At 58.5% G+C, this 230,686-nt stretch carries 196 protein-coding genes, 1 tRNA gene, 30 pseudogenes and 1 riboswitch (2 of these 228 cut by a window edge); of the genes and pseudogenes, 48 read left to right on the top strand and 179 right to left on the bottom strand.

The genetic code is table 11. The features are described 5' to 3' along the window. The 8 genes and pseudogenes from OMP40_RS01085 to OMP40_RS43020 form a co-directional block, all read right to left on the bottom strand. Nucleotides 1-561, bottom strand: partial view of a response regulator transcription factor gene (locus tag OMP40_RS01085; RefSeq protein ID WP_277528455.1) — the start only. Its footprint begins 810 nt before the window's first position; only the first 561 of its 1,371 coding nucleotides appear in the window; its start codon is at nt 559-561; its stop codon lies beyond the left edge, outside the window. Between the two features lie 12 nt (nt 562-573). After that, nucleotides 574-2,055: an ABC transporter substrate-binding protein gene (locus tag OMP40_RS01090; RefSeq protein ID WP_277528457.1), complete on the bottom strand. Its 1,482-nt coding sequence runs from the start codon at nt 2,053-2,055 to the stop codon at nt 574-576. A 336-nt stretch (nt 2,056-2,391) separates the two neighbouring features. After that, nucleotides 2,392-3,420, bottom strand: a complete 1,029-nt coding sequence (locus OMP40_RS01095; RefSeq protein ID WP_277528459.1) for an IS4 family transposase — start codon at nt 3,418-3,420, stop codon at nt 2,392-2,394. Between the two features lie 314 nt (nt 3,421-3,734). After that, on the bottom strand, nt 3,735-4,454 hold the full coding sequence (locus tag OMP40_RS01100) for a hypothetical protein (protein ID WP_277528461.1): 720 nt from the start codon (nt 4,452-4,454) through the stop codon (nt 3,735-3,737). Beyond that, nucleotides 4,435-4,998, bottom strand: coding sequence for a sigma-70 family RNA polymerase sigma factor (locus OMP40_RS01105; RefSeq protein ID WP_277528465.1), 564 nt, complete (start codon nt 4,996-4,998; stop codon nt 4,435-4,437). The genes OMP40_RS01100 and OMP40_RS01105 overlap by 20 nt, the downstream gene beginning before the upstream one ends. Before the next feature lie 183 nt (nt 4,999-5,181). After that, nucleotides 5,182-7,509: a glycoside hydrolase family 78 protein gene (locus OMP40_RS01110; protein WP_277528467.1), complete on the bottom strand. Its 2,328-nt coding sequence runs from the start codon at nt 7,507-7,509 to the stop codon at nt 5,182-5,184. A 45-nt stretch (nt 7,510-7,554) separates the two neighbouring features. Next, nucleotides 7,555-7,695: pseudogene (locus OMP40_RS43015) on the bottom strand (hypothetical protein); the annotation flags it as partial. Continuing rightward, nucleotides 7,673-7,843 (bottom strand): annotated as a pseudogene (locus tag OMP40_RS43020) (glycoside hydrolase family 78 protein); the annotation flags it as partial. The pseudogenes OMP40_RS43020 and OMP40_RS43015, both read right to left, overlap by 23 nt. A gap of 135 nt (nt 7,844-7,978) precedes the next feature. Between OMP40_RS43020 and OMP40_RS01120 the strand changes: the two are divergent. Beyond that, nucleotides 7,979-8,908, top strand: coding sequence for a helix-turn-helix domain-containing protein (locus OMP40_RS01120; RefSeq protein WP_277528471.1), 930 nt, complete (start codon nt 7,979-7,981; stop codon nt 8,906-8,908). A 369-nt stretch (nt 8,909-9,277) separates the two neighbouring features. On the opposite strand, the gene OMP40_RS01125 is transcribed toward OMP40_RS01120, so the two are convergent. Then, the gene (locus tag OMP40_RS01125) at nt 9,278-11,563 is read right to left on the bottom strand and encodes an alpha-L-rhamnosidase (RefSeq protein WP_277528472.1); all 2,286 of its coding nucleotides are present in this window, start codon (nt 11,561-11,563) and stop codon (nt 9,278-9,280) included. Between the two features lie 236 nt (nt 11,564-11,799). On the opposite strand from OMP40_RS01125, the pseudogene OMP40_RS41025 reads away from it, so the two are divergent. Further along, nucleotides 11,800-12,507 (top strand): annotated as a pseudogene (locus OMP40_RS41025) (helix-turn-helix domain-containing protein); the annotation flags it as partial. Nucleotides 12,508-12,624: 117 nt separating this feature from the next. Here the strand turns inward: OMP40_RS41025 and OMP40_RS01135 are convergent. From OMP40_RS01135 to OMP40_RS01165, 7 genes are all read right to left on the bottom strand, one after another. Continuing rightward, on the bottom strand, nt 12,625-14,370 hold the full coding sequence (locus OMP40_RS01135; protein WP_277528476.1) for a carbohydrate binding domain-containing protein: 1,746 nt from the start codon (nt 14,368-14,370) through the stop codon (nt 12,625-12,627). A 43-nt stretch (nt 14,371-14,413) separates the two neighbouring features. Continuing rightward, the gene (locus OMP40_RS01140) at nt 14,414-15,646 is read right to left on the bottom strand and encodes a right-handed parallel beta-helix repeat-containing protein (protein ID WP_277528478.1); all 1,233 of its coding nucleotides are present in this window, start codon (nt 15,644-15,646) and stop codon (nt 14,414-14,416) included. 139 nt (nt 15,647-15,785) lie between these two features. Beyond that, entirely contained in the window at nt 15,786-16,760 is a 975-nt protein-coding gene (locus OMP40_RS01145) for a type 2 periplasmic-binding domain-containing protein (RefSeq protein ID WP_277528480.1), read from the bottom strand. Beyond that, nucleotides 16,757-17,509, bottom strand: a complete 753-nt coding sequence (locus tag OMP40_RS01150; protein ID WP_277528482.1) for a type 2 periplasmic-binding domain-containing protein — start codon at nt 17,507-17,509, stop codon at nt 16,757-16,759. Before OMP40_RS01150 ends, OMP40_RS01145 begins: the two co-directional genes overlap by 4 nt. Before the next feature lie 163 nt (nt 17,510-17,672). Next, nucleotides 17,673-19,238, bottom strand: a complete 1,566-nt coding sequence (locus OMP40_RS01155; protein WP_277528484.1) for a response regulator transcription factor — start codon at nt 19,236-19,238, stop codon at nt 17,673-17,675. Continuing rightward, nucleotides 19,235-20,050 carry a sensor histidine kinase gene (locus tag OMP40_RS01160; protein ID WP_277528486.1) on the bottom strand — a complete coding sequence of 272 codons (816 nt, stop codon included), beginning with the start codon at nt 20,048-20,050 and terminating at the stop codon, nt 19,235-19,237. Before OMP40_RS01160 ends, OMP40_RS01155 begins: the two co-directional genes overlap by 4 nt. Further along, nucleotides 19,977-20,951: a hypothetical protein gene (locus tag OMP40_RS01165; RefSeq protein WP_277528487.1), complete on the bottom strand. Its 975-nt coding sequence runs from the start codon at nt 20,949-20,951 to the stop codon at nt 19,977-19,979. Before OMP40_RS01165 ends, OMP40_RS01160 begins: the two co-directional genes overlap by 74 nt. Nucleotides 20,952-21,202: 251 nt before the next feature. Between OMP40_RS01165 and OMP40_RS01170 the strand changes: the two genes are divergently transcribed. Continuing rightward, a complete protein-coding gene (locus OMP40_RS01170; RefSeq protein ID WP_277529180.1) occupies nt 21,203-22,054 on the top strand; it encodes an ABC transporter permease in 852 nt (283 codons plus the stop codon). 32 nt (nt 22,055-22,086) lie between these two features. Further along, a pseudogene (locus OMP40_RS01175) lies at nt 22,087-22,966 on the top strand (carbohydrate ABC transporter permease). A gap of 88 nt (nt 22,967-23,054) precedes the next feature. On the opposite strand, the pseudogene dgoD reads toward OMP40_RS01175, so the two are convergent. From dgoD to OMP40_RS01190, 3 genes and pseudogenes are all read right to left on the bottom strand, one after another. Further along, nucleotides 23,055-24,205: pseudogene (dgoD, locus tag OMP40_RS01180) on the bottom strand (galactonate dehydratase). Continuing rightward, nucleotides 24,202-24,882: a FadR/GntR family transcriptional regulator gene (locus OMP40_RS01185; protein WP_277528489.1), complete on the bottom strand. Its 681-nt coding sequence runs from the start codon at nt 24,880-24,882 to the stop codon at nt 24,202-24,204. Before OMP40_RS01185 ends, dgoD begins: the two are co-directional and overlap by 4 nt. A 1,122-nt stretch (nt 24,883-26,004) precedes the next feature. After that, nucleotides 26,005-29,360, bottom strand: a pseudogene (locus OMP40_RS01190) (tetratricopeptide repeat protein). A 320-nt stretch (nt 29,361-29,680) separates the two neighbouring features. Here OMP40_RS01190 and OMP40_RS01195 point away from each other — a divergent pair. Continuing rightward, nucleotides 29,681-30,382, top strand: a complete 702-nt coding sequence (locus tag OMP40_RS01195) for an AraC family transcriptional regulator (RefSeq protein ID WP_277529181.1) — start codon at nt 29,681-29,683, stop codon at nt 30,380-30,382. Between the two features lie 98 nt (nt 30,383-30,480). Beyond that, on the top strand, nt 30,481-31,464 hold the full coding sequence (locus tag OMP40_RS01200) for an aldo/keto reductase (RefSeq protein ID WP_277528491.1): 984 nt from the start codon (nt 30,481-30,483) through the stop codon (nt 31,462-31,464). Nucleotides 31,465-31,482: 18 nt separating this feature from the next. Here OMP40_RS01200 and OMP40_RS01205 read toward each other — a convergent pair whose 3' ends face one another. Both OMP40_RS01205 and OMP40_RS01210 read right to left on the bottom strand, forming a co-directional pair. Continuing rightward, nucleotides 31,483-32,508: an alpha-L-fucosidase gene (locus tag OMP40_RS01205; protein ID WP_277528493.1), complete on the bottom strand. Its 1,026-nt coding sequence runs from the start codon at nt 32,506-32,508 to the stop codon at nt 31,483-31,485. 119 nt (nt 32,509-32,627) lie between these two features. After that, the gene (locus tag OMP40_RS01210; protein WP_277528496.1) at nt 32,628-32,978 is read right to left on the bottom strand and encodes an alpha-L-fucosidase; all 351 of its coding nucleotides are present in this window, start codon (nt 32,976-32,978) and stop codon (nt 32,628-32,630) included. Between the two features lie 150 nt (nt 32,979-33,128). Between OMP40_RS01210 and OMP40_RS01215 the strand changes: the two genes are divergently transcribed. Next, a complete protein-coding gene (locus tag OMP40_RS01215; protein ID WP_277528498.1) occupies nt 33,129-33,974 on the top strand; it encodes an AraC family transcriptional regulator in 846 nt (281 codons plus the stop codon). A gap of 130 nt (nt 33,975-34,104) precedes the next feature. Here OMP40_RS01215 and OMP40_RS01220 read toward each other — a convergent pair whose 3' ends face one another. The 11 genes and pseudogenes from OMP40_RS01220 to OMP40_RS01270 all read right to left on the bottom strand — a co-directional run bounded on the left by OMP40_RS01220 (nt 34,105) and on the right by OMP40_RS01270 (nt 44,698). Further along, on the bottom strand, nt 34,105-35,274 hold the full coding sequence (locus OMP40_RS01220; protein ID WP_277528499.1) for an MFS transporter: 1,170 nt from the start codon (nt 35,272-35,274) through the stop codon (nt 34,105-34,107). A 128-nt stretch (nt 35,275-35,402) separates the two neighbouring features. Further along, nucleotides 35,403-36,561: pseudogene (locus tag OMP40_RS01225) on the bottom strand (Gfo/Idh/MocA family protein). Between the two features lie 72 nt (nt 36,562-36,633). Continuing rightward, a complete protein-coding gene (locus tag OMP40_RS01230; RefSeq protein WP_277528500.1) occupies nt 36,634-37,677 on the bottom strand; it encodes a Gfo/Idh/MocA family protein in 1,044 nt (347 codons plus the stop codon). A 52-nt stretch (nt 37,678-37,729) separates the two neighbouring features. Further along, the gene (locus OMP40_RS01235; protein WP_277528501.1) at nt 37,730-38,728 is read right to left on the bottom strand and encodes a sugar ABC transporter substrate-binding protein; all 999 of its coding nucleotides are present in this window, start codon (nt 38,726-38,728) and stop codon (nt 37,730-37,732) included. A gap of 71 nt (nt 38,729-38,799) precedes the next feature. Continuing rightward, entirely contained in the window at nt 38,800-39,834 is a 1,035-nt protein-coding gene (locus OMP40_RS01240) for an ABC transporter permease (RefSeq protein ID WP_277528503.1), read from the bottom strand. Continuing rightward, nucleotides 39,818-41,299, bottom strand: coding sequence for a sugar ABC transporter ATP-binding protein (locus tag OMP40_RS01245; protein WP_277528505.1), 1,482 nt, complete (start codon nt 41,297-41,299; stop codon nt 39,818-39,820). Before OMP40_RS01245 ends, OMP40_RS01240 begins: the two co-directional genes overlap by 17 nt. Then, complete coding sequence (locus OMP40_RS01250) at nt 41,296-42,141, bottom strand: sugar phosphate isomerase/epimerase family protein (RefSeq protein WP_277528507.1); 846 nt, start codon at nt 42,139-42,141, stop codon at nt 41,296-41,298. The genes OMP40_RS01245 and OMP40_RS01250 overlap by 4 nt, the downstream gene beginning before the upstream one ends. Before the next feature lie 21 nt (nt 42,142-42,162). Further along, nucleotides 42,163-42,993 carry a sugar phosphate isomerase/epimerase family protein gene (locus OMP40_RS01255; RefSeq protein ID WP_277528509.1) on the bottom strand — a complete coding sequence of 277 codons (831 nt, stop codon included), beginning with the start codon at nt 42,991-42,993 and terminating at the stop codon, nt 42,163-42,165. A 230-nt stretch (nt 42,994-43,223) separates the two neighbouring features. Continuing rightward, complete coding sequence (locus OMP40_RS01260; protein ID WP_277528511.1) at nt 43,224-43,844, bottom strand: ATP-binding cassette domain-containing protein; 621 nt, start codon at nt 43,842-43,844, stop codon at nt 43,224-43,226. Beyond that, nucleotides 43,732-44,424 carry an ATP-binding cassette domain-containing protein gene (locus OMP40_RS01265; protein WP_277529183.1) on the bottom strand — a complete coding sequence of 231 codons (693 nt, stop codon included), beginning with the start codon at nt 44,422-44,424 and terminating at the stop codon, nt 43,732-43,734. Before OMP40_RS01265 ends, OMP40_RS01260 begins: the two co-directional genes overlap by 113 nt. A gap of 1 nt (nt 44,425) precedes the next feature. Further along, a complete protein-coding gene (locus tag OMP40_RS01270; protein ID WP_277528513.1) occupies nt 44,426-44,698 on the bottom strand; it encodes an ATP-binding cassette domain-containing protein in 273 nt (90 codons plus the stop codon). Between the two features lie 201 nt (nt 44,699-44,899). Between OMP40_RS01270 and OMP40_RS01275 the strand changes: the two genes are divergently transcribed. The 3 genes from OMP40_RS01275 to OMP40_RS01285 all read left to right on the top strand — a co-directional run bounded on the left by OMP40_RS01275 (nt 44,900) and on the right by OMP40_RS01285 (nt 46,949). Next, entirely contained in the window at nt 44,900-45,757 is an 858-nt protein-coding gene (locus OMP40_RS01275; RefSeq protein ID WP_277528515.1) for a helix-turn-helix domain-containing protein, read from the top strand. Nucleotides 45,758-46,030: 273 nt separating this feature from the next. Further along, nucleotides 46,031-46,393, top strand: coding sequence for a 3-hydroxyacyl-CoA dehydrogenase NAD-binding domain-containing protein (locus OMP40_RS01280; protein ID WP_277528516.1), 363 nt, complete (start codon nt 46,031-46,033; stop codon nt 46,391-46,393). Between the two features lie 4 nt (nt 46,394-46,397). Continuing rightward, nucleotides 46,398-46,949, top strand: coding sequence for a 3-hydroxyacyl-CoA dehydrogenase family protein (locus OMP40_RS01285; protein WP_277528518.1), 552 nt, complete (start codon nt 46,398-46,400; stop codon nt 46,947-46,949). Nucleotides 46,950-47,129: 180 nt separating this feature from the next. Here the strand turns inward: OMP40_RS01285 and OMP40_RS01290 are convergent, their stop codons facing one another. The 35 genes and pseudogenes from OMP40_RS01290 to OMP40_RS41035 form a co-directional block, all read right to left on the bottom strand. Then, nucleotides 47,130-47,900 carry an SDR family NAD(P)-dependent oxidoreductase gene (locus OMP40_RS01290; protein WP_277528520.1) on the bottom strand — a complete coding sequence of 257 codons (771 nt, stop codon included), beginning with the start codon at nt 47,898-47,900 and terminating at the stop codon, nt 47,130-47,132. Beyond that, nucleotides 47,885-48,679, bottom strand: a complete 795-nt coding sequence (locus tag OMP40_RS01295) for an SDR family NAD(P)-dependent oxidoreductase (RefSeq protein WP_338130988.1) — start codon at nt 48,677-48,679, stop codon at nt 47,885-47,887. Before OMP40_RS01295 ends, OMP40_RS01290 begins: the two co-directional genes overlap by 16 nt. 11 nt (nt 48,680-48,690) lie before the next feature. Next, complete coding sequence (locus tag OMP40_RS01300; protein ID WP_420871883.1) at nt 48,691-50,118, bottom strand: CoA-acylating methylmalonate-semialdehyde dehydrogenase; 1,428 nt, start codon at nt 50,116-50,118, stop codon at nt 48,691-48,693. 24 nt (nt 50,119-50,142) lie between these two features. Next, a pseudogene (gene iolC, locus OMP40_RS01305) lies at nt 50,143-51,195 on the bottom strand (5-dehydro-2-deoxygluconokinase). Between the two features lie 121 nt (nt 51,196-51,316). Further along, complete coding sequence (locus OMP40_RS01310) at nt 51,317-52,267, bottom strand: LacI family DNA-binding transcriptional regulator (RefSeq protein ID WP_277528524.1); 951 nt, start codon at nt 52,265-52,267, stop codon at nt 51,317-51,319. Beyond that, on the bottom strand, nt 52,203-52,346 hold the full coding sequence (locus tag OMP40_RS41030) for a LacI family DNA-binding transcriptional regulator (RefSeq protein ID WP_420871867.1): 144 nt from the start codon (nt 52,344-52,346) through the stop codon (nt 52,203-52,205). Before OMP40_RS41030 ends, OMP40_RS01310 begins: the two co-directional genes overlap by 65 nt. A 275-nt stretch (nt 52,347-52,621) precedes the next feature. Then, nucleotides 52,622-53,146 carry an SGNH/GDSL hydrolase family protein gene (locus OMP40_RS01315; RefSeq protein ID WP_277529185.1) on the bottom strand — a complete coding sequence of 175 codons (525 nt, stop codon included), beginning with the start codon at nt 53,144-53,146 and terminating at the stop codon, nt 52,622-52,624. Nucleotides 53,147-53,357: 211 nt separating this feature from the next. Beyond that, nucleotides 53,358-54,116 carry a sulfite exporter TauE/SafE family protein gene (locus tag OMP40_RS01320; protein ID WP_277528526.1) on the bottom strand — a complete coding sequence of 253 codons (759 nt, stop codon included), beginning with the start codon at nt 54,114-54,116 and terminating at the stop codon, nt 53,358-53,360. 82 nt (nt 54,117-54,198) lie between these two features. Beyond that, nucleotides 54,199-55,488 carry an alpha-L-fucosidase gene (locus tag OMP40_RS01325; RefSeq protein WP_277529187.1) on the bottom strand — a complete coding sequence of 430 codons (1,290 nt, stop codon included), beginning with the start codon at nt 55,486-55,488 and terminating at the stop codon, nt 54,199-54,201. 6 nt (nt 55,489-55,494) lie between these two features. Beyond that, nucleotides 55,495-56,277 (bottom strand): SGNH/GDSL hydrolase family protein, encoded by a 783-nt coding sequence (locus OMP40_RS01330; protein WP_277528528.1) that lies wholly within the window; start codon nt 56,275-56,277, stop codon nt 55,495-55,497. Beyond that, a complete protein-coding gene (locus OMP40_RS01335) occupies nt 56,258-56,563 on the bottom strand; it encodes an SGNH/GDSL hydrolase family protein (protein WP_277528530.1) in 306 nt (101 codons plus the stop codon). Before OMP40_RS01335 ends, OMP40_RS01330 begins: the two co-directional genes overlap by 20 nt. 37 nt (nt 56,564-56,600) lie before the next feature. Then, nucleotides 56,601-57,053 carry a YhcH/YjgK/YiaL family protein gene (locus tag OMP40_RS01340; protein WP_277528533.1) on the bottom strand — a complete coding sequence of 151 codons (453 nt, stop codon included), beginning with the start codon at nt 57,051-57,053 and terminating at the stop codon, nt 56,601-56,603. Nucleotides 57,054-57,057: 4 nt separating this feature from the next. Beyond that, complete coding sequence (locus OMP40_RS01345) at nt 57,058-58,626, bottom strand: fumarylacetoacetate hydrolase family protein (RefSeq protein WP_277529189.1); 1,569 nt, start codon at nt 58,624-58,626, stop codon at nt 57,058-57,060. After that, nucleotides 58,547-58,822: a hypothetical protein gene (locus tag OMP40_RS01350; protein ID WP_277528537.1), complete on the bottom strand. Its 276-nt coding sequence runs from the start codon at nt 58,820-58,822 to the stop codon at nt 58,547-58,549. The genes OMP40_RS01345 and OMP40_RS01350 overlap by 80 nt, the downstream gene beginning before the upstream one ends. A 21-nt stretch (nt 58,823-58,843) precedes the next feature. Further along, nucleotides 58,844-60,907, bottom strand: a complete 2,064-nt coding sequence (locus tag OMP40_RS01355; RefSeq protein WP_277528539.1) for a sialidase family protein — start codon at nt 60,905-60,907, stop codon at nt 58,844-58,846. Then, on the bottom strand, nt 60,828-62,621 hold the full coding sequence (locus tag OMP40_RS01360) for a bacterial Ig-like domain-containing protein (protein ID WP_277528540.1): 1,794 nt from the start codon (nt 62,619-62,621) through the stop codon (nt 60,828-60,830). The genes OMP40_RS01355 and OMP40_RS01360 overlap by 80 nt, the downstream gene beginning before the upstream one ends. 283 nt (nt 62,622-62,904) lie before the next feature. Further along, nucleotides 62,905-64,152: a type 2 periplasmic-binding domain-containing protein gene (locus tag OMP40_RS01365; RefSeq protein WP_277528542.1), complete on the bottom strand. Its 1,248-nt coding sequence runs from the start codon at nt 64,150-64,152 to the stop codon at nt 62,905-62,907. Further along, on the bottom strand, nt 64,055-64,591 hold the full coding sequence (locus OMP40_RS01370; protein WP_277528544.1) for a hypothetical protein: 537 nt from the start codon (nt 64,589-64,591) through the stop codon (nt 64,055-64,057). The genes OMP40_RS01365 and OMP40_RS01370 overlap by 98 nt, the downstream gene beginning before the upstream one ends. 84 nt (nt 64,592-64,675) lie before the next feature. Next, nucleotides 64,676-65,590, bottom strand: a complete 915-nt coding sequence (locus OMP40_RS01375; protein WP_277528546.1) for a carbohydrate ABC transporter permease — start codon at nt 65,588-65,590, stop codon at nt 64,676-64,678. Nucleotides 65,591-65,605: 15 nt separating this feature from the next. Further along, entirely contained in the window at nt 65,606-66,022 is a 417-nt protein-coding gene (locus tag OMP40_RS01380) for an ABC transporter permease subunit (RefSeq protein ID WP_277528548.1), read from the bottom strand. After that, the gene (locus OMP40_RS01385; protein ID WP_277528551.1) at nt 65,904-66,539 is read right to left on the bottom strand and encodes a hypothetical protein; all 636 of its coding nucleotides are present in this window, start codon (nt 66,537-66,539) and stop codon (nt 65,904-65,906) included. Before OMP40_RS01385 ends, OMP40_RS01380 begins: the two co-directional genes overlap by 119 nt. 195 nt (nt 66,540-66,734) lie before the next feature. After that, nucleotides 66,735-67,010 carry an FAD-dependent oxidoreductase gene (locus tag OMP40_RS01390; protein WP_277529192.1) on the bottom strand — a complete coding sequence of 92 codons (276 nt, stop codon included), beginning with the start codon at nt 67,008-67,010 and terminating at the stop codon, nt 66,735-66,737. Then, nucleotides 66,904-67,737 carry an FAD-dependent oxidoreductase gene (locus tag OMP40_RS01395; RefSeq protein WP_277528553.1) on the bottom strand — a complete coding sequence of 278 codons (834 nt, stop codon included), beginning with the start codon at nt 67,735-67,737 and terminating at the stop codon, nt 66,904-66,906. Before OMP40_RS01395 ends, OMP40_RS01390 begins: the two co-directional genes overlap by 107 nt. Further along, complete coding sequence (locus tag OMP40_RS01400) at nt 67,640-68,338, bottom strand: FAD-dependent oxidoreductase (protein ID WP_277528555.1); 699 nt, start codon at nt 68,336-68,338, stop codon at nt 67,640-67,642. Before OMP40_RS01400 ends, OMP40_RS01395 begins: the two co-directional genes overlap by 98 nt. 202 nt (nt 68,339-68,540) lie before the next feature. Next, a complete protein-coding gene (locus tag OMP40_RS01405) occupies nt 68,541-68,849 on the bottom strand; it encodes a helix-turn-helix transcriptional regulator (protein ID WP_277528557.1) in 309 nt (102 codons plus the stop codon). Between the two features lie 269 nt (nt 68,850-69,118). Next, entirely contained in the window at nt 69,119-70,159 is a 1,041-nt protein-coding gene (locus tag OMP40_RS01410; protein ID WP_277528559.1) for a hypothetical protein, read from the bottom strand. 892 nt (nt 70,160-71,051) lie between these two features. Continuing rightward, complete coding sequence (locus OMP40_RS01415; RefSeq protein ID WP_277528561.1) at nt 71,052-71,330, bottom strand: FAD-dependent oxidoreductase; 279 nt, start codon at nt 71,328-71,330, stop codon at nt 71,052-71,054. After that, nucleotides 71,317-72,435, bottom strand: coding sequence for an FAD-dependent oxidoreductase (locus OMP40_RS01420; protein WP_277528563.1), 1,119 nt, complete (start codon nt 72,433-72,435; stop codon nt 71,317-71,319). The genes OMP40_RS01415 and OMP40_RS01420 overlap by 14 nt, the downstream gene beginning before the upstream one ends. 180 nt (nt 72,436-72,615) lie before the next feature. After that, nucleotides 72,616-72,810 carry a substrate-binding domain-containing protein gene (locus OMP40_RS01425; protein ID WP_277528566.1) on the bottom strand — a complete coding sequence of 65 codons (195 nt, stop codon included), beginning with the start codon at nt 72,808-72,810 and terminating at the stop codon, nt 72,616-72,618. Continuing rightward, nucleotides 72,762-73,682 (bottom strand): GntR family transcriptional regulator, encoded by a 921-nt coding sequence (locus OMP40_RS01430; RefSeq protein WP_277528568.1) that lies wholly within the window; start codon nt 73,680-73,682, stop codon nt 72,762-72,764. Before OMP40_RS01430 ends, OMP40_RS01425 begins: the two co-directional genes overlap by 49 nt. A 146-nt stretch (nt 73,683-73,828) precedes the next feature. Next, a complete protein-coding gene (locus OMP40_RS01435; protein WP_277528569.1) occupies nt 73,829-74,752 on the bottom strand; it encodes an N-acetylneuraminate lyase in 924 nt (307 codons plus the stop codon). A gap of 420 nt (nt 74,753-75,172) precedes the next feature. Continuing rightward, the gene (locus OMP40_RS01440) at nt 75,173-77,497 is read right to left on the bottom strand and encodes a glycoside hydrolase family 95 protein (RefSeq protein ID WP_277528572.1); all 2,325 of its coding nucleotides are present in this window, start codon (nt 77,495-77,497) and stop codon (nt 75,173-75,175) included. 33 nt (nt 77,498-77,530) lie between these two features. Then, nucleotides 77,531-78,247, bottom strand: a complete 717-nt coding sequence (locus OMP40_RS01445) for a response regulator transcription factor (protein ID WP_277528574.1) — start codon at nt 78,245-78,247, stop codon at nt 77,531-77,533. A gap of 25 nt (nt 78,248-78,272) precedes the next feature. Continuing rightward, a complete protein-coding gene (locus tag OMP40_RS01450; RefSeq protein WP_420871884.1) occupies nt 78,273-80,996 on the bottom strand; it encodes a glycoside hydrolase family 2 TIM barrel-domain containing protein in 2,724 nt (907 codons plus the stop codon). Between the two features lie 22 nt (nt 80,997-81,018). Continuing rightward, nucleotides 81,019-81,396: a sugar-binding domain-containing protein gene (locus OMP40_RS41035; RefSeq protein ID WP_420871868.1), complete on the bottom strand. Its 378-nt coding sequence runs from the start codon at nt 81,394-81,396 to the stop codon at nt 81,019-81,021. A gap of 119 nt (nt 81,397-81,515) precedes the next feature. On the opposite strand from OMP40_RS41035, the gene OMP40_RS01455 reads away from it, so the two are divergent. Beyond that, nucleotides 81,516-82,139: a hypothetical protein gene (locus OMP40_RS01455; protein WP_277528578.1), complete on the top strand. Its 624-nt coding sequence runs from the start codon at nt 81,516-81,518 to the stop codon at nt 82,137-82,139. Further along, nucleotides 82,129-82,359 (top strand): helix-turn-helix domain-containing protein, encoded by a 231-nt coding sequence (locus OMP40_RS41040; RefSeq protein WP_420871869.1) that lies wholly within the window; start codon nt 82,129-82,131, stop codon nt 82,357-82,359. Before OMP40_RS01455 ends, OMP40_RS41040 begins: the two co-directional genes overlap by 11 nt. Nucleotides 82,360-82,367: 8 nt before the next feature. On the opposite strand, the gene OMP40_RS01460 is transcribed toward OMP40_RS41040, so the two are convergent. From OMP40_RS01460 to nrdR, 11 genes and pseudogenes are all read right to left on the bottom strand, one after another. Next, nucleotides 82,368-84,101 carry a sensor histidine kinase gene (locus tag OMP40_RS01460; RefSeq protein ID WP_277529193.1) on the bottom strand — a complete coding sequence of 578 codons (1,734 nt, stop codon included), beginning with the start codon at nt 84,099-84,101 and terminating at the stop codon, nt 82,368-82,370. Between the two features lie 117 nt (nt 84,102-84,218). Continuing rightward, nucleotides 84,219-84,542: a glycoside hydrolase family 95-like protein gene (locus OMP40_RS01465; protein WP_277528580.1), complete on the bottom strand. Its 324-nt coding sequence runs from the start codon at nt 84,540-84,542 to the stop codon at nt 84,219-84,221. A gap of 9 nt (nt 84,543-84,551) precedes the next feature. Continuing rightward, a pseudogene (locus OMP40_RS41045) lies at nt 84,552-84,824 on the bottom strand (glycosyl hydrolase family 95 catalytic domain-containing protein); the annotation flags it as partial. Further along, nucleotides 84,736-85,569: pseudogene (locus OMP40_RS01470) on the bottom strand (glycosyl hydrolase family 95 catalytic domain-containing protein); the annotation flags it as partial. The pseudogenes OMP40_RS41045 and OMP40_RS01470, both read right to left, overlap by 89 nt. Further along, the gene (locus OMP40_RS41050) at nt 85,478-86,284 is read right to left on the bottom strand and encodes a glycoside hydrolase N-terminal domain-containing protein (protein WP_420871885.1); all 807 of its coding nucleotides are present in this window, start codon (nt 86,282-86,284) and stop codon (nt 85,478-85,480) included. The gene OMP40_RS41050 and the pseudogene OMP40_RS01470, both read right to left, overlap by 92 nt. Then, entirely contained in the window at nt 86,202-86,573 is a 372-nt protein-coding gene (locus OMP40_RS01475; protein WP_277528583.1) for a glycoside hydrolase N-terminal domain-containing protein, read from the bottom strand. The genes OMP40_RS41050 and OMP40_RS01475 overlap by 83 nt, the downstream gene beginning before the upstream one ends. 68 nt (nt 86,574-86,641) lie before the next feature. Further along, entirely contained in the window at nt 86,642-88,210 is a 1,569-nt protein-coding gene (locus OMP40_RS01480; protein WP_277528585.1) for an extracellular solute-binding protein, read from the bottom strand. A 61-nt stretch (nt 88,211-88,271) separates the two neighbouring features. Beyond that, entirely contained in the window at nt 88,272-89,153 is an 882-nt protein-coding gene (locus OMP40_RS01485) for a carbohydrate ABC transporter permease (protein ID WP_277528587.1), read from the bottom strand. After that, nucleotides 89,035-89,886: an ABC transporter permease gene (locus OMP40_RS01490; RefSeq protein WP_420871870.1), complete on the bottom strand. Its 852-nt coding sequence runs from the start codon at nt 89,884-89,886 to the stop codon at nt 89,035-89,037. Before OMP40_RS01490 ends, OMP40_RS01485 begins: the two co-directional genes overlap by 119 nt. A gap of 1,170 nt (nt 89,887-91,056) precedes the next feature. Next, a tRNA-Ala gene (locus OMP40_RS01495) sits at nt 91,057-91,133 on the bottom strand. A 180-nt stretch (nt 91,134-91,313) separates the two neighbouring features. Beyond that, nucleotides 91,314-91,775: a transcriptional regulator NrdR gene (nrdR, locus tag OMP40_RS01500; RefSeq protein WP_090113883.1), complete on the bottom strand. Its 462-nt coding sequence runs from the start codon at nt 91,773-91,775 to the stop codon at nt 91,314-91,316. A gap of 117 nt (nt 91,776-91,892) precedes the next feature. Here nrdR and OMP40_RS01505 point away from each other — a divergent pair, with 117 nt between their 5' ends. Beyond that, nucleotides 91,893-92,111, top strand: coding sequence for an alpha/beta-type small acid-soluble spore protein (locus OMP40_RS01505; RefSeq protein ID WP_277528592.1), 219 nt, complete (start codon nt 91,893-91,895; stop codon nt 92,109-92,111). 83 nt (nt 92,112-92,194) lie between these two features. On the opposite strand, the gene OMP40_RS01510 is transcribed toward OMP40_RS01505, so the two are convergent. From OMP40_RS01510 to polA, 5 genes and pseudogenes are all read right to left on the bottom strand, one after another. After that, nucleotides 92,195-92,776, bottom strand: a complete 582-nt coding sequence (locus OMP40_RS01510) for a lytic transglycosylase domain-containing protein (RefSeq protein WP_277528594.1) — start codon at nt 92,774-92,776, stop codon at nt 92,195-92,197. Further along, nucleotides 92,773-93,381, bottom strand: a complete 609-nt coding sequence (coaE, locus tag OMP40_RS01515; protein WP_277528596.1) for a dephospho-CoA kinase — start codon at nt 93,379-93,381, stop codon at nt 92,773-92,775. The genes OMP40_RS01510 and coaE overlap by 4 nt, the downstream gene beginning before the upstream one ends. Nucleotides 93,382-93,608: 227 nt before the next feature. Then, nucleotides 93,609-94,382 (bottom strand): MntP/YtaF family protein, encoded by a 774-nt coding sequence (locus OMP40_RS01520; protein ID WP_277528598.1) that lies wholly within the window; start codon nt 94,380-94,382, stop codon nt 93,609-93,611. Between the two features lie 114 nt (nt 94,383-94,496). Continuing rightward, on the bottom strand, nt 94,497-95,438 hold the full coding sequence (mutM, locus tag OMP40_RS01525; protein WP_277528600.1) for a DNA-formamidopyrimidine glycosylase: 942 nt from the start codon (nt 95,436-95,438) through the stop codon (nt 94,497-94,499). 63 nt (nt 95,439-95,501) lie between these two features. Beyond that, nucleotides 95,502-98,205 (bottom strand): annotated as a pseudogene (polA, locus tag OMP40_RS01530) (DNA polymerase I). A 172-nt stretch (nt 98,206-98,377) separates the two neighbouring features. Between polA and OMP40_RS01535 the strand changes: the two are divergent. Next, nucleotides 98,378-98,698, top strand: coding sequence for an acyltransferase family protein (locus OMP40_RS01535; RefSeq protein ID WP_277528602.1), 321 nt, complete (start codon nt 98,378-98,380; stop codon nt 98,696-98,698). A 138-nt stretch (nt 98,699-98,836) separates the two neighbouring features. Here the strand turns inward: OMP40_RS01535 and OMP40_RS01540 are convergent, their stop codons facing one another. Next, complete coding sequence (locus OMP40_RS01540; RefSeq protein ID WP_277528604.1) at nt 98,837-99,019, bottom strand: hypothetical protein; 183 nt, start codon at nt 99,017-99,019, stop codon at nt 98,837-98,839. On the opposite strand from OMP40_RS01540, the gene OMP40_RS01545 reads away from it, so the two are divergent. The 4 genes from OMP40_RS01545 (at nt 99,006) to map (ending at nt 103,592) form a co-directional block, all read left to right on the top strand. Further along, nucleotides 99,006-99,524, top strand: coding sequence for an acyltransferase family protein (locus tag OMP40_RS01545; protein ID WP_277528606.1), 519 nt, complete (start codon nt 99,006-99,008; stop codon nt 99,522-99,524). The genes OMP40_RS01540 and OMP40_RS01545 overlap by 14 nt on opposite strands. Before the next feature lie 190 nt (nt 99,525-99,714). Continuing rightward, on the top strand, nt 99,715-101,676 hold the full coding sequence (locus tag OMP40_RS01550; RefSeq protein WP_277528608.1) for a copper amine oxidase N-terminal domain-containing protein: 1,962 nt from the start codon (nt 99,715-99,717) through the stop codon (nt 101,674-101,676). A 574-nt stretch (nt 101,677-102,250) separates the two neighbouring features. Then, complete coding sequence (locus tag OMP40_RS01555) at nt 102,251-102,835, top strand: TetR/AcrR family transcriptional regulator (protein WP_277528609.1); 585 nt, start codon at nt 102,251-102,253, stop codon at nt 102,833-102,835. A gap of 7 nt (nt 102,836-102,842) precedes the next feature. Further along, the gene (map, locus tag OMP40_RS01560; RefSeq protein WP_277528611.1) at nt 102,843-103,592 is read left to right on the top strand and encodes a type I methionyl aminopeptidase; all 750 of its coding nucleotides are present in this window, start codon (nt 102,843-102,845) and stop codon (nt 103,590-103,592) included. A 157-nt stretch (nt 103,593-103,749) separates the two neighbouring features. On the opposite strand, the gene phoU is transcribed toward map, so the two are convergent. The 7 genes and pseudogenes from phoU to OMP40_RS01595 form a co-directional block, all read right to left on the bottom strand. Then, nucleotides 103,750-104,409 (bottom strand): phosphate signaling complex protein PhoU, encoded by a 660-nt coding sequence (gene phoU / locus OMP40_RS01565; protein ID WP_277528613.1) that lies wholly within the window; start codon nt 104,407-104,409, stop codon nt 103,750-103,752. Between the two features lie 25 nt (nt 104,410-104,434). Further along, nucleotides 104,435-105,185 (bottom strand): annotated as a pseudogene (pstB, locus tag OMP40_RS01570) (phosphate ABC transporter ATP-binding protein PstB). Between the two features lie 98 nt (nt 105,186-105,283). Continuing rightward, nucleotides 105,284-106,012 (bottom strand): phosphate ABC transporter ATP-binding protein PstB, encoded by a 729-nt coding sequence (gene pstB, locus OMP40_RS01575; protein WP_277529194.1) that lies wholly within the window; start codon nt 106,010-106,012, stop codon nt 105,284-105,286. A gap of 334 nt (nt 106,013-106,346) precedes the next feature. Continuing rightward, a pseudogene (gene pstA, locus OMP40_RS01580) lies at nt 106,347-107,235 on the bottom strand (phosphate ABC transporter permease PstA). Next, complete coding sequence (gene pstC, locus OMP40_RS01585; RefSeq protein ID WP_277528615.1) at nt 107,232-108,170, bottom strand: phosphate ABC transporter permease subunit PstC; 939 nt, start codon at nt 108,168-108,170, stop codon at nt 107,232-107,234. The pseudogene pstA and the gene pstC overlap by 4 nt, the downstream one beginning before the upstream one ends. An 80-nt stretch (nt 108,171-108,250) precedes the next feature. Next, nucleotides 108,251-109,177, bottom strand: coding sequence for a PstS family phosphate ABC transporter substrate-binding protein (locus tag OMP40_RS01590; protein WP_277528616.1), 927 nt, complete (start codon nt 109,175-109,177; stop codon nt 108,251-108,253). A 138-nt stretch (nt 109,178-109,315) separates the two neighbouring features. Next, nucleotides 109,316-109,840: a methyl-accepting chemotaxis protein gene (locus OMP40_RS01595; protein ID WP_277529196.1), complete on the bottom strand. Its 525-nt coding sequence runs from the start codon at nt 109,838-109,840 to the stop codon at nt 109,316-109,318. Nucleotides 109,841-109,856: 16 nt separating this feature from the next. Here OMP40_RS01595 and OMP40_RS01600 point away from each other — a divergent pair, with 16 nt between their 5' ends. Next, complete coding sequence (locus OMP40_RS01600) at nt 109,857-110,237, top strand: hypothetical protein (RefSeq protein ID WP_277528618.1); 381 nt, start codon at nt 109,857-109,859, stop codon at nt 110,235-110,237. Between the two features lie 54 nt (nt 110,238-110,291). On the opposite strand, the pseudogene OMP40_RS41055 reads toward OMP40_RS01600, so the two are convergent. From OMP40_RS41055 to OMP40_RS41060, 6 genes and pseudogenes are all read right to left on the bottom strand, one after another. Continuing rightward, nucleotides 110,292-110,555 (bottom strand): annotated as a pseudogene (locus OMP40_RS41055) (hypothetical protein); the annotation flags it as partial. 216 nt (nt 110,556-110,771) lie between these two features. Then, a complete protein-coding gene (gene queF / locus OMP40_RS01605; protein ID WP_277529198.1) occupies nt 110,772-111,269 on the bottom strand; it encodes a preQ(1) synthase in 498 nt (165 codons plus the stop codon). Nucleotides 111,270-111,285: 16 nt separating this feature from the next. Next, nucleotides 111,286-112,053, bottom strand: a complete 768-nt coding sequence (gene queE / locus OMP40_RS01610) for a 7-carboxy-7-deazaguanine synthase QueE (protein ID WP_277529200.1) — start codon at nt 112,051-112,053, stop codon at nt 111,286-111,288. Continuing rightward, the gene (locus OMP40_RS01615; protein WP_277528620.1) at nt 112,046-112,510 is read right to left on the bottom strand and encodes a 6-pyruvoyl trahydropterin synthase family protein; all 465 of its coding nucleotides are present in this window, start codon (nt 112,508-112,510) and stop codon (nt 112,046-112,048) included. Before OMP40_RS01615 ends, queE begins: the two co-directional genes overlap by 8 nt. Beyond that, the gene (gene queC, locus OMP40_RS01620) at nt 112,510-113,175 is read right to left on the bottom strand and encodes a 7-cyano-7-deazaguanine synthase QueC (protein ID WP_277528621.1); all 666 of its coding nucleotides are present in this window, start codon (nt 113,173-113,175) and stop codon (nt 112,510-112,512) included. The genes OMP40_RS01615 and queC overlap by 1 nt, the downstream gene beginning before the upstream one ends. Before the next feature lie 132 nt (nt 113,176-113,307). Continuing rightward, nucleotides 113,308-113,351: riboswitch (PreQ1 riboswitch) on the bottom strand. Nucleotides 113,352-113,928: 577 nt separating this feature from the next. Beyond that, nucleotides 113,929-114,378, bottom strand: a pseudogene (locus tag OMP40_RS41060) (hypothetical protein); the annotation flags it as partial. Between OMP40_RS41060 and OMP40_RS01625 the strand changes: the two are divergent. Further along, complete coding sequence (locus OMP40_RS01625) at nt 114,344-114,523, top strand: hypothetical protein (RefSeq protein WP_277528623.1); 180 nt, start codon at nt 114,344-114,346, stop codon at nt 114,521-114,523. The pseudogene OMP40_RS41060 and the gene OMP40_RS01625 overlap by 35 nt on opposite strands. A 367-nt stretch (nt 114,524-114,890) precedes the next feature. On the opposite strand, the gene OMP40_RS01630 is transcribed toward OMP40_RS01625, so the two are convergent. Then, on the bottom strand, nt 114,891-115,484 hold the full coding sequence (locus OMP40_RS01630; RefSeq protein ID WP_277528624.1) for an outer membrane protein assembly factor BamB family protein: 594 nt from the start codon (nt 115,482-115,484) through the stop codon (nt 114,891-114,893). Next, a complete protein-coding gene (locus OMP40_RS01635) occupies nt 115,447-116,331 on the bottom strand; it encodes an outer membrane protein assembly factor BamB family protein (RefSeq protein WP_277528626.1) in 885 nt (294 codons plus the stop codon). The genes OMP40_RS01630 and OMP40_RS01635 overlap by 38 nt, the downstream gene beginning before the upstream one ends. Nucleotides 116,332-117,052: 721 nt before the next feature. On the opposite strand from OMP40_RS01635, the gene OMP40_RS01645 reads away from it, so the two are divergent. After that, a complete protein-coding gene (locus tag OMP40_RS01645; protein ID WP_277528629.1) occupies nt 117,053-117,430 on the top strand; it encodes a cupredoxin domain-containing protein in 378 nt (125 codons plus the stop codon). A gap of 350 nt (nt 117,431-117,780) precedes the next feature. Here the strand turns inward: OMP40_RS01645 and OMP40_RS01650 are convergent, their stop codons facing one another. The 3 genes from OMP40_RS01650 to OMP40_RS01660 all read right to left on the bottom strand — a co-directional run bounded on the left by OMP40_RS01650 (nt 117,781) and on the right by OMP40_RS01660 (nt 121,131). After that, entirely contained in the window at nt 117,781-118,914 is a 1,134-nt protein-coding gene (locus OMP40_RS01650; RefSeq protein ID WP_277529201.1) for a Gfo/Idh/MocA family protein, read from the bottom strand. Between the two features lie 23 nt (nt 118,915-118,937). Beyond that, nucleotides 118,938-119,900, bottom strand: a complete 963-nt coding sequence (locus tag OMP40_RS01655) for a sugar phosphate isomerase/epimerase family protein (protein ID WP_277528630.1) — start codon at nt 119,898-119,900, stop codon at nt 118,938-118,940. Nucleotides 119,901-120,060: 160 nt separating this feature from the next. Then, nucleotides 120,061-121,131: a Gfo/Idh/MocA family protein gene (locus OMP40_RS01660; protein WP_277528632.1), complete on the bottom strand. Its 1,071-nt coding sequence runs from the start codon at nt 121,129-121,131 to the stop codon at nt 120,061-120,063. Nucleotides 121,132-121,256: 125 nt separating this feature from the next. On the opposite strand from OMP40_RS01660, the gene OMP40_RS01665 reads away from it, so the two are divergent. Then, complete coding sequence (locus OMP40_RS01665; protein ID WP_277528634.1) at nt 121,257-121,622, top strand: cupin domain-containing protein; 366 nt, start codon at nt 121,257-121,259, stop codon at nt 121,620-121,622. Here the strand turns inward: OMP40_RS01665 and OMP40_RS01670 are convergent. Beyond that, complete coding sequence (locus OMP40_RS01670) at nt 121,597-121,941, bottom strand: hypothetical protein (RefSeq protein ID WP_277528636.1); 345 nt, start codon at nt 121,939-121,941, stop codon at nt 121,597-121,599. The two genes, OMP40_RS01665 and OMP40_RS01670, sit on opposite strands and share 26 nt — an antisense overlap. Here OMP40_RS01670 and OMP40_RS01675 point away from each other — a divergent pair. Continuing rightward, the gene (locus OMP40_RS01675; RefSeq protein WP_277528638.1) at nt 121,925-122,128 is read left to right on the top strand and encodes a helix-turn-helix domain-containing protein; all 204 of its coding nucleotides are present in this window, start codon (nt 121,925-121,927) and stop codon (nt 122,126-122,128) included. The two genes, OMP40_RS01670 and OMP40_RS01675, sit on opposite strands and share 17 nt — an antisense overlap. 92 nt (nt 122,129-122,220) lie before the next feature. Here the strand turns inward: OMP40_RS01675 and rsgA are convergent, their stop codons facing one another. After that, nucleotides 122,221-123,345, bottom strand: a complete 1,125-nt coding sequence (gene rsgA / locus OMP40_RS01680) for a ribosome small subunit-dependent GTPase A (protein ID WP_277528640.1) — start codon at nt 123,343-123,345, stop codon at nt 122,221-122,223. A gap of 564 nt (nt 123,346-123,909) precedes the next feature. Between rsgA and OMP40_RS01685 the strand changes: the two genes are divergently transcribed. From OMP40_RS01685 to OMP40_RS01700, 4 genes are all read left to right on the top strand, one after another. Continuing rightward, the gene (locus OMP40_RS01685) at nt 123,910-124,839 is read left to right on the top strand and encodes an IS1595 family transposase (RefSeq protein ID WP_277528642.1); all 930 of its coding nucleotides are present in this window, start codon (nt 123,910-123,912) and stop codon (nt 124,837-124,839) included. Nucleotides 124,840-125,194: 355 nt separating this feature from the next. After that, nucleotides 125,195-126,118: a copper amine oxidase N-terminal domain-containing protein gene (locus OMP40_RS01690; RefSeq protein ID WP_277528644.1), complete on the top strand. Its 924-nt coding sequence runs from the start codon at nt 125,195-125,197 to the stop codon at nt 126,116-126,118. Beyond that, nucleotides 126,084-126,572 (top strand): N-acetylmuramoyl-L-alanine amidase family protein, encoded by a 489-nt coding sequence (locus OMP40_RS01695; RefSeq protein ID WP_277529202.1) that lies wholly within the window; start codon nt 126,084-126,086, stop codon nt 126,570-126,572. Before OMP40_RS01690 ends, OMP40_RS01695 begins: the two co-directional genes overlap by 35 nt. A gap of 140 nt (nt 126,573-126,712) precedes the next feature. Continuing rightward, entirely contained in the window at nt 126,713-126,814 is a 102-nt protein-coding gene (locus tag OMP40_RS01700) for a YjcZ family sporulation protein (protein ID WP_277528645.1), read from the top strand. 102 nt (nt 126,815-126,916) lie between these two features. On the opposite strand, the gene OMP40_RS01705 is transcribed toward OMP40_RS01700, so the two are convergent. From OMP40_RS01705 to ilvB, 16 genes and pseudogenes are all read right to left on the bottom strand, one after another. After that, the gene (locus OMP40_RS01705) at nt 126,917-127,063 is read right to left on the bottom strand and encodes a hypothetical protein (RefSeq protein ID WP_277528647.1); all 147 of its coding nucleotides are present in this window, start codon (nt 127,061-127,063) and stop codon (nt 126,917-126,919) included. Further along, nucleotides 127,056-128,225 carry an MFS transporter gene (locus OMP40_RS01710; protein ID WP_277528649.1) on the bottom strand — a complete coding sequence of 390 codons (1,170 nt, stop codon included), beginning with the start codon at nt 128,223-128,225 and terminating at the stop codon, nt 127,056-127,058. The genes OMP40_RS01705 and OMP40_RS01710 overlap by 8 nt, the downstream gene beginning before the upstream one ends. A 119-nt stretch (nt 128,226-128,344) precedes the next feature. Next, nucleotides 128,345-129,724 (bottom strand): two-component system sensor histidine kinase NtrB, encoded by a 1,380-nt coding sequence (locus tag OMP40_RS01715; RefSeq protein ID WP_277528651.1) that lies wholly within the window; start codon nt 129,722-129,724, stop codon nt 128,345-128,347. Nucleotides 129,725-129,902: 178 nt separating this feature from the next. Beyond that, on the bottom strand, nt 129,903-130,328 hold the full coding sequence (locus OMP40_RS01720; RefSeq protein ID WP_090113997.1) for a hypothetical protein: 426 nt from the start codon (nt 130,326-130,328) through the stop codon (nt 129,903-129,905). A gap of 170 nt (nt 130,329-130,498) precedes the next feature. After that, entirely contained in the window at nt 130,499-131,047 is a 549-nt protein-coding gene (locus OMP40_RS01725) for a peroxiredoxin (RefSeq protein ID WP_277528653.1), read from the bottom strand. Nucleotides 131,048-131,230: 183 nt separating this feature from the next. Beyond that, nucleotides 131,231-132,310 (bottom strand): 3-isopropylmalate dehydrogenase, encoded by a 1,080-nt coding sequence (gene leuB / locus OMP40_RS01730; protein ID WP_277528656.1) that lies wholly within the window; start codon nt 132,308-132,310, stop codon nt 131,231-131,233. Between the two features lie 163 nt (nt 132,311-132,473). Next, nucleotides 132,474-132,872: a molybdopterin-guanine dinucleotide biosynthesis protein B gene (locus tag OMP40_RS01735; RefSeq protein WP_338131012.1), complete on the bottom strand. Its 399-nt coding sequence runs from the start codon at nt 132,870-132,872 to the stop codon at nt 132,474-132,476. Nucleotide 132,873: 1 nt separating this feature from the next. Beyond that, nucleotides 132,874-133,080 (bottom strand): annotated as a pseudogene (locus OMP40_RS01740) (molybdopterin-guanine dinucleotide biosynthesis protein B); the annotation flags it as partial. Then, on the bottom strand, nt 132,990-133,622 hold the full coding sequence (mobA, locus tag OMP40_RS01745; protein WP_338130989.1) for a molybdenum cofactor guanylyltransferase: 633 nt from the start codon (nt 133,620-133,622) through the stop codon (nt 132,990-132,992). The gene mobA and the pseudogene OMP40_RS01740, both read right to left, overlap by 91 nt. Further along, on the bottom strand, nt 133,613-134,173 hold the full coding sequence (locus OMP40_RS01750; protein WP_277528658.1) for a molybdopterin-binding protein: 561 nt from the start codon (nt 134,171-134,173) through the stop codon (nt 133,613-133,615). The genes mobA and OMP40_RS01750 overlap by 10 nt, the downstream gene beginning before the upstream one ends. An 11-nt stretch (nt 134,174-134,184) precedes the next feature. Next, entirely contained in the window at nt 134,185-134,871 is a 687-nt protein-coding gene (locus OMP40_RS01755) for a MoeA family protein (RefSeq protein WP_277528660.1), read from the bottom strand. Between the two features lie 491 nt (nt 134,872-135,362). Beyond that, nucleotides 135,363-136,562: an aminotransferase-like domain-containing protein gene (locus OMP40_RS01760; protein WP_277528661.1), complete on the bottom strand. Its 1,200-nt coding sequence runs from the start codon at nt 136,560-136,562 to the stop codon at nt 135,363-135,365. Nucleotides 136,563-136,639: 77 nt separating this feature from the next. Then, nucleotides 136,640-138,196 (bottom strand): 2-isopropylmalate synthase, encoded by a 1,557-nt coding sequence (locus OMP40_RS01765; RefSeq protein WP_277528664.1) that lies wholly within the window; start codon nt 138,194-138,196, stop codon nt 136,640-136,642. Between the two features lie 105 nt (nt 138,197-138,301). Then, nucleotides 138,302-139,294: a ketol-acid reductoisomerase gene (ilvC, locus tag OMP40_RS01770; protein ID WP_090114013.1), complete on the bottom strand. Its 993-nt coding sequence runs from the start codon at nt 139,292-139,294 to the stop codon at nt 138,302-138,304. A 210-nt stretch (nt 139,295-139,504) separates the two neighbouring features. Continuing rightward, nucleotides 139,505-139,993, bottom strand: coding sequence for an acetolactate synthase small subunit (gene ilvN / locus OMP40_RS01775; protein ID WP_277528667.1), 489 nt, complete (start codon nt 139,991-139,993; stop codon nt 139,505-139,507). Next, on the bottom strand, nt 139,990-141,735 hold the full coding sequence (ilvB, locus tag OMP40_RS01780; RefSeq protein WP_277528668.1) for a biosynthetic-type acetolactate synthase large subunit: 1,746 nt from the start codon (nt 141,733-141,735) through the stop codon (nt 139,990-139,992). The genes ilvN and ilvB overlap by 4 nt, the downstream gene beginning before the upstream one ends. A gap of 551 nt (nt 141,736-142,286) precedes the next feature. On the opposite strand from ilvB, the gene OMP40_RS01785 reads away from it, so the two are divergent. After that, the gene (locus OMP40_RS01785) at nt 142,287-142,721 is read left to right on the top strand and encodes a GNAT family N-acetyltransferase (protein ID WP_277528670.1); all 435 of its coding nucleotides are present in this window, start codon (nt 142,287-142,289) and stop codon (nt 142,719-142,721) included. Between the two features lie 6 nt (nt 142,722-142,727). On the opposite strand, the gene OMP40_RS01790 is transcribed toward OMP40_RS01785, so the two are convergent. The 8 genes and pseudogenes from OMP40_RS01790 to pruA all read right to left on the bottom strand — a co-directional run bounded on the left by OMP40_RS01790 (nt 142,728) and on the right by pruA (nt 149,410). Next, nucleotides 142,728-143,408, bottom strand: coding sequence for a DUF4166 domain-containing protein (locus tag OMP40_RS01790; protein ID WP_277528672.1), 681 nt, complete (start codon nt 143,406-143,408; stop codon nt 142,728-142,730). Continuing rightward, on the bottom strand, nt 143,405-144,070 hold the full coding sequence (locus OMP40_RS01795; protein WP_277529208.1) for a DoxX-like family protein: 666 nt from the start codon (nt 144,068-144,070) through the stop codon (nt 143,405-143,407). Before OMP40_RS01795 ends, OMP40_RS01790 begins: the two co-directional genes overlap by 4 nt. Before the next feature lie 190 nt (nt 144,071-144,260). After that, nucleotides 144,261-144,383, bottom strand: coding sequence for a hypothetical protein (locus OMP40_RS01800; protein WP_277528674.1), 123 nt, complete (start codon nt 144,381-144,383; stop codon nt 144,261-144,263). Further along, complete coding sequence (locus OMP40_RS01805) at nt 144,380-145,009, bottom strand: thiol-disulfide oxidoreductase DCC family protein (RefSeq protein WP_277528676.1); 630 nt, start codon at nt 145,007-145,009, stop codon at nt 144,380-144,382. The genes OMP40_RS01800 and OMP40_RS01805 overlap by 4 nt, the downstream gene beginning before the upstream one ends. A 143-nt stretch (nt 145,010-145,152) precedes the next feature. Next, nucleotides 145,153-145,608 carry a GNAT family N-acetyltransferase gene (locus tag OMP40_RS01810; RefSeq protein ID WP_277528678.1) on the bottom strand — a complete coding sequence of 152 codons (456 nt, stop codon included), beginning with the start codon at nt 145,606-145,608 and terminating at the stop codon, nt 145,153-145,155. Next, complete coding sequence (locus OMP40_RS01815) at nt 145,605-146,312, bottom strand: response regulator (protein WP_338130990.1); 708 nt, start codon at nt 146,310-146,312, stop codon at nt 145,605-145,607. The genes OMP40_RS01810 and OMP40_RS01815 overlap by 4 nt, the downstream gene beginning before the upstream one ends. Beyond that, the gene (locus tag OMP40_RS01820; protein WP_277528681.1) at nt 146,309-147,649 is read right to left on the bottom strand and encodes a sensor histidine kinase; all 1,341 of its coding nucleotides are present in this window, start codon (nt 147,647-147,649) and stop codon (nt 146,309-146,311) included. The genes OMP40_RS01815 and OMP40_RS01820 overlap by 4 nt, the downstream gene beginning before the upstream one ends. 212 nt (nt 147,650-147,861) lie before the next feature. Further along, nucleotides 147,862-149,410: pseudogene (pruA, locus tag OMP40_RS01825) on the bottom strand (L-glutamate gamma-semialdehyde dehydrogenase). 89 nt (nt 149,411-149,499) lie between these two features. On the opposite strand from pruA, the gene OMP40_RS01830 reads away from it, so the two are divergent. Next, complete coding sequence (locus OMP40_RS01830) at nt 149,500-150,423, top strand: proline dehydrogenase family protein (protein WP_277528683.1); 924 nt, start codon at nt 149,500-149,502, stop codon at nt 150,421-150,423. Nucleotides 150,424-150,553: 130 nt separating this feature from the next. Here OMP40_RS01830 and OMP40_RS01835 read toward each other — a convergent pair whose 3' ends face one another. The 8 genes and pseudogenes from OMP40_RS01835 to OMP40_RS41065 all read right to left on the bottom strand — a co-directional run. After that, nucleotides 150,554-152,632, bottom strand: coding sequence for a DUF3502 domain-containing protein (locus tag OMP40_RS01835; protein ID WP_338130991.1), 2,079 nt, complete (start codon nt 152,630-152,632; stop codon nt 150,554-150,556). A gap of 259 nt (nt 152,633-152,891) precedes the next feature. Further along, nucleotides 152,892-154,034, bottom strand: a pseudogene (locus OMP40_RS01840) (ABC transporter substrate-binding protein); the annotation flags it as partial. A gap of 110 nt (nt 154,035-154,144) precedes the next feature. Further along, nucleotides 154,145-154,450, bottom strand: a complete 306-nt coding sequence (locus OMP40_RS01845) for an ABC transporter permease family protein (RefSeq protein WP_277528684.1) — start codon at nt 154,448-154,450, stop codon at nt 154,145-154,147. Nucleotides 154,451-154,578: 128 nt separating this feature from the next. Beyond that, the gene (locus OMP40_RS01850; RefSeq protein WP_277528686.1) at nt 154,579-155,058 is read right to left on the bottom strand and encodes an ABC transporter permease family protein; all 480 of its coding nucleotides are present in this window, start codon (nt 155,056-155,058) and stop codon (nt 154,579-154,581) included. Between the two features lie 26 nt (nt 155,059-155,084). After that, on the bottom strand, nt 155,085-156,011 hold the full coding sequence (locus OMP40_RS01855) for an ABC transporter permease (protein ID WP_420871871.1): 927 nt from the start codon (nt 156,009-156,011) through the stop codon (nt 155,085-155,087). A gap of 683 nt (nt 156,012-156,694) precedes the next feature. Further along, nucleotides 156,695-158,332 (bottom strand): sensor histidine kinase, encoded by a 1,638-nt coding sequence (locus tag OMP40_RS01860; RefSeq protein ID WP_277528688.1) that lies wholly within the window; start codon nt 158,330-158,332, stop codon nt 156,695-156,697. 95 nt (nt 158,333-158,427) lie between these two features. Beyond that, complete coding sequence (locus tag OMP40_RS01865; RefSeq protein ID WP_277528690.1) at nt 158,428-159,423, bottom strand: helix-turn-helix domain-containing protein; 996 nt, start codon at nt 159,421-159,423, stop codon at nt 158,428-158,430. Between the two features lie 367 nt (nt 159,424-159,790). Continuing rightward, nucleotides 159,791-160,075, bottom strand: a pseudogene (locus OMP40_RS41065) (response regulator); the annotation flags it as partial. A gap of 233 nt (nt 160,076-160,308) precedes the next feature. Here OMP40_RS41065 and OMP40_RS01875 point away from each other — a divergent pair. Beyond that, nucleotides 160,309-163,521: a glycoside hydrolase family 9 protein gene (locus tag OMP40_RS01875; protein ID WP_277528694.1), complete on the top strand. Its 3,213-nt coding sequence runs from the start codon at nt 160,309-160,311 to the stop codon at nt 163,519-163,521. Further along, nucleotides 163,484-164,530, top strand: coding sequence for a family 16 glycoside hydrolase (locus OMP40_RS01880; RefSeq protein ID WP_277528696.1), 1,047 nt, complete (start codon nt 163,484-163,486; stop codon nt 164,528-164,530). The genes OMP40_RS01875 and OMP40_RS01880 overlap by 38 nt, the downstream gene beginning before the upstream one ends. A gap of 63 nt (nt 164,531-164,593) precedes the next feature. Here the strand turns inward: OMP40_RS01880 and OMP40_RS01885 are convergent. From OMP40_RS01885 to OMP40_RS01910, 6 genes and pseudogenes are all read right to left on the bottom strand, one after another. Beyond that, a pseudogene (locus OMP40_RS01885) lies at nt 164,594-167,443 on the bottom strand (polysaccharide lyase family 8 super-sandwich domain-containing protein). A 22-nt stretch (nt 167,444-167,465) separates the two neighbouring features. Then, complete coding sequence (locus OMP40_RS39650; protein WP_338130993.1) at nt 167,466-167,921, bottom strand: hypothetical protein; 456 nt, start codon at nt 167,919-167,921, stop codon at nt 167,466-167,468. A gap of 176 nt (nt 167,922-168,097) precedes the next feature. Continuing rightward, a complete protein-coding gene (gene rplT, locus OMP40_RS01895) occupies nt 168,098-168,457 on the bottom strand; it encodes a 50S ribosomal protein L20 (RefSeq protein WP_090114071.1) in 360 nt (119 codons plus the stop codon). 59 nt (nt 168,458-168,516) lie between these two features. Further along, entirely contained in the window at nt 168,517-168,717 is a 201-nt protein-coding gene (gene rpmI, locus OMP40_RS01900; RefSeq protein WP_090114073.1) for a 50S ribosomal protein L35, read from the bottom strand. Nucleotides 168,718-168,735: 18 nt separating this feature from the next. Then, the gene (infC, locus tag OMP40_RS01905; protein ID WP_277529214.1) at nt 168,736-169,239 is read right to left on the bottom strand and encodes a translation initiation factor IF-3; all 504 of its coding nucleotides are present in this window, start codon (nt 169,237-169,239) and stop codon (nt 168,736-168,738) included. Nucleotides 169,240-169,608: 369 nt separating this feature from the next. Continuing rightward, nucleotides 169,609-170,848: pseudogene (locus tag OMP40_RS01910) on the bottom strand (glycosyltransferase family 2 protein). Between the two features lie 667 nt (nt 170,849-171,515). Here OMP40_RS01910 and OMP40_RS01915 point away from each other — a divergent pair. Continuing rightward, nucleotides 171,516-173,267, top strand: a complete 1,752-nt coding sequence (locus tag OMP40_RS01915) for a methyl-accepting chemotaxis protein (RefSeq protein ID WP_277528700.1) — start codon at nt 171,516-171,518, stop codon at nt 173,265-173,267. A 353-nt stretch (nt 173,268-173,620) separates the two neighbouring features. Here OMP40_RS01915 and trmB read toward each other — a convergent pair whose 3' ends face one another. The 3 genes from trmB to OMP40_RS01930 all read right to left on the bottom strand — a co-directional run bounded on the left by trmB (nt 173,621) and on the right by OMP40_RS01930 (nt 175,697). Continuing rightward, nucleotides 173,621-174,433 carry a tRNA (guanosine(46)-N7)-methyltransferase TrmB gene (gene trmB, locus OMP40_RS01920; protein WP_277528703.1) on the bottom strand — a complete coding sequence of 271 codons (813 nt, stop codon included), beginning with the start codon at nt 174,431-174,433 and terminating at the stop codon, nt 173,621-173,623. Between the two features lie 87 nt (nt 174,434-174,520). Further along, entirely contained in the window at nt 174,521-175,351 is an 831-nt protein-coding gene (locus OMP40_RS01925; RefSeq protein ID WP_277528705.1) for an MBL fold metallo-hydrolase, read from the bottom strand. Between the two features lie 157 nt (nt 175,352-175,508). Next, a complete protein-coding gene (locus OMP40_RS01930; protein WP_217597735.1) occupies nt 175,509-175,697 on the bottom strand; it encodes a hypothetical protein in 189 nt (62 codons plus the stop codon). A 345-nt stretch (nt 175,698-176,042) separates the two neighbouring features. On the opposite strand from OMP40_RS01930, the gene OMP40_RS01935 reads away from it, so the two are divergent. From OMP40_RS01935 to OMP40_RS01960, 6 genes and pseudogenes are all read left to right on the top strand, one after another. Further along, nucleotides 176,043-177,011 (top strand): TIGR01212 family radical SAM protein, encoded by a 969-nt coding sequence (locus OMP40_RS01935; RefSeq protein ID WP_277528708.1) that lies wholly within the window; start codon nt 176,043-176,045, stop codon nt 177,009-177,011. A gap of 4 nt (nt 177,012-177,015) precedes the next feature. After that, nucleotides 177,016-177,627 (top strand): tRNA (mnm(5)s(2)U34)-methyltransferase, encoded by a 612-nt coding sequence (locus tag OMP40_RS01940; protein WP_277528710.1) that lies wholly within the window; start codon nt 177,016-177,018, stop codon nt 177,625-177,627. Between the two features lie 14 nt (nt 177,628-177,641). Continuing rightward, the gene (locus tag OMP40_RS01945; RefSeq protein ID WP_277528712.1) at nt 177,642-178,046 is read left to right on the top strand and encodes a VOC family protein; all 405 of its coding nucleotides are present in this window, start codon (nt 177,642-177,644) and stop codon (nt 178,044-178,046) included. Then, nucleotides 178,043-179,021: pseudogene (locus tag OMP40_RS01950) on the top strand (type I phosphomannose isomerase catalytic subunit). The gene OMP40_RS01945 and the pseudogene OMP40_RS01950 overlap by 4 nt, the downstream one beginning before the upstream one ends. Nucleotides 179,022-179,204: 183 nt before the next feature. Next, complete coding sequence (locus OMP40_RS01955; protein ID WP_277528714.1) at nt 179,205-179,621, top strand: hypothetical protein; 417 nt, start codon at nt 179,205-179,207, stop codon at nt 179,619-179,621. A 177-nt stretch (nt 179,622-179,798) separates the two neighbouring features. Further along, nucleotides 179,799-180,377 (top strand): MogA/MoaB family molybdenum cofactor biosynthesis protein, encoded by a 579-nt coding sequence (locus OMP40_RS01960; RefSeq protein ID WP_277528715.1) that lies wholly within the window; start codon nt 179,799-179,801, stop codon nt 180,375-180,377. Between the two features lie 820 nt (nt 180,378-181,197). Here OMP40_RS01960 and OMP40_RS01965 read toward each other — a convergent pair. After that, nucleotides 181,198-182,670 carry an MDR family MFS transporter gene (locus tag OMP40_RS01965; RefSeq protein ID WP_277528717.1) on the bottom strand — a complete coding sequence of 491 codons (1,473 nt, stop codon included), beginning with the start codon at nt 182,668-182,670 and terminating at the stop codon, nt 181,198-181,200. A gap of 151 nt (nt 182,671-182,821) precedes the next feature. Here OMP40_RS01965 and OMP40_RS01970 point away from each other — a divergent pair, with 151 nt between their 5' ends. Beyond that, nucleotides 182,822-183,394 (top strand): TetR/AcrR family transcriptional regulator, encoded by a 573-nt coding sequence (locus OMP40_RS01970; protein WP_277528719.1) that lies wholly within the window; start codon nt 182,822-182,824, stop codon nt 183,392-183,394. 72 nt (nt 183,395-183,466) lie between these two features. On the opposite strand, the pseudogene OMP40_RS01975 reads toward OMP40_RS01970, so the two are convergent. Next, nucleotides 183,467-185,207: pseudogene (locus OMP40_RS01975) on the bottom strand (B12-binding domain-containing radical SAM protein). A gap of 233 nt (nt 185,208-185,440) precedes the next feature. Here OMP40_RS01975 and OMP40_RS01980 point away from each other — a divergent pair. Further along, the gene (locus OMP40_RS01980) at nt 185,441-186,199 is read left to right on the top strand and encodes an Rpn family recombination-promoting nuclease/putative transposase (RefSeq protein WP_277528721.1); all 759 of its coding nucleotides are present in this window, start codon (nt 185,441-185,443) and stop codon (nt 186,197-186,199) included. A gap of 189 nt (nt 186,200-186,388) precedes the next feature. Here the strand turns inward: OMP40_RS01980 and OMP40_RS01985 are convergent, their stop codons facing one another. After that, on the bottom strand, nt 186,389-187,735 hold the full coding sequence (locus OMP40_RS01985; protein WP_277528723.1) for a GH1 family beta-glucosidase: 1,347 nt from the start codon (nt 187,733-187,735) through the stop codon (nt 186,389-186,391). Between the two features lie 123 nt (nt 187,736-187,858). After that, nucleotides 187,859-188,938: a hypothetical protein gene (locus OMP40_RS01990; RefSeq protein ID WP_277528725.1), complete on the bottom strand. Its 1,080-nt coding sequence runs from the start codon at nt 188,936-188,938 to the stop codon at nt 187,859-187,861. A 191-nt stretch (nt 188,939-189,129) separates the two neighbouring features. Between OMP40_RS01990 and OMP40_RS01995 the strand changes: the two genes are divergently transcribed. Next, a complete protein-coding gene (locus OMP40_RS01995; RefSeq protein WP_277528726.1) occupies nt 189,130-189,933 on the top strand; it encodes a Cof-type HAD-IIB family hydrolase in 804 nt (267 codons plus the stop codon). 97 nt (nt 189,934-190,030) lie between these two features. Here OMP40_RS01995 and OMP40_RS02000 read toward each other — a convergent pair whose 3' ends face one another. The 5 genes and pseudogenes from OMP40_RS02000 to cysT all read right to left on the bottom strand — a co-directional run bounded on the left by OMP40_RS02000 (nt 190,031) and on the right by cysT (nt 195,006). After that, nucleotides 190,031-190,390 (bottom strand): helix-turn-helix domain-containing protein, encoded by a 360-nt coding sequence (locus OMP40_RS02000; RefSeq protein ID WP_277528727.1) that lies wholly within the window; start codon nt 190,388-190,390, stop codon nt 190,031-190,033. Between the two features lie 747 nt (nt 190,391-191,137). Continuing rightward, a pseudogene (locus OMP40_RS02005) lies at nt 191,138-192,275 on the bottom strand (sulfate ABC transporter substrate-binding protein). 46 nt (nt 192,276-192,321) lie between these two features. After that, nucleotides 192,322-193,389 carry a sulfate/molybdate ABC transporter ATP-binding protein gene (locus tag OMP40_RS02010; protein ID WP_277528729.1) on the bottom strand — a complete coding sequence of 356 codons (1,068 nt, stop codon included), beginning with the start codon at nt 193,387-193,389 and terminating at the stop codon, nt 192,322-192,324. Between the two features lie 2 nt (nt 193,390-193,391). Continuing rightward, nucleotides 193,392-194,196 (bottom strand): annotated as a pseudogene (locus tag OMP40_RS02015) (sulfate ABC transporter permease subunit). Continuing rightward, nucleotides 194,193-195,006 (bottom strand): annotated as a pseudogene (gene cysT, locus OMP40_RS02020) (sulfate ABC transporter permease subunit CysT). Before cysT ends, OMP40_RS02015 begins: the two co-directional pseudogenes overlap by 4 nt. A gap of 167 nt (nt 195,007-195,173) precedes the next feature. On the opposite strand from cysT, the gene OMP40_RS02025 reads away from it, so the two are divergent. Beyond that, nucleotides 195,174-195,575 carry a secondary thiamine-phosphate synthase enzyme YjbQ gene (locus tag OMP40_RS02025; protein WP_277528731.1) on the top strand — a complete coding sequence of 134 codons (402 nt, stop codon included), beginning with the start codon at nt 195,174-195,176 and terminating at the stop codon, nt 195,573-195,575. A gap of 168 nt (nt 195,576-195,743) precedes the next feature. Here the strand turns inward: OMP40_RS02025 and OMP40_RS02030 are convergent. The 6 genes and pseudogenes from OMP40_RS02030 to OMP40_RS02065 form a co-directional block, all read right to left on the bottom strand. Next, nucleotides 195,744-196,380 (bottom strand): annotated as a pseudogene (locus tag OMP40_RS02030) (YigZ family protein). Nucleotides 196,381-196,519: 139 nt separating this feature from the next. Beyond that, a pseudogene (locus OMP40_RS02035) lies at nt 196,520-197,870 on the bottom strand (glucose-6-phosphate isomerase). A gap of 415 nt (nt 197,871-198,285) precedes the next feature. Next, nucleotides 198,286-200,943 carry a Ger(x)C family spore germination protein gene (locus OMP40_RS43025; RefSeq protein WP_459076899.1) on the bottom strand — a complete coding sequence of 886 codons (2,658 nt, stop codon included), beginning with the start codon at nt 200,941-200,943 and terminating at the stop codon, nt 198,286-198,288. A 28-nt stretch (nt 200,944-200,971) separates the two neighbouring features. Beyond that, complete coding sequence (locus tag OMP40_RS02055; protein WP_277528732.1) at nt 200,972-202,081, bottom strand: GerAB/ArcD/ProY family transporter; 1,110 nt, start codon at nt 202,079-202,081, stop codon at nt 200,972-200,974. Then, on the bottom strand, nt 202,078-202,326 hold the full coding sequence (locus OMP40_RS02060; protein ID WP_277528733.1) for a hypothetical protein: 249 nt from the start codon (nt 202,324-202,326) through the stop codon (nt 202,078-202,080). Before OMP40_RS02060 ends, OMP40_RS02055 begins: the two co-directional genes overlap by 4 nt. A gap of 152 nt (nt 202,327-202,478) precedes the next feature. After that, nucleotides 202,479-204,668 carry an alpha-galactosidase gene (locus tag OMP40_RS02065; RefSeq protein WP_277528734.1) on the bottom strand — a complete coding sequence of 730 codons (2,190 nt, stop codon included), beginning with the start codon at nt 204,666-204,668 and terminating at the stop codon, nt 202,479-202,481. 227 nt (nt 204,669-204,895) lie between these two features. On the opposite strand from OMP40_RS02065, the pseudogene OMP40_RS02070 reads away from it, so the two are divergent. Both OMP40_RS02070 and OMP40_RS02075 read left to right on the top strand, forming a co-directional pair. Beyond that, a pseudogene (locus OMP40_RS02070) lies at nt 204,896-205,782 on the top strand (NAD(P)-dependent oxidoreductase); the annotation flags it as partial. A gap of 126 nt (nt 205,783-205,908) precedes the next feature. Then, entirely contained in the window at nt 205,909-206,199 is a 291-nt protein-coding gene (locus OMP40_RS02075; protein ID WP_277529219.1) for a PilZ domain-containing protein, read from the top strand. A gap of 474 nt (nt 206,200-206,673) precedes the next feature. On the opposite strand, the gene ppnP is transcribed toward OMP40_RS02075, so the two are convergent. From ppnP to OMP40_RS02095, 4 genes are all read right to left on the bottom strand, one after another. Further along, on the bottom strand, nt 206,674-206,991 hold the full coding sequence (gene ppnP, locus OMP40_RS02080; RefSeq protein ID WP_090114161.1) for a pyrimidine/purine nucleoside phosphorylase: 318 nt from the start codon (nt 206,989-206,991) through the stop codon (nt 206,674-206,676). A 244-nt stretch (nt 206,992-207,235) separates the two neighbouring features. Continuing rightward, nucleotides 207,236-209,248: a transketolase gene (tkt, locus tag OMP40_RS02085; protein ID WP_277528736.1), complete on the bottom strand. Its 2,013-nt coding sequence runs from the start codon at nt 209,246-209,248 to the stop codon at nt 207,236-207,238. A 206-nt stretch (nt 209,249-209,454) separates the two neighbouring features. Further along, nucleotides 209,455-210,357, bottom strand: a complete 903-nt coding sequence (gene purU, locus OMP40_RS02090) for a formyltetrahydrofolate deformylase (protein WP_277528737.1) — start codon at nt 210,355-210,357, stop codon at nt 209,455-209,457. A gap of 63 nt (nt 210,358-210,420) precedes the next feature. Further along, on the bottom strand, nt 210,421-211,551 hold the full coding sequence (locus OMP40_RS02095) for a deoxyribonuclease IV (RefSeq protein ID WP_277528738.1): 1,131 nt from the start codon (nt 211,549-211,551) through the stop codon (nt 210,421-210,423). 279 nt (nt 211,552-211,830) lie between these two features. On the opposite strand from OMP40_RS02095, the pseudogene OMP40_RS02100 reads away from it, so the two are divergent. From OMP40_RS02100 to OMP40_RS02110, 3 genes and pseudogenes are all read left to right on the top strand, one after another. Further along, nucleotides 211,831-212,302: pseudogene (locus tag OMP40_RS02100) on the top strand (DUF2621 domain-containing protein). 59 nt (nt 212,303-212,361) lie between these two features. After that, a complete protein-coding gene (locus OMP40_RS02105; protein ID WP_277528739.1) occupies nt 212,362-212,832 on the top strand; it encodes a hypothetical protein in 471 nt (156 codons plus the stop codon). A 27-nt stretch (nt 212,833-212,859) separates the two neighbouring features. Continuing rightward, complete coding sequence (locus OMP40_RS02110) at nt 212,860-213,774, top strand: TIGR01777 family oxidoreductase (RefSeq protein ID WP_277528741.1); 915 nt, start codon at nt 212,860-212,862, stop codon at nt 213,772-213,774. Here OMP40_RS02110 and OMP40_RS43030 read toward each other — a convergent pair. From OMP40_RS43030 to OMP40_RS02180, 14 genes are all read right to left on the bottom strand, one after another. Further along, the gene (locus tag OMP40_RS43030) at nt 213,771-214,616 is read right to left on the bottom strand and encodes a hypothetical protein (protein ID WP_277528743.1); all 846 of its coding nucleotides are present in this window, start codon (nt 214,614-214,616) and stop codon (nt 213,771-213,773) included. The two genes, OMP40_RS02110 and OMP40_RS43030, sit on opposite strands and share 4 nt — an antisense overlap. A gap of 49 nt (nt 214,617-214,665) precedes the next feature. After that, nucleotides 214,666-215,433, bottom strand: coding sequence for a DUF6382 domain-containing protein (locus OMP40_RS02120; protein WP_277528745.1), 768 nt, complete (start codon nt 215,431-215,433; stop codon nt 214,666-214,668). A gap of 47 nt (nt 215,434-215,480) precedes the next feature. After that, entirely contained in the window at nt 215,481-215,969 is a 489-nt protein-coding gene (locus OMP40_RS02125; protein ID WP_277528747.1) for an A24 family peptidase, read from the bottom strand. Between the two features lie 2 nt (nt 215,970-215,971). After that, on the bottom strand, nt 215,972-216,868 hold the full coding sequence (locus tag OMP40_RS02130; RefSeq protein ID WP_277528749.1) for a hypothetical protein: 897 nt from the start codon (nt 216,866-216,868) through the stop codon (nt 215,972-215,974). A 59-nt stretch (nt 216,869-216,927) separates the two neighbouring features. Then, nucleotides 216,928-218,100, bottom strand: a complete 1,173-nt coding sequence (locus OMP40_RS02135; RefSeq protein ID WP_277528751.1) for a hypothetical protein — start codon at nt 218,098-218,100, stop codon at nt 216,928-216,930. Between the two features lie 335 nt (nt 218,101-218,435). After that, entirely contained in the window at nt 218,436-219,230 is a 795-nt protein-coding gene (locus OMP40_RS02140) for a TadE/TadG family type IV pilus assembly protein (RefSeq protein ID WP_277528752.1), read from the bottom strand. Then, nucleotides 219,220-219,840: a hypothetical protein gene (locus tag OMP40_RS02145; RefSeq protein ID WP_277528754.1), complete on the bottom strand. Its 621-nt coding sequence runs from the start codon at nt 219,838-219,840 to the stop codon at nt 219,220-219,222. The genes OMP40_RS02140 and OMP40_RS02145 overlap by 11 nt, the downstream gene beginning before the upstream one ends. A gap of 122 nt (nt 219,841-219,962) precedes the next feature. Then, nucleotides 219,963-220,178, bottom strand: coding sequence for a Flp1 family type IVb pilin (locus OMP40_RS02150; protein WP_277528755.1), 216 nt, complete (start codon nt 220,176-220,178; stop codon nt 219,963-219,965). Nucleotides 220,179-220,204: 26 nt separating this feature from the next. Further along, complete coding sequence (locus tag OMP40_RS02155; protein ID WP_277528757.1) at nt 220,205-221,815, bottom strand: type II secretion system F family protein; 1,611 nt, start codon at nt 221,813-221,815, stop codon at nt 220,205-220,207. Continuing rightward, entirely contained in the window at nt 221,812-223,047 is a 1,236-nt protein-coding gene (locus OMP40_RS02160; protein WP_277528758.1) for a CpaF family protein, read from the bottom strand. Before OMP40_RS02160 ends, OMP40_RS02155 begins: the two co-directional genes overlap by 4 nt. Continuing rightward, nucleotides 223,044-223,793, bottom strand: a complete 750-nt coding sequence (locus OMP40_RS02165; protein WP_277528760.1) for a P-loop NTPase family protein — start codon at nt 223,791-223,793, stop codon at nt 223,044-223,046. The genes OMP40_RS02160 and OMP40_RS02165 overlap by 4 nt, the downstream gene beginning before the upstream one ends. Further along, complete coding sequence (locus OMP40_RS02170) at nt 223,693-224,247, bottom strand: hypothetical protein (protein ID WP_277528762.1); 555 nt, start codon at nt 224,245-224,247, stop codon at nt 223,693-223,695. The genes OMP40_RS02165 and OMP40_RS02170 overlap by 101 nt, the downstream gene beginning before the upstream one ends. A gap of 219 nt (nt 224,248-224,466) precedes the next feature. Beyond that, on the bottom strand, nt 224,467-226,176 hold the full coding sequence (locus tag OMP40_RS02175; protein WP_277528764.1) for a CBM35 domain-containing protein: 1,710 nt from the start codon (nt 226,174-226,176) through the stop codon (nt 224,467-224,469). Next, on the bottom strand, nt 226,088-227,890 hold the full coding sequence (locus OMP40_RS02180; RefSeq protein ID WP_277528766.1) for a glycoside hydrolase family 31 protein: 1,803 nt from the start codon (nt 227,888-227,890) through the stop codon (nt 226,088-226,090). Before OMP40_RS02180 ends, OMP40_RS02175 begins: the two co-directional genes overlap by 89 nt. Before the next feature lie 44 nt (nt 227,891-227,934). Here OMP40_RS02180 and OMP40_RS39655 point away from each other — a divergent pair, with 44 nt between their 5' ends. Then, nucleotides 227,935-228,078, top strand: coding sequence for a hypothetical protein (locus OMP40_RS39655; protein WP_338130994.1), 144 nt, complete (start codon nt 227,935-227,937; stop codon nt 228,076-228,078). Between the two features lie 284 nt (nt 228,079-228,362). Here OMP40_RS39655 and OMP40_RS02190 read toward each other — a convergent pair whose 3' ends face one another. Then, on the bottom strand, nt 228,363-230,686 hold the 3' portion of the coding sequence (locus OMP40_RS02190; protein ID WP_277528768.1) for a TIM-barrel domain-containing protein. Its footprint extends 943 nt past the window's final position; only the last 2,324 of its 3,267 coding nucleotides appear in the window; its start codon lies beyond the right edge, outside the window — the gene reads right to left on this strand; the stop codon is at nt 228,363-228,365.

The following is a 230,686-nucleotide window of genomic DNA, read 5'->3' on the forward strand; positions in this document are numbered from 1 at the left end:
GACGACCGCTACCGTGTAAGCGGTTGCATCTTGAACGAGATAAGCCTGTCCGCACGCTTCCTCGATCTCCTCCTGCGAGAGGGGCATGCACAGCAGCTTGCTCAAAAACTGGATGCGCCATAGCGCCGACGCCTGCTGCAGCCTGCGCTGCAAGAGCCGTTCATTGTCCGCCTCGCGGCGTTCGTCGTTCAACTGGGCGACGAGCGGCTTGAACGCCTTGATCAGATCCTCTCTTGCCGAAGGTTTGAGCAAGTAATCCGACACGCCGTAGCGCAGCGAGGTCCGCACCAGATCGAAGTCGCTGTAGCCGGTCAGAATGACGATCTTCGTCAACGGGCTGCGGGTTTTGACCTTCTCGGCCAGCTCGAGCCCGTCCATCAGGGGCATGCGAATATCCGCGAGCAGCAGATCCGCCGGCTCCTCCTCGAAGCTTCGCAGCGCTTCCAGTCCATTTTCATAGGCACCAGCCAGCTCGATGCCCAGCGTCTCCCATTCGAAGCCGGACAGCCCTTCTCTGATGTTCGCCTCGTCGTCGACAATGATCAATCTGTGCTTTGTCATTATGTCCTCCGATCATAGGAGCGGCCGCCAGCCGCTCGTGTCGATGTCGTTCAGCTGGATCATGCGATCCGCAGCCTTGCCCTGAATCTCGTCGATCGCGGCGAAATACGTATCGTCGTCCAGCTTGCCGTTGACCCAGGCTGACGTATATTGATTCCACTGATCGTAGCTCTCGGTATCCAGACCCGTCGGCCAGGCATAAATCGGCGTAATCGGGAACGGGCGGGAGATCCAGTCCCGCAGCAGTTCGGGAACAGGTACGCCTTCGACGGCGCCGATCGAGGTTTGATCCTCTTGGATGAGCAACGATATATTTTCGGGAGAGGTGAGAAATTGAAGGAATCGGACGGCTGCCGCCTCCGTGCCGTGCCGCTCGACGGACGGCCGCAATATATTCAGCGTGACCGACGCCTCGGGCTGATAGGGACCGCTCGATGTATACTTCGGCGCCGATACGTACGGGGACTCTTCCACCGACAGCGGGATCGGCGGGAGCATGCCGAATTCGAAGCTGCGTTCCTTGTTGCCCTCCTCCGTATTGAGGAGCCAGGTGCCGTCCTCGAACATGGCGACCTTCCCTTCCGCCCACGGCTTGGAAAAATCGGTATACTCCCAGTTCGGCGGCGATACCTCGAACAGCTTTTTAAAATTGAGGTAAAGCTCTCTTGCGTATGCGTGCCTGACGGGCGACAGCATGCCTTCCTTGATGCCGCGCATCAGTTCCTCGTTGGCGATATGGCCTTTGGCATCCCGCGTCAGTTGCTCCGCCACGTTTTTTTCAAAATAATAGGGCCCCAGATTAAAGATGAACGCCCAGCTGTAGATCTGATTTTGCGCCGTCCACGGATGCAGTCCGATATAGCCTTTGCCGTTCAACGCCTCGGCCGTTTCGATCAGATCGAGATACGACTCGGGGATCGGCAGCCCTTCCTTGGCAAAAATCGCTTTGTTATAAAATATGGCCGTCGCCGGTCCGGAGTACAGACTGATCGGTATCCCCGTCGAGGTCCCGTCGACCGGCGACGTCACCAGATTGTTTTCCCACAAATAAGACGGGAACTGGTCGCTCCACTTCCGGTTGTCCGGCACGTACGGATTGGGCTCCTGCAGGTAACGGTCCAAAGGCAGGTACCAATTTTCCTCGGTAAAAAAGTTCCAGCTCATCCCGATATCCGGCGCATCGCCGGAGGAGAAATGCGTCGTATAGTAGCTCGCAAGCTCCGCCTGATCCTTTTTGTTCATGCCGCGCACCCATTCGATCGTCACGTTCGGATACAGCTTCATGAACTTGTCCGCGATGATCTGACCCGCCACCCGCTTCTCCGGGTTCGTCTTCGTCCGGGCGGCATCGGTCGTCGGCGTGAACATCCACAGGTCGACCTTGAGCGTGACGGGCCGTCCCTCCGACAGCATATCCTCCGGCCGGGCCGGATCGGCCGATGCCTGCGGGGTTACGCTGGCACGATGCAAAGCGTCAAGCGCGTCGCTCTGCACGGACGGCGACTCCCCGCCTCCGGCATGCGGCTCCGAATGAAAGCATCCGGCCGCGAGGAGACACGGTATCAGGATCGGCATACAGAGAAAAACCGGCTTCCATCGCGATTTCATGCTGCCCCAGTTCCCCTTTACGGCTCTCTTATTACAATCTTAATGTCAATGCCGCCTGCGAACAACAAGGTTTTGTTTAGGTTTGATTTGCGATTTTTGGATGTTTGAAGACCGGCGGCGCGGCGTTATGGCGTGAATCGCGGGAAGGGGGTTAGGCGGGGGAGGTCCAGGCATGCGAAAATAGCGCAGATCTGTACGCCTGTTGATTTACCAGTATCTAGGTCATGGTAGTGATAAATGGTGAGCCAAATAAACCACCCATTCGGGAGGCAAGGCAGCCAAGCTGATTAGTCGGTCAAACGCCGCAAAAGACAACCGTGCGCTGGGGTGAACCTGGCTATTTCCCTGCACATACACGTACTGAAGCAGCACGTATACGATCAATGCGGTATATAATTGTCCGTAAACGGCATTCGGTGTCCTTCCAAATAGTTTGGGCACATTCAAATGCTGTTTAATCCATCGAAAAAATACTTCGATTTGCCACCGTTGTCGGTAGATTTCTGCAATTTTCTCCGCCGAGAGACGGTGCAAGTTGGTCACGAGAACAACCGGGTTGCCTTGGGGATCCTTTAGCTTCACGACCCGAAATCGATGGCGGGTCAAGCGCGCCTTTGTTCCGAGTTGGCAGGTCAAATCTTGCTCAATCGTATGTTTGTAGGGACGTTTTCGTTCGCGATAAACCGGCTCTTGCAGTACCGTGTTGTATCTCACCCGGATGACAAAATACTGTCGTTGATCCTGCTCCATGTAGGTATCAAATTGCTTATGCTTTCCGTATGCACGATCCGAAACCAGAATGAAATTTGGGTCTGTTACCCTACTGCATAAGGTCGAATCATGCTGTTTTCCCGTCGATTCCGTTACACGATGGAGTTCGCCGGTCTCTGTCAACAAAGATACTTGCAGCTTAATGCCGCTCTTCTCTCCTTTGGCCGATGGCGCCCAAGGCAGTCGATTGTGACCGGCGGAAATGGTCGTGGAATCGACCGCCAGCGGCTCTTTCGGAAGCCGAAGACGCCGGCGCGTGGAGCGATTGCATTTACGAATCAACAGATGAAGCAGTTGCTTAAAGACGCTGAACGGAACCTCTTTCGCTTTTTTTGGAGATCGTAGAGTGATCCGCTTGGCGCAGCCCACAGGCGACCATCCGCTTTTCTCCGTCCCGATAGCCATCCCATTGCCCAAGCGCCGCTTCAGCAAGAAAAATAAAGAGCTCGTAGACTGTAAATTTCCTTGCTGTATCGACATAATTGGCTTCCTGTAACAAAGGTTGAAGCTCCTCGTTAGGAATCAGGGATTGAAGAATGGGAGCAAACATTGTACGATGTTTCATAAGACCGTCTCACCTTCCGTAAGGTTTGTAGGGGTACAAACACTTTACAGGAATGAGCGGTCTTTTTTGCTACCATTTTTTTGATAATCAACAGGCGTACAGATTTGCGCTATTCTCACTATCATGCCAAAGGTGCGTGGGCAAGTGCGGTCCGGTCATGCGAAAATAGCGCAGATCTGCGCTATTTTCCCGAGTCTTCGTTAAGAGGAACTCATGTTAAGCACGCGCCTTACCGTTTGGCCGACTCGGCGATCTTCATCGCTTCGTCGGACGTGACGTGACCGACGATGCCGTACTGAATGCCGTCCTCCGTCCAGTACAGCTCGGTGAGTTCGGGCTGCGCGAATACGAAGCCGTCATTGCCGTTCACCTGCGTCGCCGTGAACAGATCCGCCGGGAAGACGGCGGTCATGCGGCTTGCCGTGAACGTGATCGTCTTGTCGCCCGTCGCCGTCGCGTAGGTGAAGGTCACGTCCCGAAGCGGTTCGCCGGCCATCCCCGCCCCTACGATATCCTTGAGCGCAAAGCCCTCCGGCACGGCATCCGGCGCAAGCATATCCGCACCGAACGAAGCTTTGGCTTCTTCGGCGGTACTGAAGGGCGTCGAGACAAGCTGGGACAGCTCGGAGCCGGCGGCGCCTGAATTCCCGGCATTTCCGGCATTCCCGACGTCGGTCGAAGGCGATGCGCCGACCGGGCTCTGCGCCGGCACCGGCGCGGATGCGCGCTCCAGCGTCGGCAGCCCCACCATCAGAAACACCGCCAAGGCCGCTGCCGCCGCGCCCGCGGCCCATACACTTTTAGAGACGCGTCTTCGTCCGACTTGGGCCGAGGCCGCCTGTTGCCGGATTTTCATTTTCAGCCGATCGGTCAATTCCAAGTCCTTAAAGAGCGCTTCATCGGCTTCCTTGGCCAGATGCAGACGCAATTCACGATCCATATCCGTCATGCTTCGTCTCCTCCTCGTTCATCGCCCGGGCCAGCGCCTCGCGCGCCCGATGCAGCCTGTTGCGTACCGTTCCTTCCGGAGAAGCCGTCGCTTCCGCAATCTCCCTGGTCGACAGCTCCAAATAGTAATACAGGTACAACGCTTCCTGGAAAGCTATCGGCAAGCGAAGCACATGCTGGAGCACCTCGCTCTTCTCCAGCCTGCGAAGCGCCTCGTCCTCTACGTTGAACGATGGACCGTGCTCCAATTTAACCGGGTCGGTCGGCTTTTCGTCGTACATCCGAACGCCCATCTTGTCCCGGCATACGTTGACGCCGATCGTCGTCAGCCACGTCTTCACGGCGCTGTCTCCGCGGAAGGACGTCCAGTTCCGGTACGCCCGCAGGAATACCTCCTGGCTGATATCCTCCGCAAGGTGACGATCTTTTGTATAAAAATAAGCCGTACGCAAAACGACTGTTCCGAACGCTTCCATAAGCTGCTCCAGCGCCTGGGCGGGATCCTTCGAAAAACTTTCTTTGGAGCTTAAGCCGGCCGGCTTCATGCGATCATCACCTCCACAACCTATTAGACGGCCTGAGCTGGCGTTTCGCTGCATCCGACGATTCGTTGGCTTCAAAAAAAAGAAGCGCCCCCCGAATGTTCAGGAGACGCGAAAATCATAATTACGCTTCAGTGTCATGTTTTGCTAAGTCGGGCTGCATCGATGGAAACTTTCACGCCCAGGCTACTTAACCGTAAACCGATACGTACCCGAGCCAACAACAAACGCAAGTCCCTCCGCCGTCTCCGTCACGACCGATATTCCCTCCGCCGCGTCAATCGGCTGCTGCGACTCCATCGCGTTCGCCTTGCTCGCGCCCGGCAGCAGAACGTTCGCGGCGGCATTGGCAGGCACCTCGAACTCATAGTCGATTCCGCCATCCGGTCTGCGCCGCCAGGCCGATCGGATCTCGCCGTACGGGGATTCGAGCGTCGCTTCGGCGAATTTCAGCGAACCGCCCGGCACCGGCCGTACCCGGATTCGCTTGTACCCGGGCGCCGAAGCTTCCGTGTCGATGCCAGCCACCGATCCGAACAGCCAGTCTCCGATCGCGCCGTAGGCGTAATGGTTGTAAGAGTTCATATCGTCGCTCCAGAAGCTGCCGTCCGGCTTGATGCCGTCCCAATGCTCCCAGATCGTCGTCGCCCCTTTGACGACCGGGTACAGCCAGGACGGATATTCGCGTCGCTCCAGCAGCTTGTAAGCGAGATCCGCGTGGCCGAACCGGGTCAGCACATGACAAAGGTAAGGCGTGCCGACAAAGCCCGTCGTCAGCTGGGTGCCCGATTCTTCGATCAGCTTGGCGAGCCGGTCCGCCGCTTGCTGCCGCGTTCCCTCCTCCAGCAGATCGAACATCAGCGCCACCGCATAGGCGGTCTGCGTCGGCGAAGCGAGCCGCCCGGAAGGCGTGACGTATTCCGCGCGGAAGGCGCGGGCAACGTTGTCGCGCAGCTCGGCGTACTTGACCGCGTCGTCCGCATACCCCAGAACGTCCGCCGACTTCGCCAGCAGGTCGGTTGAATGCGCGTAAAAGGCCGTGGCGATCAGTTCTGTGGGCGTCGCGCCGACATAGCTGTTCTCCTTCGCATCGAGCCCGAGCCAGTCGCCGAAGTGGAAGCCCGTGTCCCACAAAAATTCGCGCTCGCCCTGGGCGCGGATGTATTCGACCCAGCCCTTCATGCTGGCATACTGCTCCTGGAGCACGCGCGCGTCGCCGTAACGCTCGTACAGCACCCAAGGTACGATCGCGGCCGCATCGCCCCATGCCGACGAATTCGCGCCGGCGATCGAGACGTCCGGAACGACATGCGGCACGCCGCCGTCCGGCTGCTGGTCCGCGGCCAGATCCCGAAGCCACTTCGCGAAAAAGGACTGCACGTTGCGGTTATACGTAGACGCACGCACGAACGCCTGCGCGTCGCCGGTCCAGCCGAGCCGCTCGTCCCGCTGCGGGCAGTCCGTCGGCACGTCGACGAAGTTGCCGATCTGGCCCCAGACGATGTTGTCCGCCAGCTTGTTGATCATCGGATCGGAGCACCTGAACCGCCCGGCCGTCTGCAGATCGCTCGTCAGGACGCAGCCGACGAAGCGGCCCGGCACCTGCTCCGGCGGGATGCCTTCGATCTTGACGTAACGGAAGCCCTGGAACGAAAAGGTCGGCTCGAACGTCTCCTCGCCTTCGCCCGAGCATACATAGGCGACGGTCTGCTTGGCGGAGCGCAAATTGCCCGTGTAGAAGTTGCCGTGCTTGTCCAGTACCTCCGCATGGCGCAAGGTCACGACCGTTCCCGCCTCGGCCCTGACGGTGAACCGAACCCAGCCGACCATGTTCTGACCCATGTCGAGCAGGGTCTCGCCGCTCGGCGTCGTCCATACGGACACGGGCACGATCGTATACACGATCCGCACAGGCTCGCTCTCCTGCGCGACGAGCGCCGTCTTCGGATGCGCGTACAGCGAGACGTTTCCCCATTCCGAATCGTCGAATGCCGGCAGCGACCAATCTTTCCGCGACAGCCTCGCATCGTAATGCTCGCCGTCGTAAAGTTCGGACCAGCGAAGCGCGCCGTCGCTCCCCAGCCAGCTTCCGTCCGAGCCGACGACGGACTCGGCGCCGTCGGCATACCGCACATGCAGCCATACAAGCGCGGCTCTCGTATCGCCATATTTACTAGCCTGTTGCCAGCCCAGTCTGCCCCGGTACCAGCCGTTCCCGAGCATCAAGCCGAGCGCGTTGGCGCCTTCTGTCAGCAGCGCGGTTACGTCGTATGTCTGGTACTGCACCCGATGCCCGTAACTGGTCCATCCCGGATTCAGATGCGTATCGTCGGCCGCCTCCCCGTTGACGAACAACCGGTACATGCCGAGCGCCGTCGCATATATGCGCGCGGAGGCAACCGGCCGATCCAGACGGAAGCTTTTGCGCAAATACGCAATCGGTTCATGTCCCTCTTCGTTCGCGGGCAGCGTATGGGAGATCCACTCGGCACCCGCCCACTCCTCGACGGACAAGAGCGCCGTCTCGAAATAAGCTGCCGCGCTCCATTCGGACTCCTGGCCCCGATTGCCCCATACCTTCACCCGGTAGAAGTACCGCGTTCGCGAACGCAGCGGCTCCCCCCTCGTAAGGCACGGCAACCGAACGTCCGCCGGCCATCCGTTCCGTATCCCAGGCGAGCCCGCCTTCGAACGAGGCATCCTCCGCGACCTGGATGCGGTACGCCTCCTGAACGACCCCGCGCCGCTCCGAGCGCAGCTTCCAGCCCAGCCGCGGCGCCTTGTCGCCGATGCCCATCGGGTTCGACCTGTTGTTGCAGGACAATCCGTATACTTCGATCTCCGCCATTCGTTCATTCCCCCATACCGTCGGTGAATTGCCGATCCTGATTGCAGTTTAAAGCGCTCTCGTCGGCAATTACATAGGTGAATCGGACAATTTGGAGTGGTAAAATAGACATATGAACGGAAAGGGGAATAAGCCGTGAAGAAGTCCCAATATACGCTGAGAGGCAACGATCTGTTCCGAGGCGGCCTTCGCGTCTACGTCAACCGCATCGAGGAAAATTTCGTCGACTCGGCGCTGCACGAGCACGACTTCATCGAACTGAACTACGTTGCCGAAGGGGCCGGGTACCAGTATATCGGCGAACAAGTCGTGCCCGCGGCACGCGGCGATCTCTTCGTCCTGCCCGTCGGCCGCTCGCATGTGTTCCGTCCCTATTCCGCGGATAAGCGAAGCAAGCTGGTCGTCTACAATGTCGTGTTCGCACCTTCCCTCCTCGCGGAGATCGCCATGACGGCGCCCGAGCTCATGCTCGACAACATCGTTGCGGCGCAGATCGAGGACACCAAGGAAGCAGGCATCGCAAGGGACAAGCGCCTTGTACTCGAGCCGCTGTTCGAGCGAATTCACGAGGAGCACGCCGCCCTTCGCCCCGGCGCCTCCGCGATGCTGACCGCGCTGCTGACGCAGATTCTGATCGAATGGACGCGGCTGCGCGAAAAGGCGGCCGGAGCCGGATCGCCCGCGGCCGCCGTCCTCGACTTCGGCGAAGCCGTCGCCTACGCTCGCGAGCAGGCGCTCGAGCCGCTGACGCAGCGCCATGCCGCCGAGCGGTTCGGCCTGAGCGAGCGGCACTTCCAGCGGCTGTTCGTCCGGCATACCGGACAGACCTTCCACGCGTTCGTCCAGCGCCAGCGCGTCCTGACCGCCTGCCAGCTGCTTCGCGATACGCGCCTGAAGCTCGACGCCGTCTCGGGCATGGTCGGCTACCGGGATACCCAGTCGTTCACGCGCGTGTTCAAGCGGATCGAGGGCGTAACGCCGGGACAGTATCGGAGGCGGATGGCGGGGGGAGCTTTGATCCGCAGTCAACTTGCTTCTATTTCCCGTAAACCTCAAAATCCCTGATTCTCGCATAATTCGCTTGTCCGTTCTGCGCAACAAATGACAACCAGGTCTTCATGGTGCTGGATGGGAAAAAAGTTACTCTACAGGCTTGCGAGACGGTCCAAATGGTGCTACAGAGGAGAAAAGTTACTTTACAGGCTCGCGGGACGGTCAAAATGACGCTGTAGAGGAAAAAAGTTACTCTACAGCTTGCGAGACGGTCCAAATGGTGCTGCAGAGGAGAAAAGTTACTCTACAGGCTCGCGAGACAGTCAAATGACGCTGTAGAGGAAAAAAGTTACTCTATAGGCTCGCGGGACGATCTGCAGGGTGCGCAAAAAAAGCCCTCGCAACGACGAGAGCTTATTGCTGGTTCGAATAAGGAACCATTCATCTTATCGACCATTCGTTGTCGCCCGGCGACAGCTCGCGCTCGATCGTCCTGCCGTCGAGCCGAAGAGACAATCGGGCTTCCATCCCTTCCGGAATCCGGGCCCGCACGCGGACGGCGCCGTCTTTTTCCCGGTACCACCCCGCCCGGATGACGCCCAGCGGCGTCCACGCGTCGGCTTCGGCGAACGTCAGGCCGTCCGGCAGATACGGGCGGATGACCGCCTTCGCGAAGCCCGGCGCTTCCGACCGGATGCCGACGACGAACTCTTGCAGCAGCCGGGCCGGATAACCGTTCCATGCATGGGAATGGCTCTCGATATCCTCCCAGCCCTCCCACATCGTTTGCGCTCCTTGGGCGAGCATGTATCCCCAGCCGGGATACTCCCGCCGATCGAGCAGCGCGAACGCTTCTGCCTCCCGTCCGTTCTCGAACAGCATGCGCAGCAGCGGCAGCGAGAGCACGGTGCGGCATTCCCACGGCTGGCGCGCCACGGATTCGATCGCCGCTTCGCGGTCTTCCGCCGGCACGAGGCCGGCCGCCAGCGCGATAGCCGTCACGCCCTGATGGGTCGCGGACGCGTCCGAGCTGTCCCGGAACCGCTTCGCCTTCGGGTCGTACAGTTGCCCGACGATCCGGCCGGACAGCTCGGCCGCCAGGTTCGCGTAGGCGCCCGACTCTTCTTTCCGTCCGAGCAAATCCGCCGAGCGGCTCACGATCCTGAGCGACAGCACGAGCTTGATCTGCTGCACGGTCAGATGCTCGCCCGCGTGTTCGACCGACGGATACGGCCAGTCGCTGATATGCCAGCCTTTGTCGAGCGGCACGAGCCCCGTCTTCGGGTCGCGGATGCCGACGAAGTAGTCGGCCATCCGGCGCGCCGTCTCATAATGCTTCTCCAGCGCTCCGATGCTGCCCGACGCTTCGTACAGCTTCCACATCAGCGTCGCATAATGCAAGTCCCATTCCGGAATCTGGATGCGGAAATCCTTGTTATCGTAGTTGATCGGCGCGACGAACGGAAACGTCCCGTCGGCCAGCTGCGCATCCGTAAAGTCGGAGAGCGTCTTGTCGACGATGTCGATCGCGTCGAAGTTGTACAGCAGCGTCTCCGCTTGCAGATCCGTGTCAGCCGTATATTGAGCTTGCTCGCGGTGCGGACAATCGACGGTCTGCCCCAGCGTATTGTTTTTCTGCGTCCGGATGGCCGCGGCGTAAAGCGCGTTCAAATGTTCGTCCGAGCAAGAAAAACGCCCGACGTACGCCATATCGGTATGCGCCCAGCAGACGGTCACTTCGCCGGGAGCGATCTCGTGAGGGTACCCGGTCACCTCGACGTACCGGAACGCCTTGAAGGAAAAATCCGGCTGCCACGTCTCCGTCTCTTCTCCGCGCATCGTATACTCGTCGTAATAATGGTCCGATTGCTCGTTGGTTACGTTATGCTTGACCCGGCCGTTCTCGTCGAGGTCCTCCGACATCCGGAGCCGGATCGTCGCGCCGGCGATACCCTTGAGCTTGAACTTCGGCCAGCCCGATACGATGCGCCCGGGATCGAACACTTGCGGCCGCTCCCCGTCGATATCGCTTCCCGCCCGCTGCGGCAGCTTCGCGCAGACGATCTCCTCCTCGATCGCGCCCTCCGGGATTCGCTGGACCGTCATGGGCCAATCATCGCGGCCGATCTTGGCGATCTTCGCCTTCAGCGTCTCGCCCTCGTAGCCGGAGAAGCGCCACTTGGCGTCCAGCTTGCGCGCGTCGTATTTCTCGATGGCCGATACCCGGCGATTTTGCTGATAGGGCGTCCCCGTCTCGTGAGGCATCTCCTTCAGAACCCGCCACGTCGCGTCGGTCCGAACGACCTCTTCCGAACCGTCCGCGTACGCCAGATGGAGCTGCAGCCTGAATCCCGGCAATCCGTCATAGTAATTTTGCCCGCCCCCGCCGAGGTAATGGGCATCCGCCGTCAGGCAGTTCGCGCCGCTCGCGAGCAGCTCCGTAACGTCGTAGGCGAGATACGTTTTTCTTTTCTCCGGATTCGTCGGCGCGGGAGAGACAAACCCTCCCAGTTTCTTTCCGTTCACGTAGACTTTGGCCGTATGGTGCGCCGAGTAAAACAGCTTGGCCGAAGCGAGCGCCTCGCGCACCTTAATTTCCTTGCGGAAATAAGCGAAATCGTTGATTTGGATGCGGCGCGATCGCCAAATCCAGTCCGACTGCCATGCGACCTCCAGATCCGGTCGATGCTTGCTTGCCGTTCCCTGCTCTTTATCGCTTGCGCTCACGATGCCGCCATCCTCTCCGCTTCGTTTTTCATTAGCATACAAGAGGGAATCGGTTGCTTGTAGAGGGGGGGCATATGATATGAATAGGGCAATCGCATCCTGATAGAGAGGAGCCGCCGTTTGTGACCCCTACTCCGTTTGTGCTCGAAGGCAAAATATTTTGGCAGCCCGAATTTCCGATCGCGGTCACCCGGGAGCGCGAGCGGTTCACGCTGCCGATTCATATTCACGATTTCGTGGAAATTCAATTCGTCGCCGAGGGCAAAGGCTTCCATTATATCGGGGACGAACGGATTTACGTGGAAAAAGGCGACCTTTTCATCATTCCAATCGGCACCCGTCACGTCTATCGCCCCGCATCGGAGGCGCCGAAGGACGAACTGATCGTCTACAACTGCCTGTTCGATCCTTCGGTGCCGGGTATTCTCTCTTGCGCGTACCCGCTGCCTTCGACGGTGCTGCGGCTGTTGTCGGGCGACGACCGGCCGTACCGCCGTTTCAAGGATATTAATCAGGAAGGAAGAGCTTGCATAGAGGCGCTCTACCGGGAATTCGGTTCGCGCCTGCCCGGCTACGAAGCCGTGCTCTACGCGCGCCTGACCGAGCTTCTCGTCTGCCTGCACCGACTGGAGACGGCAGGAAGCGCTGCCGTCGCGACAAGCTCCCGGTTGTCCGCCGCGCTCGACTTTCTCGAACGCAATATCGAACGACCGGTGACGCTGGCCGAGGTCGCCGCCCTTCTCCCGGTTAGCGCGAGCTACTTGCAGCGCATGCTGAAGCGCGCGACGGGACAATCGTTCACCGAGTACGTGCAAAACCTGCGCATCCGCAAAAGCTGCGACCTGCTGCGCCGAACGACGCTGCCCGTCAAGGAAGTGGCCGCGCGGTCGGGTTATCGCGATTTGAAATTTTTCCACGAGCTGTTCCGCAAAAAAAACGGGGAAAACGCCTCTCGCCTACCGGAACGAAGGAGACGACGCCTGATCCCAGGCTGCGTGATGCCGGACGCGAAGACGGCGACCTTTTCGGCCGCCGTCCGCGACTTAGCTCTTGAGCTTCGCTTAATCGTTTTTGATCAATTCCAGATCATCGAAGTATACGGCACCGCCGGCCGACCGTTTGTACAGCTCCAGCTTCACCTTCGTATTGCTGGCGCCGGTCGTGAAGGTGTAGGACTTCCGTTGATAATCGACCGAACTCACCGGAATCGTGCGCAGGTAGCTGCCGAATTCGCTGATGCTGAATTCGCCGCTCGCGCCGTCCGTCGCCTTGGCGTAGACGGAGATCGTATAGGTCGTATTCGGCTCGAGACCGTTAACGAACTGCTGGATGCCTCCGTACTGCGTCGTCAGCACCGCGGTATAATCGCCGCTGCGCGCCTGCTGTCCGTCGATCGCGGCATTGTTGAAATGCGCGTTCCAGCCGGTGAAGTCGCCGGTCTCGAAGCCCGGATTGACGAGCAGATTGGACACCGGAGCAGAAGCCGGCACGATGTGGAAATAATCGAAGTTCGCGGTCAGCCCCGTTCCCGCGCAGACGATCAGGCCGATCTTCGGATCGTCCAAGGCGACCGTCCGGGCCGTGCCGACCTGGGTATACGCAAGGCCATCCGCCGAGTAATAGCCCGTGTAAGCGTCGCCGACTTTTTGAATGCGCAAGTACGCCACCGGCGAGGCGATCGTATCCGCCGTCTCCTCATGGACGCGGCTGCCGCCTTGCTTGACGTCAAGCTGGAACTGGTTGCCGGCGCCGTACAGCCGGGTCATCCGGATGTACGTATCGTCGTTGACGTAAACGATTAATCCGCCCTGCGACCAGGTCGATGTCGGCTTGCCGTCCAGTTTCGTATCCAGGGTCCAATCGCCGTCAGGCGCGCCCGTCAGCAAAATGTTTTTCGCATCCGCCGTGCCGCCCGCGATATCGCCGTTCTCGGCGACGATCCGCAAATAGCCGGGCTGCGCGCCAAGCGACCACTTCGCCGGGTTTTCGCGGATCCACCGCCACTGGTCGTCTAGCGTGCCGGCGTTGAACTCGTCGTCCGAGCCGATCGGATACGTGGTGCCAGGCCCCGAATTCCCGCCGGGCGACGCACTGAACTGAATCAGCTCCATATCGTCGAACAGCACGCTGCCGCTGCCGCCGGCCTTGTACAGATAGATCGTGGCGCTCGTGTTGCTATTCCCCGTCGTGAAGGTCAGCTCTTTGCGCCCGTAGCTCGTCGCGCTTATGTGTACGTCTGCCGCTGAGGCGCCGCCGAAGTTTTTTACGCCGAACACCGCATCGCCCCCGCCCACGCTTTTGCCCCAAGCGAACAGCTTGTAGATCGTATTCGGCTGCAGTCCGCCGACCACTTGCTCGGCGCCTGCGAAGTTGCCCGTCAACTTGGCCGCATAGGTCCCGGCGTGGGCCTCGCCGCCGCTCACGACCGAAGCCCCGTTGTAGGCAATCGGCCAATAGGCGAAGTCGCCCGTCTCGAAGTCGCCGTTCTTCAGCAGATTCGTCTCCGGCGGCGGCGAAGGCAGCTCCGGCAGATCGTCGGGGTCGAGTCCCGCCCCTGCGTACGCCCCGATATTCGGTGCCGTCGTGCCGGACACCGCGTTGCCGAAGAAGTCGCGCCCGCCATTGTTCGCCATCAAGGCGCCTGCGCCGATCGCCGGGGACGTATCGAGCAGCTGGTAGCCAACGGCGCTCGCCAGTCCGTTGCCCGCCGAACCGGGCGAAGCCAGCATCGGGTCCGAGACGATCTTGTACGGATCTGCCGGCTCGCCCGCCGGGTGATTGCCGTAGAAGACGTTGTGCTCGAACACGTTGTTCGTGCTGTTGCCGAAGCTGTACCCGCCCGATCCCAGGTTATAGATGATATTGTTGTAGAAGGACGTATTTTTGGCATAGCCGCCCCAATCCGAATGATTGATGACTTTGGCCTGAGAATACCGGGGGGAGATACACGGTATTGTTGTACACCTTCGTATTGTTCGGCGTACCGTTGAAGTTGAATACCGCGCCGCCGTCGTTCTGGCTGATATTGTAGCGAACGATCGTGCCGTTATTGTAGTTGGCGGCCGACGTGCCGTCGTTGCACACCAGCACCATGCCGCCGGCGTTGTTGTGGCTGTAGTTGTACTGGATAATCGTGCCTTCGCTGTTGTAATCCGAATCGAACGCCTGGGCGTCGCCGCCCGCTCCGGTATTGTACACCTCGTTGTACTGAATGATCGCGTCCTTCGTTCCCCACGTCCAGAGCGCGACGTGATAGCCGGTAGCGCGAACGTGCGTATCGTGGACGACGTTGCGTTCGATGAGACCGTTGGTCGTGTTCAATATGAAGGCGCCGTCGGCCGCCACGTCGTAGATCAGATTGTTCGTCACCTTCAGATCCGAGGAGTAGGTCCGCTGCGCCCCGTTCAGGTAGACGCCGACGCTGTCCACCGCATAGATCTTGCAGTTGTTCACCGTGACGTCCGTCACGTGATAGTCCCAGGCCGTTCCCCAGACGATAATGCCGCCGTTGTGCGCATAGTCGTTCGAGACGTCGCCTTTCACGTTGTGGATGTCCAGATTCTCGAACAGGAAGTGGCGGTAGACCTTCGGATTGGAGAAGCCGCCGCTGGTGCCGTCCACGTGGATCCCCCTGCGTGCCCCTTTGGTGGCCGAATCGTTGGTGATCTCCAGATTGCGGACTTCCCACTGCTCCTGGTTGTAAAAGTAGACGGCCGCATCGACGCCTCCGCCGGCGATCAGCGGCTTGGCGCCTTCGCCGTACCTGTCGATTCGAATCGGATGGCCGTCCGTTCCCGAACCCTTCGGCGACAGCTTGCCGTTCCATACGCCGCCCGCCTTGAACAGGATCGCGTCGCCCGGCTCGAAAACGGCGGCGTTCACTTTGTCCAGCGACTGCCACGCCGCTGCCGGACTGGTGCCCGCATTCGTATCGTCGCCGCCCGCCGAATCGACATAGTAAACGCTTCCAATTTCATCCGCGACAGCGCTTCCCGTCCCGGGTACGCCCCATGCAACAACCAGCAGCAGCAGCGCCAGCAGGGCCGCGATCTTTCTGACAGACGTAAGCTTGCGTATCATCATCAACACACCTCGTTTCGCAGAATGGATATCGCGCGAGCTGCCATAGAAGATTGTAGGAGATACTAGGCGATCATATGCGATCCCTTCGGCGCCGGACGCGAGTCCCGGTCATGCCGGGACCCCGTCTCGCCAAAGGCGCTTATTTCGACTTCTGATACCACTCGTTCGCTTCCTTCGTTTCCTGCTCGCCGCCGATTTTGTCCCACTCCTTGACGAACGTATCGAAGGCGTCGAGCGGCTTCTGGCCATAGATAATGCCCAGGAACGTCTCGCCTTCCAGCTTGGCCAGAATCCCGCCTTTCGTTTGCATCGCTTTGGTCGGCGATCCCGTGAACGCATTGGCCATATAAGTGCCGGCGCTCCAGCCGTCGTCCACGAATTCGGCCGCCTTCAGCGTTTTCGGATTGGTCCGCAGCACCCGCTGCTCCTCCGCCGTGCTCGGCTCGGCGCCGCGGCTCATCTTGGCCAACAGCTTCAGGTTGGTGAACGGATCCTTCGGCTCCATCAGCACATACTTGGCCGGACCGACCTTGCCGCCCGGGATGTCCGCATCGTCCACAGAGACGGTTCCGTCCGCCTTGACCGTATAGTCGTAGTTCTCGTACCAGCCGTTCTCGAATTCGCTGCCCTGCTTTCCTTTTTCGAATATGCGGTTCAGGTACAGGAACAACGCGTCTGTATGCTCGAAGCCTTCCCTGACGATCAGCCCGCCGCGCAGAAACGTCGTGTCGCGGGCGGCAGCCTTGCCGTTCAGCGTCGGCAGCGGATACGGATTCATCGTCGCGCCTGGCACGTTTTTCTCCAGATCCGGGATCGGCCAGTTCGGCAGCCAGTAAGGCGCCACGACGATGCCGACGCGACCCTGTCCGATCAGCTCGGCCAGCTTGTTCTCGTCGTGCAAGCCCGCTTCTTTGGAAATATAGCCTTTATCGTACCAATCCCGTAGCCGGCCGAGTCCTTCCTTCATCTCCGGCAGCGTCGAGCCGTGCACGACCGATCCGTCCTTTTCCAACCACTGGTTGGGTATCGTGCCGAACGGTCCGAACACCCAGGTGCTCTCGCCGAGCCAGCCGTTAAAGATGCTGGGGCTCGAGCCGCCGGAGCCGAGGCTCACGCCCAGCGGGATGATATTGCCGGCGCCGCCCGGTTTTTTTGTCCAGCATGGCCTGCATGAGCGCCTCCAGCTCTTCGAAGGTCGTCGGCGCCTTCATGCCCAGCTTGTCGAGCCAATCCTGCCGGACCCACATGACGCCGTTGTCGTTCCCCGCGAAAGCGAAGTTGGGCAGCGCCATCTTTTTTGCCGTCGAAGGTCACCTGGCTCCACATCAGCGGATTGGAGCTGTAGATCTGCTTGATCGTGGCGGAGGCGTATTTCTCGTAGTCCGCCGTGATGTCCTTGTACCTGCCGGATTCGATCAGCTCGTTGAGCAAGGTCAGATCCTCGGACATCAGCACGTCCGGCAGCTTTTCGTTCGACGTCAGCATCAGCCGCATTTTCGTCGCGAATTGATCGCCCGGCACCTGCCACAAATACTTCAGATCGATGCCCAGCTTGTCGTGGGCCCACTTCGTGTGCACGTTGTTTTCGGCGGTTTCCCCGTTTTTGTACTTCATGGTGGAATCGGTCGCCTTCACCGTCGTGATCGTCACCGGCGGATCGAACTTGTACGTCCCCTGTTGAATCTCCTGGGCGACGGTGTCCTCCGATGCCGGGGCGGACTGCGAAGGCGAGGACGAGGGCGAGGCTCCGCCGGTCTTCGTAGCGGCTGCGTCATTCCCGCTGCCGGTCTTGTCGGAACAGGCTGTCGCGATCGTCAGCAGCGCGGTCAGCGCAAGCGACAGCAAGGTCAATCTTTTGCTCATAGGCGTTCCGGATCCTCCTGTTCGGCTTAGTAAGTTGCAAGCCCATCATATTACAGCGCTTACAACCGAGTAAGAGACAATGTTTTAAGGTAGCCTGCGAAAATCTTAAGGTTCGGCCAGGTGCCGTTCCCTGTACTCTTGCGGCGTAATGCCGTAATGCGATTTAAAAAAGCTTGCTGAAATAAGGCGGATTCTGAAACCCCAGACAGCTGGCCAGCTCGTAAATCTTGATCTCCGTCGTGCGCAGCAGATTGCCCGCTTTCTCCATCCGGAACCGCATGATATAGTCGCTCATATTTTCCCCCGTCTCCTGCTTGTACAGCGAAGATAGATAGACGGGATGAAGGCCGACATGATCGGCGATCGTCTGCAGGGACACATCCTCGGCGATGCGATCTTCGATAAACCGGTGGATTTTGACGATCAGCTGATATTTGGCATCCTTGAATTCCCGTACGCTGCCGGCCTCCAGACGATCCAGCATCCTGAACGCCCATGCCGCCACCTGACCGGACCGGCTCAGCTTAAGCGGATCCGTCGCCAGATCCGCTTCGCCGCCAGACACCTCAGCAAGCGTCTTGCCCTGCAGATGAGCGATATAAAGAAAAGCGTTCGTCAGCGCGCAGACGATCTCCAGCATATGCTCCTCGGTATCCAGCTCTCTGGCGTTCAGCTCCTCGAAGACGGCGGCCAGCTTGGCGCGCGCGTCCGCCCAACGTCCTGCCTCGAGCAGCTGCTGGAGGCCCGGAGGACTGTACAAGGCATGCAGCGAGCTGGATAGGGATCGCGCCTCGCCGGCACGAAAAACGACGCCCCGCTCGCTGCGCGGCACGGTGCGGAAGGCGCTCACGGACTGGCGATAGCGTTCGGCAATCTCCCCGGGGAATAGGCACGATCCGCCGATCAGGACGGACACCCGTCCTTTGAGATATTCCGCAATCTTAGCCTCCAGCTCGCGTGCCGCCGTCTCGATCGCGAGATCGTCTAGGACGCCGTCCGAACGGCCGCCTGCCCCAGGCTCTGCCTGCAGCAGCAGACACAGATAGCCATAGTCGTCCTTGCACGACCATACCCGGTAGCCCGCTTCCAGGATCTCGCCGGCGATGTTGTGAACGGCATATTCGTACAAGAGGGCGTCGGTTCCGGCCCCGCCGAAGCCTTCGTCGAGCCTGACCAACAATAGCGCGCACGACTTGCCCGTCTCCAGCCGCATCCGATACTCGTCCATCCGCTCGGCCAATGCGGATTCGGGCATGGACGCCCCTGCCAGCAGATCGGTCAGCAGCTTCTCCCTCAGCAAGGGCAGATACGCGAACAGCGTCTGCCTGGCCCGTTCGAAGGAGACGATCTCCGCCCACTCCCGCTCGATGGCGGCTTTGACGCCGGCGACCTCGTTCATCAGCTCCTCGTCCTTGATCGGCTTGAGCAAGTAACGCTCGGTCCCGTACCGGATCGCTTCCCTCGCATACTCGAATTCGCCGTATCCCGACAGAAGGATGCACTTGGTCCGCGGATAGCGCTCCTGAATGTGCCTGCACAGCGCGAGCCCGTCCATGCCCGGCATCCGGATATCGGTCACGACGATATCGACTGCCGCCTGCTTCAGCAATTCCGCCGCTTCCAGCCCGGACGACGCCATCCGCACTTCTTCGATCCCGATCTTTTCCCAATCGTTGGCCGCCATGCTTTTGAGCAGCATCGGCTCGTCGTCGACCAGCATCAGCTTCATCCCGCGCGCTCCCCTTTCTCTTCGCTCTCCTCTTGTTCGCTTCGCCAGCGCAGCGTCACGCGCAGCCCGGACAGACGCGCCGAAGGCTGCAGGAAGACGCCCGCTCCCGGACCGAAGCGCTGCCTGAGCCGCTGATGCACGTTCCACAGCCCGCAGCCCGTGCTGCCGTCCATCGGCCGCTCCAGCCGCTGCATTAATCGATCCATCGCAAGCTGTGTCATGCCGCCGCCGCTGTCCTCGACATGCAGCTCGATCCAATCCGCCTCCCGGCATCCGGCGATCCGAATCGTCCCCGTGCCTGGCGTAGGCTCGATGCCGTGCACGATGGCATTTTCCACGACCGGCTGCAGCACCAGTCTCATCACCGGCTCCAGGAGCAGGTCCGCCGGGATGTCGATCTCGTAGCCGATCCGTTCCAGCCGGTAAGTATAGATCTCCAGATAGTGGGTGACCAGCTCAACCTCCTCCTTGAGCGGCGGCAGCTGATTTTCGACTCTTGTCATATAACGATAATAGCCGCCCAGATGATAGGCCATCTCTTTAATTTTGTCCGTGAGGCCAACCTTCGCGCATCCGGCGATAAACGATAGGCAATTGTACAAAAAATGCGGATTGATCTGGGATTGCAGCTGCTTGAGCGTGGCCAGCCGCGACCGGTTTTGTTCCTCATACACATTTTGTATCAGGTGCTGGATTTTCGATCCCATGTCGTTAAAGCGCTGCATCATATAATCGAATTCATTGTGGAACCGTTTGTGGATTCTGTACGAATAGTCGCCCATCTCGACGTGCTTCAGGCCCTTCATCATCATCGTCACCGGCTTGAGCACGTTCGAGTAGAGCAGGTACGCGGCCGCCAGGCCGAGGACGACCAGCACGGCCATGCTGGCATAAAACAAATCGCGGCTCTTGACGATCGGCGCGTAAAACACCTCGGTCGGAACGTAATCGATCAGGTAGGCATTCAAATCGGGCAGGTACGTATAGCTCAAAAAAGATGCGTTGATTTTGAAAGGACACGTTGCGGTGACCGCCCTCGTCCAGCCCTTCCTTCAGCAGCTCGGCTCCGAAAGCCTCGAACGCCCCGTCGCTCGCCTCCGCGTTGGAAAAAGCCCTCCCGTCCGCCGTCAGCAGGAAGCTCGACCCCGGGCTGTCCAGCTTGTAATGCTGCAGCATCTTGCGAATATTGTCCAGTCCGAACCGCACCTCGAACACCGCGTTAACCGAATCGGGGTCGGAATTCGAATCGGATTTGGATAAGTACGGATCCCACATAAACAGCTGGTAATAGGCGGCGCTAGGCGATGCGCCAGGATGAAAGGTCCACGTTCCGTTGGAAGCCATGTCCAGCATGCGTTGATCGTAGCTGTCGCTCAGGTCGGTCGATACGCGTGTTCGGATCGTCGGCAAATAGACGGCCAGCTGATTGGACCAGTTGCTCGACAGGCTTTGCAAGTTCAGCTTCTCTTTGACATGCGTCCGATAGTCCAGCATCCGATAGTAGTCTTCGGTCAGGATGCTGATCTGCAGGTCCAGCAGGGAGGAATCGCGCACCAGGATGCTTGAGGTTAGCGATAACCGCTCGATATTGGATTCAATCTGGTATTTGAGAAACGCAAGCTGGCTCTCGTTGTAATTCGTCATCTGGGAATCGATCGCATGGAAGCTGGTTCTGCTGAAATAGGAGTACAAAAGAATGACGAGGAGCAGCAAGACGAGGATGACGCCGTTCATTTTGAGAAAAACCGGCCTGTGACGCTTCACCGATCCACCTCCCTTAATATTTTGACAGCGATCTTAAAAATGGATTCTGTAAAAAAAAAACGCTTCCAGAATAGAATGTGTCTATTATACATGCCGAAAGGAGAATCCGCTTGGAAAATTCTTACACAACCTCTTTGTCTGCAGCGCCCGCGAAGGCGAGATCGAAGCGTCCGTTTCTCAAAACCTGGAGACTGCACGTGATGCTGCTGCCCGCCGTGCTGATCGCGTTCGTCTTCAAATACGCGCCGATGCCCGGGATCGTCATGGCCTTCCAGGAATTCAAGCCCTGGCTCGGCGTATCGGGCTCCTCCTGGGTCGGCTGGGACAATTTCAAGCTCATTTTTACGATGCACGATTCCGTGCAGGTCATCTGGAATACGATCATCATTTCCATGATGAAAATCTTGTTCGGCCTTGCCGTCCCTGTCGTCTTCGCCCTGCTGCTGAACGAAATCCGCCAGACCGCCTTAAAGCGGTCGATTCAAACGCTCGTTTATTTGCCTCACTTCATGTCCTGGGTCATCCTGGGAGGGATATTGCTCGACCTGCTCTCGCTGGAAGGGATCGTCAACCGGCTGGCCGCAGTCCTTCATCTGGAGCCGGTCCTCTTCCTCGGCAACGGCAACTGGTTCCGGACGACGGTCGTCGTGAGCGATTTGTGGAAGGAATTCGGATTTTCGGCGATCGTGTTCCTCGCCGCCTTGTCCGGCATTAACCCGGCTTTGTACGAAGCCTCCGAGATCGACGGCGCAGGCCGGTTCCAGCAGACTGTATATATTACGCTGCCGGCCCTGCTCCCCATCATCGTCGTCGTCTTCACCTTGTCGCTGGGCAACGTGCTGAACGCCAACTTCGATCAGGTGTTCAACCTCATCAATCCGCTTGTCCTGGAGAAAGGCGATATTATCGATACGTATGTATTCCGCACCTTTCAGGGGGGCCAATACAGCCTTGCGACCGCAGCGGGCATCTTTAAGTCGGCGGTGGGCTTTATCCTCATCAGCGGCGGTTATTTCTTTGCGTACAAGGTAGCGAATTACCGCATTTTTTAAGCTTTCAGAACCAGCAACGGAGGATCGAGCCTATGTATTTTAAAAGTCCCTCTTACCGCGCATTTTCTTACTTCAACATCGCGTTTCTGCTCGCGATTTCCCTGTTGTGCGTGCTGCCGATGGTGCATATTTTCGCCGTTTCCCTAAGCGGCAAATCCGCCGCGGATTCCAACCTGGTCGCCTTTATTCCGATCGATTTTTCGGTCGAGAGCTATGCCAAAACGTTCGAAAACGCCAATTTCCTGTCCGCGACGGGGGGTCTCGATCCTGCGAAGCTTGACCGGCACGGTCATGGGCATGATCGTCGTCATGCTGGCCGCCTTCTCGCTGTCCAGGTCCAACGCCGAATTCAGATCGCGCTCCTTTTACGTCTGGTTTTTTCTGATCATTATGATCTTCGACGCGGGCCTGGTGCCTCACTATATGCTCAATCAAAAGCTCGGCCTCGTGAATTCCTTTTGGGTGCTCATTCTGCCGGGTCTCGTCAACGTCTGGAATATGATCTTGATGATGAACTTCTTCCGGGCGATTCCGAAAGATCTGGACGAAGCGGCCATCGTGGACGGAGCGACGCATTTCCGGATTTTCGCCGCGATCTATTTGCCCGTCTCGCTGCCGGCGATCGCCACCTTGTCTCTGTTCACCCTGGTCGGCCACTGGAACAGCTGGTTCGACGGCATGCTGTATATGCGAAGCGCGGACCAGTGGCCGCTCGCCACGCTCCTGCAAACCATCGTCGTCGTGCAGGACTTCAGCAAGACCGGCATCAATCCCGAGCAGCTGGAGATGCTGTCCAACCGGAGCGTCAAGGCCGCTCAAATCTTCATCGCCATGCTCCCGATCCTCGCGGTCTACCCGCTGCTTCAGCGGTACTTCGTCAAAGGTATCGTATTGGGCGCCGTCAAGGAGTAGGCTGCGCCTCTTATTGAACAGCCAAAACAGCCATCGATTCATCATCGGCGGCTGTTTGTTTCGTTCACTTATCTTGAGCGTTTTCCTGTTACCATTCCGCTACGCTGCCGTCTTGATGGCGCCATATCGGATTTTTCCAGTCGTGTCCGATATCCGCCATCTTCCGCACATGCGCCTCGTCGATCTCGATACCGAGTCCGGGACCGTCCGGGATCGTGACGCAAGCCATCCACGTAATGAAAGACGGCCGGATCGACGATGTAGTCGAGCAGATCGTTGCCTTCGTTGTAGTGAATCCCCAGGCTTTGCTCTTGTATGACCGCATTATGGCAGGTCGCGTCCACTTGCAGGCAAGCGGCCAGCGCGATCGGTCCGAGCGGGCAGTGCAACGCGAGCGCTACGTCGTAAGCTTCCGCCATGCTCGCAATTTTTTTTGCACTCGGTGATGCCGCCTGCATGCGACACGTCCGGTTGAATGATATCGGCGTAGCCGTCCGCGAGCAGCCTTTTGAAGTCCCACCGCGAGTACATCCGCTCGCCGGTCGCGATCGGGATATTCGTGGCGGACGCGATCTCCCGAAGCGCATCGTTGTTCTCCGGAAGCACGGGCTCCTCGAGGAACATCGGACGGAATACTTCCAGTTCCTTGGCCAGAATCTTCGCCATCGGTTTGTGGACGCGGCCGTGGAAATCGATGCCGATACCCAAATACGGACCGACGGCTTCACGGACCGCTCCCACTCTCTTCAGCACTTCGTCGATCTTTTCGTACGAATCGATATATTGCAATTCCTCCGTTGCGTTCATCTTGACGGCAGTAAAGCCTTCGGACTGCGCGCGCAGCGCGGCTTGCCCGACGTCGGAGGGGCGATCCCCGCCGATCCAGGAATACACCTTGATCTTCTGGCGGCAGGCGCCGCCCATCAGTTGATAGATCGGGGCTTGGTGGTATTTCCCCTTAATATCCCACAGCGCTTGATCGATTCCCGCGATGGCGCTCATCAGCACGGGACCGCCGCGATAGAAGCCGCCTCTGTACATCGCCTGCCAATGATCTTCGATCGCGAGCGGATCCTTGCCGATCAGGTACCCGCTCAACTCTTCGACCGCGGCTCGCACCGCGCGCGCCCGGCCTTCCACGATCGGCTCTCCCCAACCCGTAATTCCTTCATCCGTATCGATCTTCAGAAACAGCCATCTCGGCGGCACGACAAACAATTCCATCCCCGTAATTTTCATGATCCGCTTCCCTTCGCCTGAATGGCATTGATCATATCTTGAATATGAGACTTCATGAGCGTTCTTGCTTGCTCCGCCTCCCGTTCCCGGATCGCGATGGCGATCAATCGATGATAACTGGCAGCCTTCTCCCGCATATTCGGCAGCTTATCCGTCTCTCTTCTCCCTTGCGCCGACAAATCCGCCACGACGGACAGCATTTGGGCAAGCAGCGGGTTGCCTGCGCCTTCGGCGATCTCCTGGTGATAGCGGACGTCCGTCTGAAAATGAACCTCGCCCCGCTCCATCTGCGCCTCCATCAGATCCGACAAATCACGGATCGACTTGGCCTGGGCCGCAGACGCCCGCATGGCGCAATAAGCCGCCAGCTCCGGTTCGATCGCAAGACGCGCCTCCAGCAGCTCAAGCAGCGATCGCACCTCCATTCCTTTGATCGGAGCCATCGGATCTTCGAGAAGACTCGGATCGTTGCGGACGAAAATCCCTCTGCCATGCTCGATACTGACGACGCTCCGGCTCTCGAGCAGACGTAGCGCTTCCCTTACCGCAGTCAGACTGAGTCCGTACCGCGACGCCAATTCCTGCATCGTCGGCAGACGTTCGCCGGGCTTCCACGCGCCGGCACGGATTTGTTCCTGTATTTGCTCGATTACTTCTTCATGGGCCAGCTTCTTCATCGGCGTCACTCGTACATCCATTCGTTAATTGATATGATCTTACATCCATTAAGTTAATATCTTTGATCGCGACTTGTCAATAATTCCATTCGCGTCGCGGCAAGCGTTCGCCGAGCCCCCCGGATGACTGCGGCTAAACAAGAACAAATCCGCTCGATCCGGGCGTCGCTGCGTCTCGATAGTCCCATGTAGGAACAAATCCGCTTGCTCCAGGAGTCGCTGCGTCTCGATAGTCCCATGTAGGAACAAATCCGCTTGCTCCGGGCGTCGCTGCGTCTCGGTTGTCCTATGTAGGAACAAATCCGCTTGCTCCAGGAGTCGCTGCGTCTCGGTAGTCTCATGTAGGAACAAATCCGCTTGCTCCGGGCGGCGCTGCGTCTCGGTAGTCTCATGTAGGAACAAATCCGTACGATCCGGGCGTGCTGTGTCTCGGTTGTCTAATGTAGGAACAAATCCGCTTGCTCCAGGAGTCGCTGCGTCTCGGTAGTTTCATGTAGGAACAAATCCGCTTGCTCTAGGCGGCGCAGTGTCTCGGTAGTCTCATGTAGGAACAAATCCGCTTGCTCTAGGCGTCGCTGCGTCTCGGTTGTCCTATGTAGGAACAAATCCGCTTGCTCTAGGAGTCGCTGCGTCTCGGTAGTCTCATGTAGGAACAAATCCGTACGATCCGGGCGGCGCAGTGTTCCGGAGTCACATGTAGGCAAAAAGGCTTCGTGCAGCGTTAGATGACGGGACTCCGGCGTCCGAGGCGAAGAAGCGCTGTACAACGTTACTTGACGGAATTGCGACGTAGTTTGGGAGATGAGGCGCTGTGCAGCGTTACTTTGATGGGACTGAGGCGCGACGAGGGCAAAGAGGCACGATACAACATTATTTGACGAGAATGCGGACTGTTCCGAATCGATGAGACGCTGTGCAGCGTTACATGACGGGACTGTGGCGTGTTCCGAGCCGATAGTCGCAAGCTTGAACCGTGAACAACGCCTAGCCTGCGGTGCTTAAAAGAGAGTTAGTTTTTTACTTTCTAGTTATGCGAAAAAAGAGCGGTCTCCCGCTCTTCTCTCCATCTATTCTTGCCCGCTTTATTCTCACCCGCTCTATTTTCGCGGGCCTTGCCGACCGTCAGTCGCCCGCCAAAGCCAGATGGATCTTCGCGCCCGCGTGGTTCGCCTCCAGCGCGAGCACCGACGCGAGCTCTTCCTTCGCTTCGCGCTCCCGCCCGAGACCGAGCAGGCCAAGGCCTCTCATGTACCGGCAGTGAATCCGGTTGCGCTTGTTCAAGTCGTCCTCGAAGACGAGGAAGTCGGGCAGCGACACGGCGAAGTAGTCGAACTTCACGTCGTCGTTCAGATGCCGCTCGGCATAGTCGATGAGCTTGTTGAAGCGGCGCTTCGCTTCCTTGTCGACGCCGAGCCGGCGCCAGGCCAATCCTTGGTAAAAGATCATATCCGGCGGCTGGTCGTTGTAATACATCGCGCCTGCCGGTTCCTCCAGCCCGAGAGACGCCCGCCTGAAGCTCGCTTCCGACTGCTCGATTTGTCCAAGTCCTTCATAGGCGAGTCCCAGGTAATAATAAACGTTGTTCTCCTGCGCGCCCTCCAGCTTGCCTTCGCCCAGATTGTCCGGGTAAACGAGGGCGGCCCGCAGGTGGGCGATCGCGGCTTCGAAGCGCTTCGCGGCCAGCTCGCGCTTCGCCGATTCGACGTGCGCCAGCACATGCTGGCCGGTCGCCTTCCCCCTCTCCGCCTTCCCAAGGGTGGAACCGGCGCGCTTCGAGCGCCGCCAGCGCCTCGTCATGACGGCCCATTGCATTCAGCAAGGTGACGTATTCGAGATACAGATCGTCGCGCTTGTCGACGAGCGTCTTGCGGGCGGCCAGCGATTCGAACCGACGCTCCGGCGCATAGCCCAGTTTCTTGTACAGTTGGTCGAGCTCGTACAGGACGCGGGCGTCTTCCTCGCGCAGCGCATAAGCGCGTTCAAGCGAGGCAAGCGCGCGTTCTGCGTCGCCGAGCTTGTTGAAGTAGGCCAGCGCCAGATTGCGGTGGACGGTCGGAAAATCTCCGTTCGACGCGCGCGAAGCTTCCCAGGCCGCCACGGCGTCCAGATGGCGCTTCTTGTCGTAGAGCCAGTTGCCGAGGTAGTAGTTCGCTTTGTCGTCGGCCGCGTCCGCGCGAACCGCGCTCTCGAGCACGAGCAGATCGAACAGGCTGTTCGGGAAGCAATAGTCCGGACTCGAGGCGCGGCCCGCTTCGCGATGCTTCAGCGCCAGCGCCCCGTCGCCGGCCGTCTCGTACAGATAGCCGAGCGTATAATGAACCATCGGGTAAGCCGTCGTCCCAGCGTCCGCCGCGATCCGGCGCAAAACGTCGATCGCCTCTTCCAGCAGTCCCGCGTAAGCGTAATCGGATGCCAGGTTCAAGTAGTTATGCGCGTCGCCGCGCATCAGCCGCAGGAGCTCCTCGCGCGAGGCCGCGGAACCGGCCGCGTCGCCCGCTTCGGCGAGCGCGAGGATGCGCTCGTTGGCCGAGCCGAAGTCCGCCACGTCGAGCGCGAGCGTCTCCGCCGCATAGTCGGCCGCTTCACCGGCGCGCCCGAGCCGGCGCAGCAGCGCGGCCTTCAGATGGCGCGCCTTGAAGTTGCGGGCGTTGCGGACGATCGACCGCTCGACAAGCGCAAGCGCCTCGCCGTAGACGCCCTTCGAAGCCGCGATCTGCGCGAGCGTGAAGTAGCCGGCGTCCTGCCAGGCGGCGGACCACGTCGATTTGTAGAGCGCAGCGAACGCCTCCTTCGCCTTGCCCTGCATTTTAAGCGCGAAGCCGAGCTGGTACAGCGCCTCGCCGTCGTACGGATTCGGATTGCGCCAGGTGAGCGACTTGACCGCCGCCCGGAAATGCCCCTCCGCTTCGGCGAACAGACCGCGCCGCAGCTGCAAAGTGCCGTAGGCGACGTTGATGCGGATGTCCGAAGGATCGCGCTTCAAGCCTTCGAGGTAATAGGACTCGGGCTCGAACGTCGCGTGACGGTACTGCTCCAGATGCAGTCCGGCGAGATACAGCTGCTCGTTCGTGCGCAGCTCCTGCGGTTCGGGCAGCGGCTTCGCGGCTTCCGGCACGTCCTCGATGGATGGCTCCGCCGGGCGGTAGGTTACAAGGATGCGACCATCCGCGTTCAATACCGTCACGGTTAAATCGTGCGGCCGATCCGCTTCGTCGAGCGTCACGACGGATTTGAACGTCGATACCGGCGAAAGCGCGACGGTCTCCCTGAAGTAGGCGCGGTTCCTTCCCTTAAGCTCGACGGCCGCCCCCCTCGAAGACAGCAGTCGCGTACGCCAGTACCGTCGCCTGACGCGCGGCCTCGTCCACCTCGAGATTGACGGCCGCATCGATGGTCGCGTTTTTAACGACACCGATGTCCTTGTAAGGCATGAAGTACTGGGTAAAGGACTTCTCCTCGTAAGGCGCCAGCCACGTAAAATCCGGCTGGTTGTCCGTGTAGACGCCGGTCATGAGCTCGATGTACGGTCCGTCCTCGTCCGTCAGATTGCGGTCCCACGCTTGCCCGAATTCGCCGTTGCCCCACGTCCACTGCTTTTTCCCCGGCGACACGTGGTGATTGGCGACATGCAGCAGGCCTGCCTGGACGCCGTGGTCGTAACCGCCGACGAAGTTGTAGTCCGACTTGTACGCCATGTAGGACGTAGGCACCGGAATGTTGCGGTAACGCGAGATGTCGACGCCGGCCGAGTAGTCCATCTTGTAGTACGTTCCCGTGGCGACGGGGAACCGGGAGACGTCTCGCTTGCCGTGATCGAAGACGGCGGTCACGTCGGGCGGAAATACCGACTGCGTGTGGTCGTTGACGGCTACCGCCGGGTTCGCCCACCACAAAAACGTCTGCGGCTGCGGCGTACGATTGTACAGCTGCGCGGATATTTCGAGATACGCTTTGCCCGGGTGCAGCGTGAAGCCCGCCGTCATCTTCGTGCCGTACATCCGGTCGATCTCGCTGACCCATACCGTGGCGGCGCCGTCCTCGCGCGTCTCGAGCTTGTATTCGACCGGTCCGTACGTATTCGGACGGTGGTGCTGGGGCCAGTTGAACTCGATGCCGCCCGAGATCCACGGACCGGCCAGTCCGACGAGCGCGGGCTTGATGACCCTGTTGTAATAAACGAAGTCGTAATCGTTCGTCTTGTCGAGCGCCCGGTAGATGCGGCCCCCGAGCTCGGGCATGATCTCGATGCGCACGTATTCGTTTTCCAATATCGCCAGCCGGTAATGTTGCGGCTTCTTGTCGTCCTCGATCTTGTCGACGACCGGATGCGGATACACTCTTCCGGTGCTGCCTTGATAGACGCGCTTCTCGAGGAACATCGGGTTGCGATCGGGCGCGCCGATGCCGTACGTCGGGATCGAGACGTCCTCTTCCCAGACGCGCACGTTCCGCGCCCCCGCTTGTGCTTGCTGTGCCAAGATGAATCCCTCCTCCGATTGATACCTTCACTGTACGATAGACAGAGACGCTCGCCAATTGACGGAATTCGGTTTATGATGGAGAATATTCGGATGGGAATCTTCCTTGCGAATCGACAGGAGGCGGCGCGCCATCGACGACATTCAAAAGCCGGAGGGCTTCCCGCAGGAAAAGCTGTTCGTGCTGCCGGACTATCTGGCGGGCGAGCTGGCGGAATTCGAACTGACCCGGCATTTTTACGCGAGCGATATCGGCTACTTCCCCCCGCGCGCGCCACCACTATCGCGAGCGTCCCGAAGGCTGCGACGCGCATATCGTCATCTATTGCACGGAAGGCGCCGGATGGGTGGAGCAGGAGGGAAAAACGTCGACGGTCGCGGAGCGGCAGCTCGCGGTTCTTCCTGCCGGCTCTCCTCACCGCTATGGCGCTTCCGCGGAGTCGCCATGGAGCATTTACTGGTTTCACCTGAGAGGCGAGCATGTCGCGTCCCTTCTCCGTCTCTACGGATTGGGCGGACAGCCCGTCACGGTGCCGGCCGGCATGCATTCGCATTTTCTGGAGAGCTTCGAGCGCTGCTACCGGCTGCTGACGGACAAGCCCTACTCGCTTCCGGCCCAGGTTCACGTCTCCCAGACGCTCGGCCAGCTGCTCGGCGCGATCGGCCTCGGCACGGGCGGCACGTCGGGACATCGCAAGCGCGAGGAAGATATCGAGCGGGCCGTTCGCTATATGAACGACCGGCTGCAGACGTCGATCGCGCTGCCCGAGCTCGCCTCGCACACCGGCCTGTCGAAGCAGCACCTGATCTACCTGTTCAAGCAGGAGACGGGATTCTCGCCGATCGATTATTTCCTGCGTCTCAAAATGCAAAGAGCCGGTCAGCTCTTGAGCCTGACCGGCATGGCGATTAAAGAGATCGCCGCGGAAGTCGGTTTCGGCGATCCCTACTATTTTTCCCGCATGTTCAAGAAGCTGATGGGCGTCTCGCCTTCCGACTACCGCAGCGTGCCCAAGGGATGATCTTCGTGCAAATCTTCGGGAAGCGGCTATAATCAAGATGATCGCCATCGCCGGATCGGAATCCATTCCGGACGGCATACACAGGAGGCCAAGAAAAAATGAGCATACGTAAACGCCCGATACCCGGTATCGGTCAGCCCTGTTCGGTCATCGTTCTGGGCGGCGTTCCGCTCGGAACCCGGCTGGACGAGCGCCAGTCCATGCGGCTTATGGACTTTTATGCGGACGCCGGAGGCAACATGGTCGATACGGCCGAAGTTTACGGCAATTGGGTGCCGGGCAAGACGAACGCGAGCGAGATCGTGATCGGCAAATGGATGAAGTCGCGCGGCAACAGGGACCGCATGCTCGTGACGACGAAGGGCGGGCATCCGGATCTGGGGTCGATGAACGTCTCCAGGCTTCATGCGGCCGACATCCGAGCCGACGCCGAAGGCAGTCTGCGCCGGCTGCAGGCCGACGTTATCGACCTGTACTGGCTGCACCGCGACGACCGGTCCATCCCGGTCTCCGAGCTGCTCGGTTCGCTCGGCCGGCTGGTCGAAGACGGCCTTATACGAAGCTTCGGCTGCTCCAATTGGGAGACGGACCGGATCGCGGAGGCGAATCGCCTGGCGTCGGAGCAAGGCTTGCCGCTGCTGGCCGCCAATCAGGCATGGTGGAGCCTCGCGAGCCTTAATACGGCGCATGTCGAGGATCCGACCGTCGTCGTGCTGGACGAAGCGATGTACCGTTATCATGCGGAGACCGGCCTGCCGCTTTTCGCCTACTCGTCGCTCGCCAAGGGCTTGTTCGCCAAAATGGAAGCCGCCGCTCGGACAGGCATGCCATTCGAGGCGCCGCCCCTGTACGATCTGCCGTCGAATGCGAGCCGGTTCGAGCAAGCGAGGCGCATCGCCACGGAGCGGGGCGTATCGATCTCGCAGGTCGCGCTTTCCTATATTTACTCGCGCCGCTTCCCCGCCTTTGCCGTCGTAGGCGCGACGGACGAATCGCAGCTCGCGGACAGCCTCGGCGCCGGCGATTTAATGCTCGACGACGAGGCGCTTGCCCTGCTCGATAACGGTCAGTTTTCCGAATAATTCAAGCTGCGCTCTCTATTATTCCTCAAGCTCGACCGCAAGCGCATGAACATACGGCGTTGGCCGCCGGCCTTGCAGGCGCACGATCAACGTGCCGTCATGCTGTTCAAACGGGACTTCGCCGGCGCCGAGCAGCTTGACCGACTTGACTCGATCCGCTTCCGTCAGCGTGCGTATCATCGCGATTCCGTCTTCCGGCCAGCGCATCTGGAAGGCATAGAGCATGTTGCCGCGCCGCGTAAACCGAAAGTCCACCGGCGTCCAATCGACGGCGTCTTCCTTGAAGTGGTCGATCACGACGCTTGAAGGTCCTTCGCCGGATACGCGAAACGGGCGCGTTCCATAGACGGCCTCCTCGTTAATCCTTCTCCAGGCGGCCATTTCCCGCAGCAGAAAGGTGCACTCGGCATCCAGCGTCCCGTCCGGCTTCTGCGGGATGTTGAGCAGCAGGTTGCCGTTTTTGGAGATGATGTCCACCAAAATTTCAATGACGTGCGCCGGCGTCTTATAAACTGCCCGTACGTCGTAGAACCATTCGCCGACGCAAGTGTCCGTCTGCCAGGGCTCCGGCTTGATGTCGCTCTCCTGGCTTCGCTCGATATCCAGAACGCCGATGGCATAGACGCTCTGCCGCCGATCCTTTTGATTGTATACCGCCCGGTTGACTCCGCCGTGCAGGCTTGCGCTCTTGTTGTACAAGTAGGCGACCGCCTCCAGCCCCGCTTCGAACGCGGGCGCCGCGTCCGACTCCGTCGCGCTCTCCCCGATTCTCCCGAAGGGCAGGGCGCCGTCGGAGTAGAGCAAATCCGGCTCATAACGGTCGATCAGCTCCTTCATGACCGCCAGCCAATGCCGATGCCAGCTTTCGTTCGTCGTGTACCAGGGCTCCAGGTCCCACATGCCTTTGTTCGGGTCGTAGTGCTCCCGGTTGGGCAAGTACAAATCTTCGTATGCCGGGTCGTTGCCGTCATACGGTACGCCCGCGTACGGCCCGGCTTTATCGCTCCCTTTGTTCGGCGCATACCAGCTGTAGGTCGCCCCCATGTGCTCCGTCAGACCGAAAGGCAAGCCTTTTTTTTAAAGCCGCGGCTCGCCACAGCGCGACGATGTCCTTCTTCGGTCCCACCTGCGCCGCATTCCACTTATGCAATTTGGAGTCGTAATTAAAAAAAGTTGTCATGGTGCATCGCCTGGGCGACAAAGTACTTGGCCCCCGCTTGCGCGTACAGCTCCATCAGGGCGTCGGGGTCGAACTTCTCGGCCTTCCAGCGCTGAACGATGTCCTTGTAGCCGAATTCGGACGGATGTCCGTATACGCGCACATGGTGGCGATACTGGTCCGAGCCTTCGATATACATGTTTCGGGCGTACCAATCGCCGAACATCGGGACGGACTGCGGTCCCCAATGCGACCAGATGCCAAGCTTCGCATCCCGGAACCACGCCGGGCATTCGAAGGTTCTTAACGAATCAAAGGTCGGTTGGAACGGTCCATTTTTAAAGTCTGCTTTCAACAAAAGCACCTCCGGTTGTCCGATTCATAGGAAAACAGTCTGCTTCAAATGATGACAGACCTATGGTAGCACCCGTATGCTATGCTGAAGAAGATACAAACCTAACCGTTGCTTGTATAAAACTAACCTTTTTCGCAGGTGAAAAAAACGATGTACGGACACGCACGCAAGCGGCTTCTGCAGATGTACCTGACCAACTTGCAGGTCAACGTGACCGCGTTAGGGTTTAATCCGGTCTGGTCCGATTGGCGCGACATCGATTATACGCCGGACTACAACAAGTTTTACTTCATAACCGACGGAGAAGGGTGGCTTAAGATCGGCGACCGGGAGTTCTATCCGAAGCCCGGCCAGCTGGCGCTCATGCCTGAAGGCGTCCGTCAATCCTACTCGGCCATTAACGACAAGCCGTACACGAAATACTGGTGTCACTTTACGGCGAAAATCGGAACGATCAACTTGTTCGACCTGATTCGTCTCCCCTGGATGATCGACGTGCAAGAAGAGGACGGCCTGCCTGCCGATCTGTTCAAAGAGATGCTCCGTCTCCACCGGGCCGATACGCTTTCCTCGTCGCTGCATGTGAACGCCTGTCTGCTCCGGCTCATCGGATACTTTCTCGACCGCGCCGAACCGATCGACATCCAGCTCGCGCACGCCGAGACATCCGATCTTCTCCGCGCCGCGCTGACTTACATCGACGATCATTTTCAGCGGAATATTACGGTTCGGGAGCTGGCGGACTTGACGCATATGCATCCCAATTCCTTTATTCGTTTGTTCAAAAAGCATTTCGGCACGACGCCGATCCAATACGTCAACCGCAAGCGAATCGACAGCGTGAAGCGGCTGCTCACTTCTACCGGTCTCACGCTGTCCGAGATCGGGGAGCGGACGGGTATTCCCGATACGTCCTATTTGTCCAAGCTGTTCAAATCGGCGACCGGCCTGTCCCCCACGCATTATAAAATGCTCGCCGGCCGTCAGTTCGATTGAAATCGAAGCGGATCGGCGCATATCGCGCACCATACTCGGAACGCCAAAAAAACGCAGCTCCCTTGCCGGGCAAGGAAGGCTGCGTTTGTGCCGAACGTTCGCGGTTCGGGTGTTTTACTTCGATCGCTATTCACTTCGATCGCTTCGTCGAGCGACCGTCCATCCGCCGGAACAAAACCGCGAACACGGCAATGCATCCTACGGCGAGCACTGCATTGTACAGGAACACATCGCGCATCCCCCAGATCTCGCTCGCTTCTCCGCCCGCGTAGCTCCCGATCAGGCGGGCGACGCCCAGACACAGCAGCGCGTTCAGCGTCTGCCCGCTCGCTTTGAGTTCATCCGGCACTTCCCGGTTGATGACGGTAGCCATCGTGACGGACAATACGATAAAGATCAAGCCGTGCAGCACCTGCACCGGAATCGTCCAATAGGGATCATGGATGGCCGAGAACAAGTACCACCGCAGCGCCGCCGCGATGCCTGCTCCGAACAAGATGTAGTGGATGCGCACTCGCTGGAATATTTTCCCCGCCAGCAGCAGGAACGGCACCTCGCTCAGCGACGATATAACCATCGACCACCCGAGCCAAGCGTTGCTGCCGCCCAATTCCTGAAAATACAAAGGGAAAAACGTATAATAGTAGCCCAACGTGATATGAAGAACGAAATTGACCGCCAAGTAAAAGACGAGCTTGCGATTGCGAAATAAAACCCAAATTCGGATGCGGCGTCCCTGCTTCTGATGGCCGGCGACCGACGGAAAGCGGAGTACGAACGCGAAAGACACGGCCATGACCATCGCGTAGACCGCGAACATCAGGTCTACCCGCTTCTCGGCAATCAAGCCGAACGCGATCGACATGAGCGCGAATCCGATCGTGCCCGCCAGCCGAATCCGGCTGAACCCGCCCGCCCAGCGCTGCCGATCCAATTCTTCAAGCGTGATCGCGTCGCTGAGGGCGAATATCGAAGCCTGGAAAAAAGTAAAAATGCTGATCATGGCAAGCAAGTAGCCGAACCCGTCGGATAACGGGTACAGCAGCATGGCGCCTCCGCTCCCGGCGATCAGCAGCAGCAAGATATGGTTTTTGGTTTTGGCCCGGTCGCTGAGCGTCCCCCATACCGGCTGCGCAAATATAGCCACGAGCGGGCCGATGCCCAGCAGGATGCCGATCTGCGAGGCGTCGAATCCCGCGTCGCGAAAGTAGAGCGGGATAAATGTGCCGTATACCGCGTTGCCCATATAAATGAAGAAATAGAATAGATAAAAATAGGAGAGCCGAAACGATGCTGTCATAAGTCGCTTCCTTTGCGGCAGGGTAAACAAGATGTTTCTAGCATAAGCCTTGCTGCCTGCAAGTTCAACGCCGAATCGCCACAAAGCCGGGATCGACGTCCGCATCGGAAGTCGATCCCGGCTTGCATTTAATCGGCCACCCGTACCCAAGCTCCTGACCGGCGGCTTTGCAGAATGGCGTCGATCAGCTTCATGATGCCATGTCCGTCGGCCAGCGTCGCGAACGACGCAGGTCCGGGACGGTAGGCCTCGCCGGCTTCCCGCTTGCTCATCGCCTCCCGGTAGAAGTCGGCCATCAGATTGCGCAGCGCATCCGGCCAGCCTTCCTCGTGCCCGCCGGGGAAGTGCGCCAGCCGGGCGGCTTCCGGAGACAGCAAGCCGGGATCGCGCATTCGCTCGCGGTTGGGCTCGCTGCGCTTGCCTTCCCAGAGCCGGTTCGGATTCTCCTGATCCCAGCACAAGGAGGATTCGGCCGCCGAAATCTCGAAGAGCAGCCGGTTTTTGCGGCCCGCGCTGACCTGGGAGACGGTGAACACGCCGCGGGTCCCATCCTCGAAGCGGAGCAGTACGGAGCCCGCATCCTCCGTCGCGACTTCGAACGCCTCGCGATCGCCGGCGTCCGCTTGTCCGAACGTCGCCGCAGCCAGCTTCGGCTTGTACCGCACGGGATGCACCGTACTCAGTTCGGCGAACACCTCCGAGATCCGGCTGTTCAACACGAACTGAACGGTGTCGCACCAATGGGAGCCGATGTCCGCGATCGCGCGGGATTCGCCGTTCACGCCGGGCTCCAGCCTCCAGCTGTAGTCGGTATCGTAGAGCAGCCAGTCCTGGAAGTAGCCGCCGTGGACCAGATGCGCCTTGCCGATCTCCCCCGCTGCGCAGCATGGAGCGGGCCTGCACGACCATCGGGAAGTGCCTGTAATTGAAGCAGACGCCGCTCACGCCCTTGCCGTTCTCCGCCAGCCGCGCCAGCTCCGCCGATTGTGCGCTGTTCATCGCCAGCGGCTTCTCGGACAACAGATGCTTCCCGGCCAGAAGTACGTCCCGGTTGACGGCAAAGTGAAGCACGTTCGGCGTGCAGTTGTGGACGGCCTCCACCGCCTCGTCCGCGATCAGATCGCCATAGCTTCCGTAGGCGGCCGGGATGCCGTATTTGTCGGCCAAGGTCCGAGCCTTGACCTCGCTGCTGCCCGCGACCGCGACGACCTTCACTCCCGGCAGCCGCAGCAGTGCCTGAATATGGAAGTCGGCCGAAAATCCCGTGCCGATCACGCCGACGCCCATTTTGCCGTAGTCCATTCCGTTCCCCTCCGCCTTTTCATATGTCAGGCCCGGCTTCTCCGATATCTCGCCTTCCTATCCGTTCATAATCTCGTCGATCGTGACCGGGCGCCCGAGCTCCGCCGAACGCACCGCCCCGATGACCATCGCCATGCTCTGGATATTGTCCGCTCCGGACGTCTCCGGCGCGCGATTCTCGTCGATCGCCAGCGAGAACTCCAGCAGCGTCGCCTGCCGTTCCTCGGCAGGAAGACGGAGCAGGTCCGCTTGGAGCGCGCCCCTTTTCTCCACCGCCCCCTCCTGGAATACGGTCTTGAACAGGTCATGAGGCTTAACCGTCACTTCGTTGTCCGCCCAATGGATCTCCCCGCCGTCTCCCTGGATGCGCCAATCGCCGTCCCAGGTCGTCTCCCAGCCCCGCGATACCCAACTGCCGGTATAGGAGACGCGTGCGCCGTTCGACATCTCGAACAGCACGGTGGCCGCCGCATTGCCTGCGAACCTGCTCCAGCGCGGATTCCAGCTGACCGCCGTGATCTTGACCGGCTCCAGGCCCAGAATGCCGCGGATCTGATCGAAGTGATGGATCGCCATGTCGGTGATGAGCGGCTCCTCCATCTCTGTGCGAAAGCCCGTGAACGCGGGGTCCTTCTGAAATTGAATGTAAACGCTGCCGATCTCGCCGATCAGATCGCGGCCGAGCAGGGACTTGACGGTCTGCGGGGCGCGCTTGAACCGATAGTTCTGCCCTACCATCAGCTTGCGGCCGAGCCGATCGGCCGCCTCGACGATGCGCCGCGCATCCTGAATCGTGTGCGCGAGCGGCTTCTCGACGATGCAATCGAGCCCTCGCTCCATCGCTTCGATCGCGACGGAAGCGTGGAACTGAGGCGGCACGATGACGAGCGCCGCATCTGCATGGACGACGGCGAGCGCCTCGCCCAACGAGGAGAAACATTGCTTCTCCCGGTCCAGTCCGAACTGCGCAGCCGCTTTGTCCAGCAGCTCTGCATTCAGATCGACGATGGCGGCCAACTCCCATACGTGGGAGTCCACGACGACCTGCTGCCAGCTCCAGCCCCATCCGCCGATGCCGATTTGAATCATTTTCCGTTTCATACGGTTTTCTCTCCTTTATGCCTATCCAAGTCGTTGCGGTCCGTCCGCCCGTTTATTTCTTGAACTTGTTGCCCCACAGGTTCGGATCGTCGACGTTGTCCTTCGTCACCAGCGTCGCCGGCATATACTGCTCTTTGGTCACTTCCTTGCCGTCGATCTTGTCGACGGCCGCTTGGACGGCCGCGGCGCCCATCTCGAACGGATCCTGCTGGACCGTGGCATCCTGCTGGCCCTTGCGGATACGGTCGAGCGCTTCCGGGGTGCCGTCCGTGCCGACGATCATGATATGCCCGGCTTCGCCTACGTTTTTAAGCTTGCCGATCTGGCGCAGTCCGCCGAGAATGCCACGGATCATATCGTCGTTATGGGAAAAAATCGCGTTGATGCCGGGATTGGCCGTGACGGAATCGGCGGTGATGTTCTGGGCGTTTTCCGCCTGCCAGTCGGCGTTTTTAGAGATGACCTTGAAGTCGGGGGACGCCTTCATGCCTTCGTTGAAGCCGCCGCCGCGGAGCACGGCATGGTAGGCGCCTTGCGCGCCGGTGTTTTCCAGCACCGTTCCCTTTTGCAGCTGCTTGATGATATACTCCGCCGCCATTTTGCCGGCGTTCTTGTTGTCGAAGGTGACGCTGCTGACGACGTCAGCGCCTTGGGAGACGACGCTGTCAACGGTGACGACCGGGATACCGGCTTGATTCGCTTTTTTAACGCCCGGAACGAGCTCGTCGGAGTTGTTCGGAGCGAGGACGATAGCGTCGACCTTCTTCGCGATGTTGTCTTCAATCTGGCCGATCTGCGTCTGGCTGTTGGACTGTCCGTCCAACACCGTCACCTCTACGCCCAGCTCCGCCGCCTTCTGCTGAATGCCCTGATCCAGCGCGACCATGAATTCGAAGCCGCGGCTGTAGAGGAGCACGGCGATCTTTTTCTTGCCGCCGCCGGCTGCGGGTTGCGCGCTGCCGGAGGATGATGCGGAAGCGCTTGCGGAATTGTCGGCGCTGCCGGCGGAGTTGCCGGATGAACCGCATGCGGATAAGACGACTGCGAGCAATGTGATCGATAATGCGCTGGCTAACGATTTTTTTCATAGGAAAAGCTCCTCTCTTGGCATAGGGGACGGGCTTATTTGGATAAGCCCGCCTTGGAATACTTGCGTCGGTACACGTCCAGCAGCGCGGCCACGAGGATGACGACGCCTTTGACAAGCTGATCCCAGGCCGGCGGAACGCCGAGCAGGTTGACCGCATTCGATACGAGGGAGATGAGCAGCACCCCGAGCAGCGTGCCAAGGATGTTGCCCTGTCCGCCGAACAAGCTCGTGCCTCCGATGACGACCGCCGCGATGACGGTCAGCTCGATGCCGTTGCCTGCGGTCGGACCGGCCGATTCGAGACGCGCCGAGAGCAGAATACCCGCGACGGCGGCCATCAGTCCCGACAGAACGTAGGTCATCGTGATGACCCGCTTGGTGCGGATGCCGGCCAGCCGGGCGGCCAGCTCATTGCCGCCGCTGGCATAGACCGAGCGGCCGTAGACCGTGTTCGACAAAATAATATGAGCGATGACGGCAAGCAGTCCGACGAGGAGCAGGATGACGGGAATGCCCAATATCCGTCCGTTGGCCAGATAGACGTAGCTGTCCGGGACCGGAGAGATATTCGCGCCGTTCGTGTAGATTAAAATGATGCCCCGGCCGATCCCCATGGATGCCAGCGTGACGATCAGGGCCGGCACCTGAAACCGGGTGATGATAAAGCCGTTAAAAATACCGAACGCGATACCGATGATCAGGCTGACCAGCACCCCGACGATGACCGGCATGCCGTGATGCTCGATGAGCCCGAGCCCGACCGCGGAGGAGACCGCCAGTACGGAGCCGACGGACAGATCGATGCCGCCCGTCATAATGACGAAGGTCGAGCCGATGGCGAGCGCGGCGAGGATCGTCGATTGAATGAGGAGATTCACGATGTTGGTCGTCGACAGGAAGACAGGCGACAGGATGCTCAGCACGATGCCGAAAACGAGAATGACGAGGAACAGTCCCAGACTTCCCATATAGCGGCCGAGGCTTTTCTGACTGATTTTCGATTTGCCGTTCCTCTGACCGGCACGGGCGGATCCGGCTCCCGCCTCTTGTTCATGAACCCGTTGCATACTTAAGCACCTCTTCTTTAGTTGCGTCCGGTCCGGCCAATTCGGCTACGGTGCTGCCGTCCCGTACGACGACGATACGGTCGCTCATGGACAGCAGCTCAAGCAGGTCGGACGAGATCAGAATAATCGCGAGGCCCTGACGCACCAGCTCTTCGATCAGCGACTGGATCTCCGCCCTCGCGCCGACGTCGACGCCGCGCGTCGGCTCGTCCAGAATCAGGATCTTGGGCTGGACGGCCAGCCATCTGGCCAGCACGACCTTCTGCTGATTGCCGCCGCTTAGCGAAGAGACAGGCGTGTCGATCGAAGGGGTCTTGATCCGCAGCTGCTCCTTGTAGCTTTGTACCAGATCCGTCTCCTGCCTTCCCTTGATCCAGCCGAACCGCTGCAGCCGGCCGAGCACCGACAGCGTTGCATTGTTCTTCACGCTTCCCTGAAGGACGAGACCCTGATTTTTCCGGTCCTCGGGCACCAGTCCGATCCCTTTGCGGATGGCGTCCAGCGGATCGCGAATCCGTACGGTCTCGTTTTGCAAAATGATCTCTCCCTCGTCGATCCGGTCGACGCCGAACAGACAGCGCGCGATCTCCGTCCTTCCGGAGCCGACGAGGCCGGCAAAGCCGACGATCTCGCCTTCGTGGAGCTGGAAGTTCACGTTCCGGAGCGCCCCGGAGCGTCCCAATCCCCTGACCTCGAGCACTTTGCGGCCGTGAACGCCTTTGTTTTTGCGCTCCAGCGAGACATCCCGTCCCACCATGAGGCGGACGACCTTGTCCGGGTTCATCTCTTCCTTCGATGCCGATTGTACCACCGCTCCGTCGCGGATGACCGTGATATCGTCGGCCAGATCGAATACCTCCTCCATCCGGTGGGACACGTACAATATAGCGAGACCGCGTTTTTTCAGATCCTTGATGATGCTGAGCAGCCTCGACGTCTCGGACTCGGACAGCGAAGCCGTCGGCTCGTCGAGAATCAATATCTTCGTGTCGACGGACAGGGAACGCGCGATCTCGACGAGCTGCTGCTCCCCCGTCGACAGCTCGGCCACCTTCGATTGGGGATCGATGGCGGCGTTCAGCAGGGCAAGCGCACTTGCCGCCCTTTGCTGCGCGCTCTTCCAGTCGATCAGTCCGGCGCCGGCCTTCGGCAGCCGGCCGAGCGATATGTTCTCGGCGACGGACAGCTCCGGCACGAGCAGCAGCTCCTGATGAATGATCGAGATGCCGAGCCGCTGCGATTCGCGCGGATTGGCGATCCGCAGCGGCTGCCCGTCGAGCGCGATCTCGCCTTCGTCCGGCATGTAGTGCCCGGCGAGAATCTTGATCAAAGTGGACTTGCCCGCCCCGTTCTCGCCGACCAGACAGTGAACCGAACCGCCGCGCAGTTTGAAATGCATGTTCTTCAGGGCGGTGACGCCGGAGAAGCGCTTGACGACGTTGCGGACTTCCAGCGATTCGATCATGCGAATACCTTTTTCAGAAACGCGATGCCCTCCGCGGCGATCGCGTCCTGGGTCGGCGCCAGCTGCCGCCATTGGGATACGGCTCTGGCGATCTCCTTGATCTCGGTCGTGAACGCTTCGATCACAATGTAGCCGTCATAGTTCACGTCCCGCAGCGCCTCGGCCGTTTGCTCCCACGGGATGTGACCGGTGCCCGGGATGGCGCGGTCGTTTTCGCAGGTGTGGAAGTTAAAAATATGCTTGCCGGCCAGCCGGATCGCGTCGGCAATATTTTTCTCCTCCAAATTCATGTGGAACGTGTCCAGCAAAAAGCCGAGGTTCGATTGACCCACCTTTTCCAGCAGCTCCAGCCCCTGCTCGACCGTGTTGATCAGATCCGTCTCGTAGCGGTTAAGCGGCTCGATCGCCAGCCTGACGCCTCGCTGCCCCGCATAATCGGCCGCGATCTTCAGATGCTCGACCGTCCATGCCCACTGCTGCTTTTTCTCGTCCGGACTCAGCAACCGCGTCTTGCCCGTTGCCGAATACATCGGACCGGAGACGAGCGGCGAACCGAGCTTAACGGCAAAATCGACGCAGGTCTTGATGTAGGCAAGCCCTTCCGCACGAATGCCGGCATCCTCGGAGCTGATATCCCGATTCGGACCGAACGCGCCGCATACGAGCGCTTCTACGCCCTGCTTGTCCAAGTATTCCCGCGTCTGCTCCGCCGGAATGGTGGCAGGGTCCTCGATACAGATCTCCAGGACGTCGAATCCCATTTCCTTGACCTTGTCCGCCAGATGGAACGTAGCGGGAGAGAAGGGCGATGCCCAGATGAATGTGCTTGCGCCGAATTTCATGCGATCTCCTCCTCCTGCGGTTTAGAGCGATTTTTCGATTTCTTTGATGAACGCGATCGATTGCTGCGTATATTCGTCGAAAAATTCCTTGCCTCCGCCCTTTTGCATAACCCCGAACGGGTCGGCCGCCGCCGGGAGAATCTCGAAGGTCAGATAGCCTTGATAATCGATATCCTTCAGCGCCTGCAATACGGGACGGAAGTCCGTATGGCCGATGCCCGGCGCCGCGCGGTTGCTGTCCGCCAGGTGAATATGGATAAGCGCGCTGCCGCTGGCGCGAATGGCGTCCGCGTTGTTCGTCTCCTCGATGTTCATATGGAAGGTGTCGCCCATAATGCCAACGTTCGTCAGATCGACATCCTTCATCATCGCGACGCATTGGTCCAGTCGGTTAAGCATGTACGTCTCGTAACGGTTCCATGCTTCGATGCAGAGATTGACGTTCAGCGAAGCGGCGTATTCTCCGCCCTCGCGAATGCCTTCGACCGCCCATTTCCACTCGTCCGACGCGGCGCTCAGCTCCTTGATCCGCATGTTCGCGGCCGGCGCGACGATCATGACCGGAGCCCCCACCTCGGCGGACATATCCGCGATGCGTTTGACGTACTCCACGGCCTTCTTGCGTTTGGCCGGGTCTGGATGAGCAAGGTCCCGCTCCGCGTTGTAGATCGAGCATATCGAGGAGACAGCCATGCTGTGATCGCTTACAACTTGGCGAACTTCCTTCGTGTCGTAGAGCGCAGGCTCGCCGACCAGTTCGATGGCATCGTAGCCGAACTTGGACAAACGCTGCACGCTTGCGCCGATGGATTCACCGTGATAGACGAGCGCGTCAAAGCTATACTTGAACATTTAAGGTTCCTCCCGGGATCGTGAATTTGAGGGCTGTCGGACGGCGGCGTCGCTCCGGAATCGACGGGCCGGCTTTGCCTTGACTCCATACTACTCAGCAACCGGTTACAAAACAATTCAGCAAAATTGAGATTCGATTATAAATAATTGCGCTTTCATTCCGCAAAATCATGTAATTAGAAAAAAAAAAGCCCGTCCGCGCGACTGAGCGGACAGACTTCGGTTCACGATCAGGAGATCAGCGCAGCGATTTTCTCCTCGCTCGTCTCGCTGCTCTTGCAGTCCTTTATGATTTTGCCGTCCCGCATGACCAGAATCCGGTTGCACAAGCCGACCAGCTCCTGAATGTCCGACGAGATCAGCAGGATCCCTTTGCCCTGGCGCGCCAGGTTGTGTATTTGAACGTACAGCTCCGCTTTGGCGCCGACATCGATTCCCTGCGTCGGCTCGTCGAGCAGGTAGACTTCACTGTCCGCGGCGAGCCATCTGCCGAGCATGACCTTCTGCTGGTTGCCGCCGCTCAAGTACTTCACCTGCTGATTCAAATGGTTCAGCTTGATATCCAGCCCGACGATCTTGTCAAGCGCAAGCTCCCGCTCCTCTCCCCTGTGCAGGAACTTGTAGCGGTTGATCTTGTCGAGGCTGGAGATCGACAGGTTTTCCGTCACGCTCATATTCATCAGCAGTCCAGAATCGATGCGGTTCTCGCGAACGTAACCAAGATTCTGCTTCACGGCATCATGGGGATCGCCGACTTCGATCCGCTTCTCGTCGCGGTATATCGCGCCATGGTCCATGCGCATTTGGCCGAACAACGTGTCGGCGAGCTCCGTCCTCCCGGCTCCCGCCATCCCCGCTACGCCAACGATCTCGCCCTGGCGCAACGCGAAGGTGATATCCTGCAGCTCCGGCCACCTGGTCAGCTTCTCGACGCGCAGCAGTTCCTTGCCGAACTGCTCGCGGATCGGGGGGGAACAGATTGCCGATCTCCCGCCCGAGCATAAGCGCGGCCGTCTGTTTCTCGGACAGTCCTTCCACGCTGCGCGTGATCACATGCTTGCCGTCGCGCAGGATGGTGATTCGATCGCACAGATTCGCGATTTCCTTCAGGCGATGGGTAATATAAACGATGCCGATGCCCTGCGATCTGCAATCCCGCACCAGATCAAAGAGGCGTACTCGGTCCTGGTGGGGCAAATAATCGCTGGGCTCGTCCATAATCAATATTTTCGGCTTGCGCGAGATGGCCTGCGCGATCGCCACCAAGTACCTGTCGCTGGCGGACAAATAACGGACAAGCGTATCGGGATGGAGGCTGCTGCCTAACGAGCGAAGCAGCTGCTTGGCCTCTCTCCTTCGCCTGCGGTTGTTCGTGAAGATGCCCATCATATCGGCTTGGCAAGACAAAAACAAATTTTCCGCCACGGTCATGTCAGGCAATAGCAGAGGTTCCTGGTGCACGATTGCGATGCCCAGTTTTTTTCGCATAATAAGGCGATCCGATCGACACCTCGCGGTCCTCCAGCATAATTGTGCCGGAGTCCGGCTGGTGGACACCCGCGATCAGATGGGCCAGCGTGGACTTCCCCGCCCCGTTCTCGCCGATCAGCGCGTGGACCTCGCCGGCTTTCAGCTCAAAGCGGATGTCGTCCAGCACCTTGACGCCGTAGAATGTTTTCGTCACATTTTTGAGTAATAAAAGCACGGAAGCACCTCGCTTCGGCGGGACAGAAGATACACTTCAGTTTATACAAGACAGGCATGATGTAAAATAACGATTGTTGTCCATTGATTATAAATTATTGCGAACCTTATCGGGAATCCTTGAATTCGGAAACGCGCAACTTTAATATGTACAATAATCGCAAGCGTACGATTCAGTTCGATCGCTGTTCGCTGGAGGAGGATGCCGACCGTATGTTCGCAGGGGGAAATTCCCGATATCGTCCGCAATCCCTCCTTCGTCCAGTCGTTCTCCCTCGCCGGCGAGCCTTCGTGGAGCAACCCTCTCGGCATAGGCGACCGTACAGATCTGTTTCTCGTTCAAGAAGGACGCGGCGAATGTCTGATCGACGACATGATCATCTCTCTATCCGCAGGCGATGTGCTGGCGCCGGCTCCCGGCAAAACCTATGAACTTGTCTCCTCCGCCCAAGCTCCGTTGACGGGCATCGTCATGTCCTGCGCCAGCGTCTCCTTATCAGGCTTGCCCGAAGGCTGCGTCATGCCGCCGGAGGCGGTGCCGGTTGTGAATCTCGGCCACGATTTCAGTTCAGTCAACCGCTATTTTACGGATATCGACGCCGAAGCCAAGAGCCCGACGTACGGCTCCAGCGACCTTATTCAGTTGCTGATGCAGGCCGCCTTCGTCATTCTGCTGCGCAAGCTGTACCATGCCGAGCGGCAGACGGCTCCCACGACCGCGATGACGGTCAAAGCGTATATCGAGGAAAATTTTAACCGCGACCTGACGCTTAGCGATTTAGCCAACCTGGTGTTTGTAAGCCCTTATCACCTGGCCCATCTTTATAAGGACGAAATGGGCGTCTCCCCGATCCAGTACTTGATCCATTGCCGGATCGAGGAAGCCAAGCGGCTGCTTCAGCACTCCAGTTTGACCATACGTGAAATCGCTTCCAGGATCGGTTATCCGAACGCCATTTATTTCAATCTGATGTTCAAGAAAATAACGGGGATGCCGCCGGGGGAAGTATCGCAAGAAGAGCTGAGACGGGGGGGCGTGGCAGCCCGCCTGCCCTATTAAATGTCTAACCTCCAGCCCTTCCGAATACCTGTCTGCGACAGGGGAACAACCAGATTCAAATGCCTTTCTACAACCGGCACGATCTCGAACAACCTCTCGTCAACCGGCGGCACGACCACGCCCAAATCTCTCGCGCCATTTTGCTCACTCTTATATAGATAAAATGCATATATTTTATTCTATATATGTATTTCACCTATATAAATATCGGTTGTAAAATAAGCGTATATGACCTGCATCATACTGTCATGGCGTTCGATGAGGAGGCCTATCATGATCAAGAACATCGCTGTCCTAGGAGCCGGCACAATGGGGATTGGGATCGCCCATCTGTTCGCCAACCACGGCTTCGCCGTATCCCTTTATGAACCTAATGATGCCTTGCTGCCTTCCATAAGGGAGAAGCTGCTCTCCATGGAGAGAGCCGATGAACATTGCGAAGTCCTCTTATTCAGCGAACTCGAGAAAGCGGTTGCAGACTCCGACCTGATCGTGGAAGCCGTTCCTGAACAGCTCACGATCAAACGGGACGTGTACGGTCGATTGGCGCGGCTCATTAAGGAACGAACAATCGTTGCTTCCAACACCTCCACCTTCGCTCTCGAAACGCTTGCAGAGGGGCAAGCCGTTCGCTAACAGGATGGTTATCGCCCATTTTTTCAACCCGGCGCATCTTATTCCCCTGGTCGAGATCTTGGGATCGCCCGCGACATCGCCTGCGGACATGGAGGCAATCGTTGCGCTGATGCGCGCATGCGGAAAGGCCCCGGTCATACTGAACAGGGACATTCCCGGATTTATAGCCAATCGCTTGCAAGCGGCATTGATGAGGGAAGCATGCTACCTGCTGGAGAACGGAGTGGCCGACATCGAACAGATCGATACGGCCGTCAAAGAAGGGCTCGGCATGCGTTGGGCGTTCAAGGGACCGTTCGAGATTGCGGATTTGGGCGGGCTCGATATTTGGTCCAAGGTAACCGGACATCTCTTCCCCAAGCTCAGCGTGAGCACGGTTGAACCGGAATCCATTTTGACGAGAACCGCGGAAGACCATCTCGGCATCAAAAGCGGTAAAGGTTACTATAGCTACGAGGATCCTGTTGGAACAGCTGCGGAACTGCAAAGCAATCTGCAAAAGCTGGCCGCTTTAAAAGCGAAAATACGGAGTGATCTTCCTCGCGACTCCGAATAACGCGGTATTTGCAAGCGCGGTCCGGACACCGGTCGGTAATTTCAATGGGATGTTCAAGGAAATTGCGGCCATCGCGCAGGAAGCCATCTTCATAGCAGAAGCGATCGCCGTGCGGGGATCGCCCCTGCGCAAGTCGAAGCGGGCTAAGATCCCTTGCTGTTGCCGCCTTCTCACGGCGTATTAAATATTAAATCCGCCGGTAATATGAAGATCCGTCCCCGTGACTTGCGAAGACTCGTCCGCCAGCAAATAGATGACGCCGTAGGCCATATCTTCCACGGTTTGAAGCCGGCCGCTCGGCACTTCGGACTTTCCAAGGGCTTCAAGGTCCTGTGCGCTGCTTCCGTCCTTTTCTACTCTGGCGACCTCGCCTTCGGTAGCCACCCAGCCCACCGTCACCCAGTTCGACCGGATTCTTTGCGCCGCATAATTTCTGGCGATATGCTTGCTGAGCGTGTGCATGGCGCCCTTGGCGCATCCGTAGGCAGCCAAGTCGTCCATGCCCCCGAACCCGTGGGTGGAGCCCATATGGACGATCGACCCGCCGCCCGATTTCAGCATGTGTTCGATCGCGAACCTGGAGCAGAAAAAAGCGCTTTTCATGTTCACGTCGAACACCTGGTCAAACAAAGCATCGTCCGTCTCCAGCAGCGTCGCCCGGGGAAACCAGCCGGCATTGTTGACAAGCCCGTCTATCCTTCCGAATCGGTTGACCGTGCGATCGATGAATAGCCGGCATGCCTCCGTTTCCGCGATATCCCCCTGCACGAAGCAGATTCGATCGCCGTATTCGGCCGACAGGCGCGAAGCCAGCGCTTCGCCTTCGGATGCGCTCCTTCCGCCGAACGCCACCTTTGCCCCTTCCCGAACCGCCATCTCTACGATCCCTTTGCCGATTCCTTTCGTACCGCCGGTGACGGCAATCACCTTGTCTTTCAGTCTTCCTTCCATATCAAACGCTCCTCTCTTATCGGGCCAAATATCCCCCGTCGACGGGTATAACCGCCCCCCGTAATATAGTTGGAAGCCTCCGAGGACAAAAACACGGCGATGCCCGACAGGTCCTCCGGCGTGCCCCAACGGCCAGCCGGAATTCTCGCCGTAATAGCAGGATACCGTACCGAATCCTCATGCAGATCCTTATTCATGCTGGTGTCCATGTATCCGGGAGCGATCGCGTTCACCTGAATGCCCTGGCCGGCCCATTCGTTCGACAGCGACTTGGTTAACTGCGCGACGCCGCCTTTGCTCGCCGCATAGGCAGTCGCGTTGAAGCCGCCGATGAAACTGAGCATGGACGCCATATTGATGATCTTGCCCCCGCCCCTCTTCAACATAACCTCGCCGGCATATTTGCACAACTGAAAAACTGCAGAGAGGTTAAGCTCTAATACCCGATCCCACGCCTCCAGCGGCAAGTCCAGGCACGACCGGCGATCGTGCATGCCTGCGTTGTTGATCAAGATGTCAAGCCGGCCTCCGAGCAGCTCCACGGCATCCGTGAACGAGCGCAACAAATCTTCGCTATCCGATAAGTCGCCCCTCACGGCAAAAGCCTTCGGCCCGCTTTCGCTCAACTTGAGCGCGGCCTCCGTCGTCTCGTCGCTCATGTCCAAAATCGCCACTTCGGCCCCGGCATCGTGCAGACCCTTGGCCATCCCGTACCCCAAACCGCGGCTAGCGCCTGTGACGATCGCCTTTTTCCCAGTCAAATCAAACATAATCAGCATCCACCGCCTCGTTAATATCGCGCGACGACCATCTTTTTGCGCGTATAGAACGCCACGCCGTCTTTACCGTTGGCATGCAAATCGCCGTAGAACGATTTTTTGTAGCCGGAGAACGGGAAGAAGGCCATGGGCGCCGGTACCCCCACATTGACCCCGAGCATTCCCGCATCCATCGTCTCGCGGAATTGCCGGATCGATCTGGCATCGTACGTATAAATGCATCCGCCGTTGGCAAAGTCCGAGGCATTGGCCAGCTCGATCGCTTCCTCAAGCGTGACCGCGCGAACGACTTGAAGGACAGGGGCGAATATTTCATCGTTCCATATTGTCATCCCTTTGCGGGCATGATCGAAAATCGTCGGCCCCAGAAAATACCCTGACTGTCCGCCGGCTGCATGCGCCCTGCCGTCCAGGACGAGCGTCGCTCCTTCGCGCACGCCTTCTTCGATATATTGAACGGTCCGTTTTTTGTGAGCTTCGCGAATGACGGGTCCGAGAAACGTTCCCTTGTCCCTGCCGTCGCCGACAGTCAGGTTCCGTGCCGCCTCCGCCAGCTTCTCCACAAGCTCGTCGGCAATGCTCCCCACCGCTACGACGACCGCGCAGGCCATGCAGCGTTCTCCCGCCGAGCCGAATGCAGCGCCGATGATTTCTTTTACCGCCAGCTCCATATCCGCATCGGGCATGACGATAGAATGATTTTTGGCTCCTCCGAGTGCCTGGACTCTTTTTCCATGGGCGGCGGCCGTCCTGTATACATACTCCGCTACCGGCTGGGAACCGACGAACGAGATGGCGGCTACGGCCGGATGCTCCAGCAAGCCGTTGACCACGTCATGGGCGCCGTGCACGATATTGAGTACGCCGTCCGGCAGTCCCGCTTCTCCGAACAGCTCCGCCAAGCGATTCGCCAGCAGCGGCGTTCGTTCCGAGGGCTTCAGCACCACCGTATTGCCGCAAGCGACAGCCAGCGGGAACATCCAGCAGGGCACCATCATCGGAAAATTGAACGGCGTAATGCAACCGACCACGCCGATCGGATAATGATACATCGCGGATTCGATATTGGTGGCGATGTCCGGCAGATGATTGCCCATCATCAAGGTGGGCACCCCCGCCGCGAACTCCACGCACTCGATACCGCGCTGCACTTCGCCGTAAGCTTCGGCATAGCTCTTACCATTCTCCAGCGTGATGAGCTTGGCCAGTTCGTCCCAACGGTCGACGAGAAGCTGCTGATACTTGAACAGAATCCGCGCTCTCTTGGGAACGGCGACCTTGCTCCATTCTTTGAAAGCCTTGCTTGCCGCCCGTACAGCCTGATCCAGTTCGTCCTTGGTGGACAAGGGGACGCGAGCCACGACTTCTCCGGTTGCCGGATTCGGAACGGGGTCCGATAGCTCCGATGCCGAGACCGTCCATTGCCCCCCCAATAAAATTAGGTACCGTCGTTATAGATACTGTCATATCGATTTTCCTTCCCCTCTATACGGCCGCTGCGTTACCCGAACTGCTTTTTTAGATGTCCATCGATCGATCTTCTCCTGGATCTGGCTTGCGGTGGGCATGGCGTCGGAGCAGCTGTGGCTGGATACGACGATAGACGCCGAAGCCGCGCCGAACGTCTGGGCTTTTTCAATTTCCCATCCTTGCATGATGCCGTATATAAAGGCGCCGGCGAAGGCGTCCCCCGCGCCAAAGGTTTTGACGACCTCGGCGGGAAAGGTGCGGCCGTGGAAAATGTTGCCGCTGCGATCATAAGCTTTGGATCCGTCGCCGCCTCTTTTAACGACGATCAGCTGTGCCTTATGCTTCAGCCAGTGGCCTGCCGTCCAATCGTCGTCTTGCTTGAGGGGGGCGGCCCATGGCGAGTTCGAGCAAGTCGAATTCCTCGCGTCCTCCGATGATGCAGTCGCATTTCTCGGCTGCCAGCTTGGCATAAATGCCGGCTTCAAGCTTCGAGGCCCAGGTATAAGGACGGTAGTCGATATCGAAAAATGTGACGACATCATGCTTGGACGCGTATTCCAACGCCATGAACACCGCTTCCCTTGAAGGACTTTTAGCCAGCGCCGTGCCTGATATGAGAAGCGCTTTAGCCTTGCTCATATAGCCTTCGTCAAGATCCGCCGGAGACAGCTTCAAGTCGGCGACGTTATCCCGGTACATGAGAATACTGCAGTCCGTTGGAGACTTGATCTCCGTAAATGCCAGTCCGGTAACGGCTCCCTCGCGATCGACCGTAACGCCCCCCTGTATCGATGCCAGCTTGCAGCAAGTACTGGGCGATATATCGGCCGAACGCATCGTCCGACACTCTGCCGATAAATCCTGCGTTTAATCCGAGCCTGGCGGCAAGCCACGGTAATATTCGCAGGAGAACCGCCCAAATACTTGGTAAAGGTCAATGTCTGCTCCATCGGCCGATGAATCTCGTTCGCATTGAGGTCGATGCACAGCCGGCCTAATCCGATTAGATCCAAAGGTCGGTCGTGCTTGAAGTTCAGGATGCCCACTCTACAACCTCCTCTCTTCGGTAATCTAATCGATTAGATTTTAATCAAAAATGCATCTAATCGATTAGATATAATCACTATAAAACGTGCTTACGGCTTTGTAAATCATTAATTTTCCATTTTACGCCCTCTTCCTCCGCAAGTCCCCCCGCACAATCAGCTCAACAGGCAAGACGATTCGGTTTGTCGGCTTAACATCGACTTCGCGTGCTGACGTTTTTAATTTCTCCAATAAGATCAGTGTCGCCCTTTTGCCTAGCTCATATCTGGGAATACGGACCGTGGTCAGCTGAATCAGCCTCGAATTCGCGATAAAAAGATCGTCAAAGCCGACGACGGCCAAATCGTCGGGTACGTTCAATTTCAAATCATAGGCAGCATCGATGACGCCGATCGCTCCTACATCGTTGATATTTAAAATGGCCGTCGGCCGCTTGGACGAATCCAGCTCCATTAATGTCTTCGTGGCGAGATAGCTGGGCTCATAGCGCGCTTCACCGGAGATAAGCCATTCCGATTCGATCGCAAGCCCTGATTGGCGCATGGCGAATAAATAGCCTTCTTTTCTCAAACGGGTAATCTCGGAGCCCTCGACCCCGCCCATAAACGCGACTTTGCGATGGCCAAGTCCGAGGAGGTGGTTCGTAGCCGCCACCGCCCCGTTAAAATTGTCGGATACCACGCTGTCCATATCCAGCCCCGGAAGCTCTCGATGCGCGAAAACGACGGGCAAAGCATAATCTTTTAATTCTTTGAGGACGGTCCTGTCCTTTTCCAGCGCGGTTGTAATAATCATGCCGTCCGTCTTGCCTTCGCGCAGCAGCCTGAGCGCATCCGCCAGACGTTGTCCGTCTTCATTGGTGTTAATAATGTTGACCAAATAACCCGCTTCTTGGGCCGCCTCTTCGCAAGCCTTGGCGATGTCCGGATAAAAGGGATTCGTAATGTCGGCTACGACAAGACTTAAAGTCTGGCTTCGCCTTACGCGCAGTCCCCTGGCTACCGCATTAGGGACATAGTCCAGCTCGCGGATCGCCTGAAGAATGCGTTCCTTTTTTATCCGGGCTAACATATCGCGTATTGTTCAACACATAGGAGACGGTAGCAACCGACACTTTGGCGTGATTCGCAATATCTTTTATCGTGGTCATGAATGAGTTCCCTGCCGTAAGTTATTGCCGATCGCATGTTATTGGCTAATCATAACTATGGCATGTTTTATGCGATTTCACAATGCTTTAAAGACAGGGGCAATCCATTCGGTATTGCCATCGGCGGTGTAAAAAAAAAGCGACATGATCCGATAATTCCAAGCGCGAGCAATTGCGATACGCGTACGTTTTTGCCGGCCTCCATCGCGCCCCAACCGAAATAGTTCATGGGCGTCCAGAGCGATCGGATCGTCGTTTAGCCACACGTTGAACGATCAGTTGCAGCAAAGATCCATTTGTTCCTTCAGATGCAGCGTCTCCTGCATGATGTCTTGCGGCAGCTGCAGTTCGGGAAGTTGAAAGGCACGGGAAATATGCATTCCCATGATTAGATTGCCCAAATGATTCACATGCATCGAATCGAGCATCAGCTTCGCGTATCGCTCTGGCTGCTTGCGATAAAAAGGTTCAAAGCGGTCGTATTGATCGACAAGAAGAACGCCCATCTCCCTGGCGATCGTCCGGATGACTTCCATATAGCTTTCGAACACGCTTTTGAAACCTTCCGACCGCTGATGGTACATCGGACAATAATAGGTTTGCAGGATGGGCTCGGCGTCCTCTTGCCGGCTGCGGGTACAGATTCGACGCAAATTGTCGGCATACCGTTCGAGCGGAAGGCTTTGAATGGCATCGTTGCCTCCGATCGTGACGATGACCGCAGACGGTTGAAAAGAAAGGACATCCCGATCCATTCTTTCGAGCAGATTGTCCGTCGTCTCCCCCTCCGATCCCTTGATTGATCACGCATACATGTCGTCCGATATGATGCCGGACATTCATATTCAGCCACTCAACCCAGTTGTGTCTGCCATTGCTCGACCAGGTCGATTCGGTGTTGCTGGAACCGAAAGCGACGATCCGGTATGATCGATCCGGATTCGACTTCAAAAGCTTCAAGTTGTCCATTGCTTCACGCTTCCTTCATTCAATAATTGAAAAGCGGCTGCCTTATATGACGAGTATGGCGGCACCGACCATCGGAAGCAGCACCATCGAACGCTGCAAAACGACCGCCGGCACGCGTCGCGTAAATTTCGCCCCGATGTAGGACCCGAGCATAATGCCGACAGCCACTTCAAGCAATAGCGTCACGTCCAGATGGCCGAGCTGATAGAAACCCGCGCCGCCGCCGACAGCGATGGGGATAATGACGATCATGGACGTTCCGGCCGCTTGTCGAATCGAAGTGCCCAAGATCGTCATGAGACCGATTTGGATAAATGGCGTCGCCCCGATTCCGAACAAGCCGGACAAGCCGCCAGTGACAAGTCCGACGCCGCAGGCCGAGGCCCAGTAGACCGCGGGGCGCTGCCTAGCCTTCGCCGGTTGCGAGTCATTGCGCTTTGAGACGAGCCGCATGCGAAACCAGAGCGCAACCCCTGACAGAAACAGCATCGCTGCCGTCATCCACTTCAAATCCTCCCCGGGGATTCCGTTTGAAGCAAACGAGCTAAGCCAGGCACCAACCATGCCTGCACCTCCGACGACGATACCCGTGCCAAGTACGATATTTCCTTCGCGATAATGGCTGAAAGCCCCGGCCGCCGAGGAAAAAAACATGGCGGCAAGCGCAGTTCCCAGGGAAGTGTGGATCGAAAAACCGAAGACTACCGTCAGGATCGAAATGATGAACCCGGAGCCCCCTGCACCAACAAAGCCCAATAATAATCCTACTGCAAACATCGTCCCTACCAGCTGTACAAGCAATTGCGCTCCCCTCTTCCTTGCTTATCCGCGCTTTCCTCTCACTTTTTCCATCGGGGCGTCTACTTGGATCGCATTGGAGTGGCTAGAATCTATTTTCAAGCTGACCGACGCTCTCAAAGCTGCCCACAATCTCGCTTAGATCATCGAATACAAGCTTAATGACAATAACCTGCGAGACGAATTCGTTTACCGGAATATCGAATAAATGCAAATAATCCTTCTCGTCGGCCAATGTGGGCATCTTCTCTACGGCTGCCATCACAGAGGCTCCATTATTTAACAAAATCGCCCTGTGGGGCATGACCGTGACCGGATTCAGAATGATTCCAGAGCTCTCTGGTGTCGGCACCAGATGCACGTATAGCGCGTTTCCTTTGCGAGTGAACATCAAATCGTCTCTTCCGAATAGGGCGGAGATCGGCTCCGCGCCTTCATACGCCTCTTTAACCGACTGATACCACTGTCCAATTGCCCGGATCATGTGAACGCCTATATCAGGAATCGTTCCATCGGCTTTCGGGCCGACGTTAAGCGCGTAATTGCCGCCCATCGCCATGATCTTGGCGATGCTCTGCGTCAGGAACTGCAGGGAATAATAGTCCTCGTTCGTCCGATATCCCCAGCTTTGCCTGCCGATCGATTGGACGGCCTCCGTCGGCTTGTCGAATTTCCACCCTGCCGGTACGTGTCGCTCCGGCGTGGAATAGTCGCCTTCGTCATAGCCCCGGTCGTTGATCAGGATGCCGGGCTGCAAGCGACGAATCATGGCATTGAGCGACGGATAGTAAATTCTCGGCGGGATGTCCCAGAAAAAGCTGAAGATTTCACCGTAATTCGTACATAGCTCCGCGATCTGATTTTTGACAAAATCGATATACCGGTCCATGTCCGGCTCGTCTTCCGGTACGGTCGGCACTTGGTGGGAGCTAAGCGGATTGTAGCCGTTAGGGTGATGCCAATCCGGAATCGAATAGTATAAGCTAAGTCCCATCCCCCTCCGCCCGCAAGCATCCGCTAACATGGCCAGCGTGTCTCGCCCGTAAGGCGTATTCGTAATCTTGAAGTCCGTATATTGCGTATCCCACAAGCAAAAGCCGTCATGATGCTTGGTCGTGAAGCAGATGTACTTCATCCCGGCTTGCTCCGCCAAGTCGATCCACGCGTCCGGATCGAAGCGCTGCGGATCGAACTGCGCTTGCAGCGTTTGGTATTGCGATTTCTCCATCCGTTGCCGCATCTGAATCTGTTCATGCCAGCCGGGAATCGCGTAGAGCCCCCAGTGAATGAACAAACCGAATCTTCGATCGCCGAATCCCTGATTAACACCGCTAGTTTGCGCTTGTCGTACCATTCCTTCGTACCTCCGGCGGATTGTTAGTCAATTAAAAAAGGCTCCGATTCTTATCCAATTCCCTTCAGACTGCGGATGCTTCTCTTGCAGCACTTTAATCTTCAGCACATGCTCGCCGGCTTGAAGATTGGAGTCAAGTATGCAATAGCCCGCTCTGGTAAAGTTCAGCGCATGTTTATCCCAGCTTGATATTTTTCCCGTCTTGTTTCCGTCCAGACTCCACGCAATGTCGCCCGAATCCGGTGCGATTAACCAATATAATCCGATTGATCCGCCCTTAAACTTATATTCAAGTTCCGCGCCCGGATTATCGCATACAAGCATGTGCGGATATCTGCCCGCCAGTGAGTTACCGTCCTTTGCCCATGGTTCCCGGAAAAGCTCCCAGGCATCGACGAGTCTCCCCTTGACATTGGCCCTTGACGTCAGGTAATTTCCCAACTGCCTTTCGATCTGACCCGGCGCTATGCGGTCTGAAAGAAATCGCTGCATTTCATCGGCATATATTCGATACCCCTTATCCGAAGGATGGACCGAATCCGGCAATAGCTCTTCCCACGTAAGCATTCCGGTTCCAACGGATTGCCATAATTTTTTTCCCACATTGACTGACGGGATTCCATAAAAGTCGGCAATCTTTTGATGCAATTCTATAGTCCGGGGGGCACGATCAAGCTTATAGCTCTCAGCCATCGCCTCTGTAATTGTATATACGAATACAATATCGATATTTTTATCGAAATCCCATATCTGGCGAACAATGCCTTCCATAGAGCGCAATATCAATTCTTCATCCTTTTTTATGATCATTGACGGCAAATTCAACGAATACCAAATCAGGTTTTCCCTTCAGGAGGTCGGTCCGGCATCTGTATGCCCCAAGGTCCGAACCAGTACCTCCTATGGCGGCCTGTATTTCGGTAATTTCGCAATCCGGATGATTGTTGCTAAACCAGGATGTTGTCAAAGCTCTCCAGCTGCTCTTAGACGGATCGGATGCGCCGCTCCCTTCTGTAATCGATCCTCCGAAATAGCCCACCGTTAATCTTTTTCTTTCTTTGAGAGAATTGAATGTATGATGCAGGGATTTCTGCATAGCTTCACCGCTCCTTGGCCCAAGGCTTCCATCCGCATCATGCGGTTTTAATCTTGATAACAACCTTTTTAACGTGGCTGGAGCCGTTTAAATGACATTTAACCTTATGGCCATCCGCAGAAAAAAAGAAAATGCACAGTCCCGGCGTCGCTTTTAAGACCTGTCTGTATTCCCCTTTATAAAATTCGCAATCATTAGCCGGGTTGTAATCCACGATGCTGGTTAATTCATCGACAGGCGCCCAAAATATGCATTCCTCACCCGTCAGCGGTACATGCAAATCGATGAATTCCCGATGACTTTCCCACTTCATCTCCTCCGGCGCAACCGTGTCGTATTCAAATACGCTGGCGTAAATCCGCTCCCCGTCAATCTCATAACGACCGTTATCCATCTGGTCGGAACAGCCGGACAAAAACGCCATTATATTTTCAATTCCCGGGATCAGACTTTCATAATTTTGCAGTTGGTTGATACTATCCAATATCATGTTGTCACGCCTCCTTTAACGCAATCGATAGATCAGGCAGTCCCGACGCTTTCATGGCAATGCGCACGCCGGTATGATCGCCGGGAATGACTGCCGGCGCGCACAGCCCGCCAAGCGAGATGACGTCGCCCGCGTACAGTGTCGAACCATAACCGATCATCTCGATCACATCTTCCGCTTTACAGATATAATCCTCGTACTTGGCATCCATCACACGCTCGCCGTCAATTTCAAGCAAGACACTCATCTGTGCCAGCTCGTCCTTCGAAAGAGGCGTTACGACGTCAGAGGTCATATTGCATCCGTCTGCCCATCTTGCGTAAATTTCCGGCATTGCGGTCTCCCTTGGAAGCGCCGGCTGGATGACCTGCTGCGAGAGTCGTTTGTCTGTAACGCTAACCAGAGGCAGATAGCCAAGTATACAGTCCGACAAATTTTCCTTGTCTGCCCATTTGATGGTCTTACCGATCACAACGGCTATTTCGGCGTTTACGTACAATTCTTCCTTTTCATCAGGCATATAGGACGTACTGCTGGAAAGAGCGGAAGCGACACTCCAAAGATAGCGCGGAATGGGCGACGTCTGGCAGCCGGCATCCAGCGCGCTTGCCTGCGTATTCGCGTAAGTTATTACGAAGTTGCCCGCTTTCCCCAGATTCCATTCTTCAGCCTTCATGGGCGCATGAATGCTGAATTTCCCGCGTTCCACCTCTATTTCCTCATCATCGAGATAGATGACCGTATTTCGTAAAACGCCCAGTTTTTCGATCTCGCATTCCAACTGAACCGTCTCGCCGTTAACCTGCCAATCCCGATCAATCCCGATGCCATCCTTGCCGTTTGCTCCCATATGAATGACATCGCCGGGCAGCAGTTCCATGAATGAGCTGAAATAAGCGATTGTTCGCTCAACGCCCACCAGCGTAGAACAGGTGTTGGCTCGATCCCGAATCATACCGTTCGTCCTCGTGTACACCATGAGATCGTACGGATGTCCGACTTCGTCCTTTGTCACGAGATACGGTCCCACCGCGCAGCTGCTGTCGGTGTTTTTATGTGTCCATCCATAAGCCATAATGGAAATCGGATCGGTATGCGCCCCCATCTCGCCGTATTTCGTATTGTAATACCCGTGCGCGGTATCCGAGACCACCGTATATCCCGCCACATAAGACATGGCTTCCTCCACCGGTATGTCCTTGCCGGCTTTGCCGATAATGACGCCCAGTTCTGCATTAAAAGACATACCGTCGTATGGTCCCTTTCGTCTTCTCATTACAAATGGCTCGCCATTGCCGATCGCGCTTCCCGTATGCCGTTGATGTGCCTGCGGAATCAGGTTGATATGCCTGATATTGACGTGATTGCGGCTAAACCCGGGGCAGTTGCCCACGATCCCAAGCAGTAGTCTCGGTTCGGGAACGGGCGGCAGGAGCTTCACATCTTTCAACAGATGACCTGCTCTGGCCAACACCGAGAAACCGTCCGATTGCTCAACAAATCTTTCTGTGAAGGAAACCAGCTTTCCAAGCGTGTCCATTCCTTCTTCGCCAAGCTCCAGAAACGCCTTCATCGTCAAAGGCCAGGGCTTCGGGGGAGAGAAAGCGCGGGACACTGAACTGATAACCCGACGTTTTGGCGACCGCAAAATGGATCATATCGGTTTCGGCCTTGCCGGGCTCTACCAGCAGTTCATCGCCCGTTATCGGATGAAGCATCAAAAAGCCGAATCGTTCCTGACCGTCAACTAAAAAACTTGCGAGCTTCATTGAAGTACCTCCAATTATGCGTTATTCCAAAGGCGATTTCTCAAATCGGACCACTTGCAGTCTCTGTGCATTATGTGCATTTGGCGCATATTGCACGGAGCGTCCATAGATCACATAGATGTATTCCTCATTGATAAAAATACTCGCATCCAGAATCTGATAGATCTGATAAGCGTGTCCACCTTCAGCGCCAGCTTGCGCAACGCCGCCTGTCGAAATATTCCGGTCGACATCCAGCACGAACTCCCAATCCTTGCCGTTCGTACTTTTTGCCATTGAAAGCCGTGTGCGCGGCACGCCTGCTCCTCTTGATTCCGGTTTATTGTTTATCCAAACCATATACCAGGTTCCCGGATGGGACGGATCCTCAAAAACATTAAAGGAACTGGCGACCGTCGGCAAATAAGGAATCGTGTGAAGTCCGCTCCATGTGACTCCGTAATCGGATGATTCTGTATAACCGATAAACCCTTCAGAATTAAGCTTGGAAAAATACAAGCGCAAGGAGCCGTCCGAGCAGTTGACGATTTTCCCTTCCATCTGCATGAATTTATCCGTTGCTACGTTGTATTCAACTGCTGCCAGATCCTTCGTACTCGTCTGAGACGCCGTCCAGGTATTTCCTTCATCATCGCTATAGTAAACGATCGTATATCCCGATCCCGTAACGCTGGTCGTCGGCGTTGTGAAATTTCGAAACCCGACGGGAAGCAGAATTCTCATGGTCCCATCCGGCATCTCGATTTCATTAATGCCATTCACATGTACAATCGGGATCAATTTTCCGGCAGACGTCCAAAGATCCTCTTCATCCACCACTTGCCCGCGATTTTCCCATGTTTTCAGATCTGAAGAAGCTTTTGCAATAAAATCGTTCCCGACTTGCAAATAGGTTCCGTTCTTCAATTGAATGAGAGCTCTGTAGCTTCCTGAATTGTTCAAACCGCTGTATTCGTTGCTGATCTGCCAGGTTTCGCCGTCATCATTGGAAATGTATTGTCCGCTATTGCCCGCCGCAAGAACAAGCGTGTCGCCGGATTGCTCGATATCGCCGTAAGTCGTAAATGTATTTTCATCGACCGTATACTCGACAACCCCATCAGTGACCTCTCCGCCGCCTGGAAATGACATATCGACTTCGTCCACAAGCATAACGGCATTTTCGGCATACAGACCGCTTCTGCCATACCAATCCCCATCGCCGTCTATCTCATTCTCAAGCGAAAGAACCGTATTTCCGTCAACACTTAGCTCTGCGCTGTGATCAAGCAATGTAAGTTCAATGTTGTAATACTCATTTGGAGTAAACGGATAGGTTGCGCTGTAGAACCGCTTTGTTTCGTAATCCGGTCCTCGGCTATATTCGACATACCACTTGGACGCATCAACGTCATACCCTGCTTTCAGGTATGCGCCGCCAATCACATATCTGGCAAGCAGTCCAAAATTGGCGCCTGATTCAAAATCTTTTGCCAGAATTTTCGCGCTGATCGTCGGATTCATGTCAAAACCGTGCAGCCAGGTATGGCTATAGCCCGATGCGGTCGTGTTGCCATAAACCTTCGTATCGTTCTCATCCATCACGATCCAATGATCGGAAGCGGGTTCCTCGCTCCAATGGCTTGGGCTCTCTCCAACCGTCTCATCCTCGAATGTATCGTGATACTCGGCAGCATTCGTTTGCACGGGTTCAGCCTCAATGCCTCTTAGCATGACATTGTCGAAATACCCGTCGCCGGTCGTCCGCAGTGCCGCATAGCCGTAATCGGATATGGTATCAAATTCTTCTTCCGTATACGTAAGAATTTGAACATCGTCGAAATAGACGATCAATGAATTGGACGGTTTGTCGATATTTACTCTTAAATTATGCCACTGATCCAAAATGTCGCTTTCGCTTAAGTCCAAAGCCGCAATTTCAGTAACCGGCAAGCTTTGAGCGGCGATATAGGAGCCTTTTGTGCTGTTTCTCTCCGTATATTTGTTGATTATGACCTCATACGCATCATGATTCGATTGCTGTCTGGTGGTAAATCGTACGAGATACGTCGTTTCCGCGTATAAACCGACAAAAAAAGCCGGCATACGTATTTTCGCTTAATTTGATGTCGCCTTGTATGCTTGCAATTGTAGACATCTCTCCAGCTATGGCCGCGGTGTTATTTTTATTCGTTCCGTCCGCTTGCTTATTATTCGAATAGAACGCCCCGTCTGTCAGTATCCAAGGACTGTAGAAATCATCCATGTCATAACGATACGTATATTTGCCGATGTCGACATAATCTTCATAGAGAAGGACGTCATACTGCGATAAATAAGGGTACTGCAATTCTTCCATTTTCTTGATAATCAAAAACATTTTGTTGCGAAGCGCTGCCGAATCATACCCGGCAGCATCATACAACGACATATCAGCCGCGGTAAAATCCATCATTTGCGCCTTTAGCTCTCGGACCATTTGACTGTCTGCAGCTGTCAGGCTGTCTATGGTCACGGCAAGCACATCATCCGCAATATCTTTCACTTCCTGGAGACGGTCCGTCACGAAAACAGGAAGATCGGCAGTCACGCCTTCGTACGACACAGTGACGGTCTGACTACCCGGTTGATCGGGGTCATAACCCGATAACATCTCGGCGGTAAGCGGCACTGTTTCTCCCGGCTTCTGAGAACCATACGATACAAATAGCGATAAACCCTCAATATTCAGGGGTTGTCCCGACTTTGCTTGCAATACGCCGTCAGCGGGCAGTCCCAGAACTTCCAGTGACGAAGCGATGTAGCTGCCCCAATCCTCGCATGGCTCGACGAGAAAATCATCGGCCGTGCCGGAGACGTTGAATGCCATAATGCCGGCCTTGCCCGGATTTTTCGTCATCTCGTCAATGGTGTACACGACCTGGCCGTCAACAAGGAAACGCGCGCGCGTAACGTAAAAGTCCATTCGCAGCGTTACCTCTTCGCCCAATTGATACCGCCTGTCATTCGCGCCGTTTAATGTAATGAGCGTCGTATTATTCCGTAGACGGACGACCCGTTCTGTACCGCCTCCTGGTGCGGATACCACGGCCAGAAACAAATCATAACCACTGAGCGCTCCAGTAGCTGCTGCAGGATTATACGCCGTTATGCCGATCCGGCTGGATGTGGTGCCGCTGCTCATCGCTACTTTGGCCGAAACCGAGTAATTGCTCCATGTATCGGAACCCGCGACAAAATTCGTGAAGCTGTTCGTTGTGGCAAAGGCGTACTTTTCGTTTTCAACCTTATGCGTGGCGTTATTGGCTGCGGTTGTCCAGCCGCTTAAGGTGTCGGATGAAAAATCATCCGAGAAATAAGTCGGCGGTTCGCCCCAATCCTCGGATGGCTCGATGAGATAATCATCGGCCGTGCCGGAGACGCTGAATGCCATAATGCCGGCCTTGCCCGGATTTTTCGTCATCTCGTCAATGGTGTACACGACCTGGCCGTCAACAAGGAAACGCGCGCGCGTACCGTAAAAGTCCATTCGCAGCGTTACCTCTTCGCCCAATTGATACCGCCTGTCATTCGCGCCGTTTAAGGTTATGAGTGTCGTATTATTCCGAAGACGGACGACCCGTTCTGTACCGCCTCCGGGTGCGGATACCACGGCCAGAAATAAATCATAACCATTGAGCGCTCCAGTAGCTGCTGCAGGATTATACGCCGTTATGCCGATCCGGCTGGATGTGGTGCCGCTGCTCATCGCTACTTTGGCCGAAACCGAGTAATTGCTCCATGTATCGGAACCCGCGACGAAATTCGTGAAGCTGTTCATTGTGGCAAAGGCGTACTTTTCGTTTTCAACCTTATGCGTGGCGTTATTGGCTGCGGTTGTCCAGCCGCTTAAGGTGTCGGATGAGAAATCATCCGAAAAGAAGTCAGAGGGGCCGAGCCCTCTTCTGCATGAACGGGATAGGGAATTGCAAAAAACAAGGATAGCGCTAAAACTAAATTGAGTATTCTCATTCCCAGAACACACCTTTCGCGCTCATCTCGTATTTTTTGGAAGAAACAGATCTTTTCATTCGATCTGTTTCTTCCCTCTCTTCATTCATGCACTAGTGCGACATGTAGGAATCATAGGTTTTCTGCATAATGGCGACTAAATCGTCTACCTTCATGGACTTTAAGGAATTCAGATAGGCGTCCCATTCTTTGTCGATATCGGATTGCCCTGTGATCCAGGAAGCTCTGTACTTGCTCACGGTGTTGAATATATCCGTTCTCATTTCGTTCAGCTTTGCCGCGTCATCCGGGTCCAAATAAGGACGCGGCCATACTTCAGTGTTGATTACGCCGGCTTTTTCATATAACGCGTAGGTTTCACCCTTTACTTTGTCAGCCTCGCTCATTTCGACTTTTCCATTTTTATAATCCGATTCCAGCACCGCGCCTGGAAGATTGTTTTGGAAATAATTCCTAAACGTGTTGCTTGCATATTTCGACATTTCTTCAGCCGGTATAGAATTAACCGTATAAACGCCGTTGTTCAAGGACAGCCTCGGGTCTTCATTGGCGACTCCGTTATAAGCCTCCAGCGTATTTTCCATGAGATAAAGCTGATCGATGAAAGCCATCAGAATCTCCGGGTTTTTGCTATGGCTAGTCAGTTCGAATTGGCCTTTGCTTCCGGATAAATAGGCCGGGTTCAAATAAAATTTCGGTTTGTATCCCTCTACGACCGGGGGCACAATCGCGATGTATTGATCCGCGAACTTCCCGGCCGGATTTTTGGCCGTGATTATACCGTATTTTGCGGCGTTGGCATCATTTTGGATCGCGCTGAAAGTCTGGGGAGAGCCTGTAAAGTACTCATTCCACAGCCATTTCTTTTCATACCATTTTTGCATCGTTTTGATATAAGCCTTGTATTCTTCCGTCGTCGGAGCGAAAACAACTTTTCCATCCTTCACGTATACAAAATTTTCGAATGTGCTGTCTTTTGTAGGTATGCCCCATAGGGAGAGCCAAGCTTCCAGGTGTTCGAACCCAGCTCCTGTACGGGCCAGGAGCGGAATTTCATCCGTCGGGTCTCCGTTTCCATTCGCGTCTTTCGTAGAAAACGCTTCCATTACGTTTTCCAACTCTGCGAGTGTCGTCGGCACAGACAGTCCGAGATGATCCAGCCATACTTTATTGATCCAGATCGGACTTTCCAGGTACGTGCCGGGAACCTGGTTTGCATAGGGCAACGCGTATATATTGCCGTCAGGCGATGTAATTCCCGTCAGCATATCCGCTTTTTCTCCAAGGATTCTGCTGTTGAATACCGGCATCACCTTCGGATCCTTCAGGTACTGATTCATCGGAACCAAATACCCTTCCTTCGCGTACAAGGCCAAAAAAGGTTTCATTCATGGCGGATGCGCCCATAATCGCGTCCGGCGCGTCTGCCGTACCTAGAAGAACATTCAGCTTTTCCGTGGCGCCGCTCGCATCCGAGCCCAAGCTGATATACTTGATATGGACATTGGTCTTCTCCGCCATCTTTTTAAGAAAATCGGTTTGCTCCGGATTTTCGCTTTCCGTGCCATTTACGCCTGCAATGGTGAACGTGACGGGTTCCGCAAGAGGAAAGGTAATGCCCGCCGTCGCCGTCGCCGTTGCCGAGCCTCCGGTTGCGGTCGGCGCTGCCGTTGAGCTCTCCTTTGCCTCATTGTCGTTGTTGGAGCAGGCCGCCGCAGACAGCGCAATGGCCGGAACCATGACCAAGGATAACCATCTTTGCATTCGTTTCATACCCATTAAATAAACCCTCCTATAAAAAATCGTTTATATTGTGACGTTTAATCGCGCCCTTGCTGGGCTCACGATCAAACCTAATCACCGTCAGCCTTTTACTGCGCCTAACATAACGCCTTGGATGAGATATTTCTGCAGAAATGGATATAACAAAATCATTGGAAGCGCACCCACAAATACGACGGCGTATTTCATCAATGATTTCTCCATGAGTAAATGGTACGCTTCTTCACTTGGCATCGTTTCCAGCAGCGTCGTATCCACGTTGGCGACCAGTTGCGATATGATGATCGTTAGCGGCTGTTTGTCAGGCGTTCGAATGTAAATCAATGCCGAGAAATAATCGTTCCAATGACTTAAAGCATAGTAGAGAAAAATGACCGCTATCATCGCCTTGGACAAAGGCAGGGCAAACCGGAAAAAAAACTGGAACTTGCTGGCTCCGTCTATAATGGCCGCTTCGTATATGCTCTCCGGTATGCCTCCCTCAAAAAAGCTTCTCGCGATGATCATATTGAATGCGGACAAGGCGCCGGGAATGACCAGAGCCCATATACTGTCCACCATGTGCAGCGATCTGATTAGCATAAAGGTCGGAATAAGCCCTCCGCCGAATATCATGGTGAAAATAAAAAACATACTGATTATCCCGCGTCCCGGAAGCGTTTTCCTCGATAAAGCAAAAGCGGCCGGCAATGTCACCGCAAGATTAATAAATGTCCCCACTGCGGTGTATAAGATACTGTTCCGATATCCGGTCCATATTTTAGGCGTATGCCAAAGCTTCTCGTAGGCTTCCGTATTCAGACCGCTTGGAATGACGAATACGCGCCCCAGAAAAATATCCGAAGGATTGCTTACGGACGCGATTATAACAAACCAAAGCGGATAGATCGCCATTAACCCTATAAGGAGCAAAAATACCTTTACTGCCAGATCAAAAATACGATCGTCTAAACCAGAACCAGGCTTGAAGCTTCTGTTCAGAGACGTATCTTCCACGACATCACCCCCTTGTCAAAAAATCGACGTTTCGCTGAAACGCTTGGATAACCAATTGATCAGAAGCAGCATGACCATATTGATGCAATTGTTAAACAAACCAACGGCAGAAGCAAAACCGTACTGCGCGCCTTGGATTCCCGCTTTATAGACATAAGTGGCGATGACTTCAGAAGCCGAAATATTCAAATCGGTCTGCATGAGGAGCACTTTATCCACGGAGACACTTAAAATATGCCCCATATGCAGGATCAACATCGTAATGATCACAGGCAGAATCCATGGGATTTGAATCTTCATCATCACTTTGAATTTATTCGCGCCATCGATACGCGCCGACTCGACAATGGAAGGGTCGATGGAATTCAGGGCCGCCAAATACACGATCGCCGAAAACCCGACATGCTGCCATAGATTCGTGATCGTGTACATCGGGAGCACCAAATCGTTTCTTCCAAAAAAAGCTGATCGCTTCCTGACCCATTAATCGGAGCAAAATATTGATAAGCCCTGTTTCTCCGTTGCAAAACAGGTTCAGTATACCGATGACCAGAACGCTGGAAAGCAAATGAGGCAAATAGGTAAATGTCTGCGTAAATTTAGCCAATCGCTTGTTCACGGAATTAAAAATCATCAGCGCCAGCAATATCGTAAACGGGAAGGTGATCAAATAGCTTACTACGCTTAACAGAATCGTATTTTTCATGACGATGCCAAACCAGCCGGCATTAAAAAAACGAATAAAGTTATCGAAGCCGATCCACTCGCCATTCAGATAATTAGCGCCGAGACGCGTGGTTTTAAATGCGATCTGCAAGCCATACATCGGCAAATACGAGAATACAAAAGTCACGGCTATAGCAGGCAGCAGCATGACATAAAATTCCCAATTCGACAAAAAACCGATTTTAATTTTTCTTGCCAGCGGACTGCTTGTTGTTTCTGTCATTCATAATCGTTTCCTTTCCTTTGTGATTGAGGAATGAATATAGGCCGATTTTATGCCACCAAGAAAACGGTTTCAATCTTCAAAAAAGGAAACAAGGCTGCAGCAGGATTAATTTTTGTGCACATGCGAAAACGAAACCTCACAAAACGCTTCACGCGCTAAACAGCCTATTGCATCCAGGGAGCCGCGCAATGACTAAAGCCGTTTGGCTTCTCCGAAATACCAATTTTTCTTTTTCCCCGAGTAACTGGCATAAGATTGGGAGTGGCTCAGGCGAGGCCAGCCTCTTTCAACGCCTGCCTTGTCGAGAATGTATTGAAAATCTTCCAACATGGTTTTGGTATTGCGCACGGCACGGGGAGATTCACCCGTGTTCAGGCAGTATGCCGCCAATGAACCGGCAGCTTCTCCTATATTCCATTCGGTGGAATGAACCCGGAAGGAACCATTGGTAACGTGGGTTGTACCGATGTTTTTGCAGGCAGGAATCAGGTTTTGAAGACGTACGGGGATGAGTGCGCCGAGGGGGAAGCTGCTGCACCCAATGCTGGCCATGAACGGCAGAGGTAATGTTTGGTCCCCCGTCCTTTGCCTTTTCATGAATGTCGATCCGGTAGCCGGATACGCCTACGCTGTCGGCATAATCAACGGGTCCGTCAGGGTGCATGTCGATACGGAAATCCTGTTCGCGAATGGTAAACTCCGCTTTTATCCTGCGGCTTTCACGGATATAGGGATGAGCAGCCAGACCGTTACTCGTATCAAATACGTCGGGTCTTGGCAGAAGCCCTTTGAACCCAAGCTCGGTCTGCAGATAGTAGACCAGGGAGAGGGAAAGCGCTTTGGCCTCCTCAAGCGCGGTTTGTTTTTCCGTCGGAGAAACGCCGGTCAGTACGCGATCACGATATTCATTCCCGTTCATCAGAACGGTAATATCGCTATTAAATAAGTTCCGGTCAAAATTATCGCGGCAAAAATGCCTGCGGAAATTCCACATGCTTTGCCGGTACGCATCCGCGTCATTTTCAGCAAAAAGTCCGGCCATCGCGCCGCTGCGTTCTGTCGTCGCCGTAATATGAGAAAACTTGGGATAGAATTTCTCATAAGCCACAGGCTTGGGAATCGTGAAGTCGTTCTCCGGGTGATACGAAAGTGCGATAAGATGCGTAAACGGCTTGCTGCCTGAGCGGCTCGGCATCGCCTTCCAAAGCCAGAGGTTCGCCTGTCTGGCCGATGCTTTCGGCGCCTGTGACATACTCCGCTCCGCACATAGGCAGAAGGTCGCCCAGTTCTGTAGCGTCCACGATATAGTTGGCCGAAATGGCAAACTGTCTTCCATCCATGGATTGAAATTCCACCGCATCGATAAAATCGCCGGAAGTCGTAACCTTGATTGGCGTAAGCCCTTTCAAAATGGACAATAATCCTGCGGACCGGTATGGAGCGAGCATTTCCTCCAATACCGCCTCGCCTACCCGCGGTTCAAAGCCAAGGGCGCTTACCCAACACGCTCCCGGATTCAAGGTTAGATCCTGCCGGGCCTTTTCGTTCATGGGATAATTTCTGCGGTAATAGTCTCTGACCTTGCTTCGGAATGTCATATAGCTGCTGGTATGGCCGAACTTTTCTATCCAGGGATGCTCGTCGATCGGGACGCCCTGCCCTGTGGCTTGGCCGCCAATCCAGTTGGTCTCTTCTGTCATGATGACCTTTTTCCCCATCTTGACGGCGGCCAGTGCCGCGGATACGCCTCCAAAACTCGCGCCTACAACCAGGATGTCTGTATTCATTTCTATCATAGCGTCTGCCTCCTGTCGTCGTTCTGTCGTCATTATAGGACCGACAGAACGGTGGAACAATTGGCTATTCAGAAACAGGCTGTTTTTACATACGATCCTTTTCGCATAGGCGGAGAATTCAATCGATTTTGAACGATCTTTCTAAATGGCCGATGGCGGACATCGCTTTTTCATGTATGCTGTGCGTTCTATTCATCCTTTTTTATTCGTTTCTTGATGAGCCAGGCGGTAAGCGCCTGGCGTCGAGCCTGTTTCTTTTTTTAAATGCCCTTGTAAAGTTTGTTACATCGACCTTGCCGATTTTTTGAACGATCACAGCCAGGCTGTCATTCGTAGTGATGAGCAGCTCCTTAGCCTTTTCAATTTTAAGATTATTGACATACTCAGACAGCGTTTGCCCTGTATGCGTTTTGAAAATACTTCTCAAGTATTGAACGGACATCGAAAACTGATCTGCCAGCAAACCGATTTGAAATTCATGCTTCAAACCATTTTCGTTAATAAATTGCAAGATCTCATCGATGAGTTGATCAGATTGCTGCTTCTTGTGACTATTTAAAAAAATCCGTAATCTTTTGAAAAACTTGTTCGATTAATTCGATCAAATCATCCACGGTCTGGAAGTGTTCGATTTCCAAAATATCGAACCCATAATCCAGCCTATTGGAATACGCGGTATCCAGCAATGCGGAGAGGCGTTTAAAGTATTGGATAATATCGAAACAAATGTACCTGCAGGTGTAGAGCGTGCATTTGTTTGTTTTAATGAAGTTCATCATCTCATAAAAACTTTTTTTGCGCCTTTTCGATTTTTAACTCGGAAAGATGTTCTCCAAACGTTTTCAGCATTTCGGGAAGAGGCGTTTCCGCATCCGTTATATGCGAGATTTGCCGATACTCGATGAGCGTTCCCGTACTGTAAAGCATTTTATATTCCAGGGCTTCGCGGCTTTGCAAGTATAGCTTTCCAATTTGGGATGGTTTTTCGCTTGTGTCGCTCACGCCTACAGTAGCCAAAACTCCCGATTCCAAAAGCTGTTGAAGGATATCTTCAAACGCCTGTATCAAATCACTGTAGCTTTCTTTTTCGAGGCAACAGATACAGACAATCTGCTGGTTAAAAAGCAGATTTTTAAATTGGCATTCGATAGACGCAGGGATCTTCCCTGCGATTGATTTTACGACAGCCGAATAACCGATCTTATTCAAAGCGACAATATCCTCGACATAAATGGATGCAATGCAAAATACGTTTTTTGAAAAATAAACGCCAATGCTTTTCCCGGCAGAATTCAGGCTTTGCAGGTTATTAAACGAACTGTTGAGTATGGATAATAATAAATTCTCATACAAGGCGTCTTCGGAATGCTCCGTGAAATTGCGGTAATCCACTTGAAGCTGGTTCAGATCCTCGATCGCCCTTTCTATCGTACCAAGCTCATCCTCTTTGCCGCCCGAATACGCTTTCAATTGCGATACGATTTTCCGGATCGGAAAATAATTGAACCTTAGTCCCAGCATGATGATAACCGCGCCAATGGCAAACATGAGCGTAATAACGACGATGACCCACACTTTTATTTGGTTAAGACTTTTCATGGCATACTGCATATCCGTAATTTTGACATAGTAATAGCCTGTTACATCGGAATGCAATCCAATAATATAAAGCTGGCGTCCGTCCGTTTTGATCGTATCGGAGAAATCTCCTTTGTGCTGCTTTAATAACGGTGTAATATGATTTAAAATAATTCCCTTTTGAATCCGGCACAAAGCTGCTAAGCAATTGAAGGTCGTTATCGAATACAAGTACGTTTTCATTCACAGCTTCATTCTCGGAAAAATTGAATAGCTTTTTCAAGTTTTCATTATCGATTACAAAAACAACGGTTCTTGTTGGATTAGAGAAATTCGGGGAAAGCGGCGAAAAATAAAAAATATATGAATGGTTGTTTTGGCTGATCACCTGGCGTACATTTACGGATTCCGAATGGTTTAATAAATCATAAAAGTCATCAATCGTCAAATCGCTGGAGACGATGTAATTCGGCAATATTTGCGGAAAAAAAAAAGGTGCCCGACGAGGAAAAAAGTTTTTGGGATCCTCTTTCGTACAAAAATATATCGCTCAGCGGGTCCTGCAGTCGTGTCAAAAAAAGAGAGCGTAGAAACGACGTTGTCCGAATGGTTTTTGATTTGAAACAACGTCATGGATGGAGCGTTGTCAACCTTAACCGTCAATGTATTTAATTCGGATATTTTTACGTCGTATACATTTTTAACTGTATTTAATTTATTGATATTGGAGGTATAAATCTCTTTTTCAAATGAATGATAAACAGTGGAATAGCAGAACAATAAAAACACTGCAATGGGTATGAACACCGCTATGCCATAAAGAAGCATCGTTTTCCTGAATAAATGGCTTCGAACTGACGGAAAAAGTGATTTCACAACGCTCACCTCTGAAAGATCGTCTCAAACAAATGCTTGCATTTTTTTGAAAACGCTTGCAAAATTTTTATCGCATCATATTCGCTAAGTAACATGCCCATTCGACAGGCCTGATTCATTATAATACAAATCAATTGAAAAAGCGGTCATTTATTCCCGTCCAGTGTAAAACGAGGGCGTCCAACGAAAAGCGAGCATTACGCCCAGAAAAATTCCGGAAGCCTAATGCCCGCAGGGCAAACGTTATCGTACCTTGCTTTTAATCAAAAACGCGTCGCCCGATGCCTTGTCCGAGCTCGGCGCCTTGCGCAATCAAACGATGCTGCAGCTCGCGAATATTCAGCTCGCGCACCGCTTTGCCTTGCTCAACGCTCATCGCCGCCGCCACGCCGGCCGCTTGGGCCTGCGCCATCTGGATCGGAATGACCCTTGTCGACGACATGGCCTCATGCGTAGCCGAGATCGGCCTGCCCGCCACGATGATGCCCTCCAGTCCCTTCGGCAGCAAGCAGGAAAACGGAATTTCATAGGTGCTCACTTTTTTTCGTATTTAAGCCTTTGTGATCCGGCGTATGGATATCCAGATGGTACCCGCCGAGACAGATCACATCGTCGAACCGTTTGCTTTCGATCAAGTCTTCGCCGGTAAGCACATAGTCGCCGACGATATGACGCGATTCCCGTACTCCGATTTGATGGGCCGTATCCAGCAGCCGAATGCGTTCGAAGCCGGGCACGTAAGCTTTGAGAAAATCGAAAATGTCCTTCATCTGCATCAAGCCGGTCACTTCTCCGTTCGAATAGCTCCGGTTGTCGTTCGGATTGACGCCCTCGACACGGCTCGAGACAACGATCATTTGATCGAACTTCGGGATACAGACGCCAACCAGGTTCGCGCGCGGAAAGGGAATCCCGTCTTGAACCGCCTGCTCGATATACTGCTGCAGACCGCCCAACACAAACACTTCCGCTCCGTCCATCTGATCGATCAACCCGTGAACGACTTCGTCAGTCATCGAAAACGGACGGATCTGCGATGTATGTTCCCGAAAATAGGCAATCAACGGTTTGAAGTCGATCCCGCTCACACGGAACACGAGCGAGGACACTTGCGTTTTGTTGTCGGACGGACGACCGTACACATAATCCGCGCCTGCTCGCACCGCCGCATCGCCATCGCCGCTGCAATCGATCACGGCGCCGCAGGACAAAAGCTGACTCCCTTCCTTATTTTGAATCAGTACGCCCTTCACGCATCCGTCCTCGACGACCGTATCCGTCAGCATGCTATGCAAGTAAAAGTGCACGCCGTCTTCCTGCAGCATCCGGGTGACGACATATTTGAACCAATGCGGATCGACGCCCAGCACGTCGCTGGTGATCGGGTCCATATAAAATTGCGTCGCGGCACCGATCTCTTGCAGTTTTGTTGCAATCTCGTAGGCGATTCCTTTGACGATCAGCTGCCGCAGGTTGTTATGGAAGCCGAGCAGCGGCAAGCCGGGGATGACATTGCCCCCGACGAATCCGTTGTATTCGACGATCGCCGTCCTGGCTCCCGCACGGGCCGCCGCCATCGCCGCGACGATACCCGTCGCTCCGCCTCCGACGACCACAACGTCGTAAGAATATTGTTTCAGCATGCGCTTCTCCTTTTCGCCTCGTCCTAGAATGTAAATCTGTATTACAACTCTAATTGAATATAGCACAAAATTTAATAATCAACAATATATCCGACCAAATCTGTATTAAAGTTTGTCGCACAGATTTAAAAAAAAGACGATTAATCCGCCCATTTACCGGGCGTAAAAATCGTCTATCGCTTAAGAGGGATACGAGCTTTGCCGGACGACAAGCTCGGGCTGGAGCACGATGATTTTGTTGCTGAGCACCGTTTCTCCGTTCATCATGTCGAGCAGCAACCCTGCGGCGCCTACGCCGATGTCGTAGGTCTGGAACTTGACCGACGTCAGCTTGACCGGCAGGCTCTCGCAAACCCCCCGTATTGTCGTAACCAACGACGAGAACGTCCTTGCCGACGATCAACCCTTTCTCGCCAAGCGCTTCGCAAGCCCCCCTTGGCGATGCCGTCGTTAAAGCAAAAAATACCGTCCGGCGTTACGCCGCTCTCCAGCAGTTGGGTGGCGCTGTCGTAGCCCGGGCGCTCCGTATCGAACGTTGGCTCGAACAGGACCAGCCTATCGTCCAGATTCATCCCCGCTTCGGCCAGTGCGCTCGTGTAGCCTTGATAGCGCTCGTAGGAAGTGGAATAGGCAGGACGCGAAATATAAGCGATGTTCTTGCAGCCATTTCCGATCAGATGCTTGACCGCCGCATACGCGCCGTAAAAATTGTTCGACACCACTTTCGGCGCTTCCACCCCTTCAATCCCGCGATTGCAGAATACGATCGGAGTGCCGGCGTCCCGCAGCTTGCCGAACAGGTTTAAATCGGTATGTCCGATTATGGCAGGTACGATAATGAGCCCATGAATGCCCAAATCGATCATTTTGTTCAAATAACCCGCCTGTTTCTCCGTCTGATTGTCCGTATTGCAGATAACGAGGTTGATATCGTGCCGGTTCATTATATCTTCGACGCCGCGCAAAATGCCCGGGTACGTATCGTGCCGGATATCCGGTATAATGAGCCCTACGGATCGGAACGCGCTTCTAGGCATATGCGCCGCAGACGCCGCCCGCTCCCCGGATACGTAAGTACCGCTGCCGTCTTTGGCATATAAGTAGCCCTCGCCGATCAACTCGGAAATCGACCGCTCGATCGTCGTCCGGGCAGCGTTGTATTGCTTGGCCAACGCGTTGCGCGAAGGCAGGCGGACATGCGGCTCAAGCAACTTGATCTGCTCGATCAGCTTATGCTTGACTTCCATGTAGCGGTAACCATACTCCTCCAAGCGTTTCTCCCCAATCTGTATGCTTCCTGTTGGTTTGATTGTAATAGATCGGGGAATGGTATTCAACAACGCTGGGGGGGATTGAACTGCAACCGCATCCCGTCGGCGAATGGAGGGACCGCTTACAACTTCGAAACCTGTGCGCTGCTGCTTTGCAGCAAGCTGTTGCTTCGGTAAAACTCGGCGATGCGCGCCGTCTCTTCGAGCGTAAAGCGCTTAAGCGGCGAACGGACGACCGGCGTCTTCAGCACCCCTTGCAAGTGGAGTATCGCTTTTTCGAAAGGGATAACGTCAAATTGCAGCATATGGGCGATCACCTCGTTCGCTTGGGCTTGCAGAGCCGGCAGCTTGCTCCATTGCCCTGCCGCCGCATGCGAAAACATGCTCATGAAAAGCGAAGGCATCATATTAAACGTGCTGCCGATGGCGCCGTCCGCGCCCATGAGCGCCGATGCCGCATACACTTCGTCATGTCCGTTCATGATCAGGAAGCGCTCTCCGCACCTGTCGCGAATTTGCTGCATCTCGAACAGATTCATCGACGTGAACTTGACCCCGAGGCATTGCGGATGCCGAGACATTTTTTCGTAAAAATCTACGGTCAAGCTAACGCCGGTCGCCCCTGGAAAGTGATAAATCAGCATCGGAACAGATACGGCGGACATAATCGTTTCATAATGCTGCTGCAATTCCTGTATGCCCGCTTTGTAGTAAAAAGGTACGACCGCAGATACTGCATCCGCCCCGGTCTTTTCAGCATGCACGGCCAGCTCGACGCTATCCCTCGTGCTGATGCATCCGGTGTGCGCGATGATCTTCACCCGCTTCGCCGCCGCCCCGATCACCGCCTCAAGCAGCTCCTTGCGCTCCGTCATCGACAGCATGAACGCCTCGCCGGTGCTGCCTCCGACATAAAATCCGCTTACTCCCAACCGCAGTTGATGCTCGATAAGCGCTTGTAAAGAATCGTAGTCGATATCCCCGTTCTCGTACATCGGTGTGACTAACGCCGTATAAATGCCTTTCATCTGAATACCGGACGTCAAAGCAGCCGCTCCTCTCAAATCGGTTTATAATCTGTATTACAATTCCTCCAAACTATAACAAAGCATAACCTAAAACTCAATAGACTCTCTAAACCTGTATTAAAAGTTTGGTGTGGCGCTATATAACTTCTAAGTTCTGTTTCGTTAAAATGGCGACTCTCAGTCATATACAAATAGAAAATAAAAAAAAGAAGCCATTAAAATCAGGCTCCTTGATTTGTGAGGCGGTGCGGTCAAGAGTACTGGACACTCCACGGTATTGCTAACACTGGCACCAGCGCCATTTGCGAATGAGGCAAATCAAAAACCATCCAAGGTCATGGAGGGCCAATTTGTTTTGTATGGTGGAGTTTAGATGGATAACGATAACCCGATTAAACTTGCTGACAAGCCTATTCACCGATGTAGAGCGTTGGCCCCCTACGGGGCTTCACCAAACGAAGGATGAGCCCGAAACACGATCGGCACGCCTGCTTCGCCGTCGATTGCCCATTCATTGCCTTCCGTACGCAGCGCATCGCAGGACCGCCCTTCAACCGAGAAACGTACGGGATGATCGCAACGGATGATATAAGTCCCTTCCCGATCCGGCGTTAATATCGCCTCTTGGACCAGCCCGACATTCCACGCGATATCCACCGTGACGCCGCCTCTCGCACGAAGTCCACGGACCTCGCCTTCCGGCCATGCGCTTGGAAGGGCGGGCAGCAGATGAATCGTCCCCCGATGACTCTGCAATAGCATTTCCGCGACGCCTGCCGTTCCGCCAAAATTGCCGTCGATCTGAAACGGAGGATGATTGTCGAGCAAATTCGGCAGCGTAGAGTGAGATAAGAGTGCGGTTAAATTCGCATGCGACTCCTCGGCATCCAACAATCTGGCCCAGAAATTAACGATCCAGGCCCGGCTCCAGCCGGTATGTCCCCCGCCATTCGCCAGGCGGCGCTCCAGCGTTCGGCGCGCGGCCGCGGATAGCTCTGGCGTCGTATCGGGCGTAATCTGGGTGCCCGGGTGCAAAGCGAACAGATGCGAGATATGACGATGCCCGAACTCGACCTCCTCGTAATCCTCGAACCACTCTTGCAATTGGCCGTAGCGTCCGATGCGGGGCGGCGGAAGCTTGCCGATCGCATGCCGGAGCCGGCCTAGAAAGTCATCGTCCGATCCGAGCCGCTCTCCCGCCGCTATGCAAGCCTGGAACAGTTCATGCGCGATCTGGCTGTCCATGGACGGTCCGTAGCACAGGACGCCCGTCTCCCCGCTCGGCAGCCGATAGGTATTCTCCGGCGAGACGGACGGGCAGGTGACCCATTCTCCACCGGGAAGCTCGACCAGATAGTCCAGCAGGAAGACGGCCGCCTCCTTCATCATTGGATAAGCGCGACTAAGAAATGCTGCATCTTCCCCATATCGATAGTGCTCCCATAGATGAAGAGACAACCAGGCGAGGCCAAGCGGCCAGTAGGTCGACGAAGGCCAGAGATCCTGAGGCGCCGTGTCCGCCCAGAGGTCCGTATTGTGATGAGCGGCGCTCCCGCGGCAGCCATACATCTGCCGGGCTGTATGACGTCCGTTCGGAATCATCCGCTCGATCAGATCGAACAGAGGCAAGTGGCATTCGGACAGGTGGCAGCTCTCGGCAGGCCAATAATTCATTTGCGTATTAATATTGATCGTGAACTTGCTGTCCCAGGCCGGAAGCATATCCTTGTTCCAGATGCCCTGCAGGTTCGCGGGCAGCGATCCGGGACGGCTTGAGGCGATCAGAAGATACCGTCCGTAATGAAAATATAAAGCGAAAAGTCCGGGATCGTCGATTCCGGCTCTGACGTTATCGAGGCGTTTGGAGGTTTCCTCCGTCCCGTCATCCTTGCCCGTCGCGGCGCCGATCCGAAGCCTGGTCCGATCGTACAGACGGCGATAATCCGTTGTATGTGCTGCCCATAGTTCCGGGAATGGGATGGCTGCGACGCGTCTGGCTTGCCCGAGCGCCGCCGTATCGGGGTCGTTCTCGCGAAAGTCGGTCGCCGCGGTCACGACCAACAGTACGGCGTCGGCATTCGTGACGACGAGATGCTCTCCGATCGTGCGCATACTCCCTCCCTCCGGCTTGCATTCGAGTACGCCGCAATACCGGACGCCCCCGCCGCTAGTGCCGCTCATGACGATCGTGGTCCCGTCCCTCGCGCCGATCCCGTCCACGTAACGGAACCGCTCGCGTCCCATTCGGGCGGTAAACGATATTCGACCGGGAACGTCCGCCGTGAGCCGTATGACGATCGCATGATCCGGATAGCTCGCAAAAACGGCCCGATCGAACCTCGTACCTCCCGCCGTATAGGATACGCGGACGACGGCATCCGATAAGTCAAGCCGCCGCTCATAACGCTCAATCTCCTCCGCATGTTCGAAATGGAGGAACAGATCGCCGAGCGGGACATAATGACGCTGGGTCTCGGGTATGGCGGTCAGGGCCATGGAAGCCAGACGCTCGGCCTCCCGCGGCTTGCCTTCGAAAATAAGCCTGCGGATTTCCGGCAAGTTCGATAAGGCATCCGGATTATGCCGATCCCTCGGGCCGCCGTGCCATAAAGAATCTTCATTCAACTGTATGCGTTCCTCACGAGGATCGCCGAAAATCATCGCCCCCAAGCGGCCATTGCCGACCGGCAACGCCTCGTCCCATTGACCGGCAGGCGATCGATAGAACAGCGCATGCTCACGATCGTCCATGTTCTCTTCCATTCGTTTTCATCCTTTCCGGTATGCGATCCATGATTATGGTTCTTCTTGCATTTCACGGTAGGCGCCCGGAGGTATTCCTGCGTATTTTTTGAATACCTTCGCAAAGTAGTGCTTGGTGTCGAATCCGACCTGCCGACTGATGGCTTCAACGGTGAGATGAGACTGCGATTTCAGCAGCTTTTGCGCCTCACGGATTCTGAGCGAATTCAAGTAATTGACGAACGTGTCACCCGTCTCCTTCTTGAATAGGCTGCTGATATAATTCGGATGCAATCTCATCCGTTCCGCCAGATGATCCAGGGACAGATCGTTCATATAATTGACCTGCAGATAGGCCAATATCCGTTCGGCGTGACGGGTGTACTCTGGGTCGGAAGCGGCGGGGAGCTCCTCCAAGACACGGCTTAGCAAGACCGCGATTTCATCCCGATCCAGCGGTTTAAGCAAGTAATCCACGACTCCCGAACGGAGCGCCTGGCGGACGTATTCGAAGTCGTCGTAGCCGGTCAGAATAATGAATCGATCGCATAACCCCTCTTGTCTCGCTTCCTGGATCAATTCAAATCCGTTCATCTCCGGCATGTTGATATCCGTTATCGTGACATCGGGCATAAAGCGCTTCATATTCTCCAAGGCTTCCGGGGAATTAAAGGCCGAACAAATATCCGAACCTGCCGGTGCGACCTCTTCGACGATTTTAACTAACCCTTTCAGAATCAAAGGCTCGTCGTCTACGATTAAGATCTTCAACGTCCGCCACCTTCCTTTTCACGATTCAATCCACGATCTCTAAAGTGATCTTGTATACATAGATGCCCTTTTCGATTTTGTATTCATCGTGAATATTTTTGGTCCATCCAGTATCTCCACCAAGACCTGCATGTTTGTAATCGATATGAAGGAAAACAGAATCGGATGTGCCAAGCTCGTCCTCGTAGGCGGCATTGTTATACTGTCCGATGCTGTGCTGATGGATGTCAAAATGAAAGTGACCCGCCGAGGTAACTTTTACTTTGCGGTCATCCGCCGACACATACAAATAACGGACATCTTCCTTGCCCCCGCACTCAACCGGCACGATGTAGGGAACATGCTGTTCTTTAACAGAGCTTTCATATATACCGACGAGGGCAGCCGTTTTACGGTCCGCATAGTTCTCCCATGGCCCGCGGCCATACCATTTGATACTCTTCCAGGCAGCAGGGAAGGTAAAGCTCAGACCGATTCTCGGTAAGGTATCGACATTAGCATTATTCACGACAGTGTTAGTAATTTCAATGCCTTTACCGCCAATCGCATACTCCGTACGTGTTTCAATGCAACCATGATAAAGAACATGAACCTGAATGATGACTGATGCAGGCGCTGCATATACCCGGATACGCTTGATCTCTTTCTGATCGGAGTCCAGCCCGAGGCTTCTCCAATCATCTGCATAGTTTAGCGTCTCACCAGGCACACCTGCGTCTATCCCCGTTGGCGGCCGATAGAAATTGTTCGCTCCGCCCGTAAAGTAGTCTTGATTATTGTATCTGACAGAAATGAACTCTGCCGTTTCTTTCGAGAAGACCACGTTCGTATTTTCATTATAAATATGAATTCGATTCGCAGCTTCTTCATATGCCAGGCTCCCGCTTTGAATATCCCCGGTATGTATTTCATGTACGGAATCTTTCAACTCGACCTGGCATGCATAGATACAGGTTCCCTTATTTGCATAATAGGTGTCCTCGTTCAGACAAGCATAAAAATTCAGGAACGCTTCCCCAGAGACCTTGGTTGGATCGTATGGTGCCTGAAGACCTTCGATAGCTCCGGCCGGCGTGTGTAATCGGGGTAATGTACCGTTCTCCACAACCTTCCCGTCGCAAACAAGTTCCCAACCGATGTCCAGGTGGCTTAAGTCCCGATGCGTATAATGATTATAAATTCGATAACTTTTAATACCGGGAACATCATAATGCCGTTTAACATAATCGATCTGGACGGGAGCTTGTACATTTTTAATTTCATAGGCAGCCGGTTTCAGCGTTAAATCCGGAAATACGATGCCGTTCAGGCACATATCGGGCGCGGGATCTATAATCTCTTCCTGGAAGGCGCCGCCATAAACATATTTTTTGTTTCCAGATTCATCATGCCGGACAAGCGCTTTATCCTGGAAATCCCAAATGAAGCCGCCCTGAAACCGCGGGAATTTATAAATAAGGTCCCAGAATTCCTTGAAATTCCCGTTGCTGTTGCTTTTCGCGTACGCATATTCACACATAATAAACGGCCGCAAGTCAACGCTGCTCGTCATGCATTCCACAATCCAATCCTTCTGAGGATACATGGGCGCCATGATATCGGAAATATTGGCCGGAGGATTCAAGGACTCATACTGAACATATCTTGTTTTATCATATTCCTTTATCCACCCGTACATGGCAGCATGGTTCGCTCCGTAACCGGACTCATTTCCCAAGGACCACAGAATGATCGAGGGATGATTCTTATCTCGCAACACCATCCGTGCTGCACGTTCCATATAAGCATGCGTCCATTCGGGAGATGCGCTGAGCTGGCCGCCGATGCCATGGGTCTCAATATTGGCCTCATCCACAACATATATGCCCAGTTCATCACAAAGGTCGTACCATTCGACGGCATGCGGATAGTGACTGGTTCTTACCGCATTGATATTTAGCGATTTCATGATCTTGATCTGCTCACTCATATACTCCGTCGACACCACGCGCCCCGTTTCGGGACAAAATGCATGAAGGTTGGTTCCGCGAATGATGAGACGTTTGCCGTTCATTTTCAATATCCCGGTGTTATCGATGCTGATTTCTCGGAAGCCAACATTTGCACTCTCGATGTCAACGACATTTCCGTCAGGGTCGATCATTTCCAATACTAATTTATAGAGGTAAGGAATTTCGTCGCTCCACAATTGGGGACTCTTAATGGTTTGTTTGACTTTCGCCACATAGTTGTCTTGCAGGTAGGATCTGAAATCCGCAAACTTCGGCGTCTCAAATTGCGTAACCAATTCTCGATCGTGATCATAAAGAGACAGACGCACGTGAGCTTCCCCATAACAGCTTGCTTGATTATTAGGATAAACCGTCACGGCTAATTCGGCATTGTCATAATCACCCGGGAAAAGCGTTTCGATTTTATAATCATGAATTCGCATTCGCGGTTTTGCATAAATCAGAACATCTCTGAAAATACCCGATAGATGCCAGTAGTCCTGATCCTCCAGATAAGAACCGGCTCCGAATCGCATCACCTGAACGGCCAAATGGTTTTGCCCCGTTTGGATGTAATCGGTAATATCAAATGAAGCGTTAAGCTTGCTGTCCTGCGAATAACCGACGAACTTCCCGTTTAACCACAGATAAAAGCAGGATTCCACACCGGCAAAATCGATAAACAAATCTCTGTTGTTAAAATGTTCAGGAATTTCGAACGATAGGACATAACATCCGGTGAGGTTATCCTCCGGCACATAAGGCGGATTCAAAACAAATTCATCTTGCTTCAGTTGAATTTCGTGATGAGAGTCCGCCCCCCTTCCGCGCAAAGGGATACTTAATATTAGTGTATATAGGTTTCCCGTATCCGAACAACTCCCAGTTGGAAGGAACAGGGATATCATCCCATTTGGACACGTCATATGCAGGATGATAAAACTCATCAGTTACTGCATCCGGAGATGAAAACGTTTTAAATTTCCAAGTGCCGTTTAAGCATTTTACGTATTTTGACGCTCTCCGGTCGCCGCTTAGCGCCTGTTCCACGGTTTCGTATATTCCATACGGCTCATGCATGGGATGACGGTTCTTGTGAGCGACATGCGGATTCTCCCAGTCTCTGTTCAGCTTCATACGTTCGAATAACCCCCTCATAAATTGTCTTAATTGGTTGTGCTAAGAAAGTCGATACCCTTATAATATAAGGACAAGTTTTCATATTAAATGTTAGGTCTGGTAATTCATTTATCCATTTTGGTAGGTGCGGTGACGATATGAATTTCGAAGCTATAAAAGAAAACGATGTCGTATACCGGTGTATCGGAGACGATTTCGACCAGGGCATTTTGTCATGCGGCTTTATGAGAAAAAGAACGGCAGAGCGCTCCCAGTATGACTTCAGGATCGGATATTACAGCTGTTTGTTGGTCCTGCAAGGCAATGGACGATTTATCTCAAAGGAAGGCACTGTTATTACAATGCAAGCAGGGGATCTGGTACAACGTTTGCCCGATCGTATGCACTCCACCGAAATCGAGCCGAATGGGGAATGGATCGAGTTTTATATCAGCATAGGTTATCCAGTCTATCATTACCTCAAAACGCTAGGCATCATAAATTCCGACCAAGAGGTGCAGCCGACACGACGACATACAAACGATATTTTGAATGAATTTGCCGCCCTGCTTAACTCTCTTAAAGCCGCTGTAGATGAAAGGCTCCCCTATTTGCTGATGAAAGCTCAGGAACTCATTATCCGTTTGCACGGCAGCGTACATCATACTCAGAGAGAGCACAATGATCATAAAATCTCAAAAGCTTGCCAACTAATCGGTGGCGCCAATGATATCCATTACGATATTAAAGAAGCCGCAGCAAGCCGTAAATATGGGCTATGAGAATTTCAGGAAGCTATTTAAAGCCACAACCGGAGTTTCCCCTCAGCGGTACCACATTGAACATTTAATGAAACAGGCCAAAATGATGCTCCTCTCCGGACTCCCCATTAAACACGTAGCCGTTAGTCTTGGTTATGGGGATATTTATTCCTTTACCAAGCAATTTACGAAATCGGAAGGAATGCCTCCAGGACGTTATATCCGTAACCGCCACAGATAAGCAAGAAACTAAGCAAAGGGCATGTCCGCTACCTTCCTTTTCACGATGATAATGCGCAAGCAGGTTCCTTTGCCCGACTCGCTGAGGATTTCCAGTCGGGATTCTCCTCCGAAGAAGCTTTTGACTCGTTCGTTGACGTTTTTCAAACCTACGCCGACCCGCTCCTCTGCCTTTCTAGGCTCGTCGTGCCTGGACAGCCGTTCGCGAAGCGCGAGAAGCTTCTCCGGCTTAATCCCGTTGCCGCTGTCGGTAACGTCGATCGTAATCTCGCTTTCCGTTTCCCTCGCCTGCAGCGAGATATGGACGGGTCGAAGGACGGCGGAAGCTCCATGCACGATCGCATTTTCGATAAGCGGCTGCAAAAGGAATCGCGGACAAGCCAGCCGTTCGGCATCCAGCGCAACTTGAATTTCAAAAGTCAGCCTGCTTTGGAGCCTCATTTTGTGGATGTTCATATAAAAGGAAACCATCTCGATTTCCTTCGCAAGAACCGTTTCTTCCCGCGCGGACGACAAGCTGTACCGCATCAGTTTCCCGAACCAGAAGGAAATATCGGCGACTTCCTTGTCGTCGTTTGCCTCGGCGACCATGCGGATCGTCTCGAGCGTGTTATAGAGGAAATGAGGCTTGATCTGCGCTTGCAGCACCTGGTATGCCGCTTCTTTGTTGCGCATTTCAGCTCGGTGGACGTTGTTGACGAGCTCGTCCATTCGCCGGACCATCGCGTTATAGGTGACGATCAGGAAGCCGATTTCATCCTTTTCGAACTTGCCGTTTTTGACCGTCAGCTGCCTGAGGTTATTGTCGTTCAGCGTACGCATATGCCGGGCCAACCGAAGAATCCGTTTGGTAATCGTCGAAGCCAGCAGGTAATAGGCGATGGATAAAGCGATCAACAGCAGCACGATCATCGTCACCAAGACGATTTCCTTCTTCTTCACGGAACGGAATACGTCTCCCACCTGACCGGTGACGATGACGCGAACGTCCAGCGGCTCGAGCTTCAGCTGATTGACGATCGTTTGCCGGTTGATAAAAAATTTCCTGTCATCCGCTTGCAGAAGACGCAATGTCTTCTTGTCCAACGCCGGCGCTTCATTCGTCAACGGATCGCCCTGTCCGGACAACAGCAACGCTCTCCAACTTCCTTCCACACCCGCGGCCGCATAGAAGTTATGGATTAAACTTTTGCGTACCCGAATTTCAAGAAGGCCGATTCGCTCCGTAATTTGCGTATTGTAAATGTACTGGTAATAGATCAGGTCCGGATCCGACGCCGCGGGATCGGCGCGCAGCCATTTCCCCTGTCCGGCTTTCAGGGACGAGACGGTTTGTTCCGTTTGCGGATCCAGCATAGACCGATCGCGAAACAAATTGGTGATGGGCAATACCCGATCCTTCATCTTATAAATGACGATGGATTCGATCTCCGGATTAGCGAACATCGATTGCGTGTTCAGCGGGAGAATATAGCGGGTCAGCGCGTAGATGCTGTCCGCGTCGGATTCGTATACGCCGTCCAGATAATCGGTCAAGTAAGGATTGTATTGCAGCACCCGGTGGACCGACTGAATTCGGGCGAAATCCGTTTTCAGATTGGCGTAAGCCTGCTCCAGGATTTTCTGCCTGCTCTCCACGAATTGTTGCGTCAGGTTGCCGTAGATTTGCGAGTAATAGTGATAACCGAATGCCAGAACAGGAATAAAGATCATAATCACGTAACCAAGCACGATTTTGCGCATGATGCTCAAGGCGGCGTTTCCCTCCGATGCGGAATCCATATATCGTTAACGTATCATGTACTAAAGAATTCCGATAGAGGCGCATCCCCTCCAGATTTGCAATTCCGCAAACCCCGGTTAACGTGAGAACGGATCAAATTGAAACGATTCGCCAGCCTTCACGGTGTATCGGATCGATCGCTTCTTATAGCGCAGCGTACAAGGCAATCCGCAAAGGGAACGGATCTCGGCGCCGATTAAGCTTCCTTCCGCCCAAGTCATGCCGACTTCGAATCCCCCTCGGGCGCGAAAGCCCGAGACGGAGCCTTCCGGCCATGTTTCCGGCAAGGCAGGAAGCAATTCGATTTCGTATTCGGCTTTTCCGTTTCGATAGCGGGATCGGCTTTGCAGCAGCATTTCCGCAATGCCCGCGGTTCCGCCGAAATTGGCGTCGATCTGCATCGGAAACGGCTCATGTTGATTGAGCAGATTCGGATTGGTCGATCCCGCCAAGAGATCGACGAGCCGCTTGCGCGCGCTCTCCCCGTCTCGCAATCTGGCGTGCAGCGCTATCCGCCAAGCAGCCGGCCAAGCCAGGATTCGGTCCTTGCTCCGATGGCGAAGCTCGAGGCTTTTGCGCGCCCCCCTCGAACGTTTCGGGCGTATCCTCGGATATCTGATTGCCGGGATATAAGCCGTAAAGGTGAGAAACGTGGCCGTTCGAATCTTCCGGTCGATCCCAATCCTCCGGCCATTCCTGCAATTGGCCGAATCGTCCGATTTGCATGGGGGGGATCCGGTCCAGAACCTTTCGGATTTCGTGTTCGAACGCCGAATTTTCGCCCAGTAGCTCGCTTGCGATCAAACAACGTTCGACCAAGTCTCGGATCAACTGCACGTCCATCGTGGACGAGATCGTGAGATGCCTTCTTCGATCGCGGCCGTCCCGATACGCGTTCTCCGGCGAATAGGAAGGATTGGTAATCAGCAGACCGGCGAATTTGACACCTTCGGGAGCCTCCACCAGGAAGTCCATCACGAATCGGGCGGCTTCTTTCATGGCAGGGTAGGCCCGTACCCTCAGAAAGTCAAGGTCGGGATTGTATTCGAAGTGATCCCATAAGTGCTGGACCAACCATACCCCGCCCATCGGCCATATTCCGGCATGGATGTCGACCGGGGCCGCGGCGCGCCATAAATCGGTATTGTGGTGGACGACGAAGCCCTTCGCGCCGTAATAGAGTTCCGCCGTGCGCGCGCCGGTGACGCGAAGATCGTCGATCAGATCGAACAGCGGCAGATGGCATTCCGGCAAGTTTCCGACCTCCGCCGGCCAGTAATTCATCTGGACGTTGATGTTGGTCGTCCATTTGCTTCCCCATTCCGGCCATTCTTCTTCATTCCATATGCCTTGCAAGTTGGAAGGCTGATCGCCCGGTCTGGAAGACGCAATGAGCAAATACCGGCCGAACTGAAAATATAACGCGGCGAGCGACGGGTCCTACGTCTCCCGAATGTCGAGTACGCGCCGATCCGTCGGACGCCGCTTGCCGCCAGTTCGCTCGTCCGCCCCGGCCCCCCCCCAGCCTTATCGAGACTCGTTCATACAAGGCTTTATGGTCTTCGACGTGTTCGTCCAGCAACTCGCGATAAGGTCGTTCGGAGACGCGCGCCATATACCGATTGTTCAATTCCGAAGGATCGCCCCCAATGTCCCGGTAGTTCAAGAAGCTTGTCGCTCCGGAAAAAACGAGGGTTACGGCACTCGCTTCCGCTATGCGCAAGACGCCGTCGCCGGCCGCGCACGAGCCGCCTTCGCAAAAAGCCGTGAGCCTTCCTTCGAATCGGAGTCCCGGACCTTCCCAAGAGCCGCTCCAATTTCTTGGACCCTTGCGCGTTCTGGTCCGTCCAGTCAGCCGAATCGCGCGGCTGCCGTCGGATTGAACGGACGCATCGGGGTGGACGCTGGACAAAGACGCGTCTACCGCGATACTGCCCCGCTCGCCGCACGAAAGCCGAATTACCAGGCAGCCGCTCGGGCGGGAACAGAAGATTTCGCGCGTGTAGTCGCATCCGTCGGCTTCATAGGATACGGTCGCCACCGCCCGCCGCAGATCCAATTCACGCCGATATCGCGTAACCTCGCGATGCCCGGGGAACGCCAGATTCAGCTCGCAAAAAGGCAGGTAAGCTTGCAGATGGATCGGCTCCCCCCATCATGCGGTCCAGAAAAAGCCGCTCCGCCTCCTCGATCCGATCATTGAAAATCAGGCTCCGGACTTCTTGCAAATATTGCCCCGCGTCCGGCCGGTTATAATCGTGCGGCGCCCCCGACCACAACGTCTCCTCGTTGATCTGGATTCTTTCCGTTGCCGCTGCTCCGAACACCATTGCTCCCAGCCGTCCGTTGCCAATCGGAAGAGCCTCTTTCCATGCCGTACCGGGCGAATCATACGCCAGCTTCATCATTTTCCCGCCTTTCCATTCACCCATTTGCCTTCACCTGCAATATAGCGTGAAAAATCCGTCAGGAACGCGCAGCGCTCCTGACGGACCCCGTTTTATTTTTTAAACAAATCCTTCTTCTTCTGATAGGTTTGGTTAGCCCAATCCACCAAGCGATCCAGACCCATCTTCTCGGCGTTCTTCACCATGCTCTCGTAGTTTGCCACGGCTTCTTCCTCCGACTTCGCCAAGTAGATTTTAACCTTCTCGTTTTTGATCATCTCGTCGATCTTCGTTTTGATCGTCTTCTCTTCCGAATCCGGCTGCAGTTGGATCAAGCCTAGCTCCGGTTTATACTCCACGAACTCCTTTCTCTCCATCAACGCTTTCGTCTTTTGCGTCCCGGGCACATAGCTCAGCATCCCTTCCGTGATGCCGTCGTTGTACAGGTACCACCACTTGATTCCGTTGCTGTTGACGAATTCGGAGTCGGATGGATCGTATTTCAAATTCGGATAGCCTTCGTCGTTCCAGGTCCAATGCTCGCCTTCGACGCCGAACATCGTCAATTTCTTTCCTTCGTCGCTCGCAAGATACTCAAGGAATTTAATCGACGCCTCGGGATCTTTATTGTTCTTCGTAATGAACGTCCCTGCAAAGCCAAGTCCCGAGCTTACGGATATCGTATTTTTGGAGATAGCGCTTGGAAGCATCTTGAATGTGTAGGATCCGCCTGCGTTTTTGACCTTGCTATTGTCCGAGTCTGCAATGCTGACCGTATGCATATGCGCGAATGCCTTCCCGCTGGTCGCATACTGATCGTCGATCTGATCGTTCGTATAGGCGAAGTTCTCCGCCAGAACGTCCCCTTCGCGGTACAGACGGTTCATAAACTTGAAGAAATCCAGCATTTCCGGCTGTCTGATCGCATAGTCCACTTTTCCGTCCCGCTCATACCAGCCGTCCAGAAGGCCCTCGACGCCGAACTGCTGCAGGAAGTATTGCTCGATCCAGTCTTTGTCCATAATCAGCGGAATCATGTCCGGATATTTTTGTTTCACCATACCCAGAACCTTCAAGAAGTCATCGGTGGACGCGATCGGCGGGTTACCGAGTTCCTGCATAATGTCCTCGCGTACCGCGATGCCGGGATTGCCGTCGCTGCCCAGCGCGTATTTATTTTTCGCCATTTCCTCCTGGGTCGCAAAAGAGTTGCGAACCGTGTAGAAATTGCCGTCGTCCATCGAATTGATCGCAACTCGTATCGGATCGATCTTAAAGTCAGGCGCGTATTTCTCGATCAGCTCGTTCCAGGGATAAGACAGCTTCGAATCGGACATCCGAGCGATATTGGAATTCGTAAAGACCAGATCGGGGAGATCTCCGGAAGCGATCATGAGCGGAAGTTGCTTATCATCGGTAGCGACCGTCACATTCAGCTTAACGCCCGTCTTTTCGGTAATTTTTTCGGCGACCGGCCCCTTCCATTCCTTCACTGGATACCAAGACATATCGATAAACAACGACAGTTCTTTTACCTCTTTGTTTTTTGCGGTCATGGACGAGGTGGCGCTGCTGCTTGCGGTGGTCTGCTGATCGTTGTTGTTCGCGCCGCATGCGGTGACCAGCGTCATCGTCGCGAGCAACGATAGGAGCAGCGTTTTCTTCCCCTTATTTCTCTTCAATCGAATCCCTCCGAAAAGTGTTGTTTATATTAAAGCTAACGCTCTAATATCATGCCGTTCATCAGCCCTTTACAGACCCGAGCATAATGCCTTGAATAAAAAATCGTTGAAGGAACGGATAGACGCATACGATAGGCGCGATGGATATGACCATGGCGGCTACCTGAAGCGAGTAGCTGGTAACGCCGGCGGAGGAACTGTTCGCGATGGCTATGGCGTCCATGGGCGCATTGCTTTTATTGATCACCTCCATCATCCGGAAGGCGAGCGTCCGCAAGCTATCCGACTGCACGAAATAAGCGGAATCCAGCCATGAGTTCCATTGACTGACCCCCATGAAAAGCGACATCGTGGCGACCAGCGGCATAGAGACGGGAAGGATGATCCGGTAGAAGATGACCAACTCGCTAGCGCCGTCCATATGCGCCGATTCTTTTAATTCAGCCGGTATCTCCTGGAAGAACGAAATGGCGATCAACAGAAAGAACGTGCTCAGCATGGAAGGAATGACATACACGCCGAACGTATTCAGCAATCCGACGGAACGCAGAACCACATAGTAAGGAATCAAACCGCCGGAAAAATACATCGCGAATATGATGATCGTGAAGTAGCTTTTTCGGAAGAGAAGATCGCGGTGTGACAGCCCGTACGCGACCAGACAGGTGAATAAGACGCCTAAAGCGGCACCGGTAAGCGTTCTCACGATTGTAACAACAAACGCGCGATACCACTTGGGGTCATCCAGAAACTGCGCGTAGTTTTCTAACGAGAACGTCCGAGGCCATAGATAAACGCCTCCAAGAAGCGAATCGGTTCCTTTATTAAAGGAAAGAATCAGGACATAATAGAATGGATACAGCATGGATAGCGTCAGAATGGCCAGGATGACATATACCAAAGAATCCATGATAAGGTCTTTTCGTTTCTGGCTGAGCGGCATGTCCGTTCCCCTTTCCTGAGAATAAACTCGATCCCGACGAGCGTTTGGCAATGTAGTTGCTGGAGAAGATCAATACGACGGAAATGACGGATTGGATCAAATCGATCGCTGCGGCATAGGAAAATCTTCCGTCCCTTAATCCCACCTTGAAGGCATAGGTTTGCACGATTTCCGAGGTCGGATTGTTGATGCTGTTGCCGAAAAGGAAAGCCTGCTCGAAGTTGGAACCGACCAGTCCGCCGCCCAGTATGCTTCCGATCGTCAGAATGAGCACGACGACGATCGTTCCTTTCATACCTGGAAACGTAATATGGCGAATTCGAGCCAAGCGACCGGCGCCGTCGATCTGGGCGGCTTCATAGAGCGAAGGATTGATGCCCGCGATCGCGGCCAGAAAGATAATCGTCCACCAGCCCATTTCCTTCCAGACGGCGCTCCCCGTCGCAAGTCCCCAGAAGTAGTTAGGGTTCGTCAGGATGTCCAGCGGTTTGTCGATGAATCCAAGCCCCAGCAGCGCCTTGTTGACGATCCCGACGTCCGTCGACAAGAAGGCAAAAGCAATGCCGACGACAACGACCCACGAAATGAAGTGGGGCAAGTAGCTGATCGTTTGGACGAATCGCTTGAATCGAACATTTTTGACTTCGTTCAACAGAATGGCCAGCAGGATCGGAGCCGGAAAAGCGAAAAAAACTTTTAGAAGGCTCAATATCAACGTATTGCGCACGATCATTCCGAATTGATAATCGTTTACGAACTCATCGAAATGCTTTAGCCCCACCCACTCGCTTGTAAAAATACCCTTTATTCCGGTAGAGATGGAATACTGCTTAAAGGCCATCAGTATCCCGAACATCGGCGTGTAGGCGAAGACCAACAAAAAAGATCATGCCGAGTCCGACGAACAGATGCAGCGTTTTTTGTTTTTTTGAATCGCTTCCAAAAATGAGATCGATGTTCTGTTTTTCCTGTCATTTCTCTTGTCTGCGTACTCAGTTCCATATCGGCGCCTCCTTCGTATTCAGTGTACCTTCCGAGACAAAGTCGTCGAAAGCCAACATTCTTAAGAAAGCGTTGTCATTTTTGAAGATAGGATGGCAAGGTGACCGGACAATAGCATCCCGTTGCCGCCGTTCAAATCGGTTTGCGATCCGCATAGAATGCCGCGATATCGTCCCGCTCTCTTCAGCGTCTCATCGTCATTTTTCCCGCAAAAAGATCGAGGTACCAGATCTGTGTTTTTCCTGGCTTAATAACTGCAAGGCACGCGCCATAAGCGCATCTTCCTGTCATCTTCGCCGAGCGCACTGTAGTAGGTCGCATGGACCTGATAATAAACCGATTTTTCTCCGTGAAGATCTTTAACCATTCCGCCTCTTGAGACGACTGTATCAATGAGCTTCTGTATGCGCTCCTCCGGAATAAGTCCCTTTTCTAATGCGTCAATAACGAGCCCCGGCAAAAAAGAAATCATACGTCAAATAACCTTTAGATGCGATTGCTTCATAAAAACTTTCACTATAGCTGGCATGAATTCCCTGTCCTTTTTGACGATGCGGCAGGATTCACTTCATACATAATCTTTTACGTCCCCAATTCGTCCCCAAACGCAAATTGTCATCGAGTGATTCACCATTTGCGGGAAATCAAAAAAACAAAAAAAACCCTTGCTATGCAAGGGTTTGAAGTATTTAATCTTTGGTGGAGCCAAGGGGGATAACGATATCCCGATTAAACTTGCTGACGAAGCCTATTCATCGATGTAGAGCGCTGTGGTAGATATCGATGCCATGCTCGTCCGCCTCCGGCTCCCTGCGCGTGGAACGCCCCCTGGGGTTCGCCCCCTTCGGGGCTCCACCAAATGCAAAAAACACGCCTCATCGGCGTGTCTGAAATTTGCATTTGGTGGAGCCAAGGGGGGATCGAACCCCTGACCTCATCGCTGCCAGCGATGCGCTCTCCCAGCTGAGCTATGGCCCCGTATGATCTGTCGTTCGTTGGCGACAAGAATGATCTTATCACAGGAGCAAAAGACATGTCAACAATCTTTTGAATAAACTTTTGAAAGAAATGGCTTGCTCGTTTCTTCGTTATAATGAAGCATAAAGCTCTGCCCAATCAATGCGAGCAGAGCCTGTCCGCCATCCAACGATCGTTCGGTCAAATCCCGTGCTTATTAATCAATACATTCAACTCTTTAAGGAACATGTTGATGTCCTTGAACTGACGGTATACCGACGCGAAACGAACGTAGGCGACCTCGTCGACCGGGTACAGCTGCTCCATGACGCTCTCGCCGATCATGTTGCTGTCGATCTCGGCCTGGGCGGTGTTGCGCAGCTCGCGCTCGACGTTGGAGACGAGGATCTCGAGCTGTCCGACGGACACCGGGCGCTTCTCGCAGGCGCGCAGCAGTCCGCGCAGCAGCTTTTCACGGCTGAACTCCTCGCGGCTCCCGTCTTTCTTGATCACGATCAGCGGCGTCTCCTCGACCATCTCGAACGTGGTGAAGCGGCGATTGCACGATTCGCATTCGCGGCGCCGGCGGATCGACTTGTTGTCGTTCGCAGGACGGGAGTCCAGCACCTTCGTACCGTTGTAGTCGCAATAAGGACATTTCATATGTCGACGGCTCTCCTTTGACGCGAGAAACTTTTTTTTAAATTTCCAAGCCTTCCCTTACATGATTCCGGGGATAAGGCACATAATACGTTTACCAACCGCGAGGAGGTGAACAACATGAGCCAAAACAGCGGCAACAGCAACAACCTGGTAGTCCCTCAAGCTTACGGTGCGCTTGATCAACTGAAGTATGAAGTTGCTCAAGAACTCGGCATCGCGATCCCGCAAGACGGATACTACGGGAACATGGTTACTCGCGATACCGGATCGATCGGTGGCAGCATCACCAAGCGTCTGGTCCAAATCGCCGAGCAACAACTCGCAGGCCGTTTCTAAGTTCATGCTCTTCACCTAGGTACTTCAATAACAAGGAGTCCTGAAGCTTCGTGCTTCAGGGCTTCTTTTCCATTTTAACGCGCTTAAGACCAATTGTCATACAGTTCGTCGTATTTCTTGCGGTAAAACAGCACCTTTTGCACATAGCGACGGGTCTCTCCGTAAGGAATGTCCGACAGCGTCTCCTCCCGGCCGTCCCAGATGCCCTCCCGCAGCCATTGCTTCACCTTGCCCGGCCCCGCATTGTAGGCGGCGAGCGACTTGACCGTGTCGCCTTCGAACTGCCGCAGCAGTTCCTTGAGATACCAGGCCCCCAGGCGAATGCCAGCGTCCGCCCGCTCGCCGGCCAGCTTGGTCGTGATGCTGCCGAAGTCGTCCTGCTTTAAAATCCAATCTGCGGTGTCCGGCATGATCTGCATGATCCCGATCGCGCCCTTCGGGGACACGGCGTCCGGCACGAAGTTGGATTCGACCCGGATGACGGCCGCGATCAGACGCGGATCGACGGCGTAACGGTCCGCATTCGACTGAATTTCCTTCTGATACTGGATGGGATACACCATCTTGCCCAGCCATTCCGAACGGATGAACAGCAGCGCGACGACGATGATGAGCAGCGCGAGAAACCATCGTTTTCGCTTCGGTCTTGTCCGCTTTTTGCTCATAACGTCACCGGTCCCGAACGGAGCGACCGCCAGAAGCGATCCAACTGCGCTTCCGTCTCCGCGACCGTGCCGCTGTTGTCGATGACGTAATCGGCCAATCGCCGCTTTTCTTCGATATCCATCTGAGCGCCGATTCGCTTGTCCGCTTCCTCCGGCGATAGCCCGTCGCGCCCGATCAGGCGCGTCCGCTGCACCTCCCGAGGAACGTACGCGACCATGACGCCCTCGTATACATGCTGAAGCCCCGACTCGTACAGCAGCGGAATATCCGCCACGACCAGCCTGTCGGGCCGCTCCGCTTCCAGCGCGGCGACCCGCTCGCGCATCAGCTCGCGAATGGCCGGATGCGTGATCGCCTCCAACGCTTTACGCTCTTCCGCGTCCGCGAATACGATCGTGCCCAACATGCGCCTGTCGAGCGAGCCGTCCGCTTGAATGACGCGGTCTCCGAACCGCTCGGCGATCCGGACGAGCGCGGCTTGTCCAGGTTCGACAATTTCCCGGGCAATTCGATCAGCGTCGACGAGCGCCGCTCCGCGGGCGACCAGCATGCGTGCGACTGTGCTCTTGCCGGTGGCAATGCCGCCGGTCAATCCGATGTTCATCCTGCATAACCTCCTTGCGGCGGCTTAATAAGCCGACTTTCGATCCGTTCAAACGGACGGGGACGTTGCGGGCCTCGGCGAGTCGTTCGCCGCCAACCTGTCGCATCGCCCAACCATGCCATTATCCCCTCGGCTCAGAATCGTGTCCATGTACCGGTTGCCGACCCTGCCGCTGAGTCAATGGGATAATGGCATGAACCAAATAAAGCGCGCATTGCGGCGGACGTTCAAGAGGCGTGCATCAGCTTGAATATGCCCATTACGATCAAAATAATGCCCGGCAATACGGTAAGCCGCTGCACCCAACGCAGACCCGCCGCCAAAAATCCGACGCGCATGCCCGCCCAAAGAACCATGCCGCTCGCCGCGGCGATCAGAAGAGCCGTCGGCATGGCCGGGAACCCCACGAGCGCCGCCCCGATGCCGGCGCCGAAAGCGTCCAGCGATAACGCGATGCCGAGCAGCAGCGCTTCTCCCGATGTGATGATGCCCGACCGGTCGACGTCGGCGATCGAAGGCGTCCGCAAAATTTGAATGATCAGACCGAATACGCGCAGCTCAAGCGTCAGCATCGGCACAGCGCCATCGGCGTCCGCCGCATGCGACGCTTGCTCGACGGTTCTGGCAGCCGGATATCCGCCATCCATCGCGCTTGTCGCGTCAGCTTTTTTCTCGCCACCGTCTGCAGTACTGCCGTCCGACGCGCGATTCCCGTCGTCGTCTGCCTTGCGATTTCGCGCGAATTGAATTAATGCCCAAGTCCCGATCCCGATCAAGATCGCCGCGCCGACAGCTTTGGATCCATACGGAGACAGCCATCCGGCGATAAGCGATCCGACGAGCATGGAAATGAGGATAACCGCGCCCGAGCAGGCCGCGATGATCGCGATCGACGTGAGCGGGATGCGAATCTTGCGCAGACCGTACGTAATGCCGACACCGAAGCCATCCAGACTGACTGCGAACGCGAGAAACAACAATGATGCCGAATGTGCGAGCATGACCGTACCTCCTGCATGGCGTAGACATGCCGACGAGCCCGGGTAGGGATCGACGGTTCTGTTCATCCTATGCAGAAAGGCAGGCGAATGCCCGCTTCGATTTCAAACAATCGGTTACGATTCGCTCGCGACGGCGCCGTCCAGCCTGCGCTTAACGGCACTTCCGCTTTCGCGGTACCGTTTGGACGCAGCCGCGCTGACGCCGCTCGCCGGGCCAGCCGCGCCTTTCGGCGGCTTCTGGCACTTCGCGCACACATGCGTGCCGCGTCCGCCGACGACCGACTTGGCTATCGGATGACCGCAGGCCGGACAGGCCTCGCCGGTCCTGCCGTATACGCGCAGCCGATGCTGGAACATCCCCATCTCGCCCTGTCCGTTAACGTAGGACTTGACCGAAGAGCCGCCGGCTTCGACTGCCGCCGTCAGCGTCGTCACGATCGCCTCGTGCAGCCGACGCCAGTCCTTCGGCTTCAATTCGCCGGCCATCCGCTCCGGATGAATGCCTGCCAGATGAAGCGCCTCGTCTACATAAATATTGCCGAGCCCCACGATCCATTCCTGATTGAGGAGCAGCGGCTTGATCTTCGTATTCCGGCGGCCCAGCGAGCCTCGCAGCGCTTCCGCGGTGAAGCCCGCTTCGAGCGGCTCGAGCCCGAGCTTCGCGAGCGGCGGCGACGCGAGCTCCTCGCCGGCGGGGAACAGATGCATCGTGCCGAATTGACGCACATCCGTATACCGCAGCGCGGTGCCGTCCGTAAAGTGGAAAATGACGTGCGTGTGCTTGTCGAGCGGCGCGTCGTCCGCGAACAGGCCGTAGCGTCCTTCCATGCGCAGATGGGAGACGAGCACGAGTCCGTCCAGCATCAGCCGCAGAAACTTGCCCCGCCGCTCGACGGCCGTGAACGTCCGCCCTTCCAGCATCGCGCCGAACAGGTCTGGATCGTCCGGCTTTTGCAGAATGCGCGGCAGTCGCACCGTGACCGCCCGAATCCGCTTGCCTACGATCAGTTCGCTCAGCGTACGCCTGACCGTCTCTACCTCCGGGAGTTCCGGCATTTTCGTTCATCCTTTCTCTAAGGTGACTGTCGATCCGCTGCCGTCCGATCCGGCACGCGACGCTTATTTCGCCTCGTACCAGTTGACGCCCGCGCTGACCTCCGCCTTCAGCGGCACGTCGAGCGGCAGCGCGGAGGCCATCACTTCCGGCACGAGCTTTTTCATCGTATCCAGCTCTTCCGGCGGCACCTCGAATACGAGTTCGTCATGCACCTGAAGCAGCATCCGGCTTTTCAGCCCCTTGTCCCTGAGCGCCTCGGCCATACGAACCATGGCAAGCTTGATGATGTCGGCGGCCGTGCCCTGGATGGGCGTATTCATCGCGGTGCGCTCAGCGAACGAACGAAGGTTGAAGTTCGACGAGCGGATGTCCGGCAGATAGCGGCGCCGCTCGAGCAGCGTCTTGACGTAACCGTCCTGCTTCGCCTGGGCGACGATGTCGTCCATATACCGGCGCACGCCCGGGAAAGCCGCGAAGTACTGCTCGATAAAGGACGCCGCTTCCTTCCGCGTGATGCCGAGATTCTGGGACAGGCCATAGTCGCTGATGCCGTACACGATGCCGAAGTTGACGGCTTTGGCGCTGCGGCGCATATTGCCGTCCACCTGCTCGGCGCTGACGCCGAACACGTCCATCGCGGTTTTCGTGTGCACGTCCATTTCCAGACGGAATGCTTCCTTGAGCCCTTCGTCCCCGGAAATATGCGCCAGCACCCGAAGCTCGATCTGCGAGTAGTCGGCGGCGAGAATCAGCCAGTCCGGCTCGGAGGGCACGAACGCCTTGCGAATCTGACGTCCCTCCTCCATGCGGATCGGGATGTTCTGCAGGTTCGGATATTGGCTGCTCAGCCGTCCCGTCGCGGCGATCGTCTGTCGGTAGTAAGTGTGAATCTTGCCGTCCTCCGGCCGAATTTCCTTCAGCAGGCCCTCGATGTATGTCGACTGCAGCTTGGCGAGCTGGCGGTAGTGCAGGATAAGCCGCACGATCTCGTGGTAAGGCTCCAGCTTCTCCAATACTTCCGCGTCCGTCGAATAGCCGGTCTTCGTCTTCTTGACGACGGGCAGGCCGAGCTTGTCGAACAGCACCTCGCCCAGCTGCCGGGTCGAGCCGATGTTGAATTCGAAGCCGGCGATCCGGTAGATCTCGCTTACGATCTGGCCGATTCGCGCCTGGAAGTCCTTGCCCAGCTCTTCGAGCGCTTCGGCCTGCGCGACGATCCCCTGCTTTTCCATATCGGCAAGGATGATCGCGAGCGGCTGCTCGAGCTCGTAAAACAGCGGCTTCATGCCCGCCTCTTCGAGCTCGGCCGCCTGCCGCGAGGCGAGCCGCCGGACCGCGTCCGCCTTGGCCGCCAGATGCGCGGCCAGCGCCTCCTGCTCCGGCACGCGGAACTTCGCGCCCTTGCCGTAGGCCGCCTCGTCCGATGCGATGCCGGGCAAGCCCGTCTTCGCGAGCAGTCCGGCGAGCGACGGGTCTGCGTCTGTCGGGTCGAGCAGGTACGCCGCGAGCAAGCAGCAGAACGCCTGGCCGCGCAGCTCGAGTCCGTGACGCGCCAGCACGAGCTCCGCGCGGTGCAGGTCGTAGCCGGTCTTCGGCGCGCCGGCGTCGGCGAGCCAATCTCTCAGCGGCGCGGCTTCGGGCGCCGAGTGCAGCGCCTCGAACGGCAGCGCGTATACCCGCTCTCCCGCGGCGATCGCGATGCCGATGCCTTCGCTCTGATGCGGGTTGTCGCCATTCGCATCAAGGACGAAGCTCTCGGCATGCGGGAGCGCCTCCGCGAGCGCCGACCAGTCCGCGGCATCGTGCACGCGCACGGTCTCGTAGGCGGCTGCGGCTTGCGGCGACGGACGCCGCGTCCGCTTCGCCCTCGCTCAGCGCCAGCCGCTCGATGAGCGACTTGAACTCGAGCTTGCGCAGCGCCGCGAGCAAAGCCGGATGCTCCGCGCCTTCCCAGGCAAGCTGCTCCCAGCTCCGCTCGACCGGAATTTCGCGCAGGATCGTCGCCAGCTCCTTGCTCATTTTCGCCGATTCCATGTTGCCGCGCACGTTCTCGCCGAGTTTGCCTTTGATCTCCCCGGCATGGGCCAGCACTTCCTCGACGCTGCCGTATTCCGCTAGCAGCTTGAGCGCGGTCTTCTCCCCGACGCCGGGAATGCCCGGAATATTGTCCGAGGCATCGCCCATCAGACCCTTCAGATCGATGATCTGAAGCGGCGTGAGCCCGTACTTCTCCCCGATCGCCTCCGGCGTATAGCGCTCCGTCTCGCTCACGCCCTTGCGCGTGAGGAGCACGCTCGTCCGCTCGGACGCCAGCTGCAGCATATCCTTGTCGCCCGAGACGACGACCGCCTCGATGCCCGCTTGCTCGGCCTGCTTCGTCAGCGTGCCGATAATATCGTCCGCCTCGTAGCCGGGAATCTCGTAACGGAAAATCGAAAACGCGTCCAAAAGCTCCTTGAGCAGCGGAAACTGCTCGGACAGCTCCGGCGGCGTTTTTTGCCGTCCGCCCTTGTACTCGGCGAAGCCTTCGTGGCGGAAAACCGTCTTGCCCGCGTCGAACGCCACGAGCAGGTGCGTCGGGCGCTCCTCCTCGAGTACCTTGAGCAGCATCGTCGTGAACCCGAACACCGCGTTCGTATGCAAGCCGGCGGAATTCGTCAGCGGCGGCATCGCGTAGAACGCCCGGAATACGATACTGTTGCCGTCGATCAAGAGCAGCTTGTCCCGCCCGCCATCTACTTGAGTGGTTTTCCATCTGTTCGCCATCGGTTTACGCACGCTCCATCCGTTCTTCTTCCATTAACAACAATCATACCATAAACCCCGAAGGCCGGGCGACGACCGGCGCCGATCCCTCATTAAGGAAAGTTTAAGCACCCGGCGTCCGCGGGCTGTGTTAAGATGGCTATGAAATTCAAACAGTAAGGAGAGTTCCGCGTTGACCCAACCGAGGCGCTACATTCCGGAGATCAACTTGTTGCGCGCGATGGCGATACTGGCCGTCGTCATGATTCATTCCACGAGCAATGCCCTGGTTCAGCTGCAGACGTCTTCTTCCTTTTACGGCTTATACGTGTTCCTGCACGAGTTCGCCGTGTTCGCCGTGCCTGCCTTTATTTTTATCAGCGGCTTCGTGCTGACGTACAATTACGCGGGCAAGCCTTTGAACGGCGGCACGATCGCGACTTTTTTACCGCAAACGCATTTGGGGAGCCGTGCTCCCGTACGCGATTTTCAGCTTGCTGTATTTTTTTTCTAAAAAAAGGATTTCGCGCCGCCCCCCGATTCGGCGACCAAATTTCTGGGACAACTGCTCACCGGACAAGCTTACGGACACTTGTACTTCATGTTCGTCATCATCCAGTACTACGTCCTGTTCCCCATCCTGCTGCTCGCGCTACGCAGCGGCTGGGCGCGCCGCCACATCTGGTGGATCGGCATCGTGCTTCAATTCGCCTACTTTTACTTGAACCGCGAATACATCGTCCACCAGTCCGGATGGCCGAACGTGCTCCATCGCACCGGGCAGCCTGTTCATCTCGTACTTCGGCATATTCGCCGTCGCGATGTGGATCGCCATCCACTACGAGCGGATTCTGGCGTGGTTCGCGGACCGTCCCGCCGTTCGCCGGCTGTCCGTGATCCTCGCGTACGCGCTGTGGATTGTGTCCGGCGCCTATTACGTTTATTTGCGCTATCAAGGCATGGTAAATAAGGACTGGGCCGACGGTCAGGTTTTCGCCTACACGCAGTTTGTGTTCAATCTCATGTCCGCGATCTCGCTGTTCCTGCTCTCGAACGCGTTGATACGCCGGCCCAAGGCGGTATGGACCCGCACGCTCGGCAATATCGGCGTCTGCTCGTTCGGCATCTACCTCATTCATCCCGCCGTGCTGTATTATTACCGCGACATCCCGGTTCCTGGCGGCAGCCTGGCGTTCCACGTTTATTACGCCTGCGAATTCCTGTCCGCGCTCCTCGTAGCTTGGGGCATCGCTTGGGCGATTCAGCGCAACTTCCGGTGGGCCTGGATCCTGTTCGGCACCTCCTCCGTACCTAAAAAGAAGGCAACGGCTTCCCGTTAAAAAATAGAGAGCAGCCTTATTTCATAGCCAATTCCGGCGCAAAAATGGAAGGCCGTCCTTGCGGGCGGCTTTTTTGTTCGCCGTTTCTTCACGAATTCAACGCAACTTTTGATTGCCGCTTTCGTCTAGAATAGAGTCGAATGCAACCGTAATCGTCGGATTTTATGAAGTAAAAGGAGACTTTGGCACTATGAATTGGAAGCTCGAAAGACAACGCTTGATCAAATGGCTCACCGCGGCCGCGCTCCTCGTCACGCTGCTCGCCCCGACGGCCTCTCACGTCGCTACGGCGGCCGGCCCCGGCGACAACGTTCTTACGCTCACCCTGAACAAAGCCCAAGTATCGGTCAACGGCACGACGTACGCCTCGCCGCAGCCTGCGCTCATCGTCAAAGGCGTTACCTATGCGCCCGTATCCATGTTGGCTGCCCGATTCGGCTACAAGATTACGTACAACGCCGCCTCCAGGTCGTATACGATATCGACGGACGGCAACGCGGTCGAATTCAAGACAGGCAGCACTGCCTTCTGGCTGAACGGCGCGAAGGTGGCCTCGTCCGGCAAGACCTATATTTACAACGGCAGCCTGATGGTGCCGCTGCGCGACTGGGTCAAGGCGACCGGCTCCACGCTGTCGGCTGCGCCCGGCACCGTATCGCTTACCTGGAGCGTCGCGCCGACCGCCGACTTCAAGGTCGATCAGGACGTGATTTATGCCGGCGAGACGCAGGTCACTTACACCAGCCTCTCCAAAAATCCGAGCAAGATCTGGTCCGAGAGCTGGGACGGCAATTTAAGCGTATTCCCCGAACCCGGTACATACGTGATCTCCCGCAGCGTGCAGGACATGGCCGGCAACTGGCTTGACCCGTACACGGTCACGATCACCGTGCTCCCGCCGAACCAGCCGCCGGTCGCGCAGTTTACGACCGACAAGGACACGTATATGATCGGCGAGCCGATCACGTACACGGACCAGTCGTACGACGACGAGAACGCGATCGTGTCGACCGAGTGGTCGAACAACAAGCGCGGCTTCTTCGTATCCGGCCCGCAGACGATCTCGCTTCGCGTGACCGACAGGCACGGCAGCATTTCGGACTTTTCCAAGACGATCAACATCACGACGGACGTCATGTATACGGAGAAGGAATTCAATGAGCGCTTCACCCTCGTGGGCGACAAGTATCCGATCGTCGGCGCGGACGTCCTCAAGATTCCGACCGTGCCTTATACTTTCTATAATACGAACCGGGCGCTTATCGCCTCCGACAGCCCCGAGGATCTGACGGGACCGGGCGTTCTGTATCGCGATACGCTGTCCGGCGACCTCCGCCTGTTCCTGTACCATCAGAATCTCGGCGCCGAGCCGCTCAAGATTTACCTCGCCGCGACCAACGAGAGCGCGACCGAATCGGCGGCGCTCGATCTCGGCGCATGGGGCAGCGCGGGACCCGAGACGTTCGGCGCTTATACGGGCAAGATGGCGGCGATCCGCTATCTGGATTCGCGCGACAACCTGTCGACCACGACGACCTGGCTGGCGCCCGGCGCGACCAAGCTGATCGTGCCCGAGCTGAACCAGAAGGCGCTGTCCAAAGGCCAGACCTTCTCCGCCTACGCGGATCTCAGCACGTCCACGAACGTCAAGTTCACGCTGTTCGCCGTGAAGAGCGGCGACGATCCGCTTGCCACGCTGCCGACGCTCGGCGTCATGAAGCGCGACGGCAAGCATATCCGCGGCACCTTCCAGGGCGCCGACCGCGAGATCGTCATCAACGACACGCTGGGCGATACGCCGAAGCGCATCGTGTTCGGCGACCACAGCATCGACCCGGCGCTCGACGGCATCGACCAGTTGAACGGCCAGCCCGAGAACAACTGGGGCAACTTCGGCGTCGTCTACCACATGACGGTGCAGGTCAAGGCAAACACTCTCATCTCGCTTAACGCGCGAGGCGGCATTTACACCGGCGCCTTCCTCGTCAACGGCGTGAAGGTGCCCGTCACCAACACGAGCATCCTGGAAAATCCGAACGTCGCGACGCCGGTTTATCGCACCGGACAGTACAATGAGACGGTCGAGATCTCGTACCTGACGGCGCTTGGCTCCAATCTGCCGATCACGCTCATGTTTATTCCGATGAAATAACGCAACAAAGAAAGGTTTCGACGTCCTTAAAGACGGCGAAGCCTTTTTTTTATTCGGAGACGACTCAATAAAGTATAGAACGAGCTTCTTCGGCCTTTAGATTGCGCATACGCGCGGCTCGGATGGACTGGGGAGCCGTTATTTTTGTGCAAATCGCGAGTGGCGGGCCGCTCGCGGACCCAGGCGCCGCTATTGCGGGATTTCCTGCCTTTTTCAGCCTCCATCTGCTCGAATAACGTCCCTACAGTCCTAAACGATCACCATTCGGATAGATTTTAAAGCAATAACGTCTCCTGTGTCCGATAGCCCTTGACTGACTTGCCTTCAGCGGCTGCCCGCATCTTTTTGGCACAACCGAAATGCGTGAGGTCGACAGCCCAAGCGCCGCCTCGCCGAACGTCAGGATAGCCGCAGAACAGCCGCAGGGCAGCTCGCCGCGCGAAGTGAGGCGGAACGTATCGTCTGTCCCCCTATATCCGGGCATTCCCCCCGTTCAGTTGCATCTTGCCGCGCCGCATGCTACTATTTTTAAATCGACATATTTGCAGGTCTATAACAGGAGGTTCAAGCGCCGATGTGCCCCCGAACGAAAGAACAAAACGAGCTCATCCGCATGCAGCGCAGAGAGCAGATTCTGGACGCCGCCGCGCGCGCCTACTTCCGGACGGGCGGCAGCTTCGATATTCGCGATGTCGCGTGCGAGGCCGAGCTCGGCTACGGAACGGTGTACCATTACTATCCCAACCGGCATTTATTGATCGAAGACGTGCTGAGCAGCGGCTTCGAGCGATCCGAGCAAGCTTTGGAAAAATGGGCGGACGACTGCGGCGGCAGCCCGGACGAGAAGCAGCTATTGACGTATTGCAGGACGCTGCTCGCGCTTTGGCAGTCGGACCCCAGAGCGTATCTCGTCTACAAGATGGCCTCCGAGCATTACGCCGGCCTGCCCGAGAAGGACCGCCACGTCAGCAAGCGACGTTTCATGGAACGGCTGTATACGCCGCTCCAATCGATCGCCCGCCGCGAGGACGACAGCGTCGACCATATGCTTGCCGTGCTCGTCGGCTGCTGCGGGTTGCGCTACTATGCAGGCACGTCCGACCTGGACGTCGATCGAATCGTCCGGCTCGCCATGCAAGCTATTACGAAGGAGTCCTGATACGACCATGATCATCTTAAAAAGCAAGCATGAAATCGAAGCCATCCGCAAGGCATGTCAGGTCGTCGCCGAATGCCATCGTAACATCGCGCCGCTGATCCAACCGGGTATCACCACCAACGAGATTAATCGTATATTCGAGGAGATCATGTTGAAGCACGGCGCAAAACCATTTCAGATAGGCTACAAGGGCTATCCCTATGCGACCTGTGCCTCCGTCAACGACGTAATCGCCCATGGGTTCCCCAGCGATAAACCGCTTGAAGAAGGCGATATCGTGACGATCGATACGGTCGCGGAGCTGGACGGCTGGCTGGGCGATTCGGCCTGGACCTATGCGGTCGGGCACATCTCGCCGACGGCCGACAAGCTGATGCGCGTCACGAAGGAATGCCTGGACCTCGGCATCTCTCAGGCGCAGCCCGGCCATCGGCTGGGCGATGTGACGAGCGCCATCCAGCGGCATGCCGAGTCGAACGGCTTCGGCGTCGTGCGCGATCTTCTCGCGCACGGCATCGGACGTGACCTGCACGAGGATCCGAACTATATGCACGTCGGCAAACCCGGCAGAGGGCTTCGCCTCAAGGAGGGCATGGTGTTCACGATCGAGCCGATGATTACCGAGGGGACCTATGAGATGACCATCGATGCGGACGGCTGGACAGCGCGGACGCGGGACCGCAAGCTCGCCGCCCAGTACGAGCATACGATCGCCATCACGTCGGAAGGTCCGCAGATTTTAACCGCACAATCGTAACGAGGAAGAGGAAGTCGACCAATGAACCGGTCGACTTCTTTTTTTGTGCGCTGCCATAAACGCAAAAAAAGGCGTTCTCCTTGCAGTGTCAAGCTCTGCAAGAGGAACCACCTTCATCGCGAAGTTTTACAGCATGCTGCGTCCGCGCGCTTTAAGGTTACTGATTCAGATCGGGACGCGTGCCGACGACGAGGAAAACGACGTTCTCGCCGATGTTCGTCGCATGATCCGCGATCCTCTCGATGTAGCGGCCGACAAAACACAGGTTCATTGCCTGGCCGACGTTTTTTTGGTTCTCGCCGGCCATCTCGAACAACTCGCGCAAAATCTGGGAGTAAAGCGCATCGATCCTATCGTCGTCCTTGGCCATTTTGTAGGCCAGGTCGACGTTCTCGTCGATGTAGGAACGAATCGACTCGCCGATCATCCCTTGCGCCAGCGTCGCCATGCGCGGCAGGTCCACGAGCGGCTTGATCAGCGACTGGCCTTCCAGCCGAATCGCGACTTTGGCGATGTCGACGGACAGGTCGCCCATCCGCTCAAGGTCCGAGGAGATTTTGAGCGCCACGAGGATGCGGCGCAGATCCTTCGCCACGGGCTGCTGCGTCGCGATCAGCTTGGACCCCAGATCCGCGATGCGCTCCTCGAGCCGGTTCAGCTCAGGGTCGGCTTTGACGATCCGCTGCGCGAGCGGACCGTTCAAGCCCTCCAGCGCCTGCATCGCGTCGCCGAGCGCCTTCTCCACGCGGTCCCCCATCTCCACCAGCATGTTCTGCAGTTGTACGAGTCCGATATCGAATTCCCTTCTTGCCGTCATTAGCCGATTGCCCCTTCCCGGTCGTTTAACCGAATCTGCCGGAGATATAGTCCTCCGTCCTTTGATCGCGCGGCGCCCGGAACAGCTGCTCCGTGTCCGCCGACTCCACTACCTCTCCGTTCAGGAAAAACACCGTCCGGTCCGAAATTCTGGCTGCCTGGTGCATGTTATGCGTGACCATGACGATCGTATAACTTTTTTTCAGCTCTCGGGTGAGCTCCTCGATCTTCGTCGTGGAGATCGGATCGAGCGCCGAGGTCGATTCGTCCATCAGCAGGATGTCCGGCTCGATGGCAAGCGCGCGCGCGATGCAAAGTCGCTGCTGCTGGCCGCCCGACAGGCCCCAGGCCGACTTCTTCAATACGTCCTTGACTTCGTTCCAAAGCGACGCCGAGCGCAAGCTCTTCTCGACGATGCCGTCCAGCTCGGACTTTTTTGGTCACGCCGTGAAGGCGAGGGCCATAGGCGACGTTATCGTAGATCGTCTTCGGAAAAGGATTCGGCTGCTGGAACACCATGCCGACCCGCTTCCGAAGAAATTCGACCTCCGTCTGCCCGTCGTAAATGTTGCGGTCCTGGATGACCACTTCGCCCTCGATGTGCACGCCGGGGATCGTATCGTTCATGCGGTTGAGCGTCCGCAGCAGCGTCGACTTGCCGCAGCCCGAAGGGCCGATGAACGCCGTGATGCTCTTTTCGGGAATGGACAGATCCACGTTTTTAAGCGCATGGAACTTCCCGTAGTAAAGCTGCAGCCGTTTGGTCTCGATAATCACTTGCGCTCCTCCTCCTCGTTGGGCTTTGGCTCCGCGGTCCCGTCCCGCGTCCTGCCGGTCGCCGGCGGCCGCCCGTTCATGCGCCGTCGCTCGCGCGATCAGCCGAAACGCCCGGAGATGTAGTCGTCCGTCGACTTGCGCGACGGGTTGGTGAAAATCTTGTTCGTCTCGTCGTACTCGACCAGATCGCCGAGGAAGAAAAACGCCGTCTTGTCGGATACGCGCGCGGCCTGGTGCATGTTGTGCGTGACGATGACGATCGTATAGTCCCGCTTCAGCTCGGCGATCAGCTCCTCTACCTTGGCGGTGGACACGGGGTCAAGCGCGGAGGCCGGTTCGTCCATGAGCAGAATGTCGGGCTTGACCGCGATCGAGCGCGCGATGCACAGACGCTGCTGCTGGCCGCCGGACAACGCGAGGCCGGATTGGTGCAGACGATCCTTGACCTCGTCCCACAGCGCCGTCTTGCGCAGGCATTCCTCGACGAGCTCGTCGAGCGCGGCTTTGCTTTTCACGCCATGATAGCGCGGGCCGAACGCGACGTTTTCGTAGATCGACTTGTGAAACGGATTCGGGCGCTGCCATACCATCCCGATCTTCTGGCGGAGCCGCACGACGTCCGTCTTCGAATCGCAAATGTTGTGGCCGCCGATCCAGATCTCCCCTTCGATCGAAGCGCCCGGGATCAGATCGTTCATTCGGTTGAGCGACCGCAGAAACGTCGACTTGCCGCAGCCCGAGGGTCCGATGAGCGCGACGACCTGACGATCCGGGAACGCCATGCTGACTTGCTTGATCGCCTGCTTTTCGCCATAGAAGACGGACAGGTCCTTGGTGTAAAACGCGGGCGGCGGCGCGGCTTGCGTGCGGGCGGCTCCGCTTGCTTCCGGCTTGGACGGCGCAGGCTTCGGCGTCTCCGCGGACGCTGGCTTCGATCCGGACGCAGGCGGTGCAGGCGTTGCGGAGGGCGCAGGCGGCAGGACGGTTCCCGTGCCGGCGTTAAGTGCGTTTGCGCCAGGCGAATGGGCCGGCAAGGTGGCATTTGCCGGATGTTGGCCGGCTGCCGGAGCGGCATTGCGCTGCGTCTCCGTCTTATCGGATGCGATCAAAGTCACGATGAATTCCTCCTTTAGGTTCCAGGCGATCCGGCCGACGCCGGTCTTACCGTCCTGCCGTCAGCTTGCGGTACAGCACGCGGCCAAGCCAGCGGGCGCCGAGGTTGAATACGAGCACGGTAATGATGAGCACGGCCGAAGCGCCAGCCGCAATCTGCGCGGCATCCGGCGCGAGCCCTTCGCTGTTGACCTTCCAGATGTGCACGGCGAGCGTCTCGGCGGGACGGAAAGGATTCAGCGGCGACGTATGGTGCAGCGGATTCCAGTCCGTGAAGTCGAGCCGCGGCGAGCTCATGCCGGCCGTGAACAGCAGCGCGGCGGCTTCGCCGAATACGCGGCCGGCGGCGAGGATCGTGCCCGTGACGATGGCGGGCAGCGAGATCGGCAGCATGACCGTCGTGATCGTGCGCCAGCGGGACAGCCCGAGCGCGAGCCCGGCTTCCTTCTGCTCGCGCGGCACGGCCCGAAGCGCCTGTTCGGTGATGCGAACCATGAGCGGCAGGTTGAACACGGTCAGCGCGAGCGCGCCGGACATGAGCGACAGCCCGAGGCCGAAGCGGTTGACGATGACCAGAAGGCCGAACAGGCCGACGACGATCGACGGGAACGAAGACAGCACCTCGACGATCAGACGGATGAACGCGGTCAGCCGGTTTTGCTTGGCATACTCGCTCATGTAGATGCCCGCGCCGAGACCGAGCGGCACCGTGATGATCATCGTCAGCACGAGCAGGAACAGCGAGTTGAACAGTTGGGGTCCGATCCCGCCGCCCGCGCGGATCGATTCGGGCGGCGAGGTGAGGAAGTGCCAGCTGATATGGCCGAGCCCGCGGATTAGCAGGTAGCCGAGCAGCGCGGCAAGCAGCGCGATGATCAAAAAAGCCGACGCCGACGATGACGCCGGTCATGATGCGGTCTACGGATTTGGCCTTCACGCGTGCTTCACTCTCCTCTCCAGCAGCCGGACGACGAATACGAACAGGAACGTCATGATCAGCAAAATGAGCGCAAGGCTCCACAGCGCGTTGTTGTGCAGCGAGCCGCTCGTCGTATTGCCCATCGACAGCGTGATGATGCTCGTCAGCGTCGCTGCGGATTGGGTCAGCGAGTGCGGGATGTGCGGCGCGTTGCCGATGACCATCTGCACGGCGAGCGCTTCGCCGAACGCGCGGGCGATGCCCAGCACGACGCCGGTCATGAGCGACGGCAGCGTCGTCGGAATGACGAGCCGCGAGATCGTCTGCCAGCGCGTGGCGCCGAGCGCGTAGGAGCCTTCCTTCAGGCCGGCGGGCAGGCTGCGCAGCGCGTCCGTCGCGACGGTCGTGATCGTCGGGAGAATCATGACGGACAGCACGATGCCGCCCGCCAGTATGCCGACGCCCTGTCCGGGGAATACGTCCCGGAGGAAGGGCACGACGACGCTGAGGCCGACGAAGCCGTAGACGACCGAGGGAACGCCGGCGAGCAGCTCGATCGCGGGCTGCAAAATATTTTTGCCGACCTTGGGCATCATCTCGGTCATGAAGATCGCGGCGCAGATGCCGAGCGGCGCGGCGATGACGGCGGCGAGCAGCGAAGTCGCGAAGGAGCCGAACAGAAACGGCAGCGCGCCGAAGCGCGGCGTGTCCGCTTCGGGCGACCACTTCAGGCCGCCGAGCATCTCGCCGACGCTCACGCCCTGGCTCGCGAACGGCGTCAAGCCTCTCGAAGCGATAAAGTAGACGATCGAAAAGATGATGACGATCAGCAGCAGCACGCAAAACATCACGTATCCTCTGCCGCGGAGCTCCTCCAGCTTGTGCTTCGGAAATTTGCCGCGTCCGTCCTTCGCGACGGCATCCGCAGCCGGGCGGGTTTGGGTCAAATTCATGCGAGCCTCTCCTTAACGTGGCAAGAGAGGCGCCCGTTACCAGGTCCGCCTCTGCCGGCTATTCTCGTGCATTATATTTATTATTTGTTGGATACTTTGCCTTCCACGTCGCGCGTAACCTTCATGTCGCTGACAGGGATGTAGCCCAGATCCTTCACGTCGGTGCCTTGAATTTCGTCGCTCAGCATGTAGTCGAGGAATGCCTTGACCGCGCCTTCAGGCTCGCCCTTCGTGTACATGTGCTCGTATGCCCAAACCGGATAAGTGCCGGACGCTACGTTTTCGGCCGTCGGCTCAACGCCTTCGTACTTCAGCGCTTGAATCGAGTCGTCGAGGTAGGAGAGCGCCAGGTAGCCGATTGCGCCGGGCGTTTCGGAGACGAGCTTGCGAACCGTGCCGGATGCGTCTTCCGTGATCGAGTCGGGCAGATCTTCAGACTTCGCGCCGAGGGCGAAGTTTTCGAACGTAGCGCGCGTGCCGGAGCTTGCGGGACGGTTGACGAGGACGATTTTTTGATCCTTGCCGCCGACGTCCTTCCAGTTCGTCACTTTACCGGTGAAGATGTCGACCAGCTGCGCTTTCGTCAGGTTGTCCACGCCTACGTCCTTGTTGGAGACGGCTGCGATCGACACGACCGCGACTTGGTGGTCGACGAGCTCTTTCGCTTTTTCCGCGTCGGCATCCTTCAGCTTCTCTTCCGCGAACACGTCGGAGTTGCCGATTTGCACGGTGCCTTCCGATACTTGGGACAGGCCGGCGCCGCTGCCGCCGCCGTTCACGGTGATCGTGACGTCCTTGTTGAGATCCATGAACTTCTTGGACGCTTGGTCGACCAGCGGTTGAAGCGCGGTGGAGCCCGCTGCGCTGAAGGCGCCGCTTACTGCCGCGCTTGCCGGAGCGCTCGACGATCCGCCTGCGTTCGCGTTATTGGCGTTGTTGTTTTTTCCGCAAGCGGCAAGCGAGATGCTAAGTGCGAGCGTCGTCAGTACGAGCAGAGATTTTTTCAAGGAATAGAGCCCCTTTCAAATTGTGTTTATATGTTTGCTCTCAAGCACATCTCTGATTCTAGCGGCCAATCGTCAATCTTGTATTCGCGTATTGTTAACGCAATGTTAAAAATGTCGTTCGTTAATATTTTTCTTTCTTTAATATTTTTCTTCGGGCGAAGCGTTCATCTGCGCGGCGAGCTTGGCGACCTGCGCGGCGATTTGCTCCGACATGGCCGACGCCTCGCGGGAAGCCGTCTCGAGATGCTCGGTTCCTTTTGCGTTTACGGAGCTTTGCGCCCAGAGCCGGCCGAACGTCTCTTCCGCCTTGCGCACCTGCAGCATGCCGCGGTCCGCGCCCTCTTTGCCTTCGCGGACGTGCGCGGCCGCGGCCGCCGCAGAAGCCGCCATGCCGCCCAGCTGTTCGCGGATCTGGCCGGCCTGCGACTTCGTCTCGTCGGCGAGCTGGCGCACTTCTTGCGCGACGACGGCGAAGCCCAGTCCGTGAGCGCCGGCCCGCGCCGCTTCGATCTGGGCGTTGATCGCGAGCAGGTTGCATTGATCCGCCAGCTGCGCGATCATCTTGGCGATGCCGACCGTGTCCGACACGCGGGCGAGCAGCTCGTCCACCGACTTGGCCTGGCGATCCGCGGTCTCCGTCCAGAGGCGGAAAAGTCCGAGCATCTCGGTCAAATCTTCCTTGCCGTGCTCCGCCAGCTCCGCGATCTCCAGACTCCCCCGCGCGAGACTCCGAAGCCTCGCCGGCCAACCGATCGACCGCGCCGCGAATGTCGCGCAGCATCCGTTCGGCGCCGCGCACCGTCGCCATCTGCCGTCCGGCGAGCTCCCTGCGAAGCAGCCGCGAGAGCTGAAGCAGGTCGCTGACCGTCAGCACGCCGTTAAAGACGCCGCCGTTCGTCATAATCACGGCATCGTAGATACGCTCTTCGTCGCGCGACATCGCGCGGTCGATCAGCTCCTGCGGCGACAGATCGGTCTCGGCGATCATCGCCATGACGTCCGTCAGCTTCGAGACGGGCTTGTCCGCGAACAGCGGCATGCCGTACAGCGAGCCGATTAACTTAAAGAAGCGATGACGCATGACGATGCCCGCGGGCTTGCCGGCCGCATGCACGACGACGACGCACTCGAGCTCCTGACGCCTGCGGAACAGCTCGGCGATCTCGCCGCAGGATTGCTCCGGCGACACCTGCGGGCAGGACCGGATCCAATCCGCCAGCGCGACCGACGGATAATGCTTGGGGAGCTCCGCAGGCTCGCTCTCGCGGAATTCGGACGCTGCTTCGGGCTCCGCGATCCGCGCTTCCGCTTTCGAGCGGGACGCCTCCGCGACTTCGGTTACCCGGGATTTCGCCTTTTCCAATAGAAGCAAACTCATGCTCCCAACCCCCCTATCCGCTGATCTTGACCCGCTCAGTTTATCAGCGGCTTGTCAACCCGGCGTTAGTGGAAGTGCGGTGAAATGTAAATTATGCTATTTTTAACGAAAAGAACGAAAAATGCGAACGACAAAAAAGGAGCCGGCTTCGCGTCGTCTCTTTTTTCGGACGGTCGAGCCGGCTCTTGCGTATGGTATGGCCGCTTTCCGTTCAACCTAACGGTTGTCGACCTTTTCCGGATATAGATCGTGGTTCATAAGCCGGTGCTCCGCCATCGCCTCGTACTTGGTGCCGGGCGCGCCCCAGTTGCAGTACGGATCGATGGAGACGCCGCCGCGCGGCGTGAACTTGCCCCATACTTCGATATAACGGGGCGCCATCAGTTCGATCAGGTCGTTCATGATGATATTCATGCAATCCTCATGGAAGTCTCCGTGGTTGCGGAAGCTGAACAGGTATAGCTTAAGCGACTTGCTTTCCACCATCTTGACGTCCGGGATATACGAAATATAGATCGTCGCGAAATCCGGCTGCCCCGTCATCGGGCACAGGCTCGTGAACTCGGGACAGTTGAATTTGACGAAATAATCTCTGCCCGGATGTTGATTGTCGAACGCTTCGAGCACCTCCGGCGCGTACGCGCTCAGGTACTGCGTGCCTTGATTGCCGAGGAGCGATACGCCCGCCAGCTCTTCCTTGCTTCTGCCCGTCATCATCATCGTCTCCTATTCATCGTTCTAAACGCCTTTTTTTGTTCCCCCATATCCACGTATGGAGCTGGGGCAGCACGTGGACGTCCCGCAGCCCCGGATCTGCGACGACCCGATCGACGAGCCATTCGTAGCGCTCGAGCAAATACGGCAGCAGCCGCATCCGATCCTGCTCGCCCAGACGATCGTTGCCTGACTGCAAATAAAACGGGATGCCCGGATAGCGCCGATGAACTTCGGATGCGTAAGCCAGGTCGATCTCGTCAAAAATGACGACCTTCAGGCTGAAGCGGCGCCCGCCCTGCGCGAGGCGCAGGGCGATTCGCTCGAGCGCTCCCCAGTCGGTCGTCATGCCGGAGCTCGGCGGCTTGGGGGAGAGCGTCAGCTCGTCGATCTCCAAAAACCAGTCCTGCCATTTACTGCCCTGCGTTTCCAGGGCGACGGCCGCTCCGGCGGCTCGGAGCGCCGCGATCAGCGCCCCGAGCTGCGGCAGCAGCGCGGGATTGCCGCCCGACAGGGTCACGTGATCCGGCGCGGATCCGTCAAGCGCGGTCAGCTCCCGTATAATGTCGTCCGGCGTCAATTGCCGAATGTCGTCTTTGCCGGTGCCGTCCCAGGTAAACGCCGAATCGCACCAGCTGCAGCGGTAATCGCAGCCGGCGGTCCGCACGAATCTCGTCTTTCGGCCGACGACCATGCCTTCTCCCTGCACCGTCGGGCCGAATATTTCCATAACGGGAATGCGGGCTGCGCGGCTCGCCGGATCGTTCGCGGCTTGCTTAAGCATGAGCGTCACCCGCCGGCCGCCTGGACACTTTCGGCCATGGCCGATAGACGCAGTAGCTGGTCGGCGTCTCCCGCAGGAACACCTGCAGACAGACGGCATGGTTGGACTTCTCGTCCAGATAGCGCTGCACAAGCTCGCAGATCGTTTTCGCCACGACCTCCGTCGTCGGGAAGCGATTCGGATCGTCCGCGCCGAAGCTGTCCGTATCGTCGTTCAGCACCGTATGGTCGAAGCGTGCGTGGATGAGCGTCTTTATATCGGAGAAATTCACGAGAAAACCCGCTTCGTCCAGCGTATCTCCGGCCACGGTCACGTTGGCGAAGTACGTATGGCCGTGCATGCGGCTGCATTTGCCGGCGGAGACGGCCGGCACGAAGTGCGCCGCGGCGAATTGCAGATCCTTGTTCAGCTCGTAGCGGTAAGGATGCGGGGCCACCGGATAGATCTGCTGCAGCATCAGCGTACGTCCTCCCTTCCGGACTCGCGAAGATAGGTCGCCAAGCCGTTCGCTCGCAGCCTGCAGGCCGGACATTCGCCGCAGCCGGCGGCCGGAATGCCGTTGTAGCAGGTCAGGGTGCGGTCCCTGACGAATTCGAACGCGCCGAGCCTGTCCGCCAGCTCCCACGTCTGCGCCTTGTTCAGCCACATGAGCGGCGTATCGATGACGAACGGATAATCCATTGCCAGATTCAGCGTCACGTTCAGCGATTTGACGAACACGTCGCGGCAGTCCGGGTAGCCGCTGAAGTCAGTCTCGCAGACGCCCGTCACGATGTGCTTCGCGCCCACCTGCTTGGCCAGCACGGCGGCGAAGCTTAAGAAGAGCAGGTTGCGCCCGTCCACGAACGTCGTCGGAAGTGCGCCTTCTTCCTGCTTAATCTCGATATCGCCGCGTGTGAGCGCGTTCGGCGCGAGCTGCCCGAGCAGCGACATGTCGAGCAGATGATGTCTGACGCCCAGCGCTTCGGAGATGGCGGAGGCGATCTCCGTCTCCAGCGCGTGCCGCTGACCGTATTGAAAGGTTACCGTTTCCACTTCCGCGAAGTTTTCCTTCGCCCAGAACAGACAGGTCGTGCTGTCCTGGCCGCCGCTGAAGACGACGACCGCTTTTTCCTGTTTCATCGCTATACGCTCCTCGTCGGGCATCAGGAGAGCGATCTTTGAATTCCCGTTGCTAAAGAAACGGCGCGAAGCGGGCCTATAGCCGCTTCGCGCCGAACGTCAAAAACGGCAGCGCCCGATACGGGCCGCCGCTTTTGCATAGTTTTTTATAGAGGGAGTTCGCGAACCTCTCCCGGCGCTGCCGGCCGACCGTACGAATGTATGGCGGCCTTGCCCGGATTTATTCTTTAGTTGTACGGTAGGTACTATACCACACCTTCGCCGGGCATAGCCAGAGGGTATTATTGTGCGGCGGAATCGATGGGATCGGACGATAGGCGCGCCGGCGTCAGCAAGCGATCCGTTTAGTCCGTCTCCGGCCCCGACGCAGTCGCGCCCGCAGTCCCTCCTGCTTTCACCGTAGGATCGTCCGCTTTGGCCTGCAAAAATCCGGAAGGCAGCGCATCCCCCCCAGCTCAGCTGCCGATCCTCCACGAACCGCGACATTTTCGTCTCGAAGAAAGAAGGCTTTGTCTCCCAGACCGACTTGGGCACGGTCAGAACGAAGCGTCCTTCCTTGTCCGGGATGGTGACGGTATAGACGGTCCCTTGCGGTACGCGAAGTCCCGCCAGCACGCCCATGTACATCGCGCCGGGCGAGGTGACGCTGACGAGCGTCGGCGGCTTGTCGTCGATGACCGTGCCTTCGTCCGGCAGCGCAATATTGATCTGAACGCTTGTATTCTCGGGAATATGGAATACCCGGTTGTCCGGCAGCGTGTATCGCGTCGTGCCGATCGTGACGCTCAGGTTCGTGCCCTCGTCCTGCTCCGGCAAGTAGAAGAGCTCATACCGGCCTTCGGCGTCCGTCGGGGTCGACTTGCCGAACCCTTCGCCTTCGTCCCTGTCGATCCACACGACGGCATCCTTTACGGGAGATCCGTCCGCGTTCGTCACCTTGCCGCCGATCCGGTATTTGTCTACTTGAAAAAACGTGACGACGTCTCCGGGATCGGATACGATCCGCGCATGCACCTCGACCTCGCCTTCCTTGCCCGGCGCGTCGGCCGTCCGCGTAATCTCGATCGGATAATAGACGCTGTATGAAGCTTCGGCCTGCAGCAGCGCGCCGGCGGTTTGGTCGTCCAGCGACTCGCCTCCCGCCCGGGCGCGATCGACGGAGACGACCTTGACCGGCGTCTCGGACAGCAGGCTTCGGTCCACGCTCAGTTCGAACGAGCCGTCCTCCGCGGTGACGATATCCCGCTTGCTGGCGCCGGCATGGATGACGGCGCCGGCTACCGGAAGGTCGCCCACCTTGAGCGTTCCGCTCATCGCGGCCATATGCGAGCCGTCTTCCTTCCACTGACTCAGCGTGAACGATTCTCGTTCGAGCGCAAGCGCCGCGCCCGTACCCGCTTCGGTGACGGTGCCCGCTTCGGCGTCCGATCCCGCTTCTTCCTTGGTGTCTAAGACGCTGCCGGACTCCCCGCCTAAGCCCTTGGCGCCATCCGCGGCCGCGCTCGCCGAGCCGGCTATCGCCGTACCCGACGATTCTGAGGCCCGCATGTCGTTCGTATTTGCATGGCCGGAACACCCGGTCAAGCCGACTGCAAGCATGGAACATACAATCAGGGTCCATCGATTTTTCATGCGACACGCTCCCCCTCTCCAAATGCAAACGGGGTGCCGGAGGCACCCCGTCCGTTTCTAACGGCAACTGCGCTTATTTGTCCTCATTGTCGGTTTTTTTTGTCCGTATTGTCGCTGTTTTTCGTATTGTCGTCATTGGCGTTGTGCGCGCTGCCCGTATCGGCGGTACCCGCCTTGCCCTGCGTCTTGTCACCGCCGAGACCGAATACATATACCTTCGGCTTCGTGCCGCCGGATGTAAATGTAAGATAAGACTTGCCGTCAACTTTGAAAACGGCGGGAGCGGCTTGAATGTTGTCGCCCGAGGTTTGGAACGTCCAGATGACTTTGCCCGACTTGATGTCCAACGCATTGATCTTGCCGTCCAGCTCCCCGTAGAAGGCGATGCCGGAATCGGTGCTCGTCAAGCCGCCGCGCATCGCGTCCTTGGTCTTGACCTGATAGGCTTGCTTGCCCGTATCGACGTTCATCGCCGTAATCGTGCCGTAAGACTCCACGTTTGCGGGCGTTTCGCCGAGCGACGTTCCGAAGGCTTGGGCGCCTGGCGAATCCGGCGTGGACGCCTCGTCCTGGCTCTTGGCCGATTTGATCAAGGACGGCGATTCAATGCCCGGAATCAGGACGTAGTTCGTCTCCGGGTCATAAGTCTCCGGCGCATAGTTCTCGCCGCCGAGCACGCCCGGATAGACGAGTACGCCTTCCGGGGTCGGCTTCGGATGCTGGATCTTGGCGAAAGGAATGCCGTCCCAGACAACGTCGCCCGTCTTCGCGTCCCAGGCGAACCACTGGCCGGACTTGCCGCCTTCCACGACGATCTTTTTCTTCTGCCCTTTGACCGTCGCGTTCAAAATCATCGGGGGAGGCTGCGGCGTCATAGTCCCACAGATCGTGGCTGATCTCCTGCTTCGCCCAGATCAGCTTGCCCGTGGCGGCTTCGACCGCCACGACGGAGTCCGTGTAGGGATTGTTGCCCGGGCGGTCCGCGCCGTAAAAGTCCGGGGCCGGGTTGCCGACCGCAAAGTACATGATGCCGGTCTCTTCGTCGATCGCCGGCGGATTCCATACCGCTCCGCCCCCCTGGAATTTGCTGTTCGCCAGCCAGTCCTGGCCTTTGGGCGGAACCGTCCAGAACGGCGAGTCCCAGGCCGGCGTCAGATCGCTCGCCTTATAGGCGGCGACGAAGCCGCGAACGCCGTTGTCGCCGCCGCTGCTGCCGATATACACATTGCCCTTGTAGTAGATCGGCGCGGTCGTCTCATAGTAGCCGGCTTCCAGCGTCACGCCCTCGATCGAATCGGAAAGCTTGATCATCTTCACCAGGTCGCCCGTCTTCTGATCCAGCGCGACGAGCTGGTTATCGATCGTCAGCATGAATACTTTGCCTTCGCCGACGGCGACGCCGCGATTGGCGATGATTCCAGCTTTGCTGAAGGTGGCCGCTTGCTCCGCCGGCGGCTTCCAATGCCAGATCTGCCCGCCCGTGACGGCATCGAAGGCAAACACTTGGTTGCCTGACGTCGTCACGTAGATGACGCCGTCGACGACGACGGGATACGACTGGTTGCCGTTTTTGACATCGGCATCTAGCTTTTTTGAACTCGGCGGACCAGATAACCCCTAGCTCCGATACATTGTCCTTGGTAATTTCCGTATACGGCGCATGGCGCGTATTGCCAAGATCGTAGCCGTACGTAGGGAAATTATCGAATTGCGTGCCCGTTACCGTTGCCGGGGCCGAGGCGCTCGCGCTTGCCGATGCGGTCGCGGAAGCGGTCGCAGACGCGGTTGCCGAGTTGGCAGCGCTCGCCGAAGGGGAGGCGCCGGACTTCGAATCGCCTCCGCTGCACGCGCCGAGCGCCAGGCTGGCGGCCAGCAAAGCGCCGGCTGTTGCGTATGACTTCTTCATTCCGTTTAGTCCTCCTTTTTTAGTCAACTTGCTTTTAACGTCAACAAGCCCAAGGCTGCCTTCTCAGGTCGGCAGCCTTCTGCGGGCGTCACTGCTATCTACCCTTCGTCGGAGCTTTTAAAGCGGCAACAAGCGCGATTTTTGTCGAAAGGTGCGGAAGGCAAAGATTAAAAGGCCGCCTTAACGGGTAGGAAGGTTTTACGCGAACAGCCAGGGAACAATCGCATTCCTCGACTTCGATTTGCGGCATAACATCCTTAGGAGGTTTTCATGCTATGAAAAAGGGAAACAAGAAAACGTACTTGTTCTTCGCTCTCGTCGCCATTGCGGCCTTTTTTTGTGCTGAGCGCATGCGGCAATAACGGCAACGACAATGCCGCTTCAAGCTCGGACGCGCCGGCGAGCGCTTCCTCTTCCGCCTCCGCGCCAGCATCGGGAGGCGCCTCGGGCGGCACGACGCAGGAGATTACCGTGCATGCCAAAAACTTCGAATTTGACAAGAAAGAAATCAAGCTGCACGTGGGCGATACGGTCAAGCTGACGCTCGAGAACACGGACGGCGTTCACGGTCTTGAGGTCCCAGACTTCAACGTGAACATCAAAAACGGCGAAACGGCCACCTTCACGGTCGACAAAGCCGGCACCTACGACTTTAACTGCTCCGTTCAATGCGGCTCCGGCCATGACAACATGACAGGGCAAATTATCGTAGAATAAGAATAAGGTGCCGATTCGAACGCCGATACGCACAAACAAAAGAGGACCCTCCCGCCGAAGCGGAGGGCCCTTTTTTTGTTTGTGCATCCCACTATCCCATTGACTCAGTTTTTCCTTTCCGCTATCCCACTATCCCACCGACTCAGTTTTCGGTTCAGCATCCCACTATCCCATCGACTCAGCGAGTTTGAGTTTCCGGCATTTTAATAATCGCGGACCTTTGCATGACATTTCGTTTGGAATGATCTTATCTGAGCCGATGGGATAATGGGATGAACGAAAAAAAACAATCCCCCGGCACAAAAAGCCGGGGGACCGCATTTCGCGGGCGATACGCCGCAGAAACTACTTTAAACTTCTTCGATGCCGACCCACTTGCCACGCTCGATCGACAGATCGACCGCTTCAAGCACCTCTTGGCAGCGCACGCCGTCCAGGAACGTCGGCGCGAACGGCGAACCGTTCGCCATATGTTGCAGGAATTCGTAGACAATGTGCACGAAGCCGTGCTCGTAGCCGATGATGTGACCCGCCGGCCACCAGTTACCTGCGTACTTGTGAGACGGATCGGTCGCAAGAATCGTGCGGAAGCCGGCCAGCTCGGGCTCGTCCTCGCGGAAGTATACTTCGAGCTCGTTCAGGCGTTCCAGATCCCAGCGCAGCGTTCCCTTGCTGCCGTGAATCTCGAACGTGTTGTGGTTTTTGCGGCCCGCGGCGAAACGAGTGGCGATAAACACGCCCATCGCGCCGTTCTTGAAGTCGGCCAGGAAGCCGGTAGCGTCGTCTACGGTGACCTCGCCCATCTCGGACGTGCCCTTGCCGGACAGACCGGAAGTCGACGAAGGGATCGGACGCTGCTTCACGAACGTGCGGCTGTGGCCGACAACGCGGTCGAACTCGCCGATCAAGAAGCGGGCGAGGTCGATGCTATGGGCGTTCAGGTCGCCATGCGTACCCGAACCGGCGACTTCCTTCTTAAGGCGCCAGGCCAGCGGCGATTCGGGATCGACGAGCCAGTCTTGCAGATAAGTCGCGCGGTAGTGGTGAATCTCGCCGAGCTTGCCGCTTTCGATGATCTGCTTGGCCAGCTGCACGGCCGGCAGGAAGCGATAGTTGAAGCAGATGGCATGCTTGACGCCCGCTTTTTCGGCGGCGTCGAGCATTTCGCGCGCATCCGCCAGGTTCAGCGCCAGCGGCTTCTCGCAAAAAACGTGCTTGCCTGCGGCAATCGCGGCCAGCGCGATTTCTTTATGCGCGTCGCTTGGCGCGTTGATGTCGATGAAGTCGATATCGTCGCGCGCAACGAGTTTTTTCCAATCGGTCTCGTAGCTCTCCCAACCGAATTTGTCGGCCGCTTCCTTAACGCCCTGCTCGTCCCGTCCGCAGATCGCCTTCATGACGACCGGCGCTTCGAGATCGAAGAACATACCGACATCCTTGTAGGCATGGCTATGGGCTTTGCCCATGAACTTGTAGCCGACCATGCCGACGTTTAACGTCTTTTGATTTACGCCCACCACATTTCACCCGCGCTTTCCTTCAGTATGAGGCCGTTCAGGAAGCCCGCGGCTTTGGTGAAACCTTCGTTCACGCTCATGATGCCGTCCTCGTGCTCGATGCTGATGACGCCGTCGTAGCCGACCAGGCGCAGCGTGCTGACGAGGTTCTTCCAGAACTCGTCGTCATGCCCGTAGCCGACCGTGCGGAAGACGAAAGAACGGTTCAGGATGTCGCCATAGTGCTTCGTGTCGAGAACGCCGTTCAGCGCGGTGTTGCGCGCGTCGATCTTCGTATCCTTGGCGTGCACGTGGAAGATCGAATCGGCAAGCGCCTTGACGCACTCGATCGGATCCATGCCTTGCCAAAACAGGTGAGACGGGTCGAAGTTGACGCCGATGTTGTCGCCCGCTTCGCGGCGCAGACGCAGCGCGGTCTCGGTGTTGTAGACGAGGAAACCCGGATGGGATTCGATCGCGACGCGCACGCCGTGCTTGCGGCAGAATGCGGATTGCTCTTTCCAGTATGGAATCGCGATTTCGTTCCACTGCCACTCGAGAACGGTGAGGAAGTCCGGCGGCCAAGGGCAAGTGACCCAGGACGGATATTTGGAATTCTCCGATTCGCCGGGACAGCCGGAGAAGGTAATGACGGTGTCGACGCCCAGCTTTTCAGCCAGTTGGACGGTAGCGACGAAGTCTTCGTGATCGGATTTGGCAACGCTTGCATCGGGGTGCAACGGATTGCCGTGCACGCTCAGCGCGCTGATCGTCATGCCGCGGGAATCGACCGCATTTTTAATGCGCGCGATCGCAGCTTCGTCATTCAGCACTTCACGCGCATTAACGTGCGCGGTGCCGGGAAAACCGCCGCAGCCGAGCTCGACGGCTTCGAGACCGGCGGCTTTGGCCGTATCCAGCGCGGATTCGAGGTCCTGCTGACCGAACAATACGAGAAATACTCCCAATTTCACGAGCGCTTCACCCAACCTTTCAAAATTAGAGGTCCATGATTTCTTTGTTTATCCAGCAAACTTAGTTTACAGGAACGGCCGCCGAAAGTCATCTCCGATTTGCGAGAAATTGGAGAGGTGTTCCGGCGACGCGTCCAAACGATACGCGGATGCCGAAGGCTTAAGCGAAAGAGACCGCTTGTCCCTTGTTGGCGGATTCATAGATCGCTTCGAGAATTTGCTGCACGACGTAGCCTTGGCGGGCGGTAACGACCGGCGCTTGATCGCTTAGAATCGCGTCGATCCAGGCGCGCGCTTCGCGCTCGGCCGAATCGTTCGGCATCGACGGATCGAACTGGTTGCCGAGCAGAATCTCTTTGGTGTACAGCTGGCCGTGCTCCTCGCCGTTGACGCGCAGGCCGCCCTTCATATCCGCGCCGGCCTTGGAGCCGTGAAGCGTCACCTTCGCCTCGTCGACGTCCAGCGTGTTGAGCGCCCAGCTCGATTCGACCCATACGGTCGCGCCGTTTTTCATCGTGATCATCGCGAACGCCGAATCCTCGACGGTGAACGACTCCGGATTCCAGTTGCCCCAGGCGTTGGCCGGGCTGCCCTGCTCCGCGAGCTTGCGGTAAGTGGTCCCGAGTACCGTCTTCGGCTCATAATTGTCCATCATCCACAGCGCCAGGTCGAGCGCATGCGTGCCGATATCGATCAGCGGACCTCCGCCTTGCTTTTCCAGATCGAGGAATACGCCCCAGGTCGGCACCGCGCGGCGGCGGACCGCGTGGGCCTTGGCCAGATAAACCTCTCCGAGTTCGCCGCCGCGGCAGGCCGCGTACAGCCAGCGGCTATCCGCGCGATAGCGGTTCTGATAGGCGATGCTCAGCTTGCGGCCGGTACGTTCGGACACCTCGAGCATGCGCTGGGCGTCGGCGGACGTCTTCGCCATCGGCTTTTCGCAGAGCACGTGCTTGCCCGCTTCCATCGCGGCGATGGAAATCTCGGCATGCGTATCGTTCGGCGTGCATACGTGCACGACATGAACGTCGGGATCGTGGAGCAGCGCCTGCACGTTGTCGTAGACGCGCGCGTCCGGCGTGCCGAACTTATTCTTGGCGTCGTGCGCCCGTTCCTGGGAGACGTCGAAAAACGCGGTTATTTTAGCCTCGGGGATCTTGGCGAGCGACGGCAGGTGCTTGCCGAAGGCGATGCCTCCGCAGCCGATCATGCCCACGTGCACTTGACTCAAAAGGTTGTCCTCCTTGAATGTTCGCGCTGATAGAACTACAATTCAAGTATATCATTCATCCAACGGATTCCCATGTGCAATGGTGCGCGGTCGTTATGCGATTTTGGTCAGGGAGGCCACCCGGCATGCAGGCAAGACAAGAAAAAATCGAATACGAGAACCCGCTGCTCTCGATAAAGGTATGGCAGGCGATACGACAGGCCGATCTGCTCTACAGCTGGCATCATCATCCCGAATGCGAACTGCTGCTCGTCCAGAGCGGCCGTCTCGACGTCGAAGTGAACGGCGAGACGCATGTGATGCGCGAGGGGGGACGTCGTCGTTCTCGGCAGCTCGCAGCTGCACCGCGACCGAAGCTACGGCGACGCCCAAGTGCATTACCTCGTGCTGCAGTTCGATCTTCAGGCCTTTTTCGACCAGAGCACGATCTCGTATTTGCAATACTTCAACGAGACGAAGGTTCCTTTAAGCGCGATGAACTATTTGTTTAAGGAAAACGCCGTCGCCAGGCGAGAGGCGGCCGCCTGCATCGCCGAGATCTACGAGGAGGCGCGGCGCAAGGAAGCTGGCTACGAGCTCGCGGTCAATCTGCTGATTAAAAAAATATTGCTCGTCATGATCCGTCACGACAAAATGGGGCTGCTCGCGGGACAGGACCGCGTAGAACGTATTCGGCTGAAGCCAGTGCTCGACTATGTTGAATCCGGCATTACCGGGCGCGTCACCGTCGAAGACGCCTGCCGGCTGGCGAATATGAGCTACTATTATTTCGTCAAGTTTTTCAAAAAAAGCGATGGGCATTTCGTTCACCGAATACGTCAACTTCCGCAAGATCAAGACCGCCGAGCAGTTGCTGCTCACCCGCGATCTCAGCGTCAGCGAGGTGGGCGACCGCATCGGCATGCCGAACATGGCCCATTTTTACAAAATGTTCAAGCGGTTCAACCACTGCTCGCCCAAGGAGTTCCAACGCAAGATGCTGGCTTGGGGAAGATAACCGAAGCTTGACGACAAGTCTCCGCCGGAAGCAGCCGCGCGGAGACTTATTCGTTTATCGTATAGAGCCTCTTGGGCCCGCCCGCCGTAATTTTAGTCTTCGTCCTCGAATATTGCCACTCTCCACTGTCTCCTGGCGCCCGCTGCCGGTTTCGCGCCTCGCGCAGCCTCTCCCTTGGCGAGGCGTTTGCCTGCGCGCTGTTCCTTCAGCGCCAGACGCGCCAGTTCTCGCTCCGTCTTGCGATAATTCGCGTAGCGCGCCGGATCGAGGGCCCCGCTGTTTAGCGCCTCCCGCACGGCGCAGCCTTGTTCGGACTCGTGCCTGCAATCGCGGAACCGGCATGAAGATGCCAAGGCTTCGATATCGGAAAACGTCGCTTGCCAGCCGTCCTCCGCCTCCCAGAGCTGGAGCTCTCGCATGCCCGGCGTGTCGAGCCACACTGCGCCCGACGGCAGCACGAACAGTTCGCGATGCGTCGTCGTATGGCGGCCCCGGGCATCGTCCTCGCGGATGCCTTGCACGGATTGCCGCGGTTCGCCTGCCAGCCAATTGAGCAGCGTCGACTTGCCTACGCCCGACGATCCTGTCGCGCCTACAGTCTTTCCCGGCGACAGAAATGGCGCTAGCGCTTCGCGTCCTTGGTCCGATCGCGCGCTTACCGGAATGACGGGTACTTCGGGCGCGATCGATTTCGTTTCCCGGACATACCGTTCGGGATCATCGCACAAATCGGCCTTCGTCAACAGCAGCACCGGCTCCGCGCCTCCCTCCCGCACGGCGATCAGATAGCGTTCGATACGGCGCAGATTCCAATCTTCGTTAAGCGATGCGACGATAAAGACGGTGTCGATGTTCGCGCCGATCAGCTGTTCGTCCGGACGGCTGCCGGCCGCCCGGCGCATGATCTTCGTCCGTCTCGGCAGTAGCGCATGGACGATGGCGTGCGAGTCGCCGTCCGGCATCTCGGCAGCCACCCAATCTCCGACTGCCGGGTAGTCCCCAGGCGTCGCCGCCGCAAAGGCAAATTTTCCCGACACCTCTGCCAGCCTGTCTCCCCAAGGAGTCGCAATACGGTACTGATGACTGAATTGCGCAACGACGCGAGCCGGCGCAAGCTTTTTGCCAAAGGGCGGGATGGCCGCATAGTCCTTGTCCCGCTCCTCGTCCCAGCCGTAAGACTCCATTTCCGGCCAAGCTGTTTTTTCATATTCGTTCATTCGTGCGAAAACCCCTTAAAAGTTATTTTTGGTTAAACAACAAGCAATCCATACAAAATCAATCCACAAAACACAAAAAGCCCCAGGTTCCCCTGCGGCCGGACGGACCTCCCCTAGAGCGAGAAGGATCCGTTCAAAAAATAAACCGCGGGGGACCTGTCGGTCTCCGCGGCAGCCGGCCGTGATGGCCGAAAAAGGCTTAGTCTCCCAAGCCGGCTCCGTTCGAGACCGATGAATACGCGACGAACGACAAAGCAATCAGCTTAATGCTCGACATATTACATCAGCCTCCTTCTCAATATTTGTTCATAGTATAGGCATCTCGGCCACAATTGTCAATCATCAGCAGCTCTCCTAGCCACTTCTTTTAATCGCGTCCGGCTGCTTGGACAGAACAGTGCACAGGAATAAATTATCCATTTTTTTACATACCAATAACTGTAACTCCCCCTTTTGCCCTCCAACCCATTATCCCATCGAATCAGCTTGACCATGCAAAAAGTACTATTGAAATCGGAACACATGTTCGATATAATGAAAAAAATGAACCTCGGGAGGCGCGTCATGTCAGTTGAAGCCGATACTTATGAACGGTTTTGCCAACGATTTGATTCCGACGCCGCATGCGCGCAAGCTTTGTTCGCGCTTCGTTGGCCCGCAGGTTTTCGTTGTCCAGCCTGCCATTGCTGCAGCTTCTCTATCATCAGCACACGCAGACTTCCTCTTTATCAGTGCGCATCCTGTCGTCGTCAGACCTCCATTATTTCCGGCACGATCATGGAAGGCAGCCGGACGCCTCTGCCGAAGTGGTTCCAGGCGATATTCCTGCTCTCGCAATCCGCCGGCATCAGTGCGCTTCGTTTATCCGACCTTATTATGGTCACCTACAAGACGGCTTGGCACATCGCGCATAAGATCAGGTTTGCCCTTCAAGCCGCTGAGACTTCTGAGCTTATCGACGCCGACTATAGGCTCGATGCTTTTTATTATGGTTCGCCTGTCTTTCAGGACGCTCAACAGCCGTTACTCATCGGCGCCCCGTTGAACGAACGGGAGCGGCCTGACCGCGTCGTGCTTCATCAACCGGAGCCCAGGCATGTCGATCCGGTTAATCGGAGAGTGCTGGCATCGGGCTACCATGCGTTCGACCGCAAGCATGCCGAGGCGCATGTTGTCCCCACGACAGGCCGCTACGGGAAGATGCATAACGCTATATTTCCAATTGCGAAAACCGTGTGCATCTGGCTGAACGATACCTTTAATGGGATCGGTGCTAAGCATTTGCAAGCGTATCTGGACGAGTTCGCCTTCCGACTGAACAAACATTTGCGATCCGAGTCTGCGCTGCATTCATTGCTGCGCTGGTGCTCGGTCACGCGCGCTATTCAATACGACGAACTTACCAGGTCGAGGGCGGTGCTCGCCGTGCCATGGATTTATTTCGGCAGCAGGTCGCGATGGAAGGGCCGCCATATGAGCAGTTGGGGTGCATAATTCTTTTAATCTCTAAAAAAAACGCCCCCTCCTTCGTGCCCAAAATCTGAGTCGATGGGATAAAGGCATGAAATAAGAAAAATCGTATATAACCCCGTCTGTCCGATTCACTTGATCCTTATCATGAGAATGACGTTAAATAAGTCGTACTTTCGACCCGATTTCGTTTTCTTGCGAAACCTTTTCATGCGAGCAGGCGTTTAACCTAGACGTACTAGAACAACATGGATGAGGTGGAGAATTGAAACAGATCGGCTTCTTTGTATTGCTCGCAGCTTTATTCTTCTGTTTTTCGTTCGCCGGACAAGCCAGCGCCCAATCCTCCGGGGCAACCATCATACTGGACGGACAAGCTTTGTCACTCCAGAAGAAAGACAAGGTCGAAATCGTCAAAGGGAGCGTCATGGTCCCGATCCGCTTCATTGCCGAAAATCTGGGCCTGCTCGTCACCTGGAATCAAACCGACAAACAGGTAAAAATTTGGTCGGGCAACGGCGACATCATGCTGACGATCGGCCATTCGACCGCCAGCGTCGGCGACGCGAAGGTCAAGCTAAACGCGGCTCCAGTCAATCGTTCGGGCACGACGCTCGTTCCGCTACGATTCGTCGGCGAATCCGCCGGCATGGACATCGGCTGGGACAATGCCAGGAAGATCGTCACCTTGACGACGTCCGAGCCTTCGGAGCCCTGGCTGCCGCCTTCGCCCACGCCATCGCCATCGCCTTCGACCGAACCAACGCCGACGCCGGCTCCCGGCACGCCCTCAACCCCATCGCCTTCTCCTACTCCTGCTGCCGGCGGGCTCATTAAAGGGATCGGCTGGAGCGACGGCAGGCTGGCTATTTCCTTTACCGGAAGCCTGATCCCTAAAACGTACGCGGACGCCGATCCTTCGCGTATCGTCGTCGAGCTCCCGAACACGGCGTTCGACCCCGCCTTCTCGACGCTGCAGCCGTACGATGCCGCAACCCAATCGGGCGAGTTCGCGATCTCCGACGGCTCTGGCGCGACCCATGTCGATTATGCCGTCACGGACGCTGTCTCCAAGACCGTGACCATCACGCTGGACTTGGCTGCCGACAAGCCTTTTTCCGCCTATCAAGAGGCCGACGTCGAGTCGAACGTATACGTCGTCGATCTGAAGCCCTCCGCGACGCCGACGCCGCCTCCGGTCAATCCGAACAACGGCAAAAAAAATCGTCGTCATCGATCCTGGACACGGCGACGGAGACCCGGGCGGCATAGGCGCCACCAAAAAGCAGGAAAAATCTTTTAACCTGTCGCTTGCGCTTAAAGTGGAGCAACTGCTTAAGAAGGAATCGGCCTTCCAGGTCGTGCTGACCCGCCATGACGATACTTTTATCCCGTTGTCAGACCGTGCGACGATCGCGAATAAAGCCGGAGCGGACGCATTCGTATCGATTCATGCCAATATCGCGCCCGGCAAACCGACCGTTCGCGGCACGGAGACCTATTATTACACAGGAAGCGGCAAGACGCTCGCGAACGTCATGCACAAGCATCTGGTTCAAGCGACCGGCTTCACCGATCGCAAAGTCAAGTACGCAAGCTATAAAGTGCTGCGCGAGACGGCCATGCCCGCCACGCTGCTCGAAGTCGGATTTTTGTCGAACGCCACGGAAGAATCGATTTTGTTCAGCGACAGCTTTCAGAATCGCGTCGCTCAGGCCATCGTGGACGGATTGAAAGAATATTTCGGCGTCAAGTGACGCCGTCCCTCAGCAACGACCTACCGGCTAGCGCTCACTTTTTCTTCCGGAAATAGGCGTATGGACAGTCCGAATCGTCGACGGCACATATATTAGGGGTGTGGAAGTGACCACAATCCAACAACCCGGAGGTGTAGCAAATGAGCGGAGTAGCTTGCGGTTATGGCGGCGGCGCAGCGTTCGTCCTTGTCCTCTTCATTCTTCTCGTGATCATTCTCCGTGCGGGCATCGGCCTGTACTAACCGACTCTTGCCTCTAGCAATTCCTCCTACTGTCCCGCTGCGCGTTGCGCAGCGGGCTTTTTTTACGCTGGGCGGTCCGCGGCCCCAACCTTTTCCCGCCAATCAGCCGGCTCTGCTGCGCGAATTGCGCGCGCTTCTGAATACGAACGGCGCGACCGCTACCGCAGGCACGAGCAAGGCCACTCCGGTCAGTCCAACGATGCCATAATCCTGCAGCCATGCCGGCGCATCGTTCGCCGCCTTAAACAACCAGCCCCCGATATTCGGTCCGACGAATCCGGCAATGCCGGTCAAGGCGGAAAAGACGGCGATGTAAATCGGCCTGTCCGACTTCGGCGTATCCCCGATCAAAAAAGTTGAACACGAGCAAATTGTAACCGCCGAGCCCGATGCCGAGCAGGATGTGAGACAAGCCCAAGATAAGCAGGACGGGCAGCGCGGACATGCCCAACCACACGATGCAGGCGAGCGAAATGATCGGAAACGTCCAAGTGAGCAGTTGGCGAGCGGAAAATCGGGCGTTCAAGTTTCCCCAGAATATGTAGCTGACCATCATCACGATATTTTGTATCATCGTGATCAAAGTGACGCTGCTGTAGCTTAAATTCAGCAGGTTCAGCATCGCATAGGCGTAAAGCGGAACGACGACGTTCTGAATCAAAATGAATAAAGTGATAAAACAAGCCGCGGATAGAAAAGGGCGATCGCGGAATGGCTTTAGAATAAACCCGGCCGACAGCTTGCCGCCCGCGCTCTCGAAGGGCGGGTTCGCATAACGGGACAGTTCGATGCCGTTCCAGACGACGCAAAGCGCGCAGACCGCGAACAAGATCGTGAAGCCCCGTCCGCCAGGCAGCCACTCCATCAGTTGGCCGCCGATCAGCAGCGTCAGACTGGCCACGGCCCAATGAATCGTATTGCGGATGCCGAAGTAGCGCCCTCGGATCGGTGGCGGGACAATATCGGCCATGAGGGACGTCCAGATCACGCCGCCGGCTTGCGTCAGCGTAAAGGAACAGAGGAAAACGATAATATAAAGCGGCGCCCATGCCGCCTCGGGGAACAAGAGGGGAATCAATCCCGTACCTACCCATAATGTACGGTGACCGACGCCGAGTATCGTCGTGACCTTGCGACGGTCTCTCCATCGTTCCATGGCAAACGCCATGAAGATCTGGGCTAGGAGAGTCAACGATGGAATAGCGGCGATCAACCCGATCTGCTCGGAATGGAAGCCCAAATACAATAAAAACGCCGTCTGCAAGGGTCCGCCCAGCAAATTGGCGATGATCGTAGCGGGGATGCCTTCAATCAGGGACGCTCGCAATCCGCGTCTGATCTCTGAATCGTTAAACCGGCTTCGCAGCAGTCTCTGAATATCCAGCCCCGCGAATCTCGTGCGCTTGGTCATCGGCAGTTCCCCCCATGATGGTCGACTCTATCGAGCGCTTCCCCGCAGCTATCGCTACCGGCGTATTAAAAAGCTTCGCGACGGAGCCGTCGCGAAGCGCGCTTTCGTTTAATCCGATTCTACTCTCTTTCCCCTACGTATGGCAAATAAATCATGAACGTCGTACCTTCGCCGAGCCGGCTGTCGACCTGCACCGTCCCGCCGTGATTCCGGATGATCCGGTAGCTCACCGATAGCCCGAGTCCGGTGCCTTCGGACTTCGTCGTAAAGAAGGGATCGAACAGTCTGCTCAGCGTCTCCCGGTCCATCCCTCGTCCGTTGTCGGCAATGCTGATGACGGCGTAACCGCGTTCCTTGCGCGCCGACAACCGAATGTTGGGCCTGCGTTTGTCGGCGACGTGTGCAACCGCATCCAAAGCATTTTTCACCATGTTCAAAATCACTTGCTTGATCTGCTTGACGTCGATCGAGATCGTGAGGTAAGGATCGAAAATCTCGCACGTCAATTCGACGCCTTGCATGTGCGCCTCGCTCTCGGTCAGAAGGATCGTCTCTTTGAGCAGCAAGCCCACCAACACGGTCTGGGTCATCGGCGCGGAAGGTTTGGACGAATTGAGAAATTCGTAAATAATGTCGTTCGCTCTATCGATCTCGGATAAAATGATTCGCGCGTATTCCTGCTTGCCGATCGACTCCAGGTACGGCTTCAATAGTTGGATAAAGCCGCGGATGCTGGTCAGCGGATTGCGGATCTCGTGCGCGATCGCCGCCGCGATCTTGCCAAGCATGGCCAGCTTGTCGTTCTGGAAGGCGCTCTGCTCGATCTGCTTGTGCTCCGAGACATCCTTGATGCTGACCAAGATGTCGCCATCGAGTTCTTCGATCTGGGAGATGCTGATCAGCAAATATCGGCTGCCGTCCTGAAATTCGCCCTGCGCGCGCCGATCGTACTTCAATTGCCTGTACATACGAATAAAAATAAGCCGCAGAGAACGGCTCAAGCTGGGGTGGAACAATAATTGGCGGAGACTCTGGCCGATCAATATGCGCCTTGGCGCCTGCAGCAACCGAGCCATCGGCACGTTCAGAAACCGAAGCGTCCCGCCAGGCTCGAACAACGCGATTCCGCTGTCCAGATGCTGAAGTACCGTCTCGAAGCGGCTCGGACGTTCTTCCTGGAGCGGGATCGCCTTCGCCGCGGCCTGTCTCAAATCTTCGGGCAGCTGCTCTTCCTTCGCCGCGGCCGATTCGGAACAGGTATGACTGCCTAGAATCTCGTGAAGAAACAATAGACTTCGATGCATGAGCGCCAGCCTGTCCTCGCTATCCGCATGCGAGACGAGCAGGCGAACGTTCTCCTCGTGATGCTCGAAAATGTGCTCTGCCGGAACGCCGTTCAGCAGGTCGAGCAGCTCGCTCAGATCGTATCCCTCCCTCGTGTCCTCGTGAAGCACGTACTCCACGAGAACCGGGAAATATCTCGTTCTCCATTTCTCCATGCCGTATTCCTCCAGGCTCGCCCTTGCGTCAAGTTCATCATAGTAAAAGACTGGGAAACCTGTCAATCGGAGAAGTTGTCGAATAAAAACGCGAAAAACGCCGCTCTCGGACTGATGACTTGTGTAAAAAAGTCGCATATCCGGAAACGGCGTCCACGCCTGCTCTATATGTCGAAAACTACAGCGCTCCGCCCGTCGTCCGTTTGAGACGGAGTTTGTGCCTGCGCTGGCTCAGCACGCCGAGCCTGCGCTTGAGCTGCCGCTCCCACTCTTCGTCTCCGATCTTCTTGGCGAAGGTAAGCAGGTCCAGCCCCATGTCGATCTGATTCTGCACCATGAGGAGCGGATCCTCCTCCTCGTTGTTGACCGAATTCTCGTGCAGATCCTTTTCCGACTCGTCCACATAGTCCTGGAAGTCTACTTCGGACGCGCCGTCGCCGTGCGCGTAGTCGGCCAAAATCTCGTATTCGTTCTCGACCAGATAATGCACCTCGACCCGGTGGCATACCGGACAGAACAGAATCGGGACGTTGTGAATTCGCGTGCGATAGTGCTTCAGCGTCCCCTTCGTCCCGATCATGCTGGCTCCGCAACAGAATGACATCGACTTCCCCCTCCCTTATGGACGTGTATGGCTTTGCCGGATGCTTCACTATATTCTCCTCTAAAACGGCAAATTCCTGCCGCGATCCCAAAAGTCAATAAAAGGGCAGCCGTCTAAAGGATGCCAAAGGCGCATGCGGGTGCATGCGCCTTCGGCTGAGCGATATTCAATTACTTGGCGACCAGGTTCTTGTCGCCCGGCTTCCAGTTGATCGGGCACAGCCCGCCGGATTGGAGCGCCTGGAGCACGCGAAGCGTCTCTTCGACGCTGCGGCCTACGTCGTTGTGATTGACGACCTGGTACTTGAGCACGCCGTCCGGATCGATGATGAACAGGCCGCGCAGGGCGATGCCTTCTTCTTCGATCAGCACGCCGTAATCGCGCGCCGCTTGCTTCGTGATGTCCGCAGCCAGCGGGAAGTTCAGTTGGCCGAGACCGTTGTCGTTCTTAGGGGTGTTGATCCAAGCCTTGTGGCTGTGGACGCTGTCCACGCTGACGCCGAGAACTTCGGTGTTCAGCGCCTTGAACTGATCGTAAGCTTCGGAAAGCGCGACGATCTCCGTCGGGCATACGAAGGTGAAGTCCAGCGGATAGAAGAAGAATACGAGCCACTTGCCCTTATAATCCGTAAGGGACGCTCTGCCGAATTCCTTGCCGTCACCGGATACCGTCTCCAGGTTAAAGTGCGGGGCCTCGCGGCCGACCAAACGCTCTGCCATTGACCATTACCTCCTGTAATTCCGACTGCAAAGCCGGGCCTTATTTGCTATTTACGATAGTATCATAGACTGAGAATCAAAATCAAGCTGTAGTCATTACTTCTTTGAAGTTATTCTAATCTACTACCCGCCATCTTTCAGCGCGTAAGACCCGGATTGCTCGCCCGCGGCTTTTGTCGCGATTTAGCGAACCATTGCGGCTACGATCAGATCGCCCATCGCCGTGGTGCCGATCGCCTGGCTCTTGTCCACCGCGATATCGCCCGTACGGTGACCCGCGTCAAGCACTTGCTTGACGGCGCGCTCGATCACTTCCGCCGCTTCGGCATAGCCGAACGTCAGCTGGAACATGAGCGCGACGGACAGGATCGTCGCGATCGGGTTGGAAATGCCTTGGCCCGCGATGTCCGGCGCGGAGCCGTGAACCGGCTCGTACAGGCCGAAGCTGCCTTCGCCCAGCGAAGCGGACGACAGCATGCCGATCGATCCGGTCAGCATGGCGGCCTCGTCGCTCAGAATATCGCCGAACATGTTCTCCGTCACGATGACGTCGAAGCTGGACGGACGGCGCAGCAGCTGCATCGCGCAGTTGTCGACGAGGACGTGCTCGAGCTCGACGTCCGGATATTCCGGCGCGATCTTGTTGACGGTCTCGCGCCACAGGCGGCTCGTCTCGAGGACGTTCGCCTTGTCGACCGAAGCGAGCTTCTTGCGGCGCTTCTGCGCGATCTCGAAGCCTTGGCGGACGATGCGCTCGATCTCCTGAACGTTGTAAACGCAAGTATCGACGGCTTCCTGACCGCCCGCGCCTTCGCGGCGGAACTTCTCGCCGAAGTAGATGCCGCCGGTCAGCTCGCGCACGACGATCAGGTCGGTGCCTTCGAGCACTTCGGGCTTCAGCGTCGAGGCGTCCTTCAGGCAGTCGAACACGACGGCCGGACGGATGTTGGAGAACAGGCCGAGCGCCTTGCGGATGCCGAGCAGGCCCGTCTCCGGACGCAGCTCCTTCGAATTGTTGTCCCACTTCGGGCCGCCGACGGCGCCGAGCAGCACGGCGTCCGCGCGCTGGCAAATGTCGAGCGTCTCTTGCGGCAGCGGCGTGCCCTTCTCGTCGATGGCGATGCCGCCGAACAGGCCGTGCTCGAGCTCGAACTTATAACCGAACAGCTCTTCCGTTTTTTTCAGTACCTTTATCGCTTCGCCGACGACTTCCGGGCCGATGCCGTCGCCGGCGATGACCGCTATCTTCTTCACTTCTGCCATAATCTTAAAGTTCACTCCCGACTTAGGTTCCATTCCGATTGCTATGTTTATTTGTAGCACATATCGCGGGTCACGTCCAAAACATAAAAACTATGTCATTAATAGCTGAGAACTATGAGCGCGCCGCATATCCGCCGTTTTGCGCTGCTAAGCTGCCGAATAACTAGGTTCGCGCAGCGGCGATCGTCAATGCCGCGATCCGCACGACATCGTTCCGGTCCACGACCGGCAGACTGGGATGCGAAAAGGGAAAACAGGCGGAAACGCCAACGACGTTGACGAGCGCATCAAGGAGTTCGGCATCGCGCGGTTCCCGCAGCAGCACCCATTTGGCATAAGGCGCGCGTTTGAATCCTTCGGCCAGTATGACATCTGCCGGCGGCAGCCGCCCAGCCAGTTCCTCCAAAGACGCTTCGCCCGGCGTCCATATGCCCGATAGGGCAGCCGATGAAGCGCCGGTCCCTGCAGCGCCGGCCGCCAGATGTAGCCAGGTATCCTTGTCGGGCAGATCGAGCGAGGCCGTGCCCTCCGAAACATTTCCCCCCGGGAGGATGACCGTGATGCTTGAGCGTGGCGACGGTCATGCCCAAGCTGGTCAGATGCCTGACGAGCGCGCAGAGGAGCGTCGTTTTGCCGCTGTCGGCGTAACCTACGATTTGAATAACGGGAGGTAAAGCAATCACGGACGCAAACGCTCCTTCGCAAGCCGGTAATCGTCCGGCGTATTCATGTTCATCAGCCGATCGGCTGCTTGATCGCCGGGCAGCCATTTGACGAGGCGCATCCGTTGCGTAGCCGCCATCACCCGCCGGTTCCCGCTTGCCATCGCGTCCGCCCATGCGCCAATCGTGCGCTGGCGGTATAAGGCGCATAGCGGATGAAGCTTTCCGCCGGCTTCGGGCAGGACGGCGTCCGCCTCCGGATACCGGGCCAGAGTGTCCGCCAACGCCCGCCAAACGAAGGACCCTGCGAGCGGGTAATCGCAGGCGACGACAAGCTGCAGGGGTAAGTCGGACACCCTCATTCCCGCGCAAATGCCGGCGATCGGACCGAAATCCGCAACTTCGTCCGCGATCGCGCGGACGCCGTCCGGCAGAAAGGCGTATTCGCGCTTGCGGTCCGCTACGACCGTTATCCGTTCGGCGATCCCCGACAGGCTTCTGCACAGTCGCAAGAGCAGCGGCTCGCCGTTGAATTCGAGCAGTTCCTTGCGGCCGCCCATCCGCCGCCCCTCCCCGCCGCACAAAACGATGGCATGACAGCCGGGCCTCGCATCGTTAAATTTCCCGTTTTGTCCGGATATCATTGCCATGCGCGATCCGCCCAGCCCGGAAGCAGCCGGACGTCGATCAGCGTCCCCGCTCGCGTCTCCTCGGCCGAAGGCGGTATGGCCAGCAGCGCGTTGGCTTCCCCGATCGAGATGAGACCCGACGAGCTGTTCTCTTCGCAAGGACGGGCGGTCAGCATGCCGTCCTCGACCCGCACGACGCCACGCAAGAACCGCGGGTTGGCATTGCTCTTTATGCCGCTTTCCGCCAAGCGGGCCCGGCACCATTCGAGTTTGCCGCTGCCTCCGCCCATCCGCTCGATCGCCGGCCGCGCCAACAGCTCGAATCCGGCGAAGCAAGCGCCCGGATTGCCCGACAGTCCGATGAGCAGCTTGCCTTCCATGACGATGGCGCCGGATGCGCTGCCGGGCCGAATGGCCAGCTTGGAAAATAAGAGATCGGGACCTGCATCGCGGAACAACGCGCCCATGACATCGCTGTCGCCGACGGAGATGCCGCCCGACACGACGACCAAATCGGCTTCGGCTAGCGCCCGCAGGAGCGTTTGCTTCGCTTGTCCCGGCTCGTCCGGCACATGCGCATCCCCTACCGGTTCTCCCCCCCGCCGATTCGATCAATGCCCGCAGCATCGGCATATTGCCGTTGCGTACCTGCCCGATGCCCGGCTCGGCCTCGACGGGCACGACATCGTCGCCTGCGGTAACGACGATGACCCTGGGCCTGCGATATACGCGGGGCTTCGCTATGCCCAGGGAAGCCAGCAGCGCGGCCTGGCCCGGCCCGATTCGCGTTCCCGCAGCGATCAGCGCGCTCCCTGCCGCTGCCTCGGCGCCAGCCGCGGTCACATGCCTGCCCTTTGTCTCCGGCCGCAAAAAAGACAGCTTGCCGAATGCCGTCGCCGCCTTCCTTTATAGCCACCGCTTCCTGCATCACGACCGTATCCGCGCCTTCGGGCAACGGCCCCCCCGTCCCGACGCGCATAGCCTCGCCCGGACGAACGCGGTGCGTCACGGCGCCGCGAGCGTCTCCTTGCAACAGCCGAAGCATGACAGGGCTCTGCGGCGACGCCGAGGCCAGATCCGCCGCGATGACCGCATAGCCGTCCATGCCGGAGCGCGCAAACGCCGGTATCGGCGCATGCGTCCGCACCGGCTCCGCCAATCGGAGGCCGTTCGCTTTGAGCAGCGGCATCCCTTCGGCAACGGTCGGTACGGCCCAAGCTAAGATGCGCCGCTGCGCTTCATCAAGGGGGGATCGCGTCCCGACGTCCATTCATTTTTCTCTAGGCCCCTTAATTATTCAATATAAAATCAACGAATTCCAAATAATTACATCCGCAATATGAATATCGATTTTCTGATTGCATCCCATTATCCCATCGGCTCAGAACGGCCTCTCGCCACGGCACTCCATCGAACGGAAGCGAAAGCGTCTGCGAGGTACGACTGCTCCATCAACGACTGCTCCATCAACGAGTGCATTATCACCGACTGCTCCATCGACGTGACAATTCCATCGACATGACAATTCCATCGATGCGAAGGCTCCATCGGCGTGACGTCTCCATCGAGGCGATTGCTCTACCGACGTGACGGATAATCGCAACCGTCATGTTAACTATTTTATCATTTCTACCCGACTCGAAATAGTGCGCAGGACGTTCAGCGCTGATTCAATGGGATAATGGGATGCGTATCTAAAATAAAAACGCACCGTCGCCGGTTTCCCGACCGGACGATGCGTTCACTTGTTCAGCGCTGAAACTATACGCCCACGCCGACGTGCGCCAGCGCCTTGGACAGCCTGGCGATGCCTTCGCGCGCGCGCTCCTCGGCCGTGTACGAGAAGTTGAAGCGCGCTTTGTTAAGCTCCGGCTGCTCCGCGTAGAAAGAGACGCCGGGCACGAAGGCGACGCCGTGCTCGACGGCGGTCTTCAGCAGTTCGGCCGTGTTCACCGCGGACGGGAACTCGATCCAGATGAACATGCCGCCCTTCGGCACTTCCCATTTGACGCCCGGCCATGCTTCCTGCTCGAGCAGACCGACCATATTTTCCATCCGCTTCTCATACTCCGAGCGGACGAATTCGATGTGGCCGTCCAGATCGAAGTGCGTCAGCAACTGGTACAGCGTCTGCTGATCCAGCGTGCTGGACTGCAGGTCGGCCGCCTGCTTGGCGCGCGCCATGTTGCGAATGATATCCGCGTCGGCCATGACCCAGCCGGTACGAAGACCGGGCGCGACCGTCTTGGAAAAGGTGCTCGTATATACGACGCAAGAGCCCGCGACGGACGGCGCCAGCGAGAAAATCGACGGATACGTCAGCGACGCGTCGCCGAACTTCAACTCGCCGTACGGATCGTCCTCGAGGATAAGCGTGTCCGTGCGTTGGCAAAGCTCAAGCACGGCTTTGCGGCGCTCAAGATTCCAGGCCTTGCCCGTCGGATTCGAGAACGTCGGAATGACGTAGAGCATCTTGGGCTTGTGCTTCAGCAGCTTGGCTTCCAGGTCCGCAAGGTCGAGGCCGTCGCTGTCGCCTTCGACGGACACGGTCTCCGCGCCGTAGGAACGGAACACCTGCAGCGCGGACAAATAGGTCGGGCGCTCGACCAGGATCGTGTCGCCCGGATCGATGTAGATGCGCGTAAGCAAGTCGATCGCCTGCTGCGAACCCGTCGTGAGCAGCATGTCGTCGGGCGTGACGGCGCAGCCCTTGCGCGCCATGCGCGCGCAGAGCGCCTCGCGCAGCGGCAGATAGCCTTCGGTCAGGCCGTACTGGAGCGCCTTGTTGCCTTGGGCCATCACGCGCTGGAACGCTTCGGACACCGCGGCGACCGGGAAGTGCTCTTCGGCGGGCAGCCCGCCGGCGAAGGAGATGATCGAATCCCCTTGCGTCAGCTTCAAAATTTCCCGGACTGCCGAGGAGGAGAAGCTCCCGAGTCTGGAGGAGTATCGATAGTTCATACGGGGTTCCCCATTTCTCAAATGACGTCGGTCCGTAGCTTTGAAGCGGCGGGCCTCCGCCTTCATATTCGATAGCTTTAGATCAAAGTGACGTTGTCGCGGTCACGTTTGGTGCGAGGCGGCTCCTGCCGCTTCTCGACGAGACGGTTGAGCGCGTCCACGTAGGCCCGCGCGCTCGCCTCGAGAATGTCGGTGCTGACGCCGCGGCCTTGCGCGCTGTACTCGCCCTGCTTCAGCACGACGTGAACCTCGCCGAGCGCGTCCGTGCCGTCCGTCACCGACTTGATCGTATAGTCGTCCAGCTCGACGACCTCGCCCGTCTGGGCGTTGATCGCATGGTAGATCGCGTCGACGGAGCCGTTGCCTTCGGCAGTATGCGATACGATGCCGCTTGGCGTCTTCAGCCTGACCGTCGCGCTCGGACCCTTATGGCTGTCGAACGAGACGATAAGCTGTTCAAGCGCGAACACTTCGGGCGTCTCGATTATTTTCTCCTCGAGCAGCGCCAGAATGTCCTCGTTGGACACGTCCTTCTTGCGGTCGGCCAGGTCCTTGAACTTGCCGAAGGCCGCATTGACCTGCTCCTCGGACAAGCCTTCGAAGCCAAGATCCACGAGCTTCTCGCGGAAGGCGTGACGGCCGGAGTGCTTGCCGAGGACAAGCTTGCTGTCCTTCATGCCGATCGTCGCGGGAGAAATGATCTCGTACGTCGTCTTCTCCTTCAGCACGCCGTCCTGATGGATGCCCGACTCGTGCGCGAAAGCATTCGCGCCGACGATCGCCTTGTTGCCCGGCACGGGCATGCCGGTCAGCTTGCTGACGAGGCGGCTCGTCTTGGCGATCTCCTGCAGGTTCAGGCCGGTGGTCGCCTGGAAGAACTCTCCGCGCGTGTAAAGCGCGAGCGCCACTTCTTCAAGCGCGGTGTTGCCCGCGCGCTCGCCGATGCCGTTGATCGTGCCTTCGATCTGATCGGCGCCGTTCTGGATCGCCGCCAGCGCATTGGCCGTCGCAAGGCCCAGATCGTCATGGCAGTGCGCCGACAGCTGCACCTTCTCGATGCCGGGCACCTGCTCCTTCATCGTCTTGAAAATGTTGCCGTATTCGTAAGGCGACAAATAGCCGACCGTGTCCGGCAGATTCACGACGGATACGCCGAGCTTGACGGCAAGCGCTGTCACTTCGACGAGGAAGTCGATCTCCGTGCGGCCCGCATCCTCTGCCGAAAACTCCACTTGGGAAAAGTGCTTCTTCGCGTACTTGATCATCGCTTCCGCGGCTTCGAGCACCTCGTGCTTTTCCATGCGCAGCTTGTGCTTGCGGTGGATCGGCGAGGTGGCGAGGAAAATGTGGATGCGCGGATCCTGGGCGCCCTTCAGCGCTTCGACGACCGCGTCGATATCCTTCTCGCGGGAACGGGCCAGGCCGGTGACGGACGCGTTCTTGACGGCGCGAGCGACCGCATTGACCGCGGCGAGGTCGCCGGGCGAAGCGATCGGAAAGCCGGCTTCGATCCGGTCGATGCCGAGCTTTTCGAGCTGCAGGGCGATTTCGACTTTTTCCTGCGTATTCAGGTTGACCCCCGGGGATTGCTCACCGTCGCGGAGCGTCGTGTCGAACATATAAATTTTGCGCATGGCAGAGCCTGTCGGCCCGCACCTCCGATCGTCATGCATATGAGAGAAAGAGAAGGCCGAAATGCTCCGACCTTCTCCCGATTATAACATAGGGTTAGCTTGTTCTTACTTCTTGATCCAGTGCATCAGGCCGCGCAGCTGCGCGCCGACGACTTCGATCGGGTGCTCGGCTTCGATGCGGCGGGTCGCCGTCATGAACGCGTTGCCGGATTGATTCTCGAGGATGAAGTCGCGAGCGAACTTGCCCGTTTGAATGTCGGTCAGAACGGCCTTCATCGCCTTTTTCGTTTCGTCGGTCACGACGCGCGGGCCGGTGACGTAGTCGCCGTACTCGGCCGTGTTGGAGATCGAGCTGCGCATCGAAGCGAGTCCGCCTTCGTACATCATGTCGACGATCAGCTTCAGCTCGTGCAGGACTTCGAAGTATGCCATCTCAGGCGCGTAGCCGCCTTCGACCAGCGTTTCGAAGCCGGCTTTGACGAGCGCCGTAGCGCCGCCGCACAGGACGGCTTGCTCGCCGAACAGGTCGGTCTCGGTCTCTTCGCGGAACGACGTCTCGATGACGCCCGCGCGGGTACAGCCGATGCCCTTGGCATAAGCCATGCCGATCTCGAATGCCTTGCCCGTGCCGTTCTGGTGGATGGCGATCAGGCCGGGAACGCCGAAGCCTTCGACGTACGTGCGGCGAACCATGTGGCCCGGGGACTTCGGCGCGACGAGCAGAACGTCGGCGTCCTTCGGCGCGACGATCTGGCCGAAGTGAACGTTGAAGCCGTGGGAGAACATGAGGGCTGCGCCCTTCTTCAGGTTCGGCTCGATCTCTTCGCGGTAAACGCGAGCTTGCGTTTCGTCAGGCATCAGGATTTGAACGACATCCGCCTTGGATACCGCTTCCGCAACCGGGAAAACTTCGAAGCCGTCGTTGCGGGCCGCTTGGGCGGACTTGCCTTCGCGAAGGCCGATGATGACTTGCAGGCCGCTGTCGCGCAGGTTTTGCGCTTGGGCGTGGCCCTGGCTGCCGTAGCCGATGACCGCGATCGTTTTGTTTTGCAGGGCGCCGAGGTCGGCGTCTTTTTCGTGGAACAGTTTGACTGCCATTAGTAAGATCCTCCTTAGTATGTGAAGCTGGGATATATAGGCGACCCTCATGGAACGGGCGTCCCAAGGGAGAACCGAATTCGCGCGGCGCGAGCCTGCTCTTGGTACAAGCCTTGTCCGCGAAAGGGAGTTCTCCCCTCGAACACCCGCTCCAGGGATAGCGGATGAAGGAAATAATGCCGGGGGGCGGCTGCGCAATCGCGCCTGCGCTTAACGCGCGCTGCCCCGCGCCATCGCCGTCACGCCCGTCCGCGACAGCTCGCGGATGCCGTACGGCTTGAGCAGCTCGATCATGGCGTCGATCTTGTCGGTGTCGCCGACGACCTGAACGATCAGGCTGTTCGGGCTGATGTCCACGACGGCCGCCCGGAACGTATCGACGATGCCCAGAATCTCAGGCCGCGCAGAAGGATCGGCGCCGATCTTGATCAGACCGAGCTCGCGGGCGACCATCGGACTGCTTCCGATATCGACGACTTTGATGACGTCGATAATTTTGTAAAGCTGCTTTTCGATCTGCTCGAGCGTATGGTCGTCGCCCTTCGTGACGATAACCATGCGGGACAGGCCCGGCTCTTCGGACGATCCGACGGTGATGCTCTCGATATTGAAGCCCCGGCGTCCGAACAGGCCGGACACCCGCTGCAGCACGCCGGGCTGGTCGTTCACGAGAATGGCGATCGTATGTCTGGTGCTCATTCGTCATCCCCCATCAGCATTTGATCGATGGTGCTGCCCTGCGTAACCATCGGATAAACGTTCTCGCCCTTGCGGACGACGAACTCGACGACGGCCGGACCGTCGTGCGCGAGCGCCGCTTCCCAGGCGGTGCGGGCTTCGTCCTTGTTGGTCGCGCGGAAAGCCTTCACGCCGTACGCTTCGGCCAGCTTGACGAAATCCGGGCTGCCTGCCAGGTCGATGTGGCTGTAGCGATTGTCGTAGATAAGCTCCTGCCACTGCCGGACCATGCCGAGCACCTGGTTGTTCAGGATCGCGACCTTGACCGGAATGTTGTTGATCGCGCAGATCGCCAGCTCCTGCGAGCACATCTGCATGCCGCCGTCGCCGTTGATCGAGACGACCGTGCGGTCCGGGTTGCCCATCTGCGCGCCGATCGCCGACGGGAAGCCGAAGCCCATCGTGCCGAGGCCGCCTGAGGTGACCCAGGAGCGCGGCTGATTGAACGGATAGTACTGCGCGGCCCACATCTGGTGCTGGCCGACGTCGGTCGTGACGATCGCGTCGCCGTGCGTCGTCTCGTGAATCATCGATACGACCCATTGCGGCTTAAGCTCCTCGTCCGAATCCCTGTACGCGAACGGCTTCGCCGCCTTGCGCTCGGCGATCAGCGCCCGCCAGGCATCGGCCTTGGAGGCATACTTGGCGCCGGCGACCGCCTGCTGCAGCACGGCCTTGACGTCGCCGACGATCGGGATGTCGGTCGGCACGTTTTTGCCGATCTCCGCCGGGTCGATGTCGACGTGCACGATCTTCGCGTTCGGCGCGAAGCCGTTGAGCTTGCCCGTCACGCGGTCGTCGAAGCGCGCGCCGATGTTGACGAGCAGATCCGACTCCTGGATCGCCATGTTGGCCGTCCACGTGCCGTGCATGCCCGGGAAGCCCATGTGCAGCTCGTGTCCGCTCGGGAAAGCCCCGAGGCCCAGCAGCGTCGTCGTGACCGGGATGCCCGTCTTCTCGGCGAAGGCAAGCACTTCCTCGTGGGCGCCGGAGTAGACGGCGCCGCCGCCGACCAGCAGCACCGGACGCTCCGCCTGCTCGATCGCGCGCAGCATCTTGTCGACCTGCTGCTTGTTCGGCTGCACGGTCGGGTTGTAGCCGCGAAGCTTCACTTCGGTGTGCGGCTTGAACAGCGCCTTCTCGTTGGAGACGTCCTTCGGAATGTCGATCAGGACGGGGCCCTTGCGGCCCGAATTGGCGATATGGAACGCCTCGTGAATGATGCGCGGCAGATCCTCGGCCTTGCGCACCAGATAGCTGTGCTTCGTGATCGGCATCGTGATGCCTACGATGTCGGCTTCCTGAAAGGCGTCCGTGCCGATCAGCGACGTCGCGACGTTGCCGGTGATAACGACGAGCGGCACGGAGTCCATATAGGCCGTCGCGATGCCGGTGACGAGGTTGGTCGCGCCCGGGCCCGACGTCGCGATGCATACGCCGACCTTGCCCGTGCTCCGCGCATAGCCGTCGGCCGCGTGGATCGCGCCCTGTTCGTGACGGGTCAGCAGGTGATTGAAATCCTCGAAGCCGTACATCGCGTCGTAAATATACAGAACGGCGCCGCCCGGATAGCCGAATACGCAGTCGACACCTTCGAGCAGCAGGCTGCGCAGCAGCATCTCGGATCCCGAGATGACCTCTTGCTTGCCCCATTTCTCGATCAATTGTTCCTTGGACTTGAGCGTGGCACTGTTCGCGACCATCCTTCATCCTCCTTAAGTAGAATCTTCTATAAAGCCAGTATGCTGCAAATCAAAATAAAAAAGCCCTTCGTCCGAACGTCTGCTAGACGTTCAGGGACGAAAGGCTGTTCCTTCCGCGGTACCACCCGGATTCGCGCGCGATCTCGCGATCGGCGCCTCATCAAGTATGCCGCCGATCCGAGCGCTCGGAGGACGACCATACTTCAGGCGCGATAACGTGCGCCATCCCGAGACTCCTTAATAAGCCGCATGCAGCCGTTCGGGAGACCAGCTCCGAGGAGACCTTGCGTACAGGGTTATCGGCATCGGTCTCAGCAATCCCGACGCTCTCTGAGCGATAGTGCCCACCCGCATCTTCCTCTTCAACGCTGTTCAAGATGAATCAATGTAGTACCCATTATATGCTCCGGTGAAGCGTTAGTCAAGACAAGGATTAAAGGCTCCGGATAAATCCGTTTTCACCCAAGCGCGGAGAGCCTTCCGCCCCTCCCCTTCATATGATAGTGCAGGAAACGCGCTTCGGATGCGGACCGCTCTGGAGGTGATGGCTTATGTTGCGCTGGCTGAGGCGCGGCGATCTGCCCGCGATCGTCCGGATCGTCCGGCGGGAGCTGATCCCGATCTCTCCCCATCCGCAGCCGGGCGGCCGGCAGCTTCGCAAGGACATGAAGGCGCGCCTGGCGCAAGGATCGACGCTGATCGCATCGGAGAACGGCAGGGTTTGCGCGTTTCTCCATCTTATTATGCAGCACGGCACGCTCTTCGTCGATCTCCTCGCCGTGGACCGTTCCTGCCAGGGCAAGGGGTACGGCTCGAGGCTGATGAACCGCGCGGAACGCCATGCGAGGAACCTGGGCTGCCGTCGCGCGATGCTGTACGTCGACGAGGGGAACGAGAACGGCGCGCGGTTTTACGGGCGGCTCGGCTATTCGGTCGCGGCGCATCATGAAACGTTGAAGTGTTATGAAATGCATAAATGGCTCTAATGCGGACTATTCTCTCCGCTCCAGTCGGATCGGCATCGCCTGCAGCGGGATGCTTCCCTCTCTGACGCGGACGGTCTCGGCCTGGAATGCGCCTTTGTAAGCGAATATTTGGCCCATCAGCGAGTTGCGGACCGACACGGCGATGCGGTAGCAGTCGTCGTCGTCGTCGTACCATTCGCACACGTCCGCGCAGCCGGTGAGCGGCGCCGGAAAACGGAATCCGAGCGGGCCTTCGTAAAAGCGCTGCTCGCCCGAGCGGATCTGAATGCCGCCGTTCGGCGCCGTCCAAACGTCCAGATCGACCGCAAGATGCTGTTTATTTCCCAGGTAATCGACGATTCGTCCGCGACGGCCGCTGTATACCATCGTCGCGTCGAAGCGCCGAATCGACCGTTCGAAGCGAAACGTGCGGTTGATGGTCAGCGTCTCTCTGCCGAGCGCGTCGCGGTAGGCGTAATTTTCGATGGAAAACGGAACCTGGCGGCCGCCCTGGGGAAACATGATATGCCGGGCGGCGCCGACCGCGAGCGGCAGCGCCGCCCACTTCGCGTATCGGACCTCCTCCATCACGCCGCGCCCGATCGAAGCGATCCCTTCCCGGCTGGCGAATCCGAAGCGCTCGCGAATTTTCGGGTGCAGCTTTGCGAATTCCTTCTCCCCGAGCGCCCTTTCGAAGATCGACTTCATTTTTGCCCCTCCTCCGTCTTTTTATGATTCCGGCTTGCGGGCTGCCGTCGGCATCGCTTCGCGGACGGCAGCCCCTTGCGCGTCGAGACGGCAACGAACGTCGCCGCCAGCATAAGCATCGCGAGCGTAAGCGGGTTGAACGGCGCGTACAGCAGCGAAGGCGTACCTGCAGTCGCGCCGACAGTCAGCGCGCATAGCGCGATCGCCTGCGCCGCGAGCAATCCCCGCGATCTTCGAAGCGCGATGACGGCCGCGAGCAGCAGCTCGCCGATGCCCAGCGCCGCGTTGATCGCCGGCTCCGCACCGGGAAACCAGCCGAGCGCCCGCAGCAGCTCCAGCTCGCCCGACGCGGCCGGATACAGCAGCTTCGGCACCAGCCCCGCATACGCCCAGCAAAGCGACAGGACGGCGATGCCGAGCGCGTGCAGCTTGGCGCGCAGCAGGCTCTCCTCCGGCGGTATGCCGCGATCGAGCCACAGCCGCAGCGCGTCGAAGCTCCAGGCGGTCGCCCAGCCGAACAAGGGCCTGAACAGCAGACGGTCGAGCCATCGCCCCGCGCGGCCGAAGCGCGCGCGGTAGTCGAAGCGCGTGACGAACTTCACGCCGCCGCCCGGCAGCGGCGAATAGCGCCAGTAGCCGCCGCCGCTTCCGATGAGCGACATCGGATGGTCCGTGCCGAAGGCGAGAACCGAAGTTCGGACGCCGTCCGGCGCAACTTCCGGCGCCCTGGACTTCCCGGTGCCGCGGATCGAAAGGCCAAAGCCGATCCGGGTCAGATAGAGAAAGCGCTGATCGTCCTCCGGAGAAGCCTTGGGCAAATAGTCGATCTCGGAGAAGCGCAGATCCCATCGCTCATGAAGCTTCGGCTTGCTGCGTATGGCGCCAGAGCGCCTCCATGCCGGAAGCGATGTCGATCTCCACGTAGATCGGCCCGCCCGCGCCCGCTGCTCGTCCACGAACTCGCCGCCCGCTCATCGGCTGCCGCCCTGCGGTTCGTCCGCTTGCGTCGCCGCCGCCCTTGCTCCATCCTCGCCCGGCGGCGTGGCGCCTTGCCCGTCGCCTGCCGCTGCCGCGTCCCCGCGCTGCGCGCTCCAGCTCCCGCCGTCCAGCAGCCTGCGCCGCAGCCGTTCGTCCGGCACAGCCGGGCAGCGCCAGCCCATGCGTCCGGCCAGCCGGTGCCGCCGCGCGGCGACCGCGTCGTAGACGGCATCGCGCAGCCGCTCGGGCACGAGCCGCAGCGCCGCGGCCAAAGCGGGCCAAGGCGCGTCGAGCGCCGCGAGCGCGCGGATCGCGGCCGCCGAGCGCGTCCACGACGCCGCGCCGCGGACGAGCACGAAGCTGCCCGCGGCGGGCCGCGCGATGCCCAGCCGCGCCGTCAGCGCCCGTCCGGCCGCGGAATCCAGCGCCGCGAAGCGCAGCCGCGCCGCCCGGTCCCGCTTCGCCGCGAAGCGGGCGATGCCGTCGCACAACGCGCACTCGCCGTCCACCAGCAGCACGACCGCTTCCGACTCGTTACCCCGCATGCCGCTCGCCGGGCGCCGCAAGGCCGCAGGCTTGCGGAAGCCTCCGCCCTTTTTCCCCGTATCCCCGTATCGTCCCATTCCGCAACGCCTCCTTCATGTCCCCATTGTAGCGGCCGGCGTCGAATCGCGGCAGTTCCAACTTCCGTAGGACGGCAGGCGCGGGAGGGACTATAAAAAATAGGCCCCCGGCGAATCGCCGGAAGCCTATCGAACGCGAAAAGCTATAAAGCCATCGTCATGTACACGCTGTAAGGGTCCTCTTTATAGTCCGCGAACGGACCGCAATATTCGAAGCCGAACTTCTCGTACAGCTTGCGCGCGGGGATGAACGATTCAGGCGAACCGGTCTCCAGGCTTAGCCGCGTAAAGCCCCGGCTTCTCGCCTCCGCCACGATATGGGCGAGCAAGCCCGCCGCCACGCCCTTGCGCAGATGCGCCTCCGCCGTCCGCATGGACTTCAGCTCCCCGTGCCCGCCGCCGAGATCCTTCAGCGCGCCGCAGCCCATCAAATCCCGACCGTCCCACGCGCTCCAGAAGGTGATCTCCGGCCGCTTCAGTCCCGCGAGATCGAGCGCGTGAACGCTCTCCGGCGGGGTATCCGCCGCCATGCCGCGCAGGTGCGCCTCCAGCAGCGCCGCCACCTCGGGTCCTGACAGGTCGTCCACGATAATGTTCATTTCAACATCTCCTTTTCCTCCGGATAAAGCCCCGATGCGCGCGCCCTATTTGCCCTCTTCTTTTCTCTGTTCGGAGAGATGGTTGTCGAGACCGCCCTTCCGAACCTTGTCGACCGCCTCGCGCCCGCTGCGCGCGCCGAGTTTTTTTGAGAATTTTGTTCACCTGGTTTTTGAGCGTGCTCTCGGACTTGTACAGCTTGCGCTCGATCTGCGCATGCGTGCAGCCTTCCTCCAGCAGCTCGTACACCTCCCGCTCGGCGGCGGTCAGCGGCTGCAGCTGCTCCTCCCGCCGAAGCCGCCTCAGCTCCTTCAAAAGTGCCTCCATCGCCTCGGGATGATGGTAGACGCCGCGAATCGCCTGGGGGGAGCTCCTTGAACCGGGACTTGTCCAGGTAGTGCAGCGCGCCGGCCGCGAAGGCGTCCGTCATCGTGCGCTCGGACGCGTCCGACGTCAGCATGACGATGCGGACCGGACGAAGCTCCGCCAAAGCGAGCGCGGTAAAGATGCCGTCGCGGCCGGCCTCGGTCAGATGAACGTCCAGCAGCGCCACGTCGAATTCGATCGAAGCGGCCAAGCGCAGCGCCTCCTCCGGCGTCGACGCCGTGCCGACGACCAGCAAGTCTTCCTCCCGGTTCAAATAAACGCTCATCGACTTGACCCAATCCGGATCGTCCTCGACGAGCAGCAGACGAATCGGCTTCATGTCCCCGTTCCCTCCTTCATCCTCCGCGATCGCGGAATCCGCAGCCGCACGACCGTGCCGGCTCCGGGCTCGCTGTCGATCTCCGCGCGGCCGCCGCATTTGCGAAGCACCTGGTGGACGTAGGACAAGCCCAGCCCGTAATTGCGCTTGCCCTGCTTCGTGCTGTAAAACGGCTCCCACACCCGCTCGAGCAGCTCGGGCGGCATGCCCGCGCCGGTATCCCGGACGCTGAGCACGATATCCCGGCGTTCCTTCGCGATCTTCGCCTCCAGCGTACCGCCCGCCTCCATCGCGTCCGCGGCATTGGCAAGCACGTTGCCGATCGCTTCGCGCAAATGGACCGGGTCCGCGAACAGCGCCTCCGTCTCGCCGTACGCTTCCGCGACGGAGACGCCTTGTCTAGCGAAGCGCTCACGCAGCGGCTCCAGCGCCTCCTTCATGAGCGCGGCCGGATCGCAGCGCGCCGGATTCCAGGCGAAATCCCGCGTGCGGCTGTGGATCCGCCCTGCCATCTCCTGCAAATGCGCCGCCGCCCGTTCGATGACCGCGAGCTGCTCCTCCCTGACGGCGCCGTTTCCGCCTGGTGCGAGGAGGCGCAAGTTTTCCACGCTGATCGCGATCTTGCCGACCTCGTTTTTAATCGTATGGTTGAGCAGGCTCGTCCCCATGCCGGCCGCCTTCATGGCGCCGGCGAGCGAATCGCTCTCGACGCGCACCTTGACGCCGAGCACCCCGTAGACGAACACGCACAGCAGCGCGATCGCGAACGAATACACGAAAAAAGCCGAGATGTAACCGAAAAAGTCGAAATCGGGCCAAATCGCCTTGGCGACATGGATAAACGCGACGACGCCGAGCAGCGTCGGAACGGTGATGAGCACGGTAATCAGGCGGCCCCTGCGAATCCGCCGGTCGGTCTCACGGAGGTAGGACGCGACGAGCAGCGCGCACGCCGCCAAATAATAGGGCGCGGCCCATACCAGCATCAGCGGGTAGTCGGGCTCGAAGCTTCCGCGCAGCAGGCCGTAAACGAGCATAGCCGCGGGCGGCAGCAGCAGCCAAGCCTTCAGCCGCCGCCGCTTCGCCCAAGCCGCCGTCGTCCCGCCGGCGTAGACGAGACTGAAGACGAGGACGCCGTACGGCGTCACGATCTGGTTGAGCAGCTGCGCGACCTCGAACCAGACATGCGGCAGCGGCGACTGCAGCCACAGACGCGCCACGCCGCCGGTCGCGGCGCTCAGCAGGAAAAAGGCGGCCCAGCGGCCGCTCTCGCTGCGAACGTCGGAAGCGAGCAGCACGACCGCGGCCGCGGACAACATAAGAACGTAATAGAGCATGAAGTCTCCTCACTCGGCTTGACGCCCGGCGCGTTTCCTGGTTGGAAGCGCGCCGCTCGCCTGGGAAGCGTTCTTGCAACCGTCAGGCTATCTTACCTCCGATTATACGCGAAGCGCGCCCGTTCCTCTAGCGTCGAAATGTACCAGGACGATGCGACACGATGCGCCGGATCGAGGAACAGCGTCGATTCGCCGGCCTCCCTGCCGCCTTCTTAAAATCGCTCCGATACGACCTTCGCCTGCGTGAACAGCAGCAAGTAGTCCCGCCCCCCCCGCCTTGGAGTCCGTGCCCGACATGTTAAACCCGCCGAACGGATGCGTGCCGACGAGCGCCCCGGTGCATTTGCGGTTGAGATACAGGTTGCCTGCGAAAAACGAGCGGCGGGCCAACTCCAGATGCGCCCTGTCGTTCGAGATCACGGCGCCCGTCAGGCCGTAGTCGGTATCGTTCGCGATGCGCAGCGCCTCTTCGAACGATGCCGCCCGCGTGAACGATACGACCGGTCCGAAGATCTCCTCCTGCGAGATTCGCGCCTTCGGATCGACGTCGGCAAAAATCGTCGGCTCCACGAACCAACCTCCGGGATCGCCGGTGCCGCCCCCCAGGACGAGCCTACCCTCCTGTTTGCCGATCGCGATATAATCGAGAATTTTGCGAAACGCCTTCTCGTCGACGACCGGCCCGACGTCGGTCGCGCGGTCGGCAGGATCTCCGACGACGAGCTTTCGGGTTCGTTCCGCGACTTTATCCAGCACCGCTTCATATATATCTTGGTGTACGACCGCGCGCGAGCAGGCCGAGCACTTCTGACCGGAAAAGCCGAACGCCGAAGCGACGATCGCGTCGGCGGCCAGCTCGGCGTCGGCGTCCGCATCGACGACGATCGCGTCCTTGCCGCCCATCTCCAGGACGACGCGCTTGATCCATCGCTGCCCCGGCTGCGTCTTGGCCGCGCGTTCGTTAATGCGCAAGCCGACGTCGCGGGAACCCGTGAAGCTGACGAAGCGCGTCAGCGGATGGTCCACCAGCGCGTCGCCTACTTCGCCGCCCTGGCCGGGCAGGAAGTTCACGACGCCCGGAGGCAGCCCCGCCCGCTCGAGCAGCTCGACGAACTTGGCGGCGACGACGGGCGTCGGGCTTGCCGGCTTGAGCACGACCGCATTGCCGCACACGATCGCCGCGCTGGTCATCCCCGCGACGATCGCCAGCGGGAAGTTCCAGGGCGGGATGACGACGCCGACGCCTAGGGGCGCGTAATAGAGCTGGTTCTCCTCCTCCGCGGACGGCGTCAGGGGCTGCGGCAGGCTGATGCGCTGCATCTCCCGCGCGTAAAATTCCATGAAGTCGATCGCCTCCGCGGTGTCGGCGTCCGCCTCGGCGCGCGTCTTGCCGGCTTCGAGCGTCATCCAGGCCGAAAACTCGTGCTTGCGCCGCCGCAGCATCGCCGCCGCGCGGTACAAGTAGCGCGCCCGCGCATCGGGATCGACCTGCTTCCAGGTATCGAACGCGGCGGACGCGGCGGCAATCGCCCGCTCCGCCAGCCCGCGGTCCGCCTGCGCGACCATGCCGACGACCTGATCGCGCTTGGCCGGGTTGACGGATGCCGCCTTGCGTTCCGTATCGATGCGCGCGCCGCCGACGACAAGCGGGTAGCTTCGGCCGAGCTCGGCTTCGGCTTGCCGGAGCGCGGCGTCATAGGCAAGGTTGGCCTGCTCCGCCTTGAAGTTCGTGAAGGCTTCGTTTTTGAATTCCGTCCTCATCCCTTAAGACAGCCTCCTTCGGGTAACGAATGGTAACAGCCGTTCTTCCTCAATCTATGCACGACCGACATGCGAAAGGAGCGTCTCCCATGAATATCGGTTCGACGCTGTACCGCAAAGCGATGACGGCCGTCGCGGCCAACCGCGCGGTCAAGCGGCTGACGCTTCGGTACGGACGCAAGCTGGCCCGCCGCTTCGTCGCGAGCGACCATCTGCAAGGCGCGCTGCGCGAGGTGGCGGCGCTCAATCGCCAGGGCATATCGGCTACGATGGACGCGCTCGGCGAAGGCATCGGCAGTCTGGAAGAGGCGCGCGCCTACAGGGACGAATACTTGAAGCTGCTCGACGCGATCGCCGATTCCGGCGTCCGCGCCAACGTCTCGCTGAAGCCGACGCAGATGGGACTCGCCCTTGACGCCGAAGCCTGCATCGCACATATTCGCGAGATCGCCGTCCGGGCGAGGCAGTACGGCAATTTCGTGCGGATCGATATGGAAGATTCCCCCTATACGCAGGCGACGATCGACATGACCGTCCGGCTGCACCGGGCGGGACTGACCAACGTGGGCACCGTGCTGCAGGCGTATCTGAAGCGGACCGTGGGGGATGCGCGGGACTTGATCGAAGCCGGCGTGCCGTTAAGGCTCGTTAAAGGGGCTTACCGCGAGCCGGCCGCCATCGCTTTTGAGCGGAAGGCCGACGTTCTCGCAAGCTTCAGAAGCATCGTGAAGCTGCACTTGGACCGCGGCGCGTACACGGCGATCGCGTCGCACGACGACGCGATCGTCGGCTGGACCAAGCAGTATGCGCGGCAGAACGGAATCGCGAAGGATCGGTTCGAGTTTCAGATGCTGTACGGACTCCGGATGTCCGAACAGGCGCGCCTCGCCAAGGAGGGCTATCGCGTGCGCTGCTACGTGCCCTACGGCACGATGTGGTACCCTTACTACACGCGCCGTCTGGCGGAGAAGCCGGGCAATTTGTGGCTGGTCGCGAAGCATCTGCTGCGGTGAATGGGGACTGCTGCGGGCGGGGCGACGGCAATGGGCGTTCGGACGTTCGGGCGTTCGGACATTCAGGCGTTCGGACGTTCAGGCGTTCGGACGTCCGTTCGGGGGGGCGTTCGGGGCTTGCGAAACGCCCTCAGCCCTCTCTGTAAGCGGTCGGCGTGCGGCCGGTACGCTGCTTGAACATCGACGCGAAGTATTTCTGATTCGGCAGTCCGCACATGGACGCGACATCGCGGATTTTGAGCGTGGTCTTACGAAGCAGGAATTTGGCTCTCGCGATCCGCAGATCCGTGACATAGTCGGACAGATTCACGCCCGTCTCCCGCTTGAAAACGTCGGACAAATACTTCGGATGCAAATAAACTTCGCCGGCGAGATACCTCAGCGAGACGTCCCGTTCGAGCGACTGCGCGATCAGCGCCTTGACGTGCCGGATAAGCAGGCGCTCCCTGCCGGCGTCGTCTCCTTCGGCAGGCTCGCGCAGACTCGGGCGATCGCCGGGCTCGCCGTCCGCCGACAGCCGGATCAACTCGCCCCCCCTCCTCAGCCTCAGCTCGACGGCGGTCGGCCCTCCCGTCAGTCGGAGCCGCAGGAAGACCAGCTCGTCCAGAATGATTTTGGCTGCCGCGCCTTCCGAGCAGAATTCGACTTCGCATCCGCTCAGATCGTCCCAATAAGCGAGCCCGAACGGCATCGGCGGCGCATGGCCGATCTCGAAGGTCATGACGATGCGGTCTGCCGTCTTTTCATAGCCGCGTACGAACACCTGCGGTCCCCGGGCATCGAACGTATCGTCGTGCATGCCGGTCCTGCCCACGTAGCTGCGCAGGCGGCGAGGTGCGCATTCTCCGTCCGCGAATGCCAGCTGGCAGTCCTTGTCGTAGTATAGAAACGTTTTCGGCCACGGTCCCGCCGCCGTCCCGCCCAGCGTCACTGTATATTCGTTTGTCTGCGGCCGTCCGCCGGCATCTCTCGCGAGCATGTAAGAAGGCGCAGTCTCGGCGTTGGCTCCGCCGTACATCCCGATCGCGCGAGGCACGGTCGTCAGCGTGACGGAGCAGCTCGCGACGTAAGCGAAAAAGAGATCCAGCATGCCAGCGCACGCCTCGACATGCTCGGCAGGAAATACGGCGAACCGTTCGGTAAACTCCATTTCGTGCGCCTCCTGCTGCTGCAGGAAAAACACCTGATCGTTGTGCGCCGTATTTTCCAGATAGACGTCGAACAGGCGCTTCCAATATTCCACGTTCCCGCCGTCGCAGAGGCCCGCCCGCAGCACGTCGTTCGGATCCGTCGAATAAATAACCGGACAGCCCGAGTGGAAGGTTGCGTTCAGATCGCGGACCGTCCATTCGCAGGCGACGATCCTCCCCTTGCCGGGGTGCGGCGCCTTGTAGCGAGCGGGATCGACATACCATGAGCCCCACGGAATGCCGTTGTGCGTAATGCCGTCCCACCATACCTGCTCCCAGCAATAACCCCACATGCCGCTGAAATCCAGCTCCTCGAGCGCTTCAATCACTTCGTTATAAATCTTGCCGCGCGCCGCGACCTTGGTGCGGACCCAGGGGAACGCCTCGCGCACGATACGCCAGTCTTCCTCCAGCCGCCGCTTGAACGCTTCCTTGTCGGCCCCCGCATCCTCGATAAAAAACGGCGTTTGCAAAATGACATCGTCCCCGAATTCGGCGTGCCAGGCGGCGATCCGCTCCCGAAGGACCGGCACGGACCGGCCATTGACGATCCAGGTGACCGGGATGCCGTGCTTGTGCGCCAGCGCGGCCGTCCGGTCGATGCCATCTACGGCGACCCCATGACCCCAAGGCGTATCGTAGTGCGCGGCGTAGCTGACGAATGTGTAAATCAGGTTTTGCGGTTTCACATGCGTTTCCTCCTTGCGGCGAATGATGTTTTTTCCCTCAACGGACGGACAGAGCGTCCCGGGATTCGGGCGCTCTGCCGCTTCATGCCTTTCGCGTCTAAGCGGGACGCGGCTTACTTTTTTGTTTTCCGCACGCCAGGCGTCGATTTGCTTTTGCAGCTCGGCCTGGACCTTCTCGATGCCTGCGCTCTTCAGCTTGGCGTTGCGTTCGTCGAGCAGCTTTTCCGGATTTTTGACGGCGCCGGTAAAGATCGACTGATACTCGGTAACGACGGCGGTCATTTGCGTGATCTCGTTTTTCACGTTCGTCTCGTCGAAGACGAAACCCATGAGCGGGAAGCGCTTCGCTTCGTTGTTGAACTTCTCCCAGCTCGTATACAGATCGTCGGGCTGGCCGGGCTTCAGGTAGTTCAGCAGTTGGTTGCCGACGACCCACGACGTGCCGGGGTTGTAGCCGCTGTCGGCGATCGGCTCGATGCGGTTGTCGCCGACCTTTTTTATAGTGCTTGTCTTCGATGCCGTTGACGAACAGATTGATGACGTACGGATCGGTGTGCAGGTCGTTGAGCACCATCATCGCGCGGTCCGGATCCTTGGACGTGCGGGAGATCGCGAACATCGAGCCTGCGGCCAGATCCGTCGTGACGATCGGCTCTTCGACGACGTGGGACACGTAGTCGTACTTGCTGTCGGTGCCGAGCTTCATCTCGATGTCGGCGCCCGGCTTCCAGGTCGCGGCCTGCACCCAGATCTTGCCTTCCTTTTGCAGGTCGTTGACGGTCGTCGTGCTCGTCGCCGCGTCGGCGTTGATATAACCCTTTTCGTAAAAGCTGCGGAACAGGCCGACCTCCTGCTTGTTGATGTCCACGATCTCGGGATCGAGCACCGACTTGACCTTCATCTCGTCGGACGATTTGTAGTCGAGCAGGAACATCGGCGTCTTCGCCGGCGCCGGGCCGATCGGCCGGTAGTTGCCGCGCGTCTCGTACATCATGAAGCCGCCGCCGAAGTTGCCGGAGCCGCCGGATACATAATAAGGAATGATGCCGGGCTCGCCGGCCTTGACCTTCGCCATCCAGGGCTCGAGGTCCGCCATCGTATTGATGCTGTCGATCGGAATCTGGTACTTGTCGACGATGTCCTTACGGTAGGTGAGCGCCTTGCCCTGCGTGATCTCCTTGTTCGTCGGAATCGCGTACAGCTTGCCTTTAAGGCGCGGCGCCTCGAGATAGAGCGGGTTCAGCCGGTCCTTGATGCCCTGTCCGTACTTCGCGAGCAAATCGTCCAGCTCGATGAAGGCGCCCTTGGAAACGTTGCCGAAGAAATTCAGCCAGGAAGCCGTGAAGACGAGGTCCATCTTTTCCCCGGTATTCATCATCAGCTCGGTGCGGTTCTTGTAGTCGCTCGAGGCGATCGGCTGCAGCTTGACCGTCGCGTTGATCTTTTCCTTGAAATACGCGTTCAGCTTCGCCTCGACGAGCGCGTCGTCCGGCTGCGGCTTGCCGAAGTATACGATCGACACCTCGTAAGGCGCGAGCTCGCTCGGCGCTGCGCTCTCGGACGGAGACGCGCTCGCCGAAGCGGATGCGCTGCTCGTCGCGGCGGAGCTTGCCGGAGGCGAGGAAGCCTCTTTGTCGTTGCCGCTGCCGCCGGCGCAAGCCTGCAGCATCGAGGCGAAGGCGAAGACGAGCGCCAATGCCGGAACGTGCTTTTTCGTTTTTTTCATGCTCATTGCGCGTAACCCTCCTGATATTTAATACAGATTATATAGATCGGCCTGGATTCGGCATAGCGAGCTTGCCTGCGGCCGGGACTACCGATAGGGATGCTGCGGACATCGGATCAGCCTTTGACGGCGCCGATCGTAAGCCCTTTCACGAAGTATTTTTGAAAAAAGGGATACACGAGCAGGATCGGACCCATGCCGACGACCGCCATCGCCATTTGCAGCGACTCGTTCGGAAGATCTCGCATCAGCTCCGGATTTTGCGCCGCCAGCTGCACGTTTTCCCGCAAATACTGGATGTCGTTGAGCACGCGGATCATGAGGAACTGTACGGGGTACTTGTCTTCCGCCCGGATGAACAGCAGCGCGTTGAACCAGTCGTTCCAGAACAGGATCGTGCTGAACAGCGCCATCGTCGCCATGACCGGGAGCGAGAGCGGCAGAACGATCCGGATGAAGATCCGCAGCTCCCCCCGCGCCGTCGATTCTGGCCGACTCGATGAGGGCGGGATGAATCGTCGTCTGGAAAAAGGTTCGCATGATGATGACGTTAAACGGGACGATGAGCAGCGGAAGCATAAGCGACAGATAGTTGTCCAGCAGCCCGAGTCCCTGCGTGAACACGATGTACTTGCTCACGATGCCGCCGCTGAACAGCATCGTGAAAAACAAAAAAGAAGGTGAAAAACGGACGCAGCGGATAGTCCTGGCGGGAGATTGGGTAGGCGTACAGCGCCATCAGCAGCACGCTGAGCAAGGTGCCTGCGGCTGTGATGCCGACGCTGACGCCGTAAGCGCGCAAGATCGTGCCGTAATCCTTGAACAGGCTCTCATAGGCGATGAGCGACCACTTGGCGGGGAAAAAGCTGTAGCCCCGGCTCAGCAAGGAATCGTTGTGCGTGAACGAAACGACGATGACCAGGACGACGGGCAGCACGCAGGCCAGCGCCAAGACGATGAAGCCGCCGTTCAGTGCGAAGTTGGTGAGCGGCGAGATCGTATTCTCGCGGCGGCTCGCGGTTTTCAGCATAGCTAAAGTTCACCTCGGAATTTTTACTAGAAGAGGGCTTGATCCTTGTCGATCTTGCGTACCGACGCGTTGGTCAGCAGCACGAGCGCGAAGCCGAGCACGGATTGGACGAGCGCCGCCGCGGACGACATGCCGATGTCGTTAAGCTCCTTCAGCGCGCGATAGACGTAGGTATCGACCGTGTCGGTGACCGGGTAGAGCGGCCCCGAATTCATCGGCACCTGGTAGAAAAGGCCGAAGTCGGAGTTGAACACATGGCCCATGTTCAGGATCGTGATAATGATGATGACCGGCCGGATCGTGGGCAGCGTGATGTGGAAAATCTGCCGCCACTTCGACGCGCCGTCGATAACGGCGGCCTCGTAATACTCGGGATCGATGCCCGCGATGGCCGCGATGTAGATGACGGCGCCGATGCCGACGCCTTTCCAGGCGCTGACGATCGTCAGGATGTAGGGCCAGTACGCCGTCTCCGAGTACCAGAAGACGCGCTCCATGCCCAGCCATTCGACGACCGTGTGGTTGAGCAGGCCTTTCTCCGGATTGAGGAATCCGTATACGAGATAGCTCACGACGACCATAGAGAGGAAGTACGGCATGATCAGGAAGGTCTGATAGGTTTTCGCCAACAAGCGGCTGCGGATCTCGTTGATCGCGACGGCGATCGCCACGGACAGCAGCAGGTTAACGATCATGAAGACGAGGCTGTACGACACCGTATTGCGCGCGATCCGCCAGATCGAGCCCGAGGTGAACAGGAACTCGAAGTTGTCTATGCCGACCCACGGGCTTTTCCAGATGCCGTCGATATAGTTGATGTTCTTGAAGGCGATGAACACGCCGAACATCGGCAGGTAATTGTTCAGGACGAGCACCGCCAGGGCGGGCACCATCATCAAGGTCAGATACCTGTACTTCCAAAAGAGCTTCCATCGTGCGTGCAACGGCGTCACATCCTTTCTGTGACTTCAGTATAGAATGGGGGGGCCGCGGCGGGCGATGATGTATTCCTGTCAGAGTGTGATGTAAAATGAGGTGCCTGTCGGGGAGCGGATCAGCGAAAATACAGACTGGCGGTTGGGGGGCGGGCGCGCTGTGGGTGCGCGTTCGTTGTTTCTGGATGGGACTTGTTTAGCGAGGTTTGGGGCGGGCGCGCGCTCGTTGTTCCTGGATGGGACTTGTTGGTGAAGTTGGGGGGCGGGCGCGCGCTTGTTGTTCCTGGATGGGACTTGTTTGGTGAAGTCAGGTGTGGGCGCGCGCTCGTTGTTTCTGGATGGGACTTGTTTGGCGAGGTTGGGGGCGGGCGCGCGCTTGTTGTTCCTGGATGGGACTTGTTTAGCGAGGTTGGGGACGGGCGCGCGCTTGTTGTTCCCGGATGGGACTTGTTTAGCGAGGTTGGGGGCGGGCGCGCGCTCGTTGTTCCTGGATGGGACTTGTTTAGCGAAGTTGGGAGCGGGCGCGCGCTTGTTGTTCCCGGATGGGACTTGTTTGGCGAGGTTGGGGGGCGGGCGCGCGCTTGTTGTTCCTGGATGGGACTTGTTTGGTTGGTCCGGTAAAGGAGGACGCGCCACGATGAATAGGTCCGCTGTTGAACTTCTTTCTTTGGCGGAACGTCCGATGGCGTCCTCCGCTCCCGCTAATCGTTCCCGGCCCGCGCCGGAATCGTGACGACCGCACGCAGTCCGTTCCCCTCGGGACGCTCGTAGCTCAGTCCGTAGGCTTCGCCGAAGTGAAGCCGCACGCGCTCGTGCACATTCCGGATGCCGTAGCCCTTGTCACGCTCCTCGCCGCTCAGGATACGGTCCAGCCGCTCCATGTCCACCGGCAGGAAGCCGTTATCCTCCACCTCCAGCCGGATGTCGTCTCCGACCCTCCGCGCGCGGATGACGATCAGTCCCTCGCCGTCCATGCTGCTCACGCTGTGAAAGATCGCGTTTTCCACGAGCGGCTGAAGAATGACCTTGGGCGACATGAAGGACATCGCTCCTTCATCCACCTCCCAGCGCGCCTCGAACGTGTCCGGATACCGCTTCATCTGCAGCCGGCAGTAGGCCTGCGCATGCTCGAGCTCCTCGCCGATCGGGATCTCCGTCTTGCCCTTGCTGAGGCCGATCCGCAGCAGCTTGGACAAATCCTTGACCATGTCGCCGACGCCGGAATTGCCGCTGTCGAGCGCGTACCAGTAGATCGAGTCCAGCGTGTTGTACAGCAAATGGGGCGTAATTTGCGAATGAAGCGCGGCGAGCTCGTTTTCCCGCTGCTGAATCTTGATGACGTAGTTTTCCTCGATCGAGCGGTCCAGCCGGTCCGTCATCTTCAGGAAGGCGCCGTAAAGAATGCCGAACTCGTCGCCGCGCAGCAAGCCTTCGTCGGCCTCCAGCCGCTTGCCCGGCTCGTAGATCCGCGTGATCTTCGTCAGACGGACGAGCGGACGCACGACGATCCGCAGCAAATAAAGGACGAAGGCGAACACGCACAGCAGGTAAATCGCCGAGGCGGCCATGATGATCCATTGAAAGGCGGTCCGCCTGTCGGCGACGGCCCCCAGCGGGATCTGGTAGACCAACCGGGTGCCGAACGCGGAGCGTCTGGAAAAAGCGTAAAGCAGCTCCTCGCCGCCGCGCTTGTCATAAAAGTAGCCTTCCGTCTCGCCCCTCAGCCGATCGGGCATCCCTCTCATATCGAGCGGCTCTTCTCCGACCCGGATGAGCTGCTCGCCCGAATCGTTGAACAGATAGATGCCCGCATCGTCCGCCAGTCCGACCGAGACGAGATCGCGCTTAAGCAGCGCCTCCAGCTTCGACACGACCAGGAAACCGAGCGTGTCGTCGTACGCTTTCGGATTCAGTACGGCGCGGACGAGGCTGACGGTAGGCGCGCCGCCGTCCGTCGACAACGGGAGCAGCGTCGCCCCGCCCTTCTCCTTCAGCGCGCGTGCGGCCCAATCCGGCAGCGCGGCCGTATCCCAGGTTATATACTTGAAGCCGCGGGTTTTGTTGGACAGGTCGAACGGCGCGCTTTTCCCCTCCTTGTTCGTCATATAAAGGGAATATTCCGTGCCGTCGGACGACCATCGTTCCAGGACGGCGTCCGCTTCCCGCATTTGGCCCAGCGTCTCGATGTTGGTCCAGAACCGGTATTGCCCGTCGTCGCTGAAAAAGTGGGTATCCAGCAAGGTGACGGTTTTGTCGCTGACGGCGGACAGCGTCTTCTCCAGCGTGACGTGGTTTTGATTGACGAGCTGAAGCGTCGTAAGACCGACCTCGCCGCGCATCGAGTCGGACGCCTTGTAAGCGGAGATCCAGCCGACGACGAGGAAGGGACAGACGATGAACAGCGCAAAAGCGATCGCGACTTTATATTTGAGCTTCAGCCGTCGCTCCCCTGCCTTTCCTTGCGGTACTCCGCCGGACTTGATCCCGCGTACCGCTTGAACATCCGCCCGAAGTGCTCAGGCGATTCGTAGCCCACCGCATACGCGATCTCGTAGCGCTTTTTATCCGTCGTCTCGAGCATGCGCTTCGCTTCTTCGATTCGGAGCTCGGTGACGAAGTCCCACAGATTTTTCCCCGTCTCCCGCTTGAACAAGTAACTCAGATAAGCCGTGCTGAAATGGACCTCGCTCGCGATATCCTGAATCTTGAGCGCCGGATCGCGATAGCGTTCCCGGACGAAGCCGGCGATGCGCGCGAGAATGGAGCGGTCCCGTTCTTGCGTCAACTGCCCGAGCATCGCGGATATCTCTGGGATGTAGCCGGCGAGCGCCGTCAGCTTGCCTGCCGCGTCCAAGCCGCGGAAGTAAGCGTCCGGATCGAACCGCTGAAGCGAAATCCCGTTCGCCCGGCCTTGCTCGAGCAGCAAGCCGTAAAGCCGGTACGCCAGCATGCCGAAGTAGCTGTTGAACATCTCCGCTTCGTCCTGAAGTCCGACGAGCGCCTGCAGCAGCGCCGCCCCGGTTCCAGTCGGTCCGTTCTCTCCTCCGCCTGCCTTAAGCGACTGGGCAAAGGCATCCACCTGCGCGATCCAGGCGGCGATGCCGAGATTTTCCCGCGCCTTGCGGTCCTCGAAGTAGAACACGCGCTGTCCGGGATTCATATGCCGCCATTCCGCGGCGGCGTTCGCTTCGTCCATGAGCTTCGGCAGCATGAACACGTCCGCGTGAAGCGAGCTGATGCCTACCGTCGTCTCGACGTTCAAGTAGCTTTTCAGATTCATATGAATCATCTGTCCGATCAGGTGAAGCTGCGACGCGATGCCCGCGCCTCCCTCCTGCGGCTTCGGTTCGCCTATCCGAAGAATGGCGACGATCTCGTTGCCGTATCCGCTTAGCGAGAGTCCGCGCCATTCGCCCAGGCTTTCGTTCAATATATTGATGGAGGCATACTTGAGCAGCTTGCGACCTTGCAGCGCGATCTCTCTGTCGCTGAACCCCCCCGCGGCTGAGATCCGGCCGGATCGAGACGACGCCGAACAGGCCCGCCGCCTCCTGCCCGCCAAGCAGTGCGGCCAATGCTTCGCCGTCCTTTGCTGGCAAATCGCCTTCGGTGACGAGCGCCGCGAGCAGCTCGCTCAAACCCGGCTGGCCCGCCTTCCCTGCGCCACCGCGCTGCGTCTCGGTCATTGCCAGCGACCGGCGGCCGATTGCCTCGTTCTCGCGCAGCACGCTGCCGACGACCCGAAGCAGGTCGTCGCGCTCGACCGGCTTGACGAGATAGTCCCGCGCGCCGAGCCGCAGCGATTTTTTGGCGAAGTCGAACTTCTCGTGCGCCGAGATGACGATGACCGGCAGATGAGGCTGCTCCATGTAGATCGTCTCCATCAGCTCGATGCCGCTCATGCGGCTCATCTGAATATCCGTCAGGATCAGGTCGAACGTCTCCATCCGCAAGTAATCGATCGCTTCGAAGCCGTTCAGCGCCGTCTCCACATGCGCGATGTTCAGCTCCGAGCCGAGCAGGAAATTTTTGATGCCCGTGCTCACTCTCGGCTCGTCGTCGACGACCAGTATTTTGTGCATGTCCGCAGCCTCCTCGCTGTCCGCGCCGTCTCGTCCGCATCGGACGATACTCCCGTCAGGTCTAGCCTAAGCCAGGACGCGGCGGCTGTCGATGATCTTTTTCTCGAAAGTCGTGACGTAAAATCATGCGCGAATAAATCACAAGCGGGCGAGATTACATCCTCGTGCGCGTCGCGCGCCATGATTACGATAGCTTTGTAAGCGATTGCACAATAAGAATGGAGGCCTCGTTAATGATCAGCTTGAAGTGGAACAAAGGTAAGGGCAGAAAATCGTTTGCCGGCTTGCTGAGCCTGGCGCTCCTGCTCGGACTGCTCGCGCCCCTCGGCGCCGCCTCGGCAGCCATCGCGCCGCTGCCGGGTCCGGGCAATCCGCTGCTGTACGACGATTTCGGCGGTGGCGGGCTGTACAAGCAGAACTGGACGAACTGGTACAACCAGAGCGGCGGCACCGGCGCTTTTTCCAAGGTCACGGTCGATTCGCGGCAAGTCGGCAAGTTCGCGCAGACGCCGAGCACCGGCGCCTCCTGGGCGAAGTTCCAGCCGATGAACGAGTCCGTCGACCTGACGGGCTACCGCTATCTGAACGTCACGATGAAAAATCCGGGCTACGCCGACTCGCTCATCCGGGTGGCGGTCAACGACGGGACGGCCAACTACAATCTGACGGGCGGATGGGTCTCCGTCCCGACGGATTGGACGACGCGACGATACGATCTCGACACGCTCGCGCCCGCGCTCAAGAAAAAGACGGCCAAGCTGGAGATCTGGCTGCGCCAGTCGGGCGGCGCCTACGGCGAGACGCTCATCGACGAGATCTTCGCCTCTACGGACGAGAGCGGCGCCGCCCCGACGCTGACCGGCAGCATGAGCGCCAACTCGGCGACCTATACGCAAAACACCGCGTTCACCTTCCTCGCGACGTATACGGACGCCGATAATGAAAAGCCGTTCGCCATGCAGCTCGTCGTCGACGATACCGCCTACGACATGCTCGAGTCCGACAGCGGCGATACGACCTATACAGACGGCAAAGACTATTATTTCATCACGAAGCTTCCCGCAGGATCGCATTCGCACTTTTTCCGCGCAGGCGACCTGACCTCGGACGAGGTTCGCACGCCCGTGCAGGCGGCGCCGGTCGTCGCGGCATCGAGCGAAGCGCTTGACGTGGTCGTCAGCCAGGCCGGCTACAATGCCGGCGGGTTCAAAGACGCCCAGGTCGTGTCGACGAGCCCGCTGTCCGATCTGTCCTATCAGGTAAAGGACGGCGGCGGAACCGTGGCGGCCTCCGGCACGATGGCGTACAAGGGCTTTTACTGGAACCGGCACGTGTATGCGATCGACTTTTCCGCGGTTTCCGCCGCAGGCGAAGGCTATACGATCGTCACGAACGGCATCGCTTCCTATCCGTTCCCGATCAAAGCCAACGTCTGGGGCGACTACAAGGACGAGATGACGGCATTCTACCGGCTGCTGAGAGCGGGCGTAGCGACGGAGGACGCATATCCGGCGGGCTATAGCACCGTCGCGCCTTCGGCCAAGCTGTATCATGAAGCCGGTCATCTGGACGACGCCGCGTCGATCGACGGCTCGACGCATTACGATCTGACGGGCGGCTGGTACGACGCGGGCGACTACGGCAAGTACGCCGGCAACCAATGGGTTGCCGCCGAGATCGCGCTCGCGTACGTCCGCCATGCGGACGCCCTTGCCGTCAAATACGACAACGACGCGAACGGCATCCCCGATCTCGTCGACGAAGCGGTCTTCGGCAGCGAATACCTGATCAAATGGGCCGATCAATTCGGCGGCGAGCTGTACGACATCAAAAATAACGCCTCCTTCGTGCATCCCGAGAAATCGACGGACAACGTCGGCGGCAACGCCGACGACCGCCGGATCAGCGGGCTCGGCGTCGGCGGCTCCGCCAAAGCGGCAGGCGCGCTGGCGGCGACGGCGCGCGCGATCCAAACGGCGATCGCGCAAGGCGACGTCGACGCCGCGAAGATTGCGACGCTTGAAGATTTTGCCGACGATTGCCTGGCAGCCGCGATCGTATTCTACGACTATGTCGTCGCCCACCCGGACGGCGTCGTCGGCTCCTACTCGACGCGCGGCGGCATCCCGAATTCGAAGCTGCTCGCGGACGTGGAGCTCTACCTGCTGACCGGCGATGCCGACTACAAGGACGCGGCGACGGCCAACATCGGCACGCTGACGTTCGCCGATCTGTCGTCCACCAACTATTGGGATATGCGGCCGATGTCGCTTGCGGAGTTCTATCCCGTTGCCGATGCCGCAACGAAAACGCATATCCAGCAACTGCTGAAGCAGCAGGTCGACTTCTTTTTGTCATCGGCGGACGATACGCCGTACGGCGTGCTGAACCAGTTCAAAAACTTCGGCGTCAACGAACCGCATGCCTCCTACCTTGGCGACATGATGCGCTACTACGAGCTGTTCGGCGATCCTGCCGCGCTGCGCGCCGTAGAGAAAGGTCTTTACTGGATCTTCGGCGAAAACCCGTGGAACATCAGCTGGGTGTCCGGCATCGGCGCCGACTTCGTCACCTATCCGCATACCCGTTACGACGAAGGGGCGAACGGCAACGCGAACAATCCCGGCATCGTCTTCCCCGGCGCGATGGTGAGCGGTCCCAATATGAAAGACACGAAAGACAAAACCAGCGTCAGCCCGTGGTACGAGGATCGTTCGCTCTACGCGGACGATACGAACCAATGGCGCTACAACGAGTTCAGCATCAGCATCCAGGCGGGACTGCTGTACACGATCATGAGCCTCGGCTCGGACCCGGCGGCCAGCTCCGCCGGTGCCGCGTCGCCGCAGCGGCTGCCGACGCTATCGCCCGTCATCGGCGATTACGTGCGCGGCAATGTCACCGTGCTCGCGGGTCCCGCGACCGGATTAAGCGACCTGTCCTTCTCGACGTCCGGCCAAAGCGGACCGTACGTCCCGATGTCCGTCTCGGGCGCCGTGTATGCGGCTTCGATCGACGAGAGCGCTTCGGCGCCCTACGCCAACAAGCGGGTCGACGTTAGAGGCAAGGACGCCGCGGGCAATTATACGTACAGCTCGACGCATTACACGGTCGCGGCGCCGCTGCCCGATCCTTCGCACCCGCTTCTGTACGACGATTTCGGGGGCGGGGGGGCTATGGGGCTCGACCGGCGGCAACAACGAGTGGGTGAATTGGTATACGCAGAACGGCGGCACGGCGACTTTCGCCAGGACGACCGCCGACGGGCGCACGGCCGGCCTGTTCACGCAGACGCCGACGGCGACCAACTCGTACGCCAAGTTCCAGCCGTGGCACGACTTCGTCGACCTGTCCGGTTATCGCTTTTTGAACTTCACGGTAAAAAATCCCGGCTACGCGAATCTGCGCATGAAAATAGAGCTGAACGACGGCACGCGCACTTATAACCTGACGGGCGGCTGGGCGGCTGTGCCGACGTCCTGGACCGACCTTCAGATCAATCTCGATGCCCTGTCTCCCGCCGTAAACAAGAAGAAAACGACGATGGCGATCTGGCTGAACCAGACGGCCGTCGGCTACGGCGAGCTGCTCGTGGACGAGATCAAGGCGACCAACGTCGCGAGCGGCTCCGCGCCGACGCTGACTGCGGGCGGCGTAAACCATGCATCCGGCGACACGGATACGGACTATACGTTCAGCGTGACTTATACGGACGCGGACAACGAGAAGCCGTTCGCGATGGAGCTCGTCCTGGACGGCGTCGTGCATGCGATGACGGCGGTCGATGCCGGCGATACGACGTATACGGACGGCAAAGCGTACGCGTATACGACCAAGCTTCCGCCCGGCGTTCATTCGTACTATTTTCATACGACGGATACGACGAGAGACGCGGTGAGCAGCGCGATCCAGTCTGGTCCCGCCGTCAGCGGCTCGCTGCTGGCCGACGACTTCGAAGACGGCAACGCGGACGGCTGGACGCCGACGAGCGGCGCCTGGTCGGTGCAAGCCGGCCGGTACGCCGGCCAGGCGGGCAGCGGCAACAGCTTCTCCGTGGCGGGCGATTCGGCCTGGACCGACTATACGCTCCAGGCCGACGTCAGCGTGACGAACAATACCGGCGGCAACAAGGACGCGGGACTCCTGTTCCGCTATGTCGACAGCGATAATTACTACATGCTGTACGTCAAAAACAACGATCGCACCGGTCGCAAACTGGAGCTTGTGAAGTCGGTCGGCGGCGTAAAAACGACGCTCGGGTACGCGAATCCGAGCGTGGCCGCGGATACGTTCTATATCTACAAGATCGTGGCGGACGGATCGAGCCTTTCGGTCTACCAGAACGGCGTGCCCCAGTTCGCGGTCGCGGACGGCGCGCTCTCGTCCGGCCGAATCGGAGCGCGGGTGTACGCGAACACCAAAGCCTATTTCGACAATGTCACCGTTACGCGATAACGAACTGAAGCAAGGAGCCGGCAGTTCGCCGGCTCCTGTTCTATTCTTTGACGCGCTCCGGGCCTAGCCGACGGCCACGAACTTGACCGCGTCGGCGACGACGTAACCGTCGGGAGACCCGAGCGCGTCGTTGCGGATCGTGACGCTGCCGCCCGATCCGGCCAAAAATTCGTATGTCCCGATCGAATGCCAGACCCCGCCGCCCGAACGCTGATCGACCGCCGTGCGCGTCGTCCCCGATGCATGGCCGACATCGACCTACACCGCATCCTCCCGATTAAAATGGGCCGGCCACATCAGATACACCTCATATGAGCCGGCGATCGGCAGATTCGGCGTAAAAGTCACGCTTTTCGTTCCTTTGCCGGCGTTGTCGTCATGCAAATAATTCGCGCCGTAACGGTCCGTCTGCGTGCTGGCAGTTTTCCACGTCCCCGTCCTGGTCACGCCCGCCGAATCGGCATTGTCCACGATGACGGACGGCAGTTCGGGCTCTCCCGGATCGACCGGTCCGCTCGTATCTTCGCCCAGCTGGAACGACGCGTGAAACGATTTGCCCTTCGCGCCGTTCACGTTAACGGTGAATTTGATCGTCGGAGCGAGCTGCGTGACCGTAATGCCCGGATCCGCGCTGTAGCCCTCGGCCGAGCGCGCCAGTTCGATCGCGATGGTGCCGTTGTTCGCTTGCGTCGGATCGGACACCGACGCCTCGAGGCGCTCGTCCGCGATCTCGCGGGTCATCACCGACGCCTTTTTGTTCGACGTGATCAGATCGGCCGTCTGCGTCGTATCCGTCCAGAAGTTCGCGCCGACCAGTCCGAGCGTTTTTTCCTTGACCGACTGTACGCCGCTCGTATTGGCGACGATCTCGATCGCGGGATCGGCGGCGTAGGCGCCGACCTGCGCGCTCGTCTTGTTCGGCAGCAGCACATACCCGTACGACGCACCCGAAGGATTCGTGCCGTGGTCGATCCACATCGTCTCGTAGTTGCGCGTGACGGCGGTAGAGGGCGTGGCCGGGCGATTGTTGATCTGCTTCCAGGTACCCGTGCGCGCTTCCCGCTTCGTCTGCAGCGTCGCGCCTCCAGGAAAGTAGTAGCCGATGTCCGAGCCGTCGGCGGTATTGCCCGCCAGGTGCACCCAATTGACGCCGGTCAGCGTCTGCGCGACGCCCAGACCGGTGGACAGCGCCGCTCCGTTCGCCGTCCAGGCATTGTCGCCGGCCCCGTTCAGCTTGCGATTGTCGACGACCGTCTCGATCGGGATGCCTGCCGTGCTGGATATGCCTGATCCGAGCGCGACGATCTCGTCGTCGAACATGAACCAGGATTTGCGCGCGGTCAGATTGTAAGCGCCGTAGGAGAGATCCATGCCACTGGCGCCGTACTGTCCCGCAAGCGATACGCCGCCCGTCCAGCTCGACGTGCCGGTCCCGCTCGCGATCGGCGTCCCAGAGGCGACCGTCGTCCCCGGGATCCGGTAGGCATCCACGGTCGGCCAATAGTCCTCGCTGTATTGCGCAAGGTCCTGATTGTACAGATAGGTCGCGCCCGCTCCCGTATACCAGCCCCGCCCGTTCTCGCTATTGATCGATTCGTAGCTGCTGATCCGCGTCGAATACAAGGCGAGTCCCAGAGCGAAACCGGGCCGCTGCAGGACGGCCCGGTCCATCGCAGCGTACTGCTTGTAAAGATTCGGCGCCGCGGCGGGCGCTATGGACGGATCGTCAACGATCGCCTTGGCAAGGCGGATCGTGTCGGTCGATACGTCGCCGTAGAAGCTGCTGAACGTATCTTCCTGAATCACGCGCTTCGCAATCTGTTTGAAGGCGGCTGCATGCGGCGCCGGCGCGAACTGGGCAAGCCGCACGATGCTCGCGACGATGCCGTGCCCGACCGCATGATCCTGCGCGTAGCTGCGGGAAATCTCCCGTCCGCGCACCATGTCCATCATCGCGCCCTTGTACAGCAGCGGCCGATAGGCTTCGTAGATCCACTGCCAAACGTTGCTCTGGTTCGGATCGGATACCGACCAGGTAGAGCCCGACAGCAAGTACATCAGGTTGGCCGTCGTTTCCAGCACGGAGCTGCCGTATCCGCCGGTATAGGCGAAAGTGGTATGCTGGACGAAGGAGCCGTCCGCATAGAAGCCATCTCCGCCCGTCGCGTACGGGAATATGCCTGTGCCGGACAAGCCGTTGCGCGCCGCGGCCAGCTTGACCGCGTCCTTGACGATGACCGCGCGCACGCCGACGACGATCGCCTGCCACGCCCGGTTCGCGCCCGTGAGTCCGATCGAAGGCGTAAAATAATCGATGGTGTCCATATAGGTCGCCATCCGCGCTGCGCTTATATCGTCGTACAGCAGCACCGCGATGTCGTTCAGGCTCATCGGGATGCCGAGCTGCCAATGCCACCAGTTGTAAGCGGAGCGGCTTCGCGTGCTGTTGTAGCTGTTGACGTACAGCCAGTCGAGCGCATCCAGAATGTCTTCCTTGAGGTCCGCGTTGCCGTAAAGGCTGGAGCCGACGGTCGTCGCCGCCAAAGCCATCGTCCGCAGACGCTCGTAAACCGCGTTTACATTGTCCGAAGTGCCGTTGCCGCGGAGCGCGTACCAGATGTACGTGCGCGAAGAGGACAAGTCCATGTCTTCCCAATAGTCGTTCGCATCTTGGGCAAGCTTGTCCGTCCGCGCTGCGATATCCGAATCCGCCGGATCCAGCGCCGGGCCTCCGGTCAGCAGCGTCGCCCACTTGATTCGAAGCGCGTCGAATTCATCCGATGCGTGCGCAATGTCCGGCTGCCAGCCTCCCCACAGCGTCATCAGCAGCGCAGCGATCAGGATGCCCGACAGCATGCCCTTCAACCTTTTTCTCCAGCTTCCGCTCATTAACATTCCTCGTTTCTTCATCATTTAAAAGCGCTTTCATTTATTATCATAACGAATATGTACATCGCGCAAAATGCCGGAGAATCCAGAAAAGGTTCGATCTATCCATGAAAAACGGGAAGAAGCGGATGCATCGCCGCTTCCTCCCGTTATGCTTCGCTATTGAACGTATGACGAGCTTGAACGGAACGGGTACTGCCGCGCTTAGCGTGGATGAAAGACCGGTCTTACCACCAGCCTCCCCAACCGCCGCCCCAGCCGCCCCCCCAGCCGCCCCCCCCCAATATGCGTAAGGGGCCGTGCCGATCGCGAGCAGATCGAACAAAACCAGCGGGATAATGGCTTTGGTCTGAACCTGTTTGCCTTTATTGCCCCGCTCTAGGATGAGCGAATCGCCTTTGATGCCGACCAGCTTGCCGTATACGACGGAGCGATCCTTGCGAACGGCATAGATATGGCGTCCGACGAGCTTTTGCGCCTGCGCTTTGGTCACGCGTACCATGCGAACTCCTCCCTTCACCGTTTGTCCGTTCAGTATATGACCGCGGCCTTGTTTAGGGCTGTACGCTTGTACAGGGCGAAGCGCGGAGTTGCGCGACGAGCCGGCCGGGAAGAGGAACGCGCGAACGCAAAAAGACGCCGCCCCATTGAAGGGAACGGCGTCTTGAACGCGAACGTTTACGCGTTGATTTTTTCTTTGGCGGTGCCGGCCAGCGAGTTGAACGCGGTGATGTCGTTCACGGCCAGGTCGGCGAGGATCTTGCGGTTCACTTCGATGCCGGCCAGCTTCAGGCCGTACATCAGCTTGCTGTAGGACAGGCCGTTCTGGCGAGCGGCAGCGTTGATCCGTACGATCCACAGCTTGCGGAAGTTGCGCTTCGTCTGGCGACGGTCGCGGTACGCGTACGTAAGGGACTTCAGAACTTGCTCGTTGGCTTTCTTGAAGAGGCGGTGCTTGGCGCCCCAGTAACCTTTAGCCAGCTTCAGGACTCTATTGCGACGGCGGCGCGTTACGAACCCGCCTTTGACTCTTGCCATTTGAGATTACCTCCCGGTGAATGTGTAAGTCCGCTGCGCGGCGCAGCGAATCGGATCGATTACTTCAGGTTGGCCAACTGCTGCTTCATGCGGCGAACGTCGCCGTCGGCCAGCAGGGGCTGCGTGCCCAGGACGCGCTTTTGGCGGCCGGACTTGTGGGACAGCAAGTGGTTCTTGTAAGCCTTGAAACGCTTGACCTTGCCGGTGCCGGTGATCTTGAAGCGGTCCTTCAGGCTGCTGTGGGTTTTCATCTTAGGCATCTGTATTTCCTCCTGTCGTCAGTTGGTGGCCTTGGGGGCCAGAATCATAATCATGCTGCGGCCTTCGAGCTTCGGCACGCGTTCGATGACGCACAGGTCTTCGCCCGTGGCTTCTTGCGCGACGCGCTCGAGAATCTTCTGGCCGATGTTGGCGTGGGCAATCTCACGACCGCGGAACCGCACGGAGCACTTGACCTTGTCGCCTTCCTTGAGAAACTTGATCACGTTGCGCATCTTGGTCTGATAGTCGTGCTCGTCGATGTTCGCACGGAACCAAACTTCCTTCAGATCGACGATCTTCTGATTCTTCCGGGCTTCCTTCTCTTTCTTCTGTTGCTCGTAGCGGAATTTGCCGTAGTCCATGATGCGGCATACGGGCGGCTTCGCTTGCGGAGCTACATTGACCAGATCGAGATTCGCGTCGATCGCCATCTGCATCGCTTCCCTGAACGGCTTGATGCCGATCTGTTCGCCTTCAGCGCCTACCAGACGAACTTCCTTCGCCCGGATTTCCTCATTGATTTGATGATCCTTGCTAATAACGTTCCACCTCCATTAATGGAAAAAGGTCGTCGTTGCAACCTGGGCAACCGAAATGTCAAGAAGACAATAAAAAATACGGGCATGATCGCCCGCATTCCGCTCGCTAACGTTAGGTGGCCGCCGGCGGCGAGCAAGCTCGCCCGGGGGACCGGGTACGTAGGCTACGCTGACCAGCCGGCGTCCGCCGAACAGGTGAGAAGCGGGAGAGCTTCTTCTTGATAGCACTGTTATTTAACAGTTACCGAACTACTATAGCACGCCCGGCCGGGCATGTCAAACGAATCGCAGATCCGGCAGGACGGAAGTCGGCCGCGCCTCAAAGGGCGCGACCGGCGCGGTGCGCGCAAGCTACATTTGCTTGCCCTGCACTTCTTCCAGCCGAAGCACGCGCGTGTGCTCCGTATGGCTCCACTGCTTGTTGTTCTGAGTGAAGAACGCCCAGAACGTCACCGGCCACCAGGAGAAGAAGAAGATCGGGAACGTGATGAGCCTGAAGTACAGCTTCCAGCTGACCTTCTCGAGCAGCATCGACAGCGGCAGCTGCGCGTAGATGTACAGCGAGATCGGCACCGCGATCCACACCGGCGCGACCGAGTAGATCGAGTCGAAGTGCGGCGCGCCGGGCAGCAGCAGATCAAACCAGAGCGTAAACGTGAGCAGGAAGCCCATCAAAAAAATTGTACGCGTTAAAAATATAAATGGCGGCGTCGATCTTCACCCAGCTCCGCTCGCGGATGCCTTGCCAGAGCGTGGGCAGCATGTAGCGGCGCGTGATGTCGAAGTGCCCCTGCATCCAGCGCAGGCGCTGACGTGAGGAAGCGCGGAACGTGATCGGCTTCTCGTCGTAGACGCGGGCGTCGAAGTTGAACTTCGGCTTGATGCCGCGCTGAATGCAGCGCACGGTGAACTCCAGGTCCTCGACGAGACTCGTCGCGCCCCAGCCCATTTCCTTGAGCAGCTTGGTCTCGAACGTCATGCCCGTGCCGCCCAGGAAATTCGACAGCCCCAGATTGTAGCGCGGCAGCTGCCACAGACGGTTGCAGAACCAGTAATTGATGCCGTTGGCCGCGCTGACCCAGCTGTCGTGCGGGTTTTTGGTATCCAGGTAGCCTTGGATGACGCGGTGCCCGTTGCACAGATCCTCGTTCATGTACTGCAGGAAGTCGGTGGCGACCAGGTTGTCGGCATCGAACATGACGACGGCGTCGTACTGGCGGGGCCGCTTCCACAGCTCCTTGAGCATCCATTCGATCGCGAAGCCCTTGCCCCGCTGCGCGGGATTGTTGCGCTCGCAGGCATAGACGCCTTCGTAGCCGCGGACGATCTTGGCCGTGCCGTCCGTGCAGTTGTCGCAGATGACGAATATGTCGAACAGTTCGCGCGGGTATTTCATTTTCAGCAAGTTCTCGATTAAAGCGCCGACGACGGCTTCTTCGTTGTGAGCGGCCACAAGAAGGGCGAACGACTTGGTCGGCTTGTGCGTGATGGTCTCCTTCTTGCGGTACCAGCCGAAGAAGGACAAGATCACTTGATAGGCTCCGATCAGGAAAAAGAACACCTGAACGATGAGCAGCAGGTTGTTTAACATATGCGGTATTACCCCCTGGACCCCTATTTTTCATCATTTCTCTTTTTTGTGCAATCAAGCTCGAAGAGTCCGAAAGCATACGCTTGATTGTCTTACCTTCGGTTCGCTTTGTCAAAACCGCCAGGCTGCCGTATCCGGCGCTATGGGACCGGATACGCGGATTAAACCGCGATCAACGTTGCCGCGTTCCCGAATTCTTCCTCATATCCTCCCCTTGCGCCCGGTTACTCCGTTTAAGCGACTGCAGTCTCATCCGGCTCCCGATTCGACGGCGTCCGCGCCATACGGGCCTGGTTGCATTTTCCGGCTGCGCGCAAATATCTCCATAGAAGTGTACCCATACGTCCGGTCATGTTAAACGGCCCGATCCTTCTCGATACGATGCGATTCTTTATTCGCCCTTCGGCATCCCTCCTTGAATCCGAATTCGCCGTTACGGCCGTTCATTGACGTTATTCGCAAAGCCGCGGGAGATCGTCCCTTTGTATAAGACGGCAGTCAAGCCGCCCGGGTTTCCGGTTAATCGGCACTATTTTTGCGGCCGCGCCCGACGGCACGACAGACCGTCTTACGCCGGTCAGTTGGAAAGGCTGTCCAAATTAGAATATAATGTCGATAGAAGAGGACAGAAGTCCTAGATTTATGGTCATTAGGGGGGAGAAAAAGGATGAAATTTGTTCTTTCGTGGCGGAAATCGATCCGTCTTAAGCTTATTCCTTTGTTTTTGCTGACACTGATTATTCCCGTATCCGCGCTCGGCGTCGTCAGCTATCGCATCTACGATGACGAGTCGGGCCGGCTGATCGAGAAAAACCTGAAAAACCTCGTGAACATGGCCGCGAGCATCACCGAAGGCTTCGAGAACGAGGCGGCCGGCGGCCGCATGGACGAAGCCGAGGCGCAAGAATACGTCAAGGAGCAGCTCATCGGCGCCAAATCGGGCGACACGCGCGCGATCACGAAGGCTTTCGATCTGGGCGAAAACGGCTACTTTTTTATTTTGAACGAAAAAGGCGACCTGCTCGGCCATCCGCTGCTAGAGGGACAGAACATCATCGACAAAAAAACGAGCTCCGGCTTCTATTACATCCAAGACATGATCGCCAAAAGCAAGCAGGGAGGCGGCTTTACCCTGTACGACTGGCCGCTGCCCAATTCGGAGAAGGAAGCCCAGAAAATTACATACGCCCTTCAGGTGCCCGGCGAATGGGGCTGGATCGTCGCGGCCGGCTCCTATATGAAAGATTACAACGCCGGCGAAGGCCATATTCTGAATGCCATCTGGATCACCGTCGCGGTTTGCTGGCTCTTGTTCGCTCCTTTCCTTTTCCTGCTGATCCGTTCGATCGTAACGCCCATCAAGCGGATCACTTCCGAAGCGGCACGCATGGCGGACGGCGATCTGAGCCGTCTCGACCTCGCCGTCCGCAACCGCGACGAGATCGGCGAACTGGCACGCTCCTTCGTTCGGATGCACGACAATCTTCGGGACATCGTCGGCGCGCTGCTCGCGAATGCCGACCGGCTGAACGCCGCGTCGAACAACATGAGCCTCGCCGTCTCCGAAACGACCCAGGCCGGCAAGCAGGTGGCGCTGGCTGCCCAGGAGATCGCCTCGGGCAACGAGACCCAGGCGCGCGCGGCCGCCGAGAGCTCGCAATCGATGGAGGAAATGACGCAGGGCATCCAGCGTATCGCGGATACGTCGTCCGAAGCGTTCGATTCGTCCGAGACGACCCTGTTCGAAGCGGCCGAAGGCAACCGGCTGCTGCGGTCGACCGACGGCAAGATGGGCACGATCAGCGAGACGACCGAACGGCTCTCCGGCATTCTGGCCCGTCTGACGGAGCGTTCCTCGCAGATCGGCGGCGTCGCCGAAGCGATCGCGGAGCTGGCGAGCCAGACGAACCTGCTCGCGCTTAACGCCTCGATCGAAGCGGCGCGCGCGGGCGAGGAAGGCAAAGGCTTCGCCGTCGTCGCCGCCGAAGTGAAGAAGCTGGCGCAGCGCTCCAGCGACTCCGCAGGCGAGGTCGCCGAGCTCATCCGGACGGTCCGATCGGATGTGACCGAGGCCGGAGCGACGATGGAATTGAATCAAACGGCGGTCGAGGCGGGCGTGCAGGCGCTCAAGCTGACGGGCGAATCGTTCGCCGCCATCGTCAAGGCCACGCAGAGCGTTGCGACCCAGATCCAGGAGTCTTCCTCCTCCGCGCAGCAAATGGCGGCAAGCTCCGAGGAGATGGCCGCGTCGATGCAGGAGATGGACCGCATTTCGAGTCACGCCAACGAGCTCGCGCAGACGATCTCGGCGGCCTCCGAAGAGCAGTTGGCGGAGATGGAGGCGCTGAGCGCTTCCGCCGATTCGCTGCGCGACCTGGCGTCGGATCTGCAGCGGATGGCGCACAAGTTTAAGCTATAAATGCAAGAAATTACGTCCCCTGTGTCCGAGAGCCCCCCTGTCTGGCTTAGCAAGGTTAGCAAGCGAAGCCGCGTTCTGATCCGTTCAAAAAAAGGGATGTCCCCTTGGTCCGTATACATGGACCGCCAGGGACATCCCTTTTTCGTCGACAGCTGCCTAGTACACGCATGCTTAAATCATCGATCTATTAAATAAGAAGTTTGGGTATGAAGCACCTGCTGGACCGGTTTGAGAAGCTGTAGAGTAACTTTTTGCCCCTACAGCGCCATTTAGACCGGTTCGCGAGGCCGAAGAGCCTGTTTGAGGTGAAAATTCTGCACTTTTAATCGATTGATGATTTACGCCGTGCTGTACTAGTCCGCCCGTTCTTCTTCCGCTTCCCGCTCCTCGTCCGCATCGCCGGCGACGGCGAGCCCGGCCTTGCGGCGCGCGAGCGCCTCTTCCGCGCGTCGCTCCTGGTCGGCATGCTCGGCGTCCAATCGCTCGCGGTGCTCGGCGAGCGCGCGCGCGCCGATGACGGCCTCGAGCCGATAGATCGGTTGGCCCAGGCCGACGAACTTCGTCTCGTACTCGGTCATGACGAGATCCTCGCGCAGCTCGTCCCGGTGCAGATGAAGCGAGACGTTCCGCAGTTGCAGGCCCGTGTCCGCGAAGCTGTTCAACGAGAATTCGAACAGGCTAAGCGAGTCGGTCTTGAAATGAATCTCGCCGATGTCCGACAGCAGCCGCTTGTACCTCATCAGGAACAGCGGGTGCGTGAGCCGGCGTTTGCCGTGTTTGCTCTTGGGCCACGGATCGCTGAAGTTCAGATAGATCCGCGTCAGCTCCCCCGGCTCGAACATGTCTTCGAGAAACTCCGCGTTACCGCGGACCAGCGCCAGATTGGGCACGCGCTCCTCGCCCTTTTCCCGCCATACGGCCCGCGCCTTCTCGCTGCCCCGCTGCAGCAGCTCGTCGAACATATCCATCCCGATATAGTTGATCTCCGGATTCCTCGCGCTCATCTGCGTGATGAACCGGCCTTTGCCCATGCCGATCTCGATCATGATCGGACGGTCGTTGCCGAAAAACGCGCGCCACCGCCCCTTGAGCTTCTGCGGCTCCAGCACCACCAGATCGGCCTGCGCCTCGAGTCCTTGCTTAAATTTCCTGCCGCGCAATCGCATGTAGATCCTCCCGTATCGCCGATAATAGAACCTTGCCGCATTCATTGTGCAGGCTTCGGCCTTCTTTGTAAAGCGGCGGCCGGACCGCTACTCCGCCGCATCCGCCAGCTCCCGCCTGATTTGATTCACGTTTTCTTCATGGCATTTGCGCTGGTTACGCGGAAAAGGCGCATCGGCGACCAGTCGGGCCAAGCCCTCCTCGTCTCCCGCGGCGACCAGTCGCCGGAGCTCCCGAATGTAGCGCAGATCCGCGTCGCGCCGCGCTCTCATATGCGCAAGACCGGTCGAAGGTGAGCCGTGCCCCGGCACGAACAGCTTGATGTCGTGGCGAAGCGCGATCGTATCGAATTTGCGCAGCGTCTGCTCGTAGCTGATGCTGTCTTCATAAATGAACGGGAACTCCGCATCGGACAAATAATCGCCCAAGATCAAAATGCCGTGCGGCTCCACGACCGTCATCATGCCGTCGGCGTTGTGTCCCGGCGCCTGGTAACAGACGAGCCTCGCGCCGCCGAGCTGCAGCGCCGCGCCGTCGCCGTCCATCGGGTGGTCCACGACGGGATACGCGATCCCGTAATTTCTTTTCAAATAATACTGGTCGTCGAAATCCCGGATCTGATCCAGGTTCCGCTCCCGCTCGGCATCGGGACTGCGGGCGAAGCTGCCGCTCGCGACGACGGCGGCGCCGGGGAATGCGCCCCAACCGATAATATGGTCGTAGTCCGAATGCGTGAACAGCAGCACGACCTGCCGATCGCCCCGTACCTGCTCGACGTGCGCGCGGATCTCCTCGACCTCCCGCGGCAGCCAGCAAGGATCCGCCACGACGACGTGCTTGTCCGTCACGACGACGGTCGAGGTCGTGCGGTACAGATCGCTCTCGAATACGGCTACCGCGCCGTCCGCTATCCTCAGCATCCTTCGTCCTCCTTAGACCTGCCTGCTTCAGTATAAGTCAAGCGGCGCCAATCGAAAAGAACGCGCAGCGGCCGGCCTCCGTTTAACGGGAGCGTTGAACGTAAATAAGACCGCCTCCCCGGATCGGGACAAGCGGCCTATAAAAGTCTGCTTCGGATTAATTCAGCGGACGGTTCTCTTCGATATGGTAATGAACTTCGATCGCTTCCTGCAGCTTCTTCTTCGCGGATGCGCCGACGAGATGGTTGTTGTTGAACTTGACGCCTGCCAGCGCCATCATTTCCTTGACCGTGAGTTCTACCTTCATCGTATCGTCGCCTTGGGGTATGCGTACGGAAGTGCTCATGAACTTCACTCGCTTTCTAAATTTATGATGGGGTAAAACCTAGCATATCCGCACCTTTACGACTGTATCCGACAGACGTCTAATTTGTATTGATGTCAGATTCGATCATTGATCTGACGCACTTTTAATATAACAGATCATGTTAGGTTTAGCAAGGAGACGATCGCCTTGAAGGCGCCTTTTTTCAAGAAAACTTCTTTATCGGAAATGCGCGGGGATGTAAAATGAATCGATGAAAATGGAATGGCGGGGCATTTTCAGCTACAATAGAAGAAGTTTAAGCACGCGACAGAAGAAGTTTAAGCACGCGACTAAAGACAAGCGCACAAGGAGCGGCGGACGAATATGCCGATCATTGAAAATACAGCAGGCGATGCCGTTCGGCCTGCGGAGTGGAGCGGCAAGCGATTCCATACGTGGAATCACGAAATGAGGCGCCAGTTCGGCGCCAAGGTGTTCAAGGTTATGCTGGACGCGGGCTTCACCTGCCCGAACCGGGACGGCTCGATCGCGGCCGGCGGCTGCACGTTCTGCAGCGCGCGCGGCTCCGGCGACTTCGCGGGCAGCCGCCGGCAGGATCTCGTCACCCAGTTCAATACGATCCGGGACCGTCAGCATCTCAAGTGGCCGGAGGCCAAGTACATCGGGTATTTCCAGGCCTATACGAATACGTACGCCCCGCTGGCTACGCTGAAGGAGTACTACGAAGTCATTCTGGAGCAGCCGGGTCTGGTCGGCCTCTCCATCGCCACTCGGCCGGACTGTCTTCCGGACGACGTCGTCGACTATCTGGCGGAGCTGAACGAACGCACATACCTTTGGATCGAGATGGGCTTGCAGACGGTGCACGAGAGCACCTCGACGCTGATCAACCGCGCGCACGACACCGCGTGTTACGTGGACGCCGTCGAACGCCTTCGGGCGCGCGGCATCCGGGTATGCACGCACATCATTTACGGCCTCCCGGGCGAGGACGAGGCGATGATGATGGAGACGCTGCGGCAGACGGCGGATATGAACGTGCAGGGCATCAAGATCCATCTCCTTCATCTCATGCGCAAGACGCCGATGGTGCGGCAGTGGCGCGACGGCTTGCTCCGGTTCCTCGACATGGACGAATACGTGAAGCTGATCGTCGATTCGCTGGAGCTGCTTCCGCCGGAGATGATCGTCCATCGCCTGACGGGCGACGCGCCGCGCGATCTGTTGATCGGGCCGATGTGGAGCCTGAACAAATGGGAAGTGCTGAACGCCATCGACGCGGAGCTGGTGCGGCGCGGCAGCTGGCAGGGTAAGCACTGGAAGGGAAGCTGATCGCATGGGCTTCCTATCGGTGCTGACGATGGCCCAGCGGCTGGCGGCCGAGCGCATCGCGCCGGGCGCGACGGTCGTCGACGCCACCGCCGGCGGCGGCGTGGACACGCTGTTCCTGGCCAGGACCGTCGGTCCCGGCGGACGCGTGTATGCCTTCGACGTGCAGGAGGCGGCGCTGGCGCGCACGAAGAAGCGGCTGCTTGAGGCGGCTGAAGCGGACGGCGGCGCGGCGCTGGCGCTCGGCGAGGTGACGCTGCTGCATGCCGGGCATGAGGAGATGGCGGCGCACGTGCCAGCCGAAGCGCACGGACGCGTCGGCGCGGTCATGTTCAACCTCGGCTACCTGCCGAGGGGAGCGGACGCGTCGGCCGTCGCGGGCCCGATCATCACGAAGCCGGACACGACGCTGACCGCCCTGGACGCCGCCATTCGCCTGCTTGCGCCGGGCGGCATCGCGACGATCGCGGTCTATCCAGGCCACGAGGGCGGACAGGACGAGGCGACGGCCGTCGGCGCCTGGATCGACGTTTTGCCCGACGAGGCCGTCCAGGCGCTGCTGTACCGCTTTCCGAAGCGGGCGGGATCGCCGTATTTGTACGCGCTGGAGAAAAAATAAAGGAGGATTGTTGCATGGCTGTCAGAAAAATCGAGCACGTCGGCATCATGACGAACGACCTGGAGCGATCGATCGCCTTTTACGCGCAGATCGTCGGACTCGTACATACGGACACGATACTTCACACGAACGGGATCATCCGGCTCGCGTTTCTGTCGTTTCCCGGCGCCGGCGAGACGGAACTAGAGCTCATCGAAGGGTACGACGGGACGCTCGCCCCCGAGGGTCGCGTGCACCACGTCGCCTTTAACGTCGACGACATCGAAGCCGAGTACTCGCGCGTCTCGCTGCTGGACGTCGACGGGCTCGACGCCGAGATTACGACGCTGCCGAACGGAAGCCGCTACTTCTTTTTCCGCGGTCCGGACGGCGAGTCGCTAGAATTTTTCCAATCGACCAGAGGAGGCAATCCAGCATGACCCAATCGACCAGACCTTACCCGCTTCACTTCAAGCCCGAGTTCAAGGAACGCGTTTGGGGCGGCCGCGCGCTCGAGCAGTTCGGCTTCGACGTCCCCCCCGGCCACATCGGCGAAGGCTGGATGATCGCCGACCATCCGAACGGCGTCTCGCACGTGCAGAACGGGGAACTGGCCGGACTCGGCCTCGACGAGATCCGCGAGCGCTTCGGCGCGCAGTGGTTCGGCGCGAAGGGGGGCCGTTGCGGGCCTCGGCCGTTTCCCGCTGCTCATCAAGCTGCTCGATTGCAACGACGACCTGTCCGTCCAGGTGCATCCGAACGATCACTACGCCGGCCTGCCCAAGGGCGAGCTCGGCAAGACCGAGATGTGGTACGTCATCGACGCCGCTCCGGACGCCAAGATCATCTACGGCCTAAAGCCGGGCACGACGCGCGAAAAGCTCGCGGCCGCGATTGAAGAAGGCAAGATCATGGATTCGCTGCAGGAAGTGTCCGTCAAGGCCGGCGACACGTTCTACATCCCCGCAGGCACGGTACATGCGCTCTGCGCGGGCGTCCTGGTCGCCGAGATCCAGCAAAATTCGGACACGACCTACCGCCTCTACGACTACGATCGTCCGGGTCTCGACGGCAAGCCGCGCGAGCTTCATATCGCGGATTCGCTGAACGTGACCGACTACGAGGGCGCCGGCGCGAGCCGCATGTCCACGGCGGGCACGCCGGCCGGAGAGTGGCTTCGCCTCGCCTCCTCGCCGTATTTCGAGACCGACAAAGGCGTCGTGAAGGGCGACTGGGAGCTGGCGACGCCATCGGACAGCTTCGTCATCCTGATCGCGGTGCAGGGACAAGGCTCGATCGGCTGGGACGGCGGCAGCCTGGACATCAAAGCCGGCGATTGCCTCCTTCTGCCGGCTAACCTGGGCGCTTATCGTCTCGGCGGCGACATGACCGTGCTGCGGAGCCAGCTGCCTTAACTTGGGACGATGCGCTTGCAGCTTCGGGCAATTGGGGCTGCGGCGGCGCTTTAGTTTCATTGCCCGACCATTCCCGCGTCCCTTCGGCGGACGCGAAAGGATAGATCCATGGCATGCTGAGACAAATGTTGATTTTGTCCGGGCTGGGTATCGCGATGTGGGCGCTCGGCACGCTGTTTTTTTATGCTGTTCGGCGATTGGGTGCTCGTCGCCGCCGAGGATCGCCAGTTCGGCGCTTCGCTGTTTCTGCTGGAGGCGCTGACCGCGCTCGTCATTCTGGGCGTGGCGCTCGTCGTGCGGCTCCGGCTGTTCAGGACGCCGGGCTCGGCTACCCGCTTCGGCTTCGTTGGCGCCTTGATCGGTCTTTTGCTCAATACCTTCGTCCTTCTCTACAGAGACAAGGTCCTATACGATCTCGATCAAGGGCAGTACCACACGTTTACGGTATGGATGACGCTCGCCTACGCCCTCTTTCTTTTGCTGCCGGCGATCGCGGACCGGCTTATCCGCACCGGGTCCGCCGGTACCGCGCATGACGTGCGCGCGGACGAGGGACAGTATGCGGAAGACGACTCGGCCGCGTCGTACCGACCGGAGTAACCGCATCGACTGCGCAAAGGTCGGTCGTCCATCTAGTGACAGCAAGAAGCGAACCCTGCATTTTCGAATCCGCCTCGCGGTCCGGAAATCGGGTTCGCCGTTTTTTTATCATTCAGCGCCTTGATAGGATTCACGACTTGATGTGACTCAACGCTTAGTATGGCTTAATGACTTAGTATGGCTCAACCACTTGATACGAATCAGCGACTCAAGGAGGCAGCTCCCATCGAATCCATCACTTCCGCCGAACAGCATAGGCGCGAGGCCCCATCCTCCGTCGCCTGCATGATCGTCACCGTATCGGACACACGCACGCCCGACACCGACAAGAGCGGTCGGCTCATCCGGGAGCTTCTCGAATCGTACGGACACGAGGTGCGGCGCGCGCTCATCGTGCCGGACGAGTACGAACGCATCCGGGAGCTGCTTCGAGAGGCCGAAGCCGATCCCGCGATCGAGGCCGTGCTGCTGAATGGCGGTACCGGAATCGCAGCGCGCGACACGACTTACGAAGCCGTGGCCGCCTTGCTCACCAAGGAAATGCCGGGCTTCGGCGAGATTTTCCGCATGCTGAGCTTCACCGAAGACATCGGCACGGCCGCCATTTTATCCCGCGCGATCGCCGGCACGATGGGCCGCACCGCCGTATTCTCCATGCCAGGCTCGACCGGCGCGGTGCGTCTCGCGATGACCCGACTCATCGTCCCCGAGCTCGGCCACGTCATGCGGGAGATTTACAAAGACGATCCGAAGTAACGGGCCTTTCATAAAGTTATAGCCGGCGAGGGAAACGGAGGTGACTTCCGCTGTCCTCGCCATTTTTCACCAGTACGCCAGCAAAAGCAAAAAAAATTTCCACTAAACACTACATTTCCGCCCACGAGCCACGCCATAACGGAAAAAACTTCCGCTATCCACGTCATTTCCTCCAGCCAGCCACGCCATAAAGGAAAAAACTTCCGCTATCCACGTCATTTCCTCCAGCCAGCCACACCATAACGGAAAAAACTTCCGCTATCCACGTCATTTCCTCCAGCCAGCCACGCCGTAACGGAAAAAACTTCCGCTATCCACGTCATTTCCTCCAGCCAGCCACGCCATAACGGAAAAACTTCCGCTATCCACGTCATTTCCTCCAGCCAGCCACACCATAACGGAAAAAACTTCCGCTATCCACGTCATTTCCTCCAGCCAGCCACACCATAACGGAAAAAACTTCCGCTATCCACGTCATTTCCTCCAGCCAGCAACACCATAACGGAAAAAACTTCCGCTATCCACGTCATTTCCTCCAGCCAGCCACGCCATAACGGAAAAAACTTCCGCTATCCACGTCATTTCCTCCAGCCAGCCACGCCATAACGGAAAAAACTTCCGCTATCCACGTCATTTTCTCCAGCCAGCCACGCCATAATAGAAAAAACTTCCGATACCATCTTTTCGCGTATCTGCCAGCATCCTGCATTTCGCTTAACCTCCCCCCCGAACGATGGCCATCGTCCGCTTCCACAACAAAAAAAGCACTGCCTGCCCGCCGACTAGCGACGAGCGGCAATACTTTCCTAAAAGGCAAGCCTTATGCGACCTGTTTGGTCTCCTGCTCCTCCGGCGCCTTCGTGCGGCGGATGAACAAGCCGACGACCAGCGCGACGAGCGCGACGATGAAGCCGATCCAGAACGCATCGTGCAAGCCCGCCATCAGACCGGCGACCTGCTCGGCCGGCGCGTCCGGATCTTCGGAGCCGGCCAGGTAGTTTTTGGAGCCCGTCGACATGATGCTAATGAACAGCGCCGTGCCGATCGCCCCGGACACCTGCTGCAGCGTGTTGAGGATGGCTGTGCCATGCGGATACAGATGGCGCGGCAGCTGGTTCAACCCCGTCGTCTGCGCAGGCATCATGACCATCGAGATGCCGACGAGCAAGACGATGTGGATAAAGATGACGTAGCCCTTGGAGACGTCCGTATCGATGCCGGTGAACATCCACACCGACAGCGCCATGAGCGCAAGTCCCGGAATCACGAGCACCCGCGGCCCGAACTTGTCGAACAATTTGCCCGATACGGGCGCCATGATCCCGTTGATGACGCTGCCTGGCAGCATGATTAGTCCCGACTTGAAGGCTGTCAGCAAAAGCGCGCTCTGCAGGAACATCGGCAGGATGGTCATTGTGGAGAACATCGTCATCATGACGACGAACAGCAGTACCGTCACCAGGCTGAACATCGGATACTTGAAGGCCCGAAGGTCAAGGATCGGCTCCTTCACGACCAACTGGCGCCAGATGAACAGCAGCAGGGAAACGCCGCCGGCCGCGAGGGACCATACGACCTCGGTGTCGCTCCAGCCGCTCTCGCCCGCCTTGCTGAAGCCGTACACGATGCCGCCAAAGCCGATCGTCGACAGCAGGATCGAGACGATATCGACCTTAGGCTTGGTGAGATCGGTGACGTTGCGGAGAAACACCGCGGCGAAAATAATGGAGAATGCCGCAAGCGGCAATACCAGATAGAACAGCCAGCGCCAATCGAGCGCATCGATGATCAGTCCCGACAGCGTCGGCCCGATCGCTGGCGCGAACATGATGACGAGGCCGATCAGCCCCATCGCCGCCCCCCGCTTTTCGATCGGGAAAATGACGAGGATCGTGTTCATGAGCACGGGCAGCATGAGCCCGGTCCCCATCGCCTGTACGACGCGGCCGGCGAGCAGCACGCCGAACTCTGGCGCGAAGGCCGAGATGGCCGTGCCGACGAGAAATAAGGTCATCGCGGACAAAAACATCTGCCGCGTCGTGAACCATTGCTGCAAAAGCGCCGTGATCGGCACCAGGACGCCGATGACGAGCATGTAGGCCGTGCTGAGCCACTGGATCGTCGTCGCGCCGACATTAAATTCCTTCATCAAGTCCGGCAGCGCGTTTCCGAGCAGCGTCTCGTTCAGGATGGCCACGAAGGCGCCGATAATGAGCGAAAAGACGATCGGACCCCTGCGTATCTTGCTTAAATCGATTGCCGTCCCTCCGGACGACGGTGATGCGGCGTTCATGGGTAAAGCCTCCTATCTCATCCTCTTTGTCTACACTTGTATATATATTTGTACGAGTGTTAGTCTTAACTATACAATGCGTTCGCCGTTCGCGGTCAAGAACCAATTCGCAATAAATGTAGTCTAATCTACATCGGAGGTCTTAATGTATATGAAAAACGACGGGTCTACCGACCTTCGAGTGCGGCGCACCCGCAAGCTGCTGTGGGACGCGCTGATGGAACTCCTGGGCGAATCCGGCCGGACGTTCGAATCGCTCACCGTCGCCGAGATTTGCGAACGGGCGATGGTTCACCGGACGACGTTCTACAAGCATTTCGAGGACAAGTACCATCTCCTCTGCGTGGGCTGTGAGGAATTGAACAAGGAGCTCGCGGCGATGGACTTCGAAGAAAGAATGCGGCGTCCGATGCAGTTGCTCGAACAATTCGGGCATCGGCGGCAGTTCCGTACCTTGATGAAGTCCGAACTGGAATCCGCGTCCATTAAAAGCCTCATGCAGCGCATCCGATCCGACTTCATGAAAAACGAACTGCTCGCGCTCGAACGTAAAGACGGGCCGTTCTCCGTCCCGGCCGAGATCATCGCCGAATTTTATGCCGGGGCGATCAACGGGATCGCCGCTTGGTGGGTGCAGCATGGCGGCGACATCCCTGCGGAGACGATGGACCGCTATATCGGACAACTGCTGAATCCGTCTATATTTAACCAGCAATCGCAATAAAAAGGACGGCTTCGCTTCTGAAGGCGAGTCCGTCCTTTCTTTTGCGCGCAGCTGCCGTGCGGGTTGATTTTCTCATACGGCTTCGATCCGTTCTTGACCGTCCAAGACGACCATTCGCGCGGATGCTTCCTCGCCGCCGTGAACGAAGACGAGCGTCGACTCCCGCGTACGATCGACGATCCCTTCCCGCTCCCAGCGCGCATAATCGAACGGCACGCGGTCGATCGACGCCTTTTTAGCCAGCTCACGCTCATCGACGTCAAGCTCCGCGGCCGCCCGCTTGAAGCGTGCGGTCCAATCTTCCTTGCCGAGCCGATCCTCCCACCAAAGCTTGCGCGGCTTGTACTTGTGCTGAAGATAGTAATCGATCTTGAGGAGCGCCAGGGTCACGTCCAGATCGAGCGCGGGATGCTTGTCCGCCTCGAGGAAGGACCACAGCCGGACGAACAGGTCCTCAAGCTGATGACCGATCCGCTGCCAGCCGCGCGCCTCCCAGTAATCGCCGAACCGCTGGAAAAAGTCGAACGGCGACGGATACGCCACGTGAACCAAATATTCGATCGTCCGGTTCATGCGGTGCGCGTTCCAGTATTTCTCCAGCACGTCTTCCACGCGCTTGATGCGGACGATGTCCGCGAACGGCATCAGATCGTTGCCGAGCATCTCGTACGGCGCCCTGTCCATGTAGATATAGCCGAACTTGTCCGCATCCTGCCGAAGGCCCGTGCCTCGCAGCATTTTCAGAAAACCGAGCTGCAGCTCCTCTGGACGAAGCGCGAATACATCGTTAAACGTTTTGCGAAACGTATCGTAATCCTCATGCGGCAGACCCGCGATCAAATCGAGATGCTGGTCGATCTTCCCGCTCTCCTTGACCTTCGTCACGGTTCGCACGAGCTTGCTCCAGTTCTGTCTGCGCTGCACCGCAAGGTTGGTGACGTCGTTGGTCGACTGGACGCCGATCTCGAAGCGGAAGATGCCGGGGGGGCGCATGCTCCGCCAAATAGTCGAGTACCTCGGGCCGCATGATGTCCGCCGTGATCTCGAACTGGAACACGCAGCCCCGGTGGTTCTCGATCAGAAAACGGAACATCTCGAGCGCGTAATCCCGCTTGATGTTAAACGTGCGGTCCACGAACTTGATCAGCTTCGCCCCGCTGTCGATCAGGTACAAAATGTCGGCTTTGACGCTGTCCATATCGAAGTACCGTACGCCGACCTCGATGCTCGACAGGCAGAACTGGCAGCTGAACGGACAGCCGCGGCTCGTTTCGAAGTAGACGACGCGATTGGCGAGGCTCGGCACGTCCTCCTCGAACCGGTACGGCGACGGCAATGTCGCCAGGTCCAGCTTCGGACGGCCGGGATTGACGACGATCTCGTCTCCCTTGCGGTAGGCAAGGCCGAAGACGAAGTGGAACTTGCGGCTGCCGGACAGCTCGCGAAGCAGATCGCGCAGCGTCTCTTCGCCTTCGCCCATGATGATATGGTCGACGGCCGGCAGGCGCCGCATCCACTGCTCCGTATCATAGGATACCTCCGGGCCGCCAAGGACGATCGTCGCTCTCGGCAGGATCTTGCGCAGCATATCGATGACCGTGATCGTCTCTTCGATGTTCCAGATATAGCAGGAAAACCCGACGACGTCAGGCTGTCTGGCGAACAGATCGGATACGATGGTCATCGGCGGGTCCTTGATCGTATACTCCGCGATGTCCATCGGAAACTCGTCCTGGCTGTAAGCCTTCAGGCAGCGCAGGGCGAGCGACGTATGAATGTATTTGGCGTTCAGCGTCGCGAGGACGACTCTCATGCTGGTCCCTCTCTTTGAAAACAGACTTTTGCTTATCCATTGTAAGGGATTGCGGGTGCCGTGTAAAAGCGGTGACGTACTGACAGGTCGCCGCCGCGGAAGATGTTGCCCGAACCGAGCTTCGCATGCTATGATCGTTGCAATACGTTACCGGCAGCAAAGCATGCGCCGCAAGCTTCTCTAAACGAGAGCTTGCGGCTTTTTGCGTTCGCAGGCCGAAAAGGAGGAAAAAGATGGCGCCGCACGACGAAGCCTTCAAGAAGCTGCTGCAAACCTTTTTTAAAGAATTTATTCAGCTGTTCTTTCCCGAGTTGGACGAATGGATCGACTATTCCCATACGCGCTTGCTTATGCAGGAGCTCCTGGTCGATATCGTAGGGGCGGAGGCCCGGCAGCTGGATTTGCTAATCGAGACCAAGCTGAAAGGCCAAGACGCCTATATTCTCATTCATCTGGAACCGCAGTCCTACCGGGATCCGAAATTTGTGGAACGGATGTATATTTACTTCAGCCGGCTGTTCGAGAAGTACAGAGCGGATCACAAGCTGATCGTTCCGATCGCGGTTTTTACCGGAGACGGCATGAAAAACGAACCCGACACCCTGTCGATGGCGTTGCCTTGGCACGAAATCTTCCGATTCCGAATGCTCAAGCTCGAACTCGGCCAGCAAGATTGGCGGAGATTTATCGACTCCGACAACCCTGTAGCCGCTGCGCTATTAGCCAAGATGGGCTATAATAAAAAAGGACAGACGCAGCTTGAGGCTCGCTTATTTATCGATGCTGCTGCGCATGAAGGGCAAGCTGGACAGCGCCAGGCTGGCGCTCGTCCGCTCCATAGCGGATTTGTATTACGAGCCGGATCCTATAGAAGAGAAGTCGATTATGCGAGAATTCGTCAGCTTGCATCCCGAAGAGGAGGAACGGATTATGGAACTGATGCCGGCGTGGGAACGATGGGGTTACGAACGGGGAATAAAGGAAGGCATTGAGCAAGGGATTGAACAAGGCAAAAAAGCGCTTCAAGAGGCTACGATCGGTCGCATGCGGTCTAGAGGCTTCTCCGAATCGGAGATTGCGGACCTTCTCGGCTTGCTGCCCGAAGAAGTGGACCGAGCGAATTCAGACGCCATATAATACAAGCGGCAGACCGGACGAACCGGCTGCCGCTTTTCATTTGCTCAAGCCTCGAATCCGTCGTTCTCGATCACGCTTTGAATGAACCGATAGCTGTCCTTCGGATACCGCTTAAGCGTCTTGTAGTCGGTATAGACGATACCGAAGCGCTTGACGTACCCTTCCGCCCACTCGAAGTTGTCGAGCAGCGACCAGGCGAAGTAGCCCTTCAACGGCACGCCCGACTCGATCAGACGATGACACTGGATGAAGTGCTTTTTGAAATAGTCGGCGCGCTTCGCGTCGTGAACGCGGCCTTCCTGGGTGAGCTCGTCCTCGTAGCACGCGCCGTTCTCCGTGATGTAGATCGGCACGTCGCCGTATTCCTCGTGCACCCACGACAGCACCTTGTACAGACCTTCCGCGTATACGTTCCAGTCCATAAAAGTCTTGTCGAAGCCGACCTGCACCTCCTCGCAGTCGAACAGCCCTTCGCCTTCCTTGTAACGGCCGAAGCCGCCGCTGTAGAAGTTCACGCCGATGAAGTCGATCGGCTGCGCGATCGTCTCCATGTCGCCCGGCTGAATCGGCACTTCGACGCCCTTGCCCTTGAACCAGTCGACCATGAACTGCGGGTATTGACCCTTGAAGGTCGGGTCCATGAACCACTCGTTGTTGTAAGCGCGATTGCGGTGCGCGGCCGCGACGTCCTCCGGCTTGGTCGTATATGGCTCGAACCAGTACAAATTGTGCGTCGTGCCGATCTCGCCGGAGATGCCGAGCGCGCGGAACGCCTTCACCGCTTCGCCGTGCGCCACCATGCAGTTGTGCGCGACGTTGACGGCGAGCTGCAGATCGGTGTTGCCCGGCGCATGCGCCCCGATATAGTTGGAGAGGAACGACACGCACCAGGTCTCGTTAAACGTGATCCACTGCTTCACCTTGCCGCCGAACGCCTTGAACGCGGTCTCCGCGTATCGGACGAACGCGCGGATCGTATCCCGGTTGTCCCAACCGCCCTTGTCCTGAAGCGCTTGCGGCAGATCCCAGTGGTATAGCGTCACGCAAGGCTCGATGCCGGCGGCCAGCAAGCCGTCGATGACCTTGGCGTAATAATCGAGGCCCTTCTGGTTCAGTTCGCCGTCTCCGTCCGGATAGATACGGGGCCAAGCGATCGAGAAGCGGTATGCCTTGACGCCCAGGTTTTTGAGCAGCGCGATATCTTCTTCGTAGCGATGATAGCTGTCGCAAGCGATGTCGCCCGTGTCGCCGTTAACGACCTTGCCCGGCGTGCGGGAGAACGTATCCCAGATCGACATTCCCCGCCCGTCTTCGTTGTAGGCCCCTTCGATCTGATAGGAAGCGGTAGCCGTTCCCCAGACGAAATCTTTCGGAAATTGAATCGAAGCCATTCCTAACCCCTCCGCACAAAGTATTCGTATGGCGCACGCGTCATGTAAAACGTTTTCTAACTCTATTTTATACAAAAACACCGCATGCGCCCATACGTTATGCTGTGCGATATTGGCGCTTACTTATTCGGATTGGCCTCGTCGAGCAGCGTGCGGGCATGCGCCTCGAGCCCGTCGTAATACGCCTTGACCTCGGGAATGGCGATCTGCTCTCCGTTCTTGCCCTTTTTTGTAGACGGCGCCTCCCGTTTTGTCCAGGATGGCCAGATACTCCTGGGCAAGCTTCGCCGTGACCGTGCCTGGATAATCGGAAATGGCCTTTTCAATCGCCGCCTTGACCTGCGTATCGATCTTAAACGTATCGAAATCGAATACGGGCGTATTATCCAGTCCCATCAGCAAAAACGGAATGTAGCGCGTCGCAAACAAATCTTCGGCTTGCTTCCGCTCCGGCGCTTCGGGATGGGCCGCGACGTAAGCTTCCGCTTGCGCGCCGCGTGCGGCGACCTCCGAGCGTTCGATGACGAGCCCCCCGTCCGAGGCCGACTTTTGATCCGACTCGACGGCCAGCAGCGCGACATAATCCTTCGTGACGGCGGTCACCCGCGGGTCCGTTCGCTTCAGCTTGCCATAGTCTACGACGGGGAAATAAAAGCCCTCGGTCGTCTCGAGCTTGTAGCCGCCGTCGATAGCCTCCTGAACGAGCGAGCGCGCTTGTTCGTCTTTGATTTGACCGATCTGATCGGACGTCGGCGGCCATTCGAGCTTCTGCAGCGCCTGCTGGACGTTTTGCGCTTCCAGTTTTTTCTCCATGCCCGGCAAGCTTCGGTCGTAGTAGGCAAGCATCTCGCGAAGCAGCGCATCTCCGGTCTCCGGCGAGGCCTGCGCCAGCTTGTCGTCGAGCGCCTTGTTCAGCTCGGCGGCCGACAGGTCGGATTGGGCCTGCTCCTTGAACGCTTCGAGCAGCGCGGCGTCGTTGCCCGCTTCGGATGTCGGACTCGCGGCAGGAGAGGCGGACGGACCGGACGGACTCGCCGAAGACGTCTGAGGCGGCCCCGAAGAGGGCGCCGTAGCCGAGGCCGGGGCGCCGTCGTTCGAGCCTCCGGAGCAGGCGGCAAGACCGCCGGCCAACAGCAGCGCGAGACCGTATGCAGGCCATCTGAAAACCTTATTTCTTTTTGCCTCTTTTGTCGTCATGTTCATTTGGGATCGCTTCCTTTCCGGTTGTCTCTTGATCGCTATTTACCCATTTGGAATGGCCGCTCCTTTTTTTAGACGCCCCCGGCACGAAAATGGTTCCACCAAAAGGAAGCTTTATACATTTTCCTGCACGGTCAAATGCGTTACAATCGAGGAAACCTGTCCGCCTACATAAAAAGGAGAGAAAACCCTTCATGTCTTCCTATCGGCTCATCGCGATCGATCTCGACGACACGCTGCTGAACGACAAACTCGAAGTAACCGAAGCGACGCGAGAAGCGCTCGCCCGGGCAATGTCGCAAGGCGTCCATGTGACGCTGGCTACGGGCCGCATGTTCGCTTCGGCCAAGCAGACCGCCGCCCAGGTCGGCCTGAACGTGCCGCTCATTACGTATCAAGGCTCCCTGGTTCGCACGCTGCTCGACGAGCGCACGCTGTACGAGCGTTCTGTAGACCTTGAAGCGGTCCGCAGGCTGTACGCGTTTACGCGCGAGCGCAAGCTCCATTTGCAGACGTACATCGACGACAAGCTGTATGCCTTCGACGACGGAGACAGGCTGGCCGCCTACGCGAAGCAATCGAATATTCCTTATATCGTCGAACCGGAGCTGGACGCGCTGCCGGCGGGACATCATACGAAGCTCATTATCATCGACGAGCCGGCTCTGCTGGACGAGATCGCGCCGGAGCTCCACGCGCTCCTGGGTCCCGACGTCCACATTACGAAGTCCAAGCCGCATTATCTGGAATTCACGCACAGCGAAGGCACCAAAGGACACGCGCTGCGATTCCTGGCCGAGCACTACGGCTTGACGATGGATCAAACGATCGCGATCGGCGATTCCTGGAACGACCGCGAGATGATCGAGGCCGCCGGCCTGGGCGTCGCCATGGCGAACGCGGTGCCGGCGCTGCGCGAGATCGCGGACTATGTGACGGCGAGCAACAACGAGGACGGCGTGAAGCAAGTCGTCGACAAGTTTATTTTGAACGCTTGAGCCGATTCCGGCCGTTCGCTCCCCGGCGCCGAACGGCTGATTTTGGCCGCAAAAAAGGCTTCCGCAAGCTCTTTAAAAGGAGCAGGCCGGAAGCCTTTTACGTTTTTCGCCGAACGGCGTCCTTCTCTTTTTTCCGCTTTTCCTGCAATAGCCTGTACATCTCGAGCTGTTCCTGAAGATGGCCCGCCTCTTCCTCCGTCAGCGCTTCCTCGACGCCTTGCAACACAAAGCGATTCGGCTCGGCGGAAGGCGGTTCCTTGTCGACGCCCGTGAGCAGCCAATCGAGCGACACCTCGTAGATGCTCGCAAGCTCCCTTAAAATTTCGTTATCCGGCTGAGACCGGTTGTTCTCGTATTTGGATATCGTCGTGAAGTCTACGCCCAGCGCGCCCGCGACGTCGTTTTGCGTCATATGCTTTTCCTGCCTGGCCAGCTTCAAACGTTTGCCGAATGTCAACGGTTACACCTCGCGCTTTTTGCTTCAGTATAAAAGATCTGAATTCGGCTCCGAACACACTTGCATATAAATCAAGTTTTTACTTGAAATTTTTACAATTTTTATTTAATATAAAATAAATACATGAAGTTACTTCAATGGAGGGAATGTCATTTTTATCCACGATCAGCCTTACCCTTTGTATTATTGGATTATCAGTCTTTCCGTCATACTTGTTATGGTGGGCTTTCTTGTGCGCAGCGAGCGCCGGAAGCGGAGGTTGGAGAGAGAAGAAGACGAGAACGGATAAGAAACAACCGACCGGGCGGTTGCCGGACGGTTGAACGAAGCAAAAGCCGCCTTCAGCGTGCTTGTTTGCGCTTAGCGTGCAGCGGTCGGACCGAGGCGGCGTTATTCAGCATCGTATCGCTAGTTGCAGCTGCTCGGGGACAAAGACGCAATCGTTTTGCAAATAACGTGACATCATGGCCGGCGTTGACGCCCATTTGCGGAAATTTACAATTTTCCGTGTTACTCCGCTTCCATGCGGGGGTTCTGCGGGGTTTCTACGGAAGTTGCACGGTTTTTCCGCGTTACTCCGCTACCATGCGGCCAAGACGCCGCGATGGCGTGATTGAGGGCCTTTTTTTCCTTTTTTTAGCCTTCTCATTGTGCCACTCCTTTTCCCTTTCCCGCCTATCGTCGCCTTACGCCGACAGGCGCAAAAAGGACGAAGGCGTCAAACGCGCCTTCGTCCTTTTCGTCAGATCATTTGCCCGCCAGCACCTGGTACCAGACGCCGCGCTTCGCGTACAGCTCGCTGCGGACTTTTTCCCATCCGCCGAGATAGCCGATATCGAACAGACCGGAAGGTTGCTTGTAACGGCTCGCGTAGCGTTCCGCCGTCTCTTCGTTCACCGGTCTGAATCCGTGCTCCGCGAACACCGCTTGCGCTTGCGCGCCTTGCATATAGGCCACGAGCGCCTCGGCCGCTTCCCGCACGCCGTGCGCGTCCGCATTGACGTCGACGACGCCGGCCGGATTCTCGATCAGGATCGTATCGTCCGGCATCACGATGTCGTAGTGCACGCCCTGCGCCACGCGGGCCAGCAGCTCGTTCTCGTAGGTGACGATCACGTCGCCGACTCCGTATTCGAACGCCGCCATCGAGGCGCGGCCGCTCTTGTCCATCGATTCGACGTTCCGGTAGACCGCCTCCAAAAAAAGTTTTGGCCGCAGCCGGGTCCTTCTTCCCCGATTCGCGTTCCGCCTGCTTCAGTCCGGCGCCGTAGATCGCGTTGATATCCCACTGCGCGCCGCCCGACACCTTCGGATTGGGGAAGAGCACTTTGACGCCGGGCTTGGCAAGATCGGCAAATCCGGCGATGCCCAGCGGATTGCCTTCCCGCGTACCCAGTACGACGATCGAGCGCGTGATCATGCCGCCCGTCCGCGTCTTTTTCCAATCCTCGCTCATGAGTCCGGCTTTGACGATCTTGTCCATGTCTCCCTCGAGCGAGAGCACGGCGACGTCCGCCTTAAAGCCGCCTACGATCGATCTGGCCTGAGTGCCCGAAGCCTCGTAGGACTCCTGGAACTTGAGCTTTTGTCCCGTTTTCGCTTCCCATTCCCGGCCGAAGGCGGGCAGAATTTCCTGCAGCGCGTCCTTCGCGACCGAGTAGGCGCCGATGACGAGCGTCGCGGTTCCCGCATCTGAAGCGGCCGCCCCTTCGCCTCCGGCCGAGGCGCCGGTCGACGACGGCGCGCCGCCGCAGCCGGCCAGCGAGATGCCGATCGTCGCGGCCAACAACCAGCCGCTCAGCCGGCTCGCGCCGCGCCGCTTTGTCCATTTGTTGCTGTTCAAGATCGCCAACCTCCCCCGCGGTGCCTGCGCAGGCTCCCGCATATGCAGCCAAGCGAACGGCAGCCCTCGCGGACTGCCGGCGACTGGATCAAATGTACACGAACATCGGGTCGGCCTTCAGCTTGTTCTCCATGACCCAGCTCTGAATATCGTTGAATAAGTACGCGCGGTGAACGAGCACCTGCACTTCGTCGCCCGGATGGAGCACTTCTTTTTCGAGGGAGCGGTAGGTCACGAGCTTAATGCCGTTGACCTCCACCTCGACGAGCCATTCGCTGCCGCGGAAGTGGATATGGCTGACGCGCCCGGCCTCCGTCGCCGAGAGCAGCTGCGCAAACTCTTCCTTGCGTCCGATCTCGATGTACTCCGGCCGGATGAGGCCCTTCGTGCCGGACGTCGCGGCCGGGTCGGAGAAGCCGCGAAGCTCGGCGATATTGTCGACGATCCGGGACTCCCCGATGAAGCCCGCGACGAAAGGCGTCTTCGGATCCTTGTAAATCTCCCACGGAGAGCCCTTCTGCTCCAGGTTGCCTTTGTTGATGATCATAATCTCGTCGGCGACTTCGATCGCTTCGTCCTGGTCGTGCGTGACGAAGATCGAAGTAATGCCCAAGCGGTCGATCATTTCGCGCAGCCAGGAGCGCAGCTCGTGCCGGATCTTGGCGTCGATCGCCGCGAACGGCTCGTCGAGCAGCAGCAGTTGCGGCTCCGGCGCGAGCGCGCGCGCGAACGCCACGCGCTGGCGCTGTCCCCCGGACAGCTGATGGGGATAGCGGGACTCGAAGCCCTTGAGGCCCGTCAGCTCGGTCAGGCTGGCGACGCGTTCCTTGATCTTCGCTTTGTTCCACTTTTTGACCTCGAGACCGAAGGCGATGTTCTCGCTCACGGTCATATGCTTGAACAGCGCGTAGTTCTGAAAGACGAAGCCGATGCCTCGTTCCTGAGGCGGCAGGTCGTTGACCCGCTGGCCGTGGAAGACGATATCGCCAGAATCGGGCGTCTCAAGGCCGGCGAGCATGCGCAGGATCGACGTCTTGCCGCCGCCGCTCGGACCGAGCAGGCCGATAAGCTGACCCTTTGCGACGCTGAAGCCAACGTCCTTGACCGCTTGAAAGCTGCCGAACGCTTTATTTAATCCCCGTACTTCGACATGCATGTTCAATGCACTTCCTTTCGGGATTTGGACCATTCCATCACGAGCAGCAATAGAACCGAGGCGGCCGCCAATACCAGTGCGACGGCATTGGCAGCCGTCAGATCGAAATTCTCGACGTCCTGATACACCAACGTCGTGGCCGTCTGCGTCTTGTTGATAATGTTGCCCGAGACGACGAGCACGGCGCCGAACTCGCCCAGGCAGCGCGCGACCGTCAGGATGACGCCGTATACGACGCTCCAGCGGATGAGCGGCCACGTGACGCGCCAGAACGTCGTCCAGGCGTACGCCCCCATCATATGGGCGGCCTCCTCCTGCTGGCTGCCGACCTCCTGCAGCACCGGCATCACCTCGCGGATGACGATCGGGAACGTGACGAACAACGTCGCGAGGATCATGCCGGGGAGCGCGTACACGACATCCACGCCGGCGCGGCCGAGCATGGCGCCGACCGCGCTGTCGGGACCGAGCAGCAGGACGATCATGAGGCCCCCGATCACGGGCGATACCGCGAAGGGCAGATCGACGATGGCGTTCATTACGGCCTTAAACCGCTTGCCGAGCCAAGTCGCGCGAACCAGATAAAGAGAAAGCATGACGCCGAAAACCGTATTGACAAAGGTGACGCTCACGGCGATGATGCCCGTCATAATGAGCGCATGCAGCGCTTCGGGCCGGGTGATGCCCGCCGAAAACCCGCTCCAGCCGTCGTCGAACGCCCCCCTGTACGATTCGCAGCAGCGGAACGATCAGCAGCACGGCGAAAATGAGCGTCGTCAGTCCGATCCACAATCTTCTGACGGTCAACGCGCTCGCCTCCTTCGGACGAAACTAACCGTCCATAAAATGAGGAGGGAAAAGGTGAGCAGCAGGACCGAAACCGCCGCGGCGCCGGCCGGATTGTCGCTCTCGATCTCGCCGAAGATATAGACGGAGGCGACGAGCGTGCGGCCGGGAATGTTGCCCGCCACCAGCACGACCGCGCCGAACTCCGCCAGCGCCCGTGAGAAGGCGAGCATAGCGCCGCTCAAGATGCCGGGCATCATGCAGGGCAGGATCACCCGGAAAAAGGTGCGCGTCTTCGAAGCGCCCATCGTATACGCCGCCTCTTCCTCCGAAGCGTCCAGCTCCTCGAGCATCGGCTGAACCGCCCGTATGACGAACGGGAACGTAACGAACACCATCGCGACGACGATCGCCGGCTCGTGAAACAGTATCGTCGTGCCGAGCGCCTCGGCGCCGCTGCCGATCCAGCTGCGGGGTCCCAGCAGCAGCAAAATCATCAAGCCGATGACCGCGGTCGGCAGCGCGAACGGCAGATCGACCAGGCTGTTGAGCAGGCTCCGTCCCGGGAACCGGTAACGAACGAGGACCCAGGCCGACAAGGTGCCGACCGCCGCGTTGACGACCGTGGAGATCGCCGCAAGCTTGATCGTGAGCAGCACGGACTTCCAGGCGAGCGCCTCCGTAATATTGTCCGCGAAAGCCTGGAAGCCGCCTGACAGCGACTGCACGTAAATGCCGGCGATCGGACAAACAATCAAAATAAAAAAAGTAAAGCATGACGGTGCTGCGAAATCCCCAGCTCCACCATCGGCTCTGCAGCATGTTGGTCACGTATGCGAACCTCCAGGATGGGCTTCAATGCCACTCCATAATTCCTATTAAATTAGTTGGTATTGCTACTTTAGCAGATCGGCCCTTGATTCGTCAACGACATTTCGGTATTTTGTCAGATAGAGAGAGCGCCCCTTGCAGAGGCGCTCGCAAAGGAGGCTGACACGATGCTGTTCAAAGAAAAGCTCCGCACGTCATCCCGGGACGAGATCGTCGATATCACCAGGCAGACCGCCGCGCTCGTCGCGCGCTCCGGCATCCAGGAAGGACTGGCCGTCGTCTATTGTCCGCATACGACCGCGGGCATCGCGATCAACGAGAACGCCGACCCCGACGTCAAGCGGGACGTTCTCATGCGGCTGGACGAGGTATACCCGTGGACGCATCCCAAATACCGTCATGCCGAAGGCAACACGGCCTCGCACCTGAAGGCGATCACGACGGGCAATTCGCAGACGGTCATCGTCAGCGGCGGCAGACTGCTGCTCGGGCGCTGGCAGGGCATTTATTTTTGCGAGTTCGACGGGCCGCGGGACCGCGAATATTTCGTTAAGGTCGTCGAAGGCTGATGGGGCAAGCCCGGCGCGGCGGATCTCGGCGTCTCGGCGGGCTTGGCGGATCGCGGCGGACTTGGCGCGGCGGATCGCGGCGGATTTGGCGCTGCTTCGGATTTGGCGCTGCTTCTGGCTCGGCGCTGCGCCGGGCGTCGCGCACGCCGTTTTGCGGACTTCGCGAACTTAAGCGAGCTGTTCCGTATAATAACGCGCCTCGCCTCTGGTCACGACGCCCTGCCCTTGCGTCAGGTCGGTCATCCAGGCTTCGAAGCGATCGGCCTCGGCTTCCTCCGGCAGGCACAACACGCGTACGCGATCGGTAAACGCGACGTCGCCGACCTTCACGCCCTTGCCGCGCAGCTCGTTCTCGAGTTTGCCGTACCACGTATAATCGACGTCGACCGCGATCTCCCGGTGCAGCACGCGGACGATCGGCCCGGCCGCATCGGTCCCGGCCACGGCGCCGTCGGTGTAAGCGCGGACGAGTCCGCCCGCTCCCAGCATGATCCCCCCGAAATAGCGCGTCACCACGACGACCGTGTTTTTCAGCCCGCGGTTCTTGAGCACCTCCAGAATCGGACGCCCGGCGGTCCCGCTCGGCTCCCCGTCGTCCAGCGCCTTCTGCCACTGGTCGCGTTCTCCGATCGTATAGGCGGAGCAATTGTGCGTGGCGTTCCAATGGCGCTTCTTGATCTCCTCGATAAAGGCGACCGCTTCTTCCTCGGTTTGCGCAGGCCTCGCGTGACCGATAAAGCGCGACTTTTTTAATGACGATCTCTTGTTCGCCGTATCCGGCGACGGTGGCGTATCTCGCCAGCATGTTCCGACTTCCTTTCCCATGGTCTTGCTCAGATGCTTGTCCTCCCAGTTTACCATGATCCCCCCATAAGGAAAAACCGCCCCGGACGAAGGTCCGAAGCGGTTGGCGCATCACCGGCGCGAGATACGCGGTAGAGGCGTTACAGGCGTGCTTCCAGCTCTTTTTTCTTCTCTTCGAAGCCGGGTTTGCCGAGCAGCGCGAACATGTTGACCTTGTAGGCTTCGACGCCCGGCTGATCGAACGGATTGACGCCAAGCAGGTAGCCGCTGACGCCGCAGGCGATCTCGAAGAAGAAGACGAGCTGGCCGAAGCTGTGCGGCGTGAGGTCCGGCAGTTGAACGACCAGATTCGGCACGTTGCCGTCCGTATGCGCCAGGATCGTGCCCTCGAATGCCTTCTTGTTCACGAAGTCCAGCGTCTTGCCCGTCAGGAAGTTGAGGCCGTCGAGATTGTCCGCGTCGCTCTGGATCTCGATCTGCTCCGACACTTCGCCGACCTGGAGCACCGTCTCGAAAATGATGCGGTTGCCCTCCTGAATGAATTGGCCCATCGAGTGCAGATCCGTGGAAAAATCGACGGAGGCCGGATAAATGCCTTTATAGTCCTTGCCTTCGCTCTCGCCGTACAGCTGCTTCCACCACTCGGACACGAAGTGCAGGCTCGGCTCGTAGTTGACGAGAATCTCGACCGTCTTGCCCTTGCGGTACAGCGCGTTGCGGATGGCGGCGTACTGGTACGCGGGGTTCTCCGCGAGATTCGGATTGTTCAGCGCGGTGGCCGCGTCCTGCGCGCCTTTCATGATCGCTTCGATGTCGATGCCCGCGGTCGCGATCGGCAGCAAGCCGACGGCCGTCAGCACCGAATAGCGTCCGCCCACGTCGTCCGGGATGACGAACGATTCGTAGCCTTCGGCGTTCGCCAGCGTCTTCAACGCGCCGCGCGCCTTGTCCGTCGTCGCGTAGATGCGCTTCTTGGCCGCTTCCTTGCCGTACTTGCGCTCGAGCGCCTCGCGGAAGATGCGGAAGGCGATCGCGGGCTCGGTCGTCGTGCCCGACTTGGAGATGACGTTGATCGACCAGTCCTTGCCTTCGAGCGCCTGCAGCAGATGCGTCACGTAGGTCGAGCTGATGTTGTTGCCTGCAAAAAAAGATTTGCGGCGTCTTGCGCTGCTCCTTGGAGAGCGTGTTGTAAAAGGAGTGCGACAGCATCTCGATGGCCGCGCGGGCGCCGAGATAGGAGCCGCCGATGCCGATGACGACGAGCGCCTCGGAGTCGGATTGAATCTGCTTCGCCGCCGCCTGGATGCGGGCGAACTCTTCTTTGTCGTAGTCGAAAGGGAGATTGATCCAGCCCAGGTAGTCCGAGCCGGTGCCCGTGCCGCTATGGAGCTGCTCGTGCGCCAGCTTCACCGCCGGAGCCAGATAGTCGATCTCGTGCTGCCCGATGAACTGCAGCGCCTTGGAATAGTCGAGCGAAATGCTTTTGGTCATTATCGTATTGCCCCTTTCAGGTTCCATCGTTCGCGTCCGGTAGGCACGTAGCTTTAGAATAACCAAATTTCGCCTTCGGTACAAGCAACCGCGACCGAGCCTGTGAGGGGCGACACGGGCGCCTGGATTGCGCGGCCCAAGCGATTATTAGAACGAACGGTACGCAGGCCAGGAACCCTGCAGCTTGCGAAGCTGGACGATCAAACGGCAAATGATGCTCGTTCTGCCGGATCGAATTGACGGCGGCGCCTTCCGGCTTCCAATCGGCCTGCTGTTCGCTCTTGCCGCCGAGATGAGCGCGTCCAGCATGTATTGCGTGTCGCCGATGAGGCCGAACGCGTCGCAGGAAATGCGTCGGCTGTGCGCGCAGCCGCGGAGGAACAGCGGCGCGCACGGGAGTCCCGCTTTTCGCGGATCAATTGACCGGCTTGCCGATCTCCATCCCGGTGCTCTCGAGTCCGACCCGCACCTGGATGCGATAGTCGATTCGCGAGAAACGCCGCGGCCAATCGCCGGACCAGGCGGCCCATCTCGCGGGCGCGTGACGGCGAAGCCAGTCCCCCGTCCCCAGCAGATCCGCCTGCATGTCCTTCAGATGCTCGATCGTATCCGCCATTCGTTCCTCTACGTACGCGGCGAGCCTGGCGTTAAAGCGCTCGATCTCCCGCTCGGTTTCCATTTTCGTGCAGGTCAGCTCCCCGATCGCGCCGTTCAGCGTGGTCTTGATCTCCAGCCTGACGGTATCTCCCCTTATTACGGGGCGAATGTGCGTCTCGGCGGCTGTCGCGTGATAGGCGTCGATACCGGCGCCGCTGGCGGGACAGGGCAGCTCGAGCACGCCTCTGACGAACCGGTTGTTCAAGATGGATAAATAGATCGAATCCGACGACGGGAGCGTGCCGATCAGCCTGCCTTCCGGGAAACGAATCACGGCCAGCCCCGCGATGCCCGCGACAGGCGGATCGCCCCGCTGCAGCACGGCATAGGGCAACGCGACGGACTTCGACTGCATCATCGAGTGAATCGTCAGCTCCAATAAGGTGAAGTCCCTCGTTTTGGCCGTATACTTCGAAGCGTTCGCTTCGGTGCTTCTGAGCTGCTGCGCGATCGTCCTTTCGATCAACGGCCGCTGTGCCAGAAACGCGCCTGCCTCGCCTTTGGTGATCAGCATCGATACCGTGCCGCGCGGTCCCTCGCCCCGCGAAAAAAAGTCGGTGAACCGTCTGATGGTCATGGCGCGGGCCGCCTTTTCCCCGATCAGGAGCACCTGCATATGGCTCCACTGCGGACGGCGCCCCAGCTCGATCGCGATGTCCTCGGAGGCGCCGAACAGCGAGCTTGAGATCGTGTCCGTATTCACGTAAGTTTGGCCGCCCTTGGACGGTGTGCCGAGCTCGGCGCCGCCGGTCGGCTTGTAGATTTGCGTCGTCATCCGAATGGCGCCGTCTTCCGTCAAATCGATCGCCGCCGCCTGTACGAAGCCCCAATCGGTCAGCTCGTGACCGCTCCAGCAGCCGCCCGTCCATAACGGCAAACTAAGCACGGTTATCCAACGCAGCAGCCGCCTCATCGTTGCTCCCTTCTGTCCTGGGCGCCCGCATGCAGCTTCCGGTTGCGGGGCGAGCGCATCAACGCGATGAGCGGCGCGCGGACGAACACGTCCCGAAGGTCCCGAAGCTTCAGCGGCGCGAGGGAGGACAAGTATGGCTGGCCCAACGTTTCCAGGCAGCACAGATGCAGCAGGATAAAGATAAAGCCGAGCATGAGCCCGTATCCGCCCATGAAGCTGGCGGCGAGGATCAGCGGGAAACGCAGCAAGCCGGATCGCGATCGCCATCTCGTAGTGCGGAATGGCGAACGACGCGATGCCCGTCAGCGCGACGACGATGACCATGATCGGAGAAGCGATCTTCGCCATGATCGCCGCCTGGCCGATGACCAGCGCCCCGACGATGCTGACCGCGGAGCCGACGGGTCTCGGCAGCCGTATGCCGGCTTCGCGGAGTAGCTCGAAGGACGTCTCCATAATAAGCGCCTCGACGATCGCGGGAAACGGGATCCCCTCCCGCGCATCCAGAATGGCGAGCAGCAGGATGTTCGGGATCAGTTCCGGGTGAAAGGTGGACATGGCCACGTACGCGCTCGGCAGCGTAAGCGCGATCGCGAAGGCGAGAAGGCGGAGCTGACGGATCATCGTCGCGTACGCCGTGCGGACGTAATAATCCTCGCTCGTGGAGAAGAAGTCGACGAATAGCGCCGGACAGATGAGGATCATCGGCGAATTGTCGGTCAGCACGAGAATTTTCCCGTCCAGAAGCGATGCCGCCGCCGTGTCGGTACGCTCCGTATAGCGGTGCTGGGGAAACGGCGACCAGGCGGAGTCCTGGATCGCATCCTCGACGAACGACGTGTCCAGCACCTCGTAAGGCGCGATCCGGCCGATCCGCTCGCGGAATTCGGCCAGCATTTCCCCATTGACAGTGCCGTCCAAATAGGCAAAAGCGATGTCCGTCCGAAGCACCGGGCCCGCCGTGACATACTCGATTTTCAACCGGGAAGTGCCTACCCGCTGGCGCAGCATGCCCAGATTGATCGGCAGTGTCTCCACCGTGCCTTCTCGGGGCCCTTGGACCGAAGGCTCGCTTACCGGCTCCGTCACCTGCCGCTTCGTCAATCCGGCGCTCCTGAAGCCGGCCGCTTGCGTCCAGCCTTCGGCGATCACAAACAAATACCCCTGCCAAATCTTTTCCTCGATCGCGTTCCATTCGTCGAACAGCTCGGCCTGATGGCGCGCTCCCGCTTCGCGCAAGCGGAATTCGCAATCGGGCGCCGCCGAAGGGACGCCGGCAAATTCATTCAGCAGCGGTTCGGCCAGCAGCGTCCGGATCCGCCGGCTCTCCTGCTCGTCCATGAGCGACGAACAATAGACGATGAGCGCGACCGCTTCTTGCTCCGGTCCGTCGCCCAGCGGGATAATGGACACGTCCTGGCACCGGTCGAACAAGGCGCGGGCTTTCGCCCGATTCGCGCGCAGCTCCCTCGCCAGCGCCGTTTCGGATGCCTTTTTCGTCACCTTGGCGCGCCTCCTTTCCGTTATCCGGTTAAGCCCCTTTCCCCGCTCCCCGTATCGCGGTCATCCCGGCATGAAGCGTCAGAAACGCTCCGCCTACCAACAGCACCGCAAACGGCCAAATGACGTAAACCTGCGAGAAAAAGTCCGCAGGACTATCGAAAAGCGTCAAGGACAAGAAGAAGCACATCAGCGCTAACGGGTAGACGGCCGTCCGTTCGTCCTTGAACGGCAGCCAGCCTTTGACGATCAGATTCAACATGTACAGATAGACCGTCGCCTTCATGTACGACCCCAGAATCAGGGCGATGCCTACGATCGACTCGGTACGTTCCATCATATCGCCGATATGGATCTCGCTCGCCAGCTTGAACAGCGAATAAATAAAAACGTCCGAAGCGGGACCGAAAGCCATGCTCGAGCACAGAACGGCCAAAATCAGCAGCGCCGCGGCAAGCGCATAGCCCTTGTACAGCTTGGCCCGCCAAGGCGCGGCGCCAGGCGCCGCGGGCACGAGGTGAATGAGCAGGACGTAGAGAAAGATCTCCCCGAACGGGAAGCCCGCCGTCAACAATATGCCGTGTAACACCGGCCTGGCCATCTCGCGCGGCCATATCGGCAGCAGCATGCCGGAATGATACAGCGGGATCGCCAGGACGAGGACGGCCGAGATAAACGCGACCATGACCGTCAGCAGCAGCACGAACATGCGGGCGGTTACTTTGATGCCCGCCCGTACCGTCGCAGCGGCGGCGAACAGACTCGTGGCATTGAAGATATACGCAGGCGTCTCCTTCATCATCACGCCGCTGAAAAAGTCGCCGATCCCCGAAACGATCGCGGAGACGGCGAATAACAGCATCAGCAGCACGATCAAAAACATCAGGCCGGAGACGGGCTTGCCGAACAGCGCCACGCTGTACTCCAATATGCTGCGGCCCCGATGAGCGCGGTTCAGGTATATGACGGCGGCAAGCATGAGCGCGCCGAAGACGGCGGCGAGCGAGGCCGATATCCAGGCATACTGCCCCGCGAAATGGGCCAAGGGATGCGGAATGAAGACGATCGAGGAGCCCAGCGTCGTGGCGATGATCAGAACGGACATTTGACCGGGCGTGATTTGTTCCGTTCGCCCGGTCATCCGTGCCCGCCGCTCGACAGGAGCCGATCGAGCGCCGTCGCCGGCGTCTTCAGCAGCAGGCCCATCAACTCGGGAAGGCTCGGCCAATCGGCCTGTTTCACGTAGATCGCGTCTTGATACAAGACGGGGAGCATGAGCAGCGCGAAAGCCCACAGTTCCCTCCCCCGCATTTTTTTGATCGAGGCGCCTTGGGCGACGGCGAGCGCCGCGAACAGCACCACGCTAAATCCGAGCCGTACAGTCATCCGAAGGTCGCCTCCCCGGTTCCAGCTTGCTGGTTCTCTTTCCTAATGTTTGAACGACAGGTTCTTTTTATTCGCGGACAGCGTCAAAAAAAGCCTTCAAGCGCGCGCCGGTTAATGGTCGCTCGCTCGAAGGCTTATAGAGTTGGAAACAATCAAACGCGTTTGATGCGCCAGGTGGCGCTTTGGAAGTCGCCCTCAAGCCGCGGTACCGGAAGTCCGGCATACATCAACTGGTCGCCGCCGAACCGTTCGCCGGTGCCGGCGATCTCATAATCCGCGTTCGGGTCGAGTCCGGCGAGGCGCAGCCAATCGATCGGCGCATTCGGCTGGGCGAGCACGCGGAAAAACGCGACGAACGCTTCGGACTTGTCGGCGGAAACGACCGTCCATGCCGTGTCGTTGCCCTCGAACGGGCTCTTCAGGCGATACAGGTCTCCGAATTGTACGAGCTCGCGCAGCTCCTTGTATGCCGTTACCTGCGCCTTCACTTCTTCCTTTTCCTCCGGCGTGAACTTGGTCAGGTCCAGCTCGTAGCCGAAGTTGCCGGACATGGCCACGTCGCCGCGCATCTTGAGCGACGTCACGCGGTGCACCTGATGATTCGGGACGGCCGATACGTGGGCGCCCATCGAGCTGATCGGGTACACCAGGCTCGTCCCGTACTGGATCTTCAACCGGCAGACGGCATCCGAGTTGTCGCTCGTCCACGTCTGCGGCATGTAATGCAGCATCCCCGGGTCGAACCGGCCGCCGCCGCCGGAGCAGCTCTCGAACAGAATGTGCGGGAACCGCGACGTGATCGTCTCGAGCACGCGGTACAGGCCGAGCATGTAACGGTGCGCCGTCTCGCGCTGGCGCTCGGGCGGCAGCAGCGCGGACCCGATCTCCGTCATGTTGCGGTTCATGTCCCACTTGACGTAGGCGATCGGCGCGGAGGCCAGTACGCCGCCCACCGTATCGATGATATAGTCGCACACGTCCTCGCGCGACAGATCGAGGATCAGCTGGCGGCGGCCCTGCGTCCGTCTGCGGCCTTCAACGTGAAGGCACCAGTCCGGGTGCGCGCGGTACAGGTCGCTGTCCGGCGAGATCATCTCCGGCTCGAACCAGAGTCCGAACTGAAGGCCGTGCGCGTTTACCCGTTTCGCCAGATCGTCCAGCCCCTGCGGGAGCTTCTTCAGGTCGACCTTCCAGTCGCCCAGCGACGTCGTATCGTCGTTGCGATAGCCGAACCAGCCGTCGTCGAGCACGAACAGCTCGATGCCGAGTCTTGCGCCCTCCTCCGCGATCGCGGCGATCTTGTCCGCGTCGAAGTCGAAGTAGGTCGCCTCCCAGTTGTTGACGAGCACGGGACGCGTACGGTCGCGGAATTCGCCGCGGGAGAGACGGCTGCGATACAGCCGGTGATATGTCCTGCTCATGCCGCCGAGCCCTTCGTTCGAGTAGACGAGCACGGCTTCGGGCGCCTGGAACGATTGGCCCGGCTCGAGCAGCCATTCGAAGTCGAACGGATTGATGCCGATCGATACGCGCGTCGTGCGGAATTGGTCCACCTCGGCGGAGGCGGCGAAGCTGCCGCTGTAGACGAGGCTGAAGCCGTAGGCGTCGCCCTGCTCTTCGTCCGCGTTCGGCGATACCAGCGCGACGAACGGATTGTGCTGGTGGGAGCTGGAGCCGCGGCGGCTCTCGATGCCCTGCTGGCCCTGCACGAGCGCTCTGCGCGAGAGGTTTCGCTCGTTCGCCCAAGCGCCGTTCAGGTGCACCAGCTCGTATTCGTCGTTGTTAAAATCGACGCTGGCGCTCAGCGCGCGGCGAATGCGAACGGAGTCGGCGCTTTCGTTGACGTAACGGACCGAGCGGGCGATCGCGTCCGAATCGCGGAACGTCGTATAGCTCAGAACGGCGATCAAGCCGGAAAACGAATCATGCAGCGTCAGCTCCAGCGTTTCGGCCTCGCCGTCGGACTCCGCATAGGTGGCGGGAAGTCCTTCGAGCTTGGGCTTGCCGGCGAAAATGCGGTGTTCGCGGTAGACGAGCTCGGCGACGGTCGTGCCGTCGGAAAGGGCGAATTGATAAGCCGGACTGCGGAAATCGCCCGAGCCGTAGCCCGGATATTCCTGAAGCAGCGCGTCGAGCGACAGCGACGGCTTGTCCGGATTCGGCGTCGGGCTGAAGCTTGCGCGCTCGCGCAGCGTCAGACCGCCCGGCCACGAAGCGTTGCGAAGCCTGGGTCCCCAATACACGTGCGAGGGGTAAAGGCCTTCGACGATCGTAATGATGTAGCTCGAATGCGGCGTCTGCAGATGAAACGTCTGACGCTCCCGGTCGAATGAAATCGCCATTTCGGCCTCCTAAAGTGTGTTGGTCTATCCAGATAGCATACCGGAATCGAATATGCGGATACATGGAATAAAGACGCTTTAATATGTTTTTATGTGACGAACGTACGGTGGGAGGCTACAATTGCAGCTATGGCGTGGCGATCGCCCTTTTCGCGGACATCCTTTTCACGGGCATCCACTTCTCCTATAATGAAAGAATCGGATTCAACCCTGGGAGGGAAATCAATATGCCAACGATCGCATTTATCGGACTCGGCACGATGGGTCTGCCTATGGCCGCGAACCTGCTCCGCAAGTCCTATCAGGTCGTCGTCTACAACCGTACGCCCGGCAAGGCCGGGCAGCTGCTCGAGCTCGGCGCGGAAGAAGCCGCTACGCCGCTGGCGGCGGCACGCGGCGCCGACGTCGTCCTGACGATGATCAGCAACGATGCGGCCGTAGAGGAAGTTTATTACGGGACCGAAGGCGTGTTCGCCGGCATTAAACCGAACACCGTGCTTATCGATAGCAGCACGATATCCCCTGCGCTCGCCCGGCGGCTCGCGCAAGATGCCGCGGACGCGTTTTGCGATTTCCTCGACGCGCCGGTGACCGGGAGCAAGCCCGCGGCCATCGACGGCACGCTTCTGTTCATGGCCGGCGGCGACGCGCGGGTCGTCGAAGATCAGAAGCCGCTGCTGCTGTCCATGGGCCGCGAGGATTATATATGGGGCCTGGCGGCAGCGGAGCGGCGGCGAAGCTCGCCCACAATACGATCGTAGGCATCAACGCCGCCGGCCTCGTCGAAGGCATGGCCATCGCGGCCAAGGCGGGCATCGACGCTTCCTCCTTCCTGCGCGTCGTGCAGGGCGGCGGCGCGGCGAGCAAGCAGGCCGATCTCAAGGGCGCCAAGATCATCGACCACGACTTCAGCGTTCAGTTCTCGCTGGCTTTGATGCTCAAGGATCTGAAGCTATCCTCCGTCTTGACAGACGGCCTCGGCGTGCCGACGCCGATGCTCGAGGCGTCCAAAAGCCTGTTCCAGGCTGGTGCGGCGGCCGGCTATGGCGAAGAGGATCTCGCCGCGCTGGCCAAGCTGTACGAGCAGTGGATCGGCGGACGAATCGGCGGGCGTAACGGCGCGGATGAAGAAGTATCCGCTGCCGCATCGGTTCTGGAAGCGGAGGCGGATTCCGAATCGGATGCGGATTCGGACTCGGATCGCCGCAAGAAAAAGCGCGTGGCCTTGAACATTCCGCTCATGATCTCCATCTACCAATGGGAGCAAGCCGGATCGTTCGCAGGCCAGAACGCCGACGCCGTGCTGAACGACGTGTCCGAGGACGGCTTGCAGGTCGCGACCACCATCCCGCTCGAAAAGGACATGTTCGTCGTCATCCACTTCCAGCAGGATACCAGTCTGCCGCCGATGACGGCCCGCATCATTCGCATCGAGCGCAAGGAAGGGCTGTTCCACTACGGCTGCCTGTTGTCGGGACTGGCCCTGTATCAGCGCCTTCAGCTCAAGGAATATATCGAGTCGCACGCCTGATCCCGCGCGATCCGCGAAGAGAAGTAAAAACGGCCAGGCCGTCCTTTAATGATAGCCATACGTTGGATCGGAGACGATTCAGATGCTTTAAAGCGAAGCTTATGCTCTCTGATCCGGTCCAAAATCCGCCTTCGGCCTCCTGCTTGCACACTGAGCATTGGGATATCTCCACCTCCACATCGCTTAGCGAACGGACCGGGGGGGGCGTTATTTTTAATCCGAATGCGATTTGAGGTCCTTTCCCGGACCCAGGCGCCTCTATTGCGGGTTTGTCGGCGTTTTTCAGCCATGATCCGAATGAATAACGTCACTCCGGTCCGATCGATTGCAATTAGGACCGGGTTATTCAGAAATAACGTCTTTTGGGTCCGATGCTGGCGAGTGAAGCCGCGATTTGTTCAAAAAAAAGCCTTCGGCGCGATGATGCGCCGAAGGCTTTTTTTTGCTGACATGCTCCTGCGTTGAAGCTTGAGCTTAAGCGTCCAGGTACGAGCAGACATAGTCCGCGACTTGCGTGACCTTCAGCTTGAACTTGGCGTTCGCAGGCACGGTGAACTCGCCTGTGCCGGAGATCGAGATCCACTCCTCGCTGCCCGGCAGTTGAACGGTCAGCTCGCCGGCCAGAATTTCCATGACTTCCTTCTGGTCCGTGCCGAACTCGTACTCGCCCGGCAGCATGATGCCCAGCGTCTTGCGGGTGCCGTCGGCGAACTTGACCGTACGGCTCGTTACCTTGCCGTCGAAGTAGATGTTGGCTTGTTTGACGACGCTGACTTGATCGAATTGGGACATGGGTATGACAGCCTCCTGGTCGTGGTTTGAGATCGTTTTAACTTGCTTTTGAACTTGGATCTGCTACTCGAGATTAAAAGGTTGAGGTCCGAGGCGCGGGCGCGATTCTTTGCCCATGCCACGCGCTAACGCGCCTTCGCCGCAAAAAGCCGGCCGCCCGTAAAGGGGGGCCGGCTCCGCGCGCGGAGCGCGCTTCGGACCGGCGGATGGCGATCGCTGACCGCCGATTGCGCCTCGTCCGCGATCAGATCAACTTGCGGAATTGCTCCACGACGTTCTCGACCGTAAAGCCGTATTCCTTGATAACACGGTCGCCGGGCGCGGATGCGCCGAAGGTGGAGATGCCAAGCACGGCGCCGCCGTCGCCGACATAGCGCTCCCAGCCGAACGGCGAAGCCATCTCGATCGCAAGACGCGCCTTGGCGCCCTTCGGCAGCACGCTTTCGCGATATTCCGCGGACTGCGCCTCGAACAGATCCCAGCTCGGCAGGCTGACGACGCGGACGTGAATACCTTGCTCGGCCAGCGCCTTTTGGGATGCGACCGCCAGCTGCACTTCAGAACCGGTAGCGATCAGGATGCCCTGCGCTTCGCCGGCCGCTTCGGACAACACGTAGCCGCCCTTCTTGATGCTCTCGCGTGCAAGCTCGGCCGTGCCTTCGAGGATCGGCAGATTCTGGCGCGTCAGGACGAGCGCGACCGGATTGCCGGTGTTCTCGAGCGCATAAGCCCAAGCCGCGGAGGTCTCGTTGCCGTCCGCGGGACGCAGTACGGTCAGTCCCGGAATAACGCGAATGGAAGCAAGCTGCTCGATCGGCTCGTGCGTCGGTCCGTCTTCGCCGACAGCGATCGAATCGTGCGTCAGAACGTAGACGACAGGCTGGCCCATGATCGACGCCAGGCGCACGGCCGGGCGCAGATAGTCGGTGAAGACGAAGAACGTGCCGCCGTACACGCGAAGACCGCCATGCAGCGAGATGCCGTTCATCGCGGCCGCCATGCCGAACTCGCGGACCCCGAAGTAAATGTTGCGGCCGCTGTAGTCGTCCGCGGTATAAACCGGCAGACCCTTCAGATGCGTCATCGTGGAGCTTTCCAGGTCGGCGGAGCCGCCCACGAGGTTCGGCACGTTTTTCGCAAGGCCGTTCAGGGCGTTGCCCGAAGCGACGCGCGTCGAGAGCGGCTTGTCCTCCGTCGTGTACTTCGGCAGCTCGGCGTCCCAGCCTTGCGGCAGCTTGCGCGCGAGCGCATCCTCGAACTGCCGGGCCAGCTCGGGATGAGCGGACTTGTACTTGCCGAACAGCGCTTCCCAAGCCGCGTAAGCCTGTTCGCCGCGGCTCTTCACTTCCGCGAAGTGGCTGCGCACTTCATCCGGCACGAAAAATTCGGGATGATCCCATTCGTAGAACGTCTTCGTCAGCTTCGCTTCTTCCGTGCCCAGCGGCGAGCCGTGCGGACCTGCGTGGCCGCCTTTGCCGCCTTTGTTCGGAGAGCCGTAGCCGATGACGGTCTTCACTTCGATCAACGTCGGCTTGCTCGTCTCGGCTTGCGCTTCGGCGATCGCCTTGGCCAGCGCGGCCAGGTCGTTGCCGTCTTCTACGCGCAGCACTTGCCAGCCATAGCCGTCGAAGCGCTTGGCCACCGACTCGGAGAAGGACAGGGAGAGCTCGCCGTCCAGCGAAATGTCGTTCGAATCGTAAAGGACGACCAGTTTGCCGAGCTTCAGGTGGCCGGCGAGCGATGCGGATTCGGAGGAGATCCCTTCGGAAAGGTCGCCGTCGCCGCAGATCGAATACGTGAAGTGGTTGATCAAATCAAACCCTTCGCGGTTGTATGTAGCGGACAATTGCGCTTCCGCCATCGCCATGCCGACGGCCATCGCGATCCCTTGGCCCAGCGGACCGGTCGTCGCGTCTACGCCGGCCGTGTGGCCGAATTCCGGATGTCCGGGCGTCTTGGAGCCCCACTGGCGGAAGTTCTTAAGCTCTTCGATCGGCAGATCGTAGCCCGAGAGGTGCAGCAGCGAGTACAGCAGCATGGAGCCGTGGCCCGCGGACAGGACGAAGCGGTCGCGGTCGATCCAGCTCGGCTGGGAAGGATTGTGCTTCATCGCCTTGGCGAACAGCTGATAACCCATCGGCGCAGCGCCCATCGGCATGCCGGGATGTCCGGACTTCGCCTTTTCGATTGCGTCGATCGCAAGCGTGCGGATCGTCGTAACGGAAAGCTGCTCGATCGTATTTGCGTTTACTGTCATTATGGTAACGACCTCCTCTATCTGCAGTGCGTAGTTATTATGCGTTAATTCGTTAAATCGCCGTTGTTCAGCCTTGCCTATTGTAACACGGGGGGTTGCCTGTTTTCCACAGAACTTGTACGGACAAGTGAATATTTTCCGCGTCGCGCAAGTCCGCATTTCGCGCGGCGCGGACTTGCGATTATCGTTTTCATAGTCTTGAGGCATTAAATGAAAGCGACCGTCTTGTTCTGGTAGACGACCAGCCTGTCTTCGATATGCCATTTCACCGCTCGGGCGAGCACGATCCGCTCGATGTGGCGTCCCATGCGCTTCAGTTCGTCTACGTTGTTGCGGTGGCTGACGCGTTGTACGTCCTGCTCGATGATCGGACCCGCGTCGAGCTCGGCGGTCACGTAATGCGCCGTCGCGCCGATCAGCTTGACCCCGCGGTCGTAAGCCTGGTGATACGGCTTGCCGCCGACGAACGCAGGCAGGAAGGAATGATGGATATTGATGATCCGGTTCGTGAAGTGCTCGATGAACTTCGGCGTTATAATCTGCATGTATCTGGCTAGAATAACCAGATCGACCTTGCCTGCGGTCAGCTCCAGTTGGCGCCGCTCGGCTTCGGCTTTGGTCTCGGGCGTGACCGGAATATGGTGGAACGGAATGCCGAACGACTCGACGAGCCCCCGCATGTCGTCGTGGTTGCTGACGACCATGCTGATCTCGGCGTCGAGATCCCCGGCCTGCCATTGCCAGAGCAGCTCGAGCAGACAATGATCCTCGCGTGAGACGAAGATGGCGAGACGCTTGCGTCGCACCGCGCGATAGACGCTCCAGCGCATCTCGAACCGGTCGGCGATCCGGGTGAAGTCCTCCTGCAGCGCCGGCAGGTTCTGCTCGAGATCGGCAAGATCGAAGGCGATGCGCATGAAAAACATGCCGCTCGCCGGATCGGTCGTGTATTGATCCGACTGAAGAATGTTGGCGCCCTTCTCGTAAAGAAATTGCGAAACGGCGGCGACGATTCCCGGCCGGTCGGGACAGGAGATCAGCATGCGGGCGCGATTCGCGTTCTCTTCGCGTCCTTTGCTGTCCTGGTGTTGGTAGACGTTCTGGGTCATGACGGGTTCCTCTGCCTCTCTATGCGATTGCTTCATTCTTTACTGTATCTCGAAGACGGCGGCTTATACCTTGGCGAGCCATTCTCGTCCGGCGAGATAGGCCGTCAGGCGCTGATTCACGGCCTCTTCGCTATAATCGCCAGACAGCGCGCGATGCTCCATCGCGAGGTCGTACAGACGCTCCAGCGGCTCGCGCGGATCCGCCTTGCGCGCCTTCGCGTCGGACTTCAGCAGTTCCCAGGTGTTCAGCACGAAGGCGCGATGGTCGATGTCCTGCTTGCCGAAGAAATGATGCAGACGCTCCACGTCCTCGAGGAACTCGCCTCCGAAGCGAACGTCGACGTCGCCGCGCAGCAGCGCGATCTCGGCTTCGTACATCGGACGCTCCTTGCCGGCGTTTTTGCCGATCCAGGGCGTTTCGAGTATAAATGGCTTGCCGGCCAGCGCGGGATGGCTTACGACATTGTTGATCGCATCGTACCCGATCCAGCCGGAGCCGATCGGCGTATGGCGGTCCTTGCCCGCGCCGCGCGGGTTTTTGCTGTCGTTCAAGTGGACGACGGCGATGCGATCGAGACCGATGACGCTGTCGAACGACTTCAGTACGCCGTCCAGATCGTCGACGATATCGTATCCAGCGTCGTGCACGTGGCATGTGTCGAGACAGATCGTGATGCGGCCGTTGTCGTGCACGCGTTCGATGATGGCGGCGAGTTCCTCGAAGCTGCGGCCGATCTCGGTGCCTTTGCCGGCCATCGTCTCCAAGGCGATGTTCACGTTCGTATGTTTGGTTGCTTCCAGTACTTCGTTGAGCCCTTCCGCGATGCGGGCAATGCCGTACTCCGCGTCTTTATCCGTATACGCGCCCGGGTGAAGCACGATGTTGTTCACGCCGATCGCGTCGGTCCGGCGGACTTCCTCCTGCAGGAAGTTGACGGCGAGCTCGAACGTGTCTTCCTTATAAGAACCGAGGTTCACGATGTAAGGCGCATGGACGACGATCTCGCCGATTCCCGCGGCCGTCATCGCCTCTTTTCCCTCGGGAATGTACAGGCTCTCGATGGGCTTGCGCCTCGTATTCTGCGGCGCTCCCGTATAAATCATAAATGAGCTGGAGCCGTAGGACTTGGCTTCGTCCGTCGCCGTCAGCAATCCCTTGTCCGAAAAGGACACGTGGGAACCGATCTTCAGCATGGCTTTACTCCCCTCCGTATGCGGCGCCCGGCGCTGCCGGACCCGTCCCTTTAAATCAAAGTCTATTGTAGCGCGAACCTCGAAATAAATCTAGAAGACCGTAACCCGGGCAGCGAGCGTGCGCCCCTTGCAAAATGCCGCTCAAGAAGGCGAATCTCGGCCGGAAAGCTTGCGGTCGACGTCAGGGAGAACGTTGCGAAAATCCGATGACGGCTTTTCTCTTTTGCGGGACAGACTGGTAGAAATACGATATAATTTCGGGAGCGAGGTGAACGCAAAATGAAATCCAGTCCCGATTGGTTTATGTACTTTATCGCTTTTTGGGGCGTCGTGCTGGTCGTTTTCATGAGCATCGGCGGCTTTTTCATGTTTCGCAAATTCCTGAAGGTGCTCCCTAAGGCCGACGGCAAGTCCAAGCTCGACTGGCAGAACCATTGGGTCGAGCTCAGCCGGCCGCTTTGGAACGACGAGTCGAAGGCGATGCTGGACAAACTGGTTTCGCCTGTTCCGAACGCCTTCCGCGACATCGCCAAGCACTCGATCGCCGCGCAGATCGGGCAGCTCGCCGTCGAGAGCGGCGAAGGAAGCGTGACCGAGGAACACTGCATTAAAGGCTATATTATGGCGACGCCCAAGCGCGACCATGCCTTCTTAATCAACTTTTTTGGACAGCAACGGGATCGATTATTCGCCGTACGCCCATCTGCTCCATACGGAAAAACCGAAACCTTTGGCACCTCCCGTCGTCTAACTTAAGGAGCGGCTCGTCCGGACAGGGCGGCCGCACGATCGTTCGGAGGTGGTCTTGGTATGTTCAATCAACTGAATCGGTACGGTAAAAACTCGGCCTGGGCCGTCGCCGTTCTGGCCATGCTGCTCATGGGCACGGCCTGCAGCAACGACAAGGACGGGAGCGATGCTTCCCCTTCGCCTAGCGTATCCGCTTCTGCGTCACCCGCATCGTCGCCTGAAGCCTCTCCGTCCGCGCAGCCGGACGCCGGCGCTTCCGCCACTCCTGAATCGTCGCCTTCCGCGGCTCCTTCGGGCGCGGTCGAAGAGAAAGAATCGACTGGTACGTATAACGGTCAAATCGACAATCATTCGATCGAGATCGAAAGCGCCGATGGCGTGCGGGCGTATCAGATCGACGACGCGACTTCGGACAAGCTGTCCGGTTGGGACGACGGCGTGAAGGTCAAATTCAAGTACAAGATCAATGAGATCAAAGGCGAGAGCGAGACGATCGAGCAGTACGTCATCACCTCGATCGACAAGCAATAATCCATGTCATTCCAATGAGGTGAGCCCATGCGAGCAGTGCTGTGCGGCGGAACCGGATTTATCGGCACCCGCTTGGCCGAATCCCTTTCGGCACGCGGAGACGAAGTATGGATCATAACCCGGAGCAAGCCTGCGGCGCCAGCCGCAGGCTTGCTTTATGCAACCTGGGATTCGTGGCTGGCCGATCCCAGCTTGACGGGTCCTGTCGATGCCATCGTCAATTTGAGCGGCGCGACGATCGGCCGCAGATGGACGTCCGAATCCAAAGCGCTTATCCTTTCCTCGCGCATCAAGGCCGCCCAACGCATCGAAGATGCCGTCTCGCGCATGACAAGCCCGCCGTCCGTGCTCGTAAACGCCTCCGCGATCTCGCTGTACGGCCATTCGGAGTCGTCGGGCGGCCGTTATCCGATGCCCTTCGACGAGAGCTCGCCTCCGCGTCCCGAAGATTTTCTGAGCGAGACGATCGTAAAATGGGAGGCGGCCGTCGACCGCATTCCGATCGACCGCATCGTCAAGCTGCGGATCGGTCTTGCGCTGGGAAACGGCGGAGGCTCTTATCCGCTGCTCAGCCTGCCGACCAGACTGTTCGCCGGAGGAAGACTCGGCAGCGGCCGCCAGGGTATGCCCTGGATCCACATCGACGACATCGTGGGGCTTATTGCGCTCAGTCTGGACAACGAAGCGATCTCCGGTCCCCTCAACGCGGTCGCGCCGGAATCCGTCGACAACGAAGCCTTCGGCCGGACATTGGCAAAGGTGCTGGGGCGTCCCTATTGGCTTCACGCGCCGGCCTGGGCGATCCGGGCAGCGCTCGGCGAGATGTCCGCGCTGCTGCTGACCGGGCAATTCGCGATTCCCCGCAAGGCGCTGGCGAACGGATACGTCTTTCGGCATCCGAAACTCGAAGAGGCTCTTCGGGACTTGAAGGAGCGGCGTTAGCGCACTATGCCCGAAGCGGCGCGCTTGGCACGCGGAACCGGTAAATCGAACCGGCCATCTGGAGGCAGTCTCCCGCTTCGAGCGGATAAGCTTCGTAAGGCGCCATCGGACTTCCGTTGAGCCAGCTTCCGTTGCGGGAACCCAAATCTTTGGCGAGCCACTTTCCTTGCCGTCGCAGCATCTCCAAATGCGCTCTGGATATGCCCCCCCGAGTCGTCGACATGCTGAGCTGCATCCCGCGAACGACCGATGACCAAAGACTCGGCTTTTAGCGGGATTTTGCACGGCCGTTCCGCGGACTCCCATTCCAGATAGCATTCTGCGGAGACGGCCGCCTGCGGCGAAGCCAGCAGCTCCGTAGCTTCTCTCCTGGCGGACAGCCATTCCGTATGCGGACGATCGTTAATATCCGTTCCGAACGTCTCCCCGACGCTTTCGGACTTTTCCGTAAAAGATCCGAATCTTGCAAACGGCGCGGCATCCGGCGCGCGAGGCGCCTCGTCTGCTTCGGGTTCCGACCAAGACGGATTGAACATATGCCGTTCCGGCACCGGTCCGCCGGCAGCCGGGCGGGCCTCAAGCTCCCGATACGCCTCAGCCCGCTCCCTAAGCGGCCATCCGTTCCACAGATACAAGCATAACCCCGCGCAGGCCGTCGTTGCCCCCAAGAACAAGACGAGACCTCGCGTGCCCGGAGCTTCCGCATAAAGGGTTTTCCAGGCGATGCCCGCCGCGACGACGGACATCGCCACGAGCCATGTCCGCCATCTGGCGGCGCTCATGCCGCCGGGCATCGCGCCATTGCCGGCCGCCGCCTCTCCTTCCGCTACGGCAGCTGTCATGCCTTCTGCGCGCTCGGGATCAAGACGGTTCAGGTGATGCCGGGATGCATCATTCTCTCTCCAGCCGCGCAGGCGAATAAGACAACGGCAAGTCGGGCTTCTCCGGCAGCTGCGATGCACCGTTCGCCCGCGCGTCCGCCCTCCTTTCCTGTTGAACCGCACGAAACTCCAAGCCCGCCTCTATCCGTTCCAAAGCTCCTTCGTAACGATCGGCGGCCAGACTCATTCGTCCTGCGCGCTCTTCCGCGCGCTCGCACAAATAGCTGCGCGTGTATGTACGCAAAGACGAAGGCACGAATTCTTCAGAAGCGGTCATTTCAAGCAGTTGCTGCAAGGCCGCGCCATCCGGCTTTTCGGTGCGCATGACCCATCTGACGATCAGACGCTCAAGCCCCGTTTCGTCTTCAGCCTTCCCGTCGTCGGCAAGCGGCAAATAGGCGAACCGCAAATCATGCCAGCCGCTCCCGGCAAAAATAAATTCGTCTCTCAGCAGCAACCGCTTAAAATCCAGCATATGGTCATGGCATTGTTCCGCCGTTTCGGCCAGCTTGCATAGCGCTGCCATCGCGTCGGTCATCGTCCACCGTTCGGTACGCAGCATCTGGCTCAGCATTTTGCTGCTCCCCAGGCGATAACGCAATGCGATCCGGCCGTCCGTTTCTTCGACAGCCAGCGGCAGCAGTCCGGGCACTTCGCAAGCATGCAGCATCCCCGTCTGGGCGGCGTCCAGTTCTTCCCTCCGCCATGGCGCCGACGTCCGTTCGAGAATCATCCAAAGTCCGCGCCGCTGCTCGAATCTCGTATTCAGTCCGTTCATGGTTTCCCTCCCTATCTCCTTCGTTCGTCGTCCGATGCGGCGCGCCGCTATCCGACGTTTAGAGCCAGCAAGGCATATGCCGGCGCGACGGCCAACATAAATGGAAACTTCGCGCCTTTGCCAGCGCGAACCGGGTGCGCTCCCCACGGCCAATCGAGTCGAAGCGCCCAATTCCGAAGGACCGGCAGTTTTAACATGAGCAGGAGCGCAGCGATTCCTCCCGCGAACAGCAGCGAATAGACGGCCAGCTCCAGCGTCGCTGCCGCGCCCGCCCATACGCCGTAGGCGGCGAACCATTTGACGTCCCCTGCGCCGAGTCCCCGGACCGCATAAAGCAGAAAGAAGGGAATCGCCCCGGCCGCGAACCCGCCGATCGTCCACCAGATGCGTCCAGGACCGTACGCGGCCAATTGAAAAAGAAAGCCCCCGGCGGCGAATGCAGCGCACAATATATTGGATATTTCCATTCGCCTGATATCGCTCCAGCAAGCGAAGAGCAACAGCACCGCAGTCGCAACCTCCGCGATCGTATTCACGGTTAACCTCCTTTTCCGGCAGACTTGGCCTGCACCTCGAACGACCGTTGAAGGCTGCCGCCGCTATATTCAGCCTCCCATGCCCACTCGCCGGGCGTCGTGTTCCCCGAGACGAGCCAGGTCCAAGAAACGCGTCCCGACGCGTCGGCCGTCGCTGCGCCCAGATATCTGGCCTGGCTTAAGCCGCTCTTGTAAACGACCTTGAGATCGACCGCGGCGCCCGGGTCCGCTCGCAAAACCAAGGTCACCCTGCGGCCGCGCTGAACGGGCGAAGGCTCGAGCGAAACGAAGGCCAGCGATCCCGCTCCCCCGTTCGGCTCCGGAGCCGTGCTGCCTAGACGCTCTCCCCCCGTCCATACGCGTTCCCTGACGGAAGCCCGAAGGATGAGCGGCCGTCCGGACCACGGAAACGAAAAGGGCAGCCTGTACGCCGCTTCGAGCGTCAGGTAAGCTTTGGCGGGATCGCGCGAATCCGGCAATTCAACGCGCGTCAGCTTCATTCGCGAAGCAGGCAGCATCGACTTGCTTAATCTCGCTGCGACGCGCGGCTCCAACGCCTCCTTTGCCAGAAGCGCATCCGGATACCACCCACCTGCCGCGAAGCGTTCGGCCCAGTCGGAGAGCGGTTCCGGCAAATACGGCGCAAGCTTGCCGACGGTCTCCTGAGGCCCTGCCAGCTTATCCTTCCAATTCGAATAGACTTCCGCAGCCGAACCCGAAGCGTCTTCCGCTGCCGTCAAGCTTTCGGATAAAGGGTACCACACCGACGCCGTCTGCCTGGCCGTTTGCGACAAAGCGCCCTGCAACGCCATGGCGACGATCGAGGCATGAATCAAGTAAATGAAGAACAGAACGCAGATCATGACCGTCGGCATCGTCAGCGCCGCTTCGAGGGTCAAGCTCCCCTCGCTGCCCGCCCGTTTGTCACTGATAAGCGGTATCCGCCGAAAAAGCCGTCTCATAGCGATTCTCCTTCACCGTCCCCCGCCAGGACACGCTCTTCCCCACCAGCTTCGCGGCCCCCGGCAAAAACCATAACCTCACCGAGGCTGTTCCTCTGGCGCTTACATATGTAAAAGCCTCCTGGAGATCGACGTCGAGCCTGCTTTCGATCAGCGCGAGCCTGCGAGCCGTCTGTCCGTCCGAGCTTCCGTGCAGCAGCAAAAAAAAGCCGGATATAATCTTTATAAAATGTATCGACCTTCGCATATTTGGAAAGCGGGATAACGCCCCGTTCCAGCAAGCCCTGGATATCCTTGAGCGCTTCGGTAATGCCGTAAAGCGCGGCTGCCGCAAGGACGAGCAGCGGATGACCGTAAGAGCGGCATTCGATCAGCCCCTCCATCGTGCGAATCGCCAGACGCAGCGCGAACAATTCGCCATATGCCGCCGCGATGTTGGCCGCGGGATTGCGCAGCCCGTATAATACGTACTCGTTCTCCTGCTCGCCGGGCATCAGCAGGCCCTCGCCGCCTCCGTCAAGAAGCGAGCGTACTTCGGACGGGTCCGCCGTCGTGAAGCGAGAATAGGAATATTCGGCGAAATAGACGGCGTCGCGCAACCCCGTCACCCCGTCTCCCAGCGCATCCAGCCATCCGTCCGCGGCCGCGAACGCCGCCTTGCGTCCCTCGGCCGCATCCTTGGGCAGTCCCGTCGCGGCCGCTTCCTCCTGCCCTTCGTTCCAGGTTAAATTCCGTCGGTAGAGCCAATCCAGCCGTTCGAAGGCCTGCTTTTCCTCCGGAGACGATCGCATGCCGGCGAGCATGGCGAGGAAGGCGGAAGCGCCGGACCAGGCGGTACGCGATTGCTTCTCCAGCGAACGGCGCTCTTCCTCGCCTGCCCTTTCGGACTTCAGCGCTTCGCGGCGGCCGGCCGTCGCGCTGCCCGAATCTCCGTGCTCGTTCGCGAAGCCCGACAGCAGCGTTTGAAGGCGTCCCGCCCCTTCGCGCAGCGCGCCGTCCATACCGGACGAGCCTGGTGCGGCGTTCAAAGAGACCGACATGGACGCTGCCGCGTCACGCAACCCGAGACCATCGCTGCGGATGCCCTCCAGCTCGGCCCTGTATCGGCTCCAGTAATCGTTAGTAAGAATCAGATCCGAGGCCGTGCGTCGAAGCTCTTGCAATGACACCGCCTCGGCGCCATCGAAGCCGCCCTCCCCCCGCCTCCGCAGGCCATTCGGCCGGCGCATCGGCAGCGCGACCGGCGTCGGACGCGATTCGCTCCATTTCCTGATTCGCGCCCTCGGCTTCCTCCAACGCTTTCAATGCTTCATCCAGCGATTTTTCGAGCGTGGAAAACGCTTGTTCCGATTTGCTAGAAAGCTGTCCCGCAAGCTGGACCGTACCGCGCTCGTAAGCTGCAATCTGCGCTGCGTACCGTGGCCCTTCAGGGGGTGCGGGCGTCGGCGAAGGGGAGGGAGAAGAACGCGGCCCCGGCAACGGCGAATCTCCGTTTTGCTTTTGTTCAGCCTCCCGGCGCAATCTCTCCGCCTCGTATTGCCGCCAAGCTTCGGCCCGTGCAGCGTCTTCCGCCCGCTTCGCCGAATAATCCGCGTACATAAGCGCCGCATCCGCAACATCCTGAACGTCGCCGGCGGATCTGCCGCCCGCCATCGGCACGGGCGGCCGCGGAACGATTCCTTTGAAAGCTGCCGACATGGCTTCCCCCCGCTTCGATCTGGCTCGCCAGCGCGCGGTCCAGGGCAGCTTCGCGTCTTTCATAGGCTAGACGCATCTCTTCGAGCAAATCGGACGTTTTCCGGGCTTCCTTCATCAAGGTTGGCAGACCCTTGAACCGCGAAGCCAGATCCAGCGTCAGGTCGATCGGCGCCTTGTACTTCATTTCCTCCAGCACCTGCCGCTTGAACACGGCATGGGAGCCGAGCGGCCGGCTCTCGACGACCTCTCCGTCGCGCCAGGCCGTATCCAACAGCCGCAACGCTTCGGCATCTTCGGGATCGCGATGCCCTTCGAGCACTTCAGACAGCAGTGTTTCGGGAGCGCCGCCTCCGACCGCGAATAAGCCGTAGCGTTCGTACAACACCGGATCGTACGCGGACAACACGCCCCTTGCGCCGGCTTTGATCGACAGCTCCGCCTGTTGGCGGAAAGCCGCGATCCGGCCGAAATCGATCAGCGTCCCCGTGAGAAAAATCATGGCGGCCATGACCGCCGCCATATAGATCGATACGGCGCCAGAAGACGTCCGCCCGAACCGGCGCGGACGAATCGTTGCGTTTTCGCCCGCGTTACTGCGCATCGGCCTTCCTCCCCAATAGCGAGCCTGCTTTGTCGAGATACGCGTCGGCGCCGCTCCCCTCCCGCTTCGCTCTGGCTGCGTAGTAGCGTACAAGATCGAACGTTCGCATCCATTCCGCGGGCTCCGTCACCGGTGCGGACGCTTCGGATGCAGCAACCGCAGAGCCGCGCAGCAGCGCTAACGGTCTCAGCTCGCCCGGATCCGCCGCCGATACTTCGATCTCTCGCCGCAGCCCGCCTCGCGCGTACCCAACGCTGCCCCGCCAGTTGCCTGCGAGCGCCTCGGCTGCCGGAAGCAGCTTGCGAAGCGTCAGCCGTCCTCCGGGATCCGCCGCCCCGGGAAAAGCCAGCGCCTCCCTCGTCTCGCTCCCCGATTCGCCAGCCGCCCAGCCGAACAGCCCTTGCAGCAGCGCGTCATCGGTCAGACGCCAGTACAGCCCTTCGTACCGGCCCTCCTCGTAAGCGCCTGTCGCGAAGTCGCTATCCGCGTGACTCCAGTTATAAGCCGTCCGTTCCGCCGCAACGGCGGATTTGAAATGGACAATCGCCTTCTGCGCCGTAAACAGCGCGTAGAACGCAAGCAAAAACGTGACGATCAGCAGCGCCGGCATGAGCATGCTCGCCTCTAACGAATATGACCCCGATGACTCTCGCCAAAAGGAAACGCCAGCGGACAGCCGACGCCGACGAATCGAGCGAACGGCATGCGTAAGGTTGCGGCCTGCCGTCTTCATTAACTGAAAAACGAATCCGACTTGTCCTCGACCTTGCCGAACAGCCGATCCAGAAAATCCAATATCCAATCCCTGAACAGGACGGCGATCGCGATAATCACCGCCGCGATCAACACGATCTCGAGCGTGCCGAGCCCCTCCTCGCTTCTCCAGAATGCGTTCAGTTTGCCGCGCGCGTACGATCCGAGTTTGAAAGAAAGACGGCGAATGTTCATAAAATATCCCCCTGTTAAAAATCAAATTATTCGGTCGCCATCAGCAAGATCGAAGGCGTCCCTACCAGCACCAGAATGATGAGAAAAATGACGGCGAGCGGAAACGCCAGTCTGGAGGAGGCGCGTTCGCCGAGCGTTTTGGCTGCGGCCTTGCGCTTTTCCCACAACGTTCGGGACAGCTCCCGGAGCGCGGTCACGAACGTATCGCCGCCGCGTTTTGCGTTCATGAGCAGCGTCGTTGCGAACAACCTCGCCTCGGGCACGGCGCATCGGCGTCCGAATTCCTCCCAGACGAAAACGAATGACTCTCCGCGCCTCATCGCCGTCACCGCGGCTTCGAGCTCCGCGTAGAGCGGATGGCCCGTCTTGACCCGCGCGCTTGCCGGTCTTTCCAGGCATCGCTCGAGCGCACGGCGCACATTTTCGCCCGCGTTAACCATCAGCAGCAGCCGGTTCAGCATCTCCGGCAGCTCCATTACGATCTCTTGCCTGCGCTGCTCCAGCTTGCCGTTCAGTTCCTTTCGCTTCATCAGCGGCAGGAGCGCCGACATCAGCGCGCCAAGACCAAGCAGAACCGGCCGATCCGCAAGCCAGCTCAGCATGGCGCCTGCCAGCAGCGCCGTATATGCGTAGGCGGCGCATTCGGCCGCATGTCGCTGCAGCGGCGCAGTTACATCTTGTCCGCCCCATAAAACCGACAACGCGGCCTGTTCGCGATGCAGCTTCGGGGCGATGCGCCCCCAAAGCCGCTTGCGCGCGATCAGCGTAAGCATCGGATCGAACAAAAAGTGCCGGGGCTTGCTCCATCCGCGGCTTCGGCTTACCTGGACGAACTGCAATCCGTATCCGGCGAGCAGCACCAAGGCAATAAAGCCAAGCGCGAACCGCATCATAACCTGATATCCATAATTCGCATCATCCAAGCGCACACGCCGGCCAACGCCGCCAGGCACAAGGTAAGCACGAGCAAGCCTCCGCCGCGGTATAGCGGCTGCATATAGTCGCCGGCGAAAAAGCCGAGCAGACCGACGAAGCCGAACGGCATAACCATCATGAGCCTGGACTCGAATTTTTTCTGGGCGATCAGGACGCCGACCTCCAGCTCGACCTCGAGCTTCTCCGCGATCAAGCCCGAAGTGCGCCGCACGACCTCGACGAGATCGCCCCCCCGATCGCTTGCAGATGCGGAACGCCTCGGCGAAGTTCCCGATCTCCTCCACGCCGCTGCGGACGGCCAAATCGCTTAGCGACAGCTCCAGCGGTTCGCCGTTGCGCAGCCGGTTCGTCACCGCGCGTAACTCCAGAAGCAAAGGCGCTCCCGGGTCGCCGATCAGCATCGCCATGTCCGCTTCCAGCGCGCCGAACGCGGTCTCGACGGAGCTGCCGGCGGACAGCAGCGATGCCAGCGTCTGCAGCATGTCCTTAAAGTGAAGGCGCAGCCGCTCCTGCCTGCGCAGCCGCAAATGTCCCGCGACCAGCCTCGGTCCATACCAGCCGCACGGCGTCGCGAGCAGCGCGATCAAGGGCTGCCGATAGAGCAGCCATACGGCCGCGAAACCGACGAAAGCGGCGCCCGCCGTCGCGTACGCGCGTTGGGAACGGCTTAGCGCATATTCGCGGTAATCCGTCATGCTCATGCCGTCGCCTCCTCATTCGTTTCCTGCCGACCGCGGAGCTTGCGCACGTTCGCGAGCTCGCCCGAGCGCCGAAGCAAGTCCCTTCCCGTCCCGCCCTCCGCCTCAAGCAAGAAGAGCGGGTTCAGGTCCACCTCACCGTCCCGAAGTCCCGCGATCTCGCTGATCTCGACGACGCGCCGGCTGCCGTCCCTGAATCGGCTCAGGTGCACGATGATGTCCAGCGCCGAGGCAAGCTGCCGCCGTACGACGGATACCGGCAGCTCCGAGCCGCCGAGTACCATCGTCTCCAGCCTCGACAGCATGTCGCGGGCCGTATTGGCATGGCCGGTGGACAGGGAGCCCTCATGCCCGGTGTTCATCGCTTGCAGCATATCGAGCGCTTCCTCGCCGCGCACCTCGCCGACGATGATCCGGTCCGGCCGCATTCGCAGCGAGGCGCGGATGAGCTCGCGCATGCCGATCCGGCCTTTGCCCTCGGTATTGGCGTTCCGAGTCTCCAGCGACACAAGGTTCGCGATACCCGGAATCTGCAGTTCGGCTGCGTCCTCGATTGTAATGATGCGTTCATCCTGCGGTATCCAGCAGGCGAGCGCGTTCAGAAACGTCGTCTTGCCCGAGCCGGTGCCGCCGCTGATAAAAATGTTGTACTTGGCCTGCACGAGCTGTCGCAGCAGCGCAGCGGCATCCTGGCAGATCGCGCCAAGCTTCACCAAGTCGTCCATGCCGAGCGGACGCGCGGGAAAACGCCGGATCGTGACGATCGGCCCTTGCAGCGCGACCGGCGGCAGGACGACGTGCACCCGCGAGCCGTCGGGCAACCGCGCGTCCACGATCGGCGAAGCTTCGTTGACGATCCGGTTGACCTGACCGACGATCGACTGGATCAGATCCTCCAGCCGTTCTTGGCTCTCGAAGCTAAGCGACGCGCGCTGCAGCCGTCCGTTTTTCTCGAAAAAGATACGGTCGTGCCCGACAATCATAATCTCGGTGACGTCAGGGTCGGCAAGCAGCGGCTGGAGCGCGTCCAAGCCTCTGAAGGAATGGAAGAGCCGGCTGACGGCCGCCGCCCGCTCCGCGGACGTCAGCCGGCGTATGCGCGGCTCGGCGAACAGCTCGCCCTCGATGAGCGCCCGCAGCTCGGCATCGCTGACTGCCGCATCCCACGCCAACCTCGACCGCACACGTTCGCGCACGGATGCGATCTCTTCCGTCCTCAGTCCCGCGTCGATCATGCGTAGACGCCTCCGGCCGCCGCCCGTTCCCGAAGCTCGCCCCCGCCCGGACGATGCCCCTCGGGGCGCGGCGCATAGCCTGAGCGACCCGGCTTGGAGGTTCGTTCGCCCGGTCCGGCATATCCAAGCGCGTCGAGCAGACGATCGACGCCGCCGGCGTAAGCGGCGGATCCCAGAAGCGCGCCGATGTCGGAGACGCGCCTCCACTGCGCGATATCGGGCAGCGTCAGCCACTGCCCGCCGCCCGGCAGCCGAAGCGCATCTGCGGACGGTTCGCCCAGCGCTTTGTTCCAAATAAAAGTCGACTTGCCGAACAAATCGGGCAACCGCTCTCCCCACTCCCGCAGCATCGATTCGGTCTTGCGAAGCAGTTGGACGTCGTCCGACGCGATCCAGCAAATCCTGCCGCTCAGCTCGAGCAGACGCTGCTGCCAGCCGGCGAACCCCCCGTCCGGGTCGGCGACGATCAGATCGAAGCCGCCGTGCCGCCGCAGCGCCTCGATCAGCGCCTCCAGGCGCTCCGGCGTCATGGCGAGCAGCTCGGCAGGATGATCTGCCGGCTCGAGATGGCCCGCACCGACCATCGACCGCCTGGAACGAAGTCCGCGGATCCGCTCCTCCGCGGAGGACGGGTTCGAAGTCAGCTCATACAAAAGCAAGGACAACCCGTTCGTCTCCCCCCCGTCCCGTTCCTCGCCGCCCAGCAGCGGCCCGACGCCGCAAAGCGCCTCCAGATTCAAATACATGACGCTGTAACCTCGCTCCGAAGCCTGGCGCGCGATATGTAGCGCCAGCGTCGTCTTGCCCGCGCCGCCGCCGGCCGAATAGACGGTCCACAGCTCCGCCCCCCTCCGACGGCTTGCTCGCTCCCGCCCCGACCAATCTTCGAATCTCGGCCGCAAGCCGCGGGAGCGACTGGTACTGCGCGATGGCAGGCAAGCCTTCGTGCATCTCCGAATCGCCGCTCTCGGTGAGCACGACGACCTTCGCGCCGCCGGACGACGCCCGGACGACCGCAGGCAGCAGCGTCTGCTGAACGATCAACAGATCCGCCCCGCGTCCGCTCCGCAAATGCAGCTCCAGCGCGTCAGCCTGCGTGAAGGCCGCAATCTCCGCCAGCGGGTCCCGCTCCTTCAAATAAAGCGCCAGCCGGCTCGCGTACCCCGGCTGCGGCGCGGCTACGACCAGCCGAATCCCCATCTAATCCAGCTCCTCCCTATCGCCGGCAACGACAAAAAAGCACCGCCGATTCCGATGTCATCATCGAAATCAGCGGTGCTTCCGCATGCCGTACGTTTGAATATATTTCTAAATTATCACGGCCCGGCGCCCGGCGTCAATCCTTTTTCCTTGCCGTTGCCAAAGCCGTTGCCAAAGCCGTTGCCCCATCGTTGCCGCGCGCGACCGCCCGACCGACGGTCACATCTTCGTCAGCCGCACGTCGTCGATATGCAGCGTCGTGCCTCCGGGCGAATCCACGTAGAACCCGACGTCCACCTGCCCGTTCGTCACGAAAATATTGCTGATGCTGATATACTTCCACACGCCGTCGTTCGAGATATTGTAGTATTGCGCCGTGCCGCCGTAATTCGAGATCTCCGCGCGGGCCGTCGTCGGCGTCGTATTTTTGAGCCGGACCCGGGCTTCGAATTTGTAGTTGGCGTTGTTGACCGGCACGCTCACGACCTGGTGAATGCTCTGCTGATAGGCGCCCGCGAGCCAGAAAAACGCGCGCTTGTCCTGCGTCCAGGGCGACTCGGGCGGATTGGTGCCCGACCCGCTGTCGATGCCGAACGCGAGCGTCTGCCCGGTCGGATGCCACTCCGACCAGTTGCTGTTGTAGGCCGTGTCCCGGTCGAAATCCCCGTTATCCAGCAGGTTCAGCTCGGACTCGGGCGTGCCCGGCGTTGCAGAAGCGACCAGCAGCCGGTCGAGGTTCACGTTCCCGCTGTTGCCCGCATCATACTTGAAGGCGATCAGGTTAACGCCCGCGCTAAGCGTGACCGTCTTCGTGACGTCCTGCCACACGTTCCAGTTGGCGCCCGGACTCGCGAAGCTTATCGAGCCTGCGCTCGCGCCGTTCACGTACGAGGTCAGCGTCTTGGTAGAACCGGTGCCGTTCGCGTACCGCAGCGCCAGCGTATAGGTGCCGGCCGCAGGCGCGTTGACCCGGAATTCGGCCTGCCCGCCGACAGCGCTCAGGTTATCCGCGAACGCAGCGCCCGAATAAAACCAGTGGTCCTTGTTCACGCCTGCGCCGCCGGACAGCTTCGCGCTTTCCGCTTCGTATTTGGCAACGGCGGCCGCGTACGGAACTTTGACGTAGTCCAGGTTCGCATTGCCCGTGTCGCCCGCATCGCTGTCGTACTTGTACGACAAGCTGTTGCGGCCCGCCTCGAGCGGGATCGTCTCCGTCTGCGTCGCCCAGGTGTCCCAGTTCGCCTGGTTCGCAAGCGTCGTTTGCTTGACCCGCTTGCCGTTGACGTAAATGCTGAGCGTCTTCGCCGAACCGGTCGAATTGGCATAGCGGAGATCGACCGCATAATCGCCGCCCGTCGCCACGTTCGGATAGAAAGTGACGGCCGCGCCGACATTGCCGAGTCCGTCGACGAAGCCCGTTCCCGCATACCCGCTGTGGTTGTTGTTGACGGTCGCCTTGGTCGAGGTCGTATTGCCGGACAAAGAAGCGTCCTCGGCCTCGTACTGCGTCGCGGTGTCCGTCACCGTCGCGGATCCGCTGACGACGACGATTTTGGCCGATGCCGCGCCCGCCGCGAGCTTGACGTACGTGACGTCGCCGTAGACGTCCTTCGTCTTCGTCCAGCCCTCGCCTGAAGCCGCGCGCAGGGCGTTCAAGCTGGCATAGGAGGTCGCGCTCGAACCGCCGATCGTGACGCCCGTGCCCGCTTTGCCGTGAATGGCCGCGAGATAATAAGCGACCGGCGCCGCGTACGTGCCGCTCTTGGCGCCGACGCCGAACGAGATGCCGCTCGCGCCGTTGTCCTGCGCCGTCATCGTCTGCTTGAAGAACCCGGTGCCTTCATAGTTGTAGGTCGTGCCGTCGTCGTCGTAATACGTGAAGCTCGTCTGCGCTGTGTCCGGGAACACGTCGACGTTGATCGTGGACACCGACGTTTGTCCGGTGTAGTCCAGCACCTTTTGCGTCGGGATGATCGCCCCCCTTCTTGACGAACACGGGAATGTCGCTCCACGTGCTCGCGTTGACCGGATAGCTGATCGTCTGTCCGCCCGCGTACGCGGTGCCGCGGAAGTAGTCGATCCAGTTGCCGGTCGGCAAATAGACGGACTTGGACGTCTGCTGCTTGTCGACGACGGGCGACGCCAGCAGCCAGTCGCCGAACATCCAGGCGTCCAGGTTGTTTTTGGCGTTCGTATCCGTCGGATAATCGTACAAGAGCGGACGGACCAATCCGACGCCCGTCTCGTACGCGCTCCGCTCATAGGCGTACATATACGGCATCAGCCCGTAACGGAGCTGGATCGCCGACTTGGACGCTTCCTCCGCGGTGCTGCCGTATACCCACGGCTGGCGCTGCTGATGATTGTTGCCGTGGACGCGGAACACGGGAGTGAAGGCGCTGAACTGGATCCAGCGCGCGTACAGCTCCGGCGACGGATTGCTCGTCGTGCCGTCCTGCTGGTTGAAGCCGCCGGTATCCATGCCCCACTTGGGCTGCCCCATATTGACGGAGGACAGCATGGTCGCCCGCTGCTCCTTCATGCCCGCGGCCCAGTTGATTTTTTCTCCTTTGTACCATTGAATCCCGATATCCCCGGACCACAGCGTCGTGGCATAGCGCTGCGCGCCGGGATAGAAGGTCCGCGCCGTCTGCCAGACGCGGTTCGTCGAGGAATAGGCACGCTGTCCTTCATAGATCGCCTGCGAAAAATGGGTCGTGGTGAAATTGCCGAACCAGAGCGTGGTGCCGCCGGAGGACACCTTGTCCGTCTCGTCGTTCCACCAGCCGACGATGCCTTTGTCGAACGCGCCTTTGGAGTGATCCCAGTACCAGGCGCGTTCCGCGGAATTGTACGGGTCGATGCTGCGCACGGTCACCGGAATAAAATAATCGGTGTACGCGCCGTGACCCGGATACCAATAGCCGCCCGTATTCGCGTCGATCGCCTGCTGGGTCGTATGGCTGGACAGGTCGGTCGTGACGATGCGCGGCTTGGTGATGCCGATCATTTTCACGCCCTTGCCGTCCATCGTCGTCTTGAACGCCGTCGTGGACGCGCTCGGGAAGTTCGTCGTATTCCACGTGAACTCCCCGTAGTTGTCCTGACCGTAATTTTTCCAGTCGTAATCAAGGCCAACGCTGTCGAGCGGAATATTTTTCGCCCGGTACGTGTCCACGTTCGCGAGCAGCTCCGTCTGATTCGTGTCCCACTCGAAGTTGGAGAAGCCGAGCGACCACTTGGGCATCATCGGCGATTTGCCCGCAATGTCCGAGTAAGAGCTCATAATCTGCTTGGGCGAGCCGAGCATGATGTAGTACTCTACGTCGTTCTTCGTGTACCGTCTGCCCTCCGTCGGCGTTCCGCCGTAGTAAAACTCCATCTTGCCCGTCGCCGACTCGGTGTACGGATAGCCGCCGTCGCTGTCGACCAGCACGCCGTAGCCCGCCGTCGACCAGATGAACGGACCGCCCGCGTCGCCCTGCTCGCCCGCATGGGCGCCGTGGCTGTTGTCGTTGCGCAGCAGGTCGCCGCCGTCCTCGAAGGCGTTGTAGCCGCGAATGCCGTACATATTGTCCGCCGTATTGTGCAGGAACCGCACGCCGTCGTAGAAGACGCCGCCGGACGACGGCTCCCAGAACAAAGTCGTGCCGTTCGACTTTTTTGACGGTGAGACGCGCCGGGCTCTTGGCGATCTCGATCTTCATATCGGCCGTCGTCACCGTAATCGGATCGCCGGCCGTATTGATCGTGGCGCCTGCCGCGCTCCAGGTTTTAGAGGCGTCGATCATCGGCGTGTCGGCGCTGGCGGCGACCGAATTCGGCCGGTAGTCCACCTTCGCGATGCCGGAGGCGAGCACTTTAATTTCGAGAATATCGTCGCTCGGCTCCGCGCCGTTGTCGATCGTCAGCGTAAGCGTATCGCCCGACACGCTGCTGGCGGTCACGTTGCCCAGCGCGCCGACATAGGCGTACGCCGGACTTGCGCCAATAGGCGCAAGCAATGCGGCGCCGAGCAGAACGGCGGTGAGCAGACTCGCGCTTTTCCGGGCCAAACTTCCATAGAAATGACGCACCATCGGCAGCCTCCCCAACCATAATAAAATAACCGTTGCTTACCAGCGGATCGCTACGTTGTCCAGGTTAATGCCCGATGCGTTGCCCGCGTCGTACTGCACGCGAATCGTGTTCAGACCCGCGTTCAGGGACGCCGTCGTCGTCGCGGTGCTCCACGTATCCCAGTTCGCCGTCGCCGGCAGGGAGAGATCGGTCACCTTCGTGCCGTTCTTGTAGATCGCTCTCGACGCCGCGCCGCCGCCCGCGCTGTACCGGACGTCGATCGAATAGGTGCCCGCCGTCGGCGCATACACCTTGAACTCGACGTAGTCGCCGGAGGTCGCGAAGCCGTCTACGAAGCCCGTGCCGAGATAGCCCGTATGGTCGGTGTTCGTGGATACGGCGTTCAGCGTGCCGAACTCGGCTTCGTATTCGTTCTTGTCGACGCCGCTCAGCACGACCGAACGCGCGGACGCGCCGGACGAGATTTTGACGTAGACGAGCTTCGCGACCGTGTCGTAATACCAGCCCTGCGAAGCCGAGGTCAGACCGCTCAGCGTCGTTTGCTGCGTCAGCGCGGAGCCGTCCTTCGTCACCGAGGAAGGCTTCTTCGTCAGCACCTGCAGCGTGCTCGTCGTCGTCAGCGCGGGCACGGACACGGTCACTTGGTCCGAGCCGTAATTTTCGGTCGACGTGATCGTCTTCGTCGTCGAACCGTCGTACCAGCTGTAAGAGGTCGTCCCCTGCGGGAAGACGCGGAACGTCAGGTTCGTGTAGTTGGTCAGGTCGTTGCCGATCGTGCCGCCGACCGTGTACGTGCCGTTCAGGTTCATCGGCAGGATCGCGCCAGCCTTGGCGAACACCGGCAGATCGTCGACCGACGCATAGTAGCCGATCGTCTGCGAGCCCGGACGCATCGCGCCCCACCAGAAGTCGACCCATTCGCCGGCCGGCAGATAGACGCTCTTGTTCGTCTCGCCCTGGTTCACGATCGGCGCGACGAGCAGATTGTCGCCCAGCATGTACTGCGCGGTCAGACCGTACGTATTCGTATCGCTTGGATAGTCGAGCACCATGGCGCGCATCAGCGGCACGCCCGTGTCGCTCGATTTTTTCCCTTCGCTGTACAAATACGGAATGAGGTTATAACGCGCGTTGATGAACTTCTGCGACGTCGTCAGCACGGTCGGGTCGCCCGTGCGCGAAGCCGCGTTCCATGGCGAACGTTCCTCGCTCGGCGACGGCGACGCCTTTTCCGAGTGGAACTGCATGACCGGCGAGAACGCGGCCATGGCGATCGAACGCTTGTACAGCTCCGCGGTCGGGTACGAATCTCCCGTAAAGCCCGCCAGATCCCAGCTCGTAAACGGAACGCCCGAGATGTTGGCCGTCAGCCCGGCGAGCACCGCCTGCTGGTAGGCGCCGAACGTCGACTCCTGGTCGCCCGCCCAGAAGATCTGGTTCTTCTGCGCCCCGCTCGTGCCCGAACGGCTGAACGACACGGAATTCGCGTTTTTGGACAGCGCATACGCGTTATACGCCCCGACGTACTCGTTCGGGTACTGATTGCGCATCTCGTCGCCCTTCTTGCCGTTGCTGAACGTAAGCGATCGGCCCCACACCATTTCGCCGCCGTCCGTCTTGAAGCCGTCGATGCCGATGCCGTCGAACAGGTAGGCGCGTTTGGACATCCACCAATTTTTCGCCGCCGCGTTCGTAAAGTCGAGCAGCAGGCTGTTCTCGAACCACGAGCCCGCGGGCAGCCGGTACTGGCCGCCGCTGCCGTCGCCGACCGCGTAGCCCTGCGACACCATATAGGACTCGTCGTTGTCCTTTTGCGTGTACGCGTAGCTCGTATACTTCTGGATCGGCACCTGCCAGAGCACCAGCTTCATCCCGGCGTTGTGGACGTCGGTCGCCATCTGGGCCGGGTTCGGCCATTTCGTGCCGAAGGTGAAGTCGCCGTACGAGAACGCCGCGCTGCCGGTCTTCGGCGTGTAGGTCGCGTCGTTAAAAATATAAAACGTGTTCTCGTCGCTCCACTGCTCCAGCACGACCGCCGAGGCGGGAATGTTGTTCGTGCTCGCGCTGCTGAGCGCGGCGGTCACCTCCGACTGCCGGTCCCACTCGTTCGCGGACATCCACAGGCCGAACGCCCACTTGGGCAGCATCGCCGGCTTGGAGGTGATATCCGTATAGTTGGAGACGACGTCCTTCAGGTCGCTGCCGTAAATAAAATAGTAGTCCAGCAGCGAATTCGAGCCTCCGCCGGTATTGACCGTGAAGTTGTACATATCCGTGCGCTCGGTCGCCATTTTGAACTTCGAATAATACGTGGAGTTGACGTAAATGCCATAGCCGTTCGTGTTGATGAAAAAGGGGA

The sequence above is a fragment of the Cohnella rhizosphaerae genome (genome assembly GCF_029525575.1).
Lineage (GTDB): Bacteria > Bacillota > Bacilli > Paenibacillales > Paenibacillaceae > Cohnella > Cohnella rhizosphaerae.

Excerpts from the sequence above, each read along its gene's own strand:
- OMP40_RS43030 (WP_277528743.1), bottom strand. The coding sequence starts at position 214,616 with ATGACAGCTGCCGTAGCGGAAGGAGAGGCGGCGGCCGGCAATGGCGCG.
- OMP40_RS01980 (WP_277528721.1), top strand. The coding sequence starts at position 185,441 with ATGGCGCCGCACGACGAAGCCTTCAAGAAGCTGCTGCAAACCTTTTTT.
- OMP40_RS01510 (WP_277528594.1), bottom strand. The coding sequence starts at position 92,776 with ATGAGCAAAAAGCGGACAAGACCGAAGCGAAAACGATGGTTTCTCGCG.
- OMP40_RS01965 (WP_277528717.1), bottom strand. The coding sequence starts at position 182,670 with ATGAACGCCGCATCACCGTCGTCCGGAGGGACGGCAATCGATTTAAGC.
- OMP40_RS01830 (WP_277528683.1), top strand. The coding sequence starts at position 149,500 with ATGAATATCGGTTCGACGCTGTACCGCAAAGCGATGACGGCCGTCGCG.
- OMP40_RS01850 (WP_277528686.1), bottom strand. The coding sequence starts at position 155,058 with ATGCTGAAAACCGCGAGCCGCCGCGAGAATACGATCTCGCCGCTCACC.
- OMP40_RS02165 (WP_277528760.1), bottom strand. The coding sequence starts at position 223,793 with ATGTATTTGAATCTGGAGGCGCTTTGCGGCGTCGGGCCGCTGCTGGGC.
- queF (WP_277529198.1), bottom strand. The coding sequence starts at position 111,269 with ATGACGGGCAGAAGCAAGGAAGAGCTGGCGGGCGTATCGCTCCTCGGC.
- OMP40_RS01995 (WP_277528726.1), top strand. The coding sequence starts at position 189,130 with ATGTCTTCCTATCGGCTCATCGCGATCGATCTCGACGACACGCTGCTG.
- OMP40_RS01790 (WP_277528672.1), bottom strand. The coding sequence starts at position 143,408 with ATGAAGTCGATCTTCGAAAGGGCGCTCGGGGAGAAGGAATTCGCAAAG.
- OMP40_RS01935 (WP_277528708.1), top strand. The coding sequence starts at position 176,043 with ATGCCGATCATTGAAAATACAGCAGGCGATGCCGTTCGGCCTGCGGAG.
- ilvN (WP_277528667.1), bottom strand. The coding sequence starts at position 139,993 with ATGAGCACCAGACATACGATCGCCATTCTCGTGAACGACCAGCCCGGC.
- OMP40_RS01820 (WP_277528681.1), bottom strand. The coding sequence starts at position 147,649 with ATGCTCTATTACGTTCTTATGTTGTCCGCGGCCGCGGTCGTGCTGCTC.
- OMP40_RS01455 (WP_277528578.1), top strand. The coding sequence starts at position 81,516 with ATGAATTTCGAAGCTATAAAAGAAAACGATGTCGTATACCGGTGTATC.
- OMP40_RS01330 (WP_277528528.1), bottom strand. The coding sequence starts at position 56,277 with ATGATCATAAAAAAGGATGAAGAATTGATATTGCGCTCTATGGAAGGC.
- rpmI (WP_090114073.1), bottom strand. The coding sequence starts at position 168,717 with ATGCCTAAGATGAAAACCCACAGCAGCCTGAAGGACCGCTTCAAGATC.
- OMP40_RS01555 (WP_277528609.1), top strand. The coding sequence starts at position 102,251 with ATGTGCCCCCGAACGAAAGAACAAAACGAGCTCATCCGCATGCAGCGC.
- OMP40_RS01475 (WP_277528583.1), bottom strand. The coding sequence starts at position 86,573 with ATGGGTGAATGGAAAGGCGGGAAAATGATGAAGCTGGCGTATGATTCG.
- OMP40_RS01370 (WP_277528544.1), bottom strand. The coding sequence starts at position 64,591 with ATGGGTATGAAACGAATGCAAAGATGGTTATCCTTGGTCATGGTTCCG.
- OMP40_RS01650 (WP_277529201.1), bottom strand. The coding sequence starts at position 118,914 with ATGGTCGGCTACAAGTTCATGGGCAAAGCCCATAGCCATGCCTACAAG.
- OMP40_RS02025 (WP_277528731.1), top strand. The coding sequence starts at position 195,174 with ATGCTGTTCAAAGAAAAGCTCCGCACGTCATCCCGGGACGAGATCGTC.
- OMP40_RS01340 (WP_277528533.1), bottom strand. The coding sequence starts at position 57,053 with ATGATATTGGATAGTATCAACCAACTGCAAAATTATGAAAGTCTGATC.
- OMP40_RS01280 (WP_277528516.1), top strand. The coding sequence starts at position 46,031 with ATGATCAAGAACATCGCTGTCCTAGGAGCCGGCACAATGGGGATTGGG.
- OMP40_RS01295 (WP_338130988.1), bottom strand. The coding sequence starts at position 48,679 with ATGCTGATTATGTTTGATTTGACTGGGAAAAAGGCGATCGTCACAGGC.
- OMP40_RS02110 (WP_277528741.1), top strand. The coding sequence starts at position 212,860 with ATGCGAGCAGTGCTGTGCGGCGGAACCGGATTTATCGGCACCCGCTTG.
- OMP40_RS41040 (WP_420871869.1), top strand. The coding sequence starts at position 82,129 with ATGGGCTATGAGAATTTCAGGAAGCTATTTAAAGCCACAACCGGAGTT.
- OMP40_RS01150 (WP_277528482.1), bottom strand. The coding sequence starts at position 17,509 with ATGAGCAAAAGATTGACCTTGCTGTCGCTTGCGCTGACCGCGCTGCTG.
- OMP40_RS01675 (WP_277528638.1), top strand. The coding sequence starts at position 121,925 with ATGGGCATTTCGTTCACCGAATACGTCAACTTCCGCAAGATCAAGACC.
- ilvC (WP_090114013.1), bottom strand. The coding sequence starts at position 139,294 with ATGGCAGTCAAACTGTTCCACGAAAAAGACGCCGACCTCGGCGCCCTG.
- OMP40_RS01360 (WP_277528540.1), bottom strand. The coding sequence starts at position 62,621 with ATGAACAGCTTCACGAATTTCGTCGCGGGTTCCGATACATGGAGCAAT.
- OMP40_RS01430 (WP_277528568.1), bottom strand. The coding sequence starts at position 73,682 with ATGGAAGTCAAGCATAAGCTGATCGAGCAGATCAAGTTGCTTGAGCCG.
- OMP40_RS01940 (WP_277528710.1), top strand. The coding sequence starts at position 177,016 with ATGGGCTTCCTATCGGTGCTGACGATGGCCCAGCGGCTGGCGGCCGAG.
- OMP40_RS01385 (WP_277528551.1), bottom strand. The coding sequence starts at position 66,539 with ATGACAGAAACAACAAGCAGTCCGCTGGCAAGAAAAATTAAAATCGGT.
- trmB (WP_277528703.1), bottom strand. The coding sequence starts at position 174,433 with ATGCGATTGCGCGGCAGGAAATTTAAGCAAGGACTCGAGGCGCAGGCC.
- OMP40_RS01230 (WP_277528500.1), bottom strand. The coding sequence starts at position 37,677 with ATGAAACGGAAAATGATTCAAATCGGCATCGGCGGATGGGGCTGGAGC.
- OMP40_RS01985 (WP_277528723.1), bottom strand. The coding sequence starts at position 187,735 with ATGGCTTCGATTCAATTTCCGAAAGATTTCGTCTGGGGAACGGCTACC.
- OMP40_RS01170 (WP_277529180.1), top strand. The coding sequence starts at position 21,203 with ATGCTGCTGCCCGCCGTGCTGATCGCGTTCGTCTTCAAATACGCGCCG.
- map (WP_277528611.1), top strand. The coding sequence starts at position 102,843 with ATGATCATCTTAAAAAGCAAGCATGAAATCGAAGCCATCCGCAAGGCA.
- OMP40_RS01860 (WP_277528688.1), bottom strand. The coding sequence starts at position 158,332 with ATGCGCGGCGAGGTCGGTCTTACGACGCTTCAGCTCGTCAATCAAAAC.
- OMP40_RS01615 (WP_277528620.1), bottom strand. The coding sequence starts at position 112,510 with ATGCTGCAGCAGATCTATCCGGTGGCCCCGCATCCTTACCGCTACGAG.
- OMP40_RS01460 (WP_277529193.1), bottom strand. The coding sequence starts at position 84,101 with ATGCGCAAAATCGTGCTTGGTTACGTGATTATGATCTTTATTCCTGTT.
- OMP40_RS01220 (WP_277528499.1), bottom strand. The coding sequence starts at position 35,274 with ATGACAGCATCGTTTCGGCTCTCCTATTTTTATCTATTCTATTTCTTC.
- OMP40_RS01755 (WP_277528660.1), bottom strand. The coding sequence starts at position 134,871 with ATGGACGTCGGGACGCGATCCCCCCTTGATGAAGCGCAGCGGCGCATC.
- OMP40_RS01410 (WP_277528559.1), bottom strand. The coding sequence starts at position 70,159 with ATGAAAACGTACTTGTATTCGATAACGACCTTCAATTGCTTAGCAGCT.
- OMP40_RS02010 (WP_277528729.1), bottom strand. The coding sequence starts at position 193,389 with ATGCATGTCGAAGTACGGGGATTAAATAAAGCGTTCGGCAGCTTTCAA.
- OMP40_RS01595 (WP_277529196.1), bottom strand. The coding sequence starts at position 109,840 with ATGCTCGGACTTTTCCGCCTCTGGACGGAGACCGCGGATCGCCAGGCC.
- OMP40_RS01400 (WP_277528555.1), bottom strand. The coding sequence starts at position 68,338 with ATGATAGAAATGAATACAGACATCCTGGTTGTAGGCGCGAGTTTTGGA.
- OMP40_RS01440 (WP_277528572.1), bottom strand. The coding sequence starts at position 77,497 with ATGGAAGAGAACATGGACGATCGTGAGCATGCGCTGTTCTATCGATCG.
- OMP40_RS02160 (WP_277528758.1), bottom strand. The coding sequence starts at position 223,047 with ATGATCGACGCGGGACTGAGGACGGAAGAGATCGCATCCGTGCGCGAA.
- OMP40_RS01545 (WP_277528606.1), top strand. The coding sequence starts at position 99,006 with ATGTGGATCGCCATCCACTACGAGCGGATTCTGGCGTGGTTCGCGGAC.
- OMP40_RS02060 (WP_277528733.1), bottom strand. The coding sequence starts at position 202,326 with ATGACTGTACGGCTCGGATTTAGCGTGGTGCTGTTCGCGGCGCTCGCC.
- OMP40_RS01960 (WP_277528715.1), top strand. The coding sequence starts at position 179,799 with ATGGCTCAACCACTTGATACGAATCAGCGACTCAAGGAGGCAGCTCCC.
- OMP40_RS01240 (WP_277528503.1), bottom strand. The coding sequence starts at position 39,834 with ATGCAACGGGTTCATGAACAAGAGGCGGGAGCCGGATCCGCCCGTGCC.
- OMP40_RS02140 (WP_277528752.1), bottom strand. The coding sequence starts at position 219,230 with ATGCGCAGTAACGCGGGCGAAAACGCAACGATTCGTCCGCGCCGGTTC.
- pstC (WP_277528615.1), bottom strand. The coding sequence starts at position 108,170 with ATGAATTTGACCCAAACCCGCCCGGCTGCGGATGCCGTCGCGAAGGAC.
- OMP40_RS01550 (WP_277528608.1), top strand. The coding sequence starts at position 99,715 with ATGAATTGGAAGCTCGAAAGACAACGCTTGATCAAATGGCTCACCGCG.
- OMP40_RS01720 (WP_090113997.1), bottom strand. The coding sequence starts at position 130,328 with ATGTCATTCTGTTGCGGAGCCAGCATGATCGGGACGAAGGGGACGCTG.
- OMP40_RS01355 (WP_277528539.1), bottom strand. The coding sequence starts at position 60,907 with ATGCCGGCTTTTTTTGTCGGTTTATACGCGGAAACGACGTATCTCGTA.
- OMP40_RS01540 (WP_277528604.1), bottom strand. The coding sequence starts at position 99,019 with ATGGCGATCCACATCGCGACGGCGAATATGCCGAAGTACGAGATGAAC.
- OMP40_RS01260 (WP_277528511.1), bottom strand. The coding sequence starts at position 43,844 with ATGGCGGGAGCCGGGAGGACGGAGCTCGCCGACACGTTGTTCGGCCAA.
- mutM (WP_277528600.1), bottom strand. The coding sequence starts at position 95,438 with ATGCCGGAACTCCCGGAGGTAGAGACGGTCAGGCGTACGCTGAGCGAA.
- OMP40_RS01255 (WP_277528509.1), bottom strand. The coding sequence starts at position 42,993 with ATGTTCAAGTATAGCTTTGACGCGCTCGTCTATCACGGTGAATCCATC.
- OMP40_RS01310 (WP_277528524.1), bottom strand. The coding sequence starts at position 52,267 with ATGTTAGCCCGGATAAAAAAGGAACGCATTCTTCAGGCGATCCGCGAG.
- OMP40_RS01800 (WP_277528674.1), bottom strand. The coding sequence starts at position 144,383 with ATGAGCGGGCGGCGAGTTCGTGGACGAGCAGCGGGCGCGGGCGGGCCG.
- rplT (WP_090114071.1), bottom strand. The coding sequence starts at position 168,457 with ATGGCAAGAGTCAAAGGCGGGTTCGTAACGCGCCGCCGTCGCAATAGA.
- nrdR (WP_090113883.1), bottom strand. The coding sequence starts at position 91,775 with ATGAAATGTCCTTATTGCGACTACAACGGTACGAAGGTGCTGGACTCC.
- purU (WP_277528737.1), bottom strand. The coding sequence starts at position 210,357 with ATGACCCAGAACGTCTACCAACACCAGGACAGCAAAGGACGCGAAGAG.
- leuB (WP_277528656.1), bottom strand. The coding sequence starts at position 132,310 with ATGGCAGAAGTGAAGAAGATAGCGGTCATCGCCGGCGACGGCATCGGC.
- OMP40_RS01845 (WP_277528684.1), bottom strand. The coding sequence starts at position 154,450 with ATGGCGACGATGGCGCTGTTCAGCACGATCCTGTTCTGGAACGACTGG.
- queE (WP_277529200.1), bottom strand. The coding sequence starts at position 112,053 with ATGCTTAAGCAAGCCGCGAACGATCCGGCGAGCCGCGCAGCCCGCATT.
- OMP40_RS01100 (WP_277528461.1), bottom strand. The coding sequence starts at position 4,454 with ATGACGGATATGGATCGTGAATTGCGTCTGCATCTGGCCAAGGAAGCC.
- OMP40_RS02170 (WP_277528762.1), bottom strand. The coding sequence starts at position 224,247 with ATGGGGATTCGGCTGGTCGTAGCCGCGCCGCAGCCGGGGTACGCGAGC.
- OMP40_RS02120 (WP_277528745.1), bottom strand. The coding sequence starts at position 215,433 with ATGAACGGACTGAATACGAGATTCGAGCAGCGGCGCGGACTTTGGATG.
- OMP40_RS01505 (WP_277528592.1), top strand. The coding sequence starts at position 91,893 with ATGAGCCAAAACAGCGGCAACAGCAACAACCTGGTAGTCCCTCAAGCT.
- OMP40_RS01880 (WP_277528696.1), top strand. The coding sequence starts at position 163,484 with ATGAAAATAGAGCTGAACGACGGCACGCGCACTTATAACCTGACGGGC.
- OMP40_RS02150 (WP_277528755.1), bottom strand. The coding sequence starts at position 220,178 with ATGAACATTCGCCGTCTTTCTTTCAAACTCGGATCGTACGCGCGCGGC.
- OMP40_RS02065 (WP_277528734.1), bottom strand. The coding sequence starts at position 204,668 with ATGGCGATTTCATTCGACCGGGAGCGTCAGACGTTTCATCTGCAGACG.
- OMP40_RS01200 (WP_277528491.1), top strand. The coding sequence starts at position 30,481 with ATGAGCATACGTAAACGCCCGATACCCGGTATCGGTCAGCCCTGTTCG.
- OMP40_RS01955 (WP_277528714.1), top strand. The coding sequence starts at position 179,205 with ATGCTGTTCGGCGATTGGGTGCTCGTCGCCGCCGAGGATCGCCAGTTC.
- phoU (WP_277528613.1), bottom strand. The coding sequence starts at position 104,409 with ATGACGGCAAGAAGGGAATTCGATATCGGACTCGTACAACTGCAGAAC.
- OMP40_RS01490 (WP_420871870.1), bottom strand. The coding sequence starts at position 89,886 with ATGATCGTGCGCAATACGTTGATATTGAGCCTTCTAAAAGTTTTTTTC.
- OMP40_RS01700 (WP_277528645.1), top strand. The coding sequence starts at position 126,713 with ATGAGCGGAGTAGCTTGCGGTTATGGCGGCGGCGCAGCGTTCGTCCTT.
- OMP40_RS01215 (WP_277528498.1), top strand. The coding sequence starts at position 33,129 with ATGTACGGACACGCACGCAAGCGGCTTCTGCAGATGTACCTGACCAAC.
- ilvB (WP_277528668.1), bottom strand. The coding sequence starts at position 141,735 with ATGGTCGCGAACAGTGCCACGCTCAAGTCCAAGGAACAATTGATCGAG.
- OMP40_RS01970 (WP_277528719.1), top strand. The coding sequence starts at position 182,822 with ATGAAAAACGACGGGTCTACCGACCTTCGAGTGCGGCGCACCCGCAAG.
- OMP40_RS01990 (WP_277528725.1), bottom strand. The coding sequence starts at position 188,938 with ATGAACATGACGACAAAAGAGGCAAAAAGAAATAAGGTTTTCAGATGG.
- OMP40_RS01420 (WP_277528563.1), bottom strand. The coding sequence starts at position 72,435 with ATGCTGAAACAATATTCTTACGACGTTGTGGTCGTCGGAGGCGGAGCG.
- OMP40_RS01465 (WP_277528580.1), bottom strand. The coding sequence starts at position 84,542 with ATGCAGATCGACGCCAATTTCGGCGGAACCGCGGGCATTGCGGAAATG.
- OMP40_RS01835 (WP_338130991.1), bottom strand. The coding sequence starts at position 152,632 with ATGGGTTTCGTCTTCGACGAGACGAACGTGAAAAACGAGATCACGCAA.
- OMP40_RS01380 (WP_277528548.1), bottom strand. The coding sequence starts at position 66,022 with ATGTACACGATCACGAATCTATGGCAGCATGTCGGGTTTTCGGCGATC.
- OMP40_RS01875 (WP_277528694.1), top strand. The coding sequence starts at position 160,309 with ATGATCAGCTTGAAGTGGAACAAAGGTAAGGGCAGAAAATCGTTTGCC.
- OMP40_RS01925 (WP_277528705.1), bottom strand. The coding sequence starts at position 175,351 with ATGCTGAGGATAGCGGACGGCGCGGTAGCCGTATTCGAGAGCGATCTG.
- OMP40_RS01765 (WP_277528664.1), bottom strand. The coding sequence starts at position 138,196 with ATGCGCAAAATTTATATGTTCGACACGACGCTCCGCGACGGTGAGCAA.
- OMP40_RS02095 (WP_277528738.1), bottom strand. The coding sequence starts at position 211,551 with ATGCTGAAGATCGGTTCCCACGTGTCCTTTTCGGACAAGGGATTGCTG.
- OMP40_RS01155 (WP_277528484.1), bottom strand. The coding sequence starts at position 19,238 with ATGAAGCTGATGCTGGTCGACGACGAGCCGATGCTGCTCAAAAGCATG.
- OMP40_RS01930 (WP_217597735.1), bottom strand. The coding sequence starts at position 175,697 with ATGAGCACTTCCGTACGCATACCCCAAGGCGACGATACGATGAAGGTA.
- OMP40_RS01245 (WP_277528505.1), bottom strand. The coding sequence starts at position 41,299 with ATGATCGAATCGCTGGAAGTCCGCAACGTCGTCAAGCGCTTCTCCGGC.
- OMP40_RS01485 (WP_277528587.1), bottom strand. The coding sequence starts at position 89,153 with ATGCCGCTCAGCCAGAAACGAAAAGACCTTATCATGGATTCTTTGGTA.
- ppnP (WP_090114161.1), bottom strand. The coding sequence starts at position 206,991 with ATGTCCCAATTCGATCAAGTCAGCGTCGTCAAACAAGCCAACATCTAC.
- OMP40_RS02145 (WP_277528754.1), bottom strand. The coding sequence starts at position 219,840 with ATGCCGGCGCTGCTGATCGTCACGTTTTTGCTTGCGTTCTACGCGCTG.
- OMP40_RS02105 (WP_277528739.1), top strand. The coding sequence starts at position 212,362 with ATGTTCAATCAACTGAATCGGTACGGTAAAAACTCGGCCTGGGCCGTC.
- OMP40_RS41030 (WP_420871867.1), bottom strand. The coding sequence starts at position 52,346 with ATGACCACGATAAAAGATATTGCGAATCACGCCAAAGTGTCGGTTGCT.
- OMP40_RS01275 (WP_277528515.1), top strand. The coding sequence starts at position 44,900 with ATGCCGACCGTATGTTCGCAGGGGGAAATTCCCGATATCGTCCGCAAT.
- OMP40_RS01105 (WP_277528465.1), bottom strand. The coding sequence starts at position 4,998 with ATGAAGCCGGCCGGCTTAAGCTCCAAAGAAAGTTTTTCGAAGGATCCC.
- OMP40_RS01335 (WP_277528530.1), bottom strand. The coding sequence starts at position 56,563 with ATGCAGAAATCCCTGCATCATACATTCAATTCTCTCAAAGAAAGAAAA.
- OMP40_RS01285 (WP_277528518.1), top strand. The coding sequence starts at position 46,398 with ATGGTTATCGCCCATTTTTTCAACCCGGCGCATCTTATTCCCCTGGTC.
- OMP40_RS01810 (WP_277528678.1), bottom strand. The coding sequence starts at position 145,608 with ATGAACATTATCGTGGACGACCTGTCAGGACCCGAGGTGGCGGCGCTG.
- OMP40_RS01395 (WP_277528553.1), bottom strand. The coding sequence starts at position 67,737 with ATGCCGAGCCGCTCAGGCAGCAAGCCGTTTACGCATCTTATCGCACTT.
- rsgA (WP_277528640.1), bottom strand. The coding sequence starts at position 123,345 with ATGAACGAATATGAAAAAACAGCTTGGCCGGAAATGGAGTCTTACGGC.
- OMP40_RS01760 (WP_277528661.1), bottom strand. The coding sequence starts at position 136,562 with ATGAACTATCGATACTCCTCCAGACTCGGGAGCTTCTCCTCCTCGGCA.
- mobA (WP_338130989.1), bottom strand. The coding sequence starts at position 133,622 with ATGGCAATGATATCCGGACAAAACGGGAAATTTAACGATGCGAGGCCC.
- OMP40_RS01095 (WP_277528459.1), bottom strand. The coding sequence starts at position 3,420 with ATGTCGATACAGCAAGGAAATTTACAGTCTACGAGCTCTTTATTTTTC.
- coaE (WP_277528596.1), bottom strand. The coding sequence starts at position 93,381 with ATGAACATCGGATTGACCGGCGGCATTGCCACCGGCAAGAGCACAGTC.
- OMP40_RS41035 (WP_420871868.1), bottom strand. The coding sequence starts at position 81,396 with ATGAGGGGGTTATTCGAACGTATGAAGCTGAACAGAGACTGGGAGAAT.
- OMP40_RS01805 (WP_277528676.1), bottom strand. The coding sequence starts at position 145,009 with ATGGGACGATACGGGGATACGGGGAAAAAGGGCGGAGGCTTCCGCAAG.
- OMP40_RS01725 (WP_277528653.1), bottom strand. The coding sequence starts at position 131,047 with ATGGCAGAGCGTTTGGTCGGCCGCGAGGCCCCGCACTTTAACCTGGAG.
- OMP40_RS02155 (WP_277528757.1), bottom strand. The coding sequence starts at position 221,815 with ATGAGCATGACGGATTACCGCGAATATGCGCTAAGCCGTTCCCAACGC.
- OMP40_RS01945 (WP_277528712.1), top strand. The coding sequence starts at position 177,642 with ATGGCTGTCAGAAAAATCGAGCACGTCGGCATCATGACGAACGACCTG.
- OMP40_RS02055 (WP_277528732.1), bottom strand. The coding sequence starts at position 202,081 with ATGACCGGGCGAACGGAACAAATCACGCCCGGTCAAATGTCCGTTCTG.
- OMP40_RS01365 (WP_277528542.1), bottom strand. The coding sequence starts at position 64,152 with ATGAATCAGTACCTGAAGGATCCGAAGGTGATGCCGGTATTCAACAGC.
- OMP40_RS01140 (WP_277528478.1), bottom strand. The coding sequence starts at position 15,646 with ATGATGATACGCAAGCTTACGTCTGTCAGAAAGATCGCGGCCCTGCTG.
- tkt (WP_277528736.1), bottom strand. The coding sequence starts at position 209,248 with ATGACAGTAAACGCAAATACGATCGAGCAGCTTTCCGTTACGACGATC.
- OMP40_RS39650 (WP_338130993.1), bottom strand. The coding sequence starts at position 167,921 with ATGGTACGCGTGACCAAAGCGCAGGCGCAAAAGCTCGTCGGACGCCAT.
- OMP40_RS02075 (WP_277529219.1), top strand. The coding sequence starts at position 205,909 with ATGATCTCCATCTACCAATGGGAGCAAGCCGGATCGTTCGCAGGCCAG.
- OMP40_RS01785 (WP_277528670.1), top strand. The coding sequence starts at position 142,287 with ATGTTGCGCTGGCTGAGGCGCGGCGATCTGCCCGCGATCGTCCGGATC.
- OMP40_RS01685 (WP_277528642.1), top strand. The coding sequence starts at position 123,910 with ATGTCAGTTGAAGCCGATACTTATGAACGGTTTTGCCAACGATTTGAT.
- OMP40_RS01520 (WP_277528598.1), bottom strand. The coding sequence starts at position 94,382 with ATGCTCGCACATTCGGCATCATTGTTGTTTCTCGCGTTCGCAGTCAGT.
- OMP40_RS01915 (WP_277528700.1), top strand. The coding sequence starts at position 171,516 with ATGAAATTTGTTCTTTCGTGGCGGAAATCGATCCGTCTTAAGCTTATT.
- OMP40_RS01160 (WP_277528486.1), bottom strand. The coding sequence starts at position 20,050 with ATGATGATGAAGGGCCTGAAGCACGTCGAGATGGGCGACTATTCGTAC.
- OMP40_RS01250 (WP_277528507.1), bottom strand. The coding sequence starts at position 42,141 with ATGAAATTCGGCGCAAGCACATTCATCTGGGCATCGCCCTTCTCTCCC.
- OMP40_RS01715 (WP_277528651.1), bottom strand. The coding sequence starts at position 129,724 with ATGGAGAAATGGAGAACGAGATATTTCCCGGTTCTCGTGGAGTACGTG.
- OMP40_RS01290 (WP_277528520.1), bottom strand. The coding sequence starts at position 47,900 with ATGGAAGGAAGACTGAAAGACAAGGTGATTGCCGTCACCGGCGGTACG.
- OMP40_RS01815 (WP_338130990.1), bottom strand. The coding sequence starts at position 146,312 with ATGAAGCCGATTCGTCTGCTGCTCGTCGAGGACGATCCGGATTGGGTC.
- OMP40_RS01795 (WP_277529208.1), bottom strand. The coding sequence starts at position 144,070 with ATGTCGCTCATCGGAAGCGGCGGCGGCTACTGGCGCTATTCGCCGCTG.
- OMP40_RS01345 (WP_277529189.1), bottom strand. The coding sequence starts at position 58,626 with ATGAAGGCGTTTCTGGAGCTTGGCGAAGAAGGAATGGACACGCTTGGA.
- OMP40_RS01265 (WP_277529183.1), bottom strand. The coding sequence starts at position 44,424 with ATGACCGTGGCGGAAAATTTGTTTTTGTCTTGCCAAGCCGATATGATG.
- OMP40_RS01350 (WP_277528537.1), bottom strand. The coding sequence starts at position 58,822 with ATGAAGCTCGCAAGTTTTTTAGTTGACGGTCAGGAACGATTCGGCTTT.
- queC (WP_277528621.1), bottom strand. The coding sequence starts at position 113,175 with ATGAAACAGGAAAAAGCGGTCGTCGTCTTCAGCGGCGGCCAGGACAGC.
- OMP40_RS01665 (WP_277528634.1), top strand. The coding sequence starts at position 121,257 with ATGCAGGCAAGACAAGAAAAAATCGAATACGAGAACCCGCTGCTCTCG.
- OMP40_RS01710 (WP_277528649.1), bottom strand. The coding sequence starts at position 128,225 with ATGACCAAGCGCACGAGATTCGCGGGGCTGGATATTCAGAGACTGCTG.
- OMP40_RS01185 (WP_277528489.1), bottom strand. The coding sequence starts at position 24,882 with ATGAAGAAGCTGGCCCATGAAGAAGTAATCGAGCAAATACAGGAACAA.
- OMP40_RS01205 (WP_277528493.1), bottom strand. The coding sequence starts at position 32,508 with ATGGGGGCGACCTACAGCTGGTATGCGCCGAACAAAGGGAGCGATAAA.